The organism is Phragmitibacter flavus, assembly GCF_005780165.1.
Lineage (GTDB): Bacteria > Verrucomicrobiota > Verrucomicrobiia > Verrucomicrobiales > Verrucomicrobiaceae > Phragmitibacter > Phragmitibacter flavus.
Genome location: NZ_VAUV01000002.1, coordinates 230,687 through 427,707, shown reverse-complemented (window position 1 = coordinate 427,707; position 197,021 = coordinate 230,687). Strand labels below are relative to the sequence as shown.

General features: G+C 57.6%; 154 protein-coding genes and 1 pseudogene (1 of these 155 cut by a window edge). 89 read left to right on the top strand and 66 right to left on the bottom strand.

The features are described from left to right. Positions 1-252 precede the first annotated feature (252 nt). A complete protein-coding gene (locus tag FEM03_RS03755; RefSeq protein WP_138084835.1) occupies positions 253-993 on the bottom strand; it encodes an outer membrane lipoprotein-sorting protein in 741 nt (246 codons plus the stop codon). A gap of 111 nt (positions 994-1,104) precedes the next feature. On the opposite strand from FEM03_RS03755, the gene FEM03_RS03750 reads away from it, so the two are divergent. From FEM03_RS03750 to FEM03_RS03700, 11 genes are all read left to right on the top strand, one after another. Beyond that, positions 1,105-2,154: a glycosyltransferase family 39 protein gene (locus FEM03_RS03750; protein WP_138084834.1), complete on the top strand. Its 1,050-nt coding sequence runs from the start codon at positions 1,105-1,107 to the stop codon at positions 2,152-2,154. Positions 2,155-2,227: 73 nt separating this feature from the next. Next, entirely contained in the window at positions 2,228-2,941 is a 714-nt protein-coding gene (locus tag FEM03_RS03745; RefSeq protein WP_138084833.1) for a glycosyltransferase family 2 protein, read from the top strand. A 98-nt stretch (positions 2,942-3,039) separates the two neighbouring features. Next, positions 3,040-3,975: a hypothetical protein gene (locus tag FEM03_RS03740; protein WP_138084832.1), complete on the top strand. Its 936-nt coding sequence runs from the start codon at positions 3,040-3,042 to the stop codon at positions 3,973-3,975. Between the two features lie 406 nt (positions 3,976-4,381). Further along, positions 4,382-4,642: a hypothetical protein gene (locus tag FEM03_RS03735; RefSeq protein WP_138084831.1), complete on the top strand. Its 261-nt coding sequence runs from the start codon at positions 4,382-4,384 to the stop codon at positions 4,640-4,642. A 138-nt stretch (positions 4,643-4,780) separates the two neighbouring features. After that, positions 4,781-5,173, top strand: coding sequence for a hypothetical protein (locus FEM03_RS03730; protein WP_138084830.1), 393 nt, complete (start codon positions 4,781-4,783; stop codon positions 5,171-5,173). Between the two features lie 171 nt (positions 5,174-5,344). Beyond that, positions 5,345-7,735 (top strand): EcoAI/FtnUII family type I restriction enzme subunit R, encoded by a 2,391-nt coding sequence (hsdR, locus tag FEM03_RS03725; protein ID WP_138084829.1) that lies wholly within the window; start codon positions 5,345-5,347, stop codon positions 7,733-7,735. Positions 7,736-7,740: 5 nt separating this feature from the next. Then, entirely contained in the window at positions 7,741-8,613 is an 873-nt protein-coding gene (locus FEM03_RS03720; RefSeq protein ID WP_138084828.1) for an FRG domain-containing protein, read from the top strand. A gap of 2 nt (positions 8,614-8,615) precedes the next feature. Continuing rightward, positions 8,616-10,097: a type I restriction-modification system subunit M gene (locus FEM03_RS03715; protein WP_138084827.1), complete on the top strand. Its 1,482-nt coding sequence runs from the start codon at positions 8,616-8,618 to the stop codon at positions 10,095-10,097. Beyond that, complete coding sequence (locus FEM03_RS03710) at positions 10,094-11,758, top strand: restriction endonuclease subunit S (RefSeq protein WP_138084826.1); 1,665 nt, start codon at positions 10,094-10,096, stop codon at positions 11,756-11,758. Before FEM03_RS03715 ends, FEM03_RS03710 begins: the two co-directional genes overlap by 4 nt. A 21-nt stretch (positions 11,759-11,779) precedes the next feature. Next, a complete protein-coding gene (locus FEM03_RS03705) occupies positions 11,780-12,880 on the top strand; it encodes a DUF4268 domain-containing protein (RefSeq protein ID WP_138084825.1) in 1,101 nt (366 codons plus the stop codon). Between the two features lie 79 nt (positions 12,881-12,959). After that, positions 12,960-13,262 carry a hypothetical protein gene (locus FEM03_RS03700; protein WP_138084824.1) on the top strand — a complete coding sequence of 101 codons (303 nt, stop codon included), beginning with the start codon at positions 12,960-12,962 and terminating at the stop codon, positions 13,260-13,262. 188 nt (positions 13,263-13,450) lie between these two features. Here FEM03_RS03700 and FEM03_RS03695 read toward each other — a convergent pair whose 3' ends face one another. Continuing rightward, complete coding sequence (locus tag FEM03_RS03695) at positions 13,451-14,410, bottom strand: LamG-like jellyroll fold domain-containing protein (protein ID WP_206170845.1); 960 nt, start codon at positions 14,408-14,410, stop codon at positions 13,451-13,453. A 238-nt stretch (positions 14,411-14,648) separates the two neighbouring features. Between FEM03_RS03695 and FEM03_RS03690 the strand changes: the two genes are divergently transcribed. Continuing rightward, the gene (locus tag FEM03_RS03690) at positions 14,649-19,811 is read left to right on the top strand and encodes an autotransporter-associated beta strand repeat-containing protein (protein WP_138084822.1); all 5,163 of its coding nucleotides are present in this window, start codon (positions 14,649-14,651) and stop codon (positions 19,809-19,811) included. Positions 19,812-19,884: 73 nt separating this feature from the next. Here FEM03_RS03690 and FEM03_RS03685 read toward each other — a convergent pair whose 3' ends face one another. Continuing rightward, positions 19,885-20,652: a PEP-CTERM sorting domain-containing protein gene (locus FEM03_RS03685; protein WP_166442603.1), complete on the bottom strand. Its 768-nt coding sequence runs from the start codon at positions 20,650-20,652 to the stop codon at positions 19,885-19,887. Positions 20,653-20,758: 106 nt separating this feature from the next. After that, a complete protein-coding gene (locus tag FEM03_RS03680; protein WP_138084820.1) occupies positions 20,759-21,712 on the bottom strand; it encodes an amidohydrolase family protein in 954 nt (317 codons plus the stop codon). A 175-nt stretch (positions 21,713-21,887) separates the two neighbouring features. Between FEM03_RS03680 and FEM03_RS03675 the strand changes: the two genes are divergently transcribed. The 5 genes from FEM03_RS03675 to purM all read left to right on the top strand — a co-directional run bounded on the left by FEM03_RS03675 (position 21,888) and on the right by purM (position 32,194). Continuing rightward, positions 21,888-23,198 carry a TolC family protein gene (locus FEM03_RS03675; RefSeq protein ID WP_138084819.1) on the top strand — a complete coding sequence of 437 codons (1,311 nt, stop codon included), beginning with the start codon at positions 21,888-21,890 and terminating at the stop codon, positions 23,196-23,198. A 204-nt stretch (positions 23,199-23,402) separates the two neighbouring features. After that, positions 23,403-24,611: an efflux RND transporter periplasmic adaptor subunit gene (locus FEM03_RS03670; RefSeq protein WP_138084818.1), complete on the top strand. Its 1,209-nt coding sequence runs from the start codon at positions 23,403-23,405 to the stop codon at positions 24,609-24,611. A gap of 87 nt (positions 24,612-24,698) precedes the next feature. After that, entirely contained in the window at positions 24,699-25,439 is a 741-nt protein-coding gene (locus tag FEM03_RS03665; RefSeq protein ID WP_138084817.1) for an ABC transporter ATP-binding protein, read from the top strand. 436 nt (positions 25,440-25,875) lie between these two features. Continuing rightward, positions 25,876-31,068, top strand: a complete 5,193-nt coding sequence (locus tag FEM03_RS03660; RefSeq protein ID WP_138084816.1) for an autotransporter domain-containing protein — start codon at positions 25,876-25,878, stop codon at positions 31,066-31,068. 73 nt (positions 31,069-31,141) lie between these two features. Then, entirely contained in the window at positions 31,142-32,194 is a 1,053-nt protein-coding gene (gene purM / locus FEM03_RS03655; protein WP_138084815.1) for a phosphoribosylformylglycinamidine cyclo-ligase, read from the top strand. A gap of 88 nt (positions 32,195-32,282) precedes the next feature. Here the strand turns inward: purM and FEM03_RS24270 are convergent, their stop codons facing one another. After that, positions 32,283-32,447, bottom strand: a complete 165-nt coding sequence (locus FEM03_RS24270; RefSeq protein ID WP_166442602.1) for a hypothetical protein — start codon at positions 32,445-32,447, stop codon at positions 32,283-32,285. Between FEM03_RS24270 and FEM03_RS03650 the strand changes: the two genes are divergently transcribed. Together FEM03_RS03650 and FEM03_RS03645 are read left to right on the top strand one after the other, a co-directional pair. Continuing rightward, a complete protein-coding gene (locus tag FEM03_RS03650) occupies positions 32,446-35,667 on the top strand; it encodes a beta strand repeat-containing protein (RefSeq protein ID WP_166442601.1) in 3,222 nt (1,073 codons plus the stop codon). The genes FEM03_RS24270 and FEM03_RS03650 overlap by 2 nt on opposite strands. Positions 35,668-35,887: 220 nt before the next feature. Next, positions 35,888-39,988, top strand: coding sequence for a beta strand repeat-containing protein (locus tag FEM03_RS03645; RefSeq protein WP_138084813.1), 4,101 nt, complete (start codon positions 35,888-35,890; stop codon positions 39,986-39,988). A 279-nt stretch (positions 39,989-40,267) separates the two neighbouring features. Here the strand turns inward: FEM03_RS03645 and FEM03_RS03640 are convergent, their stop codons facing one another. Then, positions 40,268-40,600, bottom strand: a complete 333-nt coding sequence (locus FEM03_RS03640) for a hypothetical protein (RefSeq protein ID WP_138084812.1) — start codon at positions 40,598-40,600, stop codon at positions 40,268-40,270. Positions 40,601-40,986: 386 nt separating this feature from the next. On the opposite strand from FEM03_RS03640, the gene FEM03_RS03630 reads away from it, so the two are divergent. The 6 genes from FEM03_RS03630 (at position 40,987) to FEM03_RS03605 (ending at position 54,134) form a co-directional block, all read left to right on the top strand. Continuing rightward, positions 40,987-43,155 carry a DEAD/DEAH box helicase gene (locus FEM03_RS03630; protein WP_138084811.1) on the top strand — a complete coding sequence of 723 codons (2,169 nt, stop codon included), beginning with the start codon at positions 40,987-40,989 and terminating at the stop codon, positions 43,153-43,155. Positions 43,156-43,336: 181 nt separating this feature from the next. After that, complete coding sequence (locus FEM03_RS03625) at positions 43,337-47,026, top strand: ATPase domain-containing protein (protein WP_138084810.1); 3,690 nt, start codon at positions 43,337-43,339, stop codon at positions 47,024-47,026. A gap of 5 nt (positions 47,027-47,031) precedes the next feature. After that, complete coding sequence (locus FEM03_RS03620) at positions 47,032-49,398, top strand: P-loop NTPase family protein (RefSeq protein ID WP_138084809.1); 2,367 nt, start codon at positions 47,032-47,034, stop codon at positions 49,396-49,398. A 231-nt stretch (positions 49,399-49,629) separates the two neighbouring features. Next, positions 49,630-50,865, top strand: coding sequence for a class I SAM-dependent methyltransferase (locus FEM03_RS03615; protein ID WP_138084808.1), 1,236 nt, complete (start codon positions 49,630-49,632; stop codon positions 50,863-50,865). A gap of 105 nt (positions 50,866-50,970) precedes the next feature. Continuing rightward, positions 50,971-52,422 carry an MATE family efflux transporter gene (locus tag FEM03_RS03610; protein ID WP_138084807.1) on the top strand — a complete coding sequence of 484 codons (1,452 nt, stop codon included), beginning with the start codon at positions 50,971-50,973 and terminating at the stop codon, positions 52,420-52,422. 452 nt (positions 52,423-52,874) lie between these two features. Continuing rightward, complete coding sequence (locus FEM03_RS03605; protein WP_138084806.1) at positions 52,875-54,134, top strand: MDR family MFS transporter; 1,260 nt, start codon at positions 52,875-52,877, stop codon at positions 54,132-54,134. On the opposite strand, the gene FEM03_RS03600 is transcribed toward FEM03_RS03605, so the two are convergent. Next, entirely contained in the window at positions 54,061-54,723 is a 663-nt protein-coding gene (locus tag FEM03_RS03600) for a Uma2 family endonuclease (RefSeq protein WP_166442599.1), read from the bottom strand. The two genes, FEM03_RS03605 and FEM03_RS03600, sit on opposite strands and share 74 nt — an antisense overlap. 158 nt (positions 54,724-54,881) lie before the next feature. On the opposite strand from FEM03_RS03600, the gene FEM03_RS03595 reads away from it, so the two are divergent. Beyond that, positions 54,882-55,886 carry a sulfite exporter TauE/SafE family protein gene (locus FEM03_RS03595; protein ID WP_138084804.1) on the top strand — a complete coding sequence of 335 codons (1,005 nt, stop codon included), beginning with the start codon at positions 54,882-54,884 and terminating at the stop codon, positions 55,884-55,886. Here the strand turns inward: FEM03_RS03595 and FEM03_RS03590 are convergent. Next, complete coding sequence (locus tag FEM03_RS03590; RefSeq protein ID WP_166442598.1) at positions 55,873-56,850, bottom strand: YheT family hydrolase; 978 nt, start codon at positions 56,848-56,850, stop codon at positions 55,873-55,875. The two genes, FEM03_RS03595 and FEM03_RS03590, sit on opposite strands and share 14 nt — an antisense overlap. 164 nt (positions 56,851-57,014) lie before the next feature. Between FEM03_RS03590 and FEM03_RS03585 the strand changes: the two genes are divergently transcribed. Beyond that, positions 57,015-59,819 (top strand): beta strand repeat-containing protein, encoded by a 2,805-nt coding sequence (locus FEM03_RS03585; protein ID WP_138084803.1) that lies wholly within the window; start codon positions 57,015-57,017, stop codon positions 59,817-59,819. A 13-nt stretch (positions 59,820-59,832) separates the two neighbouring features. On the opposite strand, the gene FEM03_RS03580 is transcribed toward FEM03_RS03585, so the two are convergent. Together FEM03_RS03580 and FEM03_RS03575 are read right to left on the bottom strand one after the other, a co-directional pair. Next, positions 59,833-61,359 (bottom strand): esterase/lipase family protein, encoded by a 1,527-nt coding sequence (locus tag FEM03_RS03580; RefSeq protein ID WP_138084802.1) that lies wholly within the window; start codon positions 61,357-61,359, stop codon positions 59,833-59,835. Positions 61,360-61,363: 4 nt separating this feature from the next. After that, positions 61,364-62,284 carry a LysR family transcriptional regulator gene (locus tag FEM03_RS03575; RefSeq protein WP_138084801.1) on the bottom strand — a complete coding sequence of 307 codons (921 nt, stop codon included), beginning with the start codon at positions 62,282-62,284 and terminating at the stop codon, positions 61,364-61,366. Between the two features lie 69 nt (positions 62,285-62,353). Here FEM03_RS03575 and FEM03_RS03570 point away from each other — a divergent pair, with 69 nt between their 5' ends. The 4 genes from FEM03_RS03570 to FEM03_RS03555 all read left to right on the top strand — a co-directional run bounded on the left by FEM03_RS03570 (position 62,354) and on the right by FEM03_RS03555 (position 65,421). Beyond that, positions 62,354-63,313 (top strand): glutathione S-transferase family protein, encoded by a 960-nt coding sequence (locus FEM03_RS03570; protein ID WP_138084800.1) that lies wholly within the window; start codon positions 62,354-62,356, stop codon positions 63,311-63,313. Between the two features lie 195 nt (positions 63,314-63,508). Beyond that, positions 63,509-64,210, top strand: coding sequence for a pirin family protein (locus tag FEM03_RS03565; protein WP_138084799.1), 702 nt, complete (start codon positions 63,509-63,511; stop codon positions 64,208-64,210). 51 nt (positions 64,211-64,261) lie between these two features. Continuing rightward, positions 64,262-64,861 carry an NAD(P)H:quinone oxidoreductase gene (gene wrbA / locus FEM03_RS03560; RefSeq protein ID WP_138084798.1) on the top strand — a complete coding sequence of 200 codons (600 nt, stop codon included), beginning with the start codon at positions 64,262-64,264 and terminating at the stop codon, positions 64,859-64,861. Between the two features lie 110 nt (positions 64,862-64,971). Then, positions 64,972-65,421 carry a DoxX family protein gene (locus FEM03_RS03555; protein WP_138084797.1) on the top strand — a complete coding sequence of 150 codons (450 nt, stop codon included), beginning with the start codon at positions 64,972-64,974 and terminating at the stop codon, positions 65,419-65,421. Positions 65,422-65,459: 38 nt separating this feature from the next. Here the strand turns inward: FEM03_RS03555 and FEM03_RS03550 are convergent, their stop codons facing one another. From FEM03_RS03550 to FEM03_RS03530, 5 genes are all read right to left on the bottom strand, one after another. Beyond that, positions 65,460-66,848 carry a sensor histidine kinase gene (locus tag FEM03_RS03550; RefSeq protein ID WP_138084796.1) on the bottom strand — a complete coding sequence of 463 codons (1,389 nt, stop codon included), beginning with the start codon at positions 66,846-66,848 and terminating at the stop codon, positions 65,460-65,462. After that, a complete protein-coding gene (locus FEM03_RS03545; RefSeq protein WP_276609643.1) occupies positions 66,845-67,507 on the bottom strand; it encodes a response regulator transcription factor in 663 nt (220 codons plus the stop codon). Before FEM03_RS03545 ends, FEM03_RS03550 begins: the two co-directional genes overlap by 4 nt. 71 nt (positions 67,508-67,578) lie before the next feature. Then, a complete protein-coding gene (locus tag FEM03_RS03540; RefSeq protein WP_138084794.1) occupies positions 67,579-68,067 on the bottom strand; it encodes a PepSY-like domain-containing protein in 489 nt (162 codons plus the stop codon). A 109-nt stretch (positions 68,068-68,176) separates the two neighbouring features. Further along, entirely contained in the window at positions 68,177-69,523 is a 1,347-nt protein-coding gene (locus FEM03_RS03535) for a phosphatase PAP2/dual specificity phosphatase family protein (protein WP_166442597.1), read from the bottom strand. Positions 69,524-69,533: 10 nt separating this feature from the next. Continuing rightward, entirely contained in the window at positions 69,534-71,267 is a 1,734-nt protein-coding gene (locus tag FEM03_RS03530; protein WP_138084792.1) for a bifunctional alpha/beta hydrolase/class I SAM-dependent methyltransferase, read from the bottom strand. Positions 71,268-71,395: 128 nt separating this feature from the next. Between FEM03_RS03530 and FEM03_RS03525 the strand changes: the two genes are divergently transcribed. Together FEM03_RS03525 and FEM03_RS03520 are read left to right on the top strand one after the other, a co-directional pair. Further along, positions 71,396-72,457, top strand: a complete 1,062-nt coding sequence (locus FEM03_RS03525) for an alpha/beta hydrolase family protein (protein ID WP_138084791.1) — start codon at positions 71,396-71,398, stop codon at positions 72,455-72,457. 294 nt (positions 72,458-72,751) lie between these two features. Then, on the top strand, positions 72,752-73,480 hold the full coding sequence (locus tag FEM03_RS03520) for a PEP-CTERM sorting domain-containing protein (RefSeq protein WP_138084790.1): 729 nt from the start codon (positions 72,752-72,754) through the stop codon (positions 73,478-73,480). A gap of 121 nt (positions 73,481-73,601) precedes the next feature. On the opposite strand, the gene pyrG is transcribed toward FEM03_RS03520, so the two are convergent. Beyond that, positions 73,602-75,206 (bottom strand): CTP synthase, encoded by a 1,605-nt coding sequence (pyrG, locus tag FEM03_RS03515; protein ID WP_138084789.1) that lies wholly within the window; start codon positions 75,204-75,206, stop codon positions 73,602-73,604. 14 nt (positions 75,207-75,220) lie between these two features. Continuing rightward, positions 75,221-75,973 carry a 3-deoxy-manno-octulosonate cytidylyltransferase gene (gene kdsB / locus FEM03_RS03510; RefSeq protein ID WP_240772656.1) on the bottom strand — a complete coding sequence of 251 codons (753 nt, stop codon included), beginning with the start codon at positions 75,971-75,973 and terminating at the stop codon, positions 75,221-75,223. A gap of 331 nt (positions 75,974-76,304) precedes the next feature. Between kdsB and FEM03_RS24265 the strand changes: the two genes are divergently transcribed. From FEM03_RS24265 to FEM03_RS03490, 5 genes and pseudogenes are all read left to right on the top strand, one after another. After that, on the top strand, positions 76,305-76,442 hold the full coding sequence (locus FEM03_RS24265) for a hypothetical protein (protein ID WP_166442596.1): 138 nt from the start codon (positions 76,305-76,307) through the stop codon (positions 76,440-76,442). A gap of 47 nt (positions 76,443-76,489) precedes the next feature. Next, complete coding sequence (locus FEM03_RS03505) at positions 76,490-78,358, top strand: DNA topoisomerase IV subunit B (RefSeq protein WP_138084788.1); 1,869 nt, start codon at positions 76,490-76,492, stop codon at positions 78,356-78,358. 59 nt (positions 78,359-78,417) lie between these two features. Beyond that, positions 78,418-78,849 carry a putative toxin-antitoxin system toxin component, PIN family gene (locus FEM03_RS03500; protein WP_138084787.1) on the top strand — a complete coding sequence of 144 codons (432 nt, stop codon included), beginning with the start codon at positions 78,418-78,420 and terminating at the stop codon, positions 78,847-78,849. Continuing rightward, positions 78,837-79,061 (top strand): annotated as a pseudogene (locus FEM03_RS25810) (toxin-antitoxin system HicB family antitoxin). Before FEM03_RS03500 ends, FEM03_RS25810 begins: the two are co-directional and overlap by 13 nt. 295 nt (positions 79,062-79,356) lie before the next feature. After that, positions 79,357-79,800 (top strand): DUF5069 domain-containing protein, encoded by a 444-nt coding sequence (locus FEM03_RS03490; protein ID WP_138084786.1) that lies wholly within the window; start codon positions 79,357-79,359, stop codon positions 79,798-79,800. Positions 79,801-79,826: 26 nt separating this feature from the next. Here the strand turns inward: FEM03_RS03490 and FEM03_RS03485 are convergent, their stop codons facing one another. Then, positions 79,827-80,468 (bottom strand): hypothetical protein, encoded by a 642-nt coding sequence (locus FEM03_RS03485; RefSeq protein ID WP_138084785.1) that lies wholly within the window; start codon positions 80,466-80,468, stop codon positions 79,827-79,829. A gap of 110 nt (positions 80,469-80,578) precedes the next feature. On the opposite strand from FEM03_RS03485, the gene FEM03_RS03480 reads away from it, so the two are divergent. Both FEM03_RS03480 and FEM03_RS03475 read left to right on the top strand, forming a co-directional pair. Next, on the top strand, positions 80,579-80,809 hold the full coding sequence (locus FEM03_RS03480) for a CopG family transcriptional regulator (RefSeq protein WP_138084784.1): 231 nt from the start codon (positions 80,579-80,581) through the stop codon (positions 80,807-80,809). Positions 80,810-80,811: 2 nt separating this feature from the next. Then, entirely contained in the window at positions 80,812-81,186 is a 375-nt protein-coding gene (locus FEM03_RS03475; RefSeq protein ID WP_138084783.1) for a type II toxin-antitoxin system VapC family toxin, read from the top strand. A gap of 94 nt (positions 81,187-81,280) precedes the next feature. On the opposite strand, the gene FEM03_RS03470 is transcribed toward FEM03_RS03475, so the two are convergent. From FEM03_RS03470 to FEM03_RS03450, 5 genes are all read right to left on the bottom strand, one after another. After that, the gene (locus FEM03_RS03470) at positions 81,281-95,713 is read right to left on the bottom strand and encodes a beta strand repeat-containing protein (protein WP_138084782.1); all 14,433 of its coding nucleotides are present in this window, start codon (positions 95,711-95,713) and stop codon (positions 81,281-81,283) included. A 391-nt stretch (positions 95,714-96,104) separates the two neighbouring features. Continuing rightward, on the bottom strand, positions 96,105-97,313 hold the full coding sequence (purT, locus tag FEM03_RS03465; protein WP_138084781.1) for a formate-dependent phosphoribosylglycinamide formyltransferase: 1,209 nt from the start codon (positions 97,311-97,313) through the stop codon (positions 96,105-96,107). A gap of 101 nt (positions 97,314-97,414) precedes the next feature. Further along, the gene (sufT, locus tag FEM03_RS03460; protein ID WP_138084780.1) at positions 97,415-97,969 is read right to left on the bottom strand and encodes a putative Fe-S cluster assembly protein SufT; all 555 of its coding nucleotides are present in this window, start codon (positions 97,967-97,969) and stop codon (positions 97,415-97,417) included. A 24-nt stretch (positions 97,970-97,993) separates the two neighbouring features. Next, on the bottom strand, positions 97,994-98,488 hold the full coding sequence (locus FEM03_RS03455; RefSeq protein WP_138084779.1) for an iron-sulfur cluster assembly scaffold protein: 495 nt from the start codon (positions 98,486-98,488) through the stop codon (positions 97,994-97,996). A gap of 20 nt (positions 98,489-98,508) precedes the next feature. Next, positions 98,509-99,093 (bottom strand): rhodanese-like domain-containing protein, encoded by a 585-nt coding sequence (locus tag FEM03_RS03450; protein ID WP_240772655.1) that lies wholly within the window; start codon positions 99,091-99,093, stop codon positions 98,509-98,511. Positions 99,094-99,209: 116 nt separating this feature from the next. On the opposite strand from FEM03_RS03450, the gene pssA reads away from it, so the two are divergent. From pssA to FEM03_RS03435, 3 genes are read left to right on the top strand one after another with little or no spacing between them, the layout of a single operon-like run. Next, entirely contained in the window at positions 99,210-100,130 is a 921-nt protein-coding gene (pssA, locus tag FEM03_RS03445; protein ID WP_166442595.1) for a CDP-diacylglycerol--serine O-phosphatidyltransferase, read from the top strand. A gap of 42 nt (positions 100,131-100,172) precedes the next feature. Further along, positions 100,173-101,405 carry a glycosyltransferase family protein gene (locus FEM03_RS03440; RefSeq protein WP_138084778.1) on the top strand — a complete coding sequence of 411 codons (1,233 nt, stop codon included), beginning with the start codon at positions 100,173-100,175 and terminating at the stop codon, positions 101,403-101,405. A 41-nt stretch (positions 101,406-101,446) separates the two neighbouring features. Further along, positions 101,447-101,731, top strand: coding sequence for a type II toxin-antitoxin system Phd/YefM family antitoxin (locus FEM03_RS03435; protein WP_138084777.1), 285 nt, complete (start codon positions 101,447-101,449; stop codon positions 101,729-101,731). Positions 101,732-102,061: 330 nt separating this feature from the next. Here FEM03_RS03435 and FEM03_RS03430 read toward each other — a convergent pair whose 3' ends face one another. Next, positions 102,062-103,360: an ATP-dependent 6-phosphofructokinase gene (locus tag FEM03_RS03430; RefSeq protein WP_138084776.1), complete on the bottom strand. Its 1,299-nt coding sequence runs from the start codon at positions 103,358-103,360 to the stop codon at positions 102,062-102,064. A gap of 159 nt (positions 103,361-103,519) precedes the next feature. Here FEM03_RS03430 and FEM03_RS03425 point away from each other — a divergent pair, with 159 nt between their 5' ends. After that, a complete protein-coding gene (locus FEM03_RS03425) occupies positions 103,520-105,382 on the top strand; it encodes a DUF1592 domain-containing protein (RefSeq protein ID WP_138084775.1) in 1,863 nt (620 codons plus the stop codon). Positions 105,383-105,466: 84 nt separating this feature from the next. Here FEM03_RS03425 and FEM03_RS03420 read toward each other — a convergent pair whose 3' ends face one another. Then, positions 105,467-106,300 (bottom strand): helix-turn-helix transcriptional regulator, encoded by an 834-nt coding sequence (locus FEM03_RS03420; RefSeq protein ID WP_138084774.1) that lies wholly within the window; start codon positions 106,298-106,300, stop codon positions 105,467-105,469. A 130-nt stretch (positions 106,301-106,430) separates the two neighbouring features. Here FEM03_RS03420 and FEM03_RS03415 point away from each other — a divergent pair, with 130 nt between their 5' ends. The 5 genes from FEM03_RS03415 to FEM03_RS03395 all read left to right on the top strand — a co-directional run bounded on the left by FEM03_RS03415 (position 106,431) and on the right by FEM03_RS03395 (position 111,397). After that, positions 106,431-107,243, top strand: a complete 813-nt coding sequence (locus tag FEM03_RS03415; RefSeq protein WP_240772653.1) for a sugar phosphate isomerase/epimerase family protein — start codon at positions 106,431-106,433, stop codon at positions 107,241-107,243. Positions 107,244-107,412: 169 nt separating this feature from the next. Then, entirely contained in the window at positions 107,413-108,564 is a 1,152-nt protein-coding gene (locus tag FEM03_RS03410; RefSeq protein WP_138084773.1) for a Gfo/Idh/MocA family protein, read from the top strand. Between the two features lie 174 nt (positions 108,565-108,738). Then, entirely contained in the window at positions 108,739-109,737 is a 999-nt protein-coding gene (locus FEM03_RS03405; RefSeq protein ID WP_138084772.1) for a type II secretion system F family protein, read from the top strand. Between the two features lie 119 nt (positions 109,738-109,856). Beyond that, positions 109,857-110,978, top strand: coding sequence for a recombinase RecA (gene recA / locus FEM03_RS03400; protein ID WP_138084771.1), 1,122 nt, complete (start codon positions 109,857-109,859; stop codon positions 110,976-110,978). Positions 110,979-111,118: 140 nt separating this feature from the next. Then, positions 111,119-111,397, top strand: coding sequence for a pentapeptide repeat-containing protein (locus FEM03_RS03395; protein WP_166442593.1), 279 nt, complete (start codon positions 111,119-111,121; stop codon positions 111,395-111,397). A gap of 89 nt (positions 111,398-111,486) precedes the next feature. Here the strand turns inward: FEM03_RS03395 and FEM03_RS03390 are convergent, their stop codons facing one another. Both FEM03_RS03390 and vccA read right to left on the bottom strand, forming a co-directional pair. Further along, complete coding sequence (locus tag FEM03_RS03390) at positions 111,487-112,251, bottom strand: YdcF family protein (protein ID WP_138084769.1); 765 nt, start codon at positions 112,249-112,251, stop codon at positions 111,487-111,489. A 63-nt stretch (positions 112,252-112,314) separates the two neighbouring features. Then, positions 112,315-116,175 (bottom strand): Verru_Chthon cassette protein A, encoded by a 3,861-nt coding sequence (vccA, locus tag FEM03_RS03385; protein ID WP_166442592.1) that lies wholly within the window; start codon positions 116,173-116,175, stop codon positions 112,315-112,317. A gap of 144 nt (positions 116,176-116,319) precedes the next feature. Between vccA and FEM03_RS03380 the strand changes: the two genes are divergently transcribed. Beyond that, complete coding sequence (locus FEM03_RS03380) at positions 116,320-117,594, top strand: voltage-gated chloride channel family protein (protein ID WP_138084767.1); 1,275 nt, start codon at positions 116,320-116,322, stop codon at positions 117,592-117,594. Positions 117,595-117,596: 2 nt separating this feature from the next. On the opposite strand, the gene FEM03_RS03375 is transcribed toward FEM03_RS03380, so the two are convergent. The 3 genes from FEM03_RS03375 to FEM03_RS03365 are packed head-to-tail and all read right to left on the bottom strand — an operon-like array spanning position 117,597 to position 120,680. Next, positions 117,597-118,721: an alpha/beta hydrolase gene (locus FEM03_RS03375; protein ID WP_240772652.1), complete on the bottom strand. Its 1,125-nt coding sequence runs from the start codon at positions 118,719-118,721 to the stop codon at positions 117,597-117,599. Positions 118,722-118,774: 53 nt separating this feature from the next. Then, positions 118,775-119,767, bottom strand: coding sequence for an ABC transporter permease (locus FEM03_RS03370; protein ID WP_138084766.1), 993 nt, complete (start codon positions 119,765-119,767; stop codon positions 118,775-118,777). Next, entirely contained in the window at positions 119,760-120,680 is a 921-nt protein-coding gene (locus FEM03_RS03365) for an ABC transporter permease (RefSeq protein ID WP_138084765.1), read from the bottom strand. Before FEM03_RS03365 ends, FEM03_RS03370 begins: the two co-directional genes overlap by 8 nt. A gap of 130 nt (positions 120,681-120,810) precedes the next feature. Here FEM03_RS03365 and FEM03_RS25495 point away from each other — a divergent pair, with 130 nt between their 5' ends. The 4 genes from FEM03_RS25495 to FEM03_RS03345 all read left to right on the top strand — a co-directional run bounded on the left by FEM03_RS25495 (position 120,811) and on the right by FEM03_RS03345 (position 123,666). Then, the gene (locus FEM03_RS25495) at positions 120,811-121,827 is read left to right on the top strand and encodes a LamG-like jellyroll fold domain-containing protein (protein ID WP_138084849.1); all 1,017 of its coding nucleotides are present in this window, start codon (positions 120,811-120,813) and stop codon (positions 121,825-121,827) included. A 34-nt stretch (positions 121,828-121,861) separates the two neighbouring features. Next, entirely contained in the window at positions 121,862-122,869 is a 1,008-nt protein-coding gene (locus FEM03_RS03355; protein ID WP_138084764.1) for an SDH family Clp fold serine proteinase, read from the top strand. Between the two features lie 150 nt (positions 122,870-123,019). Next, positions 123,020-123,313: a nucleotidyltransferase family protein gene (locus FEM03_RS03350; protein WP_138084763.1), complete on the top strand. Its 294-nt coding sequence runs from the start codon at positions 123,020-123,022 to the stop codon at positions 123,311-123,313. After that, a complete protein-coding gene (locus FEM03_RS03345) occupies positions 123,310-123,666 on the top strand; it encodes a HepT-like ribonuclease domain-containing protein (protein ID WP_138084762.1) in 357 nt (118 codons plus the stop codon). The genes FEM03_RS03350 and FEM03_RS03345 overlap by 4 nt, the downstream gene beginning before the upstream one ends. A 46-nt stretch (positions 123,667-123,712) precedes the next feature. Here FEM03_RS03345 and FEM03_RS03340 read toward each other — a convergent pair whose 3' ends face one another. The 3 genes from FEM03_RS03340 to FEM03_RS03330 form a co-directional block, all read right to left on the bottom strand. Further along, positions 123,713-124,792, bottom strand: a complete 1,080-nt coding sequence (locus tag FEM03_RS03340; protein WP_138084761.1) for a pyridoxal-phosphate-dependent aminotransferase family protein — start codon at positions 124,790-124,792, stop codon at positions 123,713-123,715. A gap of 95 nt (positions 124,793-124,887) precedes the next feature. Then, a complete protein-coding gene (locus FEM03_RS03335) occupies positions 124,888-126,189 on the bottom strand; it encodes a putative sensor domain DACNV-containing protein (protein WP_206170842.1) in 1,302 nt (433 codons plus the stop codon). Between the two features lie 14 nt (positions 126,190-126,203). After that, the gene (locus FEM03_RS03330) at positions 126,204-126,590 is read right to left on the bottom strand and encodes a hypothetical protein (protein WP_138084760.1); all 387 of its coding nucleotides are present in this window, start codon (positions 126,588-126,590) and stop codon (positions 126,204-126,206) included. A gap of 114 nt (positions 126,591-126,704) precedes the next feature. On the opposite strand from FEM03_RS03330, the gene FEM03_RS03325 reads away from it, so the two are divergent. Then, positions 126,705-126,902, top strand: a complete 198-nt coding sequence (locus tag FEM03_RS03325) for a tautomerase family protein (RefSeq protein WP_138084759.1) — start codon at positions 126,705-126,707, stop codon at positions 126,900-126,902. Positions 126,903-127,032: 130 nt separating this feature from the next. Beyond that, positions 127,033-128,199 (top strand): carboxynorspermidine decarboxylase, encoded by a 1,167-nt coding sequence (gene nspC / locus FEM03_RS03320; RefSeq protein ID WP_138084758.1) that lies wholly within the window; start codon positions 127,033-127,035, stop codon positions 128,197-128,199. Positions 128,200-128,394: 195 nt separating this feature from the next. On the opposite strand, the gene FEM03_RS03315 is transcribed toward nspC, so the two are convergent. The 3 genes from FEM03_RS03315 to FEM03_RS03305 form a co-directional block, all read right to left on the bottom strand. Next, complete coding sequence (locus FEM03_RS03315) at positions 128,395-129,657, bottom strand: pseudouridine synthase (protein WP_138084757.1); 1,263 nt, start codon at positions 129,655-129,657, stop codon at positions 128,395-128,397. 102 nt (positions 129,658-129,759) lie between these two features. Beyond that, positions 129,760-129,918: a small basic protein gene (locus FEM03_RS03310; RefSeq protein ID WP_138084756.1), complete on the bottom strand. Its 159-nt coding sequence runs from the start codon at positions 129,916-129,918 to the stop codon at positions 129,760-129,762. A gap of 114 nt (positions 129,919-130,032) precedes the next feature. Then, positions 130,033-131,235, bottom strand: coding sequence for an outer membrane protein assembly factor BamB family protein (locus FEM03_RS03305; protein WP_138084755.1), 1,203 nt, complete (start codon positions 131,233-131,235; stop codon positions 130,033-130,035). A gap of 175 nt (positions 131,236-131,410) precedes the next feature. Between FEM03_RS03305 and FEM03_RS03300 the strand changes: the two genes are divergently transcribed. From FEM03_RS03300 to FEM03_RS03280, 5 genes are all read left to right on the top strand, one after another. Next, positions 131,411-132,103, top strand: a complete 693-nt coding sequence (locus FEM03_RS03300) for a paraquat-inducible protein A (protein ID WP_138084754.1) — start codon at positions 131,411-131,413, stop codon at positions 132,101-132,103. Beyond that, positions 132,100-132,774, top strand: coding sequence for a paraquat-inducible protein A (locus FEM03_RS03295; protein ID WP_138084753.1), 675 nt, complete (start codon positions 132,100-132,102; stop codon positions 132,772-132,774). Before FEM03_RS03300 ends, FEM03_RS03295 begins: the two co-directional genes overlap by 4 nt. Continuing rightward, positions 132,767-134,413 (top strand): intermembrane transport protein PqiB, encoded by a 1,647-nt coding sequence (gene pqiB / locus FEM03_RS03290; protein WP_138084752.1) that lies wholly within the window; start codon positions 132,767-132,769, stop codon positions 134,411-134,413. Before FEM03_RS03295 ends, pqiB begins: the two co-directional genes overlap by 8 nt. 116 nt (positions 134,414-134,529) lie before the next feature. Continuing rightward, positions 134,530-135,084, top strand: a complete 555-nt coding sequence (locus FEM03_RS03285; protein WP_138084751.1) for a PqiC family protein — start codon at positions 134,530-134,532, stop codon at positions 135,082-135,084. A gap of 56 nt (positions 135,085-135,140) precedes the next feature. Beyond that, entirely contained in the window at positions 135,141-135,377 is a 237-nt protein-coding gene (locus FEM03_RS03280; RefSeq protein WP_138084750.1) for a hypothetical protein, read from the top strand. 67 nt (positions 135,378-135,444) lie between these two features. Here the strand turns inward: FEM03_RS03280 and FEM03_RS03275 are convergent, their stop codons facing one another. Continuing rightward, positions 135,445-136,362 (bottom strand): c-type cytochrome domain-containing protein, encoded by a 918-nt coding sequence (locus FEM03_RS03275; RefSeq protein WP_166442590.1) that lies wholly within the window; start codon positions 136,360-136,362, stop codon positions 135,445-135,447. A 172-nt stretch (positions 136,363-136,534) separates the two neighbouring features. On the opposite strand from FEM03_RS03275, the gene FEM03_RS03270 reads away from it, so the two are divergent. Next, positions 136,535-137,848: a glucose-1-phosphate adenylyltransferase gene (locus tag FEM03_RS03270; protein ID WP_138084748.1), complete on the top strand. Its 1,314-nt coding sequence runs from the start codon at positions 136,535-136,537 to the stop codon at positions 137,846-137,848. A 280-nt stretch (positions 137,849-138,128) separates the two neighbouring features. Here FEM03_RS03270 and FEM03_RS03265 read toward each other — a convergent pair whose 3' ends face one another. Continuing rightward, a complete protein-coding gene (locus tag FEM03_RS03265) occupies positions 138,129-139,010 on the bottom strand; it encodes an ABC transporter permease (RefSeq protein ID WP_240772651.1) in 882 nt (293 codons plus the stop codon). A gap of 33 nt (positions 139,011-139,043) precedes the next feature. Beyond that, complete coding sequence (locus FEM03_RS03260; protein WP_138084746.1) at positions 139,044-139,970, bottom strand: ABC transporter permease; 927 nt, start codon at positions 139,968-139,970, stop codon at positions 139,044-139,046. A 93-nt stretch (positions 139,971-140,063) separates the two neighbouring features. Here FEM03_RS03260 and FEM03_RS03255 point away from each other — a divergent pair, with 93 nt between their 5' ends. Then, complete coding sequence (locus tag FEM03_RS03255) at positions 140,064-140,921, top strand: alpha/beta hydrolase (protein WP_166442589.1); 858 nt, start codon at positions 140,064-140,066, stop codon at positions 140,919-140,921. Here FEM03_RS03255 and FEM03_RS03250 read toward each other — a convergent pair. Further along, on the bottom strand, positions 140,918-142,171 hold the full coding sequence (locus FEM03_RS03250; protein WP_166442588.1) for a polysaccharide pyruvyl transferase family protein: 1,254 nt from the start codon (positions 142,169-142,171) through the stop codon (positions 140,918-140,920). The two genes, FEM03_RS03255 and FEM03_RS03250, sit on opposite strands and share 4 nt — an antisense overlap. A gap of 153 nt (positions 142,172-142,324) precedes the next feature. On the opposite strand from FEM03_RS03250, the gene FEM03_RS03245 reads away from it, so the two are divergent. Next, positions 142,325-142,945 (top strand): SprT family zinc-dependent metalloprotease, encoded by a 621-nt coding sequence (locus tag FEM03_RS03245; protein WP_166442587.1) that lies wholly within the window; start codon positions 142,325-142,327, stop codon positions 142,943-142,945. Positions 142,946-142,969: 24 nt separating this feature from the next. Here FEM03_RS03245 and FEM03_RS03240 read toward each other — a convergent pair whose 3' ends face one another. Then, a complete protein-coding gene (locus FEM03_RS03240; RefSeq protein ID WP_138084742.1) occupies positions 142,970-143,284 on the bottom strand; it encodes a hypothetical protein in 315 nt (104 codons plus the stop codon). Positions 143,285-143,431: 147 nt separating this feature from the next. On the opposite strand from FEM03_RS03240, the gene FEM03_RS03235 reads away from it, so the two are divergent. From FEM03_RS03235 to truA, 3 genes are read left to right on the top strand one after another with little or no spacing between them, the layout of a single operon-like run. After that, on the top strand, positions 143,432-144,523 hold the full coding sequence (locus FEM03_RS03235) for a mannose-1-phosphate guanylyltransferase (RefSeq protein ID WP_138084741.1): 1,092 nt from the start codon (positions 143,432-143,434) through the stop codon (positions 144,521-144,523). A gap of 18 nt (positions 144,524-144,541) precedes the next feature. Next, a complete protein-coding gene (ruvX, locus tag FEM03_RS03230; protein ID WP_138084740.1) occupies positions 144,542-144,991 on the top strand; it encodes a Holliday junction resolvase RuvX in 450 nt (149 codons plus the stop codon). A gap of 3 nt (positions 144,992-144,994) precedes the next feature. Beyond that, a complete protein-coding gene (gene truA / locus FEM03_RS03225; protein ID WP_138084739.1) occupies positions 144,995-145,762 on the top strand; it encodes a tRNA pseudouridine(38-40) synthase TruA in 768 nt (255 codons plus the stop codon). 69 nt (positions 145,763-145,831) lie between these two features. Here truA and FEM03_RS03220 read toward each other — a convergent pair whose 3' ends face one another. The 4 genes from FEM03_RS03220 to tyrS are packed head-to-tail and all read right to left on the bottom strand — an operon-like array spanning position 145,832 to position 149,386. Next, on the bottom strand, positions 145,832-147,187 hold the full coding sequence (locus FEM03_RS03220; protein ID WP_138084738.1) for an ABC transporter permease: 1,356 nt from the start codon (positions 147,185-147,187) through the stop codon (positions 145,832-145,834). After that, positions 147,184-147,639 (bottom strand): RES family NAD+ phosphorylase, encoded by a 456-nt coding sequence (locus FEM03_RS03215; RefSeq protein WP_206170841.1) that lies wholly within the window; start codon positions 147,637-147,639, stop codon positions 147,184-147,186. The genes FEM03_RS03220 and FEM03_RS03215 overlap by 4 nt, the downstream gene beginning before the upstream one ends. 23 nt (positions 147,640-147,662) lie before the next feature. Continuing rightward, on the bottom strand, positions 147,663-148,172 hold the full coding sequence (parS, locus tag FEM03_RS03210) for a type II RES/Xre toxin-antitoxin system antitoxin (protein ID WP_138084736.1): 510 nt from the start codon (positions 148,170-148,172) through the stop codon (positions 147,663-147,665). Positions 148,173-148,210: 38 nt separating this feature from the next. Next, entirely contained in the window at positions 148,211-149,386 is a 1,176-nt protein-coding gene (gene tyrS / locus FEM03_RS03205; protein WP_138084735.1) for a tyrosine--tRNA ligase, read from the bottom strand. Positions 149,387-149,511: 125 nt separating this feature from the next. Here tyrS and FEM03_RS03200 point away from each other — a divergent pair, with 125 nt between their 5' ends. Then, positions 149,512-151,002: an alginate O-acetyltransferase AlgX-related protein gene (locus FEM03_RS03200; protein ID WP_138084734.1), complete on the top strand. Its 1,491-nt coding sequence runs from the start codon at positions 149,512-149,514 to the stop codon at positions 151,000-151,002. 8 nt (positions 151,003-151,010) lie between these two features. Here FEM03_RS03200 and FEM03_RS03195 read toward each other — a convergent pair whose 3' ends face one another. Beyond that, positions 151,011-151,772: a DUF3313 family protein gene (locus FEM03_RS03195; RefSeq protein WP_138084733.1), complete on the bottom strand. Its 762-nt coding sequence runs from the start codon at positions 151,770-151,772 to the stop codon at positions 151,011-151,013. A 243-nt stretch (positions 151,773-152,015) separates the two neighbouring features. On the opposite strand from FEM03_RS03195, the gene nuoD reads away from it, so the two are divergent. Further along, entirely contained in the window at positions 152,016-153,275 is a 1,260-nt protein-coding gene (gene nuoD, locus FEM03_RS03190; protein WP_138084732.1) for an NADH dehydrogenase (quinone) subunit D, read from the top strand. A 27-nt stretch (positions 153,276-153,302) separates the two neighbouring features. Next, positions 153,303-153,803 (top strand): NADH-quinone oxidoreductase subunit NuoE family protein, encoded by a 501-nt coding sequence (locus FEM03_RS03185; RefSeq protein ID WP_138084731.1) that lies wholly within the window; start codon positions 153,303-153,305, stop codon positions 153,801-153,803. 36 nt (positions 153,804-153,839) lie between these two features. On the opposite strand, the gene FEM03_RS03180 is transcribed toward FEM03_RS03185, so the two are convergent. After that, a complete protein-coding gene (locus tag FEM03_RS03180) occupies positions 153,840-154,259 on the bottom strand; it encodes an NYN domain-containing protein (RefSeq protein WP_240772650.1) in 420 nt (139 codons plus the stop codon). A gap of 217 nt (positions 154,260-154,476) precedes the next feature. Here FEM03_RS03180 and FEM03_RS03175 point away from each other — a divergent pair, with 217 nt between their 5' ends. From FEM03_RS03175 to FEM03_RS03155, 5 genes are all read left to right on the top strand, one after another. Continuing rightward, positions 154,477-154,737, top strand: coding sequence for a hypothetical protein (locus tag FEM03_RS03175; protein WP_138084729.1), 261 nt, complete (start codon positions 154,477-154,479; stop codon positions 154,735-154,737). A 255-nt stretch (positions 154,738-154,992) separates the two neighbouring features. After that, positions 154,993-155,244, top strand: coding sequence for a GlsB/YeaQ/YmgE family stress response membrane protein (locus FEM03_RS03170; RefSeq protein ID WP_138084728.1), 252 nt, complete (start codon positions 154,993-154,995; stop codon positions 155,242-155,244). 57 nt (positions 155,245-155,301) lie between these two features. Next, a complete protein-coding gene (locus tag FEM03_RS03165) occupies positions 155,302-155,583 on the top strand; it encodes a hypothetical protein (RefSeq protein ID WP_138084727.1) in 282 nt (93 codons plus the stop codon). Next, positions 155,576-155,929, top strand: a complete 354-nt coding sequence (locus FEM03_RS03160; RefSeq protein WP_138084726.1) for a hypothetical protein — start codon at positions 155,576-155,578, stop codon at positions 155,927-155,929. The genes FEM03_RS03165 and FEM03_RS03160 overlap by 8 nt, the downstream gene beginning before the upstream one ends. Before the next feature lie 177 nt (positions 155,930-156,106). Beyond that, positions 156,107-157,129 (top strand): polyprenyl synthetase family protein, encoded by a 1,023-nt coding sequence (locus tag FEM03_RS03155; protein ID WP_138084725.1) that lies wholly within the window; start codon positions 156,107-156,109, stop codon positions 157,127-157,129. A gap of 1 nt (position 157,130) precedes the next feature. On the opposite strand, the gene FEM03_RS03150 is transcribed toward FEM03_RS03155, so the two are convergent. From FEM03_RS03150 to rseP, 5 genes are all read right to left on the bottom strand, one after another. After that, on the bottom strand, positions 157,131-157,625 hold the full coding sequence (locus tag FEM03_RS03150) for an Rrf2 family transcriptional regulator (protein ID WP_138084724.1): 495 nt from the start codon (positions 157,623-157,625) through the stop codon (positions 157,131-157,133). A gap of 113 nt (positions 157,626-157,738) precedes the next feature. Continuing rightward, entirely contained in the window at positions 157,739-158,362 is a 624-nt protein-coding gene (gene trmB / locus FEM03_RS03145; RefSeq protein WP_138084723.1) for a tRNA (guanine(46)-N(7))-methyltransferase TrmB, read from the bottom strand. 43 nt (positions 158,363-158,405) lie between these two features. Beyond that, on the bottom strand, positions 158,406-159,212 hold the full coding sequence (locus FEM03_RS03140) for an SWIM zinc finger family protein (RefSeq protein ID WP_138084722.1): 807 nt from the start codon (positions 159,210-159,212) through the stop codon (positions 158,406-158,408). A gap of 16 nt (positions 159,213-159,228) precedes the next feature. Beyond that, on the bottom strand, positions 159,229-161,067 hold the full coding sequence (gene ispG / locus FEM03_RS03135) for a (E)-4-hydroxy-3-methylbut-2-enyl-diphosphate synthase (protein WP_138084721.1): 1,839 nt from the start codon (positions 161,065-161,067) through the stop codon (positions 159,229-159,231). Positions 161,068-161,100: 33 nt separating this feature from the next. Further along, the gene (gene rseP / locus FEM03_RS03130; RefSeq protein ID WP_138084720.1) at positions 161,101-162,621 is read right to left on the bottom strand and encodes an RIP metalloprotease RseP; all 1,521 of its coding nucleotides are present in this window, start codon (positions 162,619-162,621) and stop codon (positions 161,101-161,103) included. 128 nt (positions 162,622-162,749) lie between these two features. Between rseP and FEM03_RS03125 the strand changes: the two genes are divergently transcribed. Beyond that, positions 162,750-163,349 carry a L,D-transpeptidase family protein gene (locus tag FEM03_RS03125; protein ID WP_138084719.1) on the top strand — a complete coding sequence of 200 codons (600 nt, stop codon included), beginning with the start codon at positions 162,750-162,752 and terminating at the stop codon, positions 163,347-163,349. Between the two features lie 337 nt (positions 163,350-163,686). Here FEM03_RS03125 and FEM03_RS03120 read toward each other — a convergent pair whose 3' ends face one another. Together FEM03_RS03120 and FEM03_RS03115 are read right to left on the bottom strand one after the other, a co-directional pair. Beyond that, the gene (locus tag FEM03_RS03120; RefSeq protein ID WP_138084718.1) at positions 163,687-164,904 is read right to left on the bottom strand and encodes an anthranilate synthase component I family protein; all 1,218 of its coding nucleotides are present in this window, start codon (positions 164,902-164,904) and stop codon (positions 163,687-163,689) included. 163 nt (positions 164,905-165,067) lie between these two features. Continuing rightward, positions 165,068-166,372, bottom strand: coding sequence for an outer membrane protein assembly factor BamB family protein (locus tag FEM03_RS03115; RefSeq protein ID WP_138084717.1), 1,305 nt, complete (start codon positions 166,370-166,372; stop codon positions 165,068-165,070). Positions 166,373-166,576: 204 nt separating this feature from the next. On the opposite strand from FEM03_RS03115, the gene FEM03_RS03110 reads away from it, so the two are divergent. Next, positions 166,577-167,959: a DUF1552 domain-containing protein gene (locus tag FEM03_RS03110; RefSeq protein WP_138084716.1), complete on the top strand. Its 1,383-nt coding sequence runs from the start codon at positions 166,577-166,579 to the stop codon at positions 167,957-167,959. 165 nt (positions 167,960-168,124) lie between these two features. On the opposite strand, the gene FEM03_RS03105 is transcribed toward FEM03_RS03110, so the two are convergent. Together FEM03_RS03105 and FEM03_RS03100 are read right to left on the bottom strand one after the other, a co-directional pair. Further along, entirely contained in the window at positions 168,125-170,830 is a 2,706-nt protein-coding gene (locus tag FEM03_RS03105; protein ID WP_138084715.1) for a hypothetical protein, read from the bottom strand. Positions 170,831-170,861: 31 nt separating this feature from the next. Continuing rightward, positions 170,862-173,561, bottom strand: a complete 2,700-nt coding sequence (locus tag FEM03_RS03100; RefSeq protein WP_138084714.1) for a hypothetical protein — start codon at positions 173,559-173,561, stop codon at positions 170,862-170,864. A 299-nt stretch (positions 173,562-173,860) separates the two neighbouring features. Here FEM03_RS03100 and FEM03_RS03090 point away from each other — a divergent pair, with 299 nt between their 5' ends. The 5 genes from FEM03_RS03090 to FEM03_RS03070 all read left to right on the top strand — a co-directional run bounded on the left by FEM03_RS03090 (position 173,861) and on the right by FEM03_RS03070 (position 179,600). Continuing rightward, entirely contained in the window at positions 173,861-174,721 is an 861-nt protein-coding gene (locus FEM03_RS03090) for an NAD(P)-dependent oxidoreductase (RefSeq protein ID WP_138084712.1), read from the top strand. A gap of 48 nt (positions 174,722-174,769) precedes the next feature. Beyond that, positions 174,770-175,675 carry a CAF17-like 4Fe-4S cluster assembly/insertion protein YgfZ gene (gene ygfZ / locus FEM03_RS03085; RefSeq protein ID WP_138084711.1) on the top strand — a complete coding sequence of 302 codons (906 nt, stop codon included), beginning with the start codon at positions 174,770-174,772 and terminating at the stop codon, positions 175,673-175,675. After that, positions 175,672-176,037, top strand: a complete 366-nt coding sequence (locus FEM03_RS03080) for a hypothetical protein (RefSeq protein ID WP_138084710.1) — start codon at positions 175,672-175,674, stop codon at positions 176,035-176,037. Before ygfZ ends, FEM03_RS03080 begins: the two co-directional genes overlap by 4 nt. Positions 176,038-176,127: 90 nt before the next feature. Continuing rightward, positions 176,128-176,931, top strand: a complete 804-nt coding sequence (locus FEM03_RS03075) for a peptidylprolyl isomerase (protein ID WP_166442586.1) — start codon at positions 176,128-176,130, stop codon at positions 176,929-176,931. A gap of 140 nt (positions 176,932-177,071) precedes the next feature. Continuing rightward, a complete protein-coding gene (locus FEM03_RS03070) occupies positions 177,072-179,600 on the top strand; it encodes a protein kinase domain-containing protein (RefSeq protein ID WP_138084708.1) in 2,529 nt (842 codons plus the stop codon). Between the two features lie 97 nt (positions 179,601-179,697). Here the strand turns inward: FEM03_RS03070 and FEM03_RS03065 are convergent, their stop codons facing one another. The 4 genes from FEM03_RS03065 to FEM03_RS03050 all read right to left on the bottom strand — a co-directional run bounded on the left by FEM03_RS03065 (position 179,698) and on the right by FEM03_RS03050 (position 183,487). Beyond that, positions 179,698-180,351 carry an alpha/beta hydrolase gene (locus tag FEM03_RS03065; RefSeq protein ID WP_138084707.1) on the bottom strand — a complete coding sequence of 218 codons (654 nt, stop codon included), beginning with the start codon at positions 180,349-180,351 and terminating at the stop codon, positions 179,698-179,700. A 20-nt stretch (positions 180,352-180,371) separates the two neighbouring features. After that, complete coding sequence (locus tag FEM03_RS03060) at positions 180,372-181,349, bottom strand: ring-cleaving dioxygenase (protein WP_138084706.1); 978 nt, start codon at positions 181,347-181,349, stop codon at positions 180,372-180,374. Between the two features lie 179 nt (positions 181,350-181,528). Continuing rightward, complete coding sequence (locus FEM03_RS03055; RefSeq protein WP_138084705.1) at positions 181,529-182,068, bottom strand: NADPH-dependent FMN reductase; 540 nt, start codon at positions 182,066-182,068, stop codon at positions 181,529-181,531. Between the two features lie 132 nt (positions 182,069-182,200). Next, a complete protein-coding gene (locus FEM03_RS03050; RefSeq protein ID WP_138084704.1) occupies positions 182,201-183,487 on the bottom strand; it encodes a sulfatase family protein in 1,287 nt (428 codons plus the stop codon). A 156-nt stretch (positions 183,488-183,643) separates the two neighbouring features. On the opposite strand from FEM03_RS03050, the gene FEM03_RS03045 reads away from it, so the two are divergent. Further along, positions 183,644-183,877: a hypothetical protein gene (locus FEM03_RS03045; protein ID WP_138084703.1), complete on the top strand. Its 234-nt coding sequence runs from the start codon at positions 183,644-183,646 to the stop codon at positions 183,875-183,877. 66 nt (positions 183,878-183,943) lie between these two features. Continuing rightward, complete coding sequence (locus FEM03_RS03040) at positions 183,944-185,515, top strand: sodium:solute symporter family protein (protein ID WP_138084702.1); 1,572 nt, start codon at positions 183,944-183,946, stop codon at positions 185,513-185,515. 77 nt (positions 185,516-185,592) lie between these two features. On the opposite strand, the gene FEM03_RS03035 is transcribed toward FEM03_RS03040, so the two are convergent. Genes FEM03_RS03035 through FEM03_RS03020 form a run of 4 tightly spaced genes read right to left on the bottom strand, consistent with a single transcriptional unit; the run spans position 185,593 to position 190,878 of the window. Beyond that, entirely contained in the window at positions 185,593-186,201 is a 609-nt protein-coding gene (locus tag FEM03_RS03035) for an alpha-ketoglutarate-dependent dioxygenase AlkB family protein (protein WP_138084701.1), read from the bottom strand. Between the two features lie 14 nt (positions 186,202-186,215). Then, entirely contained in the window at positions 186,216-188,072 is a 1,857-nt protein-coding gene (locus FEM03_RS03030) for an FtsK/SpoIIIE domain-containing protein (protein ID WP_138084700.1), read from the bottom strand. Further along, positions 188,060-190,192 (bottom strand): hypothetical protein, encoded by a 2,133-nt coding sequence (locus FEM03_RS03025; RefSeq protein WP_138084699.1) that lies wholly within the window; start codon positions 190,190-190,192, stop codon positions 188,060-188,062. Before FEM03_RS03025 ends, FEM03_RS03030 begins: the two co-directional genes overlap by 13 nt. Further along, positions 190,189-190,878, bottom strand: coding sequence for a hypothetical protein (locus FEM03_RS03020; RefSeq protein WP_138084698.1), 690 nt, complete (start codon positions 190,876-190,878; stop codon positions 190,189-190,191). The genes FEM03_RS03025 and FEM03_RS03020 overlap by 4 nt, the downstream gene beginning before the upstream one ends. Positions 190,879-190,941: 63 nt before the next feature. Between FEM03_RS03020 and FEM03_RS03015 the strand changes: the two genes are divergently transcribed. Beyond that, on the top strand, positions 190,942-191,583 hold the full coding sequence (locus tag FEM03_RS03015) for an MOSC domain-containing protein (protein WP_138084697.1): 642 nt from the start codon (positions 190,942-190,944) through the stop codon (positions 191,581-191,583). 4 nt (positions 191,584-191,587) lie between these two features. After that, positions 191,588-192,073, top strand: a complete 486-nt coding sequence (locus FEM03_RS03010; RefSeq protein WP_138084696.1) for a VOC family protein — start codon at positions 191,588-191,590, stop codon at positions 192,071-192,073. Between the two features lie 61 nt (positions 192,074-192,134). Here the strand turns inward: FEM03_RS03010 and FEM03_RS03005 are convergent, their stop codons facing one another. Both FEM03_RS03005 and FEM03_RS03000 read right to left on the bottom strand, forming a co-directional pair. Continuing rightward, positions 192,135-192,827, bottom strand: a complete 693-nt coding sequence (locus FEM03_RS03005) for a histidine phosphatase family protein (RefSeq protein WP_138084695.1) — start codon at positions 192,825-192,827, stop codon at positions 192,135-192,137. A gap of 76 nt (positions 192,828-192,903) precedes the next feature. After that, positions 192,904-193,935, bottom strand: a complete 1,032-nt coding sequence (locus tag FEM03_RS03000) for an OmpA family protein (protein WP_138084694.1) — start codon at positions 193,933-193,935, stop codon at positions 192,904-192,906. Between the two features lie 207 nt (positions 193,936-194,142). Here FEM03_RS03000 and atzF point away from each other — a divergent pair, with 207 nt between their 5' ends. The 3 genes in view from atzF to FEM03_RS02990 are tightly spaced (at most 39 nt apart) and all read left to right on the top strand, a layout consistent with a single transcriptional unit that may run on beyond the window. After that, positions 194,143-195,489, top strand: a complete 1,347-nt coding sequence (gene atzF / locus FEM03_RS02995) for an allophanate hydrolase (RefSeq protein WP_206170837.1) — start codon at positions 194,143-194,145, stop codon at positions 195,487-195,489. Next, positions 195,486-195,890: an allophanate hydrolase-related protein gene (locus FEM03_RS24660; protein ID WP_206170835.1), complete on the top strand. Its 405-nt coding sequence runs from the start codon at positions 195,486-195,488 to the stop codon at positions 195,888-195,890. Before atzF ends, FEM03_RS24660 begins: the two co-directional genes overlap by 4 nt. 39 nt (positions 195,891-195,929) lie before the next feature. Further along, positions 195,930-197,021, top strand: partial view of an FAD-dependent oxidoreductase gene (locus FEM03_RS02990; RefSeq protein WP_138084693.1) — the 5' portion only. Its footprint extends 537 nt past the window's final position; the window shows 1,092 of its 1,629 coding nt (coding positions 1-1,092); its start codon is at positions 195,930-195,932; its stop codon lies off the right edge, out of view.

The following is a 197,021-nucleotide window of genomic DNA, read 5'->3' as shown; positions in this document are numbered from 1 at the left end:
CCACAGTTGGACTGTTCGATTTCAAGTTTGGCCCAAGGCTCGATGTCATCGCTTCCGCTCATCTCCAGCTTATACCGGCAAAATCCCGGGCAGCCCAATTATTTAAGTTGTGTGTAACAACGAGGGCACCGCCCCAGGTCTCCCCAACAATCTCCCCGAGCCCTGAAGGGGCGCCCCAATCTCCACGCTCCCAACCTTCCGCAAAACCCAATCCCACGCCTCAATCACTTCCATCAACCCCCCCGCAGGCGGTCACTTCGGATCATCAATATCCATATACGTCCTTCCATTCACCTTCCCCGACGCTGGATCATGCGACTCCACCTGCATCTGCTTCAAAATCCACGCCTTCTTATACCGCTGCCCCTTCTTCACCGAAAACGACTTCACCTTTTTCGCCGACCGGTCATGCGCCTCCATCTTCGCGATCGCCCCGCTGTCCTTGTGAACCCACACGTCCACCGTGTGATACGGCCCGCGCCGATCCGGATTCACCACCCGCACCACCCAGCAATTCATCGAACTCACCGTCGCCGACCCCATCACCTTCGCCCCCGGCCAATACAAAAACCGCATCGACAAGTCTTCATAATTCACCGACGTCCCCCGCACCGGCGTCCCATACGCCCCTTCCGCCACCGCCGCATTCTTCCCACCCACCGACCGGTTCAGCTTCGTCCCCCCCGCCGCCAGATCCAGCTCAATCACCTCCACCGGATTCTTGAACGAAAACAAAATTTTCCCACCCGCCATCGTCAGTTCAAAAGGATGTTTCACCCCGTCATCCGGCACATCATTGCGCAACCTGCCCGTCAGCTTCGGCAATTCCTGCATCGCCTGACTCATCCTCACCATCTCCAAAACCTTGTTCCCATCAGGAAACGGCTCCTGCGCACCCGCCATCCCACCTCCCAACAAAAACAAAACCACAAAACCCAACCCCGCAGCAAACCGCTGCTTGAGTGAAACCGATAAACAGATAGAAGAGAACATGGCAGAGATAATATCGTAAACTAGGCCCACCTTTGACCGCACGCATCCTCCATTTACTCAAATGAAATTGATCTTGCAGAACCCCTGCCCCCCACTTCTGCAAAAACGCCCATGAACCGCCAGCCCTACCTCCTGCCCGCCCTCCTGCTCCTCACGCTGGCGCGCTTCCTCGCCCTTGACGTCATTCCCGTCGCCGCCATCGAAACCCACGCCCTTGCCTGCGCCCACGCCTTCGACTTCTGGCACACCGCCCTCGGCCCCATCATCCCCCTGCTCGCCAAGATCAGCACCAGCATCTTTGGCGAAGCCCCCTTCGGCATCCGCTTCTTCTCCCCCCTGCTCATCCTCGGTGCCAGCCTTTTGCTGTGGAACCTCACCCACAGCCTCTTCGACAAAACCACCGCCTCCTGGACCCTCGTCTTCTTCAACCTCATCCCGGCCGTCAACCTCGCCGCCATCACCCTCACCCCCACCACCCTCGGCATCTTCACCAGCATCGTCGTCCTCGCCTCCATGCGTGTGGCCCTCCATAGTCAGCACCCATGGCATCAACCTTGGTGGCTGCTCGGACTCGCCCTCGTCGTCGCCGCCATGGTCGACTGGCGACTCTCCACCCTCACCCTCGCCGCCCTCACCACCCTGCTCCTCACCGGTCGCGGCCGCCGATCCCTCCTTCGCTGGCCCATCCTCCCCATCCTCATCGGCTGTCTCGGCTTCGCCCTCACCCTCTTCATCGCCTGGAACTCCGAACACCACTGGGCCGCCTTCCAATCCCTCCCTCCCGATCCCCATCACACCCTCACCCGCTCTTTCTTCCAAATCCTCCTTCTCTACTCCCCTCTGCTGCTCCCCGCCATCGCCTGGGCCTACATGATCTCCACCGCCCGCAAGCCCATGGAGAACCCCGTCGGCTTCCTGGGTGCCTTCAGCCTCACCCTCATTGCCCTCGACGCCATCATCTGGCACAAAACTCCCTTCCCCCAAGCCGCCTTCAGCACCTGGCTCGCCCCCGCCATCATCCTCCTCGCCCATCAAACCCTGCACGCCGACACCGTCCGCCCCCGCCTCATGTTCGTCGCCCGCACCCTCGTCCTGTTCACCGCCGCCCTCACCACCTTCCTCCTCCTCAGCCCCCCGATCCGCACCACCGTCGGCCTCTGACCCCCCTTTATCCTTTCGCCTTTAGCCCTTATCCTTTCGATCTTATCCTTTAGCCTTTAGCCTTTAGCCTTTCATGATCTCCGTCATCGTCCCTCTCTACAACGAAGAAGACAACGTCCCCGAAATGCAGCAGCAACTCGCCGCCGCCCTCACGAATTACTCCCACGAAATCATCCTCGTCGACGACGGCAGCACCGACCAAACCTCCGCCCGCGTCGCCCTCACTCCCGGCACCCGCCTCATCCGCTTTGAGAAAAATGCCGGTCAAAGCGCCGCCATGTATGTCGGCATCATGGCTGCCCAAGGCGAAGTCATCGTCATGCTCGACGGCGACCTCCAAAACGACCCCGCCGACATCCCCCAGCTCGTCGAAAAACTCAAGGAAGGCCCTGGCTACGATCTCGTCTGCGGCTACCGCGCCAAACGCAAAGACACGCCCTTCAAACGTCTCCAAAGCCGCATCGCCAACGCCGTCCGCAGTCGCTTTATCGGCGACGGTGTGCGCGACACCGGTTGCTCTCTCAAAGCCCTCCGCCGCGAAGCCCGTCAGGCCCTCATGCCCTTCAACGGAATGCACCGATTCATCCCCGCCTTCATCCGCCGCGCCGGTTATCGCATCACCGAAATCCCCGTCAATCACCGACCCCGCATCCACGGCGTCAGCAAATACCATTTCCTCAACCGCGCCTTCCGCGCCACCCGCGACATGTTCGGCGTCAGCTGGTTTCTCACCCGCCAGCTCAACCTCCAAAACCTCACCCGACACGAGACCACCTCCCAAAACTAAAAAATATTTTTCTCTCCGCACTTTCCGTTGTGTAATCCCCGCTTTCTGCTTTCAATGCCTTTGCAGCAACTCCCTCATCTGCCAATGCCAACCCAACCATGAGCCTTCGCGACCAACTGCGCGACATATTGCCGCAAATCCTGCCCTCCGATCCCGCGGAGGCCATCAAAGGCACCGAACTCATCCGACTCGTCCGCTTCCGGCTCGGCGACGAATATTCCGACGCCACCCTCCGTTACCATTTTTCCATTCTTTCCTACGACACCTCCAGCCCCATCGCCAAAGTCGACCAGGGCCAGGGATACTACTTCCGCATCAGCAAACCCGACACCCGTTCCGAGCCCACCCAAGGCCTGTTCCCCACCCCCGAAGCCCATCCGCAAGAATCCACCCGCTTCGCCCGCTTCCGCGCCATCGTCGAGCGCCACTCCCTCCACGCCTCCCGCTATCCCTTTCCCCTTCATCAGCAAAACACCAGCAGCTGGGAAATCCCCGATCTGATCATCACCGACTGGGACTTCGAAACCGACCAGGACGAAATCCCCCGGCTCGACGAAACCCTCCTCAACATCAAACGTCACCTCGGCGTCTCCGCGCTCGCCCTCACCGGTGCCCAGCTCAAACTCAGCACCAGCTTCGCAACCTGCAACGCCGATTTCTTCCAGACCCTCAGCGCCACCCGCTGGGCCAACCACGGCGAACTCCTCCTTGCCGAGAAAGTCAGTGACGAAGCCCTTGTCGACATCCTCCGCACCCTTGGTCATCAATACGGCGTCGGCATCGCCAGCCTCGGCATCGACCTCACCCTTCTCGACGAACTCCCCGGCCCCGACGGCATCCGTCGCATGAGCGCCGCCGAATTCGAATCCCTCCAAACCCTCCTAAAGCCTCAGCGCATCTCCGTCGGCACCCACCGCACCCATCTCGACTGGCCCCACCTCTCTTCCCTGAAGAAAAAGCACCAAGGCATCCAGTCCCTCCTCACCTGGCTAAACGACTCCCTAGCCACCCGCCAACCCACCTGGCCCTCGTAACATAGGCTTTCAGCCTGTGCGTCGAATAGGCTTTCAGCCTGTTCCCCAAAAATCGGACCACCGATGTCCCATCGGTCAAACACCCGACCCATCAACCAAAGCCAATCGGACCTCCGACGTCCCGTGCGGCCTAATTTCATTCTTCCCCCCGTGACATAGGCTTGCAGCCTGTGCGTCGAATAGGCTTTCAGCCTGTTCCCCAAAAACTCGGACCACCGATGCACCATCGGTCACCCCCCATCAACCAACGCCAATCGGACCACCGACGTTCCGTCGGTCAAAACAAATGTCCCAAAAACCAACGGTAGGGATGCGCTAAGTCGCGTCCGAAACCATTCATTTCCAACGACTCCCCGGCCCCAATCAAGTCCCCAATCCATCAGCATCTTCGTTCCTTTCTATCTCAATGCCTTCGTGCAAAAACCAAACCGCCCGCCTTCACCACAAACCCGCTCACACCACCACGAACTCCAAGTCGATGACCCATCGGCCCTCCATCGGACCACCGACGTTTCGTCGGCCAATCAATCCTCTCCAGTCGCCCACCATGGAGCGCCGACGTGTCGTCGGCTTACCCTCCCCCTTCAGTCCCTTCAGTCGGATACCACCCATGGAGCGCCGACGTGTCGTCGGCCTGCAATCCCCTTCAATCGGACCACCGACGTGACGTCGGTCATCCCCCCCCTCAACCCCAGCGTCTCCCAAATCGGACTACCGACGTTCCGTCGGTCACCAGCCCACCTCCAACCCCCCACTTCGATATCCCCTCACCCACATCCAAAATTCGTTCGATTACATAGGCAATTTGATCGCTGACATCAAAAATCCGACCACTTACAGTCGCAAACCGAGCACTTACATCGCCAAAATAGTCACATGCAGCAGCAAAACGATCAAATGCACTGGCAAAACGCCCACTTACACTGACAATCCGACCACTGACATCAGCAAATCACTCGCTGACAATCAAAAACTGACCGCTTACATTCAAATTCCGGTCGCGTGCCGTAAAAAACCAGCCGCTTACATCAAAAATCCGACCGCGTGCATTCACAAACCAACCGCTTACATCGCCAAACCGGACACTTACAGTGAAAAACTGACCGCGTGCAGCGGCAAACTGACCGCTTACACTGAAATTTTGTCCACATGCAGAAAAATTCTCGTCTCGATGCCCACCCATTCTAAAATCCAATAAAACCATTGCACGCCCCTGTCATCCCTCTGCATAATCACCAACGGTTTACCCCATCCTCTCCCATTCCTTATCCTTGCTCATCTTCAACCTCTCAGAAGCGCTTCTTAACACACATCATCGCAAACACACACCTTCCTCTGACCACCCGCGCCTCGACCCAGCTTCTGTAGCATGAATAAGAAAGCCCTCACCGAGACGGATATTCGCACCAAGTTCATCACGCCCGCATTGATCGGAGCGAATGCCGATAAGTGGGATCTGATGACTCAAATCCGCGAGGAGGCCTACTTCACTAAAGGACGCGTCATCGTCCGTGGAAAAACCGTGAACCGTGGCAAAGCCAAAAAGGCTGACTACATCCTTTCCTACAAACCCAACCTTCCCCTCGCCGTCGTCGAAGCCAAAGACAACAACCACTCGGTCGGTGCCGGCATGCAACAAGCCTTGGAATACGCCGAGATTCTGGACGTCCCCTTTGCCTACAGCTCCAACGGCGACGCCTTTCTCGAACACGACCGCACGGTTACCACGGGCACCGTCACCCGGGAAATTCCGCTCGATCAGTTTCCTTCACCGGATGAACTTTGGGCTCGCTACGGTGCAGCCGAAGGCTGGACAGACGCCCAAAAACAAATTACCACTCAAGACTACTATGACGACGGCTCGCGGAAATCGCCGCGATACTACCAGTTGATCGCCATCAACCGCACTGTGGAGGCCATCGCTCGCGGAGAGAACCGACTTCTCCTCGTCATGGCCACCGGCACTGGGAAGACCTACACCGCCTTCCAAATTATCTGGCGCTTATGGAAATCCGGCGCCAAAAAGCGCATCCTGTTTTTGGTGGATCGCAACATCCTCGCCGACCAAACCAAAACGAACGACTTCAAGCCCTTCGGTCAGGCCATGACCAAGATCACCAATCGCACGGTGGACAAGTCCTTCGAGATCTATCTATGCCTCTACCAGGCAGTCACCGGTAACGAGGAAGACCAGAACATTTATAAACAGTTCTCCGCCGATTTCTTTGATCTCGTCATCATCGACGAGTGTCATCGCGGCAGCGCCGCAGACGACGCCCGCTGGCGGCAGGTGCTCGAATATTTTTCTTCTGCCACTCAGATCGGTCTCACCGCCACTCCAAAAGAGACTCGGGAGGTCTCCAACATCGAATACTTCGGCGAGCCCATCTACACCTACTCCCTCCGCCAAGGCATCTCCGATGGCTTTCTCGCCCCCTACAAAGTCGTGCGCATCGGTCTAGACAAAGATCTCGATGGCTGGCGACCCGAAGATGGCCAGATCGACAAACACGGTCAGGTCATCGAAGATCGCGAATACAACGACCGCGATTTCGACCGCAACCTCATCCTCGAACAACGCACCTCGCTGGTCGCCACCAAAGTCTCCGACTTCCTTCGTGCTACGGATCGTTTCGCCAAGACCATCATCTTCTGCGAAAACATCGACCACGCCGAACGCATGCGTCAGGCCATGGTCAACGCCAATCCCGATCTCGCCTCCGCCAATGCGAAATACGTCATGCGCATCACTGGCGATAATGACGAAGGTAAGGCGCAGCTCGACCACTTCATCGACCCCGAGTCCACCTATCCCGTCATCGCCTGCACCTCACGGCTCATGAGCACCGGCGTCGATGCCCAAACCTGCCACCTCATTGTTTTGGATCGACGCATCGCCTCCATGACGGAGTTCAAGCAGATCATTGGGCGCGGCACCCGCATCAACGAAGACTACGACAAGTTCTTCTTCACCATCATGGATTTTCGACGCGCCACCGCGCTGTTTGCCGATCCCACTTTTGATGGCGATCCCGTGCAAATCTACGAACCCGGTCCAGATGATCCGCCAGTGCCGCCCGACGAATCGGATGCCTCTCTCGATGATGAAACCGTGATCCGCGAAGATCCGACCTCCTACGATGCCCAAAATTCCGACGGGCTCGATGACCACCCCGACGGCACCCCCAATGCTCGCACCCGCTACTTCGTCCATGATGTCCCTGTCAGCGTCGCCGTCGAAAGAGTTCAATACCTCGACGAAAATGGACGCCTCATCACCGAATCCCTCACCGATTACACCCGCAAAGCCGTCCTGAAAAACTACGCATCACTCAACGACTTCCTCACCGTCTGGAACGATGCAGAGAAGAAGCAGGTCATCCTCGAAGAACTCGCCAGCCAAGGTGTCTTCCTCGACGAACTGGCAGAACAAGTGGGCCGCGATTATGACGCCTTCGACCTCGTTTGCCACATCGCTTTCGACCAACCACCCCTCACGCGCAGAGAGCGCGCCGATGAAGTCAAAAAGCGCAACGTCTTCGGCAAATATGGAGACAAAGCCAAAGCCGTTCTCGATGCCCTGCTTCAGAAGTATGCCGATAGCGGTCTCGCAAGCGTGGAGTCCCTCGACATCCTAAAAGTGGACCCTCTCACCTCGTATGGCACCCCCATGGAAATCGTGAAACTGTTCGGCGGCAAACCTGCCTATCTTACTGCCATTCATGATCTGGAAACGGAACTTTACCGGAGTGCAGCATAATCAATATGATGACAGTTGGTCAAAGGCCGCTCTGGTCATTTATCGGAGGAGAGACCCGTGCTGTAAAAGTCGACAATTCGACAATCCGAAAGGAACCACCATACGATGTCGGTTTCTATAAAGAGTTGGCACAAAAAATTGCCGAGCTGCAATTTCGCAATCCTAGTTATGTTCTGCTTTTCCGGGGTCAAGGAACTGATTATCGTGACGAAAAAGGATCAATGCTACGTCCGAATATTTTTCGAACCCCTGCTCAAGAACAGCCTGGTCAACACAACGAACGGGTCAGTCGCCGCCTAAAACGCTTGAAAGCAGCTGAAGATTTCTTAGTTAAGCACTACAGGATGGAGGTTGATCGACTAGGGAATACTTTTGTCACCCGTTACCAAATTGTTCGGTGGTCAATCATTCAACACTACGAAATCTGCCGCACTCCCTTGTTAGACGTAAGTCATTCGCTTCGAATATCCACCTCATTTGCTGTCGCCAATGATGACTCCGACAAAGCCTATTTGTTCGTTTTGGCAGTCCCTCATATCAGCGGGGCTGTGACTGTGTGTGCTGAGGAAGGGTTGCAGACCGTTCGCCTTGCATCGGTCTGCCCCCCCAGTGCCATTCGTCCGCATCTCCAAGAAGGATATCTCCTAGGCGAATATCCTGAAATTGAAAACTTTGATCAAAAACATCATTATCGCGTAGCCGAAGTTGACTTTGGAAAACGTTTAGTCGCGAAATTCAGCTTCAATCCACAAACATTTTGGGATTCTGACTTCCCCAGAGTTCCATCGTCGGCACTATATCCGGCCGTCGATCCACTGCTTGGTTTTGCTGAGCAAATCAAAGCTCACGCTCAATCTCTGCACCCATCGCGGGTCTAATCATGCCCAACGTCTCCAACCTCGTCAAAACCATTCAGGACATCATGCGCAAGGACGCCGGAACTTACGGCGACGCACAACGCCTCGAACAGCTCGGCTGGATGTTCTTCCTCAAAATCTTTGATGACCGCGAACAGGAAATGGAACTCTTGCGCGACCATTATAAATCCCCGCTGCCACAGCATTTGCGCTGGTCCACCTGGGCCAAAAACGAGGAGGGCATCACTGGCGAGGCGCTGCTCGATTTCATCAACAACACCCTCCTTCCCAAGCTCAAGAACCTCACCAGCGGCGGCGACAAAATTACGACCCTCATCCGCACCGCCTTCGAGGACGCCAACAACTACATGAAGAACGGCACGTTGATGCGCCAGGTCATCAACAAGATTAATGGCATCGACTTCAATGCCTCCGATGACCGCCACATGTTCGGCGACATCTACGAAAAGCTCCTTAAGGACCTGCAATCCGCAGGCAACTCTGGGGAATTCTACACCCCACGCGCCGTCACCCAGTTCATCGTCGAACAGGTCAATCCCCGCCTCGGCGAAACGGTCCTCGATCCTGCATGCGGCACTGGTGGCTTCCTCGTCTGCGCCATCGAACATCTTCGCAAGCAGGTCAAAACCGAAGCTGACGAGCGTATCATCCAGGACTGCTTCGCTGGCATCGAGAAGAAGCACCTCCCGCACGTGCTGTGCATGACCAACCTCCTCCTCCACGGCATCGACATCCCCTCCAACGTCCGTCACGATAACACCCTCGCCCGTCCATTGCGCGACTGGGGTCCAAAGGAGCGCGTCGACGTCATCGTCACCAACCCCCCGTTTGGAGGCATGGAGGAGGACGGCATTGAATCCAACTATCCCGCCGAGTTCCGCACCCGCGAGACCGCCGACCTCTTCCTAGTGCTCCTCATGAAAATCCTCAAGCCCGGCGGCCGCGCCGGACTCGTGCTGCCCGACGGAACACTCTTTGGAGAAGGCGTCAAAACCCGCATCAAGGAAGCCCTCCTCACCGAGTGCAACCTCCACACCATCGTCCGCCTGCCCAACGGCGTCTTTAATCCCTACACCAGCATCCGCACCAACCTCCTCTTCTTCACCAAAGGCACGCCCACCAAGGAAGTCTGGTATTACGAGCACCCCTATCCCCCCGGCGCCAAAAGCTACAACAAAGGCAAACCCATCCGCATCGAAGAATTCGAAGCCGAACGCACCTGGTGGGGCAAACCCGACAAAAAAGGCCTCTACAGCAAACGCGAAGAAAACGAACAAGCCTGGCGCGTCTCCATCGACACCATCAAGGCCGGCAACTTCAACCTCGACCTCAAAAACCCACACAGCCCAGACACCGGCCCCGGCGACGTGGACCACCTCCTCCCCGAATACGAAAAGCTCCTCGCCCAGATTGCCGCCACTCGCGCCAAGCTGAAACAGGACCTCCACCATGCCCTCAACGCCACCGCCGGGACTGTCGAATGAAGCTGGAAACGTTTTTCAACAAGTTCGACCAGTTTGCTGACGCCCCGAACGCGGTGGTGAAGATGCGTGAACTGGTGCGACACTTGGCAGTGACGGGGACTCTCGTCGAACAAGATGAAAGCGACGAATCAGCCTTGGCTTTGCTCGATAAGATTGCTGCTTACAAAACAGCGTTGTCAAAGAAAGGAAAATTGCGCGGACCGACCACCGTCTCTCCGATGTCCACAGATACGAACACTCGCGTGCTTCCATTGTCTTGGACGTGGGTGCGCTTCGGCGAGATCATGGTTAACCGAGACGGGGAGCGTATTCCGGTCAGCAAAGAGGAACGCACTACGAAAGCGAAGACTTACGACTACTACGGTGCGTCTGGAGTCATTGACAAGATTGACGGCTATCTTTTTGATAAACCACTGCTTCTAATTGGCGAAGACGGGGCGAACCTCATCAACCGCTCGACGCCCATAGCGTTCATGGCACGAGGCCTCTATTGGGTGAACAATCACGCCCATGTTCTCGACGGAATATCCGAAGATTTCCTCCGCTACATCGAGCTCCACATCAACGCAATTAATCTTGAGCCCTACGTCACTGGATCCGCACAGCCGAAGATGAATCAGGCGAAGATGAACAGCATCCCCATCGCCCTTCCACCCCTCGCCGAGCAGAAGCGGATCGTGGCGAAGGTGGATGAGTTGATGGCGTTGTGTGATCGGCTGGAGGCGCTGCAGGAGGAACGGGAGACGCGACACGCCACGCTCGCCCGCGCGTCGCTAGCCCGCTTTGCCGAAGCACCCACCCCGGCCAACCTTGACTGGATCTTCCATCCGTCCTACCCCATCCCCCCCGCCGACCTCCGCAAAGCCATCCTCACCCTCGCCGTCCAAGGCAAACTCGTCCCCCAAGACCCCAACGACGAACCGGCAGAGCTTGCGCTTCAAACGTGTGGCGTTGACACGCAGCGGTGGGTTGTCGCGAGAACGGAGAAAAGACAGGATGTCCCGAGTTCGTGGACTTGGCTTAGGTTCGCAGGAGTCGGCGAACAGCGGCTAGGGAAGATGCTTGATGTGCAAAAGAATCGCGGAGTGTCGAAACCCTATCTTAGAAACACCAACGTGCAATGGATGCGCTTCGAACTCGATGACATTAAGGAGATGCGCGTTGAAGAAAGGGAGGAAGACGAACTTCGCCTGAAACATGGAGACCTGCTGATTTGCGAAGGTGGCGAACCCGGTCGCTGTGCCATTTGGCGAGACGACGCACCAGAAATGTATTTTCAGAAGGCCCTTCACCGCGTCCGCCCGTGCGATGAAATCCTGTCCGAGTTTTTGGCGTTGAACCTGCAAATTGACTGCCGAAACGAAGTGCTCGCGGGGTATTTCACGGGTGCAACAATCAAGCATCTCACCGGACGTTCCCTACGCGCCTATCCAATCCCCATCCCTCCCCTCGCCGAACAGCGCCGGATCGTCGCCAAAGTGGAGCAACTGATGGCCTTGGTGGACGCGTTGGAAACGCAACTCGCCGCCTCCCGAGCCACCGCCGCCAACCTCCTCTCCGCCCTCGTCGCGGAACTCACCGGCACGACCAACCACAGTTCCGTAACACCTTCGTCTACCTCCAGCACCGGCAAACGTGGGCGTCCGCGCAAATCATCATAGCCCCTCATCATCCGCCCCATCATGCCACTCTACGAAATGACTTCCGATGCCTTCCTGCCGCTCGCCCGGGCATCGTTCGCCAACCTTAAGGTTCGTGAGCGCGACGACTTGCAACGGCTCCTGCGCACCCAGATTGATGTGCTCGGCGACGATCTCTATGTCCTTACCGAAGAGTTCGGCGACTGGGACGAAAGCCGCCGTCGCATTGACCTGCTTGCCATCGACACCCTGGCAAACCTTGTCGTTGTCGAACTCAAACGCACCAACGATGGCGGCCACATGGAACTCCAGGCCATCCGCTATGCCAGCATGGTTTCCGCCATGACCTTTGACCGCGCCGAGCAGATTCACGCCAACTTTCTCTCCCGCATCGGCCAGCCAGCCGATGAAGCCAGAACGCGCATGCTCGACTTCCTCGGCTGGGAAAATCCCGAAGAGGAATCCTTCGCACCCGATGTGCGCATCGTGCTCGTCTCCGAAGATTTTGGCAAGGAACTCACCACCGCTGTTCTCTGGCTTCGCGAGCGGGACATCGACATCCGCTGCGTGCGGCTGCGTCCCTACCTCGACGCCGGTAAACACTTGATCGACGTGCAGCAAATCATCCCTCTTCCTGAAGCCAACGAGTATCAGGTGCAGCTTCGAGAAAAGGAGCAGGTTGACCGCAAAAGACGGGTGGGACGGCACGACGAGCGCCTGAAATTCTGGGAAACACTCATCGCCATGGCGCGCACCCGCCAGACCCGGCACGCGCATCGCAAACCAGGAACCGCCGGCTACCTCAGCGCAACATCCGGAGTCGCTGGCCTGAGTTTTAACTACGCGATCGGCCTGCAAACCGCCAGCACCGAACTTTACATTGATCGTGGGAACGAACTTGAGAACAAAAGCATCTTCGAACAACTGCTTGCCCGCAAAGATGAGATCGAGGCAACCTTTGGCGCACCTCTTTTGTGGGAACCTCTTGAGACAAAACGTGCCTGTAGAATCAAGGACACCATCGAACGCGGCGGCTATCGCAGTCCCGAGTCCGAATGGACCATGATTCAATCAAGCATGATCGATAGCATGATCAAACTCGAGGCAGCACTAAAACCGGGACTTTCGGCACTAGGAATTTAAATATAAGTAGCCTCACCGAATCGCCGACCAAACCACGACCCCGCCTCCTGCCGGACAACCCAGCCTGGCCGGATTCGGCATGACCGCCGCCTTGCTGAGCGCCATGGACTCCGCCGTGACCCAATACGACCTCGTGAAAGACGCCCCACGCGGTGCCCAGGTTTCCATTTCCCAATCCACCGACGCCGTCGAAGTCGCCTTCAAGAAACTCGATGATCACTTCGAATGGTCATTGGATAAGTTGATGCAGCAGTTCATCATTGCTGAACCCGTCTTCATCCAGGGTTACAAAAACGCCCGCGCCATCCTCGATATCGGCGTGCGCCACGAACCCGTGGAGGAGCCAACTCTTACTCCTCCTCCTACTACTCCCAATCCTTAACTGCCCAAGATCCTCCCTCAATGGGGGATCACACCGGCGGGTCAGTTCATCGTCGTTAAACGAACGACCCGCTTTCATAGGCATCCTACCTGCCGGGAGTCAGCAAAGCCTGAGCCTCAAGGCAATTGCGGTTTTAACCCTCTCAACCCCGCCGCCGTCGCTTGCCCAGAAGTCTGCAATAGACGACCTCACCCGCGCCGCCGCCACATCATCCCCATCAACCCTGCCATCATCAGCAACACCATCCTGCCGGGCTCGGGCACCACGCGAAGGAAGTCATTGGTCACCAGCAATGAATCCGAAAACCGCACCTCATCAATCCACCCGTCAAACCCACGTCCGCCACCGCCGCCGCCGATGAAAAACAGGCCACCGTTATACACCAGGTCCTGCACCCCGTCAGCACTGAGAACCCCGGTGCCCACCTGCACATAATCCACGAACAAGCGCACACGGTTTTCCGAATCATCATAAGTCATCGCCACGTGATGCCATCCATCGCCCAAACCCGTCGCCGCTGAAGAAATCGAGCCCGATGAACCAAAAGATTGATTCTGCCCCGAACCCATCCCACCCGACGACTCGAGAACTTGATGATCAATCCTTGCCCGCAAGGTCATATTCGTAGGTTCAGTCACCCCCGAATGCCCCGACGGGTTCGAATCCATCAGCCAGGTCGATCCCGAATTGCGCTCTTTCCCTACAATACTCGCAAACTGAATCTGACTTTCCACCCGCACAAATGCCTCAATGGTAAAATTCGCTGGTTCCAACAACGCCGAGGACGCCAGCGTCACCCGGCCACCTGCATTCGTCTGAAAATTCCCACCGGCCACCCCCGGATTCTCAAACTTCAACGACGTCGTGTTGTTGGCATTCACCACCGCCCCACCAATCCCCGCCGTAATGATCGGCCCCACCGTGACGCCGCTGTAGGTTGGTGTCGCCGCCCCGCCACCACCATAATTACCCGCCGTTCCCGTCAACCCGTTCGCCCCAGAATCGGCAACTGCAGCAGCGGTCGTCCCGGCGGTTCCCTCCATCTGGTAATACAAAACCGTCGCCCCCTGCGCTCCACTCATACCAATTCCCAATCCGAAGCAGAAGCCCAAGCCCATACCAATGCAGAGCCCGGTCACCGAAACCATTTCCGTCCATGATTTTTTCCTAAACGTCGAAACGGGAGCTTTCATCATCACAGTGTATTTACGTCGAAAACTCATGTAAATATCAAAATTCCTCCCCACCACCATCACCGCCCTCTCATTCCAAACACCTTACCTGTCACGCCACGTTTTTATCATCGAACCCGTCAATTGATCACGGGAGTTCTAAAGAACATGCCGTATTGACACCGCCAACCGATTCCGATAGCCTCAACGTTCCATGATTGCGTCCACCTCCAACAACTCCCCCTGCCCCAACGCTTTCGCCGTCCGCTTTTTCCTTGGCCTTTTCCTCTCGCTGCCTTTTCTCCCCACCACCACTGAAGGTGCCAATGCCAGCTGGATTGGCGGCACCGGCACTCAGGCCTGGGACAACGTTGCCAACTGGGCACCTGGCATTCCCGGAGCCAACCCCGGCACCACCAATGCGGACATCGCCACCTTCAACACCGCCACCACCGGCACGCTGGTCACTATTGATGCCGGTCGCAATATCGGCAGTCTGAGGTTTTCGACGGGAGCCTCCGGCTCTTACACCATCGGCAGCGCGGGCATCAACCTCGGCGAAACCCTTCGTCTCAGCAGCGGGGGATCAATCGTCATGGACGCCGGCGTCACTTCTCCCGTCACCATCAACGCCCCCCTCATCATTGAGCCCACCAGCGCCACCGGCAATGGCACCTACACCTTCACCAACAACTCTGCCTCCGCGGATGCCGATCCCAACACCTACAAAATGATCCTCAATGGTGGCATCAGCGGCGGCACCACCACCGGAACGATCACCCTCAACTTCACCGGGTCCGCTGGAAATCGCAGCAACGACAACTCTGGCAACCTCATCAACGGACTCATCTCCAATGGCGGTGCGTCCAGCCTGGCGCTCAACATCACCGGCCTCAGCAACCAACGCGGCGTCTGGAGAATTACCAATGATGCCAACTCCTTCACCGGCAACGTCGCCATCAATACCGGCACCCTCCTTTTTACCAGCATCGCCAACATCGGCCAGAACAGCTCCTTGGGCGCTGGCAATGCCGTCACCCTCGGATCAGGCATCCACTTAAAATACGTCGGCACCAGCAACCAGACCACCAACCGCACCATCACGGGAGGCGGGGCATTCTACAACAATACCGGCGGAACCACCCTCACCCTCACCGGAGCGGTGGGCAGCGGCATCACCTATCGTGGAGGCGGCAATTTTGACATTCAAGGGCTGATCACCGGCACCAGCGGCATTTCCCGCACTGACCCAGGCACTGTCTTCCTCAACAACGACAACAACTCCTTTAGCGGCGACGTCGGCATCTCCGACGGTGCTTTCCGTGGAGCCACCCTTTCCAACAACGGCACCGACGCCGCATCCAACTCCGCGTTTGGCAGAAATGGCCGCATCCTCTTCGGCCAGGGCAGCAGCACCACCGGCCGACTCGAATACACCGGCGTCACCACCAGCACCGACCGCCTCGTCGTCATGCGCAACGACGCCGCGGGAAACACCGGACGCGGTGTCATCGACGTCTTCACTGCCGGCGAAACCCTCACCTTCACCAACGACGTCCGCGTGGGAAGTGCCGCCGCCGCCAACATCGCCGAACTCACCCTGCGCGGCTCTGGCAACGGTGTCATCCAGGGCCAGATTGGCGGCACCACCGGCAACGCCGCCGCCGTGGCCAGCCTCCGACTCTTCAAGTCCGGCACCGGCACCTGGACCCTGACCTCCGCCAACACCTACACCCGCGAAACCAACATCAACGCCGGCGTCCTCAACATCCAGGACAGCAACGCCCTGGGTGCCGTTCTCTCCAACGAAACCACCCCCACCGCCGTCGGTGCCGGAACAACGGTGGCCAGCGGAGCCACCCTTCAACTTCAGAACAACATCTCCGTCGGTGCCGAAGCCCTCTCCCTCAACGGCACCGGAGCCAGCGGTCAAACCGGCGCTCTCGTCAACGTCAGTGGCACCAACAACTTCGGCGGCGCTCTTTCCCTCGCAGGCAACACCACCATTGCCTCCGACAGCGGCCGACTCAACCTCACCAACACCACCGCCATCGCTGGCACCAGTCGCACCCTCACCCTCGCCGGTGCAGGAGACGGCAGCCTCGCCGCCCCGCTCGAAAGCGCCGCCATCAGCACCCTCACCAAAAATGGCACCGGACTCTGGACCGTCTCCGGAGCCAACACCTACACCGGCACCACCACCGTCAACGCCGGCATCCTCAACGTCACCGGCTCCCTCGCCAACACCGCCGTCAACGTCAACAACACCGCCACCTTCGCCCACATCGGCACGGTCGGCTCCACCACCATCGCCAATGGCGGATCCCTCCTCGTCGGCAACGCCGAAGTCCCCGGCTCTACCGGCACCCTGGGCATCAACGGCAACCTCATCCTCAACCAAAATTCCGCCCTGATCATGGATCTCGGCACCGCCAGCGATCTCATCAACGTCACCGGCGACCTCACCCTCGACGGCATCGCCCGCATCAGCCCCGGAGCCGGATTCACCGCTGGCAGCTACCGCCTCATCGACTACACCGGATCTCTGACCGACAACGTCCTCACCGCCCAGGTTATTGCCGGTTACGACCTCTCCGTGGACACCACCATCGCCAACCAGGTCAATCTTCTCGCCAACGCCATCACCGCCGCTCAGTATTGGGACGGCGTCAACACCACTGCCAACGGCATCGTCGACGGCGGCCCCGGCATCTGGACCAACGCCACCACCAACTTCACCAGCGCCGACGGCACCACCAACACCAGCTGGGCCGCTGCCACCGAAAAAATCGCCATCTTCGCCGGAGCCGCCGGTGGCACCGTCCAGGTTCAGGACGACATTGAAGTCAACGGCCTCCAGTTCGCGCAAAATTACGCCCTCACCGACGCAGGCGGAGAACTCCAAATCGCCAACGCCGCCACCGAAGTCCGCATCAACCTCAACACCACCGCCGACATCTCCGCCGCCATCACTGGCGCAGGCGGCATCAACAAAACCGGCGACGGCACCCTGCTCTTTTCCGCCCCCGCCGGCACCCACACCTACGCAGGCCCCACCCGCATCACTTCCGGCATCCTCAAAGCAGGCGTCGACAACGCCCTGCCCACCAACACCGCTGTCATCGTCGGCGGCAACGTCAGCGCGGTTGGGGTTGCCACCACCGACAGCACCTTCGATCTGAGCACCGCCAGCCAGCAAGTCTCCAGTCTCACCCTCACCGGCAACAACACCACTCTTGCCAGCAACGTCATCATTGGAAGTGGCGAAACCCTTACCGTCACCGGCACCGGCGGACTCATCACCGGCGTTGCCAACTCCGCCAAAAACACCACCCTCGCCAACTTCACCGGGGGCGGCAATCTCGTCGTCAACAACGCAACCGCCAACGTTGAGCTCGGACTTCAAACGGCGACCAGCTTCATCCCCGGCATGACCGAGTCCGTCCCACCCGCACCACCCATCAATTTCGACGACGGCAGCAACCGCAACACCACCACCACCGACTTCACCCAGCTCGGCTCCCTCACCGCCACCGTCAACGAATTCCGCGTCGGCCACGGACTCAACAACTCCAGCACCGTCCTCCTTTCCAACACCGCCAACACCATCACCGCAGAAGTCGTCCAACTCAGCAACAGCGCCGGCTGGAATGCGGGCACCGCCACGGTGGTCCTCGGCACCGGCACCAATGTCATCAATACCGATCTTCTCAACATCGGCACCTCCAAAGGCGTCGCCACCCTCCGCTTCGCCTCCCAAACCGCTGGCAGCCCCGGTTCCGTCGTCATCGGCGGCAAGGACAGTGCCGAAGTGGACATCATCATCGGCAGCAGCCAGGGCACCAACACCGGAGCCACCCCGACGGGGACCCTCGATCTGCGCGGACACGACGCCACCGTTGTCGCCGACAGCGTCCTGGTCGGTCACCGTGACAACGCCGGCGGCGGCGGTTCCAGCGGCACTATCCATTTCTCCCAAGGAACTTTCTCCGCGAACTCCGTCACCCTCGGCTTCATGTCGGGCAATGCGCTCGGCACCGCCAACGGCGTTCTCAATCTCAGCGGCGGCACCTTCACTGTGAATGACACCTTCACGCTCGCCACCTTCAACAACACCATCGTCAGCCCTGCCACCACTGCGGCCGGCAACGCCCGTGCCACCGTCAACATCACCGGCGGCACCCTCATCTCCAACACCGACATCCTTGAAGGCGGCGGAACCAATGCCACGGCCACCAACACCATCAGCACCATCAACCTCAATGGCGGCACCCTCGACATGACCGGCCACTCCATCGGCGACGCCACCAACACCATCAACGTCCTCACCCTCGCCTCCGGTGCCCTCAAAGACGTCGCGGAAATCAATGGAGGAGGCGACATCGAGAAGACCACCGGCGGAACCCTCACCCTGCTCGGCAACAACACCTACACCGGCAACACCACCATCACCGCAGGCATCCTCCGCGTCGGCGACGGCGGTGACAACGGCACCCTCGGCACCGGAGGCGATGTCATCAACAACGCCACCCTCGCCCTCAACCGCAACAACCTCCTCACCGTCGCCAACAACATCAGCGGCAGCGGCGTTCTCAACCAAACCGGCACCGGCACCAGCGTCCTCTCCGGCACCAACACCTACATCGGTCTCACCACCGTCAGCGCAGGCACCCTCCTTGCCAACAACGACTACCTCGGCACCAACTCCGCCACCGGCAGCAACGACGTCAGCGTCACCACCGGTGCCACCTTTGGCGGCAATGGCTTCATCGAGGGCGACGTCACCATCGGCAGCGGTGCCTTCTTCTCCCCCGGCGGCAACACCGAAACCGTCACTGCCGCCGTCACCGGACTGTCCACCGACACCGGCACCATGCGCATCCTCGGCCATCTCAGCCTCAACAGCGGGGCCACCATGAATCTCGACCTCAAAACCAACGGCAGCCACGGGCTCACCGCCACCTTCGATCCCGCGACCAACCGCCTCACCAGCGTCACCGGCACCTCACTCGATGGCGGCAATGACCGCGTCATCATCGAAGGCGACCTCATCCTCGATCCCAACGCCACCATCAGCCTCACCCTCGGCTCCGGCTACACCCCCAACTATCGGGACGTCTTTGACCTCATGGATTGGGTGGGCACCATCCCCCTTGGTTTCTACGGCGATGCCTCCGGCATCCGCACCGGCAACGACAACGATCTTTACTCCCTCGACCTTCCGGACCTCAGCGCTTACAACAGCGAATGGTTCTGGGACGTCTCCCAATTCGGCACCACCGGCGTCGTCGCCATCGTTCCTGAACCCGGTCGCATGCTCCTGCTCGCCGCCGCCCTCATCGGTTTCACCCTCCGACGCCGCCGCGCCCTCAGGTAGCCTGAGCTCAAAGCCAGGCAAGCCCGGCACGCTTCGTCCATGCATGCCCTCAACAGGACCCCGTGTCAAAACCTCACCCCCGCCGCCGCCCCATCACCCCCATCAGCCCTGCCATCATCAGCAAGACCATCCTCCCAGGCTCCGGCACCACTCCTGTCGACAACGCAAAAAACGCCATCTCTCCTGTCGCCGAGTTCGTCCCTACCGCACCTGCAGTGTAGGAAAAGCTCGTCACCGTCTTCATCGAATCCACCGGCACCAGATAAGCAAACGCCGACCAGGTTTGCGCCGCCCCATCGGGAGTAAACGTCCCGGTGGAATAAACATTCGCCCGCCCCACATTGAACAACTCATTGGGCGATCCGCTCACAGGCGACACCCCCCAGTCCAACACGTGGGCACTTCCAATCAGGGTCGTCGCATCGCTGTAGGTCACCGTGTAATTCAGCATCAACCCCGCGTTGTTGTTTCCCACCGAAGCCACAAACGCCAGGAAGTCATACTGACCATCCACCACATCAAACACCGAAACCGCACTCGCCGAAGTCGTCTTGCGCACCTGATTGTCCGCATACGAACCCAGCTGAAACTGCACCGTCCCTCCCATGCCAAGATAGGACTCAAAATTGTGGGAATAAGCACCCGTAGACACCAGTCCAAGCGGTGTCGTCGCCTGCAAACCATTCTCGTAAAAATACCTTGAACCAAAACTCCCGTTTACCGCTGGCGACCCATCATTTTCATAGACAATGTCCGTGTTATAAAATCCCGAAGGCGCCGCCACTGACTGCCACACCACGGCTGCCCCGGCCTCCTGCTGCGGGCACATGAGCCCCAGCATTCCAAGCAGAACTATCCATGAACACCTCATCAACCCAGTTCTAAACCCCAAACGACTCATTACGCAACTTCGAACTAATGCCTGGCGCTGAAGCCCGGCTCATCCATCACCTCGCCACCCAGCGATAAGCCACCCGCGAGTTCTCCAAGAAATACTTCCGCATCACCGCCTCCCCTTTCTCCGCAAAATACCCCTTCACGATCCCGAACATCTCCGCATAACCCGTCCCCTTGTCCGACACCGGCCAGTTGCTTCCATAAATCACCCGGTCCTCGCCAAAACACTCCCACACCCAATTCAGAATCGGACGGTAAAAATCCAAGTCCGTCCGCGCCTTGCCCCACTCCGCCTTCGTCTGCTCTGGCAAACCCGACACCTTGCAGAACACATTCCCACAAGTCCCCGCCAGCTTCATCCCCTCGCGCCATTCGTCCTTGAGCATCCCCGGATCGCCCGCACTGCCCACGTGATCCACCACGATCCGCAAATCCGGCACCGCCTTCGCCAACTCCGTCGCCTTTAACAACATCGGATGCCCCCCGTTCACATCCAGCGACAACCCCAGCCCCGCCAGCTTCTTCATCCCGCTTACAAACTTCGCCTCGCCCGCAAAATCCGAAAACTTCTTCCCGCTCACCCGAATTCCCCGAAAAATGGGATTTGCCGCAAACCGCTCAAGATTCCCCTCAAAACCCTCCGACATCGGATCCAGATTTCCGACAAACCCCACGATGGATTTCTCCTTCTCCGCCAGATCAAGGATCCACTGATTGTCCTCCACCAACAAACTCGCCTCCACAATCACCGTGTGCGTCACTCCGCACGGTGCCGCCACCTTTTTCCAATCCGCCGGCATCACTGTCCGATACAATGGCGACCCCTTCTGCGGCCAGGGCACCCCGCCTTCGCGCGATGGATCATAAAAATGCGTGTGCGTGTCCACCACCATCTCCGGCATTTTCACCTCGACCCCCTCCGCCCGCATTGACACCCCCAGGACTGCCCCCGCACCCGTCACCAAAAAATCCCGTCGCGATCTCGAAAATAATCGACTTTCCATGTCCAATCCAACGGCATGAAACGCGTCATCCTCCCAGAAAAATTGAATTCCCTGTTCAAAGTTCACGACCAAACACTCTTCATGCTGGTTAAACACCTCAACCTAAGCTCTAATCATTGACCCTGCTCCTGACACTGCCTCTGCTCCTGCTCCTGCTCCGCAGCCAAACCACCACATGACTGCCCTCATCCGCCTCCTCGCTCTCACCATCCTGCTCACTTCCACCGCCGCCCTAGCCCAGCCCCGCCCCTCCTCCGCCCGGCTCATTACCCTGGAGGACGCCTACGACCTCGCCCTCGCCAGCGACCAGTCCATCGCCATTGCCCAACTCGGCATCCAGCAGGCCCAACTCGATCCCGCCCGCGCCTGGGTCAAACTGACCCCCACCATCAGCGCCGATGCCGGGATCTCCGCACGAGACTCCCGCAATGCCGCCGGACGCCGATCCACCAACAGCGGAGGCATCACTCTCAGTCAGCCGATTTTCGATCCCACCTTCTTCCCCGCCCTGCGCCGTGGCAAACTCGCCGTCGCCGCTGCCGGAGCCGACTACCAGCGCCAGATCCGCGAAACCTTATTCGGCGTCGCCCAGGCTTATTACGACGTCCTCACCCAACAGGAAATCGTCGAAGTCGACAAAGAGTCTCTCCGCCTCGCTGCCGAACAACAAGACATCGCCCAGGCGAGGCTCGATGCCGGTGACACCACCCGCTCCGACCCCCTCCGCGCCCAGGTCACCACCGAAACCGCCCGACGCACCCTCATCGAAGACACCAGCACCCTCGAATCCCTGCGCAACATCCTGGCCAACATCCTCAACCTCGACAACGACCTCAACTTCCGCGTCGCCCTCCCGCCCGGTCACAAAACCACCATCCCCCGCTTCGACTACCTCCTGCGCGACGCCCTCACCCAACGCGAAGACATTCGCAGCCAGGACCTTCTCATCCGTCAGAACGACGAACGCATCAAAGAAGTCCGCTCCAGCTACCTCCCCAGCATCTCCGCCAATGTTGATGCCTCCACCAGTGACCAATCCGGCGGCAACCCCCGCTTTGAAAACGACGTTCAGGGCAGCCTCTCCCTCCGCGTCCCCCTCTACAGCGCCGGGCAAAAAGCCATCGACGTCCGCGCCGCCACCCTCGACGCCCAGCAATCCCGACTCCAGCAACAACAGCTCATCAAACAAGTCGAACAGGAAGTCAAAGACGCCTGGCTCGACGCCCGCCGCCTCAGCGAAACCCTCAACATCTTGCGCGTGCAGGTCCAGGCCGCCGAGGTGAGCTACGCCGAACTTCAGGAGCGCTACAAATCCGGCGACGCCGCCAACCTCGATGTCCTGACCGCCCTCAACGAACTCATCACCAGCCGACGCGACCTCACCGTCGAAACCTACCGCCTCCAGCTCTCCCTGCGCAACCTCGAACGCGTCAGCAGCACCTTCCAAACCGACCGCGTCCGCAAGGTTCAATCGCCCACTCCTTAGTTCCACCATGTTGCGAATTTCCAGAGCGCCGAAGTCACGACTTCATTTCAGAGCGCCAAAGGCGCGTCCTCACGACAGCCTGGGGCAGCGCCCCAGGACTGCGATCCACGATGATCTGAGGGCTGAAAGTCCGATCCAAATTCATCAATCTTCCCCGTTCTGCCCTCCGGCCTTCATCCCTCATCCTTCATCCTTCATCCTTTCATGAAAACCTTCATCATCCTCGCCCTCCTCACCGCCTCCGCCGCTGGTGGCGGCTGGTGGTATTACCAAAAGCAGCAGGAGGAACAGGAAATTCGCTACGTCACTTCCATCGTCGAGCGCGACACCATCACCAAACACGTCACCGCCACCGGCATCCTCAACCCCGTCATCAACGTCCAGGTTGGCAGTCAGATCTCCGGCAACATCAAAGAACTCTTTGCCGACTTCAACAGCGACGTTAAAGCCGGACAAGTCGTCGCCCAGCTCGACCCCGCCGTCTACCAGGCCGTCGTCGCCCAGCAGGAAGGCGAAGTCGCCAACGCCAGTGCCAGCCTCGAACTCGCCAAACAAACCGCCAAACGCAAACAGGAACTCTTCGAACGTGCCGCCTCCTCCCAGGCCGACCTCGACAGCGCCATTGCCGAACTCGCCCGCGCCGAAGCCCAGCTCAAAATCCGCACCGCCAACCTCCTCAAAGCGAAAGTCGACCTCGACCGTTGCACGATCTACTCCCCCATCGATGGCACCGTCATCACCCGTGACGTTGACGTCGGCCAGACCGTCGCCGCCAGCATGAGCGCCCCCGTGCTCTTCACCATCGCCAACGACCTCACGAAAATGCAAATCAACGCCGCCGTCGCCGAAATGGACGTCGGCACCGTCAAAGAAAGCCAGAAGGTCGATTTCACCGTCGATGCCTTCCCCTTCGACACCTTCAAAGGCCAGGTCACCCAGGTCCGCAACGCCGCCACCACCGTCAGCAATGTCGTCACCTACGACGTCATCATCACCGTCGACAACAGCGAACTCAAACTCAAACCCGGCATGACCGCCGACGTCAAAATCATCGTCGCCGAAAGCACCGACGCCCTGCGCGTCCCCAACGCCGCCCTGCGCTACCGTCCTCCCGCCCCACCTTCCGAATCCAAAGACGAAAAACCCGGCGAAGCCCGCGGCCCCCGCGGGCCACGTGGCGGATCAGAAGCCCCGAAACAGGCCGTCCCCGAGCGCACCGTCTACCTCCTGCAAAACAACCTCCCCGTCGCCCAATCCGTCAAGATCGGCATCGAAGACGGCATCGGCACCGAAGTCATCGAAGGTCTTACTGAAGGAGCCGAGGTCATCACCGGTCACACCGGCGGCCCCACCCGATCCCTCGCCGACCAACCCAACCCCTTCAGCGGCGGCGGCATGAGAAGACGGATGTAAACCATGAATGATGAATCTCTCGCTCCCCGCCGATGAACATCTTCGCCCATCCCTCCTCATTCATAACTCATTAATCTTAAATCATAAATGCCCCCTGTTCTCCAGCTTGATGCCCTCAGCAAAACCTACACCAGCGGTGATGTCGAAGTGCACGCCGTCAAGCACGTCACCTTGAGCATCAACAAAGGTGAATTCGTCGCCATCATGGGACCCAGCGGCTCCGGCAAATCCAGCATGATGAATCTCCTCGGCTGCCTCGACCGGCCCACCGGCGGCAAATACCTGCTCGATGGCATCAATGTCGCCGAACTCAACCGCAACGAACTCGCCGACATCCGCAACGAAAAAATCGGCTTCGTCTTCCAGGGCTTCAATCTCCTTTCCCGCACCTCCGCCCAGGAAAACATCGAACTGCCCATGATGTATGCGCGCCATCCCAAAAGCGCCAAAGAACAACATCAACTTGCCAAAGCCGCCCTCGACCTCGTCGGCCTCTCCCAACGCGGCGACCACACCCCCAACCAGCTCTCCGGCGGCCAGCAGCAACGCGTCGCCATCGCACGAGCCCTCGTCAACCAGCCCGCCATCCTCCTCGCCGACGAACCCACCGGCAATCTCGACAGCCGCACCAGCATCGAGATCATGGCCCTCTTTCAACAGCTCAACGACCAGGGCATCACCATCATCATGGTCACCCACGAACCCGACATCGCCGAATACTGCAAACGCAACATCGTCATGCGCGACGGCGTCATCGTCGAAGACATCCAGGTCCAAAATCGCCAGCTTGCCACGAAGCAGCTCGAAATCTTCACCGCCCCTCAATAACTTCGCGGTTTACCCGCGCATAACCCCGCATCCCCCGCAACCTACCGGAGAAACGAACGCGCACCCCTCCGTTTACAACCACGCCGGACGCATCCTTTGGCCCAAGGAAATCGCAAGTCATTGGCAGGGCCGGTGACGATACGGAAAGCGGAGGCACCCTGCTGGAGTGCGCAAGGCAGATCCAATCCGAAGATCGCCGCCACTGATGAACGGCGAACAAACAGGCTCGCATCTTTGATCAGCTCGGCTGAACATTAGGCAAGCTAATGAAAATGCGGTTTTAGTTTGCGATCTTTGCGCTTCGGAATAACGATGGGCCGAGCCGAAACTGAGGGTCTTTCTTTCCCTAATCTGTTTCGCCACAGCCACGCATTCATGCGAGGTCAGGTGCCCTCATCAGCACGGCGGTGCCCGCAACCAAAACCCAACCCATCTCATGAAAAACTTCCTCACGCCGTTCATCACCTCCTCCGTTTTCCGTCTGTTTCGACTTGCCGGACGACCCCTGCGTGTTCTGTCTGCAATCGCTCTCCCCGGCCTATGGTTGTTTGCCCCTGGCCAAATATCAGCGCAGACCGTAAGTATTACCGGAGATGTGGACCCGTCGCCAGCGGTTTCTCCTATCTGGCCAGTGGGCGGCCCATTGTTTATCGGTGTCAATACCAATGGAACGCTGCAGATCGAAGCAGGCGGAGCGGTCAGCAATACCTTCGGTTACATCGGCGCTTTCTCCGGCAGCACCGGGGAGGTGACGGTGACGGGCAGCGGCTCCCTCTGGGAGAACGCATCAACCTTGGACGTAGGCCTCGACGGCAGTGGAACCCTGAACATCGAAGCCGGGGGCAAGGTCAGCAACACCTCTGGTTACATCGGCTATTTCTCCGGCGGCACCGGGGACGTGACGGTGACGGGCAGCGGTTCCATCTGGGAGAACTCAGATTTGTTGGCAGTAGGCCGCGCAGGCACTGGAACGCTTAACATCGAAGCCGGTGGCATGGTCAGCAATACCCTCGGTTACATCGGCAGAAACGTCGGCAGCACCGGGGAGGTGACGGTGACGGGCAGCGGTTCCCTCTGGGAGAACTCAGATATCTTGGTAGTGGGCAGCGAAGGCAGTGGAACGCTGCAAATCGAAGCCGGCGGCAAGGTCAGCAATACCTTCGGTTCCATCGGCTTTCTTTCCGGCAGCACCGGGGAAGTGACGGTGACGGGAATCGGTTCCCTCTGGGAGAACTCAGCAGCCTTGGCTGTGGGCGAGAATGGCAGTGGAACCCTGAACATCGAAGCCGGTGGCATGGTCAGCAATACCGTCGGTTACATCGGTCTTAACTCCGGCAGCGGGGTGGTGACGGTGACGGGAAGCGGTTCCCTCTGGGAGAACTCAGATTTGTTGGCCGTGGGCCTCTTTGGCAGTGGAACCCTGAACATCGAAGCCGGGGGCAAGGTCAGCAATACCATCGGTTACATCGGTCTTGAGTCCGGCAGCACCGGTGAGGTGACGGTGACGGGCAGCGGTTCCCTCTGGGAGAACTCAGGAATCTTGGATGTGGGCTTCATCGGCGACGGAACACTGAACATCGAAGCCGGGGGCAAGGTCAGCAATACCGAAGGTTACATCGGTTTTAACGTCGGCAGCACCGGGGAGGTGACGGTGACGGGCAGCGGTTCCCTCTGGGAGAACTCAGCAGCCTTGGATGTGGGCTTCATCGGCGACGGAACACTGAACATCGAAGCCGGTGGCATGGTCAGCAATACCGAAGGTTACATCGCCCATGAATCCGGCAGCACCGGGGAGGTGACGGTGACGGGGATCGGTTCCCTGTGGGAGAACTCAGAAATCTTGTTTGTGGGCAACGTAGGCAGTGGAGCCCTGAACATCGAAGCCGGTGGCATGGTCAGCAATACCACAAGTTTCATCGGCTATCTCTCCGGCAGCACCGGGGGCGTGACGGTGACGGGGATCGGTTCCCTGTGGGAGAACTCATCAACCTTGTATGTGGGCACACAAGGCAGTGGAACGCTGAACATCGAAGCCGGCGGCATGGTCACTAGCACCGATGTCACTCTGGCCGTTATCGGTGCCACTAGCAAAGGCACGCTGAATCTCGATGGCAGCGCCCTTAGCCGTGGGGTGCTGGAGACGGCTTACGTCACCGAAGGCTCCGGCACGTTGGGCGGCAAGATCAACTTCAACGGCGGCATCCTGCGCGCGACAGGCGATGAAAGTAACTTCCTGAGAAACTTCGAGTCCGGTGATGTGGAGTTCCTCATCGGCGGGGCCTTCTTCGATTCCCAGCAGCATGAGATCGGCATCTCCACCATTCTGACAGGCGGAGGTGGACTGACCAAGCTGGGCACGGGAACACTCACGCTCACCGACTCAAACACCTACTCCGGCGACACCGCAATCAACGGCGGCACCCTCATCGCCAACAACACCATCGGCTCCGCCACCGGCACTGGCGCTGTCTCCGTCAACAACGGCGGCACGTTGGCTGGCGACGGCTTCATCACCGGCATCGTCACCATCCAAAACGGCGGCACCCTCGCCCCGGGCCTCAGCCCAGGCACCCTCAGCCTCGGCGAACTCGTCATCGAACCCACCGCTTTTCTCTCCTTCGAACTCGGCACCCCCAACGTCATCGGCGGCCCCACCAACGACCTCGTCGATGTCGTCCAGGACCTGCAAAGCTCCGGCTCCACCGGCGACCTCACCCTCAACGGCGGCACCTTCGACATCTTCTCCCTCGGCGGCATCGGCACCTATACCCTCATCGCCTGGGACGGCACCCTCACCCAGACCGACACCCCCACCATCGGCCTCTGGCAGGCAGGTTACCTCTTCGAAGGCGGCCTCGTCGTCGACGAAACCCTCAAGGAAGTCCAGCTCACCGTCACCACCGACGGCCTGCAATTCTGGGACGGCAGCGGCACCAGCGCCGACGGCATCCTCACCGGCGGCCCCGGCACCTGGAACCTCACCGACACCCAATGGACCAACAGCGACGGCAGCGCCGCCAACGCGACCTGGCAGGACGGCTTTGGTGCCGTGTTCAGCGGCCTCAGCGGCGGCACCGTCACCCTTAACGACAACATCAACCTCGGCGAACAAGGTCTCCACTTCGTCACCGACGGCTACACCCTCACCGGCACCGGCACCTTCACCATTGATCAACCCGACACCCTCTTCATCATCAACGACGGACTCACCGCCACCATCAACAATCTCATCACCGGAGCTGGCGGCATCGAGAAAAACGGCCTCGGCGAAATCATCTTCACCCAAAATCAAACCTACACCGGCGACACCCTCATCCGCTACGGCACCCTCAGCACCCAAAGCCTCGCCAGCTCCGCCGTGAGCCTTCAGGGCGGGAACTTCAGCCCCGGCGGCATCGGCTCCCCCACCAGCATCCAGGTCGCCAGCCTCTCGCTCGACGGCGGTTCCCTGCTCTTCGACATCGGCAGCGGCGGCACCGACCACATCGAAGTCCTCGACGGCCTCGCCCAGCTCAACGCCCCCACCCTCTTCGCCTTCAACGACACCGGCATCGAGTCCGGCCTCTACCCCCTCATCAGCGGACTCGACAGCGGCTGGGACCTCAGCCTGCTCAGTTGGAACGGACTGTCCATCCCAGAGGGCAACTTCCTCTTCAGCGACGACGGCACCGAACTCTTCTTCCGCGCCTACTTCGACGAATTCATCAGCGGTGCCATCCTGCAAAACAGCCTTCCCGTCGCCACCCCCATCGACGCCAACTTCCAGGTCAACGGCAACGTCCGCACCGGCACCACCAGCGAAAACAACATCGTCAACTCCCTCATCTTCGCTCCCGCTTCCAATCTCCAGGTCTTCAACAACCTCACCATCACCAGCGGCAACTTCACCACCCAGGGCGGCAAAGCCACCATCCAGGGCGGCACCATCCTCGTTCCCGGCGACTTCAACAAATTCGGCCCCGGTATCCTCGACGCCCGCTCCAACTTCATCGTCAACGGCAACGCCTTCATCCACAGCGGAGCCCTCGCCGTCAACGGCACCTTCCAAACCAACCTCCTCCACGTCCTCGGCGGCGGCACCCTCATGGGCAGCGGACTCATCATCGGCGATGTCATCAACAGCGGCACCGTCGCCCCCGGCAACTCCATCGGCACCCTCTCCATTCAGGGCAACTACACCCAAACCCGCAGCGGCAACCTGCAAATCGAAGCCGCCAGCCTCAGCAACCACGACCTCCTCGTCGTCAGCGGCCTCGCCCAACTCTCCGGCACCCTTGAGCTGCAATCCCTCGGTTACCAACCCGAATTCGGCGATCAAATCCCCTTCCTGCAAGCCGGCCGTATCACCGGAACCTTCGACACCATTACCATGCCCGATCCCGACATCAACCGCGGCCGTTTCCTCAACCTTGGCAACACCGGCGTCCTGTTAATCGCCCCCGCCAGCTACACCCTCGTTGCCAACACCCCCAACGAAACCCAGCTCGCCCGTGCCCTCGACCAATGGATCGGCATTGAAACCGGCGACATCGGCCAGGTCACCCTCGCCCTCGACCTCCAACGCGCCGACCAATACTCCCAAGCCTTCGCCGCCATCAGCCCCGCCTACTACGAGGGAGCCCTCTCCACCGCCATCGAACTCAGCCACAACCACAGCCAGTTGCTCCACCAACAACTCAACGCCCGCAGGCTCGCTTACCGGGTCTCCAACGTCCCTGCCATGCCCGAGGCCCCCAGCGCCAAGTCCAGCAAAGACGCCAAGTCCATCGCCCCGCAAGTCCAGCCCGACAACAACGACCTCCGCTGGTCCGCCTGGACCCAAGGCAGCGGCCTCTTCAGCAAAGGCGGCCTCTCCCTTACCCCCGGCGAAGACTTCGAAAGCGGCACCATCCTCGTCGGAGCCGACTACCTCCTCACCGACAACCTCGCCATCGGCCTCTTCGCCAGCTACCAGGAAGGCTGGGGCGACTACGACAATGGCGGTGACATCGACCTCGACGCCACCCGTTTCGGCCTCTACGCCACCTACGACCAGGGCGGCTTCTACGCCAACGCGACCATCGGGGGCGGCCAGACCTCTTTCGACATCCAACGTCCCATCCGCTGGGCCTACCTTGACCGCACCGCCACCAGCAACCCCGACGCCTACGAGTTTTTCACCAGCCTCAGCACCGGTTACGACCTCAAACGCGGCAACTGGACCTTCGGCCCCCAGCTCAGCCTCCAATACAGCAACCTCAGTCTCGACAACACCACCGAGGGCGGTGCCGGAGCCCTTAACCTCCGCCTTGACGACCCACAGATGGAAAGCCTGCGCACTTACCTCGGCGGTCGCATCGCCTACACCATCCAGGTCAACGACCGCTTCGCCATCATCCCCGAAGTCCGCGCGTTCTGGCAGCACGAATACCTCGACGGCGGCTCCGTCAACGCCACCCTCGACAGCGGCAACGGCCCCTCCTTCACCCACACCTTCAGCAATCAGGAAAAAGACAGCTTCTTTCTCGGTGCCGGCCTGGGGTTCCAAATGGGCACCCGCTTCTACGCCAACCTCTACTACAACCTCGACCTTTCCCGTCGCGACGAAGAAAACCACACCGTTTCCATCAGCGCCACCATCAGGTTCTAGCCCAACACCTATCAATCCCCACCCCAACCATCCACTTGCACTCTCGCCCGCTTGTTGCATCCTAGCAGGCTCCATGTCCGACGACGCCACCAACTTCTACACCTCCTCAGCCAGCCAGCACAGCGACCAGCCTGCCAAGGGCCATACTTACAAACAGGCCGGCGTCGACATCCGTGAAGCGGCCGCCATGGTGGGCGACATCGGCCAGCTCGTCAAACGCACCCAGAAACAACGTCAGCTCGCCGGTGCCTTCGGACTCTTCGCCGCCGCCTACGACCTCAGCGCTTACAAACACCCGGTCATCGTCACCGGTTGTGACGGCGTGGGCACCAAAATCGAGCTCCTGCTTGAGCACGACCTTCTCGAAAACGCCGGCAAAGACCTGGTCGCCATGAACGTCAACGACGTCCTCACCACCGGTGCCGACCCCATCCTGTTTCTCGATTACGTCGGCATCGGTCGTCTCGACAAGGAAAAAATCACCCGCTGCATTGCCGGCATGGTCGATTACCTCGAAGCCTGCGGCTGCATCCTCGCCGGCGGCGAAACCGCTGAAATGCCCGGGATGGTCCCTGAAGGCGTCATCGAATTGAGCGGCTTCGCGATCGGAGCCGCAGAAAAAACCAGCCTCCTCAACCCCGCCTCCATCCAGCGCGGCGACCTCCTCATCGGCTTCCCCAGCGCCGGATTTCACGCCAACGGCTTCAGCCTCGTGCGCCGCGTCATCGAAGCCGAAAAACTCTCCTTCAGCAGCACCGAATGGAAAGCCCTGCTTGCTCCCACCCTCCTCTATCACGAAGAGGCCAACGCGCTGCGCAAAAACGTCCCTTCCCTCCGCGCCATGTCGCACATCACCGGTGGCGGACTCCCTGAAAACCTCGGACGCATCCTCGTCTTCGGCGGTCATGGTGCCCAGATCAAACTTCCCAAATGGGAAAACGAAACCGTGCAAAAAGTGCTCGCCCACGTCGATCCTGCCGACGCCCTGCACACCTTCAACAGCGGTTTCGGCTGGGTCGCCATCGTCGGACCCGAAAACGCCGAAAGCGCCCTCGCCTGCGGCAAAGGAGCCGTCGTTCTCGGCCAGATCAACAACCTCGGCGAAGTCCAGATCGAGCACGTTTAAGTCCCTGAATATCGGATGACCGACCCAGGCAGAGCGCTCTTCCGCGCGCTCATGGTTGGTTTGTTGCGACAGCCCTTCACTATCTTGTTCATTTGATGCCTTTCGAGGCCTCAATGACCACAAAAACATCGCTGTTGAAGCGTGATCCAGATACCATGGCCAGGTTATTACAATTTTGTAATCCCCTGACTGCCATGAGTTTACGCCCTTCCTCCTTACGTTCTGCCGTCGCAGGACTCAGTTTTTTGATCATGCCACTGCTGAGCTTTGGCCAGATCAACAAGGCCAATAATACTGACAGTCTGAACCTTGGCACCAGTTGGACGGGCGGCGTTGTGCCGAACAGCACCCAGATTGCCCAGTGGAACAACACCGTCACTGGTCCCAACACTACCAGCCTTGGCGGAAGCCTTTCATGGCTCGGACTCACGATTGCCAATCCAAACGGACTGATCACCATCAACGGCACCGCAGGTCAAACGCTCACTCTTGGCACCTCTGGCATCAACATGGGCAGCGCCACCCAAAACCTTACGATCGCTGCGGACGTGGTGGCAGGCGGAGCCCAAACCTGGAACATCAACTCGGGCAGAACCCTCAACCTGGATGGCAGCGTCTCCGGTGCCGTCGGGGCCAACATCACCAAAAGCGGCCTGGGCACCGTCATTCTCACCGGGGCGAACTCTTATCTTGGATCCACCTCGGTCACCTCGGGTGCCATGACCCTCAGCGGTGTCAACGGCGCTCTCACCACCTCGGGATTATCCCTCAGCAATGGCTCCACATTCACCCTCGCCAACACCAGCGCCGCCAACAACACCAATCGCTTCAGCGACACCGCCTCCATCACCTCCAATGGCGGTTTTATCGTCTTTTCCAACAATGCGGGCGCGGTCAATTATTCCGAAACCATCGGTGCCCTCAACCTCAACTCCGGTTCCACCATCCTGACCACCGGTCAGGCCGCTGCTTCACAAACTTCCGTTTTAACCTTCGATTCTCTCAATCGCACCGGCAGTTCCATCATCAACTTCAGCGGTGCCGGACTCGGAGCAGCCGACGCCCGCAACCGGGTGTTGTTCACCAACGGTCCCACGCTTACCAACGGCATCATCGGCACATGGGCGCTCTACAATAATTCCGGGTTCGCCGGATACGACGCCGCCAATGGCATCATCCTTGCCGCCACCACGGACATCGCTGCCCAAGGCCCCACCAGTATCATTCCCAACACCCCAGCTGCCAACGTCCGCATCAATTCTGCCGGCACGACTGGCAGCATCACCCTGGCCGATCCTACGGTCACCACCATCAACACGCTGACCCATGTCCAGAACACCGCTGCCACCATCAATACTGCCGGGAAGACCCTCAGCGTAAATGCCGTCATGACCGGCACCGGCGGCAACAACCTCACCATCGGCACGGTCGCCAATGAAGGATTTCTGACCACCGCGACTCCCGGAGGTGAATTGCTCTTCATCAACGCTACAGGAAGCACCCAAACCATCAACGCCGTCATCGCCGACAACACCAGCGCCTCCAGCTTCATCAAGATGGGCACCGGTGCGGGCATCACCCAGCTCCTCGGCACCAACACCTACACCGGACAAACCATCCTCCGCGAAGGTTACCTGCGCATCCGCAGCAGCGTGCTCTCCGGCGTCAGTGGCCCCTTGGGCAATGCCACCAGTGCCATCCTCATCGGCGACGCGGGCTCTCCTTCCGGCGTGCAGTTCGGCAACAACATTTACTTCGAGGTCCAGCCCATTGGTGACGCGGATGCGCTGACCATTTCCCGTGACATCGACTTCTCCCAAACCAATGCCGGTCTTTCACGCAGCCGGTTCCGCTTGATGAGCAACAACACCGGAGGACTCGACACCAGCACGCTGACGCTTTCGGGCAACATCACCGTCGCCGGAACCAACCGGGGCGGCACCGAATTCATGATCGACCGCGTCGGCCAGACGATCAACTTCACCGGCAACATCTCCGGCTCTGGTGCCATCTATCTGCAAGGCCTCAATGGAAGCGCCGCCGCCACCGATGGAGCCTCCAACGGCACTTTCCGCTTCTCGAATGTCGCCAGAAATTTCACCAGTTCCATCATCGCCACCCATGCCAATGTGGTCATTGACGGGGTGGTTGGAGCCACCGGCACCGACAGTCCCATCGGCAGGCAAGCCATTGCTCTCAGCGACGGCAACGGCGGCAACATCATCCAGACAGGTGGCCGTTATGCCATGCGCTCCATCTTCCTTGAAAATGCCGGCAACAGTTATGCGAGGGACATGGCACCGGGCGGAGGTTCCGCCGTTACCACCGCCGCCTACGGCACCGGCTCGACCAACCTCATCAATGGCTATCGTTTTGGCGGATTGAACACCACCGGCAACGTCACCTTCAGCGGAAACATCACCCCACAAAATGTCAACGTCAGCGTCACCGGCACCGCTGGTGGCAGCGCGGGAACCAATCCCAATGCCATTGTGCACAACGTCGCCCTGATCGCCGCCACCGGCGGAAGCACCACTTTCTCGGGCGTCATTTCCGGCTCCACCGCACCAACTCTCGGGGCCGCCACTGGCGGAGCTGCCGCAGCAGGCAACAACACGCGCATTACCATCAACCAGTTCCGCAACCACACCAACCTGGATGAAAATGTCGATGGCATCGCCGATCCAGGCGTCGCCAATGCGCTTGTCGGCACCGCCACCGATGGCACGGTCATTCTCACCAACGCCAACACCTACGGCGGCGGCACCGAAGTGCTCGGCGGCACGCTTCTCGTCAACAACACCACCGGCAGCGGCACCGGCACCGGCGCGTTCAGCAACGTCATCGGCAGCACCCTCGGCGGCACCGGCCGACTCGCCCCCACCGGCAACAATCTCATTTCCATCGCCGGCAACCTCGCCCCGGGCCTCAACACCCTGATCGGCGGCATTGGCTCCCTCACCCTTGCCCCCACCGGCGGAGACGTCGTCTTTGCCAGCACCAGCACCGCCGCCTTCCAACTCGCCACCAACGGCCTCCACGGCTACACCGTCACCTATGATGGCGACGGACTCATCAGCACCCTCTCCGGCACCTATCTTGGTGGTGGCAACGACCGACTCCTCTTCACCGGCGGATCCGCCGCCAACAAACTCGACTTCACTGCCATGGGTTCCGCCGCTTTCGACGTGACCTTCGCCGATGGATATGTCCCCGTCGCCAACGATCTGTTCGACCTCATCGACTGGACCAACTCCAGCGGCACCGGCACCCTCAACAACCAGGCATCTGCCATGCTCGGACTAAGCGTCTCCCAACTCGATTTGCCAACCTTGTCCGGCAACCTTGCCTGGGACACCAGCAAATGGACCAGCCACGGCGTGATCGCCGTCTACAACGTAATCCCGGAGCCTTCACGCGCATTGCTGGTGCTCATGGGAATGCTGGCGGTCATCCGTCGCCGTCGCCGATAGAGTCGTTGACCCGGTTGATCCATACCCCAACTCAGGCACCGTTAACCGACGGTGCTTTTTTGTTTTTCCATGCGGCCATCCGGCCCACAGCCCCCTTCCTTTCACGCGCGAAAAATCCTGTGCCGAAAAAGAGTCAAATAACACCAGTTAGAGGCACGACCACCTCCCCCTGAAGGCACACCTCACGCTTTAACCAACGGCGCTTACTCCCCTTGCGCCCATGAAATACACCTCCCCTAGTCAATGGTTCACGCCTCTCCTCATCATCATTCTGGTCCTGGCCGACCACACCACTGACCTGCCCGCCCAGGCCACTTCCTGGACCGGTGCCACCAGCAACTCCTGGGCAACCGCCACCAACTGGTCCAACGGCGTCCCCAGCATCGTTTCGGGCACCCCGTCCGACGTGACCTTCGGCAGCGGCAATGCCACTGCCCTCACCTTGGGGGACGGAACCTACTACCTCAACAGCCTTCAAGTCAATGGAACCAGCGTGAACTACGGCGTGAACCTCAAACAGTTCGGCAGCACCGGCACCATCGTCTTCCAGTCGGCCACCGCCGGGACCAATGCCATCCTTAACTTCCGCTCGTTGAACACCACCGCTCCCAACATCGAAACCCAACGAGATCTCGGGCTTTCCGCCAATCTCCGTCTCGACAGCAACGTCACTCTTACTCATACCTCAAGTGGCGGAACCACCGTCACCGGCGGTTCTGCGTTTCGACGCGTTTATCTCGACGGAATCATCTCCGGTGACGCGGGCATGACCATCTACGGCTCCTCCTCCTCCGCGACCCGCGCCATCCTGTTTCGCAATCACAACACCTTCGCGGGCGATGTCTACTTCCAAAACGGCTACGTCACCCAAACCTATTCCGATGGTCTCGGTGCCGCCGACAAAACCATCTATTTTGGTGGCGGTGCCGCCTCAGCCCCCTCCATCACCTGGGACTTGCAGGCCAACACCAACAACACCCCCATCGCCTACCACCTGGACCTTGCCAACCTTCGCCCCACCCAAACGGTGCTGATTCAAGCCGGTTCCACCCAACGTCAGCTCGAATTCACCGGCAACATTACCGGATCATCCACCCGCGAGGTGGATCGACACGTCCTGCATCTGATTTCACAGGTCAACCAACAGATGATCTTTAGTGGCGAAACCATGGATTTTGCCGGCCGCGTGCTGGCCCGCTATGGAAGTGAAATCGTTGTCGCCAACAGCAATGTCGATGGCGTCGCGTGGGAAAATGTCTCTGAAGTTTTCTGGAACGAAAACACGGCCGCAGGCACCCACAACTCCGCTTTTCTTCTCCGCGGCAATCACACCTTCAATGGCAACATCACCATCGCCGATGTCACTCAGGTCGGCACCGAAACCGACCGCCACAGCATTGGACAAATCAACCATCAAGGCACCTCTTCCGACGCCATCTTCAACGGCAACATCAGCGTGTTGGAGAAAGACTTCAATCCGACCGACAAAAATCTTCAAGGTCTCAACCTCGTCTCCGAAAGCGGCGGCAGCGCCACCTTCAATGGCAACATCGCCGTCGTCGCCGCCAAAGGCATGAACATCAACTATAAGGTGAATGAAACCAGCAGCGCCGCCCCCCTCAACTATTACGAAACCAATCCCACCGGCACGGTGACCATCAGCAATACCGCCCGCGTTGCAGGCACCCTCGGCGGCACCGACACCATCGGCCTCACTGAAGTTCACAACGGCACCTTGCAAGTCAACAGCGACCACTTTTACAGTGATGTCACTGCTCGCAGCGGTGCCCGGATTGCCGGAACCGGCAAAATCACCGGCAACGTTTCCGTGCTCAGCGGCGGCATGCTTGCCCCCGGCTCCGGAACCACCAACCCGGCTTTCGTCAGCAACATTGGCACCCTTGAAGTCACCGGCAACGTCAGCCTCACCGGCAGTGCCATGATCCTGTTCCAGGCAAATGAGGCGTCGTTCAACGTGTTGGACATCGCCTCCATCCCCACCCTGGACAGCTCGATCCTCACCCAGGTGGGCGACCACGATTTCCTCTCCATCGGCTCTGATCTGAGCATCGCGCAATCCGGCTCTCTTCGACTCCAACTCGCCGACAACTACACCGCTGCCTATGGAGACGTCTTCCATCTCCTCGATTTCAACAGCCTCACCTCCACCGTGGCCACCCCCGCCCTTTGGAACCTGCCCGATCTCTCCAGTCAATCGCTGTTCTGGAACTTCACCTACTTCGAAAGCCACGGCCTGATCGTCGTCGATGCACCACTTATCTGGAGCGGTGCCGCCGACCCCGATGACAACCTCTGGTCCAATCCCGACAACTGGACCTCCACCACCCCCAGCACCAACGCCAATGCTCCGTCCAACGTCGTGTTCGCCGGCAACGACCTCAACATCGACACCCTCTCATTGAATGGAGAAACCTATTATCTCAACAGCCTCACCGTTCAAAAAGCGGAATACAACTCCGGCAACGACTTCGAGAAAACCCTCGCCAGCGATGGGACCCTGGTTTTCAAAACCGTCAACGGTCTGAATCCCTCCTTGACCTTCTACTCAGCGGACAACCCAACCACCGCGCCGGCAGCCGTCTCGCCGCGTAACCTCCGCATCGCCGCCAACATCGTGCTGGAAGACGACACCACCATCACCCGCATCAGCAGCAGTGTTGGCACCGCCGCCACCAACGCCCAACGCCGGGTCTACTTCGATGGCCTCGTAAGCGGTGATGGCGATCTCTACATCGACCCCGCCAGCAATTCCAGCGCCGGCATGATCGCCTTCACCAACCACAACAACTTCACCGGAGATGTCTATTGGAAAACCGGTTATGTCCTGCAAAATTTTGCCGACGGTCTCGGCGATTTCGACAAAACCATTTTCTTCGGCGACGGCTCCGCCTTCACCTGGGATCTCACCACCGCCACCGCCAACCTTAATGCCGCCAATGAAGTCACCGCGGTCGGCTACAACCTCAATTTCCTCACCACCGGGACCCGCTCCGTTCTCATTCATACTGGTTCCACCAACCGGCAACTCGTTCTCTCCGGCGACATCACCGGCGGAAACGCCACCACCACCGTGCAACTGATCTCGCAGAGCAATCATCAACTCATCTTCACCGGTGAACAGATGGACTTCACCGGCAACGCCCGCATCCGCTACGGGTCCGAAGTCGTCCTCGCCAACGCCAACGCCTCCGGAGTCGCCTGGCAGAACGTGGCGCAGATCCTCTTCAACGAAGTGCCCACCAACGCGAACCACAACAGCGCCTTCCTGCTGCGTGGAAACTACACCTACAACGGCAACATGGTCATGAGCGACACCGCCGAACCCTCCACCAGCGATGCGCTCAAAAACGGCATCAGCATCGGCCAGATCAACCACGAAGGCACCTCCCACGACGCCACCTTCAACGGCAACATCAACATCCTTGAAGACGACTACGCCGTGCTCAACCTCGTCTCCGAAAGCGACGGCAGCGCCACTTTTAACGGCAGCGTTTCAGTGACCGGAACCAGAGGCATGACCGTCAACGAACTCATCAACAGCGCCAGCAGCTTCTACGAAACCGCGCCCTCCGGCACCGTGATTTTTAGCGCCACTTCGCGACTCGCCAGCACCGCCGCCGGAACCGACTCTATCGGACTTTCTGTCATCCGCAACGGAACCCTCATCGTCGACACTCCGCATTTCTACAGCGATGTTGAAATTGACCCCGGCGCCACCCTCGGCGGCAAAGGCACCATTACCGGCAACGTCTACGTGTCCACCGGCTCGCAACTCAACCCTGGCGGCAGCAACAACTCCCCCATCGGTGCCCTCTCCATCGTCGGCAATCTCGACCTCGAAAGCAAAATGCTGGCCACCGATCCTTCCTCCGTCACCCTTGATGTGCGCGGTGCCACCTTCAACATCGGCAGCACCGCCGAAGCCGACATCACCACCGTCTTCGCCAGTGAGCTGCAATCCGTCGGCGATCACGATCACCTCACCATCACCGGTGCCTTCACCATCAATGACGTTCGCTCCATCACCGTCAACTTCCTCGACAACTACCTGCCCAACACCGGCGACGCCTTCAACCTGCTCGACTTCGGCTTTCTGAACCTGGCAAATTCCGATGTCAATCAAGAGACCATGTGGGACCTTCCCAATCTCAGCGAACTCAACGCCTCATGGAGCTGGAACTACGACCTCGCCGCCTCCCACGGCGTCGTCTACATCATCGTGCCCGAACCCCAGCGCGCTCTGCTTCTCATCCTTGCCGTGGTCTGCCTCGTCAGCCGCAGACGGCGTCGGCTCCAATAGACCCAGTCCGCTCCGCATCTGCATTGCTGGCCGCCTTCGTGGTCTAGCAATCGTTCGGACAACGCCATGAACGCATGCGCCAAAGCCTCCGGCATGGCGCATTTTTCATTCTCAAATGAGGCCACCTGCCGCCTTAATTCTCGGCAACCGAAGACTCGACCGTGCGGCCATACGTCCATCGCATCGAATCCCACTCAAAAAGTCCATCTTTCAGTTGCCCTCTTGCCCACCCCCTCCCAATTCATCTCCCCGCCCTCGCCTTCCTTTCGCCTTTATCCCTTATCCTTCATCCTTTCCTTTAGCTTCCCTTCCCTCTGGACCCCCCTTCTCTCCCGCCAATGGATGTGGACCTTCGGCCGCAACACCATCGAAGCCACCCAGCTCGCCACCAAAGGCCGCGCCCGCATCCGCCACGCCGCCTGGACACCCCCCACGGAACTCGACATCCCCGCCAGCGTCACCGACACCCGCCTGACCTCCTACGAAACCACCATCCCCCTTCAGCAGCGCGACTCCCGCCTCACCATCCTCACCCGCTGCCACTGCCCCACCGGCACCTATTGCAAACACGCCGCCGCCCTCATCGTCCACGCCAGCGATAAAACCAACCAACCCGCCATCGAAGCCCTCGCCCAATCGCCAATCCCCATCGCCACACCCCCCAAAACCCCCCCCCGAGAAAACACCCCCAACCCCCCCCCCCCCCCCCACCCCAGCCCCCCCCCCCACCGCCCCCTATTGCAACCCCCCCCCCCCCCCCCCCCCCCCCCCCCCCACACCCCCCCCCCCCCCCCCCCCCCCCCCCCCCCCCCCCCCCCACCCCCCCCCCCCCCCCCCCCAAACCCCCCCCCAAAAAAACCCCCCACACCCCCCCCCGCCAGCAACACCCGCCCAGCCCCCCACAACCCCACCTCATCCTGCGCCGCGTCGATGCCACCCAGCCCAACAGCAAGGACACCAAATCCCAAAAAAAACTCCGCATCCCCGTCGCCGACCCCATGGTCACCTACGCCGGCTGCCCCGACCGACTCTCCATCACCGTCCGCGCCTCCGACCACGAATGGACCGCCGACGGCATCCTTCACCGACTCGAACGCGACACCGAAGCCGAACGCACCCTCCTCCGTCAGCTCCACCACCTCGGCCTCCAACCCTTCATGGAAGCCCATCCCGGAACCCTCACCACCGCCCCCCTCAACCCCCTCGCCCTCCCCCCCAACTACGAAACCGAATTCTGGCCCCAACTCCTCCAAACCGAACGCCCCAACCTCAAAACCCGCGGCTGGACCATCCACCCCACCCCCGACTTCGGCCACGACATCATCCAGCTCGAAGACCACCACTTCCACACCCAGCTCAAACCCGAACCCGGCACCGACTACGACCTCCAAATCGGCCTCCACATCAACGAACACCGCCTCTCCCTCATCCCCATCATCGCCGACGCCGTCCACAAAGGCCTCACCGTCCAGGAAGTCGCCGAAAGCCCCCCCGACACCCCCTTCCTCTTCTTCATCCCCGAACTCGGCGACCGCCTCATCTCCCTCCCCCAACAGCGTCTCCTCCCCATCCTCAGCATCCTCCACGAACTCTCCTCCCCTGCCACCCGACGCAAAAAACACCTGCGCATCGACCGACTCCGCGCCGCCCAGCTCAGCACCCAAAAAGGCCTCGCCCTCCAGCTCCCCGCCGAACTCGCCCAACTCGCCCAGCGCCTCAACACCCAAACCACCCTCCCCGACCTCCAGCCCCCCACCACCCTCAAAGCCACCCTCCGCCCCTACCAGCTCGAAGGCCTTCGCTGGCTCCAGTTCCTCCGCGAACTCAACCTCCACGGCATCCTTGCCGACGACATGGGCCTCGGCAAAACCATTCAAACCATCGCCCACATCCTTACCGAAGTCGAATCCGGCCGCGCCACCCAACCCACCCTCATCCTCGCCCCCACCAGCCTCCTGCGCAACTGGGTCAACGAAGCCAAAAAATTCGCCCCCTCCCTCCGCACCCTCACCCTCCACGGCGACCACCGCCGCGAACGCTACCCCTACATCCGTCAGTCCCACCTCGTCGTCACCTCCTACCCCCTCCTCATCCGCGACATCGAAAAACTCAAAACCTACGACTGGCACCTCGTCGTCCTCGACGAAGCCCACAACATCAAAAACGCCCGCGCCAAAGCCGCTCAGGCCGCTCGCGCCCTCAACGCCCGACACCGACTCTGCCTCACCGGCACCCCCATGGAAAACCACCTCGGCGAGCTCTGGTCCCTCTTCCACTTCCTCATGCCCGGCTACCTCGGCGAGCAGGACACCTTCCGCACCTTCTTCCGCAACCCCATCGAAAAGAAAAACGACCCCCACGCCCAGACCCGCCTCAGCGCCCGACTCCAACCCGTCCTCCTCCGCCGCACCAAAGACACCGTCGCCAAAGACCTCCCCGCCAAAACCGAAATCATCAACCCCATCGACCTCGACAAATCCCAGGCCGACCTCTACGAAACCATCCGCGCCGCCGTCGACAAACGCGTCCAGGCCGCCATCGCCGACCAGGGCCTCGAAAAAAGCCAGCTCATCGTCCTCGAAGCCCTCCTAAAACTCCGCCAGGTCTGCTGCCATCCCCAGCTCCTCAACCTCGAGACCACCAACACCCACACCACTTCCGCCAAAACCGAATTCCTCCTCGACGAACTCCTCCCCGAACTCATCGAAGAAAACCGCCGCATCCTCATCTTCTCCCAATTCACCAGCATGCTCGCCATCCTCGAAGCCGAGCTCAAAACCCGCAACCACCGTTACGTCAAACTCACCGGTCAGACCCAGGACCGCGAAACCCCCGTCAACCAATTCCAAACAGGGAAAATCCCCCTCTTCCTCATCAGTCTAAAAGCCGGCGGCGTCGGCCTCAACCTCACCGCCGCCGACACCGTCATCCATTATGATCCCTGGTGGAACCCCGCCGTCGAAGCCCAAGCCACCGACCGCGCCCACCGCATCGGCCAAACCAAACCCGTCTTCGTCCACAAACTCATCTGTCAGGGCACCATCGAAGAGCGCATCGTCGAAATGCAAAACCGAAAATCCACCCTAATCACCAACCTCCTAACCGGCCGCACCGACAACCTAAAACTCACCCAAGAAGACATCCGCGAGTTACTGTCACCTCCATAACAATCCATCATCGTTTCGAGACCCCTAAGCCTTTCGGAGCATCGTAATCCTGCACTTTTATGAAATTACAGCAAATTTCACTAGTAGTTTGGCTTACACTTGGCTAGAAAAAAGGTGTGCCTTGCGAGTAAAATTCCCTTGCCTCAATACCGGGAAACTCAAAGGCTTAAGCACCCTTAAAATGTCAGACTCAAGCCCTCCTCCCCAAGCAGCCAACGGTCAATTCGACACAGATCGGAGATTCCTTGCTCCGGAAATCCACGGTTTCGATAGGCTATTTATTCCGCCGCTCACTGGCAAAGAACGTGACCATCAGTCCCGAGGAATTCCAGAAAATTCCACCATTTTGCTCTCTGGGCCCCCTGGTGCAGGTAAAACCGTTTTTGGCCTTGCCATGGCACGCGCCGTGATGCACAAGCTGCGCGCTAAAAAACCCAAGCTTTTTTACCTCACCCTGGAAGTGGATAAAGAGCGGCTAAAAGCCAGCATGGAAGAAATGGGCTGGTTTGAGGGTGGAAATAAAGATGCCTTCGGTAGGCATGGCAACAAAGTCAGGTTCATCGAAGTCAAACCAGAGATCGACCGCCCCGTCCCAAATAGCGAGGAAATGGGAAACATGCTCTTCCGCAAGCTCGAAGCCCATGTCGAACCCGGCAGCGAAGAACCTGTGCTGGTGCTCGTGGACAGCCTTACCGCTATGGTGAGTTCCAGTGGGGATTTCGCAGAACGTCGACGCCAGACTAATGAATTGCTTTTTCGGCTGCGCTCCTTGTTTGGAGAATGTCTAATGCTCACCCTGCTCATCGCCGAGCGTAGTTCCACCCCGCCCGAAGACCCTGCATCCGCCGTTGAAGAGTATCTGGCAGACTTTGTCTTCCGTCTTGATCTCAGGCATCTCGAGCTAGGCAGAAGATTGCGCACTCTCGACATCATCAAAACCCATGGGGCCAACATGACAGTGGGACAACATACGTGGATGATCCTCACCGATCGAGGCGAAACCTCTAAAGCCGTCTCCCTCACACAGACTCTGAACACAAAAATTCGTGACAAAGCATTCGATGAAAAGGGAATACCCATAAACAATGAAAAGTGGGGCGCCATCTTGATCCTGCCACGCTCAAGGGCGCACACTACATTCAGCGATGGTGAAAAAGTTGGGGGCAAACAAATCCTCCACGCCGGAACGCCCGGTTTGGATCAAATGCTGACCGGAGAGGAACCCGAATACTGGCTCGACCTTGTTCGCTCTTCCAGCGGAAACACAGCGAAGCCTGGCCTCGAAGCGGGCTCCATCACCTTATTGGTTGGTCCACCTGGTTCTGGCAAAACGGGCATCTGCAACCAATTTTTGAAGGTAGACGACCTCTCTATATTTATGACGGGTGACGATCCACCGAAAAAAGTGCCAAATCTTTTCATCACGTTTGAACGGGAGCATTTAACCGAGAAATCGGAAGAATACAAATCACTCGTATTCCGCCACTCGCAGGTAGACTTTAATCTACTGCTCACCCAAGTGCGTGAAGAAATTCTGAAAGGCTTGCCCAGAAGGATCGCTATAGATGGCCTCTCTGAATGGCTGTCTGCCTATCAGAGCAAAGATCGTGCGATGGTGCTTGAAGCTTTCCTTGCAGGCATCGACGAAGCCACTCAGGAAATCGCAAAAAAATACTCAAACCCTATCAAGCCCACCCTGTTCATCAGTTACGAAACTTCGCTCCAAGGTGATCCTCTCGCCCCAGACACCTTAGGAATTCCCGCCGACAACATCATTGTCCTACGGCAGATTCAAGTTCAGGACGCCACCCGAAGACTCTTATACATCGTCAAGGGTAGTGCGCAATACGACCGCAACATCCGTGAACTGGTTTATCGCAAGGATCAGGATTCCATAGAGAATAAAGCCTGTGTCACCGCTGGTCTCGACGCATTCTCCTCCTTACTCAGTCGGAACCCTCAGAAAGCAGAAGTCCTGCTCCAAATGTTTGAAGAAAACAAAGCAGAAGCCAAATGGAATTCCCAGATGGTCAAGCGCCTCAAAAAATCCATTCCCCTCACTTACAACTCGTTCACCTTCTTCCGCACCGAAATCGGCAGCACCCTGCTCTCCTGCAACCACTCCAACACCCTGCCCTCAAGTGACCTCCGCATCATGAGCGTGGACGAATGGTGGCTTCGTCATGTGCTCGCAAAACATGATCCGAACACCAAAAACCATCTGCTATTAGATCTCAGCGGCCTCTTAAATCCCGCACATCAAAACAGCCGCCTAAACTGGAACGATTTTTGGCTTACCGAGGTCGATAAGTGCAAAGTTGGAGAAAACCAAAAAATCTCCGTGTTGGCCGTCCCAGCCTACATGGATTTTGGCATGTTTTGCGTCAATGCCCAACAACTGATTAAGGTCAACGATGATAAGTTCAAAACTACACTTGAACCCCTTATTGAAAAAATCCCATCCAAGCCTGAGAACAGAAAAGATCCTCCCATCAACCCTGCCGTTCTCGCAAGTGCGCAGCAAGCGCTGCTGAAAGCCATAGAGCAAGAATTACCGAAAACCTGGGTGCCTAAAAACTTTAACTTCGACTCATTTCCTATCGTTCCATCAAACGACGAGTCAAAGTCACTCCTCGAAATTGCAAAGCCAAAAGGCGAAGAAGACGCACCTTGGTTCTTCGCCTTTGACACCAGCACGCCAGAGACCTGTGTCTGTCAGTTCTTTGAACTCGCCTGGGCATTTGGAGCTTCTGAGGATTTCTTGGCCCACAAAATGCCCAAAACCAATAATAACCCACTCACCCAATCGCTACGACTTCTGCAATACATGGTGCATCACCGCCTCATGCCACCTGGAGCCAATGTGCGTGACACGGCCAACGCCGTTTTCTCCCGCCAGTTCCTAAGCACCCTCGCCAACCTGAAACGCGATGAACAAATAGTCGACGCCATCGTGCCCCTGCAATACTGGCCTTCAGGCAGCAATGACGACGAAGCGCATGCTGCACTGATTGAAGACCTGCGCAAGAGGCTTGAGCGTCAAATCGTCGATCGATTAAACACCGGTTTGTTGTCGCTTCAGAAAGTGCCCAAACTCGAGAAGCAAGCTTCGGAACTCTACAACAAGCTCAACGAGCAACCCAGCCTCATCCCCTCAATAAAACCCGAGGATACTCTGGGGAAAATTCAAGCTTTCACCAAAAAATTACGCAAATCACCCGAACCTACACTCTATCAAAGCCTCCAGACCTTCCTCAAAAACGCTGAATTCACCATCGAAAATTTAGAATCGAAAATCAATAAACCCGTCATCACTGTTGAAGACTTCACCGAACTCTTCCAACGTCACGAACTCCGCCTGGACCTTCTGTCCAAAGAATCCCCAACACTCACTGGCTACGGCTGCACCGGAGCCTGGTTTTATGCCGTCCATGCAGGAAGTCGCAGCGTCACCCTCGCGCCGGACATCCTCCAGGAAATGACTTCCCTCAAATCCGCCATCGAACGCGCCGAGCTCGGTGCCGGCATGCCCGCAAGAAAAGACTTCTACGATCACATGGGCCACCATCCCGTCAAACATGCCGAACACTTTACCTGGAGCGAACTCTATGACCACGCCGGTGCCCGAGCACGCCGCCGGGATCGCGTCCTGCCTACCAATTGCGAAAACGCACCAGAAATCTACCGCTACATCAGCTCCATGGTCGTCCGCACCCTCCACGCAGCCCAAGAAGACACGCATCGAGGAAAAAGTAGAGTTGCCATACCCGATGCAGCTTCACTCGCAAAACTGGCTTCGCACAGAGCCAACACAGAAGTCGAAGCGCTTTACGAATACATTTTTCCAAAGAAACAAAGCACCCCTCCATAACAATCATGAGCACTACCCCTAAAGAAGATCCTCAAAAAAAAGGAGTCATCATTGACGGAGACAGTTATTACCTCGGCTTCCTAAAACCCATCGGAACCACCGGTGATGCCGAACTCATCCGCATCCCAGGCGGAGCCGCCCTTGTGCGTGATATGGTCAATGGTTTGACCCAGGAAATCGACCTGAAACCGATCATTTCAGAAGACAGATATACGCTAAGCCCCATCTCCCGCCGCCTGCATCACGTTCATAATTTTGCAGACAAAGACAAACCTGAACTTTGGAGACTCCACAAACCACAGAGAATTCATGATAGTCAATCACTTCAAAACGTTCTGAATTGCCAAGAAATCAAAGACCTTACACCCTATAGAAAAATAGGACCTGAAGAGAAAAATTGCGCAGTCTTCCTGGAGAGACTAACCGACCTACCTTTCGATGCCGCCCAAAATATAACCATTCCTGAGCCACAGTTGGGCAGCACATCAGACCCTCCACGCATCACTTGTGACTACTATATCAGAGCTTCACATCCCGTGCTTGATCTCACTTCCGGCATCCCGTCCGACAAGGCCTCATCGGGAGTCACGATACAAAATGCAGCCATCGCAGTGGTCTCAGCCGCTCAGTTGACAGCTCATGCAAGGATTCGAACAGGGTCATCTTATGAAGCCATGTGTGTCGATCTGCTACGCTGGCTGTGTGTCGAAAATACCTCCAATAACCCTGCCCCCACCTTCAAATACAAGCCCAAACCTCAAGCACTCACGTCTATCTTCGGTAAAAGTTTCGCAGAGCGCTTCAACACCAATAATACCCCAATTCCTCTCTATTTGCTGATACGCCTGAGCACAAGTGCAATTCTTGTATGCTCCACACGTTTGAATACAAATAGCAGTTGTGAATCATTCCAAGCTTGGTTGCTCTACGATATTGAGAAGCCCGCGAAATTTCAAAAAGTAGGAGGTGGAATTGTTCGCGGCTTCGGGGCAATGATTGCAAGCGCCCTAATCCACAAACTCACCGCTGAACCCAGTCTCCCCGACAGGACTAACCCGAACGCTGAAGACATCATCCTTAACGCAGTGCAGTTCGGACTTAAACTCAGCAGAATGTATGACAAAAAAGGATACGGTTTCCTTACCAACCCAGTGAAAGAAGACCCCATCACCAAAAATTACATAATTGACTTGATCACAAGCATCGCAGAAGAAGAGAAAAAGGTGAAAAAGGACAAAAAGCCCATATGGATGCCACGTCAACTTTGTCTCACCAACGACCTCTCAAGAATCATCTCCGAGGAAAAACTATGGACACTTGCCGGAGCTGAGACGCGGGCTGCTGATCCCGATCCAAACAACCTCATCTTGGGCAATGAAACGAATGAAGAATGGCTTAGGAAAGCATGCCAAAGCTCGCAGGACATGGCCATCCGCCTGCTAACGTCAGATTCTGCAAAAAAAGACCTGCAGAAACTCCCCGTCTTTAATCTCGGCATCATCTCTGCCCTAGATCGCCTTGAATTCGAAGACTACCTCGCCATCCAAGCCGCCCTCATCCAGTATCATGAAAGCGGCCATGACAAACCACTCAACATGGCCGTGTTCGGCCCCCCCGGCGCAGGTAAATCCATGGGCATCAAACAAATCCTCAAATTCACCGCAGGGGATACCAAAATATTCTCCAAGGAACCATTAGTCTTCAACCTCGCCCAGTTCAAATCCCTCGACGAACTCGCAAATGCCTTCAACCTAATCCGCAACGAACACATCGACGGAGCCATGCCCGTGGCCATGTTCGACGAATTTGACAGCAGCTTTGATAACCGCGCCTTCGGCTGGCTCAAATACCTCCTCGCCCCCATGCAGGACGGCGAATTCTGGGACGGCAAACAAAACGTCAAACTGCCCCGTTGCGTCCTCGTCTTCGTCGGCGGCGTCAACCGTCGTTTCGATGAAATGAACGCCCGTGTCCGCGACCCCGAATTCTGCGCCGCAAAAGGCCCGGACTTCATCAGCCGTATCCGCGCCTCCCTCAACGTCCGCGGCGTGAACAAGCCCGATGAGACCGATGACCAAGAAGGTCGCTACCTCATTCGCCGCGCCCTGTTGCTCCGAGGCCTGCTCACAGGCATTCATAAAAGTTTGGGTGCCGACTTGCCTGCCAAAGTCATGGATGAACCACTTGCCAGAGCCTTCCTCGGAATCGAAGCCTTCAAACATGGCACCCGTTCCGTAGAAGCCATCCTCCGCATGTCGCACGTCGAGCGCGGCAAAACCCTCCGCGCCTCCGCCCTCCCCCCGAGAGATCAGCTCAACATGCATGTGGATGGTAAGTGCTTCATAGAACTAGTGAATTATGAGCCAATCTGAACCCTGCCCACCGCATCGGCCAGACTAACCCCGTCTTTGTCCACAAACTCATTTGCCAAGGCACCATCGAAGAGCGCATCGGCGAAATATCAACCATCATCCCGTCATTACCTCCTCATCCCCATGCAATTGCATCTCACCATCAACAAATGCATCACCAAAAAAATCTCGATTTTTTGAACGCAAAATCGCCTACATCGTCTACCTGCGGGTCCATCCACACACCCATCCATGCCATTCCGATTCCCTTTCCTTAGCTACCCCCTCCAGCCATTCTCATCCTTCGTAGAAAAACTCCCCAAAAACTCCCGCTCCAAGCTGCCCCAGCACCTCGCTGAAGCCAAATATTCGGTCCGCCTCCTGCGTTATTGGTGGTCAGGTCAGGCCCTCGCCGCTGAAGCTAAAAAACTCGGACGCCCACTTCACGTCGTCGACCTCGGTTGCGAGCGCGGCTGGCTCAAACACTTCACCCCGGAAGGCGTCGTCGAACGCTGGACTGGCCTCGACTGGAACCCCCAACCCGAGGTCACCCAGCTCGCCCAATACGACGAGGTCAAACACGCCAACTTCGACGAACACCTGCCTCTCCCCACGGCCACCGCCGACGCCGTCGTCAGCCTCCACGTTTTCGAACACCTCCTCCGCCCGGGCAGCACCATGTCCGAAATCAGCCGTCTCCTCAAACCCGGCGGCATCTTCCTCGGCGGCGCCCCCACCATGCCCCACTGGATCGCCACCCTACGCGAAAAACACTTTCGTCGCCTCCTCCAGCAAGGCAAACTCGCCGCCGGTGGACACATCACCGTCCTCTCCCCTCAACGCTGGCAATCCCTCGTCAACGACGCCGGGTTCGACCTCGACTTCATCACCGGCAGCCACGCCATCCGACGCACCGGCAGCAAACTCGAAAACTCCCTCTGGTGGGTCCGCCTCAATCAAATCTGGGGAGCCCTCTTCCCCTCACTCGGCTCCGAGTGTTATCTCATGGCACGACGCCAGGCCACCACCTTCAGCGAGTCCGACCGTCTCACCTCCGACGCCGCCCATCACCGCGCCCTCTGGATCACCCTTGCCGCCACCACGGCCATTGCCTTGATGTTCGGTTTCTCCGCTCTCACCGACCGCTACCAAGCCAGACAGGAACAGCGCATTGCCTCCTGGCTCAGCGCCCATCAATCGGGCAGCGACCAGTTCCTCATCTGGGATGAAGCCCTTGCCCACTGGTGTGGCGACCGGCCCGACCTCCATTGCGCCGATTCCATCGAAGAACTCCAGCAGCTCATCCAAAAACACCAAAACGCCCACCTGCTGGTCACCGTCGACCGCGCCAGCACCCTCACCCAATCCAGTTCCGACAACAACTGGCGCATCGATTCCCGACTCGACTTCGACGGCACCGATTATCTCCTCCTCAAAAAAGGCGAAAGCGGCACCCATCTCAAAGAATACCTCCTCGGTGCCAACTAGCCTTCTTCGAGCGCGCCCATTGCCAACAGCGGATGCGATGTCCTGAAGCGTCTCTACGGTTCGTCATTTGACCAAACCGTCAACACGCTTCACGATCCGCCTCCCATGTCTTCCTCGCCGTCGCCCGCACCCGAGCCCCCGCCTTCGCCAGATCCAATCCCGGTCACGCCCGCTCCCAGCTTCTGGAAAAACGTCGGCCAAGCGCTGCGCGGACACGAGATCGTCCTCACCTCCGTCAACACCGAGCGCGCCGTCCTCCTCCTCGCCGTCCCCATGATCCTGGAAATGGTCATGGAGTCCCTGTTCGCCATCGTCGATGTCTTCTTTGTCTCCCGACTCGGCAAAGATCCCGTTGCCGTCATCGGCATCACGGAATCCATGATGACCATCATCTACGCCGTCGCCATCGGCATCTCCATCGCCGCCGGAGCCATCGTCTCCCGCCGTATCGGCGAAAAAGACCCTGAACGCGCCTCCCACGCCGCCGGGCAAATCCTTATCCTCGGTATGCTCGTCGCCAGCGGCAGCGGCCTCGTCACCGGTTACTTCACCCCGCAACTCCTCGCCCTCATGGGAGCCGACGACAACGTCATCCGCATCGGCACCGAATACGCCCGCATCATGCTCGGCGGCAACGCCACCGTGTTCCTCATTTTCCTCATCAACGCCGTGTTCCGTGGCGCAGGCGACGCCGTCATCGCCATGCGCACCCTGTGGATCGCCAACGGCATCAACATCGTCCTCGACCCCTGCCTCATCTTCGGCCTCGGCCCCTTCCCCGAAATGGGCGTCACCGGAGCCGCCGTCGCCACCAACATCGGACGCGGCATCGGCGTCGCTTATCAAATCTGGCACCTCATCGGCCATCAAAGCCGCCTCCGCGTCCGACTCACCCACCTCAAACCCGACGTCCCGCTGCTCATCTCCATCATGCGCACCGCCAGCAACGGCATCGCCCAACTCCTCATCAGCACCACCAGCTGGGTCGGCCTCTTCAAAATTCTCGCCATGTTCGGCAGCTCCGCCCTCGCCGGTTACACCGTCGCCATGCGCATCATCATCTTCGCTTTGATGCCCGCCTGGGGACTCGCCAATGCCGGTGCCACCCTTGTCGGCCAAAACCTCGGAGCCAACCAGCCCGACCAGGCCGAGAAAGCCGTGCGCATCGCCACCAAATACAACGTCATCGTTCTTTCCTTCGCCGGACTCCTCTTCATCATCTTCTCCACCTTCCTCGCCAGCCTCTTCACCACCGATCCCGAAGTCAAAGCCTACGCCGTCCAGGCCCTGTGGATCGTCAGCCTCGGCTTCCCCCTCTACGCTGCCGGCATGTGTCTCGAAGGAGCCTTCAACGGCGCAGGCGACACCTGGACCCCCACCCGACTCAACTTTTTCTGCTTCTGGGTCGGCCAAATTCCCCTCGCCTGGTTCCTCTCCAAAGTCCTCAACTGGGGCTCCCTCGGCGTCTTCATCGCCGTCCCCACCGCCTTCGGCACCCTCGCCATCTGGAGCTGGTTCGTCTTCCGCATGGGTAAGTGGAAACTTAAACAAATCTAACTCAGCACATCATCACCATGATCTGAGCCCATCTGAGTTCATCTGCGTCATCTGAGCAAGAAAAGAACCTCGACACAGATAGACTCAGATATCCACAGATGATCTCAGATCAAAACCTACTACCGAACAAGGTCCTGAACAACTCCCTCGTCACCCCCTCGAAAAATCTCATTGACGAAAACCCTTTTATCGTCGATCTCGAAAATATTCCATGATGTCCGGTTCCTATTGCCCTCGCCACCCTCAGCAGACGCCCGCGTTTAATAAGCGCGACGAGCGCGTCTGGCCTTTGTGGCGGATTCATACGGACATTCATCGCTGATTTCATCTAACAGCACCCCTCCCGTTTCTGATCCCGCCCACCACCAGTGAGCGGGTTTTTTGTCTTTAGGTCATGAGCTCCCACTGGTTCCCCTCCCCTTCTCCCAACAACCACCAGTCAGCTACCTCCCATGACCGCAACTGCATCGCCACCTCCTCATCCTCCGCCACCACTGCCACCTCCAACCTTCAGACAAAGTCTCGCCGTCTTCCCACGCGCTTTCTGGATCCTCGTCGGAGCCATCTTCGTGAACAAATTCGGCGTGTTTGTGCTACCTTTCCTCACGCTGTTCGTTACCCGCAAAGGTTACGCTGAGGCCGACGCTGGTTTCGCCGCCGGACTCTACTCTGTCGGCAGTTTCGCCGCCGCCATGATCGGTGGCTGGCTCGCTGACCGCTTCGGCAGAAACATCACCATGGCCATGGCCTCGCTTGGCGGTGCCGCCTGCATGCTCGGCTTCTCCCAAGCCGACTCACTGCCCATCTTGATCACCCTCTCCCTGCTTACCGGTTTCATCAGCGAATCCGGCAATCCCGCCAGCAGCGCCATGGTGCAGGATCTGATCGAGCCCCATCACCGCATCAACGCCTACGCCGTCCTGCGCTTCGCCGTCAACCTCGGCTGGTGTATGGGACCCGCCGTCGCCGGCTGGCTCGCCGAACACAACTTCGTCTGGCTGTTCATCGGCGACGCCATTACCAGCGCCTTCTTCGGATTGATCGCGTGGATCTTCCTGCCCCGAGGCATCCCCGCCCCGCGCCAGCATTCCGGCTGGAGCGTCGCGCTCAAACACATGTCCGGCAACCGCGCCTTCATCTGGCTCGCCGTCGCGCAAATTTTCCTCGCCTTCAACTTCCGGCAGCTCAACACCAGCTTCCCGCTGCACCTCGATCGGCAAGGCCACTCCCTGCAATACTACGGCTGGATCCAGGCCCTCAACGGCATCATGATCTGCACGCTGGAACTCGCCCTTCTCACCATCACCCGGCATCTGCCGACCCGACTCATCCTCGGACTCGGTTATGCCATCATGGGCAGTTCCTTCATGTTCTTCTTCGACGGCACCAGTCTCGGCATTTTCGTCCTCGTCATGATGATCTTCACCATTGGAGAAATGTTCGCCTTCTCAAGACAGCAAGCCTACATCGCCTCCCTCGCCCACACCGAAATGCGTGGTCGCTACAGCGGCTTCATGAGCCTCGCTTGGTGCGTCGGCAGCAGCAGCAGCGCCATGCTCGGACTGCAACTCTATGGCCACAACCCCAGCCTGCTGTGGATCACCTGCCTCATCTTCGGCTTCATCGGCACCGCCTGCCTCACCCTTCCAGCAACCCGCGCAACGCAGCCAGATTCTCCGTCTCCCCAAACAGCGCCCTCACCGGCACGCTGAAACCTGCGATCACTTCACTGTCTACCATCCCCTCCGACTGCCGCTCCACCGGCGGATACCAGTCTCCCTCCAACCGGTAAACCTCCACCGTCTCCAACTCCGCGTCCACGATCCAATACTCACCCACGCCGTGCCGCGCATAATCCTCAAACTTCACCCCGCGGTCACGCGCCTCCGTCGACTCCGACAACACCTCAACAATCAAGTCAGGAACCGGAAACCGCAACGTAACTGGCTCAATAACCAGCGCCTTCGCCACTCCAAAAAACACCACATCCGGCTCATAATCATTGCGCGGAAAACTCGTCATCGCCTTCTCCACCCGCACTTCACCCAATTGCTTCACTACACACCATGCATTCATCAATTGAAACAACCTCTGCGTTGCCAACAACTCCCGGTTCTTCGCCGGAGAATGCATGATCACCTCCCCCTGAATAAACTCCCACTTATGCTCCGACGTGATGTCCGCATAAAATGTCTGCCGCAACCGTTGTTCCTTCGCCCAGGCACGCTTTACCTCCTGCAGCATCTCCGGCAACATCGGAGAGGCAAGCATCAATGCCACCAAGTCACTTGGACGAGTCATTGCACACTCTTTTCCACAAACCCCCGCTTCTGTAAAGCCGTCACCCCACGATCTGCCCCTCAACCATACCACCCGACTTATGCCCATTTGTTATAAAACCCTGCTAAAAGCGGTATTTGCCGCTCCCTCGTCCTGATCCATTTTGTTTCCCTATACCCATGTTCAAAAGCAAAATTTTCCTTGGCTGGTTCATCGGCATGCTCCTCATCTGGATCATCCTCTTCAACACCTTCAACAGCCTGCAGGTCCTTTTCGAGAACTGGTATTACCCCGCCATCATGGTCCTCGGCGCCTTTGTTGCCGGACTCACCCCCGAAGGCGGCGGAGCGGTCGCCTTCCCCTTCCTCAGCGTGTTCCTCAATATCGACCGCGTCCTCGCCCGTGACTTCAGCCTGATGATCCAAAGCGTCGGCATGACCAGCGCCTCCATCTACATCCTCTCCAACAAGGCCAACAACCTCCGCGCCTATAAACCCATGCTGTGGTTCATCCCCGTATGCTTCGGCGGGTTTGTCCTCGGCATGCTCACGCTCCAGCAGCTCCCGGTCTACATCATCCAGGCCCTGTTCTTGAGCCTCATCACCACTTTCGCCATCGCCTACTATCGCAGCGACCATCGTGGCCACACCGATTTCCTTCACGCCCCCGGCACCACCAACCGCGCCCTTCTCGTCCTCATCCTCATCCTCGGTGGCATGTGCGCCAGCCTGTTCGGCACCGGAGCCGACATCATCCTCTACACCCTTCTCGTCACCCGCTTCCGCATGAAGGAAAAGGTCGCCACCCATCTCAGCATCATGATCATGGCCTCCATGAGCATCCTCGGTTTCCTCTACCGCCATTTCGTCGACCAAAACCTCAGCGCCTATCAAATACAAACCTGGCTCTGCGCTTATCCCGTCGTCTTGTTCATGGCCCCTTTCGGCGCCTACATCCTCGCCAAAATCCACGTCGACTGGATGCTCAAAGGCATCGTTGCTCTCAACATCTTCCAGCTCCTCTACTTCAACATCAACAAACCCAGCAGCGGCAAAATCATCGCCTCGCTCATCTTCAGCGCCGTCCTCTGGTGGATCTTCCGCACCACCCTGGCCAAACTCTCCAAACAAACCCGGCAACAAAACGCCGACGAAAAATCCGCCTTGGAGCTCAATCCATGCTAGACTCCTGACCGAAGTCCGCAGCCCAAAAAAACTCCACCACGCGTTGTCCCATCCAGCGCGTCCCGACTCGCCGGTCCACAAACCCCACATGCCCTCCTGAAGCCGGTGCCTCCAGGTGCAGCCACCTGCTCCCCTCCGCTACCTCGACCGGAAAAGACTCATCCGACAAGAACGGATCATTCCGCGCATTCACCAGCAAGGTCGGCACCTTGATCTTGTGCAAAAACTGCAAGCTGCTCGACTTCGCCCAATACTCCGCCGCATCCGCAAACCCATGCAGCGGCGCGGTATACCGATCATCAAACTCCTGAAAACTGCGAATGTCCCGCAACCCCAGCGTATCAAACTCTCCGGGAAACTTGAGCGCCTTCGCCTCGATCTTCGCGATCAACGATTTCAAAAACCGCTTCAAGTAAATCCGATTCCCCCTTCGTTGATCTAGCACCCGCGCACTCGCCGCCAGATCCACCGGAGCCGAAATCGCCACCGCCGCCTTCACCTTTGAATGCGGCTCCGCCTCGCCAAGATACTTCAGCGAGATATTTCCCCCCAAGCTAAACCCCACCAACGCAACTCCATCGTAGCCACCCGCCGCATGCGCCACCACCTGTCGTAAATCGTCCGACTCCCCGCTGTGATACGACCTCTTCAACCGGTTCACTTCACCGCCGCATCCCCGATAACTCCAAGCCATGACATCCCACCCGCGCGCGAGCAACACCCTCGCCACCTTCCGAATATAAACCGCCTCCGAACTCCCCTCCAGCCCATGCGATAAAATGACCAGCCTCCCTTTCCCACCTCGCAACCAATCCAAATCCACAAAATCCCCGTCCATCAACTCCATCCGTTCACGCTTTACCCCGAGCGAAGTCCCAACAGGTAACAACGCCGGCAAAACCGTCTGCACATGCCCGTTCCGCAAGCACCACACCGCCTCAAAACTGGATTCAATAACAGGCACCTCGCGCAATCCCAAAAAGCTTGGCGCACCTTCCCGCCTAACTTCCACTTGTCAAAACCCAACCCGTCGCCCCCCATCAATTCCATGATGGACAACCCATCTCCAGATCGTTAAACTTTCCAAGCAACACCTCACGCGCCTTCACATGGCGCTCTCCCTGAACCATGACCGCACCCTCCGTCACCTTCTCGCGATTCTTTCTGGCGGCCATCATCGTTGCCGCCCAAGTCCTCAGCACCGCCCATGCTGCCGTGTGGATGGGCATGGACGCCAACCTCCAAACCCCCGCCAATTGGAGTCCGGTGGGCGTTCCCGGCAACGCAGAGCCCATTACCTTCAACGGCCAAAGCACCTTCAACGACGTCACCTTCGCCACCAATTTTGAAGGAGCAGGTAGCGGGGTCGGCACCCTCACCCTCACCAGCGCCCAAACCACCGCCGTCACCATCAACTCCACCGTCAACGACGCCGTGTTCCGCCTCGCCGGAGGCTCCGGCATCCTCATCGACTCAGGCGCAGGCCCGCTCACCATCGGAGGTGGAGCCACCTCCATGCTTCTCAACCTCGGTGGTGCCGACGGCACCTCCAACTTCACCAATAACTCGGCCAATACCGCCACCCTCGCCTCCAACGCCACCCTTAATCGCGGCGCCATCAGCCTTCAAACCGTCGTCTTCGGAGGCACCGGCAACTGGCAGATCGACGGTCAAATCACCAACCTCCAGGGTGTCAACAAGACCGGCACCGGCACCCTCACCCTCGCCAACACCCTCACCACCCAAAACACCAACTGGGACGAAGGGACCATCACCGCCGCCAATGGTTTCACCACCAACAATCTGCGCGTTGGCTACGATGGCAAAGCGGCCACCGCGACCGTCACCACCGGTCCCGTCAACATTGGCACCGGAGCCACCAACACCATGCGCATTGGCTACAAAAACACCGCCGTCACCACTCCCACCACCAGCGGAACCCTCAACCTTGCCACCGCCAGCAGCGTCAACATCAACGTCGGAGCCCTCGACGTCGGCTGGCTCGACACCGCCACTTCCACGGCCAACGCGGTCACTGGCGTCCTCAACCTTTCCACTTCCGGCACCAATACCGTTCGCGCCAACTCCCTTCGACTCGGCTTCATCACCGGAGGCAGCATCAGCTCACCCGCCACCACCGGCACCCTCAACCTCGGCAACACCAACAACTTCTTCGTCGACACCTTCACCATCGGCGGCGACAAGGCCATCGGCACCGCCACCATCACCCCTGGTGGCATCCTGACCCTTCAGGGCAACCTCAACACCGCCACCGACCTCAACATCGGCACCAACCTCAGCGCCAACACCAGCACCGCTCCCACCTTGAGTCACCTCAACCTCACCGGCGGCACCTTCAACGCCACCCTGGATGAAGTCCTCATCGGAGCCTACCTTCGTGGCGGCACCGTCATGGCCCCTACCGGCTCTGGAAGTGGCAAAGGCTCGCTCACCTTCGATGCGGGCACCGTGACCGCCAACCTCATCACCCTCGCCCGCAGCGAGGGCGTCAACCCGCTCAACACCACTGGCCAAATCCAGATGCGCGGCGGCACTCTCACCGTTGCCCAGGGCATCGTCGATGGCGGCGGCACCAGCACCCTTCTTCTCGACGGCGGCACCGCCACCGTCAGCAACGGAGTTTCAGTCGACAAAATGCGCGTCGGCTACAACGGCCTCACCTCAACCACCACCGTTCAAAGTGGCGCGGTTCGCATCGGCAGTGGCAGCACCGACAACCTCGAAATCGGACTGCGCGTCGACGCTCCCAACACCACCGGCACCCTCAACCTTCAAAACGCCAGCAGCGTCACCATCAACGTCGGCCTCCTCGACATCGCCCACGTCACCGCAGGCTCCTCCAACGCCACCGTCCTGGGAACCCTCAACCTCTCCACCTCCGGACTCAACAGCATCACCGCCGACATGGTCCGCCTCGGCCAGGTGGATGGCGGCACCACTGGTTCCACCTTGGGAACCATGGTGCTCGGTCAAAACAACACCATCTCCACCGACACCTTCTTCGTCGGCAAAGACAAAGCCCGTGGCATGGTCAGCATCGCCGCGGGAGGCACCCTCACCCTCGGTGGCAAATCCACCGCCGCCGCCGACCTTTACATCGGCAACAACCTCAGTCCCAGCACCGGCACCAACCCCACCTTGAGCGAACTCAACCTCACCGGCGGCACCATCAACGCCACGCTCGATGAGGTCATCATCGGCAACTACAACTCTGGAGGCGGCGGCAGCGGCAAAGGACTGCTAACCTTCGGAACCGGACTCATCACCGCGAACAGCATCCTACTCGCCAATTCCACCGGCACCAACCCTCTCAACACCACTGGCACCATCAACATGAACGGCGGCGAACTGCGCACCCAATCCATCGCCCGCGGAGCCGGCATCGCCGCCTTCAACTTCAACAGCGGACTTCTCAAAGTCACCCAATTCGGCGACACCACCCGCAACTTCAACCTTAACAACACCGGCACCGGCACCCTCGCCCACGGCCTCGGCGCAGGCACGACCATCGGCACCACTACCGTCTACGGCAACTATACTCAGGGCGACCTCGCCACCCTGAGCTTCGACCTCAGCCTCGACTCGGGAGCCGACACCATGTTCGTATTCGGCGATGTCTCCCTCGACGGCACTCTCGCCCTCAACACTTTCGGCTCCTCCGTCGGCCCGCTCAACACTTTCACCCTCATCCACAACGAGGGCACCAACGCCATCACCGGCACCTTCAACGGTTTTGCTGAAGGCCATGTCTTCGCCCTCGACTTCGGCGGCGTCACCTCCAACTACACCCTCTCCTACTTCGGCGGAGCCAGCGGACGCGACGTCGTTCTCATGATCCCCGAACCCTCCCGCAGCCTGCTGCTCCTCAGCGGTCTCGCCCTCGTCCTGTTGCGCCGCAAACGCAACTCTTAACGATCCCAATGGGCTAACGACCCACGTGCATTTTTAAGATCCGTTTGATCTCCTTCACCGCCTCCGGATGACGGAACGCATTGTGACCCGACCTCACAATCAACTCCGACTCCGCCCCCTCCATCCGACTGCTCGCATACGGCACAATCCCATCGCTCCCCTCCTCCACCGGCCCCTCCTTCTTCTGCCCCATGATGTTGTGAAACGGCACTTCCGGCTTGATCCCCGCCAGCGCCACCAACGCCGGACTCCGACCCGACAAGGTCCTGATCGAACTCACCTTCCCCGCATCCACCAGCTTCAGCAAAAATGGATGCACGTCCTCGCGATGATGTTTCACCAACTCATGAAACACCGAGTGAAACGCCTCATCCCCGCGGAACAATCGCTGCCCTAAATCCCCAATCCAGTTGTCCGCATACCCGCTCCCCCGATGCGGCACCGCCACAAACACCACCCGCTTCACCCTCCGGTCACGCTTGAACAAAAAGATCGGCTCCAGCCTCTCCCGAAACGCCGGCTGACACACAAACCGATCCGGCCTCGACCGCATCACCTTGTCCCAGATCACATACCCCGAATCGCAAGTCAGCGTGTGCGTTAAAATCCCCCCCATGCTGTGCCCGATCACCACCAGATGATTTGTCGCAAAATCATCCCCCCCCGGATCAATCAACTTCAACGTCTCATCCAGCCCCCGACGAAACACCGCCGCATTCTGCAACACCGGCATCCCCGTCGGATAATGATAATGCCAAACCTGATACCGCTCATACAACCGCGGATCCGCCAGCACATCATTGGTCAAATTTCCAAACGCCACTGGGGTCGACTGCAACCCATGCACCATCACCAGCGGAATCTTCTTCGCATCATAAGGCTGCATCAAATAGAGCTTCTCCTTCCGCGCACTCAACCCCGGCTTCAACATCCCGCTCCTCCCCGACTTCCTCAACGCCTCCGCCTCCTTCAACAAGATCGCGATCGACGCACTAAAATCCGCCGCCAAAGGCAACATCTCATCCCCCACCTTCACCGTCGCGTGCTCCATCGGATCCAACATCTTCAGCAAATACCCCCCATCATCCAACCTCGTTAACACCGCCGTCAACGAAGTCGAAATGCCCTCCGGCGGTCGCAACGAATCCAGCGGCCAAACCCCTTCATTCTTCCGCAAGGCCACCACCGGCACGCCCACCCCCGACCGCCCATGCCAGTTCTCAACCCTCTTCCGATCCACCTTCCGCGCCAATACAAACTCCTCCCACACCTCCTTACTCTCAATCTCATAAGTCAACCCTCGCTCACCCATCACCGCAACACGCGATCCAGCGGGCACATCCCCAACCCACCCCAACAACCTCTCCAACGCCACCTCATGCCGCTCCCTCAACCGCCCATCATTCGGCATCGCGCGCCAAGCCTCATAACTTACCTTTGCATCCCTCACCACATCATCACCATCGACCGGCTCTCCGAGCGTCTGACAGCCAACCATCAGCACCACCAACATCAAACCTGACCATCTCACAACATTCATCGTCTTAAACCGGTTTCACATTCACCGACAACTCAATCGCCAACTGCAAAAACCGGTTCGCCGAAGGTATAAGTCCCTCCTTCGTCCAGGTCGCCCCGATGCTCAACGGCTCCGGCGCCGGCTCAATCGGAATCAACTTCAACCTTGATCCCGAAATGCACGACAACGTCCCCGGCACCACCGCCACCCCGCCACCCGCCTCCACCGCAGCGATCAAACTCGTCGCGCTGTCATGCTCTTCCACCACATTCAGCTTCATCTTCGTCGACGCAAAAATCGCCCCCAACTCCTCATAATATCCCGGATACTCCAGCCGGTCATAACCAATGATCGGCTCCTTCACCACCTGCGCCACCGTCACCGATTTCTTCTTCGCCAGCGCATGCTCTGGATGCACCGCCATGCACATCGGCGACAACAACAACTCCTCATAACACAACCCCCGCATCGCCGACTTCGGCGGCCTCACCATCATCGCCAGATGCAGCGACCCATCACGCAATTTCGTCAGCATCTCCTCCGTCGACAAATCATGCAACAACACCTTGATCCCCCGCTGCTCACGCTCCGCCTGATAAGCCCGCATCGTCCTCGGCAAAATCTGCGGCGTCAACGAAGGCGCATAGCCAATGTGCAACTCCCCCTTCCCACCCGTCGCCACCGCCCGCGCCTTCTCCACCCCCTCCTCCAACCGCTTCAACACCACACACGCCTCCTTCAGAAAAACTCGACCCGCATCCGTCAAACGCACCGACTTCGCCCCACGCTCCAAAAGCGCAAACCCCATCTCCTTCTCCATATCTCCAATCTGCCGGCTCAATGCCGGCTGCGACAAATGCAACCTCAGCGCCGCACGCGACACATTCTCTTCCTCAGCAACAGCAACAAAATATCGAAGGTGACGCAGTTCCACGCCGCCGAGCATACCCTCAAGTTATACTAAGGCAAGGAACATGATATTGGGCAACCTCACCTTCTTGGGCCAACGTTAGCCATGAACCCAATCGCCCAATTCCCTCAAGAACAATCCACCGACGGCAGTTTCGAACGCCAGGATGACGCCTTCCGCAACTTCATCAGCCCCGACCCCAACGCCCCCCATCCCGCCGTCGCCGGACGCTATCATCTCTACGTTTCCCTCGCCTGCCCCTGGGCCAGCCGCGCCCTCATCGTCCGCAACCTCAAAGGTCTCCAAGACATCGTCAGCATGTCCGTCATCGACCCCATTCGCGACCACCGTGGCTGGGCCTTCCGCGAAGGCGACGGTTACACCACCGATCCCATCAATCTCTTCCAATACCTCAGCGAAGCCTACCACGCCAGCGATCCTCATTTCAACGGCCGCGTCACTGTCCCCGTCCTATGGGACAAAGTCGCCAACACCATCCTCAACAATTCCGAAGACGACATCTGCCAAATGTTCAACACCGCCTTCGCCAATGTCGGAGCCAACCCCCTCGACCTCTTCCCCTCCGACCTCGAACCCGCCCACACCGAACTCGCCGACTTCATCTACCAACACATCAACAACGGCGTCTACAAAGCAGGCTTCGCCTCCACGCAATCCAGCTACGAAAAACCCGTCCGCGAACTTTTCAACGCCCTCGACCAACTCGAAACCCGCCTCACCACCAGCCGTTATCTTTTCGGCAACCGCATCGTTGAAGCCGACTGGCGTCTCTTCTGCACCCTCGTCCGCTTCGACGCCGTCTATCACGGCCACTTCAAATGCAACCTCAAGCGCATCATCGACTACCCCAACCTCAACGCCTATCTCCTCGATCTCTATCAACAACCCGGCATCGCCGACACCGTCAACATCGATCACATCAAGCGCCATTACTACTTCACCCACCACGACATCAACCCCACCCAAGTCGTCCCCCTCGGCCCCATCCTCGACTTCACCCAACCCCACGGTCGCGAAAGCTTGAGCAGCCCAAGCAGATTGTAATCAAACCACGAATGGACACCAATGAACACGAATCTACTTCTCCAAATTTTCACTTCTCATACTCCCCTCAACATTCGTGTCAATTCGTGCCATTCGTGGTTAATCCCTCCCATCCCAAGCATGCCTAAAACTTAGCCTCAGCCAACCAACTCGATATTTCACGGACAAAACTTCCTGCTCCAATCTTAACCCACCATGAAACCACAAATCCTTCGCTCCAACGAACGCGGCCACGCCAGCCACGGTTGGCTCGACACTTATCACACCTTCAGCTTCGGCGAATACCACAATCCCCATCAAATGGGCTATCGCAGCCTCCGTGTTATCAACGACGACCTCGTCATGCCCGCCCGCGGTTTCGCCACCCATCCTCACAAGGACATGGAAATCATCAGCTACATCCTCAGCGGCCAGCTCGCCCACAAAGACTCCATGGGCAACGGTCGCACCATCAAAGCCGGTGAGTTCCAATACATGTCCGCCGGCAGCGGCGTGCGCCACAGCGAATTCAACCCCTCCCACGAAGAAGCCACCCGCCTCCTGCAAATCTGGATCCTTCCCGACCAACACGGCGTCACCCCACGTTACGCCGAAAAATCCTTCGCCGAAGCCCCTACCGGCACCTTCCATCTCGTCGCCAGCAAAACCGGCCGCGAAAACTCAATTCCCATCCATCAAGACGCCGACCTCTGGTTCGCCAAACTCGACCCCGAACAAACCATTACCCACACCATCAACCCCAATCGCCACGCCTGGCTCCACATCGCCGAAGGTGAAGTAACCCTGGACGATCACACCACCCTCCGCGAAGGCGACGCCGCCGCCATCGACTACCAACACACCCTTCATATCAAGTCCACCCAACCCTCCCAAATCCTCCTCTTCGACTTAGCCTAATTTCAAACCATAAATCATAAATCATAAATCGTAAATTCAACCAACACTACCATGAGCAAAATACTCGTCCTCTACTACTCCACCTACGGCCACGTTGAAACCCTCGCCAGCGCCATCGCAGAAGGCGCCCGCGAAGTTGAAGGCACCGAAGTCATCATCAAACGCGTTCCCGAAACCATGCCGCCTGATGTCGCCAAACAATACGGAGCCAAGCTCGACCAAGCCGCCCCCGAGGCCTCTCCGAAAGAACTCGGCGAATACGACGCCATCATCTTCGGCACCCCCACCCGCTTCGGCAACATGGCCGCCCAAATGCGTAACTTCCTCGACCAAACCGGCAGCCTCTGGATGCAAGGTGCCCTCGTTGGCAAGGTCGGCAGCGTCTTTGTCAGCACCGGCACCGGCGGCGGCAATGAAAGCACCATCATGAGCTTCGTCACCACCCTCATGCACCACGGCATGGTCTACGTCGGACTTCCCTACGCCGCCCCAGAACTCGCTGACATCAGCGAAGTCAAAGGCGGCTCCCCCTGGGGTGCCGGCACCATCGCCGGAGCCGACGGCTCCCGCCAACCCAGCGCCAAGGAACTCTCATTGGCAAAATTTCAAGGCAAACATGTCGCCACCATCGCCTCCAAACTCAGCGCCTAACTCCGGTTATCCCCCCAAGGAGGGGCGGTCTCCAGCCCGCCTCCCCGATGGCAACGCCATCACGCCACTCCACCACCAAGAACCAAGAACCAAGAACCAAGAACCTCACCATGAACTCACTACTCTTCAAAACCAACAACAGCATCGCCCCCCTAATCGCCCGCGTCACCCTTGGTGTCGTCATGTTTCCCCACGGCGCCCAAAAACTCCTTGGCTGGTGGGGCGGCAACGGCTTTAGCGGCACCATGGGCTACTTCACCGGTAACTTGGGCATCCCCGCCGTCTTCGCCTTCCTTGCCATCTTCGCTGAATTCTTCGGTGCCCTCGGCCTCATCGTCGGAGCCCTCACCCGCGTCGCCGCGTTCGGCGTCGGCTTCACCATGCTGGTCGCCATGTTCATGGGCCACACCGCCAACGGCTTCTTCATGAACTGGATGGGCAACCAGGCGGGCGAAGGTTACGAATACCACCTCCTCGCCATCGGCCTCGCCATCATCATCATGATCCAAGGCGCAGGCAAAGCCTCCATCGACAACCTCATCGCCAAAAAACTCGCCTAACTCGTCCAGCACCCCATCACCTAGGGCAGGTCTTGTCCTCAAGACCTGCCTTTTTCATTTCCATTCTTCCACCTCACCATCAATTTCAAATCCCCACCTTCCTCCAACACCGCTTCACATCTCCCGCCCAACAACTCCGCACACGCCTTTACAATCGACAACCCCAACCCCGAATGCGCTCCATCGGTGCGCGCCGTGTTCTTCCTCCAAAACCGCTCAAACAACATCGAGAGATCCGTTTCCATCAACGCTGGTGCCGGATTGCCCACCACCAACCTCTCCGCCGAAACCTCAATGCTCACCGCCGAACCCATCGGTGCATGGCTCACCGCATTTCCCACCAAATTATTAAGGATCGCCCCATACAAAACCGCATCCGTCTCCATCTCCTCGTCCTGCCACTCCATCTTCATCAACAACTTTCGCTGCTCCGCCTTCGCACGATGCCGGTCCACCGTCGATTCCACCAACTCCCGCAAATTCACCCGCTCAATCTTCACCGACTGCGCCCCCGCATCCGCCCTCGCCAGCAACGACAACTTGTCCAACAACACCTCCATCTCCCGCACCACCTCCATCATCTCCTCACTTCGCTCCTTCGTGCGCTCCTCCGGCCAAGTCGCGATCAATTCCCCCATCGCCCGCAACTCCGCCAGCGGCGTCCGCAACTCATGCGCCGCATGACTGCTAAACCTCCGCTCCCTCGCCAACGAAACCTCCACCCTCTCCAACAACTCATTCACCTTCGCCCCCATTCCCCGCAACTCCACTGGCAACGGCTCCAAATCCAACTGCTGTCCCGGTTGACCCACCTTCATCTGCTGCACCTTCGTCCCCATCCTCTCCAGCGATCGAAACCCTCGCTTCAACACCATCTGCAACACCAGCACCGCCACCAGCAAACCCACCCCTCCGCTCACCGTCATCACCGTTGCCAGTGTTCCCAACGTTCCCACCAATGCCGCGCCCGGACTCGCCACCAGCAACACCATCATCCCCATCTCTCCATCCTCATCTTCCGGCAAAAAAGTCCGCCACATGCCCCGCATCTCCCGACCATCGGCCAGCTTAAAAAACTGATAAACTCCGCCCTCTCCCACATTCGACGGCACCTCCCACTGCGCTTTGCGCGTCCCGCTCCCCGAACTCAACAACACCCTTCCCGACGAATCAAAAACGGCAAACACATCACTGCCCACCCCCGATCCAATTCCCACAAACTCCTCCAACTCCGAATCCATTTCCAGTTCCCCATCATCCACCTCAATCCCCGAGATCAACACCTCGGCCCTCGCCTTCAAAGACTCATCAAACTGCGCCAGCAACAACCCTCGCTCCGTCCAATAAATCGCCAGCCCCGCCAACGGCAGCAACACTGCTGCCAGCAGACAAAGGGCAAATGTCAGCTGACCTCTAATCGACTTCATGGCTCCAGCACATACCCCAGTCCACGCCGTGTGTGAATCAAATTCGCCGCTCCATTCGGACTCAACTTCCGTCGAAGCGCATACACCGCCGCATCCACCGCATTGCTCAACGGACTGTCCGATTCCGAATACAATTGCGCCTCAATCTGTTCCCTGCTCAATACCTGCCCCGGCCTCTTTGCCAGACACTCAAACAACGCAAACTCGCGCGCCGTCAATACAATCGACTCCCCATCACGCATCACCTGCTTCGCCACAAAATTGACCTCCAGCGGTCCAATCTTCACCACCGATTCCGCCCTCCCAAACTTCCGACGCACCAAGACCTCCAGCCGCGCCGCCAGCTCCGCAATCGCAAAAGGCTTCACCAAATAATCATCCGCCCCCATCTCCAATCCCCGCACCCGATCCTCAATCCCATCCATCGCCGTCAACAACAACACCGGCGTATCATTCCCCGCCTTGCGCCATTTTTCCAACAGCATCAGCCCGTGCTGACCTGGCAACATCAAGTCCAGCACCACCACATCATATTCATTCACCGTGGCAAACTCCTCCCCTTCCTCTCCATCTGCGGCCTCATCCACCGCATGGCCAAGACGACTAAGCGCCTTGGCCACGGTGGTGCGAATTCGACGTGAATCTTCAATCAATAGCACTCGCACAATCAGTCACTCGTTAAGGTTAAGAATACGGACTAGCGGATACGGATTCGAAGCCTTAAGTGGTCTCAATCATCCGACTTGCGGCTCATCACCTCGCCGCTCTCCGAGAACACGATGGTCAAATCAGGATCATCGAACTCCACCTCATAGGACACGGTTCCGTTAGCCGACACCCGCTCCACATCTTCGATCTCGCCACCCTGGTTTCGAGCCGCTGTTTGCACCGCTGCAGGCAACGCACTGAACGCCATGTCTTCACGCGACTTCAGCAGCTTCCCATCCGCATCAATGTAAAGCTTCAGATCATCGTCATCGCCCCCCTTCCGATCAGGAAGATCCACCTCCACCTTATACATCGTGCGGCCCTCAAGTTGGACGCGATCAATGTCATCCACCTTGCCACCGCGCAGATTGTCCCGCACCGTCGCCTGCACCGCCTCAGGAGTTTGGCTCAGTTTCAAATCGTCATCATCCGCCCAGGCTGTGCCCGCAAAGGCAGCAGTCAACACGGTCAAGGACACAGCAAGAAAGGGATATTGGAATTTCGTTTTCATGGTCTTCAAGTTGGTAGTTTTTAGAGTTTTTGTTTTCGTGAATCATCATTGATCACGCCCCCAACCTCCCACACCAACATGATGAGAAGATGATGAAACCCAAAGTTTCTCAGCTTTTGTCCGCCTTCTCTCGATGCAGTTGCTCAAGCGCGTCCAGCGCATCCCCATGCAACACCGCCATCGGCTCCAACTCCCTGATCCGCCCCACCGCCTCCTCCACACTGGCCACTTCACCCGAGTGAATCAACCATGCTGCTGCCACACTCGCACTGCGCATCAAGCCCAACTGGCAATGCACATAAACCATCCCACGATCCCTCTGCTCCTCAATAAACGCCACCGCCTCTTTTAAATCCTCCACACTCGGATGCGTCAGATCAAGCCACCCCAGATTCCGATACACCACCCTCTCCCGCAACCGCACCGGCGCATTAAACTCCGCCGTCAAATCCAGCACCGCCACACAACCCGCTTTCAACAAATGCTCCGCCCTTTTGCCGTCAGGCCGACGCCCAAACCAAACATTCTCATCCACCTCCCCCGACCCCATCTCACGCTTCATCCAACGACGCTGCCAACCTTGCGTGACCAACATCATCGGCAATAACATCCACTCCGACGCCGGACTCAATGTCCCCGAACTTTTCTGCATCCAACGCGGATTCGCCGTGGCATAACTCAACCCCACCACGCCCAACGCAATCGCTGGCCACCCAAACCATAGAAACGCCCCACCCGGCAACGCCAGCAATCCAAACAGCAACCCCGCAAGACCATACCGACCCGCCAGTTGACGATGCCTCGGCGTCACCTTGCCCATCCAACCCAGCGGACCCGGCTGTGTCTCCCGATCCGGGATCAGCGCCATCACCAACCAACCCATCAAGAATCCCGTCACCACATCCATGAAATGATGCTGCCAAACCAACAAGGTCGAGACCCCAATCAAAATGAACCATATCTTCGTTACCGACCTCACCCAACCCCGTAAGTGCCGACCATAAGTCACCCAGAAAATCGACCGCAAACTGATATGCAACGATGGTGCCAAATTATAAGGCAAATCCTGCGCATGCAATAACTTGAACAACGGCACCGTCCATCCTCCATCCGGCATCGGACGATCCATTCCCAGCTGCAAAGGAAACAACAAAAAACAAATCCCCGAAGCCACAATCACCACAAACACCCGCTTCGACAACGTCCACATCTCTCTGCGCGACCGACAAAGAAAAAACGCCCCGACAAAAAACAAGTCGAGCGAATAATAAGGCACCACAAACTCCGGAACAAACGGGATCAACTTCTCCCACTCAAAATACCACGTTCCCACATCCTCCCGCTTCGACGTGATCCAGTTGCAGGTCCCATAAACAAGAAAGAACCACGCGCCCAGCAACGCCGAAGTCACCGTCGCACGCCAGAACACCCCCTTCTCTTTCGGCAACGCTTCCATATCAATATCATCACCCCACCTTCTTCGCCACCGCCACCGTGAAGATGCCAAAATCATCCGTCCACTGCGTGACCTTTTCAAATCCCGCATCACTCACCAAGGCATCCATCTCCCCCTGCGGACGACGACGCATGATCCACGGTTTGCCATCACGATTCACTAACACGCGCGCAATCATTTCCACCTGTGGATGCCACGGCTGATTCGTATAAACAAGCCATCCCCCCACCGGCACCGCCCGATTCAACCCTCGCAACGAACGCTGCAACAACTCATTGCTCGGAAACAACTCATACAACCCTGACACCACCGCCACCGCAGGCGCAGGCTGGATCTGCGCCAGCGACTCCTCATCAAACGCATCCCCTTTCTCAAAGCGAATCCGCTCCTCCAATCCCCACTCCTTCGCCGTCGACCGCCCCACCTCAAGCGCCCCCTCACTCCAATCGCGACACAACACCTGCAACCCATCCGTGCGCTCCTTCAGCACATCCATCAGATAACGTCCACCGCCACCCGCGATGTCCACCAGCGTCCTCGGCAACCCCGCTTCCGCCGTCTTCTCCAAGGCCATATCCAATCCCTTCCGCATCATGCCCCGACGTTGACGAATCCCCTTCCAACCAATCGCATCGAGATAACCTCGATCGATCAACTTACCGATCGGGCCAACTCCCTGAGCCTTGTTTTCATAAACATAATCCAGCGATTGCCCCGAATCAAAACCCACCTCCCAACCGAGTTTGATTCCCTTGCTCAGCTTGCCAAGTGTCTGCATGCTGCCCTTCTGGAACTCATAGTTCGCCGCCTTCAACGAAACCGGCTTCAACGGCTTCTGCAACTCCTCATACTCGCTCCTCGTGAACCGGTTCTCCACCGCCACTCCCATTACCCGTTCCTCAGCAAACTTCTCCGCGACAAATTCCCGCACCGCACTCACCACCTCATTCCGACACACATCATGAAAAATCGCATGCCGTGCCCCTGGCAAATGCACGTGCTTAGTGCAGTCCCCTCCATAGTTGAAAAGAAAACGGCTCAATGCCGAATTCAACACCACCTGATCATCCCCCGCCGACAACAACATCATCGGCGTCTCCATCACCGCCGCGTCATCCACCACCCGCTTGGCCGTATCAAACAAATCCACCAACACCCGCGCCGAGATATCTTTGGAGATCGACGTATCCGCATCATAAATCTTTTGCTGCTCCAAATCACGAGTCAGCCAATGTCCGCGCACATAACTTTTGATGACACTGTCCGGCTTCACCTTCTGCATCAATCGAATCCCCGTCAGCGCCCCCGGCACCATCAAATTCACTTCAAACGCCGGTGTCGCCAAAACCAATGCCGCCAATGGTGGCGCGTAGTCATGCACCCAGGTCGCCGCCACCACTGCGCCCACACTGTGCGCGATCAAAGCAACCCGCTCGCGCTCCACACCATACGTCGTCTGCAAATGCAGCATGAACGACTCCAGATCCCGCACATAAGCCATGAACCCGTTTGCATGCCCTCGTTTGCCCGGCGACTGACCATGCCCCCGAGCCTCCCACGCGAAAATCGCAGTCTCCTCCAATGCCAATCCCGGCACCACTTCATCCCATCGATCCGCATGTTCATGCCCCCGATGCAACAGCACCATCGACTGCTTGAACCCGCTGTGCGGCAACCAGCTTTTGTATTGCAAGGTCTCACCATCTTCAGCGGTGAAAGTCTGACGGGAAATCTCGAGATTCATAGGAGTGAGGGATTCAGGTAAAAACCTTTCGCGATGTGACTACCGAACGAATCTTGCGTCAACTTCTTCCAGTCCGCAACGCATTCCATCGGTTGACATCGACCCCCGCCTCCATCCAAACTACCGCCATGTTGAGCCGCTCCATCACACTCGTCCTCCTGCTAATTGTCGCCTGCGAGCATCTCCACGCGCAATCGCCACTCATCAAACGAAACCTTGCCCAACGGACCTGGCCCGCCGAAATCAGCAAAGTCGAAATCCCCAGCAGCGACAACACTCTGCAACCCGCCATGTGGTATGCACCCGCTTCCACCACAAAAAAACCTCTCCTGGTGGGCCTTCACACCTGGAGCAGCACCTACGCCTCCGCTGGCGGCGACTCCATCTTTGCCGAATGGTGCATCGCCCAAGGTTGGGCCTTCATCCATCCCCACTTCCGTGGTCCCAACAACACCCCCGAAGCCATGGGCTCCGACCGCGCCGTTCAAGACATCGTCGAAGCCGTTGCTTGGGCCAAACAACAAACCGGCATCGACCACGACCGCATCTACCTCATTGGCGGCAGCGGCGGGGCCCACATGTCCCAGCTCATGGCCGGACGCCATCCTGAAATCTGGGCCGGTGTCAGCGCCTGGTGTGGCATCAGCGACATCAACGCCTGGCACAGCTTCCACACCCGCAGCAGCAAACCCGGCAAGTATGCCCTCGACATCGAAGCCGCCCTAGGCGGATCACCAGCCACCGACGAAGTCCGCAAATCCGCCGCCCTGAAACGCTCACCCATCACTTGGCTGCACCAAGCTCAGTCTGTCCCCCTCGACATCGCCCACGGCATCCACGATGGCCGACTCGGCAGCGTCCCCTTCACCCATTCCCTCAACGCCTACAACGCCGTGATCGGCAAGTCCGGTCCCCAATTAAGGGAAGCCGACATCGCTTCCTATTACGAGACACAATCCCTCCCTCCCACATGGAAACCTGCGGCTCCTGATCCCGTCTACGGACCGTGGCAACCCAAGTTTGTCAGCCAACATCAAAACACCCGCATCACCATCTTCGAAGGCGCCCACGAACTCATCCATCAAGCCGCCCTCAACTGGCTCGCCCTACAGCGCAAAGGTCAACCTGCCGTCTGGCAGGTAAATGACTTCATCCCACTCGAAACCGGCGGCGGCGAAACCGCCAAGTAGCAGTTGTGACTGAAAATGGAGAATGCGACTTTTCTCCTTTCATTTCCTTAGCCTGTGTCCTTTCCCTTCTGACTTAATCATTAGTGCAACTTATGCCCTTGATGAGCATAGGACCTCTTCACATCTAAAGTAGTGCTGCTCAACGACTTGAAGAGAGCAGGTGGCACGATTCTGGATACAAATAATTGCTTGGTCAGGAAATCTCATTAGTCTCCATCATAAGTGAGGTCTTTGGAGCTATGTCCACATTCGGCGGACAGTTGAGACCTTCAGCAAGGAACAGACACAATTAACATGAAATCCATCCCATCCCCCGCCGTTGTCGCCATCCTCTTGCTGGCAGCTCCCCTCTTCAACCCCGTCCATGCGGTCACCGTTTCCGGTCTTCAAAATTTCGCAACACAAGACAACTCAGACACCTCAAGATATTACACCAATCTGGAAGCTGCCGCACTCGGCTACGGAATCAACACACTAGGAGATGGTTTCGTCGTTTCCAATGTCTACCAATCATTCTTCGCGGGTGAATATTACCTGGGCGATGGCGATGGCGGCGATTTCCTCACCTTCTCTGGCCTCACCGCCGGGCTGACCTACACTGTTGACTACCTGGTGGGCAACTTCAGCAGCACCCAAAGAAGCGTTCTCGGACTTGTCTACGACTTCGAGGTCGGTGGCATCTACGATATTTCATTTCAAACTCTCGCAGGCCCCGAGGCTGGAGTGGGAGTCGTGGGTTGGTCGGATGGCGCAGGCCAGGCCATCACCTGGAACACCGCCTCCTACACCTTTACGGCGACTGACGAAACCTTCTCCATGTTTAATTTTTGGGACAACCTCGAGATATCCTCCACCCTTGTCGCAGCCCAGGCTCTCGGCGTTTCCACGACGGACCCTCAAAATGAATTCGCTCAAGTCGCCATTGGTCTGATCAACGTCACAGCAGTCCCCGAACCATCCAGCGCCCTCCTGGTCGGCATCGTCGGCATGTTGACGCTTCTGCGTCGCAAGCGTGGCAACTAAATTCGGATACCAGCCCTCGGGCAGGTCGCACACGAATCGCCCGGCAGATTCCCAACTTGCACATCGTTCTCGGCACAATGCCGAGAACTCCATCGCAAAACCCCTCAACTCCCCCCGTTCCTCAAACCACCTGCTGGTTCATCGCTGCCTTCACGAACCCGTAAAAAATCGGATGCGGATGATTTGGCTTCGACAAAAACTCGGGATGGAACTGGCACGCCACAAAAAACGGATGGTCATTCAACTCCACCATCTCCGCCAGCAAACCATCTGGTGAACTGCCGCTGATCACCAGTCCAGCGCCTTCCAGCTCTTCCTTGAACTCGGAGTTGAACTCATACCGATGACGATGTCGCTCGGTAATCGTCGCGCTATGATACAAATCAAACGCCTTGGTCCCCGGCACCAAATCAGTTACCCAAGTCCCAAGCCGCATTGAGCCGCCCTTCTGCGTCACATGCTTCTGCTCTTCCAACAAGCTAATCACCGGATGCGCCGTGTTCTTGTTGAACTCGGTGCTGTTTGCATCCGTCCAACCCACCACATTCCGTGCAAACTCAATCACCGCGATTTGCATGCCCAAACAGATCCCGAAGTAAGGAATCTTGTTCTCACGCGCATACTGACACGCCTTGATCTTGCCTTCCGTTCCGCGATCACCAAATCCACCAGGAACCAAGATTCCCTGCAATCCCGTCAGATGTGCCGCAGCGCCCGCCTTCTCGATTTCTTCCGCATCAATCCTCACCACTTCCACCCGCGCATCATGGGCTGCCCCGGCATGAATGATCGCTTCATAAATACTCTTGTAAGCATCCTGCAACTCAATGTATTTGCCCACCACCGCCACCCGCACGTGCCGGCTCGGACTAATGATATGCTGCACAAACTTACGCCAGCGGGATAAGTCCGGCTGCGGCGCTTCAATCTTCAACAAGTTACAAGCCAGATCATCCAACTTCTCCTCATGTAACTTCAATGGAACCTCATAAATCGTGTGTTTGACGTCCGCACACTCGATCACATTCTCCGGGGCCACGTTGCAAAACAACGCAATCTTGTCGCGCACATCCTGCTCAACCGGACGCTCGGCACGACAGATGATCACCCCAGGAAAAATCCCGATCTCCCGCAGTTTCGCAATGCTCTGCTGCGTCGGTTTCGTCTTTAACTCCCCCGCCGCCTTGATATACGGCACCAACGTCACGTGAATGAACAACGCATTGTCGCGCCCAACCTCTTGGCCAAACTGACGGATCGCCTCCAAGAACGGCAAGCCTTCAATGTCACCCACCGTTCCGCCGATCTCAGTAATGATCACATCTGGACGCATCTCACGCGCCACCTGACGAATCCGGTCCTTGATCTCATTCGTCACGTGCGGAATCACCTGCACCGTGTGACCCAGATAGGCCCCGCGACGTTCCTTCGCCAGCACACTTTCATAAACCCGACCGCTTGTCAGGTTGTTCAAGCGCGACAAATTCGTGCTCGTGAAACGCTCATAGTGACCAAGGTCAAGGTCCGTCTCCGCGCCATCGTCTAGCACATACACTTCGCCATGTTCGAACGGGTTCATCGTGCCCGGATCGATGTTCAAATAGGGGTCGAATTTTTGCAGAATGACTTTGAGTCCGCGGTGCTCCAGCAAAGTGCCGAGCGAGGCAGCGGCAAGTCCTTTGCCCAAGGAACTGACGACGCCGCCGGTGACGAAAATGTATTTCACGAGAGTAGTAGTAATTAGGTTTGAGGTTGTAAAAGGTTTTCAATCGCCGCCGCCTGTTCGGGGGTATCTACGCCGGGCGAGGTCTCGCGGGTCAGCACCACGCGAATGCGCGCGCCGTTCTCCAACGCGCGCAGTTGTTCCAGCGACTCCGTCCGCTCCAAAAGCGACGGCGGCGCACTGACAAATTCAAAAAGAAACTGGCGCTGGAATCCATAAATTCCCAAATGCCGGTAATGCGTGATCCCCGCACCCGCATCCCTCACATAAGGAATCGGCGACCGCGAAAAATACAGCGCATCGCCCGCGCTGCTCAACACCACCTTTACCACATTCGGATCAGGCAGCAAAGCTTCATCTTCAATCGGGGCCGCTGCGGTGATCATCGGAATGCTCGCCTCCTTGATCAGCGTCTCCGCCAGTTCGTCAATCAGCGCCGGAGAAATCAGCGGCTCATCCCCCTGCACATTGATCACAATCTGATGCTGCGGAAAAGACTGTGCTGTCTCCGCCACCCGGTCGGTCCCGCTGGGATGATCCGGCTGCGTCATCACCGCCACCGCATTGAACCGTCGTGCCACTTGCGCAATGCGTTGATCATCCGTCGCGATGACGACTTTATCGGCATGTTTACACTGCTTGCAACGCTCCCAGACATGCTGCACCAGCGGTTTGCCAGCGAGGAGGTGGAGCGGCTTGCCTGGGAATCTTGTGGACGCCCAGCGCGCAGGAATAACAATGAGAACTTTGGGAATTGGTGAAGTGGACAAGTGGGTGCGGCGCGGTTCCACATCCATGCTGCCAAAGACGAGGCGAGGCAAATAGATTTTGCCGCGCCCCGGGTTTTAGGAATCATCCAAGCGGAAGTTTCCGTCAGGTTGATTATCAACCACCAAAAACCTCCTCAACCTGAAGCTTTTACGCCACCGTGCCCTTCAATCCGCGAATCCCGACGTCGTTATCATTCAAGCGACAGCTCCTTCGGACAGGGCCTCATCAAAACTCCCGCCCAGCATCCCCGGAATCAACACTTTCTCCCCCTCCAGGTTCCACGCCCTCAAAATCAGTTGAGGTTTAGTCAACTCACCCGAAAGGTAAACCATGTTTCGTTCCTGGACTTGGTGGATCACCCTTCTGCTGCTGGTCGTCAGCCTCGGCTACTTCTGGATGCTCGGCCGCGGCGTCGTCTTCCTGCGCGTCGATCCCAACACCAAACCCACCCCCGAAGCCCCGCGCTAACCCCAGCTTTTTAGCCTTTAGCCCTTATCCTTTAGCCTTTCCTGATCATGCCCGAACCCATCTACAACGAAGACTCCATCAAATCCCTCGACTGGCGTGAGCACATCCGTCTCCGCCCCGGCATGTATATTGGCAAACTCGGCGATGGCACCGCCCCCGAAGACGGCATCTACGTCCTGCTCAAGGAAGTTCTCGACAACTGCATCGACGAACACGTCATGGGCCACGGCAAGGAAATCGAGATCAAAATCGAAAACAACATGGTCTCCGTGCGCGACTACGGCCGCGGTGTCCCCTTGGGCAAACTCATCGAATGCGCCGCCCAGATCAACACCGGTGCCAAATACGACAGCGAAGCCTTCAAACGCTCCGTCGGACTCAATGGCGTCGGCATCAAAGCCGTCAACGCCCTCAGCGACTTCTTCGGCATCGCCGCCTTCCGCGAAGGCAAAATGCGCGCCGTCGAGTTCTCCCGCGGACTCGTCAAACGCGACATGAAAACTCCCGTTGAGTCCATGGAACCCAGCGGCACCCGTGTCATTTTCCATGCCGACGAAGAATCGTTCGGACAGGACTACAGCTACCGACTCGACTTCGTGCGCGAGATGCTTCGCTACTACTCCTGGCTCAACCCCGGCCTCACCCTCATCCTCAACGGCGAAAAATTCCGCAGCAAAAACGGCCTCCCCGACCTCGTCGCCGCCAAACTCACCGAAGATCCCCTCTACCCCGTCATCCACCTCCAGGGTCAGGACGTCGAATGCGCTTTCACCCACGCCAGCGGCTACGGCGACGAAATCTACTCCTTCGTCAACGGCCAGCACACCACCCAGGGCGGCACCCACCTCGCCGCCTTCCGCGAAGCCGTGGTTGCCGCCGCCCGCACCTTCTTTAACAAACAATTCGATCCCGCCGACGTCCGCAACGGCCTCATCGGCAGCATCAGCGTCAAAGTCCAGGAACCCGTCTTCGAATCGCAAACCAAAACCAAACTCGGTTCCAACATGATGGAACCCCAGGGCCGCAACCTGCGCACCCACATCGTCAACACCCTCAGCCAGCAGCTCGACAACTACCTCCACAAACACGCCGACGTCGCCAAAGCCTGGCTCGAAAAAATTCAGGCCAACGAAAAAGAACGCAAAGACATCAGCGGCATCCAAAAACTCGCCCGCGAAAGCGCCCGCCGCGCCAAAGTTCACAACAAAAAACTCCGCGACTGCCGCATCCACTTCGACACCAAAGACAAACAGCGCGAACTCTCTACCCTGTTCATCACCGAAGGCGACAGCGCCTCCGGCAGCATCACCAAGAGCCGCGACGTCAACACCCAGGCCGTCTTCAGCCTGCGCGGCAAACCCCTCAACTGCTTCGGCCTCTCGCGCAAAATCTGCTACGAAAACGAAGAGTTCAACCTCCTCCAGCACGCCCTCAACATCGAAGAAGACCTCGAAGAACTCCGCTACAACCACGTCATCCTCGCCACCGACGCCGACGTTGACGGCATGCACATCCGCCTGCTGATGATCACTTTCTTCCTCCAGTTCTTCCCCGAGATCATCCGTCGCGGCCACCTCCACATCCTCACCACCCCCCTCTTCCGCGTCCGCAACAAAAAAGAGACCATCTACTGTTACTCCGACGAGGAAAAACAGAAAGCCATGGCCAAGCTCGGCAAAAACCCCGAAATCACCCGCTTCAAAGGCCTCGGCGAAATCAGCCCCGACGAATTTAAACACTTCATCGGCCCCAAAATGCGCCTTGAGCCCGTCCTCATGCCCGAGCACAAAAACGTCAAGGAACTCCTCACCTTCTACATGGGCAAAAACACCCCCGAGCGTCAGGACTACATCGTCAAAAACCTCCGCGTCGAACAAGACCTCCTCTTCGAAGAACCCGACCACGAAGCCGCCTAAATCTTAGACGCAATCCTCACTTGTCCATGATAGCACATGTGCTATCATGAAGGTAACTCATGCGGCTCGTTGTGGGCACCAATGTTTTTGTCGGAGCACTACTCAGCCAGCGAGGAAACAATCGAGAGGTTCTGCGCGCATGTCTTATTGGCAAAGCCATACCTCTCTTTGGAACCGCTCTGTTCAATGAATACGAAGACCTTCTTGGAAGAAGCGATCTTTTCGCCAAGTCGATCTTGGTAGAAGATGAGCGCCAGGCAATGCTCGACAGTTTCATTGGCGTTTCCGAATGGGTGAAAATCTATTGCCGCTGGCGTCCGAATCTATCAGACCAAGCCGACAATCACCTTATGGAACTCGCCGTCGCAGGCGGTGCAGAAGCAATTGTCACCGACAACTTCCGTGATTTTAACAGCGGCGAACTTGGTTTTCCCAGCATCAGAATCTTAAACCCCAAACAATTCTTGGAGCAAATCTCATGGCCACTCTAACCATCCGTATTCCCGACGACAAGCACGCCCGCCTTCGTGAACTGGCCAAGCATCGTGGCATCAGCATCAACTAACTCATGGAAGACCTTTCCACCGCCACCTTGGCGGAATTCGACGCAGAAACCCGATTCCGACTGCGAGCTTCACGTGGCAACCCCGCCACCGGCCTTCAATTGCTCGAAAAACTCGACCACGCCTTTGGCAGCAAATAAAAAAAGTAGGAAGCTGGCCCTCGTCTCGCAAAGTCCCAGTCGCCGCAGTTCCTCGACATCACACCGCAGAACTCCACCAGCCTCGCAGGGGATGAACATTCCTGTCCATCTTCATTTTGTGCGAAAAACAAAAACGCCACCAACCACATCCCCATCCACTCCTTTCCCTGAAAATCGTTGCCCATTGAGTGCATCAAGCCCCACTTCCACTCGATCCCAATCCCACGCCAACCACGGCCACACCAATCAAATTCATTCTTTATCCCTTATCCTTCATCCTTTATCCTTTCTCAATATGTCTTCTGTCCCCGGCCTCCGCAGTCCCTACGAAACCACCCTCGGCATCGTTTACTTTGCCCGCATGCTCGACAAAATCCGTCTCCATGCCAAAGGCGAACTCCCGTCCGACTACACCGATTTCATCGGCGACCAGTCCGGCGTCTTCGACCAGCGCGCCTGCCGGTTCTTGCAAATCTCCTACAACGCCCTCACCGCCCGCACTCTGCAAGGCGGCACCGAAGAAGAAATTCTCCAATGGGCCTTCACCATCGGTCATCGATCCAATGATGAAGAGATCGAAATCTGGAACGGCTTCATGACCAAACGTGGTTGGCGCGACACCGCTACTCCTCGTTTAAAATTCCGACTCGAAGAAGCCAACCTCCCCCAAGACGGCACCATCCAAACCATGTTCGACTTCATTGACGCTGATGAAGGCCGAGCGTTGCGCCAGGGCTGAACTGCGATTGGATTATCTGCCAGGAATTAGTGCTTACTACGTTTTGATTCAAAACCTGTGTAGACCATTGGAACAGACCGGCGTTTCGGCTTTCCCCCTTTTTTTGTTGTCCCGGGCCTCTCTGATAAATCCACCCCTGATAGCCCACATAACCCTGAAATAAACTTCGCATCTTTACCTTCCATATCTCGCCGACGGAGACTTTCTTCTACTACAATCTCTCTCTGTTTCTTTCTGCTCAATTTTTTTGGCGCTTTGCGAGCTATTGAACGAGTAGATGCTGGCTGCGCAACAGCAGCTTTGTCGCTATTTGCCTTTGTTTCCAGCCGCTGCGATTTTGCAAGTTTTCTCTGTCTCCGCTTTAGGCAGATTGCTGCATTCCGTTCATACTTCGAGTTGAGCCTCTGAAGCAAGTCCACCATGAACGGTTTTATCAATAACCTCTCCAGTTCTTGTCGAGGAATTGATGAACTTCGCAGAATCCACTCAAAGAGTGATTCGACCTCCACTCCGACATCAAGATTGTTCGATTCTCGGAGAATAACGGATGGATTTCGAGTCAGTATTCCCGATAGCGCTGACCTTGCATCCTTGATACTCACACGCGGCATGTCGCCTATAGCCCCATCGTCTTGACTTAGTGGAAAGCTCTCCGTGATGTCCTCCATTATTGAATTGTAGCTTTGCTTCCAAATACAGCAATCACTTGTGCCAATTCAAAGTTGGACCGGAAAAAATTTAACCTTGATACTGTCGGCAATTGGATACATTATGATGTATGACGCGCACCCAAATCTACCTCACGGCAACTGAAGCCCAAGGAATCGCCCGTGTCGCCGCCGCTTCAAGTCGCAAAAATAGCGAAGTCATCCGCGAAGCCATCGATCAGTATCTGAGTCGGCTGAGCCCCCAAGACCGCCTCGGCCGACTTCGCGCCGCTAAAGGCATCTGGCAAGACCGCGAAGAACTCGATCTTCGCAGCATCCGTGAAGACTTTGACCGCTTTTGATCATGCTTGTCGACACTGACATCCTCATCGACTACCTGCGCGGAAACTCCCATGCCGTCCACTACCTCGAAACCAACGTCAATCTCATCTCCATTTCCTCAGTCACTGTCGCTGAGCTTTTTCAGGGAGTCCGTGAAGGCGAAGAACGCACACGGCTCTCGACTACCCTCTCCGCATTCACCGTCCTGCCACTCACTGAAGAAATCGCCCAAACTGCCGGGCTTTACCGACGCGACTTTCGCTCAAGTATAGGTTGCGGTTTGGCCGATTGCATGATCGCCGCGACCGCATCGCACCACAACCTTGAGCTTGTCACTCTAAATGCCAAACATTTTGGCATGTTACCAAATGTCACCATCCCTTACTCTAAGGGCTGACACCAATGCGCCGAGCAGGCAAATTGCGCATCACACTGCCGTTTGCTGAAAAGCGGACACCCTGTCCGCCCACACACGAAATCCATAGCTAAACTCACTTCCGGCGGCGACGCATCCACAGGGCTGCCACGCCCAGCAGAATCAACATCGCACGGCCTGGCTCAGGAACGTTCGTCACCACAATAAGCAGTCCATCCGTCGTGAACCGGCTCGTGTCCCACATCAGGAAACCGGTCAATGTCGGCAGTGCAAGATCGCCAAGCAGCCCACCGCCTCGAATGTCACCGCCGGTATTAAACGCACCAGCGTTGTAGGCAATGGAAGCGTCCATCACGTTAAACACATCACCCAATGACAGGGAAGCCGGGTTGCCGGTTACGGTAATCACCCCTTCATCACTCAGGTTGATGGTGCCGGTCACGTTCAGATAGTCGTAGTCCCCTTCCAACGCAGGTGCGGTCGAACTCCATGTGGTCGCAATCAGGTTCACGGCTGCTGAGTAGTTCACCGAAGTCGTATCCAGATCACCCAGCGATCCGATCGAGCCGAAGTTTCCGGTCTGACCATTGCCAAGCTGGAAGACGATCTCCGATCCCGTGTCCATCGTCAGCGTGCCCAGCACCTCCAGCGATCCCAGTCCTTCGCCTGCCGAGTCGCCAGGCTTCAGCATTCCTGAGATCAGGTGCAGCGTGTTGACATCCACTCCGTTGATCAAACCAGTCCCCGCCAGAGTCGCTCCGCTGAACACCACCGTGCCGCCAGGACCCGTGGTTCCCACGCCTGCCTCGCCGACCTGCAGCACGCCTTCAAGAACATCCGTGCCACCATGATAATCGTTCACCGCGCTCAACAGCACCACGCCGCTTCCCGCTTTCACGATCTTGAGCCGGTCCTGCGCAGGAGCTGCTTCACCGATGATGCCTGAGAACTTCACCCCAGGGCCGGTTCCCGATCCCATGGTGTGCGATACCAAAGTCACGGTCTTCGTTTCCACTTGGGTCGAATCCAGGTCCTGCAGCGCAATGCCGCCGGTGAACTCGCTGTTGCCCGAATTGAATGCCGTCGAGCCACCCACGCTGGTGGTCCCGCCTGTCGTGGTGGCGTTGACGTCAATCTTGTTCGCCGTCACCAACCCGCCAGTGTTTTGCAACAGGGCGATGTTCGGTGCTTTCACATCTTCACGGAAGCGAACCGGATCATTGTATCCGTTCAACACCGCCACATTGGGAGCCGTCATGAAGAACGACTTCCCGCCATGCGTGCCACCCGTCACATCGACCTGGACCCCGTAGCTCATCTCCGGCTGATTGCCATAGGCTGACAAATTCGGCGCGCTGGCATTGAAGTCGTCCGCACGCACCAGGGTCATCACCCCACCGGCAACGCTGGCAACCGTGTAAATCCCGTTCGATGCAGGATCAAACTCCTCGTCCTTCACCAAAATGCGATCACCAACCCCATAAGTAATGCCATCAATGGATTCGCTCACGCCGGTGAACTGCCCCTTGCCAGTGTCGCCAGCAGGTTCAAAAATCGCCGTGCCTGTTTGAAGCAGACTGGTCGTTGTCGCGCCCTTCACCGCCGTGGCCAAAACCGTCGTGGCATCGCCCAGTTCGACCGTGCCCGCACCGAGTGAACCGCTGTTGCCGACCAGCACCGTTCCAGAACGCACCACCGTGCCACCATCAATGGCCGCATTGTTGGTGGTGCCTGCGGTGGAACCATAAGTATTGGCATTGACGAGCGAAAGCGTGCCGCCATCCATGACCACCAAAGAACCCGGACCCGTGAAGGTGCCTGCTCCGCTTGACTCCAGCGTGGCCCCCGTGCCCACCGCCAGGAAGGTCTTGCGACCCAAGGTCACCGTCCCGGTAAGGCTCGCGGTGCCAGCGCCGGTTTTCTCCAAGAACGCCGTGCCATCCGCGTTCTCGGTTCCCACATTGATGTTGTTCGCCAGCGTGGTCACCCCTTGCAGCTGCAATGCCGTTTCATTGCTGAAAAAAGTGTCCAAGGTGGTCGCCATATTGACGGCACCAGATCCCAACGAAGCACCCGAAGCCACCGACAAACGTCCGTTGCTGATCAAGGTGCTCCAAGTCTGGCCTGCGTTGTTGCCTGCCACCGTTTGATCGCCGAACCCAATCTTCTGCAAGAGGCCCGATCCAGTGATCTGCCCGGCAAAGCTGCCATCGGTGGTGTTGTCCCAGCCGACTTGAAGAGTCTTGTCGCCCAGCGCCACCGTGCCTGCGCCAAGGGCCGACTGAAGCGAACCCACCTGCTGGTTGAAGTTGGCCACATTCAACGTGCCACCATCCACCACGTGCCTTGAGTAAAGGGAAAGCGTGTTGTTTGCCCCGCCCTCGAGCACTCCGGCCCGAACGACCGTATCTCCAGAATAGTATTTGGCAGAGAATCCATCCACCAAGCCCGCCATGACCAGCGTGCCATCACCTTCTTTGGCAAAACCACCGGAGCCAAACATGGTGCTTTCAATGGTCAGCGTCGTTGCCGCCGCCGTGCGGATGATGTTGTCCACATTTTCCCATAGATCGATCTGGCGATTGGCCGCAAGGGTGAACGTGGCCGTGGTTTCCAATGCACCACCGTTAAACTCAATCCACTCGTCACCATTGGCGGACAATGGAACCTGCCCCAGATTGGCATCACTAGAAACCGCAAGGGTGCCGCCTTCGAGCCGGGTTCCACCACGATAACCATTGATTCCGGTGAGTTCCAAACGTCCCTCTCCCTGTTTCACCAAAACCACATTGCCATCCACCGAACCCGCATAGGTGGTTTCGGCGGCCTGATTGACGGTGAAAGTGTTGAAATCGAACGCGCCGTTGTTCACTGATCCACCCGTGCCGGCCAAAGCCGACACTTCCTGATCAAAGCCATTGAGGTCGAACATGCCGCTCGATCTGGTGGTCAACGTGCCGGTTGTCGACAAGCCATTGACGCGACCGATCTGCAGAATGCCCGCTTCGATGATCGTATTACGGTAGCTGTTCTGGCCGTTGAGAAGGATAATATCCTGGCCGGTTTTGGTCAGATCAAAGTCGCCAGTGATGTTGCCGTCGATCTGCAAGTAGGAGCCTCGCAAACCCGGATCATTGGGATTTAAGTTCGTTGTAGTATTTAGCTTGCCCATGTCATACGACACCGCGTTACCGCCCACTACATAGGGTTGTCCCAGGAACGAATTCGCAAGAAGGTTAATCGTCACCCCACTTCCCAAAGTCTGAATGATCGCAATTTGATCGTAATCCAATGGCTGGTAACCCATGATGGAGCCGCCATTGAGGTTGATGGTCTGCGTTCCGGTTTGACTGGCACCGATCTGGAGATGCACGCCTTCTCCCAAGTTCACGGTTCCAGATCTTGCCCCATCCACGGACCATCTTTCAATCGAGCCAAACCGTTGATCCAATGTTGCGGTGGACTGATAGTTTGCCACCGCAATTTCAATCGCCCCGCCTTGATTGATTACCGCAGTGTTACCGGCGGCACCAAAGGCTCCGTTGTGCAATACGCGAACGGTGCCTTCGTCCACAAAGCTAAAGCGGTTACCATCAAAAGTGCTGGAGTTATCACCAAGGGTGAGTATCCCATCGCCAGTCTTGATCAGATCAAAGACACCATTGTTATCCAGAGCACCGAAACTCACTCCGGTGGTGGATCCAGCGCCGTAAGATCCCGCATCAACAAGAACCATATAGTTGTCGAACAAGGTCACCGTGCCCGTAAAAAGCGTGTTGCGCGCACCATCGACCTGAAACCTCATCAAACCCTCCTGCAAACCACCAGCGGTCGTCGCCGTGGTTCGAAGGTCGATGTCTGCGATCTTCTGATTGCGGTCAGCAACCCCGCCCATGGAGGAAAAGATCCGGTTATGATCGTAGGCAGTAATTTTGCCACCACCCCAGTCAAACAAGTCTACCGAGCCACTGTTAAAAACATACTGAAGATCGGTGAGGGTATGAGAGTCGCCTCCATCGCGCCGGTCGTCATTGTCTCCAGTCGCTGAGCCATTAAGGATGACTTGGGAAGTGGAACTGCCGTTGGACCCAGGAGTCAGGAACCGCAAGACACCTTCGTTAACCACCCAATTGCCGGTGAACTGAGACTGGTCACCCCGAATATAAAGGGCGTTTCTACCGAATTTTGTAACTTGATCCGCATAGATCTTGCCATTGATCTGGGCAACGTTGGCACCGGCATAAATGAGCGCCTCACCGTCACCGTTGCCAGAGCTGCCAAAGTAGAGATCCGCATTGATCGTCCCGGCGTTGTTGCCACCCAGGATCAGTCCTCCGCTACGAATCTTGATCTGGTTGAACTGGCCGTCTGCGCTGGTGTTGATGTCTCTCAAGTAACGCAAGGCGTGCACATCAAGATTTGATGCCAATGTCTGGGTTCCGGTCGCCGCAGCGAGGTCAAGAATGCCCGTTCCATCGGTCACCGCAGCACCCAACGCGCCACTCAATGAAGTCGTGGCGGCAGCAGGGTTGATGTAATTGGCGGGAGCACCTCCTTGAGTGATCAGTTGCAACCCGTTGGTCGCATCATACTTCAGGAACTGGTCCGCCTGCCGGCTGACAATCCATGGAGCCACCATGTTGTTGGTCATGGGAATCGCTCCTCCGCCGGTGATGAAGAAAACCTCGGTGTTGTTCACCCCGCCGTCTGCCGTGTTCGCACCCAGCAATCCCGAGGTATGGTTGATCGAAAGAGTTCCATGCAGCCCACGCGTCAGCGCATTCATCCCCAACCCCGCGAATCCCGTGCCCTCACGTCCAATGCGCACCTGGGACCCACGTTGAATCACCAGTTCACCTATGTCTTCGCGGTTGGTCGTGGCCGTGTTGACGTTACTCGTGCCACGAATCTGCAAATTCGATCCGTTCAAGGTCAGAACACCACTATCATCAAATCGACCTTCACCACCGGGGTCATTGGAGGCAGTGCGGTTGTCGAACGTCAATCTCGATCCCGTATGCATTACAATCGTCGTGTAATTTTCTCCTGCTTCATTGACCAGACCACCCGCTGCACCAGAGAACCTGATGGAGCCATAGTTGTCCACCGGACCCGTTCCAAGAGGCGTTCTAAATGTTGAAGCCGTAGGATTGCCGCCCTGAACTTCAAAACCCGTTTGATACCAGCCACCACCAAAATCTCTCGCACGGGACACGGTCGTGCCGCCGCTGTAGCTGTTGTTCAAATTGCTCCCAAAGACGACATGGGTCGAGTTGTATCCGGCAGAGAAATAGGAATTGGGGCGTCCAATCATCACTTGTGCGCCCGCACCGCTCAAGACATCCGATTCAGCGCCAGGCTGAAGCGTAAGGTTGCCTCCACCACCTCCTATACGATAGATATTGCCCGCGCCGACCCCGAGAGAAGTGGCCGAGTAGGTGGAGTTGCGGTCTTGCAAGGCACCGAGGCTCCAGCTTCCGTCTTGAATGTTTGCCATGTTCAACGCGGTGGAAACCGTCAAACTATCCAAGGCAAGAATGCCACCCAGACCAGCACGGGTCTTGTTGTTCGCCATGGGGAGCAAGGTGTCGATGGCAGCCAACGCTGCAGCCGTGTTGACTGCCAGAACGGAACTGGTGGTTTTCCCACTTTGGAATCGGGTAATTGCCCCTCCGGCGATATTGGTGGTGGAACCCAGAGAAATGGCACCCGTGGGTCCGACGGTAACCTGTCCGGTTCCCAAGGTCGCAAGGGTCGCGGCAGGAGTTACCCGAACAAAGCCATGGAGAATATCCAGCCCTCCAGTCCAGTTGCTGTTGGAGACGTTGTTATCAAAATGAAGAAACCAATTCCCATTTTTAACGACTTTACCCTGCCCCTCGATGGTATCCCTCAAAAACACATCGGAGGATTCCGTTAGCAGCGTCAGGGTGTCATTCACGATCATCTTGCTTTCAATATAAAAGTCGTCACCAAAGCTTACGGCATTGAACCGCAAAGAGGCATTGTTCTTGGTGACGATGGTATTGGTGCCGTTGTTTGCTCCAATCGTCACGTGAGCACCGGTTGAACCGCCATTGCGGTCAGTGATGATGCTCACCTGCCCATTGACGAAAAGATCCTGATTGGCAGAGTTGAAGTGAGAGCCACCGCCGTTATTGGCCAGACGAAGTGTGCCGAAGTTCAGCGTGACATCGCCGGTGCCCCCGATGTTAGGACCCGCCCCATTCAAGCGCCATTCACCGCGGTTCAATGTGAAACCACCTGTGAGGCCGGTATTGGAAGCGTCAAAGCGCAACGTGCCATTGCCAGACTTGGTAATATTCGCCGCACTGTTGACAGCACCCGTCAAAGTAGCAGTTCCCGTGTTCACGCTGATGCCGACGGGGCCGGTTCCGCCTATGGTGGTGTTCCCTGTGACTGCAAAGTTGTAGCCGTTGTTGTTGACCACCTGAAGCAATGTCCCCGCAAGGCTATCCGTCCCCTTAATTTCCAACTCGGCAATCGAAATGGTCCCGCTGCCAGAACCGGTGAACCGGTTGGTATCGATCCGGGCCAAAGGCACGTTCCCGGCAACGATCACCTTGTTGTTATATGCCTGACTGGTGGAGTCGGTGACCAACGCCAAGATCGGCATCTGCCCTCTGATCTCCGTCCCGCCATTGCTGTTGTTTTGGTGATCGCCGTGCAACGTGATGGTTGCAGTTCCCAAGACGTCGTGCGCGACGTTGGATTTTTCAACGAACAAAGTGCCTCCATTCAGTTGCACATTGCCTGTGATCGCATTGTTCTGCGAAGCAAAACGAACTGCTCCCGTGCCGAAGATGGTCATGTTATCCGCCGTCACATTGCCGCCGAATCGGAGTTGATGTTGATTGGTATAAACGAAGGCTTCTCTGGCCGTCGTGCCATCTCCAAAAAACACATTGGTAGTGTTGAAATTCACCCGCGCGTTGTCGCGACCGACGTGTATCAAACCACCACCGTGAATGTTGATCTGTCCCCCGGTGAAAGTCGTGTCATTTCCAGAGCCCTCATGATTCACCCGCAATGCATACACATTGCTGGTGTCCGTCAGCGTCGCATCGCCGGTAACTCCGGCATAGTCGGCAATGGAAGACGAGGTAAGTGACGAGAAGAACGTTGCCCCGGTTCCAACGGCACCGCTGGTGTTGGTGAAAGCAGCATTGGTAATGCCCGTGTTGGTGTTGTAACTGAGGAAGGTGTTGCGGCTCGCGTTGATCATCCACGCAGGAAGAATTCCGTTGGTGGTATTGTTCGTGATCCAGGTGGCATCATTGATGAACATCTTCATGGATTGCAGGTTCACCAAACCGAGTTCGTTGCCATTTTCCCGGATGCTGAGGGCCGATTGACCAATGCGGTTGATGCCATAATTGGTGTTCAACACGATCTGACCATTGGTATCGGTGCGCGAAAGCAAAATGCCCGCTCCCCCTTTGATGGTGATCTCACCCACCGTTTCCTGGTTCACACGACCGCTTTGGCTGACGAGTGCCAGCTGAGCTCCATCCAAAATCATGTCCGTATCGTCTCCCCACTTGTTCTCTGTGGTTTCGAGACCCAAGTTGCTGTTGTCCTGCCTGGAGATGACGAACTGGTCGTTGATGTCCATGCCGTAGTTGAGCTGCAATGCGCTGCCGGGACGCAAATTCACCACCGTCGCAGTGGCGCTGCCATCGTCATTGGTAAAACGGCCATCACCGCGCGCCTCAAGCCTTCCGTAGACATCGATTTCCGAGGTCTTCAGATCGCCATGAAAGATAAGGATTCCATTGATCGCATTGAACTCCCCACCACGATGAATGGTGGTCGTTCCGGTGTAGTCCGCTCCGCCGTAGATACGAATTTGTGCCGTGGTCGCATGCGGAAGGCTGCCGAGATCAATCATGCCACGCCCCACTTCCACGGAGGCCGATCCGGTCAACAGGTTGCTTTTGGCCAAGCCAAGCACACCGCCACTGGTGCCGGTGAAACGGTAGACGTTATCAACGCCAGCACCCAAGGTGTCAGCTGTGTAATAGGTCGAACCTTGAAACGCTGAAATGCCCCACCTGCCGTTACCCATCTTCGATTGATCAATCGTATTGGTGAACAAGCCGCCGTCGCCAATCCCCAACGAGATGCTGCCGTTGGTCGTCGAGCGCAATCCGTATTCGGCAAGCGCCGCGTTCTGACCAATATCCACTCTTACGGTGCCCCCCGTTTGACTGCCAAACACCTGAACCCGCTGCCCCTGCTGGGTCAAAACATTGGACGTGGCGTTAAATCTGACGGCTGTCGTTCCATTCTGGAAGTTGCCTTGGTTGAGAATGATGTCTCCGGTTCCCGCATTGGAGGTGGAACTGGGAACAAAATTGGTGCCCGCGTAGCGAATGTCATCCGTGCCCCGATTGCCGAACAACAAAGTGCCGCTGCTCACCACCGTTCCACCACTCCATGCACTGTTGTCTGCTGAAAGCATCAGGTCGCTTCCGCCAATTTTGGTCAAGGTGTAATCCCCCACAATGGCTCCCGCAAGAACCAGCTGGGAATCATTTTGAATCCGCGCATGATTCAACAAAGTCGTCGTGCCATCAAAGCGTGGAATATAAGTGTTCGCTGCCGTCACCAAAAAGCGTTGCACGTCCAGGGTTAGATTGCCCATGGTCAGCAATTTGTTGCCACCGCCGCCCTCGGGCCGGTCTACGCTGAGTGTAGAATCCCCGCCGGTCACCGTGAGGTTGTTCCCAACTGCGATGCGCTGCGCGTTGGTCGTGCTATCGCCGGCACTGCGGAGACTCCACTGGCCGCCACGCAGGATCACATTGGTGGTGCTGGGCAATGAGAAGGCCAGGCCGGATGGTGTGGCCCAGGAGTTGTCATCGGCACGGGTGAGAACCACCCCTTGATTGATTTCCAGGGTTTCCAATGAGTTGGCCTGATTGCCGTTGATGTTGGTCAAAGACAGAGTGCCTCCTCCGATCTTGGAAATTTTGGAGCCTGCACCGCCGATGATCTGACCAGCGAAAGTCTGGTTGCTGCCCTCGCGACCGACCGTGAGCGTTGCTGTTCCAAGATCCAAGATTCCACCCGTGTGAAAGACGCTGCCCGGATTGGCCCCTGCGAGATTGCCGAACTCTTGGTTGTTGCCGTTCAGATTGATCCGACCGTTGGGTTGAATGGTTACAATCGATCCGCTCATGGCGTTGAGATTACGGAAAGTTGGGATCACATTAGCAGCGGTCAAACTCAAGATGCCCTCGTTAACCTGAATGTTCCCCTGAAAGGAGTTTGCGCCGCTCAATTCAAGCGTTCCCAACCCAAACTTCGTGAAGACCGCCGCACTGGCAACATTGCTTGCGGACAAGGTGTTGTTGGCATTGCTCCTCAGGTTCGAAAGGGCGGCACTGATCGTCGAGACCCCACCATCGTCGACATAGACGCTCAATTGATTGTTGGCGAAATGCAGGTCTCCGTTGGAAATGTCCGCGCCGTCGTTCAACAACAAACCGCCTCGTCCTGTCGCCGTCGCATCGCCCACGGAGAGACGAAAGCCGCCGAGATCCAAGCTCGTATCGGTGCGAACCGCATAGACCGAACGATTGGCCGTCAGGGTTCCACCAACGCCCGACGCGTCATAGACCTGGTTCGCTCCTGTCACCGCATCAATGTTTCCCGTATTGGTGCCAAAATTGTGGGCTTCCACGCTCGTTCCATTCATGGCGGCGTAGGTGGCATCCTGAATGTTGTTTTTGGCCACTGCCCATGCACCAATGATTCCATTGACCGCCGCAGGTGCCGTTGTGAAGCGAATCTGCGACTCGCCACCCAAATTGCCGACCGTGCTGTTGAATACCAAAGTGCCACCAGCAGCCGTTCCAGTTGGTGCCACCAATGATCCAAAGGTGAATTGCGTAGTAAAACTGTCCGCAGCATCATTCACCACCACCCGACCACCGCCACCTCCGACCGTCAACGCTGCCGTCGTCGCGGTGTTGGTGTTGCCAGCGAGGCCATCGATCTGCAACGTGCCATTGGTGACTGTGAATGCGGCGTTGGTTCCGAAGGGACTGACGGCACCGGCCTGGGCTTTGCCGATCAAAACGCCATCTGCGATGATATTAGCTCCCGCGTAAGTATTGCCAGTCGCACGGTCAATGATAACGGTTCCATTGCCAACCTTGGTAATTCCGCCCGCACCAGTAATCAAACCGGTAAAAGTCACATCACCACCCGTTTCAGCGGTAATATTGATTCCACGTGTCGCAGTAATGGTGCCCGAAAAGGTCTTGCTGCCCGCATCCAAACCACCAATGGTCTGGGTTGATCCCGTTCCATTGTTGGTGATACTGCGGGACAAGTTCCTTGTGCCGCTGAGCAACAACTGGCTGAAGCTGCCGCCTGCCATGGAAATCGCACTGCTGCCATCGCCAAAAGCGTTGTCATGACCTGCCACCAGATAGCCGTTGTTCAGGGTCGTAGTGCCACTGTAGGTGTTGTTGCCGTTCAGCCACAACGTGCCCTGTTCGGCCTTGAGCAAATTGAAAGTGCTGGCACCATCGTTGATTGCTCCTTGAATCGTCAAGAGGGCGCCGCGTGTGCGGAAGTTCGCATCCCGTCCCATGGTAAAACCGCCATCGACCGTCAGACGGTATCCATGAAATCCGTCAAAGATCAGATCGAAATTGGTCAGTCCACTCACCGTTTCCGTGCTCAATGCCGCCACATGAACATTCACATTTTCTGATCCGGATGCCACTGCTCCCACCGTGACGATGCGGGTGGATGCATTGTTGCCGCCCTGGAACCGAATCTCGCTCATGTCATACGTGGCATTTCCCCCAACAATCTGACTTGCGTCAGGCCGAAGCTGCAGGTTGGCGGTTTGGTCGCCGTCGCTCTGCATGATCAATTGCTGACCGGCCTGTCCATTGGCTCCAAGATGCGTGAGCACCAAATTGCCTCGGGTAAGCTCCGTGCGCGTGTGGGTGTTATCGCCGTTAAGAATCAAAGTGCCCCCAGAACGCTTCCTTAAAATGGTGGTCCCCGCCGTTGGCGAACTCACCGTTCCATTGATTGTCATCAGTGACTCCACATCCAGATAGTTGCGACCGTTGTTGGAAGGGGTGATCACCAAATTGTTGATCTGCAAATCAGATCCATTCTGTCCGCTGACCGTCAGGACTCGTTCGTTGTCGCCCAGGGTGATGTCATTCCACATCAACTTCGAGAAGCCCGCACCACCCAGGGTCTGCACGCGGAACACCGAGTTGCCACCACGAACATCGAGATTCCTGCCTGAATACTGGCTGTCCATCCCGCTGTAAACACCCGATTCCATGCTCGGACGAAACTCACCACCCCGCAGGTTCACCACATTGGACGCCGCACCGAGGGAACCATTTTGTCCAACAATCAACAAACCCGAATTGCCAACAAGAACTCCACCAAACAGACCCGTCGTCGCAGTGAAATTTTGGGCCTCAGGAATGTAGACCGCACCGCCGATGTTCCAACGGAAGTTGTGGTCGTATGAGCCAACCAGCAGGTTGTTATTTCCCGTCAGCACGTTTTCATTTGCAATGGTCAATGTTCCATAACCAGCGCCAAGAAGATAAGTGTTTTGATTGACCGAATTCAGCCGAATCCGGCTCGCCGTCAGAGTATCTCCGGTATAAACGGCGTTGGCGGTGCTGGCACCGAACCAGATTGCCGAGTTGGGAGTCACTGCTTGAGCGCGACCCACCAGATCAACCGAGGTTTCCTTGATCCCATTCAGCTGAATGGCAATTGGACGGTTTTCGTTGACCCGGTCATCCGAAATGAAGATGTTGTTCCCGCCCGATGCCATCACTCCACCATTGGCCGAGAAGCTCTGGAAATTCACTCCGCTGCCATCCCCATAACCCGCACCCAAACCGATGGCTGCTGCGTGATCGTTGCTGAGATTGCTGAGCACGATGCGTTGATTGTCACCGATCAAATTAGGGGAGTCCACATACAAAGCCCCGAGGTTGCCGACCAAAATGTCATTGCCGAGCACATTGGCACCAGCACTGCCGCCTTCGCGAATCCACAAAAGCCCTTCGCTCACTGCCGTGCCATTTTCATATGAATGCTCACGATCAAAGATCAGCACGCCACCACCACGCTTGACGACTCCTCCGTTGCTCAGTTCGCCTTCGATTCGGGCAATCGCCCCACGGAAGCCACCGGAACTGTTGCCGTCCACACGCAGATACCGTGTTTCTCCGGCGAGGTCCAAGTCATTCACCAGGGTCGTTGCGTGAGTGGCATTGCCGCCGTTGAGGGTGAACATGCCGGGATTAAAAAACGTCGACCCCCATGTCACCGGGGCACCCGCACCGCCGAAGTTGAGATCGATGGCCCGCCCATAGGCGGAGAAACCAGATCCCTGACCACCGGAAAGCTGCACCTCACCCACCCCGCTGCCGAGTCCCCGGGTGAAATGGCGATCCGACTCATAAACCGACTGTCCAAATGAGCTGCCATTGATGTCCAGGTTTCCGGATCCCAAGCCGACAATGTTGGAACCCACCACATCCCTGATCGTGCCTTCATTGATATAAGTAGTGCCCGTGTAACCATTCGCCGCGAAAAATTGCACGGTGTTGCTCCCTGCCTTGACCACGGAAAGCGCACCGCCTGCCCCATCAATGATGTTCGAAAAGATAAATGCATTGGCATTTGCCGTGTGCAGGAACAATTCATTGGTTCCTGAAGTCAAAGTCGACGTGCGAATCGTGTGTGTCGGCCCCCCCGTCGATCCACGGCTGAACATGATCCCGCCCGAATCCACCGTCAGAGCGTGAAGCCCGTCAATGGTCCGGTTGGTGTCGCTGGTGATGCTCAAACTGTTCACCGTCCGAGCCGCAGTCAAGGTCCTGTTGTTGTCAGTCTTGACGTTTTGCGAGGCCAACCAGCCGGTCTCCGGCGTGTTCAGGGCATAGTCCGCATCCACGAGAGCCGTGTAACCATTTGCCCCATACTTCACAAAACCACCCACCCCGTTATGCAACCGCGTGACCATCCATCCGTTGACGATGCCGTCGTCAGGAACAATCGCCGCCGAATTGGCGTTCATCACCCTCGCGTAGGTGCTCGCTCCCAATTGTGCCGCACCGGAAGGCGCGCCTTCGACATTAAGAAACAATGTCGATCCCGGAGAACTGCGCAACAAGTCCGTCACCGTCAGCGTCTGACTGTTGGCCGCCGCCACTCCACGCATGTCAATCACACTGCCACCGCCAGAAAGGCTCACGACGCCCAGCGTCTCTTCAAAATTAAAGGCCGGGTTTCCCGAAAACCCCGAGTTTTCCAATCGAATACGACCGCTTTTCAAGTTGATGGCCGTCGCATCCGCCACCGCGTTGACATTGATGTTTGCCGCGTTGTTGAATACAATCCTCAACATGCTGTTCGTCAGATTGAATGCTGAAACGTTCTTGTAAGCGCCTGCATTGGTCGCATTTGCCTCAACCCGCACCTCCCCAAGAACTGAATTGATCGCCCCTGAATAAGTGTTTGCAGCATTTGAAAGACGAAACCCATCGGTGCCATAATGCGTAATCGCTTCACTGCCGGAAACCACTCCGGAAAAGGATACAAACCCCAGGCCACCCACCTCCATGGCATGGTTCACGTTGAAGGCAGAAGCAATGGTAAAGGTGCCGCTGATGTCATTCTGAATTCGCGACTCACCCGTCATGGTCACTGCCCCAGTGATCGCAGCCTCCGAAGCCCCAAAAACTTTTCGTAAGACCCCTTGTCCCCTAAATCCATCGCCTTGAATAGAAATTATCTCAGCTGGATTGCCAATACCTCCAGCTCCCAAGGCATCGGGCGCGTAAGACAAGGTTGCCCCAGCAGCCACTGTCGTTGTGCCGGTAGCGTTGCCGAGGACCCTGCCATCATTGCCCAAGGGCGCCATCATCAAGTTCCCTTCATTGATTAAAACATTTCCCGCCCAGTTGACGCTGTCTCCACGCAAGATCAGCAAACCCTCCCCGGTTTTGATCAGATTGCCCGCACCGGTCATCACTCCAGACATCGTCAACGGGGCACCATCGACTTCCACCGTCAATGCCTCGGCAAGCACCATGTTGGTCGAAATCAAGTCGCCTGCGTTCCCGGCTTTTTGAATCACCGCTCCCAATCCTCCATTGTTCATCGTCAGCGACCCTCCAATACCGGCAGCAAGCGTCAGACCGCCGTTTCTAAACGCCCACGAGTCCAAATTCAAGGCCCCCAACGTCACGCCGCCGTTGAGATTCACCAACATGCGCTGAAAAGGATAAACGTTGAAATTGGCCACATCACCCACTGCATTTGGCAACACCCCGACGTTCACCGGCGATAAAGAATCAGGATTCCAGTGACTGTGATTCTGCCAGTCAAACGTCCCCTCGTGGTAGAAGACATTCCAGTTAAAATCCGCCGCTGGAACCATGGGCACTGCGCCAAGTGACGCAGCGAACAAAGCGCGTTTGATGATTCGGGGGAAGAACGGACGCAGTGCTTTCATAAAGAGGAAGAGACGAAACAAAATTCAGTGCAATCACAAGTCTCCAAAACAGGCTGTCGACCTGTGAGAAAAACTGCAGTTGGTGCCTTGAAGATTAAATTTCTGATGTTCAAAAAAAATATTTTGAACGTTTTTAGCTTAAACCAAAATAACTTTCTACTATTTTTATTCGTCCGAGAAATAAACATTTTTTCTCGAAAGATGATTGTCCAGTTGAACGCACGTAACTCGAGACTGTCCACTTCGCCCTCGCTCGGAAAGCATTGCAACCGAAGCAGTCCGCCCAGATTTATGGGTCGAAATGCCTGTTCACCAAGACATGCATTCGCCATGTGCTTCGCCAGCTCGCCCGGCTGGCAAATGTCCCCTGTCAACGTTGGTTTTGACTGAGCTAGTCAACGAATTCAACCGTCACCGCAGCAGCAGCACGCCGGGCCTTCTCCCTCGCTGCATCAATCGTCATCGCCCGCACTGCAACCACGCCCATGCGACGTTTGCCCTTTACGGTCGGTTTTCCAAACAATCGCAAAGCAGAATCCGGCTCTGCCAGAGCTGCGCCCAGATTGCCATAAACGATGTTGCTCGAACTCCCCTCCACCAAAATGACCGCCGAGGCACTCGGCCCATGCTGAACGATGTTCGGAATTGGCAGCCCAAGAATTGCCCGGGCGTGCAAAGCAAATTCACTCAAGTCCTGTGAAATGATCGTCACCAAACCCGTGTCATGCGGTCGCGGTGAAACTTCGCTGAACCAGACCAAATCCCCCTTCACAAACAGTTCCACCCCAAAAAGCCCCCATCCACCCAAAGCCTCCGTCACCGCGCCCGCGATCCGCTCGCTCTCTTTCAAGGCGGCTTCACTCATCGGCTGGGGCTGCCAGCTCTCGCGATAATCGCCCTCCTTCTGCAAATGTCCGATCGGCGCACAAAACGACGTGCCGCCCGAATGCCTCACGGTCAACATGGTGATCTCATAATCAAAATCCACCATCCCCTCGACGATCACTTTTCCGCGTCCCGCGCGTCCGCCTTCTTGGGCATACTGCCAGGCGGGAGCAATGTCCTCCTCCTTGCGAATCACACTTTGACCTTTTCCCGAGCTGCTCATGATCGGCTTTACCACACAAGGAATGCCAATCTGCATCACCGCCGTCTGAAACTCCTCCTCCGTAGCCGCGAAAACATAACTTGAGCAGCGCAACCCCAACTCCTCCGCCGCCAGCCTTCGAATCCCCTCGCGATTCATGGTCAGCTTCGCCGCGAGCGCCGTCGGCACGACCTTGAATCCGTCCGCTTCCAGCTCCACCAACACCTCAGTCGCAATCGCCTCCACCTCCGGAACGATCAAATCCGGCTTTTCCAAAAGCAACACCCGCCGCAACGCGTCCGCGTCCAGCATTGACAGCACATGAGCCCGGTCCGCCACCTGCATCGCCGGGGCGTTGGCATACGAATCCACCGCGATCACCTCGCAGCCAAGGCGTTGCAGCTCAATCACCACCTCCTTGCCCAACTCCCCCGACCCCAGCATCAAAACCTTGGTCGCGGAAGGAGAAAAAGGAGTGCCAATCGAAGGAGAAAAAGAGGAGGCTGAGGACATCCCGCCACCTTTATCTGACTCCCCACCCAAGGCAAGCCTCAACCCTCATCCTTTAGCCCTTCGCCTTTATCCTTTCGCCTTTCGCCTTTCGCCTTTCCCGATCACACCATCCCCAGCTTCATCTTGCCTTCTTCGGAGATCATCCCCTGATTCCACGCCGGTTCCCAAACCAGGTCCACGGCTGCATCGTCGATCTCTTCGATGGTCATGATCCGCGACTGCGCATCGGCGGCAATCGTCGGTCCCATGCCACACCCGGGTGCCGTCAACGTCATGGAAATCTGCGCCTTTTTGCCACCTTCCTCTTCCACCACACGACAGCCATAAACCAGTCCAAGATCCACGATGTTCACCGGGATTTCCGGATCATACACGTTCTTCAACTGCTCCCACACCTGCAACTCGAGCGGGGTCGCATCCGCGGGAATATTGGTCGAAGAATCCGGCTCGCCAGCCGTTTCCGCGTTTGGATCAATGCCCAAGGCGTCCACGTCTTTTGCAGAAATGCGTGCCAGACCATGATCCGTCGCCACCGTGTAGGTGCCACCCAAAGCCTGGGTGATGATCACGCGTGTGCCAAGCGGCAACTGCACCGCATCTCCACTGGGGATCTGAATGGCTTCAACGTCGCGTGTAAGGGTAATGTCAGTATGCATATCGATATATAAAAAATTCCGTGCTCAAATCGGCACAATCTTGATCTTGCCAATCTTTTTGTCCGCCGCACCCAGCGCATCATGCAGCGTGGGAGCCATCACCATCGGAGCCGCCGCCTCCACCTTTGCCTTTGGCGAAGGCACTCCTGACTGCGACTCCGCCTCCAGCGCCGCTTTCAAAGCCCCTTCCACCATCTGACCGCAATGAATCTTCATCGGCGGCAACGGTCCCAAGGGTGCACTCATCTGTTCTGCACTCAAATCCGCCGCTTCTTCCCGCGTCTTGCCAAGTATCATCTGCGTCGCCATGCTCGCCACTGCGATGGCAGTCTGGCAGCCAAAACTCTGAAAAGTCGCCTTGTCGATCACCTTGCGACCATCCTCCTCTTTATACTTCAACCACATGCGCACCATGTCGCCACAATCCGGACTTCCCACCGTGCCCACCGCATCCGCATCCGCCATCTCACCGAGATTCTGCGGATTGCTCACGGCATCTTGAAAAAGCGTTTCGTCCATAATTGTATTGTTCAAGCCCACTACTCTTCCATCTCCAGCCGGTATCTTGGCAATGTCTGGTCCACCTCAAGACTATACGCATCAATTCCTCCCGCCAGGCACTTCGTTTCGGAAAATCCATGCCCGAGGAAATAAGCCGCCGCATCCATGGCCTTGTCGCCCTGATGATCATAAATCACCACCGGCACCTGCTTGTCCCACGAAATGAACACTTCCTGCATCAACTCCTGCGTCATCAATTGCGATCCCGCAATGGCCACCGCCTCATGCTCCTCCCGCGTCCGCACATCCAAAAGCTTCACCTCCGGCCTCGTTTCCCGCAGCTCAACCAGCGCCTGCGGTGAAATCTGCAAACTCGCATCCGCCTCGTAAGCCGATTGAATACAGACAATCGCTTCATCCAGCGCCATGTCCTCATTCCGCGCGCAAACCTGCCCCAGCGTTTCCGACGGCGAAAATCCACAACTACGGCATCCCCCCACATGAAATTTTGCAAACAACGCCCGCTGCGCCCCGGGATACAACCTCAACAACTCACCCATCGTCGTATCAGCCGACAACGGCGGTAGCGGCAGGGTGGCAACAGAATCCTCAACAACTGGCATGCCTCCACCTTACTCCGACCTGACCCACGGTCAAACAGCGGATGCCATCTCTGCAACCCGTTCCCAAATCAGAAAAAAACCCGCACAAACGCGCAAATCGCGCTAGAATCCTCCCAATGGCCGACCAAGACGACGAACCCCGCATCTACGTGATGCCCAACCTCATGACCGCAGGCAACCTGCTGTGCGGCTTCATCGCCATTCTTCACATCGTCGGACGCTTCCAACCCGAGGAGGGCAATCACCGTTACTTCTGGGCCATCGGCCTCATCCTGCTCGCCTGCGTCTTCGATGCCCTCGACGGACGATTCGCCCGCATGAGCGGCCAGTCCTCCGATTTCGGACGCGAGTTCGACTCCATCGCCGACATCGTCAGTTTCGGCATCGCCCCCGCCCTGCTCGTGCATGACATCGTCCTCGCCAATTTCGAATTCACTGTTGGCGGCAGCGGCTACCTCATCTCCTGCATCTACCTCGTCTGTGGTGCCATGCGACTCGCCCGCTTCAACTGCCTCGCCGCCCGCGCCAATGACAAATCCAGCACCTCATTCCGCGGTTGCCCCATCCCCGCCGCCGCTGGCGTCATCGTTTCCCTCACCATGACGCTCCTCTGGCTGGAGAACAACAACCAGACCATCGGCCGTTGGAAATACGTCCTGCCCGCCCTCATGCTGCTGCTTTCCTACCTCATGGTCAGCAGCATCCAATACCCGAGCTTCAAAGCCATCAACTGGCGCACCCGACGCTCCTTTCACTGGGTGCTGATCACCATCATCGTCGTGGCCTTCACCATTCCCAATTGGCAGTGGATGCCCACCGTCCTGTTTGTTTCCTACCTCCTCTATGGCCTTGTCAGACCCTGGATCTCACGCCGCTGGCGGGCTGAAATCGAATCAGAAGCGGAAACATCCGAACCCGACGACGCCTTGGACGAAGAAGACGATGATCACGATGACGCCATCAAGAGCGGCACTCGCAAATCGTCACCAAAAAAACCCACCGACGACTCCAAAAACGATCCCGCTGCGTTGATCTAACCCACGCATCAACGCCCAGCCAAGCCCAGCGCCAGCGCCTCCATGCCCGACTTTCATCAGCCGATCCTGCTGCCGACCCTGCATCACCTCGCCGAGCCCCCGCTCGAAGAACGCGAAGCCCTTCTCCTCCGTGTCAGCGCCAAACGTCCGATCGCCCTCGTCATCCCCGTCCTCTATAACGAACTCGAGCGCGAAGCCCTCCCCCACATCCTCCGCCAGCTCTCCAAAGTCCCCTACCTAAGCCGCGTCGTTTTTTCCATGAACGGCATGGACGAAGAGCGCCATCATCTCGCCAAAAAATTCTTCGCCCGCCGACTCCGCCAGATTCCCCATCAAATCCTCTGGAACGACGGTCCCGAGCTCGACCCGCTTCATCAGGAAATCCAGCGACATCACCCCGTCAATCACCAGCACGGCAAAGGCTCCAACGTCTGGATGGCCATCGCCGCCCTCAATGCCAGCGGTCATCATGGCGTCATCGCCTGTCACGACGCCGACATCCTCAACTATCATCGCGAGATGCTCTGGCGGCTCTGCATGCCCGTGGTTCATCCCGACATGAACTACCTCTTCGCCAAAAGCTACTACGGCCGCGTGCGCGAACGCATCTACGGACGCGTCACCCGGCTCCTCGTCTTCCCCCTCATCCAGGCCCTCCGCGAAATCTTCGGCAGCACCCCCCTGCTCCGCTGCCTCGCCATGTTTCGCTATCCGCTTTCCGGTGAGTTTGCCGCCGACTCCCGCTTCCTCAGCAGCCTCGCCGTTGCTCCGGATTGGGGACTCGAAATCGGCATGCTCTGCGACGTCTTCCGCCACGCTCCGCCCCAAACTGTCTGCCAGGTCGATCTCGGCAGCAATTACGAGCACAAACATCAGCATCTCCAGTATCACCCCGATACCGGCGAACCCGATGCCCGCAGCGGCCTCATGCGCATGGCTCGCGAAGTCAGCCTCACCCTCCTCACTCATTTGTGGACCGACCTCGGCTTCGCCGCCGAAACCCGCAAGCTCGACCGACTCGCCGACGCCTACGAGGAGACCGCCCAGATCCTCCTTCAACGTTACGCCCACGAAGCCCTCTTCAACGGCCTCGAGCACGTCATGAAAGAAGAGCAGCAAGCCGTCACCGTCTTCAGCCGCATGCTCAAGCAGCTCGTCCTGCAGATCCACAAACACCCGCCCTCCCTGCACGCCCTCCCCAGTTACGCTGAAATCACCGCCGCCGATCCCACCTTTGCCACACGCCTGGGGACCGCCCTCAACCCTGACGCCTAAATTCTGCTCGCATTTAAGTCGCGTTCGCGTCATACTGCATCATGAGCATGACCACGCTGACACCAACCCAAGCCCGGGTGAATCTGTCACAACTCCTGCATCGCGCCCTGAATGGAGACGACATCGGTATCGTCATCAACGGCAAAATCGTCGCCCTTCGACCCGTCACCGTTGAATCCACCGACTACGCCGCACGCACCTACAACGTCACTCCAGACGAGCTTGCCAATTTCGAAACCAGCGTCCATGCCAAAATCAAAAAAGATCGCCGGGCCAACAAACTCAGGGAGTTCACCGGAGACATCGAAACCCTCATTAAAGGTTAGAGTCACCGAAGACCTGCTCAACCAACTCCGCCAGCATTCCAAAGCTGAACGCAAGGAAATTGGCGATGCCATGAACGTTGTTCGCGATTCATGGGGCAAACCTCACCTTCACTCCGGCATCAGCATTCGTCGGCTCACAAAAACCATCTTTGAATGCCGCGTTGGACTGGACGACCGCCTCGCTTTCGTTTTCATAGCGACCCCTCCCGAACTTGTGTTCTTTTTCATCGGCAATCACGACGAGGTGCAAAAACTCATTCGTTCGAAAAAATAAGCTGGCGGAAAACACCCCCCTCAAGGCGCGACCAACTTTAAATCGCCGCATTGATTCTACCGCAAATTCGGCGGCTGCCCCGTCGACTCCAACACGGAATGCCATAGCTCCTTCTTCGGATCCACCTTCCGTCGCCCATGGGTCACCATGTCCAGCGGCAGATGCACAAACGATCCATGCCAGCGTCCCACCAGCATCCCCGTCTTGCCCGCCACCGCCGCATGCACTGCCGACTGCGCCAGTCGTGAGCAATACACATTGTCCTGAGCATTCGCTGGCACACTGCGCACGATGTAACTCGGATCAATATACTTCACATTCACCTCCATCCGGCGCTCCTTGAAAAAGCCATTGATGCGGTCCTTTAGAAACAATCCGACATCCCCGTATCGCGGATTGCCACTCGCATCAACGCCCATGCCACCGCCCATCAATTCCTGACCCGCCCCCTCAGCGACCACCACCACCACACTGCCCCGACGCACCAGTCGATAACGCAACGCCTCCAAAAATCCACGTGGGCCCTCAAGATCAAACGGCACCTCCGGGATCAACACAAAGTCCACATTGCTCCCCGCCAGCGCCGCATAACACGCAATGAATCCCGAATCCCGCCCCATCAACTTCACCAAGCCCACCCCGTTCACCGCCCCCGTCGATTCCACATAAGCACAAGTCACCGCCTGCACCGCCGCAGCAAAAGCCGTCTCAAACCCAAAGCTCTTGTCCAAAAACATGATGTCGTTGTCAATCGTCTTGGGAATCCCCACCACCGCCTTCTTCAGCCCTCTGCGTTCGATCTCCTTGGTGATCTGCGAAGCTCCCCGCAAGGAACCATCCCCACCGATCACAAACAATATGTCCACCCCCATGTCCTCCAGCGTGTCCACCATGTCCCCGACATCTTGCTGACCACGCGAACTTCCCAAAAACGTCCCGCCAAAATGATGTGCCTGTGCCACCGAAGCCGGCCTCAACACAAACGGCGTGTGCCCATAGCGCTGCACCATCCCCTCGTATCCATAACGAAAACCATACACCTTGTTGATGCCATATTGATTATGACACTGGTTCACAATCCCCCGGATGATGTCGTTCAATCCAGGACACAACCCGCCACAAGTCACAATCCCCACCGTTGTCCGCGAAGGATCAAAATACAGCCTCTCCCGCGGCCCTGCCACCTCAAAACTTACCGGACTCGACTCCTCCTCTTCCTCCAGCTGCGATGTCGAAGTCTCATGCCTAAACAGAATCCGGTCTTCATCATCTTTGAAAGGCGCCTCAACCGAGCCAATATGATGCAACGGTGTGGGGAAAAGACACGGACCTAAGGATTGAATGTGAGTATCCACAAGAAAGTTGAGGGTATTGAAAATCTAAGCGAGCAACGCACCTTCCATCAAAGCACAACCAGTGCCAGCCAATATCTCTGCTCTCGACCATAAAAATCGACACTTCGCAACGTAACCATCACTCGCCCCCTCCCTCTTCCCCTTTCGTCCCGCCCCATCATGCTCCGGCCTCTTGCCATCTCATTCCTCCTTCCTCTGGCCATGCATGCCGCCTCCACCGTCGACGCGGTGCAGCACTCCCTCACCGATTCCATCATCCCCCTGCTCGAAAAAACCTGCATCGACTGCCACGACGCCGACCTCGCCAAAGGTGACATCGACCTCGAAAAACTCTTCACCCCCGGCAAAGACCGGCTCGACATCCGCTTCTGGCTGAAAGTCCGCGAACAACTCCGTGCCGGCACCATGCCACCCGCCAGCAAGCCCCCTATTCCCGAATCCGACAAAACAGCCGTCCTCTCCTGGATCAAGCAGAACGAACAAGCCCTGCTCAACGCCCCCATCGGCAGTCCCGGACCCGCGCGCACCCGCCGCCTCAACCGCGAGGAATACAGCAACACCATGCGTGACCTCTTCGGCATCAAGAGCCGGCCCGGCGACCAGTTCCCCACCGACGGCTCCGGCGGCGAAGGATTCAACAACAACGCCGACACCCTCAGCATCTCCCCTCTCCTCGTCGAAAAACACTTCCTCGCTGCCGGAGAAATCATCGACGAAGTCTGGTCCGATCCCCCACTTCGCAGCCGTCTCCTCGCCCCCGTTTACAGCGACAAACTCCCCGGCGACCTCGGTGCCGACCTTGCCCTACGCCCCTTCCTTCTCCGAGCCCTTCGCCAAATCCCCAGCGAAGACACCGTCCAAAAACACCTCAACATCCTGCGTGCCGCCCTCAACCGAGGAGCCAATTGGGACGAAGCCATGCAGGCCATGTTCAAATCCGTCCTCATCTCCCCTCGTTTCCTCTTCCTCGAAGAAGCCCCCGCCCCCAAAGACAATAACCAACCCCGCCAGCTCAACCACTTCGAAATCGCCACCCGCCTCTCCTACTTCCTCTGGTCCACCACCCCCGACGACGAACTTCTCAGCCTCGCCATCACGCAAAAACTCCACGACCCGGCCATCCTCACCGCCCAAACCCGACGACTCCTCGCCCATCCCAACGCCAAAGCCTTCGTCAAAAACTTCGCCGGTCAATGGCTCCGCTTCGAGGACATCCACGACAAGGCCAATCCCGACCGACGCAAATTCCCCGAGTTCAATCGCAAAATCCGCCAGGCCCTCTACGACGAAATCTTCCACTACACCGAAAACATCCTCCTCAAAAACGGCAACGTCCTCGACCTCCTCGACAGCAACTACACCTACCTCAACCAAACCCTCGCCAGCCACTACGGCATCCCCAACGTTCAAGGCGAAGAATTCCGTCAGGTGAAATTCACCGACACCAAACGCGGCGGACTCACCACCATGGGCGGCTTCCTCGCCGTCAACTCCTACCCCCAGCGCACCAGCCCCGTGCTTCGTGGCAAATGGGTCCTCGAACAACTCATGGGCACCTCCCCACCCCCGCCTCCACCCGACGTCGGCGGCCTCCCCGAAGACGATCGTAAACTCAAAAACGGCACCCTCCGCCAGCGGCTTGAAGCCCACCGATCCAAACCCGCCTGCATCGGCTGTCACGTCCGGCTTGATCCCCCCGGCTTCGCTCTTGAAAACTTCAGCCCCACCGGCCAATGGCGCGAAAATGAAAACGGCAAACCCCTCGACACCACCGGCACCATGCCCGGCAACCGTCCCTTCACCACCCCCGCCGAATTCCGTCAAATTCTCATGCAGGACAAGGATCTCTTCATCCGCAGCCTAACCACCCGACTGCTCGGATATGCCCTCGACCGAGGCCTCGAAGTCAGCGATCAGCCCGCCCTCCTGCGCCTCGAAAAAACCTTGCGCGACAGCAACCATCACATCGAACCCCTCATCATCGCCATCACCCAAAGCCACCCCTTCCTCTGGCGCAGATGAATGAAGACAATTCGCCCTTGGAAAAAGAGCGCCCCAACCATCCTATCAGGATTCCGCCTTTAGCCTTTAGCCTTTAGCCTTTAGCTAAAACCTCAGTCCCCCCGGCCTGCGCCGCCACACCGACGGACTCACCCCCGTCTGCTGCTTGAACCACCTCGCGAAATAATTCGCATCCAGAATCCCCACCTTCGCCCCCACCTCCTGCACCGGGCGTTTGTCCTCCAACATCGCCACCGCACGCTTCAATCGCACCCGCGAGCGCAACTGCCCCAACGTCAGTCCACACTCCGTGCGCAGAAGCCGGTTTAAATGATCCTGCTGATACCCCGTCATCTCCGCGATCTCCTTCAAATCGACTTCCGGACCGTCCTTCGTCTCCAGCAACCGCTCCACTCGTTTGCTCAAAGAGAAATGTTTCGCCGCCCCAAACCGGTTCACCGCCGTCAGCCATCCAATCGACTTCAGCGCCATGTCCAAGACATCCAGCACCACCGCCCCCACCCGCAAACTCATCTCGCGCTTCTCAATCTGCGGATGCCGGAACAGCGTGCTCATCCGCGCCTTCGTCTCCGCCAGCTGCTCCGCCGTCAACTGATCACACACATGCGAGGTCCCCCGTCCTCCCTCCATCACCACATCCATCACCAGACACAACGGCGGCCTGCCTCGCGACTGCTCGAATGCATGCTCCACCCCTTTCGCCACATGAATCACCGTCCCGGGCCGCGCCGGATACAGCGCCCCATCCACGCGTTGTTGACCTTTGCCCATTAAATACACCAGAATCTGGTCATGCTCATGCGCATGCGACGTCCATCTCGCCTCCGGCACATGCCGGTTCATGCGCAGCCGCAACACCTGCAAATTCGGCAGCGACAACTGCAAATCCTGAATCAACAACGGACGATAATTTTTCATAACAGTCCCACTCCCCGACACAAAGTCGATAAAGTGCTACCCGCAACCCCAATCTTCTAACCGTCACCCATTATATCTAAATCACCGTCATTCTTAGTCTTTATCCTTTAGCCTTCATCCTTTCGACATCATGCTCGCCCTCCACACCATGACCACCAAACCCTGGACGCTCGACGACTGCGCCAGGCACTACCCGCCCGCCGGAGTGCAAGGCATCACCGTCTGGCGTCAGCACCTTGAAGGGCACATCCCCCAACACGCAGGCGACCGGCTACGCGACGCCGGACTCGACATCATCAGCCTCTGTCGCGGCGGTTTCTTCCCCGCGCCCACCGCCGCCGAACGCCAGCTTGCCATCGACGATAACCTCCTCGCCATCGAACAAGCCCATGGACTCGGCACCCCCATGATCGTCCTCGTCTGCGGTGCCCATCCCGGCGTCCCCCTCCCCGAAGCCCGGCAACAAATCGCCGACGGCATCGCCGCCATCCTCCCCGTCGCCCAACAAGCCGGTATCAAACTCGCCATCGAACCCCTCCATCCCATGTATGCCGGCGACCGCTCCGCCATCAACACCCTGGCCCAGGCCAACGCCGTCATCGACCAACTCCACTCCCCAAAAAACCTCGGTATCGCCCTCGACGTCTACCACGTCTGGTGGGACGAAACCCTCCAATCGCAAATCGAGCTCACCGCAAAACACGACCGCCTCTACGCCTTCCACATTTGCGACTGGAAGACCCCCACCCTCGATCTCCTCAACGACCGCGGCCTCATGGGCGAAGGCTGCATCCCCATCATGCAAATCAAAACCTGGGTCAACCAAACCGGCTTCACGGGCCCCGACGAGGTCGAAATCTTCTCCACCCATTACTGGTCCATCGACCAGCACGACTACCTCAAAAAGATCACCCAATCCTACCAGCAACTTACCACCATGTGATTCAGAAGCTGGGGAGCACACGCATCTTGCGTGTCGTTCTTCGCATCCTGCGAAGAACCCGAGCGTCTCCAAGTCAATTAGGTATCCAACCACTTCCCCGTCCTCCCCAGCAACTACCAGCCACTCTCAACTCTCAACTCTCAACTCTCAACTCTCAACTCATCTCACCATGACCCAAACCATCGGCATCATCCTCAACGGCGTCACCGGACGCATGGGCACCAACCAGCACCTCATCCGCTCCATCCTCGCCATCATCGAGCAAGGCGGCGTCAAGGTCAGCAATGATCTCACCATCATGCCCGACCCGATCCTCACCGGGCGCAACCCTGAAAAACTCGCCGCCCTTGCCAAACGCACCGGCGTCTCCAAATGGTCCACCGACCTCCCCGCCACCCTCGCTGACCCGCAATACTCAATCTTCTTCGACGCCTCTGGAACCCTGCAACGCGCTGGCTTCGTTGAACAAGCCGCCGCCGCCGGCAAAGCCATCTACTGCGAAAAACCCACCGCCGTCGAAACTGCGGAAGCCCTCCGCCTCGCCCAAGTCTGCGAAGACGCCGGTGTCAAAAACGGCGTCGTCCAGGACAAACTCTGGCTCCCCGGCATCCGCAAATTCCGCGTCCTGCGCGACCAGGGCTTCTTCGGCAAAATTCTCTCCGTGCGCGGGGAATTCGGCTACTGGGTCTTCAGCGGCGAGCACGAAGACCAACCCGCCCAACGCCCCTCCTGGAACTACCGCACTGAAGACGGCGGCGGCATCATCATCGACATGCTCTGCCACTGGCGCTACGTCATCGACAACCTCTTCGGCAACGTCACCGCCGTCAGTTGCCTCGGTGCCACCCACATCCCCCAACGTCGCGACGAATCCGGCGAAACCTACCCCGCCACCTCCGACGACGCCTGCTACGCCACTTTTGAAACCGATACCGGCGTCATCTGCCAGTTCAACTCATCCTGGACCACCCGCGTTCGTCGCGACGACCTCTTCACCATGCATGTCGACGGCACCCACGGCTCCGCCGTCGTCAGCCTGCGCAAGTGCTGGGTCCAAAGTCTCGGCAGCACCCCCCGCCCCACCTGGAACCCCGACATCGAACAACCCATCAACTTCTTCACCGGCTGGCAGGAAGTCCCCGATGCCCTCCCCACCTACGACAACGCCTTCAAAATCCAGTGGGAGATGTTCCTCAAACACGTCGCCACCGACGCCCCCTTCCCCTACACCCTGCGCGAAGGTGCCAAAGGCGTCCAGCTGGCCGAGGCCGGTCTCCAATCCTGGGCCGACCGCAAATGGGTAAGCATCAATCCGCTCTAAATCTTCCAAGGAGCACTTCCGGCCACCAAACTCACCAATCCAATTTCGCCAGACACTTGGCCCACCAACCAATCCTTGGTGGGACCATTCAATCGTGCATGGCACCAACCCATCCAACTGCCATGCCGCATTTTCCTTGACCCCTCCCCTCCGACCCATCACCTTCATCCCCCGATGACCAATCAACAACGCGCGACCCTCTACCACGAGTTCGCCAAGCTTCTCGCCGCCGGCCTTCACGCCGACCGCAGCATTGACCTCCTCCTCGAACAACGTCCTGCCGCCCCCGTCAAGAAATTCCTCCGCGGCATCCAAAAAGGCCTCGAACAACACCTTGGATTTACCGAATCCATCGCCAAATACAACGCCTCCACCGTCAGCAAACTCGAGACCAGCCTGCTCTCGGCCGGCGAACATGGCGGCCGCCTCGAAAACGCCTGCGAACACCTCGCCCGCTACTTCGAACTCCGCCAAAAAAGCATCGACAAAGTCCTCGGTGCCCTCATCTACCCAATCATTCTCCTCCACCTCGGCCTAATTCTTCCCGACTTCATCACCTACTTCTCCGGCACTCCCATTCAGCAAATCGTCCCCCACCTTATCGTCCGCCTCATCATTCTCTGGGGCTTCCTCGCCGCCATCGCAATCCTCTGGGAACAAGGAGCCAAGGCCGCCACCAACTCCACCAGCGCCGACAGCCTCATTGGCATGATTCCCCTCATCGGCTCCATCAACCGCCACTGGGCCCTCGCCCGCTTCTGCCAGGTCTTCCACACCGGACTCCTCGCCGCGCTCAACATCAGCGAAACCCTCAAGCTTGCGGGAGCCGCCTCTCAAAGCGCCCTCCTCAACCAAGGTGCCACCAAAGCCGCCAAGGAAGTCGTCGCTGGAAAACCCCTTACCGAGGCCCTCAAATCTGGCAACGCCTTCCCCCGCTCCTTCCTCAACGCCGTGAACACCGCCGAAACCACCGGCACCCTCGACACTGAAATGGGCCGCTGGGCACAGATCGAAGGCGACCTCGCCGCCCGCTCGCAGGACCGGGCCGCCGAGTGGCTGCCGCGCATCTTCTACGTCATCGTCGTCCTCTACATCGCCAGCCGCATCATCGGCATCTTCCAGGGACTTTATGGCGAGGGCAGCGCCATCAATGAATTGCTCAACGCCTACTGATGTGCCATTGCTGACCCGACATTTTCAAACATTCGAAAAACCTTATTGCAATTCACTGTTCACTGGAACACATTGAGCCTAACTTAACTTAATTACTCACCGACTACCCCACACGAATCATGGCACGCGCTCCTAAAGAACCCACTACGACCACCGACACCGCCACCTCCAAGATCGCCGACGCGCGTTCCCGCAACCTCGACGCCGCCATCCAACAGATCCAAAAGGACTTCGGCGAAGGCTCCATCCTGCGCATGGACGAAAGCTCCCGCGTCGATGTCAGCATCATCCCCACCGGCAACTTGCTTATCGATCAGGCCCTCGGCATTGGAGGTTTTCCCCGCGGTCGTATCGTCGAGGTCTACGGTCCCGAATCCTCCGGTAAAACCACGATGACATTGACCGTCATCGCCCAAGCTCAAAAAGCCGGTGGCCTCGCCGCCTTCATCGACGTCGAACACGCCCTTGACCCCACCTACGCCCAGACTCTCGGCGTCAAAATGGAGGAACTCCTCGTCTCCCAGCCCAGTAGTGGTGAAGAGGCCCTGCGCATCTGTGAAACCCTCGTCCGCTCCAATGCCCTCGACGTCATTGTCATCGACTCCGTTGCCGCCCTCGTCACCCGTCAAGAACTCGACGGCGAAATCGGCGACGCCACCGTCGGTGCCCAGGCCCGTCTGATGAGCGCCGCCCTCAGAAAGCTCACCTCCATCATCAGCAAAGCCCGCACCTGCTGCATCTTCACCAACCAGATCCGCGAAAAAGTCGGCGTCATGTTCGGCAACCCCGAAACCACCCCCGGCGGCAAGGCACTGAAATTCTACTCCAGCATGCGCATCGACATCCGCCGCATCGGAGCCATCAAATCCAGCGATGGCACCACCACCGGCAACCGCACCAAGGTCAAAATCGTCAAAAATAAACTCGCGCCTCCCTACACCGAAGCCGAGTTCGACATCATGTATAACGAAGGCATCAGCGGCGTCGGATCCCTCCTCGACCTCGCCCTCGAAGCTGACATCCTGCAAAAACGCGGTTCCTGGATCAGCTACAAAGGCACCCAGCTTGCCCAAGGTCGCGACGCGTGCAAAGACGCGCTCAAAGCCGACCAAACGCTATACAACGAAATCGAAGTCGCGGTCAAAACTTACCTCGTTGACAAAAAAGCCGCCAAGGGTAGCAAAGCTGGCAAAGCAGCAGCCGCCGCCAGCGCCGCCCTTGCTTCCGGCGAAGACGAATAAACGAAAATCGATTTCTCAAAGATCGTCTCCCGGCGATCTCAGGATTTTTAGACCTCCCATCATCCGCTTGCCACCCGCGCAGGCGGATGATATTTTTTTGTGCATCAACCCTCCCTCATTCAACTCAAACACACCCCCTGATGAGCACTACATTCGAAGACCAAGACCTTGGTGGTGCCGAATTCACCAACAGCAACCTCAGCGCCGCCAAGTTCGACGATATCAATCTCGCCAACGCCCGATTTATCAACGTCAACCTATCCGCCGCGAATTTCGAAGACATCAATCTTTCCGGCACGGTTTTCAAGAACATCGACCTCACCAACGTCACCATTCAAGACGCCAATTACGAAGGCATGCGCATTGATGGCATTCTCGTCACCGAACTTCTCACAGCGCACGGAAAACGCCTTGCCTGAGTTCCATCGAGACAAAAGTCACTCTTTCGTTTTGTTACCAAGGATCGTTCAGGCCGAAGCCACAACGTCGAAAATACCATCACATCGCGTCACATCCAGCCTCGCCACTGATATACCCACGTTCCAATCACCTCATGGAACCAGTATTTATAAACGTTGAACCCATTGGCATGCGGCAAATGCAGCCAGCGAAAATCCCCGACATGGTTCACACTGCTCACGTAATTGCAGCGCACCGTCCCACCTAAAGACACCCCGGCTTTGACAAAGGTGCCTTCAGCCCTCGGCATGTGGAAGGCCGAAGTCACCAACAAAATCTTCGTCCACCCCCGCTCTTTCATCAAAGCCGAAACTTTCAGCGCCTCATCTCGTGTATTCGCACACACCCCCAGAGAAACCATTCCACTCGTTTCCAGGCCCATCAGCTCAAGGCCCTTCAAAACCCGATCCGCCTCCGAGTGCATCACCCCCGATTCCTTGTATCCACCCCCTCCAAGCACCAGCACCGGTGCCTTTTTCTGCGCATGCAACATCAACGCCGTGCTCAGTCGATCCGCCGAAGGATTCAAATGAAACCCCGTCGGCTCCACAAAAGAAGGCTCCGCCCCGCCTCCCAAACACACAATCGCATCCACCACCGGCCACTCCTTGTCCGGCATCTTGGGAACTCCCTCCAATCTCGCCATCAACAACGACGCCAACGGTGTGCAGGTCATCACCGAAAAAATCACCCAGGCCAATCCCGGCAGCCACAAATCCTGCCAGCGATGCCGCCACAGTCGCCACAGCAACCAACTTCCGAGCAAAACCCAAATCACTCCCAGCGGTTGCAACAGCGGAATCAACGTCTTCATCGAAATAACTTTTCGCCTTCTGCCATGGATAATCTTCGAACAAACGTTGTCTCAACTCCTCTTTTAGGGAATGAACTTCTTGCTGCTCAAGATCCGAAAACGGTAGAATGACTCCAGATTGCCCTCCTGCTCCCCTTCCTCTACCGGCTCCTCTTGTTCCTCGCCACCACCGCCTTCATCTCCCGACTCCGATCCTGATTCCTCCGGGACTTCCGCTGCGACAAGAGCGAAATCGGGCAACTCGGGATCATGCGGATCAAGGTAACGCTCAAACGTCACACTCCCACGACTCTCCGCCACCACCGCGTCCTTTTTCTCGACCCACTTCGCCCAATCTGCCGGGTCGTCTCCCCGCTGCCTCTTCAACGGCTCGAGCACCTGCACACAATAATGCACGGTGTAAGTGTTGGATTTCGTCGTCAGACGTGAATAAAGCCCGGCATACGGGCGCTCGCGAACATTGTCCCCCGTCAACGCATGTTCCGCCCAAAAAGTCGATGCACCACCGCCCTCGCCATCGCTCGGCGGCGTCGGTTCCGACTCATCAGGAACTTCCTCCGGCGTGAATTCAGACAACAGCCGCCCCTCCGGCACCAGATGCATTTCGCAGATCTCACTCGCCGTGCGGAAATACTGCCCTTCATCAAAGCGTCTCTGCCACTGAATCAAGGTCTCGTTCGCATCAATGGCAAAACGATAGTTGGCCTCCACTTCCCCCGCCCCTTTGTAAACCTCTGAAGCCTCAACCGGAATGGCCATTACCCGCTCGCTATGCAACAATGCCCGCAACGCCGTGGTGCGCTCGATGTAAGTGAACGGCATGATCTGATGATTCAAATTCACCTTTCCCGCCGTCGAAAAAGGCTCACTGATCGCATAAGGCTCCAACACCGGCATCCAGAACAGATCGAGCAACAAATGATCCGGCGGCGACTGCGCCCCCACATGCACCGGTTCTCCCGTCCCCGCAGGTCGAAACAATAACGTCTGCCACGGTTTGCCCGCTTTCACCCCGGTCGGCAACGAACCAAACATCACCGGCGAAGACACCTGACGGTTCGGCGAAAACAACCCAGGTGCTGCCAGATCCGCATTCTCTCCAGTGGCAAAAAACGGAATGTCGCCTTCAGATGCGCGAAGTCCGTTGCCTTCATCCGGTTTGTTGATGTAAGCCCCATCCATCTCCGCCCCCAGCCCGGTGTCCCAGTCGCCCGTCAGCGCCGGCTCCGATACTCCCACAGGAACATCGGGAATTACTCTCCTCTGCTGCGTAATTCCTGGCACCAGTCGCCCGTCCACGTCAGAAGCAAAAATGTGATGCTGCCCCGTCGAAGTCCCCAATGAATGCGCAAACCTCTTGCTCTGGTCATGATAAAACCGATGCGGCACAAACTGCCCCCGACTGGGCTCAAGCGGGTCCGCCCCCACCTCCGCCTGCGCCGCGATCAAGCGGTAGTCCCCGTGACGCGGCACCATCGTGCGCACCACATCCGGCTTACGAAACATGCCACCCGCGTAAAACTCAAACTCATCCAGCGTCGGCGCTGCGTTGCTGGCCAACTGCCCGGCAAAATTCAACCGACCCAAAAATTGGGGGGCGGGGGTGCCATTCGCACGTCTGGCACCACCATCCGCCGAAAACGTCCACCACGTCCGCGCCACTGTCGCAGTAGCAATTCCTTCCTCGGTCTCCTCTCCCGTTGTCCCCCCCTCCACCAATCTTGGCATCAAAAACGTCCCATTCTCAAACGGCACCTTGATCTTTTGAACGAGGAATTCATCTCCTTCCAATGACGACTCCGCCCCTGCATAAAGTGACACCTCAATCTCGCCACCTTCAAACTCCATGGTCGCCAGATCCTTGTCGGTAGTGCCCGGCGCTTCCACCACCGTGATCGGCACACTGACAAACGGATACACGTTGTCCACCGTCAATCCCCGATCTGCCGGCATCACTCCACGCGCAGGCAGCTTGCGCCCCTTCAGCAAAGCTTGAAATCCCCCTGCCCCGCCCCATGACCGTCCATGCGCCACCTCACCCGCCGCCAGCGTGTGCCGCATGGACGCATCCGCCGGAAAACCCAACGACTGACCATTCACCTTAAATTGTTCCAATCCGGTGATGCGGATCTGCATGTCCGGCCTCAATACGGGCCACCCCATCGAAGGCGAAAACAACTCCATCAACAGCAATGCCTCAATGCGTCGTTCTCCGGGAACCAATCGCTTTTCCAATGTTTGATTCTTCAAAATCGGAATGTTGGCGAAAATGTTGCTCTCCGCATCCGCCGGATCTCCGGTTGCCGTGGCGATAAACTGCAGCCCGATCTCCGACAACGTGTAAAACCGGCCCAACCCCATTCCGTCCCCAATTTTCAACGGCACTACCTGTCCATGCCCTGGCTCAACCTCGGATTCAGACACCCGCTCGCTGGTAAACTGACCTCCAGGAAGCAGACCATCATAAATATTGGTCGACCGGATATGATCCACCATCTGGGCCAAAATCTGATCACGGTCCGCCACATACTTGCCCGCAAATGTCCCCAACCGACCCGGCACCTCACGAGAAGTTAACTTCTGCAAATACGCGACCAGCTCCTGATTGCGCAACGACTCCAAAAAATCCGCCGTGGGATGATTCGAATTCTTCCTGGTGAAATGAAACCGCGCCTCCGCTCCCGTCTCCCCCATGCTCGAACAAAACGCCACCAATCGATCATACACACTCCGAAACTCATCGGTCTCCTCCTCTGCCAGCGGCCAAATCGCCACGCGCGGCCATCCGAACACATTCAGCTCCGAACCCCGGCTGTTCGTGCTCAACAAAAATCCCCGACCCGCAATCTCTCCCGCCGTTAAACCAGCTTGAACATCACGATTCTGATCAAACACCAACTCATCCACCGAGCCATACAACCGGTCCGCATCCCCAGCCAGTCGTTCCGTCTCCCAGACCGTCCCGCCTTCTGATCCACCCGCCTCAATTCTCGGAACAATGCCTCCAATCTCCTCCCTGCTCAGCTCTGGAAAAACCGCCCCCATGCTCGTCGTCGCCGGGTGCCCGGGATAACGCTGAAATTCATCCGGTGCCGGAGGAAAGCTCGCCAGCACCGCACGATCAAAACTCGACTCCGTCCTCGGCAAGTCATGATACGAACCCGGTGCATTCCCCCGCTCCCACTCATCCCCCGCCGCAGTATTGACGTTGATCTTGCACGTGTCATCATCCGTCCAGAACGCCACCCGACCCACAATCGGATTATCCTTGGAAGCCACCCCCGGCGGTCCTTCCAGCAAAACCTCATTGGCCGCCGCAGCAGCAGCACCCTCATCCTCGTCTCCCGACTCCTCTGCGCTTCCCGGCAGCGGACTCATCACCTGTCCATTTTTCAGAAGATACAACCATCGCACCGGCATCGGAGCTTCATTCTGAGGACTCACCGGGGCACCCACCACCTGCAAACCTTCAACCTCAACCCTTGGATCGAAGATCGGATACCGCAACTCCCCTTCCAAATCCGCCATCGGCAGATTCAGATCGCGATACAATCCCGGGTAATTCATCCAATCCGACGGCACCTCCGCCAGCACATCAAAAGGCACCTCATTCACTTCCTTCGTCATCTCCCGTGCCGAATAGAGCTTCACCAAACTATCCTTCGCTCCAAAAGTCCGGATCATTCCCGGTTGCGAAGCCCAGCCCACCTCCGGCCCCTGAGTGGTTGCCGACCTCACCTGTGCCATCACCAACCCCACCACACTGTCTTCCAGCAAACTCAACGACAGGATATGACTCGTGTTCCGCGAAGCCCTTTTTTCATTGGTCACATTGAGGAAAAAACCCAGCACCAAAAACATCACCAGCAAAAGCACAGTAATCACCAGCACCAGCGCCACACCCTTGCGTCGTCGTCGGTTCATGGTTTTGGGCAATAGAATTAAATTCATCGAGTCGGCGACATTCCAGCACACTACCCCGCCAAGATCAACCCCGCCACATCGAAACAAAGATTCGCACCCGGAAGCGACCCACGCTAACGTCACCCGCCGTCCATCCCGGTCCCGATGAAGCGCTGGCCTAACCTTCTCCAACCACTCAACAACCTTGCCCAACTGCTGTGGTGGAGCCTGCTCATCCTGCCCGTCGCCGTTCTCACCGGCTCCGCCAGCGCCCTCTTCCTCTGGTCCCTTGACCGGGTCACCCATATTCATTGGACCCACCCCCACCTCCTGTTCGCCCTTCCCATCGCCGGTGGCCTCGTTGGACTCCTCTACCATCATCTCGGCAAAAATTCCGATCGAGGAAACAACCTGCTCATCGACGAAATCCATCAACCCGGCGGCGGTGTCCCCGCCCGGATGGCTCCCCTCGTCCTCATTGCCACCCTCATCACCCACCTCTTCGGAGGCTCCGCCGGACGCGAAGGCACCGCCGTGCAAATGGGCGGAAGCCTCGCCGGACTCCTCAGCCGCATGTTCCGCGTTGGACCCGACACGCGCAGACTCATGCTCATGGGAGGCATCGCCGCAGGATTCGGCGCCGTCTTCGGCACCCCCCTCACGGGAGCCGTGTTCGCCATGGAAGTCCTGTTCATCGGCCGCATCCAATACGATGCCCTCATCCCCGTCCTCATCGCCAGCATCATCGGCGACGCCACCTGCACCGCCTGGGGCATCCACCACACGGTCTATCACCTCGAAGTCGCCCCCGATGCCGGACTTCGCGCCGCCTTCCATCCCCTTCTCCTCGCCAAAGTCGCCCTTGCCGCCATCCTTTTCGGACTCGCCGCCCGACTTTTCACCACCCTCACCCACGCCACCCAATCGCTTTTCGCCCGACGCATCGCCTATCCTCCCCTCCGACCCGTCATCGGCGGACTCCTCGTCATTGCCATGGTCTACCTGCTTGGCACCCGCGACTACCTCGGACTCGGCGTCGACAACCCCGACCCAAACGCCGTCTCGATCACCTCATCGTTCCAACCCGACGGTGCCCACACATGGTCTTGGCTTTGGAAAACCCTCTTCACCGCCGTCACCCTGGGCAGCGGATTCAAAGGCGGCGAAGTTACCCCCCTGTTTTACATTGGTGCCACCCTTGGTCACAGCCTCGGCCTCCTTCTTCAGGAACCCGTCGCCCTCTTTGCCTCCCTCGGATTCATCGCCGTCTTTGCCGGTGCCGCCAACACCCCCCTCGCCTGCACCCTCATGGGCATCGAACTCTTCGGCTCCCACTACGGCGTCTCCTTTGGCCTCGCCTGTTTCATCGCCTACCACTCCAGCGGCCCCACCGGCATCTACCATGCCCAACGCCTCGCCGTTCCCAAAAATAGAAGCTGAATTCACCGCTCGACTTCCTCCCGCGTCAGCACTCCGTCGCCATTCGCATCCAGCCGCTGAAAAAGTCCGGCAGGACCACTGAACTCCCCCTTCTTCACCGTGCCATCGCCGTCCTTGTCATCGCGACGCAACACCATCTCCCAGGGAATTCTTCGCCCTTCTCCACGGTTCATCGGCGGTGCCTCTCCCTCCTCCGCCACACTTTCCGTCGTCAACGCCACCACCTTCGTAGCGCCTTTCTTCAATCGCTCATCAAAAAAATCCACCACCAACTTCGCGATTTCCTCACTCCCAAACCCCGGCCTGCCATGCCCACCCCCTCGAATGGTATGCAATTGCGCACTCACTCCTGAATTCTTCAACGATTCGAACAACAACTCACTCTGATTCAACGGCACCGTTTTGTCTGCATCGCCATGCACCATTAAAAACGGCGGATCATCCTTGCTCACATAATTGATCGGATTTGCCCGCGCCGCCTTGTCCTTGTTCTCCAAAACTGCGCCCCCTAGCAACTTTGCCTCCGGCGACTCCACATTCGCAACCCTCTCATAACCCGGCGTCTTCACAAACACCTCAAAGTCCGTGGGCCCAAAATAATCACAGACCGCCTGCACCCGGCTCGACTGATCCAAATGAGCCCCCACATCAAACGCTTTCACATCGCCACTCGTCCCCATCAACGCCACCAGATGCCCGCCCGCTGAACTCCCCCACACCCCAAATCGCTTCGCATCCAAACCATACTCATCTGCGTGCGCCCTCAACCAACGAACCGCCGCCTTGCAATCCTCAATCTGCGCCGGAAACACCGCATGACCGCTCAACCGATAGTTGATGCTCGCCACCGCATATCCCTTCTCGACGTAACCCCCGCGCAACGGCGGACACCCCTCCTTCGAACCATTCTGCCAACCACCCCCATGCACCCAGATGATCAATGGCAACAACTCATCCGACTTCGTCTCCGGCAAATAGAGATCCAGCTTATGCCGCTCATGTCCGTCCTTCACATAAACCAAATCCCGATGAGCTTTCACCCCCTCCGGCACCCGCACGGGGGCTTGCGCCCAAATCCCAAACGCCATCCCACTCAGGCCAAACATCAACAAAGATCCCAACTTCATCATGCCCATCCAACCCGCCCATCGCCACAAAGTTTCAACTCACCTCAACTTCATCAATCCCCGCCCTTCGGATCAAACGCATCGCGCAATCCATCCCCAAGGAAATTCAGCGCCAGCAAAGTCGATGACATCAGCGCCGCCGGAAATGCCAGCAGCCACCATTTGCTGTCCAGCGGATTGATCACCTGCGCCCCGTCCTTCAACAGCGACCCCCAGCTCGCCGCCGGATCTTCAATTCCAAGACCTAGGAAGCTCAAAAAGCTCTCATCTCGGATCACCGCCGGAATCGTCAACGTCAAACATGTCAGCACCAGCGTGCTCAAGTTCGGCCACAGGTGCTTCCACAAAATCCTCCACCAACCCTGCCCCATCGCGCGGCTTGCCGATACAAACGCCAGCTCCTTCAACACCAGCACCTGCCCCCGCACCAACCGAGCCATCGTCAGCCATTGCACCAATCCCAGCGCCAAAACCAGAATCCCTATCCGCGAATATGGAATCGCATCATTCGCCAAGTCCACCAGCCACTTCATCTGCTCCCCCTGCGCCCACAGACGCAAACCATCCAACCCATCCTTAAAATAACCATCAAACGTGTTGATGAAAATCATCACAAACAAAAGGCTCGGCACTGAATTCAGAATGTCCACCAACCTCATCATTCCCCCATCAATCCTGCCTCCCGCATAACCGCTGATCATCCCATAAATCCCGCCAATCACCAGACTCACCAGCGCCCCCACCAATCCCACCCCCAAACTCACCTGCGCTCCCGTCAGCAAACGATAAAACAAATCCTGACCATTCGCATCCGTCCCGAGAAGATGAAACCGCGTCCCGTCCTCCGACCGGCTCATCGGCGGAAAAAACTGATCCTCACTCACCTGCTTCACTCCCGCATCCAGAAAGAACGGAATCACCACCGCCAGCACCGCCACCGCCAGCGTGAACCACAGCGAAACCATCGCCAGCCGGTTGCGACGCAAAATCTGCCAGCCATTCGGCGGACTGCCCTGCCATCGATTGGATGTCGCCGCCTCAGCCATGCAATTGAATTCGTTTGTCCAGGAACATGTAAATCACGTCCACCAGAAAGTTAAAAAACACAATCAGCGCCGAATACACGATCACCGCGCCCGTCAGCAGAAAACAATCGGCGTTTTGAATCGCATTCACAAACACCATCCCCACCCCCGAAATGTTGAACACACTTTCGATCACAAACGATCCCGTCAGCACATAAGCCGCCATCGGACCCAGATACGTCACCACCGGCAAAATGGCCACCTTCAGTCCGTGCTTCGCCAGCACCCGCACCTCGTCCAATCCCTTCGCCTTCGCCGTGCGCATGTAATTCTGCGAAAGCACATCCAGCAAACTGTTGCGCGTCAGCCTCGCCACATAAGCCAGGAACGGTAACGACAAGCAAATGGACGGCATCACCAGCTGCTGCCACGTCCCCACCCCGCCAATAGGCAGCCAACCCAGCCAGATCCCCAACACCGCAATCATCAATGGCCCCGTGATGAACGTCGGCACACTGATCGCCCCCAGCGCAAAAAACATCCCCCCAACATCCCAAAGCGAATCCTTCTTCATCGCCGCCACAAACCCCACCAGCACCCCGCCAACTGACGCAATCAAAAACGCCGTCCCACCCACCAGCAGCGAGTTCGGCAGCTTCTGCCCAAGGATCTCCGCCACCGTCAGATTCTGATACCTCAGCGACACATACAAATCCCCCTCAAAAATCAGCCGCTTCAAATACCGCCCCAACTGCTCCGACTTGCTCCCATCCAACCCATACTGCGCCTCCTTCGCCGCCTTCGCCTGCTCCGTCATCCGCTCCTTTTCAAACGGTCCGCCCTTCTGTGAAATCGACAACACAAACGTCAGCGACGCCACACACAACAGCACAAAGAGGCTGCTGATGAATCGTCGCAGGATGAACGTCGCCATGAGTCCGCTCAACAAGCACAGGTTCTACCACAAGGCAAAAAAACAAACAGGGATTGCTCAACCCTCTCAAAATTGATAGCCTTTCATCATCGCGTCCGTTTCTTCCAACCCCTTCTCACTTTCCGACTCTATGAACGCCATCAAGATTCCCCTCGTCGCCTTGTTGCTCTCTCTGGCTGCCCCCGCCCTCCATGCGAGCGTCATCGCGATCTATTCTTTCGACGCTCAGAATGGCAATGACGCCAGCGGCAACAACAACCACGCCACCGGTTCCGTCACCTACAGCACCTCGACCCCGTTTGGCGACGGCTACGCTTATTCCGTCAACAACAACAAGCTCACCGCCCCCCACACCACCTCCTCCGGCTCCACCACCGGATTCAGTGACATCTCCAACAATCTCAGCGTCTCTTTCTGGATCAATACCGGCACCACCGGCAATGCCGACTGGTTCCGCATCGCCCGTAAAGGCGCTGGCGGCACCACCAGCAATCACTGGATCATCAACCGCAATGCCGGCACCGCAGATACCAACATCCGCATCGACAGCGGCGAAACCAACCCCACCGGCTACAACCAGAATCTCGCCCAAAACGCCCAGAACGTCCTGACCAATGACTGGCGTCTGGTTACCTACACCCTCAGTTACAGCACCGGCACCACCGGCACCTGGACCGAATACCTCGATGGCGCTTCCGTAGCCACCGGCTCCTTCATCTTTGGCAACGGACTCGCCAACACGAATGCCCTGGAAATCGGCGTGTCCGGCGGCAACTGGATTGGCCTCATGGACGACCTTGGCATCTGGAGCAACGCCCTCACCGCCGGTGAAGCCCGCTCCATCTACACCCTCGCCACCAACAGCCTTTTCAACTACGACCTCGAACTCGTCACCCAGCTCCACACCCTCCATACCACCACCACCGGCACCCTCGACCTCAACGGCTACACCTGGTCCTACACCGACTCCCTTAGCGGCTCCGGCTTCAACCCGGGCGACCTCTATTTCGACAGCATCAGCAGTCAGTGGATTCTCCAAATGACCGCCACCACCGGCCTCTCCGCCGTCCCCGAGCCTACCCGCGCCGTCCTCCTCACCCTCGCGCTCGGCAGCCTTTTCCTCCGCCGCCGTCGCCAGCGTCATTGACCAATCCCCTATCCTGCACGACCTAACCCCATCCATGGAAAAGAAACGAGCCGTTCGCATCAACAAGCCCCCCATCCTTACTCCCCAAACGCAGAAGATCATTGCCCAGTTGGAGAAAAAACTCGGCGCCCCCTTCATCGCCTACTGGTCCTCCGGCAACGGCTCCGTCTGCCACAACGACGTCGCCGCCTTCTTCGACCTCCTCAAAGGGCTCGGCAAACGCGAACACCTCTATCTCTTCATCAAATCCAGCGGCGGCAACGGCCAGGCCGCCCTGCGCATCGTCAACCTGCTGCGCCAATACGCCGGTAAAATCACCGCCCTCATCCCGCTCGAAGCCGCCTCCGCCGCCACCATGATGGCCATCGGTGCCGACGAAATCAAGATGGGCCCCCTTGCCTACCTCACCGCCGTCGACACCTCCCTTACCCACGCCCTGTCTCCGGTCGACCGCACCAACCACGCCGTCGCCGTGTCCCAGGACGAGCTCAATCGCGTCCTCCACCTCTGGAAAGAATCGCGCGGCAACGGTGAAGCCAACCCCTACCCCAGCCTCTACAACCACATCCACCCTCTTGTCTTCGGAGCCATCGACCGCGCCAGCTCCCTCTCCATCAAGATTTGCGAAGAGATCCTCTCCTACCACCTCGACAACGCCAAGGCGCGCGAGAAAATCAGCAAACACCTCAACTCCGCCTACCCCAGCCACGGGTATCCCATCATGCTGCGCGAAGCCCAGCGCATCGGCCTCAACGTCAGCGATCTCGACTCCGACCTCAACGATCTCCTCGTCAACCTCAACGAAATCTATTCCGAGATGGGCCAGCAAGCCATCACCGACTACGACCAGGAGCACTACCACGACCACGAGATCCTCAACATCATCGAAGGCAAATCCACCGCCTTCCTTTATCAAAACGACAAGGACTGGCACTACCGCAAAGAAGAGCGCCGCTGGGTCCCCATGAACGACCAAAGCGCCTGGAACCGCGTCACCCTCGCCGCCGGCAAAATCAAGACCCAGCGCTTCCACATCCGATGAAATTGTCTCCTCGCTCGTCGATCAGCGCAACACGCTGAAGGTCGTCGCAAATTCATTGGCCCACGATGGAGTCATCGGCAGATCAATGGCGGGGATGAAAACCCCGCTTTGAAATGGAAACTTTGGGATGATTGTGTTAAACTTGAACGCATGTCGAAACGCGAACTCGTGCGACTTCATCGCGAAGCCATTCTCGAAGCTGCCCGCAGCCTCGGGGCAGAGCGAATTCGACTGTTTGGCTCCGTGGCGCGAGGCGATGATGACGATCACAGCGATGTTGATTTCATCGTAAAAATGCATCCCGAAATGGATGTCTTTGATCTCGTTGACCTAAAGGATCGGTTGCAGACCATTCTCGGCTGCCCTGTCGATGTTCTGACTGAGCATCCTTGGATGCGAGAACGACTGCGACTTGCAATCGAGGAGGCGGCCGTCGAACCATGAAGCCCGCGCGAGGCGATTCGTCGAGGCTTCAGGATATACTGGAGGCCATCGAAGCCATCGAACGACATCCCGTCAAGGACCGTCCCGCATTCGACTCCGATGAACTCCTCCGTTTCTTCGTGCTGAAACACATCGAGATTCTTGGCGAAGCCATCTTCAAACTCAGCACTGAACTTAAGGATCGCCATCCTCAGGTTCCATGGAACAAGGTGGAAAAGACACGCCACATCCTGGTTCACGATTACTTCGATGTGAACTGGGACATTGTCTGGCGCATCATGGAGCAGCACCTCCCTTCTCTAAAACACGAGGTTCAGAAAGTCATGAAATTCGAAGGGTTCAAGTCAGCCTAAGCCCCTCGAACCCCAAACTTCAGCGATCGCGTCCGCACCCTGGATGCTACAAAGCCCCCATCGTGTCATCCAGCGCCGCGATCAACTCTGCGATGCTCTCGTCACTCTCATCACCCATATTGGAAATGCGGAAGGTCTGCCCCTTGATCTTGCCATAACCTCCATCAATCGCCAGATTGTGGCGCTTTTTCAGCAAACTCACGAAAGCCGCCACATCAAACCCATCCTTGTTTTTGACACAGGTCAACCCCTTGGTGCGATACCCTTCCGGCGCGAAAAACTCGAAGCCATTTTTGCGCACCCAGTCGTGCACCATGCCATTCAATCGCGCATGACGCGCATAGCGATTTTCCAAGCCTTCAGCCAGCATCTTGTTCAATTGATGCCGCAATCCATAAATCAAGGAAATGCACGGGGTGCTCGGCGTCATGCTGTTCTTGCCGTTTGCCTGGAACTCCAACAAATCGAAATAATAACCCCGATCCTTCACCTCAGCGGCCCGTGCATAAGCCGCTTCGCTCGCTGCGAAAAGCGCCAGCCCGGGAGGCATCGCAAATGCCTTTTGCGAACCCGTCAGAAGAATGTCCAGACCCCAGCTGTCAAAGTGCATCGGCAATGTCGTAAACGATGAAACCGTGTCCACGACAAACAACACATCGGGATACTTCGCCTTCAATTTCGCAATCTCTTCCACAGGGCTAAGCACCCCTGTCGAGGTCTCGCTGTGCACCACGGTCACCACATCAAACTCACCCGTGGCCAGCTTCGCATCCACCAGATCCGCTGTGATCGCCTGACCCCAATCCACCTTCAGCGCCTCTGCCTGCTTGCCGCAACGCAATGACACATCATACCACTTGTCCGAAAACGCCCCGCAGCAGCAGTTCAACACCTTTTTGTTCACCAGATTGCGAATCGCCCCCTCCATCACCCCCCAGGCCGACGAGGTGCTCAAATACACCTGCTGCGTCGTGCCAAAAAGCGTCTGCAACTTCTCATGCACATCGGCATAGAGCACCTGAAAATCCTTGCTGCGATGCCCGATCATTGGAGCATTCATCGCCGCATAAGTATCCGCCGAAACCTCCACAGGTCCCGGAATAAAAAGTTTCACATGGTCGCGCATAAATAAATAAGAGGAAAAGGGCCGATACCCTACCCCGCCCCCCAAAGAAAACAACCTCGTTTCTTTTAGCCTTTAGCCCTTATCCTTTAGTCTTTTCATATCACTGTGTGCGGCCAGAACATCACGGAGTCATACACATTCGCGATCATCCGCACCTGACTGTCCTGCGACACCACAAAACCAATCACCGACGGCTCCACCGAACAAAGTCGGTAAACCGCCCGATGCCGCGTCCCATCTCCCTGCACATCCCAGCGCGACACACTTCCACCCTCGAGATCATGCGCCTGTTCCACATACAGCACCGTGCGATCGACTCGAATCTCCCCGCCAAATCCCACCAATCCGAGCCGGTGATCGAGCACCAAAGCCCCATCCACCATCATGAAATCCGACAACAACCGTGCCAGCTCAAAAAACGACTCCTCCAGCTGATCCAGTTCTTCATCCCGGCTCAACCGAAACACCTGCCACGCCTGCTCCACCGACGCTCCCGCCGGACTCAACTGTCCCACCCGACGAATGATCGCCTGCCACAACTGCCGGAACCGCTGACCCGCCCCATCCTCCTTAAGCAAATATTTGCAATCGATCCACTTCTCCGCCGCCACACGCCCTTCTTCGTCATCGGGAATCAACACCAGACTACCCCCATGCCCACTGGTGCGCACCAGGTTGATCGACCTCCTCACGAACTGCAACGCAATCAAATGCGCCAGATCCGCATACGCCTCCAGCGACAACGTTTCCGGTAGACAATCATCCCTCAATTCCTCCACCAACTGCCGACGCAAATCTGCAAACCGTTCGCTCAGCAGCTTCGACTGAAACACATCCATGCGCGGCCCGTGAAACTCCCTTCCCCGCCACTCCGCCAACAGCCGGTAGTCCTGATAAAACAACAGCCACCCCGGATCACGCACATGAATGATCGGATAAGCCAAATCTGCCCCCGCCACCTTCCGACCACCGGCCACCAGATTCATCCAACGTGGACCCGTATTTAAAATCCCCCACACCCGAAAACCCCGACCCTTGTCCGGCCACACCGCAATCACCGAATGATAAAAACTCGCCGCCGGACTCAACCGCTTCACCTCATTCGACGTCAGTGGATGCGGCACGGCAAAGCGGATCGCATGAACCCCCTCCGGCGGACCATCCTCCACCGCAAACGCATCCGGCGGGGCCACCACCAGCCTGGCCCGCACCGCCCGTCCCTCCTCCTTCAACAAACTCGACGCATACAACAAATCACAAAGATCCATCAACTGCGCCTTTGTCGGCGAATCCGCCCTGCCCGCCAGCAACCCCTCCAGTTCCACCACCAGTCCGCGCATCCTTGCATCCGCCTCAGAAAAACGATCTGTCTCGGCTCCGAATGGCGGGTTCATCATTTTCAATCACTCCGTCAAACCACATAGGCCGCATAAGCCGTCAAAACCCCGACCAACGCCGAAGCCACGATGATCACCCAAGCCTTGTGCCGGTCTTTCGCCCGAAACTCCGCCTGCGCCACCGTATCCGTCTTGTCCTCATCCGTGCCCATCTTAAACACCCCGCTCAGACCAAACGCGGCACAGAAGCCCATCAACCATTGCAACAACCCCGCCGCCGCCAAGGTGGCCGGGAAAAACAACAACACACGCCACTTCGGCAGCACCTCCAGCCACTCCGCGCCCCACCAGAACAATCCGGTCGCCACCAGCGCCATCAACCCCACCCGTCTCCGTTTGCGCATCTCCGTCCGACCGATGTTGCAAACCCCTGGAATGTATTTTTTTAGTGCCTCGCTCATCGATGTCTTGTAATGAAAATAAAAAACTCAGTTCAAGCTACGCCCCCATCCAACCACAGAGTTGCAAAACGGGAATTGTCTTTATCTGAATCAATCGTTTCATGACATCTCACCATGCCCTACGTCAACGTTAAAATCACCCGCGACGGCGTCACCACTGCACAGAAAAAGCAAATCGTCGCCGACATTACCCAATCCCTGGTCACCCACCTCGGCAAAAAACCCGAGCACATCCACATCGTCATCGACGAGATCGATCCCGAAAACTGGGGCTACACCGGGATGCTCACCACCGAATTCCGAAAAAAGTAGAAGGTCCGTCCCGGGCCTTCCGTTCACGGTCGCATCCCCACCACCGTCACAAAAAAGCCCGCGAAAACCGCATGCCAACCTCCACGGTTGTGCGTATGCATAATCCCCCCTTCCTCTGCCCGCTTCGCCCATGTCCTCCACCGCTCCTCCCTCCTTTTCACCCGATCGCGTCACCACCCCGGCCTATGTGGTCGACCTCGCCCTGCTCAAAAAAAACCTGGAACTGCTCCAGCACGTCCAGACCGAAGCCGGCTGCACCATCCTCCTCGCCCTCAAAGGTTTTTCCATGTTCTCCACCTTCCCCTTGGTGAGACAATACCTGAAGGGCTGCTGCGCCAGCGGACTCAATGAAGCCCTGCTCGCCCATCACGAATTCCAGCGCGAAGTCCACGTCTACTGCCCCGCCTACAAGGTCGACGAAATGGAGAAAATCCTTCCCATCGCCGGACATCTCTCCTTCAACTCGCTCGCGCAATGGCACAAATTCCGCCCCATCGTTCAATCCGCCACCGGCAACCGACCCAGCCCCGGCCTGCGCGTGAACCCTGAAGTCTCCACGGTTGAGGTCGCCCTCTACGATCCCTGTTCCCCCGGCTGCCGACTCGGCACCCGCGACGTTGAACTCGATGAAAACGCCGACCTCGAAGGTCTCGAAGGCCTCCATTTCCACGCCCTCTGCGAGCAGGACTCCGACATCCTCGAACGCGTGCTCGATTCCGTCGAAAAACGTTTTCCCCGCCTCCTCAAGCAGGTCAAATGGGTCAACATGGGCGGCGGTCATCACATCACCAAACCCGGCTACGACATCGAACGCCTCATCCGCATCGTCAAAGCCTTTCGCGAGCGCCACAACGTCGAAGTCTATCTCGAACCCGGCGAAGCCATCGCGCTCAACACCGGATTTCTCGTCGCCAGCGTCCTCGACATCGTCGGCGTCCAGGGCACCCAGACCGCCATCCTCGACATTTCCGCCACGTGCCACATGCCCGACGTGCTGGAAATGCCCTACCGCCCCTTCATCATCGGTGCCGGACTTCCCGACGAACACCCCAACACCTACAAACTTGGCGGCACCTCCTGCCTCGCTGGCGACGTCATCGGCGCATACTCCTTCCCCGCCCCCCTCGAGATCGGCCAAAAACTCGTCTTCACCGACATGGCCCACTACACCATGGTGAAAACCACCACCTTCAACGGCGTGCCGCATCCCGACATCGACACCTACGATCCAGCTACCGACGAACTCCGCGTCGTGCGCCACTTCGGCTACGAAGACTTCCGCGACCGTCTCTCCTGATCATTTTCACTCAGAGAAACCCGGGGAGCACACGCATCTTGCGTGTCGTTCTCGGCATCTTGCCGAGAATCCGCCAGCCGGTCACGTCACCCGCACCCTCCCAAAATTCAGCAGGGAGAGAATTCGTCCCATTTTCGGTCCTCCACGAAACCGACAGTCCACCACGCCACAAAAACCCTGCGCCCAAACTCAAACTCAACGCCCTGAGCTTCTCGGCGATGCCCCGCCCTTGCCTCCAAATGCCTTGCCCTTCACTGGTCCTCCAGTGGACGAAGAAGACGAACGGCCACCTGTTTTTTTCCGCTCACCTGAGGGCGCACGACCACCAGTCGACTTGCGATCACCCGTTGAAAATTTGCGATCTCCATCAGCCGGCTTACGACCACCCGAAAATTTCCGCGCGCCCCTTGGCTTGGCCTCACCATCCCCTTCCGGCTTGCTTTCCCGATCACCACCATTCGCGCGGCTCCCTGTGCGCTTGCGCTCACCCGTCGCCCCGCGTTCACGATCACGATCACGATCATCGCGTTCACGTTCCTCACGAAACGGCTTCTTCTTCCCAAAAGCACGCTCTCCAAAAGCATTATCCTCCGCAGCCAATCGACCACTGCTGCGATTAGGCTCCGGTCTTGCTTTCCCAGTGCCCAATTTTGTCCTTGAACCCGCCCGCTCATCCCGCTTCGGTTCACCGCGTAAGGCCCGTTTCTCCACCTGACGTTTAATCGACGCGGTCTTGGGTTTGCTCAACATCGGCCGATCCTTGCTGCGCGGATCCAGCAACAACGTCTGCACATCTTTCTCGCTCAATTCCTTCCACGCACCTTCAGGCAGCCCTTTGATCGAAAGATTCCCAATGCGCACCCGGATCAAGCGACGCACCTCATGCCCGAGGAAATACAGCATGTCGCGAATCTGCCGCTTCAAACCCTGCTTCAGCACAATGCCAAGCTTGTATTCGCCAATCATCCACGCGCGTTCCGCCTTGGCATGACCTTCAGGCAAATGAAATCCCTTGATCAACTTGGTCAAGTTCGCGGGATCAAACGGCTCTTCAATGACCACTTCATACTCCTTCTCCACGCCTTTGCTCGGATGAAGCAACTCATGGGAAAGATCGCCCTGGTTCGTCAACAAGATCAGACCTTCGCTCTCCTTGTCCAAACGACCCACATGATGTAGGGTCACAAATTTCTCAGGCAACAAATTGTAAAGCGTCTCGCGATCCCGCTCATCACGCCTGGTGCAAACAAACCCCCGTGGCTTGTGCAAAACAATCACCACCCCCTTCAACGGCTTCACTTTTTTGCCGTGAACCACCACCTCATCGGTGTCGGAAACCTTCGTTCCCAAGTTGAGACAAACATCACCATTGATGGTGACCTGACCCGTGGAAATGAGTTCTTCCGAACCACGGCGCGAACCGAGACCACAGGCACTTAGATATTTATTGAGACGCATGAAGGTAAAATCAGGGCACGCAAAGACCGACCAGCAGATCCACTGACATCATGCGACGCGAAGCAAAAACAGCCGCCACATTCCAGCGCAGACCGCCGGAAATCAATCTTCAGGCTTGGTTTTTGGCAGGTTGTAGAGGCTGCGACCATCTTTCCACAAACCGCGGGCTTTGAGCAACTTCACGCGCTCACCACGCTTAAGGACGCTGCGCTTGGAACCGACGGAACCGCCGGAGTTTTTCAGGCTACGATGTTGGGACATACAATGTTATTGGTTGAAGTGGAAAGTCAAAAAGGGTGGGGAGTATAGACGCCCAAAACGGGAACGCAACAAGGAAATGCATCCTCGTCAACCATCCATCAACGCCTCAATTCATTACTTGCGCAAATCCACACACTTCACCGTTCCCGTCGCATTGCGGACAAACAGCAACCCGTTCGACAACACCGGAACCGACCAGCATTTGCCATCCAAAACCTGCGCCCGCGCGGATGGCTCAAAACCTTTGGTGGTCACCGGCGCAATGAACAACTGTCCCTTCTCGCTCAATCCAATCAGCTTGCCATCCGCCACCATCACCGCACCATGGCCGATCGACTGCTCTTCCCAAACCGGCTTTCCTGTCTTGAAGTCCAGACACTTCAACCCCGCATCCTTCCCTTCATTGCCATCCACTCCATAAAGATGCTCTCCCACCAAAATCGCCGCATTCATCTGCGTGCGCATCTCACGCGTGGTCCAAATTTCCTGAGGTTCCGCTCCGCCCAGTTTCAGCATCGCCGCCCCTTTGTTGTAACCACTGGAAATGAACGCATACCCATTATGCAAAATGGGATCCGCCGCATTCACCCCGTAACTCGTGTTCCAGCGAAAATCCCAAACCCTCTTCCCGGTTTTCGCCTCAACCGCCACATACCCTTTCGCCGTCCCAAAAACTACCAGCGACTTGCCATCCTGCTCATACGGATAGGGCGTTGAATAGCCCGCCTTGCCGCCCTCGGATTTCCACACCACCGAGCCATCACTCAATTTCACTGCCACCCCTGCCTCACCCACATTCAAAATCAGCAAATCTTCCGAAACCAGCGGTGCCCCCGAAAATCCCCACTCTGGCAACTCCAGCCCGGTCTCCGTATAAATGTTCTTCTGCCAAACCACCCCGCCGGTCGTCGCGTCAAAACTGATCAAATCGCCCCAACGACTCAAATGATACAACTTTCCTCCCGCCAGAGTCGGCGTCCCTGTCGTTCCACCTTCAAAATACTTGTCTCCCAACTCTGCGGGATACGAATACTTCCAAAGCTCTTTGCCGTTCGAAACATCAAAACAAAAAACCGTGTCCTTCCCATCCGCGTGCCCCGTTGCATACACCTTGCCGCCACCCGCCACAAAACTCGAAAATCCCAAACCCACTTTTGCCTCCCAAAGCACCTTCGGACCCGATGCCCCAAACTGGTCAACGATCCCCGTCTCTTTTGAAATCCCATCCCGATCCGGCCCCCGCCACTGTGGCCAGTCAGCCGCTTGACTCATCGAAGCACTCAACAACAAAAGAAAGGCAACGCAGGTTTTCATCATAGTCACGATACGTCCCGGCTTCACACCCGCACAGCCAATTTTTCATCCCGCGCACAAATGTCACAACCGCCAAACCACCCGCCAGCCCCGATTCAATTCATTCGCCCTCCGCATCGACTGGTGTTCTAAAGATGCCCTTGCATCGCCTGCCAATCGCCAAGACTTTCCTTTTCCCATGAACCGACACCACCCCTGGCTCTCGTGGCCACAAATCAGCTCCGAGCCGATGCAGGTGGCCTGTCACTTTTGCGACACCCTGCAAACCGCCCCACGCCTGCGCGACGGCGATGGTGCCTACTGCTGCTCCTGCGGCGAACGCCTGTTCCGCAACCGCCCACGCTCCCTCGCCCACGCCACCGGCTACTCCCTTGCCGCCCTGTTCTTCATGGGCATCTCTCACGCGTTCCCATTCCTCATCATGACCAGCGGCAACGTCACCACCCGGCTCACCCTCGTCCAGTCAGCCTCCGAACTCGCCCAACAAAACAACCCCCTGCTCGCCGCCGCCGTCGTCTTTTTCACCATCATCGCCCCGCTCATCCTCGTTGGCGGGCTCCTCTACGTTGCCGCTCCACTCCGTTACGGCATCTCCCTCCCAGGTGCCATCGTCGCCGCCCGCTGGTTCCAAAAAATGGAACCTTGGAGCATGCTCGAAGTCTTCCTGCTCGGGTTGGTGGTCAGTCTCCTCAAACTCGGCAAACTCGCCGACCTCGAATTCGGCACCGGACTCTGGTCCCTCATCGGCCTCGTCCTCTGCAGCGCCGCCGCCATTGGAGGGATCGACAGGCTCGAACTTTGGGACCGACTCGAAATCAGCCGCCTTCCCCCCGCAGAAATTCCCGAGCCAGCACCCCCCCCCCGCGCATGACTCCAGAACCGAATCCCTCCCCATCCCCCATCAGTGCCGCCTCCCAAGGCCTCGCCTCCTGCCACGTCTGCGGCAAGGTAAGCCCCGTGACGGTTGGCCATTGCCCCCGCTGCGACACCCCCCTCCACCTGCGCAAGCCCCAGAGCCTTGAACGCACCTGGGCCTTTCTCATCGCCGCCGTCATCCTTTACATTCCCGCCAACACCATGCCGATCATGACCGTGCAAGGCATCGGTGGGGCCGAAAAAAACACCATCCTCTCCGGCGTTGTGCGCTTTTGGGAAATGAAGTCCTATCCCGTCGCCATCGTCATCTTCACCGCCAGCGTCCTCATCCCCCTCCTTAAAGTCATCGCCCTCGTCTGGCTCTGCCTCGCCGCCCGCGGTCGCTCCCAGACCGCCCCACGATCCCTCTCCCGCCTTTATCACATCACCGAACTCCTTGGACGCTGGTCCATGGTCGATGTCTTTGTCGTCGCCATCCTCGTTTGCCTCGTTCAACTCGGCGCCATCATGACCATTACCCCGGGCCCCGCCGCCCTGTGCTTCTCCGCCGTCGTCATCCTCACCATGTTCTCCGCCATGAGCTTCGATCCAAGACTCATCTGGGACCGGCACCACGAAAAACCGAACCCTTCCTCATCTCTTCCTTCCCTTCCGACAAATGAGTGACCCCGCTTCCAATTCCACCACCACCTCCGAACCTCGCGCCACGATCAAAAGAAGCCGGCGCTGGAGCACTGTCTGGATCGTCCCCTTCGTTGCCCTCGCTCTCGGTGCCTGGCTCGTCTGGGAACACTACCGCAGCCTTGGGCCCCTGGTGTATGTCCGATTCGAAACCGCCGACAGCATCGTCAGCGGCAAAACCGATGTCCGCGCCCGTTCCGTCAGCATCGGCATGGTCGAAGCCGTCACCCTCGCCAAAGACCTCCAGTCCGTCATCGTCGCCATCCGCATGCAACCTGACTCCGAGGAACTGCTCCGCGAAGGCAGTCGCTTCTGGGTCGTGAAACCGCGCATCAGCGCCGCCGACGTCTCCGGCCTCGGCACCATCATCACCGGCGCTTACATCGAACTCGACCCCGGCGACGGTCGCGAAGACGTCCACCATTTCGACGGCCTCGAAAAACCTCCCATCACCAGCTCCAGTGTTCCCGGCCTTCGACTCGTCCTTGAAGCCGACAATCCCGGCTCCCTCAACGTCGGCTCCCCCATCTATTACAAGGGCTTCGAAGTCGGCCGTGTCGAACAACGCTCCTTCGACATCAAATCGCGCCGCACCAATTTTGACATTTTCATCGGTGACCCCTACGCCGAACTCGTCCACGAAGGCACCGCTTTCTGGAACAGCAGCGGCGTCGACATCAGCGCCGGAGCGGACGGATTCCGTGTCCGCACCCCCTCCTTCCAGGCCATGCTTTCGGGCGGAGCTACCTTCGCCGTCCCGCCAGGCGCCGTCGTCGGAAAAGAAGCCACCAACGGCACCGTCTTCACCCTCTTCCCCGATGAAGAAGCCACCCGCAAAGCGACCTTCGTCGCCGACCGCCGCTGCCTGCTCTTCTTCGATCAATCCGTTCGCGGCCTGCAAAACGACGCCCCCGTCGAATTCCGCGGCATCCCCCTCGGCCGAGTCGTCGACATCTCCTTCGACTACGCCCCTACCGGCGAAAAACGCGTCCCCGTCCTCATTGAAGTCGATCCCAGCGTTCTGCGCAATCCCTCCCAAAAGGCCGCCAACGAAAAAATCGATCTTGCAGAAGCCGTCTCGCAAGGCCTGCGAGCCAAGCTCGGCACCGCCTCGCTTCTTACCGGAGCCCTCTATATCGACATCGACTTTGTTGAAGACGCGCCCCCCGCCACCATGGGCAAAGTCGGCGAATACGAAGTTTTCCCCACCCACTCCTCCGGCCTCGTGCAGCTCGAAGCCAAGGTCAACGCCATCCTCACCAAGATCGAGGCCCTGCCCATTGAGGACACCCTCAACAAATTTGGTGACACTGCCGAATCCCTCACCGCCACCACCACCGACGCCCGCGCCGCCCTCGCTGAAATCAATAAACTTCTCTCCCGCGAAGAAACCCAAAACCTCACGGCTGAACTCGACGCCACCCTCAATCAAGTGCGCGCCTCCGTCTCCAGCCTCGGCCCCAGCGGTGCCATCCAGGGCGACCTTCATCGCACCTTGGACGAACTCCGCGCCGCCCTCCGCGCCTTCAAAACCCTCTCCAACACCATCGACGACAAACCCAACTCCCTCATTTTTGGCCGCGACAACAAAGGCGGCGACCCCGTCCCACGCTCTCGCCGCTAACAACCAAATCTTCTGTTTTCTGTCTTCTGTCTTCTGTCTTCTGTCTTCTGTCTTCTGTCTTCTGTCTTCTGTCTTCTGTCTCCAAGTCTTCTGTCTCCAAGTCTTCTGTCTTTCCCATGAACCGCTTCCTCCCCGCCCTCATCGCCCTTTTTCTCGCCAGCTGTTCCGCCCCCGGCAAATCTTTCTACGTGCTCAGCCCCGAAGGACCTGCCCCTTCCGGCGGCGGACGCGGCATTGGTGTCGGACCCGTCACCATTGCCGGTTACCTCGACCGACCCAACATCGTCTTCAAACAAAGCGACCACCAGCTTGCCATCGCCGAATCCAACCGCTGGGCCGGTGACCTCGGCGAAAACATCACCCGTGTTCTCGCCACCAACCTCGGCAGACAACTCAACACCGGCAACGTTCGCACCTACCCATGGACCGGCGACGAAGGCCTGCAATACCAGGTCACCCTCGACATCCGCAGCCTGCACGGCACGCCTGAGGGGGATGCCTTCATCGAAGCCTCCTGGCGCATCTACTCCCTGCCCAACCGCAGCATCATTTCCACCCGCACCTGGTCCGGCACCGAAACCCTCGCCTCGGATGGTTACGACGCCCTCGTTGCCGCAGAAAGCCGACTGCTCGCGACCCTCGCCCGCGAAATCGCCGCATCAATACGCTAATATTATTTCTCAACGAAACACACGCATCACCTTCATCTGCCACGAATTCACCCAGCATGAACGAATCACCTCATCCAGACGAAGACATGATCAGCGAAGGCGGCCCCATTCAGCAGGCCGGCAATCTCCCCGGCAGCGCGCCTCTCATGGAGCGGGGCGAAGCCGCCCTCATGAAAGCCAAGGGCCAGGTCCGCAACGCCGTGAACGATTATTACAAACCCCACCCTTTCCGTGGACTTCTCGTCGCCTTGGGTGCGGGTGTTCTGATCGGGCTCGCGCTCGACTTGGATTAAGATTCAGCGGACCAAGCCTCTGATCGGTTGATGGGATTGCCGACTTCGCGCGGCAATCCTCCTCCCATTAATTTTGCTGCTTCTTGCGCTTACGCATCTCGTCGCCGTCACCACCTTTTTTCGGTTCAGCAGAAAGTTCCAGAGCACCCACCACTTCGGTATCGGGCAACGCTTCCCGCAATTTGGCAAGCCCATCCGGACTCACTTTGGTATCCGAAACATACAAACTCTGCAACGACTTCAACTGAACCAGCTTTGGCACCGCCGCGTCCGTGACTGCTGTCCCAAACAGATTCAATGAAACCAAGTCTTTGCAGCCCGCCAGTTGCTCTAGCGATGCATCCGTCATTCCGGTATGACGCAGATCCAGGCGTGTCAGTCTCGGCATCTGTCCCACGAACCTCAAAGCTCCATCCGTCACCTTCGTTCGCGCCAAGTCCAGCTGCGTGATGTTTTCACGAATCTCCAACAATGCCTCCACATTCTCATCCGAGCAGGCACCCACCCCCGTGAGAAAATCCACTCTCACCAGTGGCGTCGAAGTCCCCATCGGCGACACCTGCGCTCCCACTTTGGTATTCAGCGCCTTCACCACCTTGGCATCCAATGGCTGAATCCCCTGGGAAAGCCGCTCAAACAACACCGCATGATCCCGCACTTTCAGCTCAACCTTCGCTGCCACCGCAGGTTTGCCCTCCAAATTCCCTTCCCAACCACCAAAGTCTGCCCCCTCCTCAATCCACAATTTTAATTTTGCCACTTCCTGCTCCGTCAACGCCTCGCCCTTCGGCGGCATGAACATGTCATCATCCTTGGGCAGCGACACCACCTCAAACGCATAACTTTTCGCCACATCCTTCGGCACGACGGCTGCCTGCTCGCTCTCTCCACCTTTCAAAATGGCCCACGCCGCATCCAACCTCAAACCCGCCTTCGGCTTGACCATCTTCCCGTCCTTTTCATGAGGTGCCTTGTGACACCCCATGCACTTCGTTTCCAGAACCGGTAAAATTTCCGTTTTAAAGTTAACACTTCCGTGGCACATCAATACCGGCCACCCCATTGCCGCCAGTATCACAAAAAATTTACAGTCAATAACCCTCATTGCGCCGAAGAAACGCTTGCCCCGAGCACATATTTCATGAAAAAATAAATCCATGGCCGCCCCCATATCCAACATCGAAAGCGAATCCCTCCTCACCCGCCAGACCTTGGGCATCATCATGGGGGGCGGCGCCGGAACCCGGCTATTCCCTCTTACCAAGGATCGCGCCAAACCTGCCGTGCCCCTCGCCGGCAAATACCGGTTGGTCGACATTCCCATCAGCAACTGCATCAACAGCGGTCTGCAGCAGGTCTACGTGCTCACCCAATACAACAGCACCTCGCTCAACCGACACATCGCGCGCACCTACAAATTCGACACCTTCACCCAAGGCTTCGTCGAAATCCTCGCCGCCCAGCAGACCTCCGACGGCACCGCCTGGTATCAAGGCACCGCCGACGCCGTCCGCCAGAACCTGCGCAACTTCCTCTCCGGAAACTACGAATATTTTCTCATCCTCAGCGGTGACCAGCTTTACCGCATGGACTTCCGCAAACTGATGGCCAGCCATCTCGAAGCCAAAGCCGACATCACCATCGCCACCATTCCTGTCGATGCCGAACGCGCCAGCAGCTTCGGCATCATGGAGACCGACAAGAACAACAAAATCTCCAACTTCGTCGAAAAACCCAAGGACCCCGCCGTCCTCGCCAAGCTTGCCATCCCCGAGGAAGCCATGATCGAACTCGGCCTGCCCCTCGACCAACCCGCCTTCCAGGCCAACATGGGCATCTACGTGTTCAATCGCAAGGTGCTCCTCGAAGCCCTCGACAACACCTACGCCGATTTTGGCAAACACATCATCCCCGCCGCCATCTCCAAATACTGCGTCCAGGCATTCCCCTTCCAGGGCTACTGGGAAGACATCGGCACCATCCGCTCCTTCTTTGAAGCCAACCTCGACCTTTGCTCCGTTGTTCCCCAATACGACTTCTTCGACTCCCAGGCCCCCATCTACACCCACGCCCGGTTCCTGCCCGCCACCAAAATCAACGGCGGGGTCATCCGTCAAACCCTCCTCTCCGACGGCTGCATTCTTTCCGAAGCCGTCATCGAGCGAGCCATCCTTGGCATCCGCACCGTCGTTGAAGCCGGCAGTTCCATCCGCAACTGCATCATCATGGGAGCTGACTACTACGCCGGCGCCGAAAACGCCCCTTCCGACTCCCCACCTCCCGGCATCGGCAAAGGCTGCAAGATCGAGCACGCCATCATCGACAAAAACGTCCATATTGGGGACAACGTCGTCATCACCCCGAAAGACAAACCCGACGACTTCGACAGTCCCGACGGCATGTATTACATCCGCGACGGCATCGTCGTCCTTCCCAAAGGTGCCGTCGTCCCCAGCGGAACGTGGATTTAGTTCATGTCAGTGGGTAGCACACGGATCGCTTCGCGGCTTCGCAGCTTGCGTGTCGTTCTCGGCATCTTGCCGAGAACCTGGACGAGAAGCGCCCTGATTTCTGTGAGTTGTCCTTACCCCCGCTTCCCGGCCCTCGCCACTTGACCAAACAATGCTCGGGACGAGCCTTACCACTTCAGCCACCCCACCTGAAGGGTAACCCTACCAAAATTCAGGGTTTAACCCGTGGTGGACCACACGACCAGCCCCCCCAACCACGACCACGATTGCACCATCGCTCTCAGCTCTTCCGCGGATCCAAAACATCCCGCAATCCATCCCCAATAAAATTTAAAGCCAGCAACGTCAGGCTGAAAAAAATCACCGGAAAAATCAACAGCCAAGGATACGTCTCCATGCTGTTCGCCCCGTCCAATATGAGAGACCCCCATGACGCAAACGGCGGCTGAACCCCCAGTCCAAGAAAGCTCAGCGTCGCCTCCAAAATCATCACGCTCGGCACCGTCAAACTGGTGTAAACAATCACAGGACCCAGCACATTCGGCAGCAAATGCCGTTGGATGATGTGCGGCCACCTCGCCCCGTTCGCGCGGGCACACATCAAAAAATCCTGCCGCATCAACCCCTGGATCTGACCCCGCACCATCCGCGCCATGGTCAGCCATTCCACCGCACCGATCGCCAAAAACAACAGCAACAATCGCGCATCAAAATTCGCTGCTTTCGAAAATCCCACCAGCCATTCGCTCTTCTCCAAAAGCATCGTCAGGATGATCACGAAAATCATCAAGGGAAACGCATACATCACATCCACCACCCGCATCATCGCCGCATCCACGCGCCCCCCCAGCAATCCCGCCACCGCCCCATACCCAACGCCAATCACCAAAGCCACCATCGAAGTCACCAAACCCACCGCCAGCGAAATGCGCCCCCCGTGCATCAACCGCGTCGCCACATCCCGTCCCAACACATCGGTTCCCATCCAGTGCTGCGCACTCGGACCCCGCGCCCCATAATCCAGATTGGTCCCTTCCTCCAAATACGGCGAAAACCAAGGCCCAATCCCACACACCAAGAGCATCAAAATCAAAAAAACCAATCCCGCCAGCGCCAACCGGTTGGCCGCCAGCGCGCGAAGCGCCAGTTGCGTCGGAGTCATGGATTGGTTTGACGACATTGACTTCATTTCATTTCATGACCGGTTCTCAAAACTCAATCGCGGATTGATCCACACCTGCAGGATGTCCACCAAGAAGTTGAACACCACCACAAACACCCCGTAAAAAGCCACCACGCCAACTGTCAGCGACACATCGCGATTCACCACCGCACTGACAAAATGCTGACCCAGCCCCGGAACCTGAAACACGCTCTCCACCACAAACGATCCTGCAATCAATCCAGCCGTCGCCGGCCCCAAAAAATTCAGCACCGGCAGACACGCGTGCTTCAACGCATGCTTCCAAACCACCGCCCGCTCACTCACCCCTTTGGCCCGCGCCGTGCGAATAAAATCCTGATTCAACGTGTCCAGCATCCCCACCCGCATCAACCTCGCCACCACCGCAGCATTCACAATCCCCAACGTCAACGAAGGCAACACCAAATCCCAAGTATCATACCAGCCTGACACACTGAACATCCCCAGCTTCAGCGCAAGGCCCAACGCCAGCAACGGCCCCAACACAAACGTCGGCAAACAAATCCCCAACATCGCCAGCGTCATCGGCACATAGTCATCCAGCGAATTCGGTCGCAACGCCGCATAAGCACCAATCGGGATTCCGATCAACAACGCCACCCCCAAAGCCATCACCCCAATCTGCAACGACACCGGAAACGAATCCCGAATGATGTCCGCCACATACCGGCCCTGATACTTGTCCGACAAATCCATATCTCCCTGCGCCATCGCCTTCAAGCGCAGCCAGTATTGCTCCACCAAAGGCTTGTCCAACCCCAGCGATGCCCGCCGGTAAGCCTCAATGTGCGGAGGCATGCTCCGCTCCGTCGCATACGGACTTCCCGGTGCAAAACGCAGCAGAAAAAAGGTGATCGTGAAGATGGCGAACACCACCACGACCCCCTGCAACAAGCGATGGAGAGCAAACACCAGCATGGCTCCGTAAAAACACCCCACCCTTGGCCATCAGCCCTCTTCACGCAAACCTTTTCCCTGCAACAACTTCAACCTCGCATCGTTTCATCGACCATGTTCCGCCGTTTTGCACTCCTCTTTCTCATACTGACCGCCCTCTCTCCCTTCTCCCTTGCCGCCCAAAAAACAGCCACGCCTCCTCCCACCGAAAAGCTCGTTTACAAAACCATTGCCGACCAATCCCTCCAACTGTGGGTTTGGAAACCAGCCGGCTGGAAACCCACCGACCAGCGCAACGCCATCGTCTTCTACCACGGCGGAGGCTGGGCCAAAGGCAACCCAAACGCATTCTCGCGTCAATCTGAAAAACTCGCCCAACAAGGCATGGTCGCCATCAGCGTCCAATACCGGCTCACCTCTACCAAAGGCGTGGAGGTCAGCGACTGCATCAAAGACGCCCGCAGCTCCTTTCGTTACGTGCGCGCCAACGCCTCCAGACTCGGCATTCATGCCGACAAGATCGCCGCAGGCGGCGGCTCCGCCGGTGGACACCTCGCCGCATGCCTTACCACCATCGACCTCAACGAAGACACCGACGATCTCACCATCAGCACCGTCCCCGCCGCCCTCGTGCTCTTCAATCCCGTCACCAATTTCGCCTTCTTCAGAGCCCGACAGGTGGCCGGACCGCGCTACGAAGCCATGCTAAAAATCAGTCCCCATCACCACCTCAAACCCCAACATCCTCCCGTCATTATTTTTCATGGCGAAGCCGACACGACCGTGCCCATCGACACTGTCCGCGTCTACTCCGCCAGGCTCAATGAGCTCGGTAGCGAATGCGAACTCATCGCTTATCCCGACCAGCCTCATTCCTTTTTCAATCGCGAACCCTTCATCTGGGACACCCTTGAAAAAACCGAGGCCTTCCTCAAAAAACATCATCTGCTCACCCCGGATTCATCCCCCTAATCCTCCAAAATTCCCTTCACCATCTGCATCGAGCCCGCAAAGCGTTCATGCACAAAATCCATCGACTTCTTCACCCGTGCCAGTGCCGCCGGGTAATCTCCGTCAATCTTCAAAAGCGCCGCCATCATCTGCTCCGCAGGCGTGCTGTCGAATTCCAGCAACCATTCCGACAACCCAATGTCGCGGAACATCCAGCACTTCGGACTGTGGAACTCCGAATACGTGTGCAAAATCGGCGTGCCGTTCGCCAGCGCAATGATCGGCGAATGCGGTTCATGACAAACCACCGTGTGCGCCCGCGCAAATACCGTCGCCGCTTCATCCGCATTCCAAAACTCATCGACCTCAAGATTGATCACATTTTTCTGAATCTCCGGTGGCAACAGATCATAGATCAGCCGCTTGTTGTGAATCGACTCCTTCTTCACCTCCGGCGCGATCAGCACCTTCATCCCCGTCTGTTTCACCCACAACGAAATCAACTCCCGATACACCCCCGCCCGGCGTTCATCATCCGCCACGTTCTCCGGCGTTGGATACAACGGATTCAAAGGCGGATTGTGCACCCCATCATGCTTCGCGGTGTGTGTCCGTAACTGAATGGTGATGAACTTCCGCTCCTCCAATCCCAATCGTTTCATCGTCGCCAGTCCCTTCTCCTCATCCCTCACATCAATTCCAAAACACCCATCGGGACCAAACTCCAGGACCCCCGGCTTCACCCCGTTGCGCTTTAAAATCTCCAGCGTGTTCCCATCCCTGCAATAAATAAAAGCCGCCTTGTCCAGCAACGCAATCCGCTGCGCCGCACCCTTTCCATCCACCATCGTTTCAAAATACGACTGACCAAACACGCCATAGGGTTTGCCCAGTTCCCCGCACCATTCCATAAAATCCGTGGCCTGCCCCATCCCCGAATTGCGCATGAACAAATCGCACTTGGCAATCGCCTGCCGCAGCAGCTCATCCCGCTCCGCCTTGCCCGTCAAACTACCTTCCAAAATCTCCACTTTGGGAAACCGCGTCCGCAACAATTTCGTCACCCGCTCATCCAGTTTCGAGGCCCACAATACCACCTTCACATCCGGCAAATGCTGCTCCAAAACCCGTAATGTCCCGGGTGTATGCCCGATGTCGCCAATGTTGATCGTGTCCCAGGCCGATTGCAGCACGATCATCTTCTGGTGCTTTTCCACCTCCGCAAACCCCGGCAGCGCCGCCGCACCCAGCACCAGGCCGGCATGTTTCATGAACGAACGTCGCGACGGAGTGACAAAAGATCTCGAATGCATCCTCCAATCGTAAAGAAAAGGGTGAAGGAAAGCAACCGGCTCCACCTGCAAACCTGCACCTGCCCGTCAAATGCAGTTGCAGGTCACCTCTGCCAATGGCAAGGGTCCAGCATGAGTTCACGGCCCCCACACGGGCAGCTATTCTTCAACTTTCAGGACTCGCCACCCACCCCGGAGCTGGCTCCGCAAATCACCCCTTCTGTCGACGTCCCGCTTCCTTCGCCTGGACGTGATGCCGATCTTGAACAACAGGCCCGTCAGTGGCTCGACGATCTCGGTCAGCACGAAGGCGCCATTCGCTTGCAGGTTCACTGGAATCCGCGCCTCCGCAGCACCGCCGGCTTCGCCCAATGGCCGCAATGGTCCGTCGAACTCAATCCCAAACTCGCCGAATTTGAAGGCCAGGTCATGCGCACCCTCAAACACGAGGTCGCCCATCTTATCGCTTATGCCCGCGCCGGCAGACGCCGCATCGAACCCCACGGCAACGAATGGCGTCAGGCCTGTGCCGATCTCGGCATTCCCGACGAAAGCGCCCGCCACACCCTTCCCCTCCCACGCAGCAAACGCGAACGCAAATTTCTCTACCAGTGCCCGGCATGCAAACTGGAGGTTCGCCGCGTCAAACCCTTCAAACGCCATTCCGCCTGCCTCAACTGCTGCCGGCAACACAACGGGGGCCGCTATGACCTCCGCTTTCAATTCAAAATGCTGCGCGACGTCGCGATCTGATCCGAGACGGCCCGACGATCAAGATCAATACCCCTCTTCCAAGGAGTAAATATCTGCCCCCTCCGAAGGAACGGATCCATTGCGGATGCCTTCAAGTCTCTTCAAGCTGCCACGACGGGAAGCCGGACGATTCGCCACGCGGGTCACCATCGCCGCAAAGGCAGGTGCTGCCAGGATCGCTCCCGTTGCCAGCAAAGCCAACGCCGTCACATTCGCAGGACGACGTTCCATGTTACGACCAAATAAAATGCCCAGCGCACCGCCCGCTGCAGCAGTGGCACTCGTCAGCGCAAAACTGTTGAGAGGTTCGTCCGTGAGACGTTGGATGATAGAACTCATACAGGTCAAGATACGCATCCCCGCAAAAAGAGGAAGTGCGAAAGTGCAAAATAGTCAGGGAATGTCCCAAGCGAAGCCTCATCCCTCGACTAGCGCTTGCAACACCTCCCAGCGCATGGCATGGCTGCCTTACATTAATTCCTCTTCATGGCATCCACCGAATCCAGCTCCAGCAAACCCATCTACGCACTCATCCTCGCCGGCGGCAGCGGCCAGCGATTTTGGCCCCTGAGCCGCGACAAAAGCCCCAAACAACTGCTCTGCCTGTTCGACGACAAGACCCTTTTGGAGCACACCATCGACCGCCTTGAAGGTCTCGTTCCCAAAGAAAACATCCTGATCCTCACCAACCATCAGCAACTCGACGGCGTCCGCTCCGTCCTCAAAGATTTCCCTGTCGAAAACATCATCGCCGAACCCGACAAACGCGACACAGGCCCCGCCATCGCCCTTGCCGTCGGTTGGGTGGCCGCCCGCGACCCCAGCGCCACCATGATGGTGCTGCCCTCCGACCACATCATCAAGGACCGCGAAGCTTTCCAAAACACCCTTCGCACCGCCTGCACCGCCGCCCAGGAAAGCCAGGCCCTCGTCACCATCGGCATCAAACCCACCTGGCCCTGCCCCAGCTACGGCTACATCGAACGCGGCGATCCCTACACCGCCGCCGCACCCGACGGCAATCCTGTTTTCGAAGTTCTGCGCTTCCGCGAAAAACCCAGCGCCGACCTCGCCGAGCGTTTCCTGGAACAAGGCGGTTTCACCTGGAACGCCGGCATGTTTTTCTGGAGCGTTGAAGCCGTCCGCAACAATCTCGCCACCCTGTGCCCCGAACTTGCCACCTTCGTCGACACCCTCGCCGGTAGCAGCGACTTCGGCGCCACCGTCCAAACCGAGTTCCCCAATCTCCCCAAACTTTCCATCGACTACGCCCTCATGGAAAAAGCCCCCCGCGTGCTCAACGTCGAAGCCAGCTTCGACTGGGATGACGTCGGCAACTGGACCTCGGTCGGTGCCTACCTCTTCCGCGACGGCTACGGCAACCAGCAAAATTGCGAAGTCAGCCATCTCGACAGCGGCCACAACCTCATCTTCTCCAACAGCAAACAGCACGTCGCCATGCTCGGAGTCGAACATTTGATGGTCATCACCACGCCCGATGCCATCCTCATCGCCCATCGTAGCGAAGCCGAGAAAATCAAAAAACTCGTCGAAACCCTGCCCGACTCCCTGCGCTAAACCCGCCCTTTTGTCCCCATGAGCCGCACCCTCGGCATCGATCACGGCACCGTGCGCATCGGTCTCGCCCTGAGCGACGACATGGGCATGTTCGCCCATCCCCTCAAGACCCTCGACTCCAGCCCGTCCGTCGAAAAGCAAATCGCTGAGATCGTCCAGCAGAAGCGCGTCACCGAAATCGTCATCGGCCTCCCCCTGCGCATGGACGGCCATCACGGCAGCGCCACCGAACGCGTCGAAAAATTCGCTGACAAACTCCGCAAACACCTCCCCCACGAAATCCCCATCATCTTTGTCGACGAACGTCTCAGCAGCAAAACCGCCGAACGCAGTCTCGGTCTCGAAAACAAGCAAAAGACCCGCGAAGAAAAAAAGCTCGTCGACCAGATCTCCGCTGTCGCCATCCTGCAAGATCACCTCAACACCCAAGCCGGACCCGACGCCTGGCTGCTGCCCGAGGACAGTTAAAGCTTGAAACTCAAACTTACCCTCGCCTACGACGGACGCGCCTGGCGCGGCTGGCAGTCCCAGGCGCGCGGTGAGACCATTCAAGACCGCATCGAAGCCGCTTTCATCACCATCATCGGCCACCGCATTGTCGTCAACGGGTCCGGTCGCACCGATGCCGGCGTGCATGCCCGCGCCCAAGTCGCCCATGTCGATGTCCCGGAAAACACCATGACCCCGGAGATCTGGCAACGCGCGCTCAATGCCAACCTCCCCGTCAGCATCCGCGTCCTCGCCTGCGAACCGGCCGCTTCCGACTTCCACGCCCGCTTCGATGCCACCGGCAAAATTTACCATTACCGTATCTGGCGCTCCGACCTCATGAATCCCTTTGAAGCCGGTCTCGCCTGGCACATTCATGGCCCGCTCGACATGGACCTTCTCAAAGCCGGAGCCCACGTGTTTTGCGGCACCCACAACTTCACCCGACTTTCCGCCAACCGCGGCGAAAGGAGCGAAATCGAACGCCGCGAAGACCTCGTCGCCGTCACCCGCACCATCCGCCGCATCGACATTCATCAACCAACCGGTTCCGAACTTCTCACCCTCGAATTCGAAGGCGACGGTTTCCTCTACAAAATGGTCCGCCTCCTTACCGGAAGCCTCGTCCACGCCGCCCGCGGCCGTGCCGACATCCTCTGGCTCCGCGACCTCATCGAGAATCCCCTCGGTCTCAAAAGCAACCACTGCGCCCCACCCGACGGCCTCTATCTCGACCGCGTCTTGTATTAAAGTAGAAGGTTCGTCCCGAGCCTTTCAAAACCCCCAAGGCTCGGGACGAGCCTTCCACTTTCACCAGAACTAATCGCGCAACGCCACCGCCGGCTCTGTCCGGGCCGCAATAAACGCCGGCACCAAAGCCGCCAACGTGCAGAGCACAAACGCACCGAGGCAAATCACCCCCACGTCATACGGCACCACCTTCGCCGGAATCTCCACCAGCCCATAAGTCTCCTGACTAAAAATCTCACGCCCCGTCAAATGCGCGATCCCCGCACGGATATCATTGCGCAAAGCCAACACCCCCAACCCAGCGCCCAATCCCGACAACGCACCCAGCGCCCCAACGATCATCCCCTGGATCAAAAACACCCAAACCGTCTGTCCCGATCTCGCCCCCAAAGCAGAGATAATCCCAATCTCACGACGCTTCTGCACCGTCACTGTGATCATCGTGTTCATCACACAAAACGCAGCCACCAACACGATGAAATAAAGCACCACATACATCATGTCCATCTCGTTCTGAACCGAATCAAACAAGGTCTGATGCTGCTCAATCCACGTCGTTGCCTGCCAGTTCTCCGGCAACACCGCCGTCGGCGAAGCCATCATAAACTCACGCTTGATCACCGGAGCCTTGAACGCATCCACCAATTCAACCGCCAGGCTCGTCACCCCATCTTCCATTCCACGCAGATCCCGCGCCACATGCAGCGGCACCAGCACCACGCTCAAGTCACTCATGTCCGCCAGACTCGGCGGTGTAAAAATCCCCGTCACCGTCAACTCCGTCGCCTGACTCACCTCCTTCAAATAGTCTTCAATCTTCTTCTGCTCCTCCTCCGGTGCTTCCTGCATCGCCCGCTGCGCGCGCATCATCTCCGAAAGATTCGTCGTCGGCCAAACCGAAACCGTGTCCCCCACATTTAAACTCCACGCCCTCGCCAACCGTTGATCCAGCACGATGTGATTCTCCGTCAACTCCAGCGAACCCGCCGTGATCAGCTTCTTATACTTCTCAAAAAACGTGTCCGCATCATCCTGCCGAATCCCCAGCATCGCCGACGGAGCCACATTATCAAAAGCCTCGATCAACAACATCCCCTGCACAATCGGCGTCACACTCGTCACCCCGGGCACCTTCTCCAGCGCTGCCCGCACATCCCGCCACGACTCCTCCTTCACATCGGGTGGGCGACGCGATTCATCAAACATCGACGTCCCCCACACATCCCGCACATCAATATGCGAGTCATACCCCAAAGCCAGATCCTTAATCTGCGCATGAAACCCCGCCATCACCGAGATCACAAAAATCAGCACCCCCACTCCCAGCGTCACCCCCAAAACCGAGATCAACGTAATAACACTCACAAACGTCCGCTTCGGACGCAGGTAACGTAGGGCGAGGAATAAACTGAAGTTCTTGGTCAAGCAGTCAGACCTTTCAACAGTCGCGGCGGAAATGCAAAGGTTCTCACCGGTTGAATTTCAATCTTTGCAAAATCCGCATGCAGCGGATTCAACAAATAGTTCGCCTCATCCGGGATCAACGAACTCGGCACCTTTAACACCGCCGACCGCCTGCTTCTCAACCAGGCATCTCCCGCAGTCGCCGTCCAAATAGGCGGCGGGTCCGCATGCCAGTCAGTGGGCAATGCCTCCATCTCCAAAGTCTCACAAATCTCATGCGGAAAACTCGCTTTCGCATACGCATACAACCGCTGCAATGCCTCCGTCGACTCCAAATGCACCAGCACCTCCATCGCTGCCAGCGCCAGGGAACTGCTCGTGTAAACCATCCGCTGCCCCGCCAAATTCCACCGACCACCAAAGAGCCTTGCCCCTTCTCCGTCGAAAGCCCCCTCCGCACGGTGCCTCTGCACGATCCGAAAACACTCGATCATCCTCACGCAAACACCCCGTGCTCGATTCTACCCAGCAAGTTCTCCACCTCACGCGCTCCAAGGTCTGAAACCATGTAATCCAGCGGCGTCCTTCCACCCAAAGCCTTCTTCGGCCCGCCAAACCAACGTTTGGCCTCCTCCTGCCCGCCGACTACCTCAACCGCACGTTGATACAATTCAGCCAGCCGAAACAGCTTCTCCGACTCAACCGGCGCGAGCACCTTCCGCCTCGCCAGGGTTCTCACCGAAGAATTCAACACTCCCGCCAACACCTCCCGTGTAATTCCCAGCATGTCCTGCGCACGATCCAGAGCCTCCACCGGCAACCCCTCCTGCAACCCGTCCATGACAGTGGCCACGCTCGGCATCACCGGCACCCGATAACTTACCTTTTGTCTCAACTGAGGTTTAAGGAGAAAAAAGATCTCAAGTGGCGTCACCACAGCCACACTTTCCTTTTCGAAAGGCGCTTCCCGCAACACATTCTCACTCACTTCGGTCATTTGTCTCATTTTAACACGACAAATGACCTTTACAAGTTTTTTTGCACCTATCCCTGCACTTTCACAGTCCTTTTCTTGTCCAGTTTCAGAATGTCCCCCTCTTTCCACTCAGGCGTTGCTTTCGGATCCACCACCTTCTCCCCGTTCAACTGCACGCTCCCCTGCTGGATCAGACGCCTCGCGTCCCCACCAGATACCGTGTGCTGAAAGGCCTCCGCGTAAGCAAACAATACCACGCCCAACACATCGCGCCTCTCACCCAGCGTCACCACCGGCAAATCCGCGCCACTCAAGTCACGCTTGCTGAATCGCGTGTCCCAGTCTTCACGACAAGCCCTCGCATCGGCCTCCGAATGGTAAACCGCCACGCATTTCGCCGCGAGCTGCTTCTTCGCTTCCATCGGATGCATCGCCACATCCAATACCTCTCCCAGCACCAGCAGATAATATTTCGCCATCAACTCATCGGGAATGCTCATCAGCTTTCCAAACATCTCCTTCGGCTCCTCGGTCAATCCGACATAGTTGCCCAGCGATTTCGACATCTTCTTCACCCCGTCCAAACCTTCCAAAAGCGGCATCGTCATCACGATCTGCGGCTCCTGTCCTTCCTCCTTCTGCAAATCACGACCCACCAGCATGTTAAAAAGCTGGTCGCTGCCGCCAATCTCCACATCCGCCCGCACCACGACGGAATCCCAACCCTGCATGATCGGATACTGCAATTCATGCAGCCTCACCTCCTGGCCCTGTGCCACCCGATTCTTGAAATCCTCGCGCTGCAACATCTGCTGCAAGGTCACCCGCGCATTCAACTTCACCACGTCTGAAAACGTCATCGCCCTCAACCAATCACCATTAAAAACCACCTCGGTCTTGTCCCGATCCAACACCAGAAACGCCTGCTCCGTGTAGGTCTTCGCATTCGCCACCACTTCTTCATGCGTCAACGGTGGACGCGTTGTCGAACGCCCTGTCGGATCTCCAATCATTGCCGTAAAATCCCCGATAATCAGCACAATGTGATGACCCAGCTCTTGAAACTGACGCAACTTCCGCAGCGGCACCGCATGTCCCAAATGAATGTCCGGCGCCGTCGGGTCCGCCCCAAACTTGATTCGCAACGGTTTGCCACGCGAAAGCCGCTCCGCCAGTTCCTTTTCACTGTGAATCGTCACAGTGCCACGCTTCAAAATGTCCAATGCTTCCGCTGCCGATGTCATGAGCCCTCCAGTGTGTCCCCGACCAGCCAAAATGCAAGAACTGCAAACTTTTCACTCCAAACCAAGGTCGCGAAGTATGAAAAAGCATTCATAATCTGATTCCCTCCCGATTCCGAACTTTAGACATGCCCGCCAACAACTTCACGCTCCTCATTCTCTCCGCACTGCTCGCAGCAGTCGTCGCCTGCAAGGACAATACAGCAACCCCCACGGCTGCTCAATCACGCGCGACAGGCAAGACCACTTTCCAAATTATCGACCGCTCGAACCTCCCGCCCGCTGCCACCAACCCCTACCCCGACTGCCTTTTCAGCGCGAAAGTCAAAATGACCGACGGCACGTTTGCCTTCGTCAATCTCCCTGGATTTCTTGATCGCAAACCCCAACCCGCCGCCGCACTCAAACCCGGCGACACCGTCAGCGCCAGCCTTGTCCCCCTCGATCAAGCGCCTGAAGACATCCAACGATTGCAAATCGCGGATAAATTTGCCGACTTTGTCCTTCCTCAATACTACTCCCCAAATATTCGCATCATCGAATCCTCCAAAATCGCCGTCTCTCCCTCTCCTGAATCGATCCCGACCATCCCCCCCCAGCGCTACCTTCGACCCTCCAAGCAGGACGCCTACTCCGTCCAGCGCCAGCGCCGCATCGACACCGAAAAACAACGCATCCGAAACCTCCTCGACCAAAACGGCGGCAGCTGGGAAAAATGGCGCCACCAAATCACCCCGATCGAAAAACAACTGAAGGAGCGCGCTGACCAGGCAGGCGGCTTCCTCAAGTCCGGCCCCCATTTCTTCCGCTCCATTCCCAGCAAGGTCTTCCGCGAACTTTGCGACGACGATATTCACCTCGGCCCCATTGGCATGCTCCGACTCCTCAACGCCGAACTCGCCCGCATTGGCATCGACCTCATCGTCGTCCCCTTCCCGGAGAAGGAAATCGTCAACCTTACCCAATTCGACCCCAATCTGCCCTCAGACATCGTCGCCGTCCCTGACCGCCTGCGTCTTCACCTGCAACTTCTCGAACATGACATTGAGGTTATCGACCTCGCCCCCGCCCTGCGCGCTGCTTTGGACGAGCATGATCAAGTCTTCATGCCCAGCAGCGATCCGCATCCTCTCCACGGTGGCATCGCCGTCACATCCCTCGCCATCGCCGAACGACTCAAAGACTACGGCATCGGCAACGCCACCATGATGCCCAGCTTCATCACCGAAACCCAACAATTCACCATCGCCGACTCCAGCGCGGAAGATCTCTCCGAAACCGGACCTTTCACTGCCGTCCGCGCCCTTCCGCCCCCCAATTTCACCCCCCAAACTCCCACCTACATGCTGGCTGGCGACAGCTTCCTCCACGTTCCCTACCGCTACGTCAAAGATGCCTCCATCCCTTCGCACGTTGCCGCGTATGCCGGCGGCCAGGGTGCCAAAATTGTCCAGGAAGGCGGTTCCAACCACCTCCTTGTCAGCCTCGCCCGACGCCCCAAAGAGACCTTCCAAAACCAACGTGTCTGCTTCTTCGTCTTCGGCCCCCGTCGTTTCCGCGCCAGTCATCAACTCACCGAAGAGATCTATCACTGGCTCCCCGCCCTTCTGCCTCACTGATTCAGCTCTCAACGCGGGTCCAGCGTGAAACAAAAAGAATCCTCCACCCTCACCCCGGGAGGCGTCCGCGTAAACAGCTCGAACTGCCGCGCCCATTCCTTCATGCTCACATCCGCATGCCCATACGCCCGGAAATCCCGGAGCGTATACAACGTCATCTTGTCTGCCTCATTGTCCGCAAACTGGAAGATCAGCTCCCCCGTCTGCGAATTGCGCACCTTCCCCTCGATCGCCACATTCCCCTTGGTAAAATAACCACCCAATCCGGCAAACGGACCGATCACGAACTTCAGACCCGTCTTCACCACATTTCCCTTTGGACTGGTCGGATTCAACTCCACCAACGCCAGTTCCAAAGTCACCGTGTCCGGGCCCGGATACCTCGAAAGCACATAACGCGGGCGCTCCGAACGCGCAAAAGCACCCGCAAACTCCTGCCTCAGCTGCTTCGCCATTCCCGCTTCATCCCTCGTGATGCTGCCCAGCTCAATCTCCTTGCGCACCAGTGGTTTCCCCACCGGCCTCAGGTGTTGCAACGTCACCGGGGCAATAAAAATCTGCCGTTTCGGAATCGCCCGCCCCCTCACCTCAGGATTCGGGGAGCTCCACACTTTGTGAAACGGCGCCCTCTCCCGCGATTTTTTCATCTGATCCGGAAACTCCACAAAAGAACTCAATTGTGCCGGCCTCGCCTTCAGCATCTGATTCGTCGACCGGCATGAAACCATCAACAAACAACTGATCGCGGCAAAGAATAACAAGAGTCTCATGGTCGGTGGGGGACGTCATTCATACATTGATCCGCCTTCCCATCAAGAGACAGGATGAACAAGATTTTCAGCAATTGGTTTCCCCCGTCTCCTCCCAAATCGGCGGCAGAGCGCCGCACTCCAAAATTCCACGACTCTTCTCCGCTTGTGAAATTTTTCACAAATTCGCCTTGCCGCTCCGTCCCATTGCGGAATACTCAAACCGACAGACGAGTCCCCCTTTAATAAAGTAAGTAAGCAACTATGGCTAAAACGGTTCAAGAGCTTGATGCACCGGACATCGCCGCCCAGGCGGCGCTACACGCACAGGCGCACGACGAAGCCGTCACCGACATGATCGGTGAGAAACTCGTCATCAACATGGGACCATCGCACCCCGCCACCCACGGCGTTTTGCGACTCGTCCTCGAACTCGACGGCGAAATCATCACCAAAGCCGATCCCGACGTCGGCTTCCTGCATCGCGGCGACGAAAAAATCGCCGAGAACATGCACTACAATCAGTTCGTGCCCTACACCGACCGGCTCGACTACCTCGCCCCCCTCGCCAACAACGTCGCCTACGCCATGGCCGTTGAAAAACTCATGGGCTGGGAACTCCCCGCCCGTGGCAAAGCCCTGCGCGTCGTCTGCTGTGAAATGGCCCGCCTCTCATCGCACCTTCTGGGCGTCGGCGTTTTCGCCATGGACGTTGGTGCCATGTCGGTGTTCCTCTACACCTTCACCCAGCGTGAAACCATTTACAATTTGAGCGAGCAGCTCACCGGTGCCCGTTTTACCACCAGCTTCACCCGCGTCGGCGGCCACACCCGCGACATGAACGAGGCTTTCATCAGCGGACTCAAAAAATTCCTCAACGAACTCCCCGCCGTCATCGACGAAATCGACGCCCTGCTCTCCAAAAACCGCATCTTCATCGACCGCACCCAGGGCCTCGGCATCATCACCAAGGAAGACGCCATCTCCTTCGGCATCACCGGCCCCAACCTGCGCGCTTGCGGCATCGACTTCGATCTCCGCAAAGCCCATCCTTATCTCGACTACGAACAATACGAGTTCGACATCCCCATCGGCACCACCGGCGACTGCTACGACCGCTACCTCGTCCGTATGGAGGAAATGCGCCAGAGCATCCGCATCCTCAATCAGGTGCTCGCCAGCATCCCTTCCGGTCCCATCAACTACGAAGACCCCAAAAATCGCCTCCCAGGCAAGCAAAAGGTCCTCATGAAGATGGAGGAACTCATCCATCACTTCATCGTTGCCACCCAGGGTCTCGAAGCCCCCGTCGGCGAAGTCTACTTCGGAGCCGAAAACCCCAAAGGCGAACTTGGCTTCTACATTTGCAGCAAAGGCGGCGGCGTTCCCTACCGGATGAAAATCAGGAGCCCCTCGTTCGTCAACCTCAGCATCCTCTCCAAACTCCTGCCCGGACACATGGTCAGCGACGTGCCCTCCATCCTCGGCAGTCTCGACTTCGTCATGGGCGAGTGCGACCGGTAGTAAAACCTTTTTCTTTTTCAAGCGATCATGGCCCTCGAAGTCCCCACGGAACTGGAAGCAAAAATGGATGAAGTCATCACCCATTATCCCGTCTCCAAACGCAGCGCCGTGCTGCCGCTCCTCCACCTCATCCAGCACCACTTCCGCTACATCAGCGACGAAGCCGTTAACTGGGTCGCCCAAAAGCTCTCGCTCGAACCCATCCAGGTCCTCGAAGTCGTCACCTTTTATCCTGGATTCCGCCAGACCGCCCCAGGAAAATACCACGTCCGCGTCTGCCGCACCCTCTCCTGCGCCATGGCCGGCAGCTACGAATTGATGGAGTCTTTCTGCAAGGAGGCCAACATCGACCGCTCCCACGTCGACCATCATCACCCGATTGCCGTCAGTCCCGATGGCAAATACAGCATCGAATTTGCCGAATGCCTCGCCAGTTGTGGTTTCGCCCCCGTCTGCATGGTCGAAGACGACTTCTTCGAAGGCATCACTCCCGACAAAGCCCCCGAAGTTCTCGCGAGATACGAGTAACTCCCGCAACAAGGGACCGCGAAGTTTTACTTCGCTTCAAAGCCTCCGACCCAAATCCCCCTCCGCCAGCTGCACCTCATAAGCCAGCGTCTCCGGCGAAATCCACCCCGCGCCCAGCGCCCCGACAGTCTCCCACACCATCCCGTCGCCCGTGCAAACCCGCAGCGTAACCTGCTGCGCATACTTCGCTGCCAACCGCTCAATCACCCCATCAGCCGAGATCGAGTCATCTGAATAAAACACCTGCACGCCCTCCGCCTCTCTCTCATCCGACACCTTGCCACCGCGGCCATCAAACACCACCACCACCCGCTCCCCGGTCAGATCCTGCAACAGGCGCATTCGTTTTAGTAAACCCTCTCGCGCCAAGTATCGCTTTGCCGCCCGCACATGCAGTTGCCGCAACTCGGGCCATGCATGGATCACACTATGACCATCAACCAACAAAAAACGCATATCACCCTCAGCCATCGTAAAATGACGTTCCACCCGATCAGCCAATCCATCAAATCCTTCCAGTTCCTGATAATTTCCCCATCAGCGCAAAAAATCACCCCATCAGCGCCAAATAGCATTGACACCGCCCCGCATAAAAACCTAGCCTCTTACAAACAGGAGCGTTCTTATGCACATCACTATTCGTCGATATCAAATTCAACCCGGATCAACGAAAATGCTGGTCGAAGTCATACGGGAAAAATTCCTCCCTCTCATTCAGCAGACCCCCAACTTCGTGGCCTACTATGCCATCGACGAAGGCGACGGTGATGTCAGCGCGGTCAGCATTTTCGAAGACGAAAGCAGTGCGCTCGCCTCCAATGAACTCGCCGCCAAGTGGATCATGCAGAACCTGTCCAATCTGATCACGATGCCTCCCAAAATTATCTCCGGCGACGTGGTGGCTTCCACCGGCAATATCTACGCGACGACCTGAAGCGGGCCATGGTTTCTCATCATGCAGAACGCCCACTTCCTCGGGCTTCTGGAATGCAAAATTCCCGTCACCAAGCTTCTTCGACCAGCTTCCAGGAGCTGGCCATTCACATTTCTCGTTGAAATTCAACGTGTTAGAGGGCCACTGATTCACGAAAGGCACTTGGCCCACGTCATGCCCTAATTGAAAGGGGCGGACGCCATTGCTCGTTCTCCTCACCCCCAATCAACCAACCATCTACACAACACTTACATTATGGGCTTTCTCTCCTGGATTCTTCTCGGCCTCGTCGCAGGCGCCATCGCCAAACTCATCATGCCTGGTGATGACAAGGGCGGCTGTTTCATGACCATGCTTCTCGGCATCGTTGGTGCCATCGTCGGTGGCTGGATCGGCAGCCTTCTCGGATTCGGCACGGTTACGAACTTTGACTTCCGCTCGCTTTTCGTCGCCATCGTCGGCTCGCTGGTCCTCTTGGGCATCGGGCGCATGATTTTCAAGAGATAAATAAATCATCACACCCCCACGCACTTACCCTGCGTTCAACGAATCTAGAATCAAACCATGATTACTGAAGACACACCCAAACCCGCTGAACGATTGGTTCGCCGTCTCGTTGATGACGCCGAATCAGTTGCCCGTCGCGATCCCACCAAGGCGGTCGCTACCGCATTCGGAGTCGGCATCCTCCTTAACATCCTGCCCACCCGATTCATTGTCGGAACGGTGGCCGCCGTCGCCACAACCGTCATCCGTCCCACTTTGCTGACTCTCGGTGTCATCAAAGCATTCGAAATCTATCTGGACCAAACCAAAACCAACCAACCTAATCTTCCTCATGACTGACAACATCCCTGAATTTGAACAAGCCAGAGAGCTTGCCCACGACACCGCTGGAGAAATCGAAACCTTCGTGCGCGAAAATCCCGCCATCGCCGTCGCCGCTGCGGTCGGCATTGGCTGCGCCCTCGGCATCATCGCGAAGCTTCTGCTGGCGTCCCCGCCTCCTCCACCAAAACATCGTGCACTTCAAGTGCTCGAAGACATTCAGCATCGCCTCAGCGATCTCGTCGGCCCTGCCTACGAACGCGCCACCCACTTTGCTGAAGACGGTGCCGACGCCGTCAAAAAAGGGGTCCACTCGGTTCAAGGCATCCACCTGCCCAGCCGCGTTAAACGCTTTTTTGAATAACTGACAGCCTCCAAACGAATCTCCGCATTCGTAATCAACCTTCGCATGGACGACCTCCATGGGAAGGTTTTTTGCTTTTCCGGGATGCATCCATACCGACAAAAGACTTCCTCACTCCAAGTTGACGAAACCACTCCTGTCGCGTTCTATGTGAATAGCTTTTCTTAATCGCCGGACATGAAGCTCCCTTCCTTCATCAAAACCAAATCTAAGCCCAAACCGGCGTTCCCTTTTGCCCTCGTTAAACCCGAAATCGACCGGATTGAGAGCATTTTGGTCGAGCATGCCAAGTCATTTGATCCGGCCGTCGAAGGTTATATCCGCTACGTCTGCAAAACCTCCGGTAAACGCATCCGTCCCGCCCTCGCCGTCCTAGCTGGAGGTGCCACTGGTGGCGTGTCCGAAGACCATCACAAACTCTCCATCATCCTCGAATTCATCCACATCGCCTCGCTGGTGCACGATGACATCATGGATGGAGCCGCCATGCGCCGCGAAATGCCTACCGCCGCCGCGAAATGGGGCAACGCCCTCAGCGTTCTCCTCGGCGACAGTCTGTTCGCCTACGCCCTCGAGCTTGCCACCCAGTTCGAAGACCTGACCATCTGCCGTCATATTGCCGCCGCCTCGCGCGACGTCGCCACCGGCGAGATTCTTCAGACCCAACGCCGTTTCGACTTCAGCCTCAGCATGGCCGAATACTTCCGCATCATCGAGATGAAAACGGCCGCCCTCTTCGCCGTCGCGACCCAGCTCGGCACCCATCTCAACAAACAGCCCGAAGCCACCGTCGAAGCCATGCGCCAATACGGCCTCAAGCTCGGCACCGCCTATCAAATCTACGACGACTGCATTGATCTCGTCGGCGACGAAAAAGCCATCGGCAAAACCCTCGGCACCGACATTGCCAAAGGCAAACTCACCCTGCCGATGCTGTATCTCCTCCAGGACGCCAACGATTCCCAGCGCAGCAAACTTCAGCGCATGCTGCTCAAGGGCGAACCCATGGACACCAGCATCCTCGCTGGCATTGCCGATTACGCAGGTGCCATCGAACGCGCCATCAACCACGCCAAATCGCTACTCGTCGAAACCCGCGAGTGCCTGACCGTGCTTTCCCCTTCCGAACACCAGGAAGCCCTTCACGGCATCACCCTCTATTTGGACGACCTGCTCGACCAGTGCCGCAGTTCCGTTTAACTCAGTTGATTGGCCCACCCGCCACCAAAGGTTGCATTGCCCCTCCCATCATTGGCAGTCCCTTGTTGAGCGAAAGGAGCAACAACGTCGGTTTGCTGGAAAGCACCAGATCCTCCAAGGTATAACCATCAAGCACTCCAAGGAACGCCTCCGTCGCCTCGTGGAACACCCCTTTTAAACGGCATCCAGGAGTCAATCGGCAAAGATTGCTTCCCACACTGAAACACTCCGCAAGATTGAAATGCGTTTCTGTATGTCGGATCACATCACCGACCCGGATCTCCGCCGGCGGCATCCCCAGCCGGATTCCCCCACTCCGACCACGACGATTTTGTAAATATCCGAGTTTGCCCAGGTAATGAACGATCTTCACCAAATGATGCTGCGAGATCCGGTAAACAGCAGCCAGTTCTCCCAGAGTCACTTTTTCATCTTCCTTCGCGGCCGCATACATCAGCACACGCAGGGAGTAATCGCTAAACCGGCTAAGCTCCATGGATGGGGTGACAAATAAACTGGCAGTTTCTTCCGCAATCAGCAAAAACCCTCCTTCAGCCTGAAGGAAGCCATCACTTGAACAGCACGGAACACGCCAAGTCTGGCTGTGACTCAGCATTTGCGCCAGCGCGCGCGATGGATGCTCCGACCCATGCCCAGCCAATGCCGCTCAAACCCCGTCTGCGGATAGGGAAACGCCTCCTCATCCCACTCCAGCCGCTCAAACAACTCTTGCCCACTGGATTGATCCACTGCCAACGTGGACATCGACTCCATCGCGTTCTCGAAATACTCGGTGTCATCCGTTTTCAAAAGAAACTCGCCACCCACCTCAAGCACCCGATGCAGACCGTTTAGAAAATCGACCCGATTCACCAGCCGCCGTGCATGATGTTTTTTCTTCGGCCAAGGATCGGGGCACAGCAAATGCACCCGCGAAACCCCCGCCGTCGGCAACAACCACGCCACCGTGTAGGCCGTCTCCAGCCTCAAAACCTTGCCGTTCTTCAATCCTGATTCGCGTAGCTTTCTCACCGTGTTCTTCACCCGACCTTGCAACCTCTCCACCGCCAAAAAATTTCGATCAGGAAACAGGTCCGCCATCCCGGCAATGAAATGCCCCTCGCCACAGCCAAGATCTACTTCCAACGGAGCTTCTGCACTTGCAGGAAAAATCTCCTCCTTGCGCAATTCGCGAAAGTAGTGGTCTGGCGTGAACAAAAAATCGTCTGACATGGCAATGAGCGGGCCAAGTCTCAACACCCGGTGAGCGCGTCGGTCAAGCCTTCTTCGCCGCCTTCTTGGCACCCGCTCGCTTCTTCTTCTTCGGTTTCAATTCTTCCACCGCCGCCGCCAGTTCCTCGCCCATGTCCAACTCGATACCAAAAAGCCCGCTTAAGTCCCCTAGTTCGCCATCTGCAATTGCATCTAACGCCACCGCCTGTGCCGCCACGGTATCCCCAGCATTCGCAATCAACTCCGTGTGATCCACCCCACGCAACAAAAACAACAACTCCGGCTGATCATCCAACCGCGCCCCCACCCCATAAACCGCCGCCGCTGAATGTTTGCACAAATCCGCATAATCCGGGCACGAACAAATGAACTGAATTTCTCTTGGTTCAGGAAACAACCCCTCATGCTCATCCGTCACCGCCTCCATCACACTGGTCGGCAACTTCCCCTGCAACAAGCCCACCAGCGAAGCGATCTGACCCGAACAAGCCTTCTTCAAACTCTTCCACCGCCCAACTCCCAGCGGTTTGATGTTGATCCGCACCTCATACACTTCACTTCCGCTCACCAGCGCAAGAATGGCTCCCCGCTCCACCTTCAAATCGATCACCAACCCGTTCTTCACGTAGGTGCGCCCACGCGGCAGCCGGTGCTCATACTCCGCATACCGCTCCAGATTCCGATTCCATGCCTGCCCCCAAAAAGACGTCGCAATCTTCTGTCCCTTGCTCACCGCTGGCTGCAATGGGCCCTGCTTCGCCGCAATCTTCTTCGCAAGCTTCTCCGCCTTCTCCCGCCGCTTCGCGACGCTTTCGTAGCGCGGATACTCGTCAAAATATTCCCAGGACATATCCTTCCCCTCCCTCCTATACCGCGAGCGCTTCCGCATCCGTCGACTCAGGCGCATCAATCCAGCGGTCATGTTCCTTGATCAAATCGATCAAACGATTCACCGCCTCGTCCTCAGGAATGTTGTGTTTCACCGGCTGTTTGCCGACATACAAATTGATCTTCCCAGGCGCCCCACCCACATAGCCAAAATCGGCATCCGCCATCTCTCCAGGACCATTCACAATGCAGCCCATCACCGCAATGCGCACGCCTTTCAAATGGCCTGTCGCTGCGCGAATCCGCTGCGTCGTCGACTGCAAATTGAACAAGGTGCGGCCACAACTCGGACACGCCACATAGTCCGTCTTGAAAATCCGCGTCCCCGCCGCCTGCAAGATGTTATACGAAATCCTCAGAGACTGTCCCGGTGCCGACTCCCCCTGCACCAGCACCGCGTCCCCAATCCCATCGCAAAGCAACGATCCAATGTGCGTCGCCGCCGGCAGCAGCGCGTCAAGGAACTCTGAAGCTACTGCCCCCTCTTTATCCTTTAGCCTTTCGCCTTTATCCTTTCCAAAACTGTCTTTGAGCAAAATCGGATGCCGCGCCTCCACCTTCGCCGCCAGCAATCGGTAAGCCGCCACCACCGGCAAATTGATGCCATCCTTCACCGTCACCAACTTCACACCCGCCGCCGAATTGACCTCTTGAACCGCCGCATCATCCCGCGGATCAAGCGCCACCACGCCACTGTCTTCCACCACCACCTCCGGCTTGAAATCACCGAGCTTGTCAATTTTGTGCGCCAACGCATCCCACTTCGCGCGACTCGTGAAAACCGCCACCGTTTCATGCCCGCCCACCTTGATGCCATTCACCTTCAAAACCTCACTCGCCCGACGCTCGTAACTGAACGGATCATGCGCCACCGGCGGTGCATCCGCCACCCCTTCAAAGGTCGCCGGAATTCCATCGTTGTAGGGTTTGACCAACGCCTGGGCCACCGGAATCTCAAAAATCGCATCCTCGGTCAAACTCACCCGCACCGTATCACCAATCCCATCCGCCAAAAGTGAGCCTATTCCAATCGCACTTTTAATCCGCCCATCCTCGCCGTCCCCCGCCTCGGTCACGCCAAGGTGAATCGGATAATTCCAGTCGCCACCCAACCGGTTCAGATGGGCCACCAGCAAACGGTAGGCCTCAATCATCACCTTCGGATTGCTCGCCTTCATCGAGAACACGAAATTGTGATACCCCTCACGCCGTGCGATCCGCGCAAACTCCAGCGCACTCTCCACCATGCCATGCGGACTGTCGCCATAGCGGTTCATGATGCGATCCGACAACGATCCATGGTTCGTCCCGATCCGCATCGCCCGTCCCTTTTCCAAACACAACTTCACCAGCGGCACAAACTGATCTTCAATCGCCGCCACCTCTTCCGCATACTCTTCATCCGTATACTCACGCACCGCAAATTTCTTTTTGTCGACGTAGTTGCCAGGATTCACCCGCACCTTCTCCACCCACTTCGCCGCTTCCATCGCCGCATACGGCTGGAAATGAATGTCCGCAACCAGCGGCACATCACATCCCTGCGCCAGCAAACCCGCCTTGATGTGCTCAAGATTTGCCGCAATCACCCGCGTCTGCGCCGTGATGCGCACAATCTCGCATCCCCCCTGCGCCAGCTCCAGCGCCTGGGCAATGCATGCCTCCGCATCACGCGTGTCACTGGTCAACATCGACTGCACCCGGATCGGATTTTTCCCGCCAATCCCCACATGCCCCACCATCACCTCGCGCGTTTCACGACGGGCATAATGATAAAGATCCGGACAGTATTGAAGCAGAGAGGAGCGGTCGGACATAAGCGCGATGGGTTGCTTGCTGGAACACTAAACCTACGGATTTCCGGTCGAAGAGCGCTGCGCTGGCGGCAAAAACTTCGGCTCCACCGCCGACTCCGCTGCTTCTTTCTTACGTCCCACGCCCATGATGTCGCCAGTATCCTTGAAGCTCACAAACACCATGAAGCCCAGCAGCAACAGCACACACGCCGTCTGCAACACTTCCAACAACCGGATATTGATCGGCTTGCGACGAATCCACTCCAGAATGGCCATCACAATGTGACCGCCATCCAACACCGGAAACGGCAGCATGTTCAGAATCGCCAGGTTGATGTTCAGCACCACGCTGAACCAGATCACACTCAACCACGCATCCCAAAAATCCGGATTCTGGAACAGGCGGTAATACACATTTCCGATCCCAATAAACCCGCTCAAATGGCTCGCGCCGATGTCACTGCCACTACCCGGCATAAGCTTGCTCAACGTTTGAAAAATCGTCCGTGAAGCATCCCACAACTGATCCTGCGGCAAAGGATGCGCCAGCTTCCTCTCCCCATTCACATCCCAAATGATCCCAAGATTCAAAAAAGCCGTATCATCCAGATTCCAATCAGCCGGACGCTGATCCGGCGGACGCGGAGTCACCGTCGCCTCCAGCGTTGCATCCCCCCTCAAATAACCCAACTGCACCGGCTTGCCACTGCTCGCCTTCAACAACTCATTCAACCCCCCAATATTCCAGGCCTTCGCCCCATTCACGCTCACAATCTCATCTCCCTTCAACAAACCCGCCTCCTGCGCCGGGCTATTCGGCTGGTCATCCATAAACCCGCCCACCGTCAACTTCTGCACCGCACTGATGCCCACCTGTCTAAATGGCGGACGCGTAAAAATCGACTTCCACCAAGCCACTTCCACCTCAGCCTTCGGCTTCTCTGCCGCCACCGGCACCTTCACTTCGCCCTGACCAGGACGCTCCACCAAAAAATGAATCGTATCCCCCTCACTCGCCATAATCCCCCACACCACGCTGTCCACCATCCCACGCCAACTTTTTATAGGGCTGCCATCAATGCTCACGATCTTATCCCCTGGCAACAACCCCGCCCGATCCGCAGGACCATCCTTCAACACCCAGCCAATCGTCGTCACTTTCTCCCCCTCATACTCCGCCTTGCCGAAATGCCACACCAAACAGGCGAAAAACGCCGCCAGCAGGAAGCTGAAAAGAGGACCCGCAAATGCCACGATGATCTTGTCCAGCGGGGTGATCGGCGGCAACTGCTCCCGATCGGTCTCACCTGAACCTTCAATCGCATCCATCGGCGCCATCTGCGGCAGCATCACAAACCCGCCCGCCGGGATGCTCCCCAATCCATACTCCACTCCGTTGATTTTTTTCTTCCAGATCGGCTTACCAAACCAGATGTAAAACTTCTCCACCTTGAGTCCCCGCCACTTTGCCGCCAGGAAATGACCGAGCTCGTGAACGAGAATCATCAGGTTAAACACCATGACGACAAGAAACAAAATACCAATGAAGCGGAGTGCGTTGAGCAGGAAATCCATAAAAGGGAGGCAAGACTAGCATTGAAGATTGCCGTGCGCAAACGCGCACGATGCATCTTGGAACATCCACACCGCTTTTTGTTTGAATCCTGTCCACTTCAGGGCCACCAGTGCGGTAAATCTTGACCATGAAATTTCTGCTCACCCTCGCCATTTTCGTCCTCGCCCTCAGTTCCTGCGTTACCACACCCGAGCCAAATGCCGGTGCCGACTACCTCAGCGGGCTTGGCGGCCAGGTTCCCCAGAACCCCCAGCGCCTCGACGTAGCCGAACCCGTCTCCTATTGGGACGACGACGGTTCCTCCGGCCAGCCATGGGTGCTCGTCGACCTCAACAAACAAGTCGCCAAATTCCACCGAGGCAACCACGTCATCGGAGTCGCCGCCATCTCGTCCGGCACCCACGGACGCAACACCCCCGCCGGCAACTACAAAATCATCGAGAAAAAACGCGAACACTTCTCCAACCTTTACGGCCATGTCGAAGACGCCAGTGGTCGCATTGTCAATGACGACGCCACCCCCCGCTCATCCGTTCCCCCCGGTGGCAAATACGTTCCCGCCGCCATGCCTTACTGGATGCGACTCACCAACACAGGCGTCGGCATGCACCAGGGTTTCCTCCCCGGCTATCCCGCCAGTCACGGCTGCATCCGCATGGACCGCAACATCGTCCCCGTCTTCTACCAGCACGCCTTCGTCGGCATGCCAGTCACGGTCGTGCGATAAAGAACGTAGAAGGCTCGTCTCGAGCCTTGCATTCAGTTTTTATCCAGCCCCAATTGCTCCCGATGCCTCCCAATCGACGGAGCCAGCGTAAGCGCCCCACACTTGGTGCAATATAAACCTGAGGTTCCTCTCGACGGCTTCATGAACGTCAACCAGCCACCTTCGGGCGTCTTGACTTCCAGGCACGAACTGCCGAAAGCTGTCAGCAATGCATTCCACCATTTGCGATTCAACTCAGCAACCACCTGCACAGTAAGATCCCCACAAATGGGGCAATAGACAGGGTCCTTTTGCATAGCTAAAATTTTCCCCTCTCGCGGTGAGAAAGTCAATCCCCTCAAAACCTCTCCGCCGCCTTCAGCAACCCCGCCGCCTTGTGCTGCGTCTCCTCCCACTCCCGCTCCGGCACTGAGTCCGCCACGATCCCCGCCCCGGTATAAAACCGCATCCGATCCCCCTGCACCCATGCCGTGCGGATCACAATGTTAAATTGGCTGGTCCCATCAAAGCCAAAATACCCCATTGCCCCGGTGTAAATGCCACGCGGATTCGGCTCCAACTCCCCAATGATCTCCAGCGCCCGTTTCTTCGGTGCCCCGCTGATGCTTCCCCCTGGAAAACACTGCAACAATGCCTCCACATGATCCACCTCAGGCCGCAGTTCACCCTCCACCGTGGAAACCAGATGCTGAACCTGCGCATACCGCTCCAACTCGCACAAACCACTCACCTTCACGCTGCCAAATTCACAAACCCGACCCAGGTCGTTGCGCAACAAATCAGTAATCATCACCAACTCCGCCCGTTCTTTCGGTGACGCCAGCAAATCTGCCGCCTGTGACCAGTCAGACGCCGCATCCGCCCCTCGTGGCCTCGTCCCCTTGATCGGCCGCGTCACCACTCGCCGACCCTCCATCGTCAAAAAACACTCCGGCGAAGCACAACAAATTTGCACCCCGTCCAGATCATAAAAAGCGGAATGCGGTGCCGGCGAAACCGCCCTCAACCGCTCGTAAAATCCCCACGCGTCCCGCCCCTCGGGCCACATCGCCTCCCACGGATACGACAAGTTCACCTGATAAATGTCCCCAGCCGCAATGTATTCCAACGCCCTCTCCACCCGACCACAAAAATCCGACTTCTCCATCAAGGGCCCGAACTTCAATCGCCCTTCCAAACCACCCTCAGTTTCATCATCACCGCCCCCCCCTAACTCCGGTGCTTCCCCACACCAGACCTGCCGGGCATGATCAAAAACATAAGTCCGGTCATACACCCCAAAAACAAACGCTCCATCAAATCCCACCCAGCCAAACAATCCGCCCGGCTCCCCTTTCCTCTCTTTCAACAACCGCTTCAAGCCGTCGGCATCCTCCATCAACCTTCCGCGCAAAATTGACTCCGGCTCGACCGCAATCATTGACCGCCCCTGCTCACCACTGCGCATCGAGCTGTCCAAAAACGCCAATCCCTCGCGACCACGCCAGCTCGCCGCCACCTGCACTGGGGCAGGAAACGCAGCAGCCACCGGAAGCTGGGCCGACAACACCGTCATTCAATGAATAAAGTTCCCCGCAAGAGTGCGGTCAGAACCCCATCACGCAAGCACATTCCCATTAAAGGGACCGCGAAGTTTCACTTCGCATCATCCCCACTCCACCACTCGCCGCCAACTACGAACTAAGAACCAAGAACCAAGAACCAAGAACTCCCCCCCATCACTTCACCACCTTGCACAGATGCGTCTTCGTCCTCACAAACAACGCCCCATCCGCCACCGCAGGCGACGCCGTCACCGGCTCACTGAACTTGTTCTGCGCCAGCACTTTGAACTCCGGACCCGCCGCCACCACCGTCCCAAACCCCGCATCACTGAAAAAATACAAGCGCTCCTTCGTCGCCAGCGGTGCCGAGATGAACTTGCCCGGTGACACCCGTTCACTCCAAATATCCTCCCCCGTTTTCATGTCAACGCACATCCCCACCCCGGAACCCGACACCTGAAACAAATACCCGTTGATCGACAGTGGACTCGACAAATCCGAATTCCTCCGGTCCCGATCCCACAACACATGCGACTTCGTCACGTCCCCCTTGGTCGTTTCATCGAGCTTCACCGCGATCAAATGCGCGCCCCCCGATCCCGTGTTCACATAAGCCACCCCATCCCGCACCACCGGACGCGACGACGCATTGTATTCCTCGTGGGTGATCGTCCAAATTTCCTTCCCCGTCAGCGCCTCATAACCAAACGCCGCCCTTGACCCCACCGACAGCAACTGGTCCACCTCCCCCACTTTTGCAAACGTCGGCGTCCCATAAGCCTTGCGATAATCCCCCTCCAACAACGGCTTGCCATCCGGTCCCAGATCTTTGTAATCCGTGCTCCGATTCGTCAACCAAACCGTCTCGCCCGTCTTCTTGTTGAGCGCCGTCAAAAAATGCTTGTCGATCCCGTCAAACGTCAGAACCAGCAAATCCCCAAACAACGCCGGAGACGATCCCGGTCCCCGAAAATGCCGCGCATTGATGTCGCGACGCTCCCAAACCTTCTCCGCCGTCAACGGATCAAGCCGCGCCGTTCCGTAAGTGCCAAAATGCACATACACCGCATCCTCCTCCAGCACACACGAAGGTGCCGCATAATTGTTCAACGGATTCCCCAAATCCTCCGGTGCCTCATTCTCAAAAACCAGCTTGTGATGCACCACCTTGCCATCATGCCGGTTGATCGCATAAACATACATCTTCTTCCCGTCCTTGGTCGCCGACGTAAACCACACCAGATCTCCCCCGATCACCGGCGAACAATGCCCCTCGCCCTCATAAGCCGTCCTCCACTCGATCCCCTTCCCACTCGCCTCATCCCACTCCAGGGGCAACTTTTCCGCCTCAGCCTCCGGCACGATGCTGTCCCGCGTTGGGCCCTGTTTGTCCGGCCAGAACAACGGCTTCGTCGCAAGTTGGGCAAAGCCGCCAAACGGCACCATGGCGATCACAAGAGCAGGAAGAATACGGAACATAAGAAAACAAAATATTACCCAGCAAACCATGCAATACGGTTGCCGGTCAAGTAAACGCCGTCACCCTTCCAACACTTTCCAAGCCTTGCCGAAGTTTTGATTCCGAAACGACCATCATTCCGCCGACAGATTCCCCAACTTGGGCACGTATCCTTCTAACCCCCGTCACGCCCTTCCTCTTCTCCGAGACATCACGCCCTATCCATGACACCTCGCCAAAGTTCAAGCTCCAGTTCCAGCTCCCGCAGCCTCTCCCGCCGACATTTCCTTCGTGGCGCAGGCGTCGCCCTCGGCCTCCCTTGGCTTGAATCTGTCAACGCCTGGGGCAGCACCGTCCAAGGTAAAGCCGGAGCCGCAGCCGCTACCGGAGCCCCACGCCGCTTCGCCGCGATGTTCATGGGCAATGGCGTCAACCCGCACCACTGGGGTGCCACCAACGGAGCCAATGGTCTCGATCTGATGAAGACCCTCAGCCCCCTTGAACCCATCAAGGACAAGCTTCTCGTCTTCAAAGGCCTGTGGAATCCCACCACCGTCATGGGACCCGGCGGGCACTACCCGAAGATGAACCTCCTCTCCGGACTCACCGTCAAACAAACCACCACCGACGTCCAGGTGGGCACCACCATGGACCAGTTGATGGCCCAACAAATCGGCAAACACACCCCCGCCTCCAGCATCGTCCTAGGCACCGAAGGCCCACGCTACAGCACCGACAGCGGATTCACCTCCATCTACTCCGCCTACATCTCCTGGAGCAGCCCCACCACCCCGGCCCCGAAGGAAATCTATCCCCAACAAGCCTTCGACCAGCTCTTCGACGACGGCTCCAAACGACGCCGCGACAAAAGCGTGCTCGACACCGTCCTCAGCGATGCCAACAGCCTGCGTGGCAAGGTCAGCGGCCGCGACGCCCACAAGCTCGACGAATATTTTACCTCTGTCCGCGAACTCGAACAACGCATCGAGAAAGCCGACCAGTTTAGCAAAGCCAACACCAACGGCCACGGCTGGCAGCCCACCGTCACCGCCCCCACCTTTGCCCGACCCGAAGCCGGCATCCCCGCCGATGTGCGCGATCACCTCAAGCTCCAGCTCGACATCATGGTCCTCGCGTTTCAGATGGACCGCACCCGCATCGCCACCATGATGCTCAACAACGACCTGTCCGGCATGAACTTCGGCTTCCTTGGCAACATCAAAGGCGGCCAGCACGAACTCTCCCACCACGCCAATGATCCCGAGCGCCTCGACATGTATCAGCGCGTCAATCAATACCACATGCAGCTGCTCTCCGAGACCCTGCAAAAAATGGACGGCACCAACGAAGGCGAGCGTTCCCTCCTCGACAACAGCATGATCATGTTTTGCTCCAGCCTTTGGGACGGCAACGCTCACGATTCCAAGCAGCTCCCCATCCTCCTTGCCGGCGGCGGCGGCGGCACCATCAAAGGCAACCGCATGCTCGACTACAGCAAAAACGAAAACCGCAAACTCTGCCGTCTTCACCTCGCCGTCATGGACCGCATGGGAGTCAAAATGAACCAGTTCGGCGATGCCGATACGGCGTTGACCGACCTCGCGTAACTCCGACTTCCAGTCTGTGCGTGCGACAGACATCCAGTCTGTCATCTCGAGATTCGTCCTCCGTTCCGATTCCCCGCGATGATGCCTCATCATTGTCCGCTGCCGACACTTCCAGGCTCCAACCCTATTCTCTCGAATTAGCGCATCCCGCCCCGAAACGCCCATTCATCGAGTCAGCGGAATCCTGCGCAGCAGCAACACCGTATCCGTTGAAAGTCTCTGAATCACCGCGTCTCCCATTGCAGGCAGCTTTCCGTTCACCCGTTGAATGTTAAAAATCGGACGCTGCACATTCACCGTCAACTTGGGTGACTTTTCATACCTTTCGTCACCTGCAAAAGGCCAGTCCACTTTGACATTCGGGAAAACATCCGTCACAACTTTCGGTGCCTCTTCATCGCGAAAGATCGACCAATCCTCCCCAGAGATCGTAATCTCTAATCCCACCAGCCGATGCCATAAACCCATCACCGTTGCGAGTTTCGTCTGTTCAGGCATTTTCTCAGGTGCTGAAAAAACCAACTCCTCATCCTGCGACCCAGTCTGTTGGTAGTCACGACCATTGAGAAAGTAATAATCCATCCCTGTTTTCAGCGTTCCATCACCCCCGGCAAATGTGGCCGAGTCGATCACCTCACATACCCCCGCACCAAGCATCTCCAACCATCGCGCCGCGTCCAACGATTCGCTATCTCCTTTCAAAACCATCGCCTGCACCATCCCCCGCTCTTTGATTGGATGTTTTCCCACGGGAGTAACCACCGCCGTCTCCCACTTTTTATGCACATCTAACTTCGACACATACCATCTCAATTTACCAACCATCCCCTCTTTCATCGCCGCTTTCGAAGTTTGCGTGACCGCAATCAGTTTCGCTACACCCGGGCACAAAGCAGCCGACAACGCCATCTCATGACTAGCTAACTCAGGTTGTTTAAAGCCCGAATTGCCAGCGTGAAAATTCTTCAACTGCGACAACCACACTCCCCACTGGTTCCAACCCCGGAGCCGCGTGGAACGAACCATCACAGTCTCCAACCACTCACCCCCTCCCGTGGGATCATATACCCGCCTAAACCTAGTTGCCTGATCCCCCACCGACTCCAAACCCACACTCCTTGATCTAAACAAAATCCCTTTTGCATGAGGGTGAGCCAACACCCCATACCCTCCAAAAAACACCAACGGCTTCGCCAACATCAGATTCCCTTCTTCATCAAGTCGCTCATTGCTTAACAGCCCTACCACCTCAGCCGAACCATCATCTACCGCTGCCAGCAATTCGTTACCGAAAGCGACAGCATCCAATGATCTTACCCTCAACAACTTATCCCCCCAATCCAACGGTGTTTCAATGATCCAGGTCGTCAACCCACGCGACCGCCTGGGATCCTCAAGCGCCAGCCTAACTTTCTCATCCTCGGTTTTGATCGGCCCATCATTCACCAACCTTACAAAGGTCGCATGCACACGTCCGTCCTTCAATCCCGCACTTGCCATCACCACCTCGCCTAAGTCCAAATCCAAGTCGGTCTTGAACGCCTCACTCCCGTTCTCCTGATACGGGTCCGCATCAGCCTCCGGCACTTCAACCCCCCACGGGTCATCATCGCCTCTTTCCATCGAACTCTTCCACCACTTCCAAACCGCCGGTGCCGCCGGTCTCCCCGCCTCAACATAAACCTTCCACCTCCTCGAGCGCGCTTCCCCTTTAATGTCAGGAGTCTGCCTCACCACCGCCCTGAGATGATGTTTCATCGAAAACTGCATCGTCTCACAAGGCACCACCCGGAACTCTCGCGAATTGCCACTCGGTTCAAATCCTCCCACGTCCTCCCAGGTAACCTTGCTGTCCACCCGGCACTCCTCATTCAATCCCAACGTCACCGCAGAACACGCCAGCAACTCCGCTTGTTTGCCCTCCAACCACCGCTTCAAAGCCCCCTCATCGCCTCCAGTCCCCTTCCGATTGGCCATCCATTTCGAAAAACTCTGCGGCTCAACCGCCAGCGTCCAACATTGCATCCTCAATCCCGAATCCGACCTGACCTCCGGCACCGGTGCCTGATCTGCCTCAGCACCAACCACCTTTCCAAAAGCAAAAAGCACCATCTCATTCTCAACCTCAAACACCTTGCGCTCAGCCAATTCTTTTAACTGCTCATTCGTCGGTTGAGGCGCAATAAGATCTCTCCCATCCACATCCATCTGAGCCCCCATAAGGAACACTCGGTTAAGCGCCACCTTTCCCCAAGCCTTCAATTCCCACGGTCTAAAGATTGCCTTAAACACACTCATGTTAGGCAGCGGCCAACTCTTGCATTCCCGTTCCAGCAAACCCCGGTTGATGTGCAGATGGATATTCAAATCAACCAATTGCGTCACCTCATCAATTTCAAAACCCACCTCGCCCCAAGTCGCGCGATCGCCTTCCCCCATCATGTTCAGCAACTCGGCCATGTCAGGCCGCTTCGACTTGCCAACTTCACTCTCGATAAAGTTATCCCAATAACGCGCCACATGAATCAACGACAAATAACGATGTTCAACCCTGCCCATCCCGCCCCACTCCCCCTTCAGACTTCTCACCTCATCTGTCCAGGAACTAACCCTCTCCAACTTCCCCCCATCCTTCAACTTCACCAGCTTCTCCTCCCAACTCGCCCCACCAACATCTTCCAACAACAATCTGCCTGCATCCGCCCTCGACATTCTCAGCAACGTTGTATTCAACCGCCATTCGCCCTTACCCACAGGCTCCTCTTCCTCCCCCACCAGGCCTGTCAACGGATCCCTCTCCAGTTGTTGCTGCCCAACAACCATCCCCGCAGCCAGCACCCATCCAGCAATCAAAAAAGCAAACCTATTCATAAGATCTAAAAGGAAACCCAACATTAAAATTTCACCGCTCAACTCTCAGCCGCCTCACCAAAATCACTTCACTCTCCGACAACCGTTTCACCACCGTCTCACCCAACGCTGGAACCTCGCCCTCTGCCCGCTGGATCGTAAAAATCGGACGCTGCACATTCACCGTCACCTTCGGCATCGTCTTCCAATCAACCCTTTCATCCACCGGCCATTCCGACCTCACCTCGGTAAAAACATCCGTCACCACCTCCGGCGCTTTGCCATCCCGCTCCACCGACCACTTCCCATCCATCATCTTCCACTGAAACCCCACCACCCGGTTCAATAAATCCACCTGACTCGCGAACTTCGTCCCTTCCGGCATCTTCGCTGGCCCATCAAAAACTTCCTCTCTACTCAAGTTTCTCTCCCCCACTCGACCATTAGGAAAATAATAATCCGCTCCCGTCGAAGCCGCTCCCGTTTTTCCCGCAGTCATCACCTCATCCACCACCTCACACTCCTTCTTCGCCAGCGCCTCCAACCATGCCCCCGCATCCTCGCCCCCAACCTTCCCCTTCAATACCAGTGCCTGCACCATCCTCGGCTCTTCATTCATTCCAGCCACCACACGATCAACAGAATTCACCTTCGACTCCGCATCCAGCCTGGCCACATACCAGCGCATTTTTGCAGTGGCCACATCCACTCCCACCGTTGAAGTCCGCATCACCGCAACCAACTGGGCAACACCCGGCATCAACTTCGCCGTCGCCCCCACCTCATTGATCGGAAACACCGGATGCTTAAAACCCGAATTCTGCGCGTTCGCCCCCTTCACCGTTGCCACCCACATTCCCCACTGCTGCCACTTCGGCTCGCCCAGCGAGAGGAACGAAAACCCCTGTCCACTCCCCCACTTTTCATCGTCACCCAACCAACGGGTGACCGAACGATCCCCAATCAAATTCCTACCCACTTGGGAAGTGTTAAAAAAGATCCCCCCTGGATGAACCGCTGTATTGACCATGTTCTCAAAAAAGATCACCGGCTTTCCCAGATACGAATGAAGCGACATCCGCTCCTGCCGCCACTGGTCATGACTCAACAACCCCTTTAGTTCCGCCTTTCCTTGATTCACCGCCTTCAAAAGCTCCTCCCCCAATCTGCCCGGGTCCACCCCACCATCCTTCACCATCCCATTCCTCCAATCCAGCGGTGTCTCAATCACCCACGTCATCAACCGATTCATCTCCGGCAAAACCGGAGCCGCCACCTTCTCCACCGTATCCTCAACAACCCTCACGAATGTCGCATGCACCGTCCCCTCTTTTAGCCCCGCATAAATCATCGCCACATCGCCCCTCATCACGGTGAATGAAGTTTCAAACGACTCATCACCGCCAGGATAACTATCGTCATCCTTTTCAACATCCGCCAGAGACATCTCCACCGCTCCAGGCTCACTCTCATCCCGTTCCATCGCACTCTTCCACTTCGTCCAACGAGCAGGTGCCGCAGGCCGGGACACCAAAACATTCCCACTATAAAGCCCGCCCTTATCCCTATCGGCCCGCTCACCCGCCACCGGCCGAAACGAATCCTCTGCCTTATCTGCGGGAACCCGATGCATCTCCCACTTCACCAGATGCTTCACCACATGATAAGCATAATCATCCGCCTGCGCGCGGAAATCCTGAACCGTCCCCCCCGGCACAAAACTTCTCACATCCTCCCATCGAAGTTTTCCCGATAGCCTTGACTCTTCCCCCGACTCCGTCAGCGCCGACGAACAAGCCAGCATCTCCACACCCTCGCCCTGTTCCGCTGCAGCCAGCCACTTCGCCAACACCGCCTCATCCTTCCCAAATCCCTTCCGCTCAACCATCCAGGGCAAAAACTCCCCCGGCGCTACCGCCAACGTCCACGTTTGCATCCTCAACCCCGAAGCCGGCCTCGCCTTGCTCTCACCCCGCTTTGCACTACTCACTTTCCCAAATGCCAGCAACACATGATCATGCCTTTCCCCCATCACCTCAGGTGCCACCCCTTTCTTCACCAACCCTCCGACTTCCGCCTCCATCTGAGCTCCCAAAAAAAAGACGCGGTTCACCTCCACCCGACCTTTCGTCACCAACTCCCAAGGTTGAAAAATCGGCCTAAACAAACCCATCCCCGGCAGCGGCCAGGTCTTCACTTCACGCTTCACATTCGGACCCGGATCATAAAACAACTCTACCTTCAGGTCCACCACCCCCAACTCCTCATTCAAAGTAAAATCCGCCTCCAGAAGCCCCCCCACATCCGCCTCCGATGTCTCATTGACCAACCTCTCCAAATCAGGCACAGGCAGCCCACGCTCTTTCGCCCCTTGCCAACCTTCCCAAAAATCCGCCGCCGCCATCTGATTCACATATCGATATTTCTCCGTTCTCCCCGCCTTCCACTTACCCTGGGAAACATATCCATCAGCCTTCCACCAATTTACCCACTCGATCTTCCCAACCTCCTTCAACTTTACCAATCTCTCCTCCCAATCCGTTCCACCTACATCCTCCAACAACAACCGCGCCGCATCCGCCTTCGCCATCCGCAATAGCGTCACATTCAATCTCAACTCCCCTTTTTTCAGCGGCTCCTTTTCCTCCCCCACCAAACCCACCAACGGATCACTCTCTGCCTGTGCCCATGCCGTCACTATCATCCCAACCCCCAACAAAACCCCTGCAATAATCATTTTCCAGCGATTCATCCCGCCACACTAACAACCCGTCATCAAGCCCACCAGAATAATTTCATCTCACACAAACTGGCCTCACCCACTCCCGGGAATCCAAGGACGAGGACGATCCCACCGGCCCCTTCCGCCTTCCGCCTTCCGCCTTCCGCCTTCCGCCTTCCGCCTTCCGCCTTCCGCCTTCCGACTTCCGACTTCCGACTTCCGACTTCCGACTTCCGACTTCCGACTTCCGACTGCCCACTGCCCACTGCCCACTGCCCACTGCCCACTTCCCGTTTGCCTCCTCCCCCACCCCGTCCTACCATCGAACCATGTTTGGCAGCAATGGCAAAAGCAACAACGTCGGGATCATTGGACTTGGCATCATCGGCAGCCGCGTCGCGGAACGTCTTCGCAAGGCAAAACACCAGGTCTTCGTCTGGAACCGCACCGTCAAACCCGAGCCGAACTTCCTCGCCTCGCCTCGTGAAATTGCCGAAGTGGCCAACTTCATCCAGATTTTCGTTCGCGATGACGACGCCCTGAAGTCCATCATGGCCGAACTCGCCCCGGTTCTCGACGTCCAGCACACCGTCCTCGTCCATTCCACCGTGAGTCCCGATGCCATGAAAGCAGCCGCCGCCATCGCCATCAAAGAAGGTGCCGGCTTCCTTGATGCCCCCTTCACCGGCAGCAAGATGGCCGCTGAAAACGGCGAACTCGTTTATTATATTGGCGGCGAAGACATCGTTCTCGAAAAATGCCGCAAGATCCTCGAAGTCAGCAGCAAAAAGATCCTCCACTTCGGCACCAACCCCGGCGACGCCACCGTTCTTAAAATCGCCACCAACCTCATCAGCGCCTCCGTCGTTGAAGCCCTCGCCGAAGCCCTCGCCATCACCAAAGCCCACGGCGTCAGCCCCGAGCAACTTCTCGAAGCCCTGATTCCCAACGCCAACTGCTCCCCCGTCATCACCATGAAGCTCCCGGCCATGATCTCCGGCAACTTCGATCCCCATTTTTCCCTCGCCAACATGCTCAAAGACGCCCGCTACGCCCAGGATCTCGCCCGCGACAAAAGCCTCCGCACCCCCGTCCTCGACGCCACCGCCCTCGCCATGAGCCAGGCCTCGAAAAACGGCCACGACCAGCTCGACTTCTCCGTCGTCGCCAAAAACTTCGACTCCCCATAATCGGTCCTCATTCTTTATCCTTTAGCCCTTATCCTTTATCCTTTCGAAATGCCCCTCATCGACCTCTCCGATCGCGCCAAGTTTCTTCTCACCGGAGAAGACCGCGTCCGTTATCTCAACGGTCAGGTCACCAACGACGTCCGCAAAGCCACCGCCGACCGAACCCAACACGCCTGCGTGACCAATCTCAAAGGCCGCATCGAAGGCGACCTGCGCATTCACATCTCCCAATCCGGCGCTGAAGGACTCTGGCTCGACACCGAATCCGGCCTGCGCGAATCCCTCGCCATCCGACTCGAACGTTACATCATCGCCGACGACGCCGAACTCCAGGACGTCACCGACGACTGGCAGCTCTTCCACATCTTCGGCCCCGACGCCGAACCCTTCATGGCAAAAGCCGGAACCGAAGGCATCCTCCTTTCCGACCGCTTCGGCATTCCCGGCGTCGACCTCTGGCTTGCCAAAAACGCCCCCACCCCCGAATTCTCAGGTCCCAAACTCACTCCCGAACAGGCAAACCAGCTACGCATCCAGCGCGGCATCCCCCGCTGGCCGGAGGAACTCAATCCCGACGCCTTCCCCCAGGAAGCCGGGCTCGAAACCACCGCCATGGACTTTCACAAAGGCTGCTACATCGGCCAGGAAATTCTCTCCCGCATCAAAACCACCGGCAAGATGCCCAACCGGCTGTTCCATTTCAGCGTCCCCAAAAGCGGGCTCACCCTTCCAGAATCTCCTTCGACCTGGCAGCTCGCCCAATCCCAGCCGGACGGCTCCCACAAAAACATCGGAGTCATCACCAGCATCGCACAACATCCTGTGCTTGACCAGTTCGTCGCCCTTGCGTATGTGCGACAGGCGTGGGACGGCGTGCATTCACTATTGCTTGTCACCGATCCCGCGTCTAAAATCGAAATTCCGATTCAAGTCGAACCACTTCCTCCTCAATGAACCGCACCTTAGCGCGCCTCAGCAGCACCTTCCTTGGACTTTTGTTGCTCAACTCCTGCGAATCCACCAGCGGAGGTGCCGGCGCAGGCGGCGGTGGTGGTGCCAGCGGCGAAACCATCAGAAATCCCACGGTCTCAGACATGGAGCGCATCGACGGCCAGATGGGCCTTCAGCCACGTCAGGTCCGGCCGCGCATGACGCCTTACGATGCCGGCAGCGAACCTGCCAGCTATAGCCCGGCTCCCGCGCCTGCGGCTGCCGCTCCTCCCATGCTCGCCCCCGAACCCGAACCGCTCCAGGACACCTCCTCTCCTCCACCACAGCCCGCCGTCGATCCAGCCACCCTTCAAAAACTGCGCTGATCTGCCCGATTTCTGCTTTCATTCGTCCCCTTTTCCATTCTCATTCTCCCAACCTTAAGAAAGAACGCCACCGATCCTCCCATGACTCTGATGCGCACCAGCCACCGCCTCGCCATTCTGGCAGCAGCCGTCCTCCCCGCCCTCCTTCAGGCCCAAACCCAGGCCCAAACGACGACGACCACGACGACCTCCACCTCAACAGCCACTCCCTCGCCGTTGAAACCCGCCACCGCGCCCACCATCACCCCGGAACAGCGCGCTGCACTTGAAGAAATTCACAAGCTGTCCGTGATGACCGTCAAGTTCGCTGGCGACACCCATCAGATCATCATCAAACTTGAGCCCGAAAAAGCTCCGGGCACCGTCGCCAACTTCATTCAAAACGTCGACAAAGGCACCTACAAAGGCCTCGCCTTCCACCGCACCATCGCCGACTACCTTGTGCAGACCGGCGATCCTGCCAGCCGCAGCAATGACAATCGCGACTCCTGGGGCCTTTCCGAGGAATACACCATCCCCGGTGAATTCAAAATCCCGCACACCACCGGCTCCGTCGCCATGGCGCGCCGCAGCGACAAGGTCAATCCCGACCGCAAATCCAACGGCACCCAGTTCTATTTCGCCGTCGGCGACATGTCCTCCCTCAACGGTCAATACAGTGTCTTCGGCGATGTCGTGGTCGGCCTTGATGTCCTGAAAAAAATCTCCCGCTCCATCCGCGACAGCAATGACGCCCCCATCGAGCGCATCGAAATCGTCGACATCAAAGTCGTCGACCATAAAGGTCCTGTGGTGAAACTCACCAACACCGGCGATGGCCCAAAACGCCGCGGCACCTCCAAGCCCGACGCCCTCAAAGGTCCGTTTGAGAAATTCCTCGATCGCGTCTGGTAAGCCCTCCCCTTCAACCTTTCGTGGCCCACAGATGAACCCCCTGTAAGCCACCCTTTCTTCCAAAAGTCACCGGACAACAATCCGGTGACTTTTTTTCTCGCCAACACGCCCTTAGTTCGCTTTCATCATTATCCAAGAGCATGAGTCAAACCCGCTACGAAGTCCTTGGCAAAATCGCAGAAGGCGGGCTGGGCACCGTCTACAAAGCCTACGACCGCAATCTTCGCCGTGAAGTTGCCCTCAAACGCGTCCGCGCCTCCAGCCCCGAAGAAGCCGACCAGCAGGCCGAACAGCTCTTCACCGAGGCGCGCACCCTCTCCACCCTCCAGCATCCCCACATCGTCACCATCTTCGATGTCGGTCGCGACGAGGAGGGTGCCTACATCGTCATGGAACTGCTCAAGGGGGAGACCCTTGAAGACATCATCGAGCGCGGTGCCCTCAATCAAAACGACTTCCACGATCTCGCCATGCAGTCGCTGGAAGGCATGATCTCCGCCCACAACACCGGGCTCATCCATCTCGACATCAAACCCCAAAACTTCATGGTCATCTGGCTGCCCAGCGGCAAGTTCCAGATCAAGATTCTCGACTTCGGCCTCTCTCAAATCTCCCACCAACCCCTCATCCAGGAAACCGACGAAGACGGCTCCATCATGGGCAGCATCTTCTTCATGGCCCCCGAGCAGTTCGAACGCTCCCCGGTCGACATCCGCACCGACCTTTACTCCCTCGGCTGCGTTTATTATTTCGCCCTCACCCAGAACTATCCTTTCCAAGGAGAAACCGCGCCCGAGGTGATGTCCAGTCACCTCTATCACAGCTTCATTCCCCTCGCCCAACTCCGCCCCGACCTCCCGAAATTCATTCCGCAATGGGTCGAGTGGCTGATGAGCCGCGACCCCGACCATCGTCCTGCCAACGTCAGCCATGCCTTTGAAATCTTTTCCGAAGGCAAGTTCCCCCCCGCGATCAGCGCTGCTCCCCTGCCCGATTTCATCCCCGCACCCAACTTCGTCGCCACCGACTCCGTCCCCAGCATTTTCCCGACTCCCAGCGGTGGCAGCACCAGTCAGATGCTTCGTCCCGGCGCACCACGTCGCCCCAAACCCACCGCCACCCAGGCACTCGGCAGCAAAAAAATGCCGAAACCCGTCGCCAAGCCGGTCAACATCGCCGCCGCTTCCGCGCCCAAACACCTTCAGCAAAACAAAAAGTCCCTGCCAAAATGGCTCACCCACGGCGTTCCCGCCGGACTCGCAGCCATCCTCATTCTGTTCTTCGCCACCAAGTTCATCCTTTCCTCCCAGGCCCGCTCCCGATTCGACACCCTCGCCAGCATGGATCAACCCATCGGCACCGCCAAGGACCTCCCCCTTCTTTTCCGCTTGCTCGAAGACCCCGCCACTAGCGAAACCGCCGGCAAGGTGCTCGGCAAACTCCAAAACGTCGACGCATCCAACCCCCAAATCATTGACCAGCTCGGCAAAACCCAATCTCCCGAAGCCTCACTCCATCTCACCTCGGCCATTGCCCAACGCGACCTCCGTGATGCTGTTCCCGCCCTGATCAACCAGCTCAAAACCAGCACCCATCCTGCCACCCGACTCGCCACTTGGAGCGCCCTTGCCCGCTTCGCCACCTTCGAACAACTCCCCGATCTTCTCAACCAGCTCACCAGTGAAGAACCTGAAGAACTGCGCGCCGCCGAAAACGCCATCGTTCGCGCCGCACGCACCCAGACCGAACTCGGCCAGCGTTCCCAACCGCTCCTTCAAACTCTTCGTGCCAACACGCTGAAACCTGACCAGCAGTCCGCGGTGATTCGCGCCCTCGGTCAACTCGGCAGCAACGACGCGCTTCCCGACCTGCTCAACGCCCTCAAAGCCGCCGACCCCAAACTTCGCACCGCTGCCGCCATCGGCCTCGGCAACTGGCCCACCTCTGTCCCCATCCTCAACCTCCTCGACTTCATCCGCGAAGAGAAAAACCCTTTCATCCGCGGCAACGCCTTCTCCAGCATCGGCAATCTCGCCCCCCTCTCCGGCAACCTTCCCCAGGAAGAAATCGCCCAGGCCCTCATTACCGCTCACGCAGCCACCAAGGACAACCGCGAACAAACCTCCATCCTGGATGCCCTCAGCCGCGTTGTCAGTCCCAGCAGCCAGGAGTTTTTCAGAAAACTTGCCGTCGAAGCTCCACGCCGACGCGGAGTTGCTGATCGCGCCCTAAAACTCCTCGCCGCCGCCCAGGCCAAAGCCACCGTCATCGCGCCCGCCTCCACCGCTACCATCCTTCCGCCCGACAAGGCCGAACTTACCCCCGGACCACTCATCCTCAAAACCGGCGTCATCATCAACTGGTTCGGCAACAGCGATCTCGTCAACTGGCTCATCAAACTCGAAAGCCCCGGCACCTACGAAGTCCAGCTCAGCCAGGCCTCCGACTCCCGACAGCCCGGACGTTACCTGCTCACCTTCGGCACCGAGCGCTTCAGCAAAACCGTCGAAATGACCGGCAGCGGATCTGCCTTCAAAACCGTCACCGTCGGCAGCGCCAAGTTCGACAAACCCGGCTACTACCGCCTGTGGATTCGCCCCCAACAAATCCCTAAAGGCCAGATCCTCATGCACCTCAAAGGAGCAGCCATAACCCGGACGGGGGATTGATTGTGATCGGGATCGTGCCGGAACGGCTGAACCCATTCCTCATCAGAAAAATGAGACAACCACATCGTGGTTGCCCCATTGCGTCGAGGTCTGTGAGTCAAACCCCGCTCTTCGCCTTTTTGCCCAACCACTGCGCGGCCGCCTGCAAATCCCCCTGCGTCAACTGATGCCCGGCGGCACTCCGACACAACTCCACCTCCGCCCCCGCATCGGTCAACATCCGCCCCAACTCCGCCACATTCGCGGCAGGAATCAGCGGATCATGATCGCCCGCTGCGAGAAACACCGGCACGTTCTTCAAATCCGGTTTCGTCTCCGGTTTCAAAGGCACCATCCCCCTCAACAGCACCGCCCCGCTCAACACTCCGGGTCTCAGCAGCAGCGTGCTCGCCGCCACATTCGCTCCGTTCGAATAACCCAGCGCGATGACCTTGTCGGGATCAAACCCATAAACTTTCGCCGCCGCACCCACAAAGTCTGCTAGCTCATGCGTGCGTTTGATCAAATCCTCTTCATCAAACACCCCTTCCGCCAGTCGACGAAAAAACCTCGGCATGCCATGCTCCGAAACCTTCCCTCGTGGGCTCAACAAGCCAACCCCTGGAGCCAGGGATTTGCCCAATTCAATCAGGTCATGCTCATTCCCGCCCGTGCCATGCAACAGCAGCAGCGTGGTTGGGTTCGCCGCATCCGTTGCGGGCACATACCGATGGATAAAATCCAAATTCGAAGTGTCAGTGGTCGTGTTCATACACCAATCAGAAATTAAAGTTAAGGTTGCCGGTTCGCAGGTTGATAATCCAAAGGCGCAAGCCCCGCCTCAATGCGCGTCCGACTTGGCTCAAGAAACGGCGGCAATGCCAGCTTCTCACCAAGGTGTTCTGGATCTTCGCCATCCGCCGCAAACCCAGGTCCATCCGTGGCGATCTCAAACAAGATCCCGCCAGGAATTCTAAAATACAGCGATTGGAAATAGTGACGGTCCACTTTGCCTGAGGTGCCAAGTCCATGGTTTTGCAGATGCCGCTGCCAGTCGAGCAACTGCTCCACATTTTCCACCCTCCACGCCACATGGTGAACCCCGCCCGCGCCCTGTGATCCATGATAAGTGGATCCTTCAACACGAACCAAAGAGCCCACCCCGCCGCTACCGGTTTCAAAAACACCAGCATCGCCTGCCCGTTCACGGAATCCCAAAACGTCCGTCAAAAACGCAATCGTCTCATCCGCATCACGCACCGTCAAATTCACCGCCCCAAGGCCGACAATCGCCGACTCGATAGGCACAGGACTTCCAACCCAAGGATGAAACTCTCCCTCTGTCGCTTCACGCGATTCCGCAATCAAACGCAAACGTTGACCCTCACCATCGCGGAACGAAAGCGTCGGCAAACCCGACCGCTCTTCAATGCGACCATACGATACTTTTTGTTCCTCAAACCACTTCGTCCAGCGATTAAGTGACTCCTCACCACCGAGCACGCGCAAAGCCGTTTCGCTCACCGTGCCAGCGCCATTCTGAGCCGTGCGAATGCCCGCCCAATCAAAGAACGTCAAGTCAGTGCCCGCACTGCCAAGCGCATCCGCATAAAACAAATGATAAGCCGAGACATCGTCTTGGTTCACCGTTTTCTTCACCATGCGCATGCCCAGCACACGGGTGTAAAAACCCACATTTTCTTTGGCCTTCGCCGTCACCGCCGTGACGTGATGCAATCCATTAAGTGTCGGTTGGGTGTCTGTTTTCATGTGCTCATCATGCCATCAACCATCCCCATGAATAATGCTTTGTAATCAACCTGAGCATGCCTCAAACCTTTAGTTGCCTGTCATTTTTGAAAACCACAGATGAACACAGATAGTCTCAATACAGCCTTCCCAATTAGCATTCCCATCTGTGTTTATCTGTGGTTAAGCCCCAAAACCCCTCAGACCAAAAACTTCGCAAACCCCTCCACAAACTCCCCCACCTTCTTCTTCATCCGCTCATCCACCATCTTGCCATTTTCATCAAACACCCCACCCGCCTTCGACACCAGCAACCTGCCCTCTGCCCAGAACTTCACTCCCAAAGTCCTGAACACCGGCAGCCACGCATCCTGTGCAAGAATCGTCCCAAATCCCCCCGGTGAAGCTCCCACCAAAGCCACCGGCTTGCCCGCAAAAACGTCGTCATCCAATCGCGACAACCAGTCCACCGCATTCTTCATCACCCCGGGAATCGAGTTGTTGTATTCCGGCGTCGAAAAGATCACCCCATCCACCGCACGCATCGCTTCCGCCAGCTTACTCACCGCCGCAGGAATGCCCTCCGCCTCCTCGACATCCCCATCATAAAGCGGGATGCCATGCAACGTCTTCACCTCCACCGAAACTTCATCTCCACCCGCCTCCACCATCGCCTGCAACAATGCCGTGTTGATGGAGCCCCTACGCAAACTGCCCGAGATACCGAGGATCTTGATCATCCCCATCCATACCTCACCCACGCTCCCGACACAAGCTTTCGACCACCGACCCATGGACCGCCGACTTGTCGTCGGCAAAGAGCCCGTCAGTCCAAGCTCTTCGGTCCACCGACGTTCCGTCGGTCTCCCCCCTCATGGCTTCCACCATGCATCCAGCTTCGCCGTCAATTCCTTCACCCTCTCAGGTCTCTCCCCCTCCAAATTGTTGCGTTCATCCACGTCCTTCACCAGATCGTAGAGTTCGACCACCGCATCCGGCTCATTCCTCGCATCGGGCACAATCAATTTGTCATCACCATCAATCACCCACCGCCACCGCAAGCTCGCCCCAGGCACCTCCAAATCCTGCGAGTCATGCGTAAAGATCTCCCCAAACACCGTCTTGCGCGACGCCACCGCCGCTTCATCCAGCAAATCCACCCCCTGCATCCCTTCGACCACCGGGATCCCCAGCGCCTTCAACACGGTCGGGGCAATGTCAATCGAACTCACCACCGCCTCACTTTTGCGCGGCTCCACCTTGCCCAACCAACGCACCATGATCGGCGTCCGCAATCCTCCGTCATACTGACTCTGCTTCGATCTCGGCGCAAAAACCTTCTTGTCCTCACTCTGGATCCAGCCGTTGTCGCACACATAAATCACCAGCGTATTCTCCGCCACCTTGCGATCCTCCAACAACTGCATCAGCTCCCCGCAGGTCTCATCAAACCACTCCACCATCGCCCAATAACGCGCCACATGAATCGACGGCGTTTTGTCCCGATACTTCTCCAGCAAGCGCTCTGGCGGCGTGTGCGGATCATGCGGCAACAACGGCGCATACCACACCAAGAACGGCTTCTTCTCCGCCATCGCATGATCCACGAAATCCACCACCGGCTGCATCCCCTCGCGACCAATTTTTAATCCCTCGTCCCCATGGCGCGACCCCTTCGTCATCCCATGCGTAAAACCCCCGCGCGTAAAATCCCCCTGCCACCACTTGCCCGTCTGGAAACTCAAATACCCTTTCGCCCCGAGCAACCTCGGCAAAGTCGCCAGCTTGTCCATGTGCTCATTGAACCGCTCCCGCCCCGCCACAAACGCCGGATCCTTCAAATCCCTGCGCTTCTTCCCCCCCACCACCGGCGGATCATTGCTGGTGATAAAGTTTTGATGCGGATACAACCCCGAGATGATCGTTGCCAGACTCGGACAGCACAAACTGGATGGCACATACCCACGCGGATACGTCACACTCTGCGCGGCCAGCCTGTCCAGATGCGGCGTCTTCACCACCTCGTGCCCCATGAATCCATAGTCCCCCCAATGATGGTCATCCGATACAATCAGCACCACATTCGGCGGAGACTCAGCCCCGGCAGACAGAACCCACCCAAGACCGCCCACCAACGCCATCAAAAAATTTCGTAACATTCTCACCATAAACTGTCCTTCAACGAAGCCAGTGACCCGCAACTTACCAAAAAAACCTGTCCAATTGACCCCATCCAGTGGCAGTAATGTTCAATCTTGTCAAGAAAGCCCCGTCCCGCCGCGTAACCTTCCCTCCCTCCCAATCTATTCCTCCTCATGCGCAAGCTCACCTGGATCATCTTCTGGCTTCTTTTCGCTCTTCACCACGACTTCTGGTGGTGGAATGACGGCAGCATCGTCCTCGGATTTCTTCCCATCAGCCTCGCCTGGCACATTGGCTTCTCCATCGCCGCCGGTTCGCTCTGGCTCTTCGCCATCCGCCATGCCTGGCCCAGCGAAATCGAAGCCTGGGCCGATGAGCCTGTCCCAGCCAGCGACAAAAAGTCCTGATTAATTTCCGCATTCCTTTAGCCCTTATCCTTTAGCCCTTATCCTTTAGCCTTTATCCTTTCCGTCATGCCCATCACCTTCTGGATCATCCTCGGTTATTTCGGACTCCTCATCGCCCTCGGCCTTATCAGCCGCAGCTTCTCCAAAGGCACCAGCGCCGACTTCTTCGTCGTCAGCCGCAATGTCGGCCCCATCCTCCTGCTCCTCTCCATCTTCGGCACCACCATGACCGGCTTCGCCCTTGTTGGCTCCACCGGCAAAGCCTATTCCACCGGCATTGGCGTGTATGGCATGATGGCCTCCTGGTCCGGCCTTGTCCACAGCGCCGTCTTCTTTCTCATCGGCATCCGACTCTGGGCCGTCGGCAAAAAATACGGCTACCTCACCCAATGCGAATATTTCCGCGAACGTTTCGAATCTCCACGCCTCGCCTATCTCCTCTTCCCCATCCTCGTCCTTCTCGTCATCCCCTACCTTCTTGTTGGCGTCATCTCCGCGGGTAAATTTCTTCAAGGTGCCACCGCCGGCATGTTTCCGGAAATGTTTCCCATCGCCGACCTCATCCTGCCCGACGGCAGCAGCAAACCCCACCCCCTCAATGGCAGTTTCCCCGCTGAGTGGGGCGGCCTCCTCATCTGCCTCGTCGTCCTCTTCTACGTCTTTCTCGGCGGCCTGCGCGGTGCCGTCTGGGCCAACGCTTTTCAAACCGTCGTCTTCATGGGCAGCGGCATCATCGCCTTCTACCTCATCAGCCAGCGCCTCGGCGGACTCTCCGCCGCCACCCAGATGGTCGTCGACAGCGACTTCGCCAGCCCCCGCCTCGCCCGCGAAGGCAACATGGGCCACCTGCAGTTTTTCACCTACTGCATGATCCCCCTTTCCGTAGGCATGTTCCCCCACCTTTTTCAGCACTGGCTCACCGCCCGCTCCGCCAAAAGCTTCCGCCTCACCGTCGTCGCCCACCCGATCTTCATCATGATCGTCTGGGTCCCCTGCATCCTCATCGGCATGTGGGCCGCCGGCTTCCTCGGCCCCCTCGGCCCCGGCCAAAACCCCAACATGGTGCTCGGACGCATGGTCAATGAACTCGTTCATTCCCCCGTCCTCTCCGGCCTTGTCGCCGCCGGCGTGCTCGCTGCCATCATGTCCAGTCTCGACTCCCAATTCGTCTGTCTCGGCACCATGTTCACCACCGACATCGTCCTGCGCGTCTCCAAACGCCCCTACACGGATGCCCAAAAGATCTTCATCGGCCGCGCCTTCATCCTCCTCATCGTCGCCGTCACTTATGCCCTCGCCATGTGGCTCAAGGACAGCGCCCACGTCTTCGACCTCGGCGTCTGGTGCTTCACCGGCTTCTCCGCCCTCTTCCCCATCGTCTTTGGAGCCGTTTACTGGAAACGCACCACCGCCGCAGGAGCCATCGCCGCCGTCCTCGTCACCGCCATCACCTGGTGCATCCTGTTCTACCGCGACATGATCGCCACCAAACCCCCTGGTGCCGACGAGCTCCTCATCTTCGGCATGATGCCCGTCGCCATCATCACCGGTTTGTCCGCCCTCTCCCTCGTCATCGTCTCCCTGCTCACCCGCCCCCCCACCAAGGCAACCGTCGCCCGCTTCTTCCCTGGGAAGTAGCTCAAAAACCGGGCCGCGCAGCCTGCCGGATCTCCGCACAGGGGGCTTCATCAACCTCCCATTTGGCTTGCTTCAAACTATGCCATCAACCGAAACGTCAGGTTGATACGCGCCCCCTTCACCCGCTTCGACGGTGGCAACCGATGCAACCAATACCGCTGCGTCGCCCCGAGCATCACCAGCAAACTCCCATTCTCCAACCCCACGTCCACACGCTCGCCACTCTGCTTGTGCTTGAAACAAAACTTCCGCGCCGCCCCCAAACTTACCGATGCAATGGCAGCATCCCGCGCCAGCTCCTTCTCATCATCACTGTGCCAGCCCATTCCCTCCTCGCCATGATGATACAAATTCAACAGACACGAGTTGAACTTCGCCCCGCTCAACGTCTCCACCTTCGCCTTTATCTCCCTCAACGTGTCCGACCACGGCAGCGCCTCCTTTGTCGTTCCCGAATAAGTATATTTGAACCCCTCATTGCCATACCAAGCCACCTTGCGCGCCGTCACAATCCGTTTGCCAAACATCACCGCTTCATCATGCCGCCATGCAACTTCGGCCAATAGCTTTTCAAACAACCGTCCACATTCATCCACTCCAAAAATTGGCCCATGATAGTTCACCTCTCCATCAGAAGGTAAAAGATTCACACTGTAATCCGCCGCACCAAACAGATCTCCGCTCATCGCAACCACTCTCCTCAAATCTTGTCGGCAAACAACTCCAAAAATTCCTTCTGCGGGATGAACAACGACTGGCCACGCACCGGCGTTGAACCTGTCTGACTTAAGAAATCCCCCCGACCCAACAGATGTTCCGCCCCCGGTTCATCCAACAAAATTTGTGAGTTCACCGCATTGGTCACCCGCAGACAAATCTTCATTGGAAGATTCGCCTTCAACTGCCCGGTCACCACATCCTTGTCCGGCCGCTGCGTGGCAATGATCAGATGCACCCCGGCCGCGCGACCCTTCGCCGACAGCCGCTTCGTCAGCCGCTCAAACTCCTTCTTCTCTTCACGACCACTATTGATCAAATCCGCAAACTCATCAAAAATGATCACCCTGAACGGAAGGTCGGTCTTCCCCTGAGCAATGCGATCACCAAGTCGGGTATGATTTTCCGCCAACAGGATTTCATATCGCCGCTCCATATCTTCCACCGCCAGATGCAGACAGGCCAACGACTCCTCAATGTCCCGCAAAATCGGACCCGTGAGATAGGCATTTTCCACAATGCCACCAAAGGTCAGCAGTTTCGGATCAATCAACGTTAACTGCAACGTCTCCGGCCGGTTGCGCTTCACCAGTGTCGCCACCAATGACTTCAACAACTCGCTCTTTCCACTGCCGCTCGAACCACCAATCAACGCATGCGCCGTGTTCGAATCACATAGGTCCGCGAGAATCAGCCGGTTGTTGATGTCAACCCCTAGCGCCAGCGCAAGCGGGCTTGCATGAGCCGTCAGTTCCGCCCGTTGCACCTCATCCTGCCACCAAACGGTGTCAGGCTTCTCCTTCACCACATCAAAGATGACATGTCCCGACCCGGGCATCACCAGCGGCTCCGCGTGCAGGCCCAGTTGGATCTTCAAATTCACCGCATTGCTACGCAATTTGGCAAAGCTGATCCCCAGTCCCGGCCTAATCAAATACCGCACCAGTTGCGGCGCCTCCACACGTCCCATCACCTGCACCGGCACTTTAAAGGAATTATAAGCCTTCTCAATATCCCGACCGAGATCCGGCTCCGCCTTCGGCTGCCAGGACAGCCGCACCGCCTCGTGACCGACCTGCACCGATTTCAACTTCGACATCAATTTTTCATGTCCCGCAATTCGGTCCAACACCGGTTGCACCTCATGCTCAAAGATCGCATTCAACTGCGCCTCCGTCTTCGGCACCAGATGCAACCCAGGTTCATAATACTCCAGCAGACCCGCAAAATTGAGTCCCGGCTTCGCCAATCGCAACATCCTCGCATAGATCGCCAGTTGCAGCAGATCCAACGTGCCATTGCTGCCACGGGAAAGTTTGTAGTCCACCACCACAATCCCATGCACCGGGTCCACCTGCACGGAATCAGGCCGACCGCTCACCTCCACCACCCCGCCATCCGACACCTGAATCGCCACCCGTTTCAAGTCAAACTCATGCGTCAACAACGCACTCCGCCAGCTCTTAAAATTGGGACAGTTCGCCCGCAATTCCGCGAGCCGCTGACACCACGCCTTCAACGCCTCTGCCAGATGCAAGGCCGCCTCCGCTGACTGACTCCGCACCAACGCCTGAACCTTCGCCGCCGCCAGTTCATCCCAAAGCAGCGCCCAAATCTGCTCCCGACTGCGCAACGCCAACAATGGCGCCGACGCATCAGGCACACACAGCTTCTGCACCAATCCCGCCACCAATTGATGAAACAAACGTCCGTTCACCGGTATCCCACCCGCAGGAGTCATGGGCATCGGAACCGGCGTGGCCGGATCATCCAACCAGCGGTCCAACCATCCGCGATCCACACACGCCTGCTTGAGCTGACTCACGTTTATCCTTGCCATATCAAAATCGTGCAATTTTCCAACCGTTCCGTCTGCACCTCGCCGAGTCCCTCACAACACGCAAGCGCCTGCTCCGTCGATACCTCCGCACCAAGATGACCCACCAGTGCTTCGAGGCTGACAAACCGCTCGTCCCTCACAAAACTCCGCACCCGCTGCTCCAACTGCGGCATCGGCTGACCCGCATTCCTACGACCAAATGGCAACCGCCCCTTCGCCGCCCTGTCTGTTTTCACCTCCGGCTGCACCTTCACCACTTCGACCAGCCTCGGAGCCTCCTGCTTAACGTCTCCAACATCAACCTTCGCCACTTCCAGCAATCGCGTGCGCCAATACGCCAGTTGCTTGGTCAAAAACTCCATCACCTCCGCACCGCCCATGCCTTCCAGATCCCCGGCCTCCGCATCGAGATACAGCTTGCGCGCCGCATACAACTCCGCCGTCTCATCCGCCGTCAGATCGAACAACTGCAAACAATCACGACGCGCTTCAGCAATCAACTGACCATTCACCACCCAGGTTGACTTCGGGATCGCACAACGCTGCTGTGGCGGCGGACGAAACAACACCAGCTTCGACACCGGCTCCCCGTCCTGCTCCTTCATCTGCCGCGCAAACATCGCCAGCGACTTCCACACCCGGTGATCATCCGACACCGCATGCGCAAACCCGAAACGCACCACCGCCTCCCCCGGCACATGCCACTTCATTTCCACATAACCATGCGGATGATCCACCCGCACGCATCCCAAATCCTGACCACGCACCAACCCCACCTCCGCCAGCCAGCGAAACACGTCCGGATCATACTCCTGCAAACGCGGATTCGCGGCAAACTCCACACGCAAACTGTTGAAACGCTCCGACAGATCCACCTTCACCGAGACCACCAGCTTTTGCGGACCCTTCACCTCACCTCCCTCCCAACGTCGCTGACAAAGATGCAAAAACTCACGCGCAGGAATGTTGCTCCCCGGCATTGGAAACAACCCCGACAACCACTCCCCATCCGTCACCCGCCCACACGCCTCACGTTGATCTGCCTGTTCCACGATCAGTAAACGAATTAACTCCTCCCCCTCACGACGATCCAATCCGCGCAACACCTGCGACAACTGAAACCGGTGCTGATCCGCCACATCCATCGCCGGACGCAACTTCGACTCCCACACCGCCTGGTTCGCCGTCACCACCGTCAAGTGATGCGGCACTTCTCCCACCAGTTCCGCGATCACGCGACCGAACGTTTTCGCCAGACGGTCGTCCTGCGCATAAACCTCCGTCTGATCAAAACAAAACAAGAACGGACGATAAAACGCCGCCAGTCCACACCACTCATGAACCTTCCGACGACACAACTCGTTCAACGCATCCACACTCCCCGCCTCCCGACCATGTGACGCACCCAGCCCTAGCTCCGCCAGTGCGTCCTCCTCCAAACTCTGCCCCCGCAACCACGCCAGACAATGCTGCTGTTTGTCCGAAAACGGCGCACTGGACGCATAATGAAACAACACCAGCAACCACGCATCATCTTCCATCGACACCCCGCGCCGCGCCAGCAGTCGCCGCCACACCGGACGGCACACTTTAAAAAAAGACTCATGCAACCACGGATTCCATCCCCCCTCATCCCCCTCTAGACCAATCGTCAAATGCTCCATCACCCAACGCTCCGCGATCGGTGCCTCTGGATGCGGCAACAACCCCTCGCGCAACGCCTCCGCGACCAGCAACCGCACCAAACTCTCCGCCCACATCGTCAGCCTCGTCCTGCCAAAATCCTCGCCCTCCACCGGACCATTCATCTCCTTCACCATCTGCAACAACAGCGACTGCCAGCACAAGCTCACCGACTGAAATGGACTAAACCCCACCACATTCACCTCTTTGCCCAGCGACTCATACAAACGCGCAATCAAGTGACTCTTCCCATACCCAGGTGCGGGCGACAACACCAATTGCGCCTTTCCCGCCGCCAGCGGTTCACGCGGCAACGGCGCACTCACCAACGGTGCAAACGCCGCCACCAGTCCGTCCAAAACCTCCAGGTTCAACGTGCGCACCGTCACCGGATGATCTCGGGGATTTTTGACAATATCTCGACCAAAAGGATTCATGATAAACGGTCTTCCTCATGCAGCCGCACATAGAGCCGGCGACGGTCACGAAACACCATCGCCGCCGCTCGCTGCGCTTCGGAGGCATACGACCAATCCCCCTCATCAAGCGTGCCAAGCCCTCGCTCAACCACCATCGTTTGCAACCATTCCTGCAACACTTTTGTCTCCAATCCTGCCTCCACCGCAAGATCTGCAATAAAGACCGAAAGATTGGCCGACTGCTTCACCAGTGACCCATAGGCCCTCCGAATCCTTCCGCCCAAATCTTCCCCCATATCTCCCGCAACTCCAGCCGATGCATGGCAACTATGCAGATAAAGAAACCCCGCCTTTTTGTCCTTCAAAATCTCCAACCTCAACACCACCCGCTCGTCCACCAACGCATCCAGCGCCGCCCGCGTGCTTGGCAGATTCACCTTCGGCAACAATCGCAAAGCGCCCCCCTTGAACAACTTGTGCGTCCCCCGCAACATCCTGTCCAGCCGCAACTTTTCGCGTTCCATCGTCGGGGCCGATCCCGCCAAAAAATAATGCGTTCCCAACTTCACCACCTCGCCTTTCTCCATCAGCTCCCTCAACGTCTCAAGCACCCCTTTCGACGTGCCAACCCCACTCTTCGTCAAAGACACCTTGCCACGAAACTTCGCGAGCAACCGTTCCCGTTGTTTGCCATCCACATTCATGCCACATTGGTGGGCGGATGAACTAATCCCGTCAAGGACCAATCCCCGCCACCCCGCCCGGCCATGCAAGTTCTCTCCATCAACCGATCCCTCGTCAAGACCGTCAACATCAACGGCAAAGACGCCCCCACCGGCATCTACAAAGAACCCGTCTTCGATCCCGTTGCCGTCCATACTCTCGGCCTCGAAGGTGACGCCCAGGCCGACCTCACCGTTCACGGCGGGCCCCATCAAGCCGTCTACAGCTACGCCATCGAACACTACCCCCACTGGCAACAATTCCTGCATCGCGATCACCTTCATCATGGCACCTTCGGCGAAAATCTCACCACCTCCGGCCTCCTCGAAACCGAGGTCTTCGTCGGCGACATCCACCGCATGGGCAGCGTTGTCCTCCAGGTCACCAGCTGCCGGCTCCCCTGCTCCAAGTTCGCGCACAAAATCGGCAGCACCGAAATACTCAAACCCTTTCTCGAAAGCGGCCACAGCGGACTCTATTATCAAGTCCTCCAACCTGGCACCATCACCGTCGGCGACCCCATCGAAATCATCCAGCGCGATCCGAACGCCATGACCGTTCGCACCGTCCTCGGACTCTACAAATTCCACGAAGGCACCCGCGACGACCTCGAAAAATCCCTTCAAATCGAAGCCCTCTCCCCCCTCTTCCGCAAAGCCATCGAAGCCCGCCTTCAAAAGCCCTAATCACATGTCCATTCCTGCAAAGACTCGCATCGGCCACGTCCACCTTAAAGTGGCCGACATCGACCGCTCCCTAAAATTCTACCAAGGCGTGCTAGGCTTCGACATCACCACCCGCTACGGCAACAGCGCCGTCTTCCTCTCTGCCGGTGGTTATCATCATCACATCGTCATCAACACCTGGGAAAGCGCCGGAGGCCAGCCACCCCCACCCAACAGCACTGGCCTCTTCCACGTCGCCATCCTCTATCCCACCCGCGCCGACCTCGCCAACGCCGTCCAGCGCGTCATCAAAGCCGGCATCCCCCTTCAAGGTGCCTCCGACCACGGTGTCAGCCACGCCATCTATCTGGCCGATCCCGATCAAAATGGCATCGAACTCTACTGGGATCTCCCTCAAGAGAAGTGGCCACAAAATCCCGACGGAAGCCTCACCATGTTTACCCATCCCCTCGACCTCCGCGCCCTCCTCGCCGAAGCCACTCAAGAGTGACTCAACGCGACCTAACAATTCTCCATTCAGTCTCAGGCCTTTATCCTTTAGCCCTTATCCTTTAGCCTTTCTTGATAGGGTTGTTCCACCACTTGGACAATCGCAATTCCGCCGTCTCCGGCTTCATCAGGCACGCATCTGAGTAATGCGCCGTGTCATTGAAAAGAATTAACCGCGCCCGCACCGGATCTTTAAAATCCACGATGTTCAATCCCGCCGGATCCTGATCAAGATTGTCCCGATACCTCCTCGGATCAAACCCCAGCAACGAGCTCAACAACAACCGGATCGTCGCCTTGTGCGACACTACGATCACCGCCTCGCCTTCGTGATCCCGCACAATCTCGATCAACGCCGGCAAGGCTCGCGCCGTCACCGCCAGCCCGCTCTCGCCACCCTCTGGCGCGAAGGTAAACGGATCTTCATCCCAAGCCGCCGCCTCATCCGGAAACGCCTCCTCCACCTCATGCCGCGTCATCCTCTCCCAGCGCCCATGGGAGATCTCCTTCAACCCCTCACGCGCCTGAACCTCCAGTCCATGCGGCTTCGCCAAAATCGAAGCTGACTCCATCGTCCTCCCCAACGGCGAAGCATACACTGCGGCCACCTTCAGTCCCGCCAGCCGCTCCGACAAAGTCCCCACCTGATGCCTGCCCTCATCGGACAACTCCACATCCGTCGCCCCGGCAAAGCGGTCCTCCGCGGTTAAAACCGTGGCTCCATGGCGAATCAAATAAATGCGGGTCAGCGACATAAAATTAAAGAAGTAAAACCATCACTTTAATAACTCCATGTCACCCCCGCATCAACCACTACCCACAATTCACCACTCAGAGCGCCACCATTTCCACCCGACGGTTCTTCGCCCGCCCGGCCTCATCCGTATTCGGAGCCACCGGTGCCGCCAGCCCCACCCCCACCGACATCATCTTCTCAGCGCCCACCCCGTGCTCCAACACCAGCGCCTTCATCACCGCCGCCGCACGACGCTGCGACAACTCCTGGTTGTATTCCATGCCCCCTTCATTGTCGGTGTGACCCACAATCAAGACCTTGCCTTTCGCCGACTTGATCGCCTTGGCCATTTCCACCAGTGACGGAGCCGACTCGGACTTCACCACCGCCTTGTCCGTGTCAAAATACACCCCGTAAATCGCGATCCGACCCGTGGTCGCCATCGAATCCGTAATCTCCGCCGCCTTCACCACCGTCATTCGCGCCTCCATGGCTTTGGTCTCCAGCACGTCCACACGCACAATCGTGTCGCCCTTCTTCAAATGGTTGTCCTCCTGCAACTTCGCAAACCCGGTGCCGCTGTCATCATTGATCACAAAAGCATACAACGCCACAAACACGGTATTGCCCGCCTTGTCCGCTCCCTTCAGCACCGAATAACGACGCTCTTCCTTGTTAAACTCATGCATCATGTTCAATCCATCCGTCTTGCCGATCACCGGATAAATACTTTCAATGAACCGGCCATATCCGTCATCCAACTCGTCATTCGAAGCCGTCCACAACACCTCAAAACCCGCCGGCTTCAACTCCGCCTCATACTGTCTCACCACCTCCAAAGTCGAGGTATCTCCCGGCAATTTGTAATAGGCTGTCGTCAAAGCCCCCTCGTGCTTTTCCCTCTTCGTCGGCTTCATCACCTGCTTGTCGTAGTCAAACTCCACCCGCTGCAAAGCCACCGTCAACTCGTCAAACTTCTCCTTGTTGAACCACATGATGTGCGACCCCGTCACCCGCTTAAGCAACGCATGATCCGCCGAACCCGGCACATCCTCAGCCCCTTTAGAGCCGCCCACCAACGCCATTGCAAGCAACGGACCCATCACCAAGCACCACGAGATTTTCATAGAATTAAATGAAGCACACTTTCTTCGCTCATTGGTTGTAGGACGAGTCGATCCTTGTGACAAGCAACATTGAATTCACCCCCCTTGTGACACTCACCCTCCCTCCTTCTTACTCCTCCCCGGTATCCGCCAAAAAATCCTCGCACCATCCGAACATCTCGCCACGATGCCGTCACTTAGCACGACATCTGCTCAACTCCAAACTTCATGTCCACCTCCCTTCGCATCGATTCCCTGCTCCAGGCCTATAAATCCGGCAGCACCACTCCGCGAGAAATCATCGAAAAACTATGGCAGGAAATCGAATCCTCTGATCCCGCCATCTTCATCAGCCGTCCCACTTGGGACAAAGTCGATGCCTTTCTGCGACACTTGGAACACCTGACCCCTGCCGCCCTTCCCCTATACGGCATCCCCTTCGTCATCAAAGACAATATCGACCAAGCCGGTGAACCCACCACCTGCGCCTGTCCCGCTTTTGAATACACTGCCGAGAAGTCCGCTTTTGTCGTCGAACAACTGATCGCCGCTGGAGCCATACCGCTGGGCAAAACCAACCTCGATCAATTCGCCACCGGCCTCGTCGGCGTGCGCTCTCCCTACGGCATTCCCAAAAATGCCTACGACGGAAAATACGTCCCCGGTGGCTCCAGCTCCGGTTCCGCCGTCGCCCTGGCCAATGGCCTGTGCAGCTTCGCCCTCGGCACCGACACCGCCGGCTCCGGCCGCATCCCCGCATCTCTCAACAACCTCGTTGGCATGAAACCCACCCGCGGCGTGCTCAGCAACACCGGCCTCGTCCCCGCCTGCAAAACCCTCGACTGCATCTCCATCTTCGCCCTCACCACCGACGACGCCCTCAAAGTCTACGAAGTTGCTTCAACCTTCGATCCCGCCGACGCCTACGCCCGCCCCGATATCCCCATCGCCAGCAAATCGGTCACCGATTTAATCGTCGGCATCCCCCGCGCCGACCAGCTCGAATTCTTCGGCAACAGCGCCGCCGCCGCCCTCTTCGACCAAAGCATCGAGCGCCTCAAAACGATGGGCATCGCCACCAAGGAAGTGGACCTGCAGCCCTTCCTCGACGCCGCCCTGCTCCTTTACGAAGGCCCCTGGGTTGCGGAACGTTACGCCGGGATCGAGGACCTCATCACCACCCAACCCGAAGCCCTGCATCCCACCACCTATAAAATCATCAGCGGTGGCATCAAAGGCACCGCCGTCGACGCCTTCCGCGCCCAATACAAACTCGCCGAACTGCGCCGCGCCAGCGAAGTCGCCTGGACTGAAGTTGACGCCATCATCACCCCCACCGCCGGCACCCACTACACCGTCGAAGAAGTCCTCAACAACCCCGTGGAACTCAACTCCAACCTCGGTCGCTACACCAACTACATGAACCTCCTTGATCTGGCCGCCTGGGCCGTGCCCGCAGGATTTCTCGAAGACAGCGGCATGCCCTGGGGCGTCACCTTCTTCGCCCCCGCCTTTACCGACCGCAAACTCGCCGTCCTAGCGAGCGCCTTCCACGCCCAAACTCCTCTCCAATGATGATCAAACTCGCCGTCTGCGGAGCCCACATGCGCGGCCTCGCCCTCAATCATCAACTTCTTGAACGCAACGCCGAATTCGTCGAAGAAACCCTCTCCGCCTCCGTCTACCGGCTCTACCATCTCCCGCCTCTCAAACCCGGCATCCCACCGCGCCCCGGCATGATCCGCGTCTCCGCCGGAGGTGCCGCCATCGCCATGGAAATCTGGCAAATGCCCGCCGAAAACTTCGGCAACTTTCTCGAAGCCATCGCCGCCCCCCTCGGACTCGGCCGCGTGTCACTTCCCGACGGCACCACCGTCTGCGGATTCATCTGTGAAGCCATCGCCGCCGAAACCGCCCAAGACATCACCTCCTTCGGCGGCTGGCGCAACTGGCTGGCATCCGACCGCACTCCTTGAACAAACCCCATCGCCCATGACGTAGTTACCTCCCACGTCATGCGCCGCTTCCTTCTCCTCCTCCCCTTCCTCACCGCCTATTCCCTCACGGCGGCCACTCCCGTCGTCGTCGATGTCTGCGTCTACGGCGCCACTCCCGCTGGCATCACCGCCGCCATCGCCGCCAAACAGGAAGGCGCCTCCGTCATCCTCATCGAACCCTCCCGCTGGGTCGGCGGCATCCTCGGAGCCGGCATCAAAACTAAACAAGACTGCCCCGAACCCCGCGCCGTCGGCGGCCTCACCCAATCCAAAATCTTCACCTTCGCCAACTTCCCCAGCCTGCTCCGACGCGACTTCGAACAATGGCTCACCGACGAAAAAATCGATCTGATCCGCGAACACCGCATCCAATCCGCCACCAAAGACGGCACCAAAATCACCTCCATCACCCTCGAACACGCCCCGCCCGACCACGAAGGTATCCCCATCCCGCAAGCCCTCCCCGGCTCAGAAGAAAAAACTATCACCGCCACCATCTTCATCGACGCCTCGTATGAAGGCGACCTCATGGCCAAATCCGGCGTTACCTACTCCACTGGCCGTGAAGCTTCCTCCGAGTTCAACGAGCAACCCGCCGGTGTCGGTCCCCCCACCAACTGGACCCCCATCGATCCCTACCTCAGCCCCGGCGATCCCACCAGCGGCCTCGTTCCGCTCGTCGATCCCGATCACGGCAAACCTCTCGGCTCCGGCGACGACTACACCCAGGCCTACAACTTCCGCTTCTACACCACCAACGACCCCGCCAATCGCGCCGAATTCGGCGTCCCAACAAACTACACCCGCGCCCAATTCGAACTCGTCGGTCGTTTCATCGAGCACCTCAAAAAACAACACGCCGACGACCCTAAAAAACTCACCGAACGCCTCCGTGCCATTTTCCCCGGCTGGATGAACTCCGGTGAATACAACTACCAGCGCAATTCCCTCATCACCATGGCCCCTCTCGGCCTCAGCCGTTATTATCAGGACGGCGATTACGCGAAAAAATCGGAAATCTGGCGTGCCCATCGCGACTACCTCGCCGGCCTCCACCACTTCATGTCCACCGACCCCCGCGTCCCCGAAACCTTCCGTAATCAAACCGCC

Coding starts and splice junctions, on each gene's coding strand:
- FEM03_RS03755 (WP_138084835.1), bottom strand. CDS start 993: ATGTTCTCTTCTATCTGTTTATCGGTTTCACTCAAGCAGCGGTTTGCT.
- FEM03_RS03750 (WP_138084834.1), top strand. CDS start 1,105: ATGAACCGCCAGCCCTACCTCCTGCCCGCCCTCCTGCTCCTCACGCTG.
- FEM03_RS03745 (WP_138084833.1), top strand. CDS start 2,228: ATGATCTCCGTCATCGTCCCTCTCTACAACGAAGAAGACAACGTCCCC.
- FEM03_RS03740 (WP_138084832.1), top strand. CDS start 3,040: ATGAGCCTTCGCGACCAACTGCGCGACATATTGCCGCAAATCCTGCCC.
- FEM03_RS03735 (WP_138084831.1), top strand. CDS start 4,382: ATGCCTTCGTGCAAAAACCAAACCGCCCGCCTTCACCACAAACCCGCT.
- hsdR (WP_138084829.1), top strand. CDS start 5,345: ATGAATAAGAAAGCCCTCACCGAGACGGATATTCGCACCAAGTTCATC.
- FEM03_RS03720 (WP_138084828.1), top strand. CDS start 7,741: ATGATGACAGTTGGTCAAAGGCCGCTCTGGTCATTTATCGGAGGAGAG.
- FEM03_RS03715 (WP_138084827.1), top strand. CDS start 8,616: ATGCCCAACGTCTCCAACCTCGTCAAAACCATTCAGGACATCATGCGC.
- FEM03_RS03710 (WP_138084826.1), top strand. CDS start 10,094: ATGAAGCTGGAAACGTTTTTCAACAAGTTCGACCAGTTTGCTGACGCC.
- FEM03_RS03705 (WP_138084825.1), top strand. CDS start 11,780: ATGCCACTCTACGAAATGACTTCCGATGCCTTCCTGCCGCTCGCCCGG.
- FEM03_RS03700 (WP_138084824.1), top strand. CDS start 12,960: ATGACCGCCGCCTTGCTGAGCGCCATGGACTCCGCCGTGACCCAATAC.
- FEM03_RS03695 (WP_206170845.1), bottom strand. CDS start 14,410: ATGGTTTCGGTGACCGGGCTCTGCATTGGTATGGGCTTGGGCTTCTGC.
- FEM03_RS03690 (WP_138084822.1), top strand. CDS start 14,649: ATGATTGCGTCCACCTCCAACAACTCCCCCTGCCCCAACGCTTTCGCC.
- FEM03_RS03685 (WP_166442603.1), bottom strand. CDS start 20,652: ATGCTGGGGCTCATGTGCCCGCAGCAGGAGGCCGGGGCAGCCGTGGTG.
- FEM03_RS03680 (WP_138084820.1), bottom strand. CDS start 21,712: ATGGAAAGTCGATTATTTTCGAGATCGCGACGGGATTTTTTGGTGACG.
- FEM03_RS03675 (WP_138084819.1), top strand. CDS start 21,888: ATGACTGCCCTCATCCGCCTCCTCGCTCTCACCATCCTGCTCACTTCC.
- FEM03_RS03670 (WP_138084818.1), top strand. CDS start 23,403: ATGAAAACCTTCATCATCCTCGCCCTCCTCACCGCCTCCGCCGCTGGT.
- FEM03_RS03665 (WP_138084817.1), top strand. CDS start 24,699: ATGCCCCCTGTTCTCCAGCTTGATGCCCTCAGCAAAACCTACACCAGC.
- FEM03_RS03660 (WP_138084816.1), top strand. CDS start 25,876: ATGAAAAACTTCCTCACGCCGTTCATCACCTCCTCCGTTTTCCGTCTG.
- purM (WP_138084815.1), top strand. CDS start 31,142: ATGTCCGACGACGCCACCAACTTCTACACCTCCTCAGCCAGCCAGCAC.
- FEM03_RS03650 (WP_166442601.1), top strand. CDS start 32,446: ATGCCACTGCTGAGCTTTGGCCAGATCAACAAGGCCAATAATACTGAC.
- FEM03_RS24270 (WP_166442602.1), bottom strand. CDS start 32,447: ATGATCAAAAAACTGAGTCCTGCGACGGCAGAACGTAAGGAGGAAGGG.
- FEM03_RS03645 (WP_138084813.1), top strand. CDS start 35,888: ATGAAATACACCTCCCCTAGTCAATGGTTCACGCCTCTCCTCATCATC.
- FEM03_RS03630 (WP_138084811.1), top strand. CDS start 40,987: ATGGTCACCTACGCCGGCTGCCCCGACCGACTCTCCATCACCGTCCGC.
- FEM03_RS03625 (WP_138084810.1), top strand. CDS start 43,337: ATGTCAGACTCAAGCCCTCCTCCCCAAGCAGCCAACGGTCAATTCGAC.
- FEM03_RS03620 (WP_138084809.1), top strand. CDS start 47,032: ATGAGCACTACCCCTAAAGAAGATCCTCAAAAAAAAGGAGTCATCATT.
- FEM03_RS03615 (WP_138084808.1), top strand. CDS start 49,630: ATGCCATTCCGATTCCCTTTCCTTAGCTACCCCCTCCAGCCATTCTCA.
- FEM03_RS03610 (WP_138084807.1), top strand. CDS start 50,971: ATGTCTTCCTCGCCGTCGCCCGCACCCGAGCCCCCGCCTTCGCCAGAT.
- FEM03_RS03605 (WP_138084806.1), top strand. CDS start 52,875: ATGACCGCAACTGCATCGCCACCTCCTCATCCTCCGCCACCACTGCCA.
- FEM03_RS03600 (WP_166442599.1), bottom strand. CDS start 54,723: ATGACTCGTCCAAGTGACTTGGTGGCATTGATGCTTGCCTCTCCGATG.
- FEM03_RS03595 (WP_138084804.1), top strand. CDS start 54,882: ATGTTCAAAAGCAAAATTTTCCTTGGCTGGTTCATCGGCATGCTCCTC.
- FEM03_RS03585 (WP_138084803.1), top strand. CDS start 57,015: ATGACCGCACCCTCCGTCACCTTCTCGCGATTCTTTCTGGCGGCCATC.
- FEM03_RS03580 (WP_138084802.1), bottom strand. CDS start 61,359: ATGAATGTTGTGAGATGGTCAGGTTTGATGTTGGTGGTGCTGATGGTT.
- FEM03_RS03575 (WP_138084801.1), bottom strand. CDS start 62,284: ATGCTCGGCGGCGTGGAACTGCGTCACCTTCGATATTTTGTTGCTGTT.
- FEM03_RS03570 (WP_138084800.1), top strand. CDS start 62,354: ATGAACCCAATCGCCCAATTCCCTCAAGAACAATCCACCGACGGCAGT.
- FEM03_RS03565 (WP_138084799.1), top strand. CDS start 63,509: ATGAAACCACAAATCCTTCGCTCCAACGAACGCGGCCACGCCAGCCAC.
- wrbA (WP_138084798.1), top strand. CDS start 64,262: ATGAGCAAAATACTCGTCCTCTACTACTCCACCTACGGCCACGTTGAA.
- FEM03_RS03555 (WP_138084797.1), top strand. CDS start 64,972: ATGAACTCACTACTCTTCAAAACCAACAACAGCATCGCCCCCCTAATC.
- FEM03_RS03550 (WP_138084796.1), bottom strand. CDS start 66,848: ATGAAGTCGATTAGAGGTCAGCTGACATTTGCCCTTTGTCTGCTGGCA.
- FEM03_RS03540 (WP_138084794.1), bottom strand. CDS start 68,067: ATGAAAACGAAATTCCAATATCCCTTTCTTGCTGTGTCCTTGACCGTG.
- FEM03_RS03535 (WP_166442597.1), bottom strand. CDS start 69,523: ATGGAAGCGTTGCCGAAAGAGAAGGGGGTGTTCTGGCGTGCGACGGTG.
- FEM03_RS03530 (WP_138084792.1), bottom strand. CDS start 71,267: ATGAATCTCGAGATTTCCCGTCAGACTTTCACCGCTGAAGATGGTGAG.
- FEM03_RS03525 (WP_138084791.1), top strand. CDS start 71,396: ATGTTGAGCCGCTCCATCACACTCGTCCTCCTGCTAATTGTCGCCTGC.
- FEM03_RS03520 (WP_138084790.1), top strand. CDS start 72,752: ATGAAATCCATCCCATCCCCCGCCGTTGTCGCCATCCTCTTGCTGGCA.
- FEM03_RS24265 (WP_166442596.1), top strand. CDS start 76,305: ATGTTTCGTTCCTGGACTTGGTGGATCACCCTTCTGCTGCTGGTCGTC.
- FEM03_RS03505 (WP_138084788.1), top strand. CDS start 76,490: ATGCCCGAACCCATCTACAACGAAGACTCCATCAAATCCCTCGACTGG.
- FEM03_RS03500 (WP_138084787.1), top strand. CDS start 78,418: ATGCGGCTCGTTGTGGGCACCAATGTTTTTGTCGGAGCACTACTCAGC.
- FEM03_RS03490 (WP_138084786.1), top strand. CDS start 79,357: ATGTCTTCTGTCCCCGGCCTCCGCAGTCCCTACGAAACCACCCTCGGC.
- FEM03_RS03485 (WP_138084785.1), bottom strand. CDS start 80,468: ATGGAGGACATCACGGAGAGCTTTCCACTAAGTCAAGACGATGGGGCT.
- FEM03_RS03480 (WP_138084784.1), top strand. CDS start 80,579: ATGACGCGCACCCAAATCTACCTCACGGCAACTGAAGCCCAAGGAATC.
- FEM03_RS03475 (WP_138084783.1), top strand. CDS start 80,812: ATGCTTGTCGACACTGACATCCTCATCGACTACCTGCGCGGAAACTCC.
- FEM03_RS03470 (WP_138084782.1), bottom strand. CDS start 95,713: ATGAAAGCACTGCGTCCGTTCTTCCCCCGAATCATCAAACGCGCTTTG.
- purT (WP_138084781.1), bottom strand. CDS start 97,313: ATGTCCTCAGCCTCCTCTTTTTCTCCTTCGATTGGCACTCCTTTTTCT.
- sufT (WP_138084780.1), bottom strand. CDS start 97,969: ATGCATACTGACATTACCCTTACACGCGACGTTGAAGCCATTCAGATC.
- FEM03_RS03455 (WP_138084779.1), bottom strand. CDS start 98,488: ATGGACGAAACGCTTTTTCAAGATGCCGTGAGCAATCCGCAGAATCTC.
- FEM03_RS03450 (WP_240772655.1), bottom strand. CDS start 99,093: ATGCCAGTTGTTGAGGATTCTGTTGCCACCCTGCCGCTACCGCCGTTG.
- pssA (WP_166442595.1), top strand. CDS start 99,210: ATGGCCGACCAAGACGACGAACCCCGCATCTACGTGATGCCCAACCTC.
- FEM03_RS03440 (WP_138084778.1), top strand. CDS start 100,173: ATGCCCGACTTTCATCAGCCGATCCTGCTGCCGACCCTGCATCACCTC.
- FEM03_RS03435 (WP_138084777.1), top strand. CDS start 101,447: ATGAGCATGACCACGCTGACACCAACCCAAGCCCGGGTGAATCTGTCA.
- FEM03_RS03425 (WP_138084775.1), top strand. CDS start 103,520: ATGCTCCGGCCTCTTGCCATCTCATTCCTCCTTCCTCTGGCCATGCAT.
- FEM03_RS03420 (WP_138084774.1), bottom strand. CDS start 106,300: ATGAAAAATTATCGTCCGTTGTTGATTCAGGATTTGCAGTTGTCGCTG.
- FEM03_RS03415 (WP_240772653.1), top strand. CDS start 106,431: ATGCTCGCCCTCCACACCATGACCACCAAACCCTGGACGCTCGACGAC.
- FEM03_RS03410 (WP_138084773.1), top strand. CDS start 107,413: ATGACCCAAACCATCGGCATCATCCTCAACGGCGTCACCGGACGCATG.
- FEM03_RS03405 (WP_138084772.1), top strand. CDS start 108,739: ATGACCAATCAACAACGCGCGACCCTCTACCACGAGTTCGCCAAGCTT.
- recA (WP_138084771.1), top strand. CDS start 109,857: ATGGCACGCGCTCCTAAAGAACCCACTACGACCACCGACACCGCCACC.
- FEM03_RS03395 (WP_166442593.1), top strand. CDS start 111,119: ATGAGCACTACATTCGAAGACCAAGACCTTGGTGGTGCCGAATTCACC.
- FEM03_RS03390 (WP_138084769.1), bottom strand. CDS start 112,251: ATGAAGACGTTGATTCCGCTGTTGCAACCGCTGGGAGTGATTTGGGTT.
- vccA (WP_166442592.1), bottom strand. CDS start 116,175: ATGAACCGACGACGACGCAAGGGTGTGGCGCTGGTGCTGGTGATTACT.
- FEM03_RS03380 (WP_138084767.1), top strand. CDS start 116,320: ATGAAGCGCTGGCCTAACCTTCTCCAACCACTCAACAACCTTGCCCAA.
- FEM03_RS03375 (WP_240772652.1), bottom strand. CDS start 118,721: ATGAAGTTGGGATCTTTGTTGATGTTTGGCCTGAGTGGGATGGCGTTT.
- FEM03_RS03370 (WP_138084766.1), bottom strand. CDS start 119,767: ATGGCTGAGGCGGCGACATCCAATCGATGGCAGGGCAGTCCGCCGAAT.
- FEM03_RS03365 (WP_138084765.1), bottom strand. CDS start 120,680: ATGGCGACGTTCATCCTGCGACGATTCATCAGCAGCCTCTTTGTGCTG.
- FEM03_RS25495 (WP_138084849.1), top strand. CDS start 120,811: ATGAACGCCATCAAGATTCCCCTCGTCGCCTTGTTGCTCTCTCTGGCT.
- FEM03_RS03355 (WP_138084764.1), top strand. CDS start 121,862: ATGGAAAAGAAACGAGCCGTTCGCATCAACAAGCCCCCCATCCTTACT.
- FEM03_RS03350 (WP_138084763.1), top strand. CDS start 123,020: ATGTCGAAACGCGAACTCGTGCGACTTCATCGCGAAGCCATTCTCGAA.
- FEM03_RS03345 (WP_138084762.1), top strand. CDS start 123,310: ATGAAGCCCGCGCGAGGCGATTCGTCGAGGCTTCAGGATATACTGGAG.
- FEM03_RS03340 (WP_138084761.1), bottom strand. CDS start 124,792: ATGCGCGACCATGTGAAACTTTTTATTCCGGGACCTGTGGAGGTTTCG.
- FEM03_RS03335 (WP_206170842.1), bottom strand. CDS start 126,189: ATGATGAACCCGCCATTCGGAGCCGAGACAGATCGTTTTTCTGAGGCG.
- FEM03_RS03330 (WP_138084760.1), bottom strand. CDS start 126,590: ATGAGCGAGGCACTAAAAAAATACATTCCAGGGGTTTGCAACATCGGT.
- FEM03_RS03325 (WP_138084759.1), top strand. CDS start 126,705: ATGCCCTACGTCAACGTTAAAATCACCCGCGACGGCGTCACCACTGCA.
- nspC (WP_138084758.1), top strand. CDS start 127,033: ATGTCCTCCACCGCTCCTCCCTCCTTTTCACCCGATCGCGTCACCACC.
- FEM03_RS03315 (WP_138084757.1), bottom strand. CDS start 129,657: ATGCGTCTCAATAAATATCTAAGTGCCTGTGGTCTCGGTTCGCGCCGT.
- FEM03_RS03310 (WP_138084756.1), bottom strand. CDS start 129,918: ATGTCCCAACATCGTAGCCTGAAAAACTCCGGCGGTTCCGTCGGTTCC.
- FEM03_RS03305 (WP_138084755.1), bottom strand. CDS start 131,235: ATGATGAAAACCTGCGTTGCCTTTCTTTTGTTGTTGAGTGCTTCGATG.
- FEM03_RS03300 (WP_138084754.1), top strand. CDS start 131,411: ATGAACCGACACCACCCCTGGCTCTCGTGGCCACAAATCAGCTCCGAG.
- FEM03_RS03295 (WP_138084753.1), top strand. CDS start 132,100: ATGACTCCAGAACCGAATCCCTCCCCATCCCCCATCAGTGCCGCCTCC.
- pqiB (WP_138084752.1), top strand. CDS start 132,767: ATGAGTGACCCCGCTTCCAATTCCACCACCACCTCCGAACCTCGCGCC.
- FEM03_RS03285 (WP_138084751.1), top strand. CDS start 134,530: ATGAACCGCTTCCTCCCCGCCCTCATCGCCCTTTTTCTCGCCAGCTGT.
- FEM03_RS03280 (WP_138084750.1), top strand. CDS start 135,141: ATGAACGAATCACCTCATCCAGACGAAGACATGATCAGCGAAGGCGGC.
- FEM03_RS03275 (WP_166442590.1), bottom strand. CDS start 136,362: ATGGGGTGTCACAAGGCACCTCATGAAAAGGACGGGAAGATGGTCAAG.
- FEM03_RS03270 (WP_138084748.1), top strand. CDS start 136,535: ATGGCCGCCCCCATATCCAACATCGAAAGCGAATCCCTCCTCACCCGC.
- FEM03_RS03265 (WP_240772651.1), bottom strand. CDS start 139,010: ATGACTCCGACGCAACTGGCGCTTCGCGCGCTGGCGGCCAACCGGTTG.
- FEM03_RS03260 (WP_138084746.1), bottom strand. CDS start 139,970: ATGCTGGTGTTTGCTCTCCATCGCTTGTTGCAGGGGGTCGTGGTGGTG.
- FEM03_RS03255 (WP_166442589.1), top strand. CDS start 140,064: ATGTTCCGCCGTTTTGCACTCCTCTTTCTCATACTGACCGCCCTCTCT.
- FEM03_RS03250 (WP_166442588.1), bottom strand. CDS start 142,171: ATGAAACATGCCGGCCTGGTGCTGGGTGCGGCGGCGCTGCCGGGGTTT.
- FEM03_RS03245 (WP_166442587.1), top strand. CDS start 142,325: ATGAGTTCACGGCCCCCACACGGGCAGCTATTCTTCAACTTTCAGGAC.
- FEM03_RS03240 (WP_138084742.1), bottom strand. CDS start 143,284: ATGAGTTCTATCATCCAACGTCTCACGGACGAACCTCTCAACAGTTTT.
- FEM03_RS03235 (WP_138084741.1), top strand. CDS start 143,432: ATGGCATCCACCGAATCCAGCTCCAGCAAACCCATCTACGCACTCATC.
- ruvX (WP_138084740.1), top strand. CDS start 144,542: ATGAGCCGCACCCTCGGCATCGATCACGGCACCGTGCGCATCGGTCTC.
- parS (WP_138084736.1), bottom strand. CDS start 148,172: ATGAGACAAATGACCGAAGTGAGTGAGAATGTGTTGCGGGAAGCGCCT.
- tyrS (WP_138084735.1), bottom strand. CDS start 149,386: ATGACATCGGCAGCGGAAGCATTGGACATTTTGAAGCGTGGCACTGTG.
- FEM03_RS03200 (WP_138084734.1), top strand. CDS start 149,512: ATGCCCGCCAACAACTTCACGCTCCTCATTCTCTCCGCACTGCTCGCA.
- FEM03_RS03195 (WP_138084733.1), bottom strand. CDS start 151,772: ATGAGACTCTTGTTATTCTTTGCCGCGATCAGTTGTTTGTTGATGGTT.
- nuoD (WP_138084732.1), top strand. CDS start 152,016: ATGGCTAAAACGGTTCAAGAGCTTGATGCACCGGACATCGCCGCCCAG.
- FEM03_RS03185 (WP_138084731.1), top strand. CDS start 153,303: ATGGCCCTCGAAGTCCCCACGGAACTGGAAGCAAAAATGGATGAAGTC.
- FEM03_RS03180 (WP_240772650.1), bottom strand. CDS start 154,259: ATGCGTTTTTTGTTGGTTGATGGTCATAGTGTGATCCATGCATGGCCC.
- FEM03_RS03175 (WP_138084729.1), top strand. CDS start 154,477: ATGCTGGTCGAAGTCATACGGGAAAAATTCCTCCCTCTCATTCAGCAG.
- FEM03_RS03170 (WP_138084728.1), top strand. CDS start 154,993: ATGGGCTTTCTCTCCTGGATTCTTCTCGGCCTCGTCGCAGGCGCCATC.
- FEM03_RS03165 (WP_138084727.1), top strand. CDS start 155,302: ATGATTACTGAAGACACACCCAAACCCGCTGAACGATTGGTTCGCCGT.
- FEM03_RS03160 (WP_138084726.1), top strand. CDS start 155,576: ATGACTGACAACATCCCTGAATTTGAACAAGCCAGAGAGCTTGCCCAC.
- FEM03_RS03155 (WP_138084725.1), top strand. CDS start 156,107: ATGAAGCTCCCTTCCTTCATCAAAACCAAATCTAAGCCCAAACCGGCG.
- FEM03_RS03150 (WP_138084724.1), bottom strand. CDS start 157,625: ATGGAGCTTAGCCGGTTTAGCGATTACTCCCTGCGTGTGCTGATGTAT.
- trmB (WP_138084723.1), bottom strand. CDS start 158,362: ATGTCAGACGATTTTTTGTTCACGCCAGACCACTACTTTCGCGAATTG.
- FEM03_RS03140 (WP_138084722.1), bottom strand. CDS start 159,212: ATGTCCTGGGAATATTTTGACGAGTATCCGCGCTACGAAAGCGTCGCG.
- ispG (WP_138084721.1), bottom strand. CDS start 161,067: ATGTCCGACCGCTCCTCTCTGCTTCAATACTGTCCGGATCTTTATCAT.
- rseP (WP_138084720.1), bottom strand. CDS start 162,621: ATGGATTTCCTGCTCAACGCACTCCGCTTCATTGGTATTTTGTTTCTT.
- FEM03_RS03125 (WP_138084719.1), top strand. CDS start 162,750: ATGAAATTTCTGCTCACCCTCGCCATTTTCGTCCTCGCCCTCAGTTCC.
- FEM03_RS03120 (WP_138084718.1), bottom strand. CDS start 164,904: ATGACGGTGTTGTCGGCCCAGCTTCCGGTGGCTGCTGCGTTTCCTGCC.
- FEM03_RS03115 (WP_138084717.1), bottom strand. CDS start 166,372: ATGTTCCGTATTCTTCCTGCTCTTGTGATCGCCATGGTGCCGTTTGGC.
- FEM03_RS03110 (WP_138084716.1), top strand. CDS start 166,577: ATGACACCTCGCCAAAGTTCAAGCTCCAGTTCCAGCTCCCGCAGCCTC.
- FEM03_RS03105 (WP_138084715.1), bottom strand. CDS start 170,830: ATGAATAGGTTTGCTTTTTTGATTGCTGGATGGGTGCTGGCTGCGGGG.
- FEM03_RS03100 (WP_138084714.1), bottom strand. CDS start 173,561: ATGAATCGCTGGAAAATGATTATTGCAGGGGTTTTGTTGGGGGTTGGG.
- FEM03_RS03090 (WP_138084712.1), top strand. CDS start 173,861: ATGTTTGGCAGCAATGGCAAAAGCAACAACGTCGGGATCATTGGACTT.
- ygfZ (WP_138084711.1), top strand. CDS start 174,770: ATGCCCCTCATCGACCTCTCCGATCGCGCCAAGTTTCTTCTCACCGGA.
- FEM03_RS03080 (WP_138084710.1), top strand. CDS start 175,672: ATGAACCGCACCTTAGCGCGCCTCAGCAGCACCTTCCTTGGACTTTTG.
- FEM03_RS03075 (WP_166442586.1), top strand. CDS start 176,128: ATGCGCACCAGCCACCGCCTCGCCATTCTGGCAGCAGCCGTCCTCCCC.
- FEM03_RS03070 (WP_138084708.1), top strand. CDS start 177,072: ATGAGTCAAACCCGCTACGAAGTCCTTGGCAAAATCGCAGAAGGCGGG.
- FEM03_RS03065 (WP_138084707.1), bottom strand. CDS start 180,351: ATGAACACGACCACTGACACTTCGAATTTGGATTTTATCCATCGGTAT.
- FEM03_RS03060 (WP_138084706.1), bottom strand. CDS start 181,349: ATGAAAACAGACACCCAACCGACACTTAATGGATTGCATCACGTCACG.
- FEM03_RS03055 (WP_138084705.1), bottom strand. CDS start 182,068: ATGATCAAGATCCTCGGTATCTCGGGCAGTTTGCGTAGGGGCTCCATC.
- FEM03_RS03050 (WP_138084704.1), bottom strand. CDS start 183,487: ATGTTACGAAATTTTTTGATGGCGTTGGTGGGCGGTCTTGGGTGGGTT.
- FEM03_RS03045 (WP_138084703.1), top strand. CDS start 183,644: ATGCGCAAGCTCACCTGGATCATCTTCTGGCTTCTTTTCGCTCTTCAC.
- FEM03_RS03040 (WP_138084702.1), top strand. CDS start 183,944: ATGCCCATCACCTTCTGGATCATCCTCGGTTATTTCGGACTCCTCATC.
- FEM03_RS03035 (WP_138084701.1), bottom strand. CDS start 186,201: ATGAGCGGAGATCTGTTTGGTGCGGCGGATTACAGTGTGAATCTTTTA.
- FEM03_RS03030 (WP_138084700.1), bottom strand. CDS start 188,072: ATGGCAAGGATAAACGTGAGTCAGCTCAAGCAGGCGTGTGTGGATCGC.
- FEM03_RS03025 (WP_138084699.1), bottom strand. CDS start 190,192: ATGAATCCTTTTGGTCGAGATATTGTCAAAAATCCCCGAGATCATCCG.
- FEM03_RS03020 (WP_138084698.1), bottom strand. CDS start 190,878: ATGAATGTGGATGGCAAACAACGGGAACGGTTGCTCGCGAAGTTTCGT.
- FEM03_RS03015 (WP_138084697.1), top strand. CDS start 190,942: ATGCAAGTTCTCTCCATCAACCGATCCCTCGTCAAGACCGTCAACATC.
- FEM03_RS03010 (WP_138084696.1), top strand. CDS start 191,588: ATGTCCATTCCTGCAAAGACTCGCATCGGCCACGTCCACCTTAAAGTG.
- FEM03_RS03005 (WP_138084695.1), bottom strand. CDS start 192,827: ATGTCGCTGACCCGCATTTATTTGATTCGCCATGGAGCCACGGTTTTA.
- FEM03_RS03000 (WP_138084694.1), bottom strand. CDS start 193,935: ATGAAAATCTCGTGGTGCTTGGTGATGGGTCCGTTGCTTGCAATGGCG.
- atzF (WP_206170837.1), top strand. CDS start 194,143: ATGTCCACCTCCCTTCGCATCGATTCCCTGCTCCAGGCCTATAAATCC.
- FEM03_RS24660 (WP_206170835.1), top strand. CDS start 195,486: ATGATGATCAAACTCGCCGTCTGCGGAGCCCACATGCGCGGCCTCGCC.